At 41.6% G+C, this 186,531-nt stretch carries 167 protein-coding genes, 1 other RNA gene and 1 pseudogene; 118 read left to right on the top strand and 51 right to left on the bottom strand.

Going from position 1 to position 186,531, the window contains the following annotated elements:
• Positions 1–445 precede the first annotated feature (445 nt).
• The 3 genes from RR876_RS11940 to RR876_RS11930 all read left to right on the top strand — a co-directional run bounded on the left by RR876_RS11940 (position 446) and on the right by RR876_RS11930 (position 3,083).
• Positions 446–1,795: an aromatic acid/H+ symport family MFS transporter gene (locus RR876_RS11940; RefSeq protein WP_332478340.1), complete on the top strand. Its 1,350-nt coding sequence runs from the start codon at positions 446–448 to the stop codon at positions 1,793–1,795.
• A 121-nt stretch (positions 1,796–1,916) separates the two neighbouring features.
• A complete protein-coding gene (locus tag RR876_RS11935; protein ID WP_125281707.1) occupies positions 1,917–2,738 on the top strand; it encodes a hypothetical protein in 822 nt (273 codons plus the stop codon).
• Positions 2,739–2,771: 33 nt separating this feature from the next.
• The gene (locus RR876_RS11930) at positions 2,772–3,083 is read left to right on the top strand and encodes an ankyrin repeat domain-containing protein (RefSeq protein ID WP_332478341.1); all 312 of its coding nucleotides are present in this window, start codon (positions 2,772–2,774) and stop codon (positions 3,081–3,083) included.
• Positions 3,084–3,141: 58 nt separating this feature from the next.
• Here RR876_RS11930 and RR876_RS11925 read toward each other — a convergent pair whose 3' ends face one another.
• Positions 3,142–3,696, bottom strand: a complete 555-nt coding sequence (locus RR876_RS11925; RefSeq protein WP_332478342.1) for a DJ-1/PfpI family protein — start codon at positions 3,694–3,696, stop codon at positions 3,142–3,144.
• Between the two features lie 326 nt (positions 3,697–4,022).
• Between RR876_RS11925 and RR876_RS11920 the strand changes: the two genes are divergently transcribed.
• The 5 genes from RR876_RS11920 to hisG all read left to right on the top strand — a co-directional run bounded on the left by RR876_RS11920 (position 4,023) and on the right by hisG (position 8,333).
• Complete coding sequence (locus RR876_RS11920) at positions 4,023–5,477, top strand: RNA polymerase factor sigma-54 (protein ID WP_332478343.1); 1,455 nt, start codon at positions 4,023–4,025, stop codon at positions 5,475–5,477.
• A 171-nt stretch (positions 5,478–5,648) separates the two neighbouring features.
• Positions 5,649–5,981, top strand: coding sequence for a ribosome-associated translation inhibitor RaiA (gene raiA, locus RR876_RS11915; RefSeq protein ID WP_004695021.1), 333 nt, complete (start codon positions 5,649–5,651; stop codon positions 5,979–5,981).
• Between the two features lie 136 nt (positions 5,982–6,117).
• Entirely contained in the window at positions 6,118–6,369 is a 252-nt protein-coding gene (gene ibaG / locus RR876_RS11910; RefSeq protein ID WP_004695019.1) for a BolA family iron metabolism protein IbaG, read from the top strand.
• 6 nt (positions 6,370–6,375) lie between these two features.
• Positions 6,376–7,635, top strand: a complete 1,260-nt coding sequence (gene murA, locus RR876_RS11905; protein WP_078390238.1) for a UDP-N-acetylglucosamine 1-carboxyvinyltransferase — start codon at positions 6,376–6,378, stop codon at positions 7,633–7,635.
• Positions 7,632–8,333, top strand: a complete 702-nt coding sequence (gene hisG, locus RR876_RS11900; protein ID WP_004984172.1) for an ATP phosphoribosyltransferase — start codon at positions 7,632–7,634, stop codon at positions 8,331–8,333. The genes murA and hisG overlap by 4 nt, the downstream gene beginning before the upstream one ends.
• A 74-nt stretch (positions 8,334–8,407) precedes the next feature.
• Here hisG and RR876_RS11895 read toward each other — a convergent pair whose 3' ends face one another.
• Complete coding sequence (locus RR876_RS11895; RefSeq protein WP_332478344.1) at positions 8,408–8,752, bottom strand: nuclear transport factor 2 family protein; 345 nt, start codon at positions 8,750–8,752, stop codon at positions 8,408–8,410.
• Positions 8,753–8,928: 176 nt separating this feature from the next.
• Between RR876_RS11895 and hisD the strand changes: the two genes are divergently transcribed.
• A complete protein-coding gene (hisD, locus tag RR876_RS11890) occupies positions 8,929–10,230 on the top strand; it encodes a histidinol dehydrogenase (RefSeq protein WP_332478345.1) in 1,302 nt (433 codons plus the stop codon).
• Positions 10,231–10,376: 146 nt separating this feature from the next.
• Positions 10,377–11,468: a histidinol-phosphate transaminase gene (gene hisC / locus RR876_RS11885; protein WP_332478346.1), complete on the top strand. Its 1,092-nt coding sequence runs from the start codon at positions 10,377–10,379 to the stop codon at positions 11,466–11,468.
• A gap of 71 nt (positions 11,469–11,539) precedes the next feature.
• On the opposite strand, the gene pabB is transcribed toward hisC, so the two are convergent.
• Positions 11,540–12,889 carry an aminodeoxychorismate synthase component I gene (pabB, locus tag RR876_RS11880; RefSeq protein WP_332478347.1) on the bottom strand — a complete coding sequence of 450 codons (1,350 nt, stop codon included), beginning with the start codon at positions 12,887–12,889 and terminating at the stop codon, positions 11,540–11,542.
• Between the two features lie 254 nt (positions 12,890–13,143).
• Here pabB and RR876_RS11875 point away from each other — a divergent pair, with 254 nt between their 5' ends.
• The 6 genes from RR876_RS11875 to RR876_RS11850 all read left to right on the top strand — a co-directional run bounded on the left by RR876_RS11875 (position 13,144) and on the right by RR876_RS11850 (position 21,183).
• Positions 13,144–14,106, top strand: a complete 963-nt coding sequence (locus RR876_RS11875) for a DUF6160 family protein (RefSeq protein WP_087014839.1) — start codon at positions 13,144–13,146, stop codon at positions 14,104–14,106.
• Between the two features lie 186 nt (positions 14,107–14,292).
• The gene (locus tag RR876_RS11870) at positions 14,293–15,126 is read left to right on the top strand and encodes a C39 family peptidase (protein WP_004695004.1); all 834 of its coding nucleotides are present in this window, start codon (positions 14,293–14,295) and stop codon (positions 15,124–15,126) included.
• A gap of 45 nt (positions 15,127–15,171) precedes the next feature.
• On the top strand, positions 15,172–16,320 hold the full coding sequence (locus RR876_RS11865; RefSeq protein ID WP_332478348.1) for a hypothetical protein: 1,149 nt from the start codon (positions 15,172–15,174) through the stop codon (positions 16,318–16,320).
• A gap of 12 nt (positions 16,321–16,332) precedes the next feature.
• The gene (locus RR876_RS11860; protein WP_332478349.1) at positions 16,333–17,997 is read left to right on the top strand and encodes an outer membrane protein transport protein; all 1,665 of its coding nucleotides are present in this window, start codon (positions 16,333–16,335) and stop codon (positions 17,995–17,997) included.
• 29 nt (positions 17,998–18,026) lie between these two features.
• Positions 18,027–19,244, top strand: coding sequence for a putative pilus assembly protein FilE (filE, locus tag RR876_RS11855; RefSeq protein WP_332478350.1), 1,218 nt, complete (start codon positions 18,027–18,029; stop codon positions 19,242–19,244).
• A gap of 19 nt (positions 19,245–19,263) precedes the next feature.
• A complete protein-coding gene (locus tag RR876_RS11850) occupies positions 19,264–21,183 on the top strand; it encodes a flagellar protein FilF (protein WP_332478351.1) in 1,920 nt (639 codons plus the stop codon).
• Between the two features lie 59 nt (positions 21,184–21,242).
• On the opposite strand, the gene RR876_RS11845 is transcribed toward RR876_RS11850, so the two are convergent.
• Positions 21,243–21,791: an NUDIX hydrolase gene (locus tag RR876_RS11845; RefSeq protein ID WP_332478352.1), complete on the bottom strand. Its 549-nt coding sequence runs from the start codon at positions 21,789–21,791 to the stop codon at positions 21,243–21,245.
• A gap of 123 nt (positions 21,792–21,914) precedes the next feature.
• Here RR876_RS11845 and RR876_RS11840 point away from each other — a divergent pair, with 123 nt between their 5' ends.
• The 9 genes from RR876_RS11840 to RR876_RS11800 all read left to right on the top strand — a co-directional run bounded on the left by RR876_RS11840 (position 21,915) and on the right by RR876_RS11800 (position 30,177).
• Entirely contained in the window at positions 21,915–22,517 is a 603-nt protein-coding gene (locus RR876_RS11840) for a CoA pyrophosphatase (protein WP_078426254.1), read from the top strand.
• A 23-nt stretch (positions 22,518–22,540) separates the two neighbouring features.
• A complete protein-coding gene (locus RR876_RS11835) occupies positions 22,541–23,071 on the top strand; it encodes a gamma carbonic anhydrase family protein (RefSeq protein WP_332478353.1) in 531 nt (176 codons plus the stop codon).
• Positions 23,072–23,200: 129 nt separating this feature from the next.
• Positions 23,201–23,866 (top strand): tRNA (adenosine(37)-N6)-threonylcarbamoyltransferase complex dimerization subunit type 1 TsaB, encoded by a 666-nt coding sequence (gene tsaB, locus RR876_RS11830; protein WP_332478354.1) that lies wholly within the window; start codon positions 23,201–23,203, stop codon positions 23,864–23,866.
• Positions 23,867–23,878: 12 nt separating this feature from the next.
• Positions 23,879–24,703 carry an undecaprenyl-diphosphate phosphatase gene (locus RR876_RS11825; RefSeq protein ID WP_325087180.1) on the top strand — a complete coding sequence of 275 codons (825 nt, stop codon included), beginning with the start codon at positions 23,879–23,881 and terminating at the stop codon, positions 24,701–24,703.
• 5 nt (positions 24,704–24,708) lie between these two features.
• On the top strand, positions 24,709–25,515 hold the full coding sequence (locus RR876_RS11820; RefSeq protein ID WP_332478355.1) for a class I SAM-dependent methyltransferase: 807 nt from the start codon (positions 24,709–24,711) through the stop codon (positions 25,513–25,515).
• 123 nt (positions 25,516–25,638) lie between these two features.
• On the top strand, positions 25,639–27,015 hold the full coding sequence (locus RR876_RS11815; RefSeq protein ID WP_262470785.1) for a C13 family peptidase: 1,377 nt from the start codon (positions 25,639–25,641) through the stop codon (positions 27,013–27,015).
• A 23-nt stretch (positions 27,016–27,038) separates the two neighbouring features.
• Positions 27,039–27,875 (top strand): S-formylglutathione hydrolase, encoded by an 837-nt coding sequence (gene fghA, locus RR876_RS11810; protein WP_332478356.1) that lies wholly within the window; start codon positions 27,039–27,041, stop codon positions 27,873–27,875.
• Between the two features lie 126 nt (positions 27,876–28,001).
• Entirely contained in the window at positions 28,002–29,111 is a 1,110-nt protein-coding gene (locus tag RR876_RS11805) for a YjgN family protein (protein WP_332478357.1), read from the top strand.
• Positions 29,112–29,121: 10 nt separating this feature from the next.
• The gene (locus RR876_RS11800; RefSeq protein WP_332478358.1) at positions 29,122–30,177 is read left to right on the top strand and encodes a M48 family metallopeptidase; all 1,056 of its coding nucleotides are present in this window, start codon (positions 29,122–29,124) and stop codon (positions 30,175–30,177) included.
• 17 nt (positions 30,178–30,194) lie between these two features.
• Here the strand turns inward: RR876_RS11800 and RR876_RS11795 are convergent, their stop codons facing one another.
• The gene (locus RR876_RS11795; protein ID WP_332478359.1) at positions 30,195–30,470 is read right to left on the bottom strand and encodes a DUF2218 domain-containing protein; all 276 of its coding nucleotides are present in this window, start codon (positions 30,468–30,470) and stop codon (positions 30,195–30,197) included.
• Positions 30,471–30,648: 178 nt separating this feature from the next.
• On the opposite strand from RR876_RS11795, the gene rpe reads away from it, so the two are divergent.
• The 9 genes from rpe (at position 30,649) to RR876_RS11750 (ending at position 38,079) form a co-directional block, all read left to right on the top strand.
• The gene (rpe, locus tag RR876_RS11790; RefSeq protein ID WP_005400196.1) at positions 30,649–31,335 is read left to right on the top strand and encodes a ribulose-phosphate 3-epimerase; all 687 of its coding nucleotides are present in this window, start codon (positions 30,649–30,651) and stop codon (positions 31,333–31,335) included.
• Between the two features lie 431 nt (positions 31,336–31,766).
• Complete coding sequence (locus tag RR876_RS11785; protein ID WP_332478360.1) at positions 31,767–32,240, top strand: hypothetical protein; 474 nt, start codon at positions 31,767–31,769, stop codon at positions 32,238–32,240.
• 45 nt (positions 32,241–32,285) lie between these two features.
• The gene (locus RR876_RS11780; protein ID WP_332478361.1) at positions 32,286–34,154 is read left to right on the top strand and encodes a copper resistance system multicopper oxidase; all 1,869 of its coding nucleotides are present in this window, start codon (positions 32,286–32,288) and stop codon (positions 34,152–34,154) included.
• Positions 34,141–34,434: a hypothetical protein gene (locus RR876_RS11775; RefSeq protein ID WP_332478362.1), complete on the top strand. Its 294-nt coding sequence runs from the start codon at positions 34,141–34,143 to the stop codon at positions 34,432–34,434. Before RR876_RS11780 ends, RR876_RS11775 begins: the two co-directional genes overlap by 14 nt.
• Positions 34,421–35,347 carry a copper resistance protein B gene (locus RR876_RS11770; protein ID WP_332478363.1) on the top strand — a complete coding sequence of 309 codons (927 nt, stop codon included), beginning with the start codon at positions 34,421–34,423 and terminating at the stop codon, positions 35,345–35,347. Before RR876_RS11775 ends, RR876_RS11770 begins: the two co-directional genes overlap by 14 nt.
• A 233-nt stretch (positions 35,348–35,580) precedes the next feature.
• Positions 35,581–35,898 (top strand): quaternary ammonium compound efflux SMR transporter SugE, encoded by a 318-nt coding sequence (sugE, locus tag RR876_RS11765; RefSeq protein ID WP_005400191.1) that lies wholly within the window; start codon positions 35,581–35,583, stop codon positions 35,896–35,898.
• Positions 35,899–35,980: 82 nt separating this feature from the next.
• The gene (sugE, locus tag RR876_RS11760; RefSeq protein ID WP_332478364.1) at positions 35,981–36,298 is read left to right on the top strand and encodes a quaternary ammonium compound efflux SMR transporter SugE; all 318 of its coding nucleotides are present in this window, start codon (positions 35,981–35,983) and stop codon (positions 36,296–36,298) included.
• Positions 36,299–36,331: 33 nt separating this feature from the next.
• Positions 36,332–36,826 (top strand): methylated-DNA--[protein]-cysteine S-methyltransferase, encoded by a 495-nt coding sequence (locus RR876_RS11755; RefSeq protein ID WP_332478365.1) that lies wholly within the window; start codon positions 36,332–36,334, stop codon positions 36,824–36,826.
• 167 nt (positions 36,827–36,993) lie between these two features.
• Positions 36,994–38,079, top strand: coding sequence for an energy transducer TonB (locus tag RR876_RS11750; protein ID WP_332478366.1), 1,086 nt, complete (start codon positions 36,994–36,996; stop codon positions 38,077–38,079).
• Between the two features lie 21 nt (positions 38,080–38,100).
• Here the strand turns inward: RR876_RS11750 and RR876_RS11745 are convergent, their stop codons facing one another.
• The gene (locus tag RR876_RS11745) at positions 38,101–38,868 is read right to left on the bottom strand and encodes a hydroxymethylpyrimidine/phosphomethylpyrimidine kinase (protein ID WP_332478367.1); all 768 of its coding nucleotides are present in this window, start codon (positions 38,866–38,868) and stop codon (positions 38,101–38,103) included.
• 93 nt (positions 38,869–38,961) lie between these two features.
• Here RR876_RS11745 and RR876_RS11740 point away from each other — a divergent pair, with 93 nt between their 5' ends.
• Positions 38,962–39,606, top strand: coding sequence for an HAD-IA family hydrolase (locus tag RR876_RS11740; protein ID WP_332478368.1), 645 nt, complete (start codon positions 38,962–38,964; stop codon positions 39,604–39,606).
• A gap of 81 nt (positions 39,607–39,687) precedes the next feature.
• Here RR876_RS11740 and RR876_RS11735 read toward each other — a convergent pair whose 3' ends face one another.
• Both RR876_RS11735 and RR876_RS11730 read right to left on the bottom strand, forming a co-directional pair.
• On the bottom strand, positions 39,688–40,431 hold the full coding sequence (locus tag RR876_RS11735; RefSeq protein WP_332478369.1) for a sporulation protein: 744 nt from the start codon (positions 40,429–40,431) through the stop codon (positions 39,688–39,690).
• 85 nt (positions 40,432–40,516) lie between these two features.
• Complete coding sequence (locus RR876_RS11730; RefSeq protein ID WP_004694947.1) at positions 40,517–40,981, bottom strand: Lrp/AsnC ligand binding domain-containing protein; 465 nt, start codon at positions 40,979–40,981, stop codon at positions 40,517–40,519.
• A 137-nt stretch (positions 40,982–41,118) separates the two neighbouring features.
• Between RR876_RS11730 and RR876_RS11725 the strand changes: the two genes are divergently transcribed.
• From RR876_RS11725 to RR876_RS11705, 5 genes are all read left to right on the top strand, one after another.
• Complete coding sequence (locus RR876_RS11725) at positions 41,119–42,378, top strand: D-amino acid dehydrogenase (RefSeq protein WP_332478370.1); 1,260 nt, start codon at positions 41,119–41,121, stop codon at positions 42,376–42,378.
• A 36-nt stretch (positions 42,379–42,414) separates the two neighbouring features.
• Entirely contained in the window at positions 42,415–43,512 is a 1,098-nt protein-coding gene (gene alr / locus RR876_RS11720; RefSeq protein WP_332478371.1) for an alanine racemase, read from the top strand.
• Between the two features lie 37 nt (positions 43,513–43,549).
• Positions 43,550–43,909 carry a RidA family protein gene (locus RR876_RS11715; RefSeq protein WP_004694941.1) on the top strand — a complete coding sequence of 120 codons (360 nt, stop codon included), beginning with the start codon at positions 43,550–43,552 and terminating at the stop codon, positions 43,907–43,909.
• A 141-nt stretch (positions 43,910–44,050) separates the two neighbouring features.
• Complete coding sequence (locus tag RR876_RS11710) at positions 44,051–45,493, top strand: amino acid permease (protein ID WP_004984251.1); 1,443 nt, start codon at positions 44,051–44,053, stop codon at positions 45,491–45,493.
• A 187-nt stretch (positions 45,494–45,680) separates the two neighbouring features.
• Positions 45,681–46,787, top strand: a complete 1,107-nt coding sequence (locus RR876_RS11705) for an acyltransferase (RefSeq protein WP_332478372.1) — start codon at positions 45,681–45,683, stop codon at positions 46,785–46,787.
• 81 nt (positions 46,788–46,868) lie between these two features.
• Here the strand turns inward: RR876_RS11705 and RR876_RS11700 are convergent, their stop codons facing one another.
• Both RR876_RS11700 and RR876_RS11695 read right to left on the bottom strand, forming a co-directional pair.
• Entirely contained in the window at positions 46,869–47,321 is a 453-nt protein-coding gene (locus tag RR876_RS11700; RefSeq protein WP_005011820.1) for a CopD family protein, read from the bottom strand.
• Between the two features lie 23 nt (positions 47,322–47,344).
• Positions 47,345–48,574, bottom strand: coding sequence for a beta-ketoacyl synthase N-terminal-like domain-containing protein (locus tag RR876_RS11695; RefSeq protein ID WP_004694933.1), 1,230 nt, complete (start codon positions 48,572–48,574; stop codon positions 47,345–47,347).
• Positions 48,575–48,852: 278 nt separating this feature from the next.
• On the opposite strand from RR876_RS11695, the gene RR876_RS11690 reads away from it, so the two are divergent.
• The 7 genes from RR876_RS11690 to rimI all read left to right on the top strand — a co-directional run bounded on the left by RR876_RS11690 (position 48,853) and on the right by rimI (position 56,775).
• Positions 48,853–50,310, top strand: a complete 1,458-nt coding sequence (locus RR876_RS11690; protein ID WP_332478373.1) for an EcsC family protein — start codon at positions 48,853–48,855, stop codon at positions 50,308–50,310.
• A gap of 154 nt (positions 50,311–50,464) precedes the next feature.
• Positions 50,465–50,839, top strand: coding sequence for a 30S ribosomal protein S12 (gene rpsL, locus RR876_RS11685; RefSeq protein ID WP_002050319.1), 375 nt, complete (start codon positions 50,465–50,467; stop codon positions 50,837–50,839).
• A gap of 177 nt (positions 50,840–51,016) precedes the next feature.
• On the top strand, positions 51,017–51,487 hold the full coding sequence (gene rpsG, locus RR876_RS11680) for a 30S ribosomal protein S7 (protein ID WP_004694929.1): 471 nt from the start codon (positions 51,017–51,019) through the stop codon (positions 51,485–51,487).
• A 130-nt stretch (positions 51,488–51,617) separates the two neighbouring features.
• On the top strand, positions 51,618–53,753 hold the full coding sequence (gene fusA, locus RR876_RS11675; RefSeq protein WP_159128056.1) for an elongation factor G: 2,136 nt from the start codon (positions 51,618–51,620) through the stop codon (positions 53,751–53,753).
• A 93-nt stretch (positions 53,754–53,846) separates the two neighbouring features.
• A complete protein-coding gene (gene tuf / locus RR876_RS11670; protein ID WP_004692776.1) occupies positions 53,847–55,037 on the top strand; it encodes an elongation factor Tu in 1,191 nt (396 codons plus the stop codon).
• A gap of 293 nt (positions 55,038–55,330) precedes the next feature.
• Positions 55,331–56,212, top strand: a complete 882-nt coding sequence (locus tag RR876_RS11665) for a metal-dependent hydrolase (protein WP_332478471.1) — start codon at positions 55,331–55,333, stop codon at positions 56,210–56,212.
• A 104-nt stretch (positions 56,213–56,316) separates the two neighbouring features.
• The gene (rimI, locus tag RR876_RS11660; protein ID WP_332478470.1) at positions 56,317–56,775 is read left to right on the top strand and encodes a ribosomal protein S18-alanine N-acetyltransferase; all 459 of its coding nucleotides are present in this window, start codon (positions 56,317–56,319) and stop codon (positions 56,773–56,775) included.
• Between the two features lie 27 nt (positions 56,776–56,802).
• Here rimI and RR876_RS11655 read toward each other — a convergent pair whose 3' ends face one another.
• The 3 genes from RR876_RS11655 to trxB all read right to left on the bottom strand — a co-directional run bounded on the left by RR876_RS11655 (position 56,803) and on the right by trxB (position 59,411).
• A complete protein-coding gene (locus tag RR876_RS11655; protein WP_332478469.1) occupies positions 56,803–57,618 on the bottom strand; it encodes an arginyltransferase in 816 nt (271 codons plus the stop codon).
• A 21-nt stretch (positions 57,619–57,639) separates the two neighbouring features.
• The gene (gene aat, locus RR876_RS11650) at positions 57,640–58,371 is read right to left on the bottom strand and encodes a leucyl/phenylalanyl-tRNA--protein transferase (protein WP_234965346.1); all 732 of its coding nucleotides are present in this window, start codon (positions 58,369–58,371) and stop codon (positions 57,640–57,642) included.
• A gap of 86 nt (positions 58,372–58,457) precedes the next feature.
• On the bottom strand, positions 58,458–59,411 hold the full coding sequence (gene trxB / locus RR876_RS11645; RefSeq protein ID WP_004694912.1) for a thioredoxin-disulfide reductase: 954 nt from the start codon (positions 59,409–59,411) through the stop codon (positions 58,458–58,460).
• A gap of 295 nt (positions 59,412–59,706) precedes the next feature.
• Between trxB and RR876_RS11640 the strand changes: the two genes are divergently transcribed.
• Positions 59,707–62,799, top strand: coding sequence for a DNA translocase FtsK 4TM domain-containing protein (locus RR876_RS11640; protein ID WP_332481933.1), 3,093 nt, complete (start codon positions 59,707–59,709; stop codon positions 62,797–62,799).
• A gap of 57 nt (positions 62,800–62,856) precedes the next feature.
• Positions 62,857–63,762, top strand: coding sequence for an AEC family transporter (locus RR876_RS11635; RefSeq protein ID WP_332481932.1), 906 nt, complete (start codon positions 62,857–62,859; stop codon positions 63,760–63,762).
• 64 nt (positions 63,763–63,826) lie between these two features.
• On the opposite strand, the gene RR876_RS11630 is transcribed toward RR876_RS11635, so the two are convergent.
• The 6 genes from RR876_RS11630 to RR876_RS11605 form a co-directional block, all read right to left on the bottom strand.
• Positions 63,827–64,114 (bottom strand): PA4642 family protein, encoded by a 288-nt coding sequence (locus RR876_RS11630; protein WP_004694907.1) that lies wholly within the window; start codon positions 64,112–64,114, stop codon positions 63,827–63,829.
• A gap of 121 nt (positions 64,115–64,235) precedes the next feature.
• Positions 64,236–64,508 (bottom strand): cell division topological specificity factor MinE, encoded by a 273-nt coding sequence (minE, locus tag RR876_RS11625; protein WP_004694905.1) that lies wholly within the window; start codon positions 64,506–64,508, stop codon positions 64,236–64,238.
• A gap of 2 nt (positions 64,509–64,510) precedes the next feature.
• Complete coding sequence (gene minD / locus RR876_RS11620) at positions 64,511–65,323, bottom strand: septum site-determining protein MinD (protein WP_039889843.1); 813 nt, start codon at positions 65,321–65,323, stop codon at positions 64,511–64,513.
• 69 nt (positions 65,324–65,392) lie between these two features.
• On the bottom strand, positions 65,393–66,124 hold the full coding sequence (gene minC, locus RR876_RS11615; RefSeq protein WP_332478057.1) for a septum site-determining protein MinC: 732 nt from the start codon (positions 66,122–66,124) through the stop codon (positions 65,393–65,395).
• A 123-nt stretch (positions 66,125–66,247) separates the two neighbouring features.
• Entirely contained in the window at positions 66,248–67,294 is a 1,047-nt protein-coding gene (locus RR876_RS11610; protein WP_176538448.1) for a preprotein translocase subunit SecA, read from the bottom strand.
• Positions 67,295–67,307: 13 nt separating this feature from the next.
• The gene (locus RR876_RS11605) at positions 67,308–68,240 is read right to left on the bottom strand and encodes an acyltransferase (protein ID WP_332478056.1); all 933 of its coding nucleotides are present in this window, start codon (positions 68,238–68,240) and stop codon (positions 67,308–67,310) included.
• 257 nt (positions 68,241–68,497) lie between these two features.
• On the opposite strand from RR876_RS11605, the gene RR876_RS11600 reads away from it, so the two are divergent.
• From RR876_RS11600 to RR876_RS11560, 9 genes are all read left to right on the top strand, one after another.
• Positions 68,498–69,148, top strand: a complete 651-nt coding sequence (locus RR876_RS11600; RefSeq protein ID WP_332478055.1) for an OmpA family protein — start codon at positions 68,498–68,500, stop codon at positions 69,146–69,148.
• Positions 69,149–69,275: 127 nt separating this feature from the next.
• Positions 69,276–71,315 carry a UvrD-helicase domain-containing protein gene (locus RR876_RS11595; RefSeq protein ID WP_332478054.1) on the top strand — a complete coding sequence of 680 codons (2,040 nt, stop codon included), beginning with the start codon at positions 69,276–69,278 and terminating at the stop codon, positions 71,313–71,315.
• A gap of 45 nt (positions 71,316–71,360) precedes the next feature.
• Entirely contained in the window at positions 71,361–71,813 is a 453-nt protein-coding gene (dut, locus tag RR876_RS11590) for a dUTP diphosphatase (protein ID WP_332478053.1), read from the top strand.
• A gap of 196 nt (positions 71,814–72,009) precedes the next feature.
• Positions 72,010–73,437, top strand: coding sequence for a phosphomannomutase/phosphoglucomutase (locus RR876_RS11585; RefSeq protein ID WP_332478052.1), 1,428 nt, complete (start codon positions 72,010–72,012; stop codon positions 73,435–73,437).
• Positions 73,438–73,447: 10 nt separating this feature from the next.
• Positions 73,448–74,350 (top strand): acetylglutamate kinase, encoded by a 903-nt coding sequence (gene argB, locus RR876_RS11580; RefSeq protein ID WP_004984290.1) that lies wholly within the window; start codon positions 73,448–73,450, stop codon positions 74,348–74,350.
• Positions 74,351–74,517: 167 nt separating this feature from the next.
• Positions 74,518–75,366 carry a class II glutamine amidotransferase gene (locus RR876_RS11575; RefSeq protein ID WP_332478051.1) on the top strand — a complete coding sequence of 283 codons (849 nt, stop codon included), beginning with the start codon at positions 74,518–74,520 and terminating at the stop codon, positions 75,364–75,366.
• Positions 75,367–75,640: 274 nt separating this feature from the next.
• Entirely contained in the window at positions 75,641–76,096 is a 456-nt protein-coding gene (locus tag RR876_RS11570) for a bacteriohemerythrin (protein ID WP_005400160.1), read from the top strand.
• A gap of 142 nt (positions 76,097–76,238) precedes the next feature.
• Complete coding sequence (locus RR876_RS11565; protein WP_332478050.1) at positions 76,239–77,321, top strand: hypothetical protein; 1,083 nt, start codon at positions 76,239–76,241, stop codon at positions 77,319–77,321.
• On the top strand, positions 77,321–77,644 hold the full coding sequence (locus RR876_RS11560) for an RnfH family protein (RefSeq protein ID WP_332478049.1): 324 nt from the start codon (positions 77,321–77,323) through the stop codon (positions 77,642–77,644). The genes RR876_RS11565 and RR876_RS11560 overlap by 1 nt, the downstream gene beginning before the upstream one ends.
• Positions 77,645–77,690: 46 nt before the next feature.
• Here RR876_RS11560 and bamE read toward each other — a convergent pair whose 3' ends face one another.
• Positions 77,691–78,089 (bottom strand): outer membrane protein assembly factor BamE, encoded by a 399-nt coding sequence (gene bamE / locus RR876_RS11555; protein WP_004694868.1) that lies wholly within the window; start codon positions 78,087–78,089, stop codon positions 77,691–77,693.
• A gap of 112 nt (positions 78,090–78,201) precedes the next feature.
• Between bamE and fur the strand changes: the two genes are divergently transcribed.
• On the top strand, positions 78,202–78,639 hold the full coding sequence (gene fur / locus RR876_RS11550; RefSeq protein ID WP_004694866.1) for a ferric iron uptake transcriptional regulator: 438 nt from the start codon (positions 78,202–78,204) through the stop codon (positions 78,637–78,639).
• A gap of 58 nt (positions 78,640–78,697) precedes the next feature.
• Here fur and RR876_RS11545 read toward each other — a convergent pair whose 3' ends face one another.
• Together RR876_RS11545 and RR876_RS11540 are read right to left on the bottom strand one after the other, a co-directional pair.
• A complete protein-coding gene (locus RR876_RS11545; RefSeq protein WP_004984301.1) occupies positions 78,698–79,819 on the bottom strand; it encodes a PilT/PilU family type 4a pilus ATPase in 1,122 nt (373 codons plus the stop codon).
• 26 nt (positions 79,820–79,845) lie between these two features.
• Positions 79,846–80,883, bottom strand: coding sequence for a type IV pilus twitching motility protein PilT (locus tag RR876_RS11540; protein WP_004694862.1), 1,038 nt, complete (start codon positions 80,881–80,883; stop codon positions 79,846–79,848).
• Between the two features lie 122 nt (positions 80,884–81,005).
• Between RR876_RS11540 and RR876_RS11535 the strand changes: the two genes are divergently transcribed.
• Together RR876_RS11535 and RR876_RS11530 are read left to right on the top strand one after the other, a co-directional pair.
• The gene (locus tag RR876_RS11535; RefSeq protein WP_332478048.1) at positions 81,006–81,695 is read left to right on the top strand and encodes a YggS family pyridoxal phosphate-dependent enzyme; all 690 of its coding nucleotides are present in this window, start codon (positions 81,006–81,008) and stop codon (positions 81,693–81,695) included.
• Positions 81,696–81,885: 190 nt separating this feature from the next.
• Positions 81,886–82,620, top strand: a complete 735-nt coding sequence (locus RR876_RS11530) for a hypothetical protein (RefSeq protein WP_332478047.1) — start codon at positions 81,886–81,888, stop codon at positions 82,618–82,620.
• Positions 82,621–82,736: 116 nt separating this feature from the next.
• Here RR876_RS11530 and RR876_RS11525 read toward each other — a convergent pair whose 3' ends face one another.
• Entirely contained in the window at positions 82,737–86,333 is a 3,597-nt protein-coding gene (locus RR876_RS11525) for an SbcC/MukB-like Walker B domain-containing protein (protein WP_332478046.1), read from the bottom strand.
• Between the two features lie 9 nt (positions 86,334–86,342).
• Positions 86,343–87,596: an exonuclease SbcCD subunit D C-terminal domain-containing protein gene (locus RR876_RS11520; protein ID WP_332478045.1), complete on the bottom strand. Its 1,254-nt coding sequence runs from the start codon at positions 87,594–87,596 to the stop codon at positions 86,343–86,345.
• Between the two features lie 397 nt (positions 87,597–87,993).
• Here RR876_RS11520 and RR876_RS11515 point away from each other — a divergent pair, with 397 nt between their 5' ends.
• The 3 genes from RR876_RS11515 to RR876_RS11505 all read left to right on the top strand — a co-directional run bounded on the left by RR876_RS11515 (position 87,994) and on the right by RR876_RS11505 (position 90,733).
• A complete protein-coding gene (locus tag RR876_RS11515) occupies positions 87,994–88,971 on the top strand; it encodes a sensor domain-containing diguanylate cyclase (RefSeq protein WP_332478044.1) in 978 nt (325 codons plus the stop codon).
• A 335-nt stretch (positions 88,972–89,306) separates the two neighbouring features.
• On the top strand, positions 89,307–89,759 hold the full coding sequence (locus RR876_RS11510; RefSeq protein WP_332478043.1) for an ABZJ_00895 family protein: 453 nt from the start codon (positions 89,307–89,309) through the stop codon (positions 89,757–89,759).
• A 53-nt stretch (positions 89,760–89,812) separates the two neighbouring features.
• Positions 89,813–90,733 carry a TIGR01777 family oxidoreductase gene (locus RR876_RS11505; protein ID WP_332478042.1) on the top strand — a complete coding sequence of 307 codons (921 nt, stop codon included), beginning with the start codon at positions 89,813–89,815 and terminating at the stop codon, positions 90,731–90,733.
• A gap of 7 nt (positions 90,734–90,740) precedes the next feature.
• Here RR876_RS11505 and thiO read toward each other — a convergent pair whose 3' ends face one another.
• Complete coding sequence (thiO, locus tag RR876_RS11500) at positions 90,741–91,850, bottom strand: glycine oxidase ThiO (RefSeq protein ID WP_332478041.1); 1,110 nt, start codon at positions 91,848–91,850, stop codon at positions 90,741–90,743.
• Positions 91,851–91,877: 27 nt separating this feature from the next.
• Positions 91,878–92,891, bottom strand: a complete 1,014-nt coding sequence (hemB, locus tag RR876_RS11495) for a porphobilinogen synthase (protein WP_004694843.1) — start codon at positions 92,889–92,891, stop codon at positions 91,878–91,880.
• 108 nt (positions 92,892–92,999) lie between these two features.
• On the opposite strand from hemB, the gene RR876_RS11490 reads away from it, so the two are divergent.
• From RR876_RS11490 to RR876_RS11480, 3 genes are all read left to right on the top strand, one after another.
• Positions 93,000–93,497, top strand: a complete 498-nt coding sequence (locus RR876_RS11490; RefSeq protein WP_004694841.1) for a thioesterase family protein — start codon at positions 93,000–93,002, stop codon at positions 93,495–93,497.
• Positions 93,498–93,744: 247 nt separating this feature from the next.
• Positions 93,745–94,896, top strand: coding sequence for an efflux RND transporter periplasmic adaptor subunit (locus tag RR876_RS11485; protein WP_332478040.1), 1,152 nt, complete (start codon positions 93,745–93,747; stop codon positions 94,894–94,896).
• Positions 94,897–94,902: 6 nt separating this feature from the next.
• Positions 94,903–96,432: a DHA2 family efflux MFS transporter permease subunit gene (locus RR876_RS11480; RefSeq protein WP_332478039.1), complete on the top strand. Its 1,530-nt coding sequence runs from the start codon at positions 94,903–94,905 to the stop codon at positions 96,430–96,432.
• Between the two features lie 100 nt (positions 96,433–96,532).
• On the opposite strand, the gene glpK is transcribed toward RR876_RS11480, so the two are convergent.
• A complete protein-coding gene (glpK, locus tag RR876_RS11475) occupies positions 96,533–98,017 on the bottom strand; it encodes a glycerol kinase GlpK (RefSeq protein WP_332478038.1) in 1,485 nt (494 codons plus the stop codon).
• Between the two features lie 130 nt (positions 98,018–98,147).
• Here glpK and ssrA point away from each other — a divergent pair.
• From ssrA to RR876_RS11445, 6 genes are all read left to right on the top strand, one after another.
• Positions 98,148–98,506, top strand: a transfer-messenger RNA (tmRNA) gene (gene ssrA / locus RR876_RS11470).
• 176 nt (positions 98,507–98,682) lie between these two features.
• Complete coding sequence (locus RR876_RS11465) at positions 98,683–99,912, top strand: tyrosine-type recombinase/integrase (protein WP_332478037.1); 1,230 nt, start codon at positions 98,683–98,685, stop codon at positions 99,910–99,912.
• 1 nt (position 99,913) lies between these two features.
• Positions 99,914–100,852 carry a hypothetical protein gene (locus tag RR876_RS11460; RefSeq protein WP_332478036.1) on the top strand — a complete coding sequence of 313 codons (939 nt, stop codon included), beginning with the start codon at positions 99,914–99,916 and terminating at the stop codon, positions 100,850–100,852.
• A gap of 538 nt (positions 100,853–101,390) precedes the next feature.
• The gene (locus RR876_RS11455) at positions 101,391–101,651 is read left to right on the top strand and encodes a hypothetical protein (protein WP_332478035.1); all 261 of its coding nucleotides are present in this window, start codon (positions 101,391–101,393) and stop codon (positions 101,649–101,651) included.
• A gap of 68 nt (positions 101,652–101,719) precedes the next feature.
• A complete protein-coding gene (locus RR876_RS11450) occupies positions 101,720–102,874 on the top strand; it encodes a hypothetical protein (protein WP_332478034.1) in 1,155 nt (384 codons plus the stop codon).
• A gap of 406 nt (positions 102,875–103,280) precedes the next feature.
• Positions 103,281–106,658, top strand: coding sequence for a TIR domain-containing protein (locus tag RR876_RS11445; RefSeq protein WP_332478033.1), 3,378 nt, complete (start codon positions 103,281–103,283; stop codon positions 106,656–106,658).
• Between the two features lie 408 nt (positions 106,659–107,066).
• On the opposite strand, the gene RR876_RS11440 is transcribed toward RR876_RS11445, so the two are convergent.
• Positions 107,067–108,293 carry an acetamidase/formamidase family protein gene (locus RR876_RS11440; RefSeq protein ID WP_332478032.1) on the bottom strand — a complete coding sequence of 409 codons (1,227 nt, stop codon included), beginning with the start codon at positions 108,291–108,293 and terminating at the stop codon, positions 107,067–107,069.
• A 418-nt stretch (positions 108,294–108,711) separates the two neighbouring features.
• The gene (locus RR876_RS11435) at positions 108,712–109,512 is read right to left on the bottom strand and encodes an undecaprenyl-diphosphate phosphatase (RefSeq protein WP_332478031.1); all 801 of its coding nucleotides are present in this window, start codon (positions 109,510–109,512) and stop codon (positions 108,712–108,714) included.
• Positions 109,513–110,104: 592 nt separating this feature from the next.
• On the opposite strand from RR876_RS11435, the gene kdpA reads away from it, so the two are divergent.
• Genes kdpA through RR876_RS11410 form a run of 5 tightly spaced genes read left to right on the top strand, consistent with a single transcriptional unit; the run spans position 110,105 to position 117,858 of the window.
• On the top strand, positions 110,105–111,802 hold the full coding sequence (gene kdpA / locus RR876_RS11430) for a potassium-transporting ATPase subunit KdpA (protein WP_332478030.1): 1,698 nt from the start codon (positions 110,105–110,107) through the stop codon (positions 111,800–111,802).
• 16 nt (positions 111,803–111,818) lie between these two features.
• Complete coding sequence (gene kdpB / locus RR876_RS11425; protein ID WP_332478029.1) at positions 111,819–113,831, top strand: potassium-transporting ATPase subunit KdpB; 2,013 nt, start codon at positions 111,819–111,821, stop codon at positions 113,829–113,831.
• Between the two features lie 9 nt (positions 113,832–113,840).
• Positions 113,841–114,476 carry a potassium-transporting ATPase subunit KdpC gene (gene kdpC / locus RR876_RS11420; RefSeq protein WP_332478028.1) on the top strand — a complete coding sequence of 212 codons (636 nt, stop codon included), beginning with the start codon at positions 113,841–113,843 and terminating at the stop codon, positions 114,474–114,476.
• 12 nt (positions 114,477–114,488) lie between these two features.
• On the top strand, positions 114,489–117,137 hold the full coding sequence (locus tag RR876_RS11415) for a sensor histidine kinase KdpD (RefSeq protein ID WP_332481916.1): 2,649 nt from the start codon (positions 114,489–114,491) through the stop codon (positions 117,135–117,137).
• Positions 117,138–117,147: 10 nt separating this feature from the next.
• On the top strand, positions 117,148–117,858 hold the full coding sequence (locus tag RR876_RS11410; RefSeq protein ID WP_332478026.1) for a response regulator transcription factor: 711 nt from the start codon (positions 117,148–117,150) through the stop codon (positions 117,856–117,858).
• 38 nt (positions 117,859–117,896) lie between these two features.
• Here RR876_RS11410 and RR876_RS11405 read toward each other — a convergent pair whose 3' ends face one another.
• The 3 genes from RR876_RS11405 to RR876_RS11395 all read right to left on the bottom strand — a co-directional run bounded on the left by RR876_RS11405 (position 117,897) and on the right by RR876_RS11395 (position 121,851).
• Entirely contained in the window at positions 117,897–118,787 is an 891-nt protein-coding gene (locus tag RR876_RS11405; RefSeq protein ID WP_332478061.1) for a DMT family transporter, read from the bottom strand.
• 75 nt (positions 118,788–118,862) lie between these two features.
• Complete coding sequence (garD, locus tag RR876_RS11400) at positions 118,863–120,413, bottom strand: galactarate dehydratase (RefSeq protein WP_332478025.1); 1,551 nt, start codon at positions 120,411–120,413, stop codon at positions 118,863–118,865.
• 76 nt (positions 120,414–120,489) lie between these two features.
• Positions 120,490–121,851 (bottom strand): MFS transporter, encoded by a 1,362-nt coding sequence (locus tag RR876_RS11395; protein ID WP_062035299.1) that lies wholly within the window; start codon positions 121,849–121,851, stop codon positions 120,490–120,492.
• 480 nt (positions 121,852–122,331) lie between these two features.
• Here RR876_RS11395 and kdgD point away from each other — a divergent pair, with 480 nt between their 5' ends.
• The 4 genes from kdgD (at position 122,332) to RR876_RS11375 (ending at position 126,050) form a co-directional block, all read left to right on the top strand.
• Positions 122,332–123,243 (top strand): 5-dehydro-4-deoxyglucarate dehydratase, encoded by a 912-nt coding sequence (kdgD, locus tag RR876_RS11390; protein WP_004981518.1) that lies wholly within the window; start codon positions 122,332–122,334, stop codon positions 123,241–123,243.
• Between the two features lie 30 nt (positions 123,244–123,273).
• Positions 123,274–124,860, top strand: a complete 1,587-nt coding sequence (locus RR876_RS11385; protein WP_332478024.1) for an aldehyde dehydrogenase (NADP(+)) — start codon at positions 123,274–123,276, stop codon at positions 124,858–124,860.
• Between the two features lie 68 nt (positions 124,861–124,928).
• Entirely contained in the window at positions 124,929–125,120 is a 192-nt protein-coding gene (locus RR876_RS11380; protein ID WP_332478023.1) for a type II toxin-antitoxin system prevent-host-death family antitoxin, read from the top strand.
• Between the two features lie 216 nt (positions 125,121–125,336).
• The gene (locus RR876_RS11375) at positions 125,337–126,050 is read left to right on the top strand and encodes a FadR/GntR family transcriptional regulator (protein WP_332478022.1); all 714 of its coding nucleotides are present in this window, start codon (positions 125,337–125,339) and stop codon (positions 126,048–126,050) included.
• A 106-nt stretch (positions 126,051–126,156) separates the two neighbouring features.
• On the opposite strand, the gene RR876_RS11370 is transcribed toward RR876_RS11375, so the two are convergent.
• Positions 126,157–127,113: an NAD(P)-dependent oxidoreductase gene (locus tag RR876_RS11370; protein ID WP_332478021.1), complete on the bottom strand. Its 957-nt coding sequence runs from the start codon at positions 127,111–127,113 to the stop codon at positions 126,157–126,159.
• Between the two features lie 304 nt (positions 127,114–127,417).
• Positions 127,418–128,086, bottom strand: coding sequence for a GntR family transcriptional regulator (locus RR876_RS11365; RefSeq protein ID WP_168158473.1), 669 nt, complete (start codon positions 128,084–128,086; stop codon positions 127,418–127,420).
• A 136-nt stretch (positions 128,087–128,222) separates the two neighbouring features.
• Here RR876_RS11365 and madL point away from each other — a divergent pair, with 136 nt between their 5' ends.
• The 13 genes from madL to RR876_RS11300 all read left to right on the top strand — a co-directional run bounded on the left by madL (position 128,223) and on the right by RR876_RS11300 (position 140,862).
• Entirely contained in the window at positions 128,223–128,624 is a 402-nt protein-coding gene (madL, locus tag RR876_RS11360) for a malonate transporter subunit MadL (protein WP_332478020.1), read from the top strand.
• A 63-nt stretch (positions 128,625–128,687) separates the two neighbouring features.
• Positions 128,688–129,449: a malonate transporter subunit MadM gene (gene madM / locus RR876_RS11355; RefSeq protein WP_168158472.1), complete on the top strand. Its 762-nt coding sequence runs from the start codon at positions 128,688–128,690 to the stop codon at positions 129,447–129,449.
• Between the two features lie 22 nt (positions 129,450–129,471).
• Entirely contained in the window at positions 129,472–131,127 is a 1,656-nt protein-coding gene (mdcA, locus tag RR876_RS11350) for a malonate decarboxylase subunit alpha (RefSeq protein ID WP_332478019.1), read from the top strand.
• A gap of 5 nt (positions 131,128–131,132) precedes the next feature.
• The gene (gene mdcC / locus RR876_RS11345) at positions 131,133–131,441 is read left to right on the top strand and encodes a malonate decarboxylase acyl carrier protein (RefSeq protein WP_016166424.1); all 309 of its coding nucleotides are present in this window, start codon (positions 131,133–131,135) and stop codon (positions 131,439–131,441) included.
• Positions 131,442–131,444: 3 nt separating this feature from the next.
• Positions 131,445–132,332, top strand: a complete 888-nt coding sequence (locus RR876_RS11340; RefSeq protein WP_332478018.1) for a biotin-independent malonate decarboxylase subunit beta — start codon at positions 131,445–131,447, stop codon at positions 132,330–132,332.
• Positions 132,333–132,336: 4 nt separating this feature from the next.
• The gene (mdcE, locus tag RR876_RS11335) at positions 132,337–133,053 is read left to right on the top strand and encodes a biotin-independent malonate decarboxylase subunit gamma (protein WP_332478017.1); all 717 of its coding nucleotides are present in this window, start codon (positions 132,337–132,339) and stop codon (positions 133,051–133,053) included.
• A 10-nt stretch (positions 133,054–133,063) separates the two neighbouring features.
• Positions 133,064–133,744, top strand: a complete 681-nt coding sequence (gene mdcG, locus RR876_RS11330) for a malonate decarboxylase holo-[acyl-carrier-protein] synthase (RefSeq protein ID WP_332478016.1) — start codon at positions 133,064–133,066, stop codon at positions 133,742–133,744.
• Complete coding sequence (gene mdcB / locus RR876_RS11325) at positions 133,722–134,600, top strand: triphosphoribosyl-dephospho-CoA synthase MdcB (RefSeq protein ID WP_332478015.1); 879 nt, start codon at positions 133,722–133,724, stop codon at positions 134,598–134,600. Before mdcG ends, mdcB begins: the two co-directional genes overlap by 23 nt.
• Complete coding sequence (locus tag RR876_RS11320) at positions 134,578–135,495, top strand: acyltransferase domain-containing protein (RefSeq protein ID WP_332478014.1); 918 nt, start codon at positions 134,578–134,580, stop codon at positions 135,493–135,495. Before mdcB ends, RR876_RS11320 begins: the two co-directional genes overlap by 23 nt.
• Positions 135,496–136,200: 705 nt before the next feature.
• On the top strand, positions 136,201–136,722 hold the full coding sequence (locus tag RR876_RS11315; RefSeq protein ID WP_332478013.1) for a spore coat U domain-containing protein: 522 nt from the start codon (positions 136,201–136,203) through the stop codon (positions 136,720–136,722).
• Between the two features lie 43 nt (positions 136,723–136,765).
• Positions 136,766–137,515: a molecular chaperone gene (locus RR876_RS11310; RefSeq protein WP_332478012.1), complete on the top strand. Its 750-nt coding sequence runs from the start codon at positions 136,766–136,768 to the stop codon at positions 137,513–137,515.
• Between the two features lie 27 nt (positions 137,516–137,542).
• A complete protein-coding gene (locus RR876_RS11305) occupies positions 137,543–139,885 on the top strand; it encodes a fimbria/pilus outer membrane usher protein (RefSeq protein WP_332478011.1) in 2,343 nt (780 codons plus the stop codon).
• Positions 139,876–140,862: a spore coat U domain-containing protein gene (locus tag RR876_RS11300; protein ID WP_332478010.1), complete on the top strand. Its 987-nt coding sequence runs from the start codon at positions 139,876–139,878 to the stop codon at positions 140,860–140,862. The genes RR876_RS11305 and RR876_RS11300 overlap by 10 nt, the downstream gene beginning before the upstream one ends.
• 12 nt (positions 140,863–140,874) lie before the next feature.
• Here the strand turns inward: RR876_RS11300 and RR876_RS11295 are convergent, their stop codons facing one another.
• Positions 140,875–141,345 carry a spore coat U domain-containing protein gene (locus tag RR876_RS11295; protein ID WP_332478009.1) on the bottom strand — a complete coding sequence of 157 codons (471 nt, stop codon included), beginning with the start codon at positions 141,343–141,345 and terminating at the stop codon, positions 140,875–140,877.
• Positions 141,346–141,618: 273 nt separating this feature from the next.
• Here RR876_RS11295 and RR876_RS11290 point away from each other — a divergent pair, with 273 nt between their 5' ends.
• Positions 141,619–143,526 (top strand): 5'-nucleotidase C-terminal domain-containing protein, encoded by a 1,908-nt coding sequence (locus tag RR876_RS11290; RefSeq protein WP_332478008.1) that lies wholly within the window; start codon positions 141,619–141,621, stop codon positions 143,524–143,526.
• Positions 143,527–143,648: 122 nt separating this feature from the next.
• On the opposite strand, the gene RR876_RS11285 is transcribed toward RR876_RS11290, so the two are convergent.
• Together RR876_RS11285 and RR876_RS11280 are read right to left on the bottom strand one after the other, a co-directional pair.
• Positions 143,649–143,984, bottom strand: a complete 336-nt coding sequence (locus tag RR876_RS11285; RefSeq protein WP_332478007.1) for a gamma-glutamylcyclotransferase family protein — start codon at positions 143,982–143,984, stop codon at positions 143,649–143,651.
• 13 nt (positions 143,985–143,997) lie between these two features.
• On the bottom strand, positions 143,998–145,251 hold the full coding sequence (locus RR876_RS11280; RefSeq protein WP_332478006.1) for an MFS transporter: 1,254 nt from the start codon (positions 145,249–145,251) through the stop codon (positions 143,998–144,000).
• Between the two features lie 96 nt (positions 145,252–145,347).
• Between RR876_RS11280 and RR876_RS11275 the strand changes: the two genes are divergently transcribed.
• Positions 145,348–146,259, top strand: a complete 912-nt coding sequence (locus RR876_RS11275; RefSeq protein ID WP_332478005.1) for a LysR family transcriptional regulator — start codon at positions 145,348–145,350, stop codon at positions 146,257–146,259.
• A gap of 159 nt (positions 146,260–146,418) precedes the next feature.
• Here the strand turns inward: RR876_RS11275 and rarD are convergent, their stop codons facing one another.
• Positions 146,419–147,324: an EamA family transporter RarD gene (rarD, locus tag RR876_RS11270; protein ID WP_332478004.1), complete on the bottom strand. Its 906-nt coding sequence runs from the start codon at positions 147,322–147,324 to the stop codon at positions 146,419–146,421.
• A gap of 108 nt (positions 147,325–147,432) precedes the next feature.
• Between rarD and RR876_RS11265 the strand changes: the two genes are divergently transcribed.
• The 6 genes from RR876_RS11265 to RR876_RS11240 all read left to right on the top strand — a co-directional run bounded on the left by RR876_RS11265 (position 147,433) and on the right by RR876_RS11240 (position 152,799).
• Positions 147,433–147,894, top strand: a complete 462-nt coding sequence (locus tag RR876_RS11265) for an Lrp/AsnC family transcriptional regulator (protein WP_259234301.1) — start codon at positions 147,433–147,435, stop codon at positions 147,892–147,894.
• A gap of 295 nt (positions 147,895–148,189) precedes the next feature.
• Entirely contained in the window at positions 148,190–149,011 is an 822-nt protein-coding gene (locus RR876_RS11260; RefSeq protein ID WP_332478003.1) for a hypothetical protein, read from the top strand.
• Positions 149,012–149,080: 69 nt separating this feature from the next.
• Complete coding sequence (locus RR876_RS11255) at positions 149,081–150,733, top strand: nitrite/sulfite reductase (protein ID WP_332478002.1); 1,653 nt, start codon at positions 149,081–149,083, stop codon at positions 150,731–150,733.
• A 1-nt stretch (position 150,734) separates the two neighbouring features.
• Positions 150,735–151,151, top strand: coding sequence for a CidA/LrgA family protein (locus tag RR876_RS11250; protein ID WP_332478001.1), 417 nt, complete (start codon positions 150,735–150,737; stop codon positions 151,149–151,151).
• Positions 151,144–151,854 (top strand): LrgB family protein, encoded by a 711-nt coding sequence (locus RR876_RS11245; RefSeq protein WP_332478000.1) that lies wholly within the window; start codon positions 151,144–151,146, stop codon positions 151,852–151,854. Before RR876_RS11250 ends, RR876_RS11245 begins: the two co-directional genes overlap by 8 nt.
• 18 nt (positions 151,855–151,872) lie before the next feature.
• Complete coding sequence (locus RR876_RS11240) at positions 151,873–152,799, top strand: hypothetical protein (protein WP_332477999.1); 927 nt, start codon at positions 151,873–151,875, stop codon at positions 152,797–152,799.
• A gap of 133 nt (positions 152,800–152,932) precedes the next feature.
• Here the strand turns inward: RR876_RS11240 and RR876_RS11235 are convergent, their stop codons facing one another.
• The 7 genes from RR876_RS11235 to RR876_RS11205 form a co-directional block, all read right to left on the bottom strand.
• Positions 152,933–154,339: a PLP-dependent aminotransferase family protein gene (locus RR876_RS11235; protein WP_168158456.1), complete on the bottom strand. Its 1,407-nt coding sequence runs from the start codon at positions 154,337–154,339 to the stop codon at positions 152,933–152,935.
• Between the two features lie 79 nt (positions 154,340–154,418).
• A complete protein-coding gene (locus RR876_RS11230) occupies positions 154,419–154,541 on the bottom strand; it encodes a hypothetical protein (RefSeq protein WP_004694789.1) in 123 nt (40 codons plus the stop codon).
• Positions 154,542–154,555: 14 nt separating this feature from the next.
• Positions 154,556–155,560, bottom strand: a complete 1,005-nt coding sequence (cydB, locus tag RR876_RS11225) for a cytochrome d ubiquinol oxidase subunit II (RefSeq protein WP_039889800.1) — start codon at positions 155,558–155,560, stop codon at positions 154,556–154,558.
• Positions 155,553–157,013 carry a cytochrome ubiquinol oxidase subunit I gene (locus RR876_RS11220; protein WP_332477998.1) on the bottom strand — a complete coding sequence of 487 codons (1,461 nt, stop codon included), beginning with the start codon at positions 157,011–157,013 and terminating at the stop codon, positions 155,553–155,555. The genes cydB and RR876_RS11220 overlap by 8 nt, the downstream gene beginning before the upstream one ends.
• Positions 157,014–157,565: 552 nt before the next feature.
• Positions 157,566–158,261: an alpha/beta hydrolase gene (locus RR876_RS11215; protein WP_332477997.1), complete on the bottom strand. Its 696-nt coding sequence runs from the start codon at positions 158,259–158,261 to the stop codon at positions 157,566–157,568.
• A gap of 311 nt (positions 158,262–158,572) precedes the next feature.
• A complete protein-coding gene (locus tag RR876_RS11210; protein WP_332477996.1) occupies positions 158,573–159,400 on the bottom strand; it encodes an OmpW family outer membrane protein in 828 nt (275 codons plus the stop codon).
• Positions 159,401–159,615: 215 nt separating this feature from the next.
• A complete protein-coding gene (locus RR876_RS11205) occupies positions 159,616–159,786 on the bottom strand; it encodes a hypothetical protein (protein WP_332637081.1) in 171 nt (56 codons plus the stop codon).
• 79 nt (positions 159,787–159,865) lie between these two features.
• Between RR876_RS11205 and RR876_RS11200 the strand changes: the two genes are divergently transcribed.
• Positions 159,866–161,092: a heparin lyase I family protein gene (locus tag RR876_RS11200; RefSeq protein ID WP_332477995.1), complete on the top strand. Its 1,227-nt coding sequence runs from the start codon at positions 159,866–159,868 to the stop codon at positions 161,090–161,092.
• A gap of 115 nt (positions 161,093–161,207) precedes the next feature.
• On the opposite strand, the gene RR876_RS11195 is transcribed toward RR876_RS11200, so the two are convergent.
• Positions 161,208–162,653, bottom strand: a complete 1,446-nt coding sequence (locus RR876_RS11195) for an amino acid permease (protein ID WP_332477994.1) — start codon at positions 162,651–162,653, stop codon at positions 161,208–161,210.
• Positions 162,654–163,066: 413 nt separating this feature from the next.
• Positions 163,067–164,569 carry a PLP-dependent aminotransferase family protein gene (locus RR876_RS11190; RefSeq protein ID WP_332477993.1) on the bottom strand — a complete coding sequence of 501 codons (1,503 nt, stop codon included), beginning with the start codon at positions 164,567–164,569 and terminating at the stop codon, positions 163,067–163,069.
• A gap of 577 nt (positions 164,570–165,146) precedes the next feature.
• On the opposite strand from RR876_RS11190, the gene gabT reads away from it, so the two are divergent.
• Both gabT and RR876_RS11180 read left to right on the top strand, forming a co-directional pair.
• Positions 165,147–166,409: a 4-aminobutyrate--2-oxoglutarate transaminase gene (gene gabT, locus RR876_RS11185; RefSeq protein ID WP_332477992.1), complete on the top strand. Its 1,263-nt coding sequence runs from the start codon at positions 165,147–165,149 to the stop codon at positions 166,407–166,409.
• Between the two features lie 16 nt (positions 166,410–166,425).
• Positions 166,426–167,874 (top strand): NAD-dependent succinate-semialdehyde dehydrogenase, encoded by a 1,449-nt coding sequence (locus RR876_RS11180; RefSeq protein ID WP_005400031.1) that lies wholly within the window; start codon positions 166,426–166,428, stop codon positions 167,872–167,874.
• A 282-nt stretch (positions 167,875–168,156) separates the two neighbouring features.
• Here RR876_RS11180 and RR876_RS11175 read toward each other — a convergent pair whose 3' ends face one another.
• The 3 genes and pseudogenes from RR876_RS11175 to RR876_RS11165 form a co-directional block, all read right to left on the bottom strand.
• On the bottom strand, positions 168,157–168,627 hold the full coding sequence (locus tag RR876_RS11175) for a hypothetical protein (RefSeq protein WP_332477991.1): 471 nt from the start codon (positions 168,625–168,627) through the stop codon (positions 168,157–168,159).
• 150 nt (positions 168,628–168,777) lie between these two features.
• Positions 168,778–169,165: pseudogene (locus RR876_RS11170) on the bottom strand (hypothetical protein); the annotation flags it as partial.
• Between the two features lie 163 nt (positions 169,166–169,328).
• The gene (locus RR876_RS11165; RefSeq protein ID WP_004981435.1) at positions 169,329–169,751 is read right to left on the bottom strand and encodes an Lrp/AsnC family transcriptional regulator; all 423 of its coding nucleotides are present in this window, start codon (positions 169,749–169,751) and stop codon (positions 169,329–169,331) included.
• Between the two features lie 203 nt (positions 169,752–169,954).
• On the opposite strand from RR876_RS11165, the gene RR876_RS11160 reads away from it, so the two are divergent.
• The 11 genes from RR876_RS11160 to RR876_RS11110 all read left to right on the top strand — a co-directional run bounded on the left by RR876_RS11160 (position 169,955) and on the right by RR876_RS11110 (position 185,172).
• Positions 169,955–171,229 carry a Glu/Leu/Phe/Val dehydrogenase gene (locus tag RR876_RS11160; protein WP_171500605.1) on the top strand — a complete coding sequence of 425 codons (1,275 nt, stop codon included), beginning with the start codon at positions 169,955–169,957 and terminating at the stop codon, positions 171,227–171,229.
• Positions 171,230–171,306: 77 nt separating this feature from the next.
• Positions 171,307–172,524 carry an aspartate aminotransferase family protein gene (locus RR876_RS11155; protein ID WP_332477990.1) on the top strand — a complete coding sequence of 406 codons (1,218 nt, stop codon included), beginning with the start codon at positions 171,307–171,309 and terminating at the stop codon, positions 172,522–172,524.
• A 13-nt stretch (positions 172,525–172,537) separates the two neighbouring features.
• Positions 172,538–173,569, top strand: coding sequence for an arginine N-succinyltransferase (gene astA, locus RR876_RS11150; protein ID WP_234954003.1), 1,032 nt, complete (start codon positions 172,538–172,540; stop codon positions 173,567–173,569).
• Complete coding sequence (gene astD, locus RR876_RS11145; RefSeq protein WP_332477989.1) at positions 173,569–175,038, top strand: succinylglutamate-semialdehyde dehydrogenase; 1,470 nt, start codon at positions 173,569–173,571, stop codon at positions 175,036–175,038. The genes astA and astD overlap by 1 nt, the downstream gene beginning before the upstream one ends.
• A gap of 22 nt (positions 175,039–175,060) precedes the next feature.
• Positions 175,061–176,401 (top strand): N-succinylarginine dihydrolase, encoded by a 1,341-nt coding sequence (gene astB / locus RR876_RS11140; protein ID WP_332477988.1) that lies wholly within the window; start codon positions 175,061–175,063, stop codon positions 176,399–176,401.
• A gap of 21 nt (positions 176,402–176,422) precedes the next feature.
• Complete coding sequence (gene astE, locus RR876_RS11135) at positions 176,423–177,400, top strand: succinylglutamate desuccinylase (RefSeq protein WP_332477987.1); 978 nt, start codon at positions 176,423–176,425, stop codon at positions 177,398–177,400.
• Positions 177,401–177,803: 403 nt separating this feature from the next.
• A complete protein-coding gene (locus RR876_RS11130) occupies positions 177,804–179,303 on the top strand; it encodes an amino acid permease (protein ID WP_151836949.1) in 1,500 nt (499 codons plus the stop codon).
• A gap of 56 nt (positions 179,304–179,359) precedes the next feature.
• On the top strand, positions 179,360–180,586 hold the full coding sequence (gene alr, locus RR876_RS11125) for an alanine racemase (protein ID WP_332477986.1): 1,227 nt from the start codon (positions 179,360–179,362) through the stop codon (positions 180,584–180,586).
• Between the two features lie 560 nt (positions 180,587–181,146).
• On the top strand, positions 181,147–183,393 hold the full coding sequence (locus RR876_RS11120; RefSeq protein WP_332478060.1) for a TonB-dependent hemoglobin/transferrin/lactoferrin family receptor: 2,247 nt from the start codon (positions 181,147–181,149) through the stop codon (positions 183,391–183,393).
• Between the two features lie 64 nt (positions 183,394–183,457).
• Positions 183,458–184,267: a hypothetical protein gene (locus RR876_RS11115; RefSeq protein WP_332477985.1), complete on the top strand. Its 810-nt coding sequence runs from the start codon at positions 183,458–183,460 to the stop codon at positions 184,265–184,267.
• 92 nt (positions 184,268–184,359) lie between these two features.
• Positions 184,360–185,172: a DUF4198 domain-containing protein gene (locus RR876_RS11110; protein ID WP_332477984.1), complete on the top strand. Its 813-nt coding sequence runs from the start codon at positions 184,360–184,362 to the stop codon at positions 185,170–185,172.
• A gap of 105 nt (positions 185,173–185,277) precedes the next feature.
• On the opposite strand, the gene pcaU is transcribed toward RR876_RS11110, so the two are convergent.
• Positions 185,278–186,102: an IclR family transcriptional regulator PcaU gene (gene pcaU, locus RR876_RS11105; protein ID WP_004981412.1), complete on the bottom strand. Its 825-nt coding sequence runs from the start codon at positions 186,100–186,102 to the stop codon at positions 185,278–185,280.
• 280 nt (positions 186,103–186,382) lie between these two features.
• Between pcaU and RR876_RS11100 the strand changes: the two genes are divergently transcribed.
• On the top strand, positions 186,383–186,531 hold a 149-nt coding region (locus RR876_RS11100), incomplete at its 3' end, for a CoA-transferase (protein WP_332637082.1).

The raw sequence follows: 186,531 nt of genomic DNA, 5'->3' as shown, positions 1-186,531 counted from the left end.
AAGCTGAGGGGGATTTTTTATGTGCGGAAGATTAAAAATATAAAAAATAAACGAATCAATCGTCTAATTGAGGTTTATCGTACTTAAATAAAATATCCTAAATAGTCATAATTATTATTTAAATGAACCTTTCTATATCTATTTAATTTTTTAGTTATGAACTAAGTATTATATTTATATCTAATTTAAATTAGGTCTTTATTGTTAATTATTATTTTATTTCATATCAAAAAGCCAAGTGTTAATGATTGGTTTTATTTATTTTTAATGCGAATTAAATCACTTATTTAGACTAATGTTGAATTTTTATATCACTATAAATTGTGTGAATATAACACCAAATTACTTTGGTGAATGACTTCTGTTTGGGCTAAATTAGCACATTATAAAAACTGAAGGGCGCTAGTTAAAGTGCAATGAAACAATAGCTCATAGGAGGTGAATAATGTCAGCTAAAGCAGTGAATGTGAATGATATTATTGATCGTGCAAAATTTTCGGGTTTTCATTTTCAAGTTGTTGCTTGGTGTTTACTAATTATTTTATTTGATGGTTATGACTTGGCAATTAATGGTGTGGTATTACCATTATTAATGGAAGACTGGGGCTTAAGTGCTGTACAGGCGGGTATGCTTGCAAGTACTGCTTTAGCAGGCATGATGTTTGGTGCAATGATATTTGGCTCTTTGGCGGATAAAATTGGCCGTAAAAAAGTCATTATGATCTGTATTGTGCTTTTTAGCGGGCTTACCTGTGCAGGTGGCTTTGCATCAAACCCAACGGAATTTGCGATTTTACGTTTCCTTGCAGGACTTGGAATTGGTGGAGTAATGCCAAACCTTGTTGCGCTGACATCTGAGTATGCACCACAAAAAATGCGTAGTACCTTAGTAACCACAATGTTTAGCGGTTATGCTGTGGGTGGTGTAATGGCTGCATTGTTAGGTGCGTGGTTTACTCCAAGTTTTGGTTGGCAAATTATGTTCTTTATTGCGGGTATTCCTTTGTTGTTATTACCTGTTATTTGGAAGTTTTTGCCCGAGTCTTTGACTTTTATTGTGCAACAAAACCGTCAGGCGGAAGCACGTAAAATTGTTCGTCGTTTAGCACCAGTAGTAATGGTAAAAGAAGATACAACTTTTGAGTTGCATCAGGTTGATGTGCCAGAGTCTGCAAATGTTGTGAGCTTATTTAAACGAGGGCGTGCGGTAAATACCTTGTTGTTTTGGGTGGCGTTCTTCACCTGCTTATTGACTATGTATGCTTTAAGCAGTTGGTTACCGAAGTTAATGATGGCAGCAGGCTACTCAATGGACAATAGCTTGATGTTCATGATGGTGATGAACATTGGTGCTGTGATTGGTATTGTGGGTGGAGGAGTCTTAGCTGATCGCTTCCATTTGAAACCTGTGCTGATGTGCTTGGGGATGATGGGTGCTGTTGTGATGAGCTTGATGGGCTTCCAATCGAATCAATTCCTTTTATATATTTTAGTATTCTTGGCGGGTGCTGCATCCATTGGTTCGCAAATGCTTCTTTATAGCTATGTCGCTCAGTACTATCCACTTGCTGTTCGTTCAACGGGGATTGGTTGGTCGTCTGCGATTGGTCGTATGGGTGCAATCATTGGACCAATTTTAATCGGGAGTTTGTTGGGTATGAATTTGCCTGCGCACTTTAACTTTATTGCAGTGGGTTTACCTGTATTGATTACTGCTATTGCGGTTGCACTGATTATGCATGAGGATGAATCTGAAAAAATTGGTGCCAGTCAGCCAGTAGTTTCTAAAGCATAGGCGATGAATTTAAAAGAAGTCTCGTAAAGGGGCTTCTTTTTAAATTATATTTATATGATTTTAAATGTTATATTGTTGGTTGATAAATAATCTAATAAATTGAGTGGGGTATTAAGTAATAATGGATTGGTATTCAACTGAAAAATTTGAAAAAAGTTTGCTAAGTATAAAATTTACTGGTGATGAGTTAGAACATCATGGCGTAAGTATTTACGATTTATCCGAATGTTTATTAGCATTACAAAGAATAATTCATAAAGCACATTTAGCTCAAGAAAATAGATTATATAAGGGATCATATCCTAAAAAAGAAATTAGGGAAAAATTAGCTCTTCAACTTGGCTCACGAAAAAAAGGATCAGATTTATTTGCATTAGTTCCATTAATTGCCGACCCTAATATTAATGAAGCTTTAAGAAAAGCATTTGATTATGTCATTTCTGGGGTGGTCGGGTATTATACTGGAGATGTAATAGAACGACTAAAAAATGAAAAAGATGATAATAAAAAAATATTTATAGGTGCTATCCATACTGAAGTTGCTAATATCGTAAATAGAATAGACACGATTGGAGGAGTTGAGGGGATCAGTCTTGGCTCACCGTTATTAGGCCGTGAAACTATAGCTGCCTTTGATGCAAATACAAAAGACTATTTAAATTCTATAAAAGATGAATATTATCTAGGCTCATATAGAGAGATTAAAGGAAGCGTTTATAAGTTTTATCCAAACAGCAATCTCGTAGGTATCAGACGTTCAGGTGGAAATACGGTTTCAGTCTGGTTAAGTAAAGAGGACTTCGATCAGATACGTTACTTAAAAGAATCTAATCCAATTTATTGTTTTAAAGGTCATCCTAGGTATAAGTTTGGTGTGGAAACTAAACAAATTTCAGAATTTGAAGCTGATGAGATTGAATATATCACTCGGGAATTAGTTTAAAATTCTTAGTTATTATTTGCTATAGGAAAAATTATGCAATTTAATTCTATCACCCCATTTCCTGAAAACGATGATGAACTGCATTTACCTGAACTGGTGTACTCGGCATCTTTAGGTGAACTCGCTGAAGTGGAAAAAAGTCTCGCTAATGGTGTAGATGTGAATTCCACTGATGATGAAGGTTATAGCGCTCTCCAAGCGGCGGCTGAAAATGGCTATCTAGATGTAGTGAAACTACTGGTTGAAAAAGGTGCGAATGTCCACTACAAAGGTGAATACACTGCGCTTCAACTGGCTGAAATGGCGGAACAAGTAGAAATTATTGAATACTTAAAAAGTCTGTAACTTTTAAAAATGAATAAAAGAGCCTGCTCAATATCAGGCTCTTTTATTTTATGGCATCTTAAATAGACGAATTGGATTCAAGTTCTTTTAATATCACTTGATTAAAAGCGGGAAGATCTTCTGAACTTTGTGAGCTGATGAGTGTCCAACCACCTGCATAACATGTGTGAACGGCCTCATCGACCCATATAGCACCTACATTTTCCAGATCGATTCGTATATTTTGATGCGAAGTCAGATGTTTAGCTTGAATCCGTTCAGTATTAATCAAAACCCAAGGTGCATGACAAATCACAGCTATTGGTTTGGCTTGGTTGCTAAAACTTTGGATAATTTCGAGCGCTTTGGGATGGTGGCGTAATAGATCAACATTAACTGCACCGCCAGGGATAATCAACAAATCGTAGTCGTCATAATGAACATGATCCAAATCGACATCTGGAGGATAGCTTGCTGCCGAGTCTGAGTCTATTTTGACAGTTCGAACATCGCTAGCTTCAATGGCAGCATGAATACATTCTATGCCTTTGGACTGTAGAAAATGGAGAGGCTGAATTAGCTCATCATGCTCTACGCCTACATTTGAGGTTATGAACAATACTTTTTGGGTCATGTAAATCACCTAAAAAAATGTCTATGCTTTAGCCTAACAAAGCAGAATGATACAGATGTTTTGATTTAACGGACTCTTGTAAGTAAGTGAAAGTAGCCGATGCAGTGTTTCGTGTAATTCTGGACTGTGTGAAGGTATTAATGATCCTTTTCAATAATTGATATGCATTAAGACATCCATAAAGTTCGAAACTGGATAGGAAATGAAAAACAATCTGCTCAAAAAATGTAGGTTTTTTGAATTTTCTATGCTATAAAAAATAAAACGGCACAAAAATTGCTTATAAAGCGTGCTTTAAAAATAGTTGTATTGACGAGTAGGGTTTTATGAAGTTATCGGTTGGATTGAAAGTTTCGAACTCTTTGTCGTTAACCCCCCAATTACAACAAGCTATTCGATTGCTTCAATTATCGAGCCTTGAACTTGAACAAGAAATTCAGATTCAACTCGACAGCAACCCGCTCCTAGAAAAAGTAGAAGAACAGTCATCTATCGAAAGCTTATCCAGTGCGCAAGAGCAAGAACAGGATAAGAAAGATTTGACCAACGAACTTAATGCAGATCATTTACCCGATGATTTACCTGTCGATACCGACTGGGATGATGTCTACACCCATCAACCGACCAGTTTGGGCGCAGCAGAATTTGAAGAGCGAGAAGATAATCGCCAAGGTCATTTGGGCTTAAAAGAGCATATGCTTGAGCAAATCAATCTGTTGCATTTTTCGCACGTAGATCAGTTGATTGCTTATTGCATTATTGACTCCTTGGACGATAAAGGTTTTTTAGACAGTGATATTTCAGAAATAACGACTTCAGTTCAACATCTTTTAACAAGCATGGACTATGACGACGAAGTTGAAGATGACGAAGTGGTTGTGGTACTCAAGCATATTCAGCGTTTAGACCCACTTGGCGTTGGGGCGCGGAATCTTGCCGAGTGCTTAATGGTACAGTTGGAAGCCTTGCCGATGCAGACCGCTTGTCGAAATGATGCCATGAATCTGCTGAAAAATTATGAACTATTGATCAGCAATGAGCTGGCGAAACTGATCAAACAAACGGGCTTAAATCAAGAACAGCTCAAGTGTGCGGTTGATTTATTGAAAACCCTAAAAGCGCATCCAGGGCTTGAGTTTGAAGATAAAGACTCAGATTATCAAATTCCTGATGTCGTAGTAATGAAGAAAAACGAACAATGGCAAGTGGCTTTAAATCCTGATGTGATGCCGAAACTTCGTGTGAACTCGTTTTATGCCAATATGATTAAGCGTGCTGATCAAAGTGAAGATAATCAGTACTTACGTAATCAGATGTTGGATGCAAAAAATTTTATTAAAAGTGTCGATGAGCGCCATAAAACTTTACTGAAAGTTTCGACCTGTATCATTGAACATCAGCGTGCATTTTTAGAAATTGGTGCTGAAGGGATGAAGCCTTTGGTACTTCGAGATATTGCAGAAGAAGTTGAATTACACGAATCGACCGTTTCTCGGGTGACCACAAACAAATATATGCTGACGCCACGCGGCTTGTTCGAGTTGAAATATTTCTTTTCAAGCCATGTGGGTACAACTTCAGGTGGTGAAGCATCTTCAACTGCAATTCGCGCCAAGATTAAAAAATTGATTGCTGAAGAGAATGCACGTAAGCCTTTGTCTGATAACGCAATTGCCAATCTTTTAAAAGACGATGGGATTGATGTAGCGCGTCGGACAGTGGCAAAGTATCGCGAATCGTTACATATTCCGTCATCTTCTGAACGAAAAGTCTTGATCTAAAATTTAAAATCTGACTATTCTAGAGGTTCATTATGACAACATAATGAACCTCTTTTTTCTTTAAGGAATAGCTAAAATGATTTGATGTTTCTATGCGTGCTGGTTATTTTGCAGTCATTAAATCGTCTTGGCTTTTCCTCATTAATCCTAATGAAGGTGAGGGATAGATATATGCAAATAACAATTCGTGGACATCATTTGAGCATTACCCCAGCTATTGAAGATACCATTCGCTGCAAATTTGCAGAAATGACCAAGCATATTGATCAGGTGAACAGTATGCAGGTGAAATTAACCAAGGATCATCAGGTCGATAAACATACTAAAAAAGGCAGTAGCAATCATATTGCAGAAGCAATTATCCGTTTACCGGGCATTGAATTTTTTGCTCAGGCTTCAGCAGATGATATGTATACGTCGATTAAAAAATTATCAGAAAAACTAAAAAGACAGCTTGATAAGCACCGTAAAATGCAGCAGGTTTACCAACCTATTGCCATTTAGTTTGATTTTTATGCAAAAAGAGGTTTTTTTAAACCTCTTTTTTTATATATAAAGTGTGCGGGTTTATGATTTATTTTTCAGATTTATAGTAAAATGGCAGGTTTTTACACCGTTGGTCCTATAAGAGGTCTTTGTGATGAATAGTGAACAGCTCACTGAAATTTTAAAAGCTGCTTTTCCTGAAGCTGAAGTTGCAGTTAGTGGGCAAGGCGGAAAGTTTGACTTACGTATTGTCGACGACCAATTCGAAGGCAAACGTCCTGTTGCACGTCAGCAAGCTGTTTATGCACCATTAAATTCTTATATCGCAAGTGGCGAAGTGCATGCGGTGACTATTCGTGCAATGACTAAAGAAGAATGGCGTAAAGCAAGCTTATTCGGAGCTTAAAATTAGATGGATAAATTTTTAATTCAAGGTGGCACTAAGCTCGAAGGCGAAGTTCGTATTTCGGGTGCTAAAAATGCTGCTTTGCCGTTGCTTGCAGCAATGATTTTACCTGAAACCCCAACCAAGCTCACCAACGTGCCGCATTTAAAAGATGTAAATACCTTGGTGCAGTTGATTGGTGGTCTAGGGATTACCATGACCTACGAAGGTGACACGGTTACTGCGGATACCTCGACACTGGACAATCAGTTTGCACCGTATGAATTGGTGAAAACCATGCGTGCATCTATTTTAGTGCTGGGCCCATTGGTGGCGCGCTATGGTAGTGCAAAAGTATCTTTGCCAGGTGGATGTGCGATTGGCTCGCGCCCAGTCGATCAACACTTAAAAGCTTTAGAAGCTTTAGGTGCAGAGATTGAAGTTGAAGCGGGTTATGTACACGCTAAAGTTGATGGCCGTTTGAAAGGTGGTGAAGTCATTTTTGATATGGTGACCGTGGGTGGTACCGAAAATATCTTAATGGCTGCGGCATTGGCAGAAGGTGTGACTACGATTCGTAATGCGGCACGTGAACCTGAAATTACGGACCTTGCGAAAATGTTGATCGCGATGGGTGCAAAAATTGAAGGATTAGACACCGATACCTTAGTGGTAACAGGTGTTGAAAAACTACATGGCTGTGAATACGCTGTGGTTGCTGACCGTATTGAAACAGGTTCGTATTTGGCTGCTGCGGCCATTACTGGTGGTCGTGTAAAAACCACACATACTGATCCAACGTTGATGGAATCGGTCTTAGAAAAGTTTGAAGAAATGGGCGCGGAAGTGACCCGTGGTGATGATTGGATTGAACTGGATATGATGGGGAAACGTCCAAAAGCAGTGAGTTTCCAAACGCTTCCACATCCAGACTTCCCAACCGATATGCAAGCACAGATTATGGCTGTGAATGCAATTGGGCGTGGTTTTGCCACCATTTCTGAAACGATTTTTGAAAACCGTTTTATGCACGTACCTGAATTGTCACGTATGGGGGCAAATATTCAGGTCGAAGGTAATGATGCTGTCGTGACGGGTGTAGAGAAACTTTCTGCAGCACCCGTGATGGCAACAGATTTACGCGCTTCTTTCTCGCTGGTGCTAGCTGCACTTGCTGCGGATGGTGAGACGCTGATTGATCGTATCTATCATATTGACCGCGGTTATGAAGATATTGAAGCGAAATTACAAGGTATAGGCGCCCAAATTAAGCGAGTAAGTTCATGAGCGATATGAGAAACGATGATCCAAATTTTGACGTAATGGGCAATTTTGATCATGGTTTAACATTGGCATTGAGTAAAGGTCGTATTTTAAAAGAAACCCTGCCTTTACTTGAAACGGCTGGAATTAACTTACTGGAAGATCCTGATAAGTCACGTAAGTTAATTTTCCCAACCACCCATAAACAAGTCCGTATTTTAATTTTACGAGCTTCTGACGTACCCACCTATGTGGAAAATGGTGCGGCTGATATTGGTGTTGCGGGCAAAGACGTGCTTATGGAACATGGCGCGCAAAACGTTTATGAACCACTCGATCTAAAAATCGCAGTATGTAAACTGATGACCGCGGGCAAAGTTGGCATGGAACGTCCAAAAGGGCGTTTAAAAATTGCCACCAAATACGTAAACTTAACCCGTCAGTACTATGCAAGCTTAGGTGAGCAAGTCGATGTGATTAAGTTGTACGGTTCAATGGAACTTGCACCGCTGGTGGGTTTGGGCGATTACATTGTTGACGTGGTTGATACGGGAAATACTTTACGTGCCAATGGTTTAGAACCTTTGGAAGAAATTTGTAAAGTGTCTTCACGTTTGATCGTGAACAAGGCAAGTTTCAAACGTAAGCAAGCATTATTAAACCCAATTCTTGCACAGTTAGAAACAGCAGTTGCTGAACGTGAAGCGTTAAAAAACAAATAAGTTGATCTTTTTTGTTTAAAGAAACCGCTATCGATGATGGCGGTTTTTTTGTGCCTGCTCATTTTTATATATTCTTATGGAATTGAAATACAATAGGATTGAATTTGAATCAGCTGATTCAAATTGTTAAAAATATAGACATCACAAGCAGAAATTCGGGATGTCTGCTTGGTGTCATGAAATTGTGCTTCCCCTTGAACAATCACATGATGACCCGTTTGATGAATTGCTTGAATATGGAACTCATGCACGACCGACGTAAAATAATGTTCGATAGACTGGCAATGCTTGAGTACTTGATCAAAACCTGACAGCTGTTGTTCACCCACAATTTCCCATGTAATCGTTTCTGAGAAATAGGATTGGATTTGGCTAAATTGCCCCGTTGAAAAGCATGTGGCTATGTCCGTGAAGGTCATCTCTTTTTGCTTATTTTTTATTCAGATTCGATCATTCTAGTTTAAAAATATTGAATCAGATTCATTTCCCGATGAAGTTAAAAGTAATTTTTCATTACACTCCGTGTTTAGCTGGAGGATTGTTGCCCACAAAATACAGGAAACAAGGTAAACTAAAGCTTCCCTTTATTTTCATTGTGGATAAATTGATGCGACGTTTATCGACTCAAGATCAGAACTTTAAACAAGTCTTTGCTGATTTGTTGGCTTTTGAAACCGTGAGTGACCCAGAACTTTTAAAAACCGTAGATCAAATCATCGCTGATGTTCGTCAGCATGGTAATGCTCATGTTCTTAAACTCACTCAACAGTTCGATCGACATCCCGCGCATCAATTCTCAGATTTAGAACTGACCCAAGAACAATTAAAAACCGCTTTTGATGGTTTGAGTACCGAAGTCCGCGAGGCGTTAGAGCTTGCTGCAAACCGTATTCGTGAGTTTCACCAAGCGCAAAAACAAGAAGGTTGGACCTATGTGGATGCCTTGGGGAACACACTTGGGCAAAAAGTAACACCTTTAGATCGTGTTGGGATTTATGTACCTGGTGGTTTGGCATCTTATCCGTCTTCTGTACTGATGAATGCTGTGCCTGCTCATGTGGCGGGTGTACCTGAAATTATTATGGTGGTGCCTGCACCGAATGGTGAGTTGAATCCGTTGGTATTAGCAGCAGCTTATTTGGCTGGTGTCAGCCGTGTCTTTACCATTGGTGGGGCACAAGCGGTTGCGGCTTTAGCCTATGGTACAGAAACGATTCCAGCGGTGGATAAGATTACAGGGCCGGGCAACCGTTTTGTCGCGGCTGCGAAACGTGCAGTATTCGGACAAGTCGGTATCGACATGATTGCAGGGCCGTCTGAAATTTTAGTTTATGCCGAAGGCGTGAATAACGCACAATGGCTGGCGATGGATTTATTGTCCCAAGCTGAACACGATACTGTGGCACAAGCAGTATTTATCACACCAAATGAGCAATTACTGAATGATGTTGCTCAAGCGGTAGAAGAGCATTTAGCCGTATTACCAAAAGCTGAAATTGCGCGCACTTCAATTGCCAATCGTGGTGCCTTGGTACTTGTGAAAGACCGTGCCGAAGCCGTTGAACTGATTAACCAAGTAGCTCCCGAGCATTTAGAGCTTTGCCTAGATGAAGCACAGGAAATGGCCGAAGATATTCGTCATGCTGGTGCAATCTTCATGGGGCGTTATACCCCAGAAGCGATCGGTGACTATTGTGCAGGGCCAAACCACGTTTTGCCAACTTCAGGTACAGCACGCTTTTCCTCGCCGCTGGGTGTCTATGATTTCCAAAAGCGTTCAAGTTTGATTATGTGCTCTGAGCAAGGTGTGAAAACTTTGGCGAAAACCGCGGATATTCTAGCGCAACAAGAAAACTTAGATGCACATGCGCGTTCAGCACGTTATCGTTATCAATAAACTATTTTAAAACCTCTTCCTAACCCTCTTCTAAAAGGAGAGGGGGCTCATAGATGAGATTCATCATAAGGAATAAATTCCTCTCCCTTTGCAAGCTTTAAGACGAAGCGAAAGAGAGGTTAGAAGAGGGAATATAGAGAAATAAAATGTCAAATATCACTACAGAACAAATGCGTTTTTGGAGTCCTGAAGTACGTAAATTAGAACCGTATGTGCCAGGTGAACAACCGAAAATTCAAAATTTATTGAAGCTCAATACCAATGAAAACCCATATCCACCCTCCCCAAAAGTGGTGGAGGCTGTTCAAGCGGTCTTGGCAAACTCTGCAGATGTACTGCGTTTATATCCAGATCCAGATGCTTCTGCGTTAAAGCAGGCAATTGCGAAACAACAAAATGTTGTCGTTGAAAATGTCTTTGTCGGCAATGGTTCAGATGAAGTCTTAGCACATATTTTTAAAGCTTTTTTTGTGCAAGAGCTGCCTTTACTTTACCCCGATATTACCTATAGCTTCTATCCTGTTTATAGCCAATTTTTTGGGGTTAAAACCAAAATTTTGCCACTCAATGATGACTTTGAAATTGTGGTGGATGACTATAAACAAGCCAATGGCGGTATTATTATCACCAATCCAAATGCGCCAACCAGTATTGATATTGGTTTAGTCGCAATAGAAGCAGTGCTTCAAGCCAATCCAAATTCAGTGGTGGTCATTGATGAGGCTTATGTAGACTTTGGTGCTGAATCTGCTGTTAAATTAGTGGAAAAGTATGAGAACTTGGTGGTGTGTCAAACCACATCTAAGTCTCGATCACTGGCAGGTTTACGTGTTGGTTTTGCGATTGCTCAACCGCATTTGATTGCGGCACTTGAAGCGGTGAAGAACAGTTTTAACTCTTATCCGATGGACCGTTTTGCGATAGCCGCTGCGGTTGCTTCATTTGAAGATCAAGCTTATTTTGAAGCACAAAATCAAAAAGTGATTCAAAGCCGTGAACATTTGGTTGAACAACTGACCGCACTGGGCTTTAACGTTTTGCCATCAAGTGCCAACTTTATCTTTGCATCATTACCTAGCAAAGATGCGGGTGAATTAGCGGCTGAATTACGTGAACAAGGCATTATTGTGCGTTATTTCAATAAACCGCGTATTAACCAGTTTTTACGTATCACGGTTGGAACTGATCAGCAAAATCAACGCTTAGTCGATACATTGAAAAATGATATTTTAAAATAAACTTTCAACAGTTTTGATCTTTGAAAAGTGAACGTTCATTAATGTGAAGGTTCACTTTTTTATTTTGGAGGCTATTCAGTGTCCGTTTGTACAAAGGTATTGAGTAAATTAAGAAGTGCTGAGACCTTGTCAAAACATTCTTGGTATTCAGCCTCACACTCTGATGCAATGGTAATTCCACCGCCAGCCCAAAGCGAAACCTCATCTTGGAATTTTTGAATAGAACGAATCAGAATGTTCCAAGAACCCGTACCATCAAAATTAAAATAACCCATTGAGCCACAGTACGCTCCGCGTGGTGCACCTTCGAGTTCTTCAATAATCTGCATTGCTCGAATTTTAGGTGCGCCTGTAATAGACCCGCCAGGTAGTGCTGAGAGCAGTACATGAAAGGGATGAACTTCTGCTTTAAGTGTTGCTTCGACTTTGCTGACCATATGATGGACTTGATTAAAGCTTTCAATATTAAACAGTTTAGGTGTTTTGACTGAGCCCGTTTCTGCGTAAACACTCAAGTCATTACGCAGTAGATCGACAATCATCACATTTTCAGCTTGGTCTTTTTCCGAAGCTCTTAAGCGTTGTTTAGATTGTTCATCTAAGACTGGATCTGCATGGCGCGGCATGGTGCCTTTAATCGGCTTGGTAATGATTTTTCGATGAGCTTGAAAATCAATAAACAACTCGGGTGAACAACTTAAGAGTTCAAAATCATCGCTACGGAGATAGCCTGAGTAAGGTGCATCGGTCAATTGCCAAAATGCTTCGACTGCACTTAGGAGTTGACCGTGTGCCTTGGCAGTGAACTCTTGTGTCAGATTGATTTGATAGCAATCCCCAGCTTTGATGTATTCCTGTACTTGCTGAAAGGCTTGTTTGTATTGGGTTTCAGTCCAGCGTGCCTGGCAGATCGACTTGAGTTGGAGTGGATGGGTTAAGGCCGATGGCTGGAATAAATACGATTCAATTTTGCGATAAATGTGTTCGGCTTGTGAATCACTACTGCAAAATAGCCAGCCTGCATCAGTCCATTGTAGATAACTGCTGTATAACCCTAAAAATAAGCTTGGCTGAGATTTAATTTGAAGTTGGACGTGCTGCTGGGCGGCATAATCATAACTGACGAATCCAATGAGTCCTCCACTAAAAGATGCTTCTTTTTGTTCTGAGCTTGGTTGAATATTACTGGAAATATCTATTTTTTCGTCATCACGGATATAACAAAAATCCTGTGTGCGTTGAAAGAAAAAGTGGTGGTTTTCTTGAAAAACTTGGTAACGCTCAGGTAAAAAAGCAATGACGGGTGCATCGACATTTTGTAAATAGACTAACTGTGTGAGCTCATTCAACGCCTGTAATATATGAGATACAGAGAGGGTTGAATCACAAATTATCTTTTTAAATGATTGGCTTAAAGTCATGCTAACGCAAATAGGATCAAAAAAATTCAGGCTATTTTACCGCATTGTGTGTGTACGCATAGAGGAAATACCGTTTATCGGTAAGCTATGGATTGCGACCAACAGCAGTTGATCAAAAAATCACTCGGATATAACGTAGTTCAGGCAATAAAGTCACTCAAGGATAGGTGTTAATACTGCGACAAAATAAAAAAACAGTAACTAACACCGAGTGATCGATATCACAAAAATAAAGCTCTTAGGAGAGGAACACGATGAAAATTATTACTAAACTTGCTTTAGTTTCTTCAATGGCAATCAGTGCAAATGCAATGGCAATGCAAGCAATGGATGACGCTTCGCTCAGTGCCGCTACAGGTCAAGATGGTATAAATATCGGTATTGGTATTTCTAAAATCGAAATTGGTAAAGTTTTTGTTCATGATAATGATGGTTTAGCGACTACATCTCTAGGTGGTACTTCAACTGCTGGTGCTATCGTTATTCAAGGTAATGGTATAGCGGGTGATACGCTAGAAAATCACGGTATTATTATTGGTGCAAACTATGATAATGCAGGAGCATACTTACTTCCTTCTCGTAACTTAGCTGATTTGCAAATTGACACAGATGCAAACGGTGGTAATGCATTTATTAACATTGCAGCTCAAGTTTCAGGTTTAGATATTAAAATTGGTCAAATTGGTGTGGTTGCTTCTGGCGATTTGCCAGCAGCAGGGGCTACATCTATTCGCCGTGGTGGTAGTAGCACGAGCACTGTCAACCCGATTTTAAGTGGTTTATCACTGAAAACAGGTCCAATGTCTGCAAATATCCAACTAGGCGCTGCACCGCAAGGCGCAATGATCCAATTAAGTGCGACTATGGTGGGCGGTTTAGAAATTAAAAACTTAGGTATCTTAGATAATTCAACTAAAACAGCAACACGTGCTGCAGGCGAAATCTTTGTTGAAAGCATTAAAGTTGCAGATGCAAATTCTCTAGATTTAACACTGAATCAAAAAATTAGTGTGATTGGTGAAGAGGGTGCGAATAAGGGCTATATTCGTATGATTAGCACAAGTGGCGCGCACGATACTTATGTTAAAGGTGTACATTTGGGTAGCCGTAATGCTGCATCCATTGGTGATGTAGAGGTTCAAGGTATGCAAACTTACTTTAGCCCAGCTGCTGGTGTATACATGCCAGGTGCTGTGATTACCATTTCTGGTCACTAAAATTAGACTTTAAGAAAGCGCGTGAATTCACGCGCTTTTTTTCTAAAATATATTCATAAAAAATGCAAAAAAGACTATTTTTTTTAGATAAAACACAGTATCTTCTTGAATGTATGGATATAGAGTATTAACTCTAAAAACAAAAAATGGGCGGGATGCCTATATTATTAAAAAAAGTAAAAAGCTATGTTAGAGATCGCATTGGGCTCAGCAATGATGTATTACTTTGCCACCGAAGCCTTTGATATTAAGAAAAAACCAGCGGAAGCGGTTTACTATACTGAAGTTTTAGACTCTCGTAATGCATCTTTTACCAGAATGCATCATGAACCTGTCCTAATTAACCCTGCTGTAGAAGATCAATTTCGAGGCATTGTCCGTCAAGCTTATGACTATAGTTGTGGTTCAGCAGCACTGACCACCCTAATCAATGGCTATGTCGGTGCCCAACTCACAGAACAACAAACCATGGATGGCTTGCTTCGCTATGGCGAATATGAGCGAATTATTGAGCGTCGTAGTTTTTCTTTATTGGACATGAAACGCTTTGTGACTGCACTTGGTTTAGAAAGTGGAGGCTATAAGGGGGAATTTGAGGATTTGGTCAAGCAAGGTCAACCTGCAATTGTTCCGATCTCCTATGCTGGTTTTAAGCATTTTGTGGTGTATAAGGGCTATAAAGATGGACGGGTCTATGTTGCCGATCCTGCTTTAGGAAATATTAGTTTTGATGAGCAACGTTTCAAAGATGTTTGGGAAAATAACACGTTGTTTTTAATTAATGTTCCAACCGAAATGCGTAAAAATATGTTGGCTTTACAGGAAGCCGATCTGCGACATGTAGATGATGCTACGGTCAATCGCTATGCACTCGTCGATATTCAATATCCGCAACACTATATGGAAAAAATAGCCGATCGTGCATCCACAATTCGCCTAGAGCGTAATAAAAATAAAGAGTCGGAATACTATGGACAGCCGACATACAATTTTCTCAGGCTTTATTATAAAAACAAGTAAAGTGTGAAAAAAATAAAACAAGAACAAGGGTGTAGGTAAGGGACAATGATGAAAACATGGATGAATAAAACACTGCTCGCAGTGAGTGTGCAGATGATTCTTGGGGGCGCTTATGCTGCGGAAGAACCGAGTTTAGGAGGCTATGAAACCGTTGAGGTAGAACAAGCTGCGGAGCAGACACAAGAGCAAATTGAATCGGATCAAACAAGTGCCCCTGAGCAACCAGCAAAATCAGCATCCGTAACTACTGGAAGTGTTGAACAAGCAGCGTCTTCTGCATTGCAACAGCAAGAAGGTGATGCAACTAAAGAGACAAACTTAGAAGAAGTTTTTACCTCAAATGAACGTCAGTATTCATTAATTAAACAAGGTGATATTTCATCTTATTACGACATCGATTATACCTATTACCGAGATACTCAACTTGATTTAGAGATGGCACAAGGTCAGCTCTATCAACTGCGGGTACAAGAAAATGCAACGCACAGTCTAACCAATACCTTTACGGCACAGTATGGTTTAAGAGATAACTTAACCTTAACAGCATCATTGCCTTTAGTTGCTAAAACAGACTTATTAAAAGACACCTCGACAGCAGGTCTTGGGGACATTTCCTTTGGTGCACGATGGGAACCGTTCCCACTCAAAGCTGGACGTTTGCCTTTGATTTTATTTGGTAACGTTTCCACCAAAACTGGGGATAGTCCTTATGAAATTAATGCCACTTCAGACTTAGCAACAGGCAAGGGGTATTATTCAGCAGGAGTTGGGGCAAGTACGCGTAAATATATTGATCCCGTGGTGCTGTTTGCATCGGTGTCTGCAAACTATGGTTTCAAAGAATCGGGCTTAGATCAGCGCCGTGGTAGCCGTGTGATTGAAGAGTTTGAACCTGGGATTAGCGGTGGTTTTGCCTTCGGCTTTGCCTATTCTTTTAACTATGATGTCTCGATGACGATGTCATACCAGCAAAGTTTCAATACTGGGGCTGAATTTACCTATAGCTCGGGAGAAAGTTATTCTCCAGCAGATCAAACCAGCTCAACTTTTGCGATTTCCTTAGGTGTACGCGTCTCACCTGAAACGATTGTGAATGGGACGGTTGGCCTTGGTTTAACAGAAGATGCACCTGATGTGTCATTAGGGTTGTCTTTCCCGTTAGATATTCTTGGTTTTGGAAAAAAGCTTAAATAATAGGGGAGTCGTATGAAAAATATCCGACTTAGCCCTTTGGTGTCTGCCATATTATTAACGGGCTATTCTAGTGTTACCTTTGCTGCTTTAGGGCAAAACTTATCAGTTGATATTCGCTCTTTGGCTATGGGAAATGCGGTCACTGCTGATCCGCCAGGGATCAGTGCTATTCACTTTAACCCAGCAGCTCTGACCAAAATTGAAGGTTTGCAAACGGATGTGCAGGGTATTCTCGCTGATTTTAATATCGAGCGTGAGTTCTCTGTTCCCGCAGGTTATAACGTGTTTGGCTATTCAGATGACCCGATTGTTTGTAATGATGGGCCTGAAGTTGATGCTGATATCTGTACCGACTTTAAAGGGCCGGTCCGCGGTGATGTGGAATACCCGAGCTTATATGTACCTGGTTTGAAAAAAATGGTGGACTTGGGCAAAGGTATGCCTGTGGCTGCCCCGACTGCGGGTATAGCATATAATCCGCCGGGCTCTAAAATGACGTTTGCAACAGCCATGTATGCGCCATTAATTGCAGGATTCGGTGCGGAAGATGGCAATCCTGGCAACTTTATGGGACAACAAGTTGCGCTAGAACGGATCACCTATTTATCACCGTCTATGGCCTACCAAATCAATGATCAGCTTTCCATTGGTGGTTCAATTGGGATGTCTTATCAAGCATTGGCATTAAAAAATGATCTACGTTTTCCCAATGAGCTGATTGGGATGCTGCGGATGATTGATGATGTGGTCTGTACCCCATTCAAAGAAAACTCAGATGTGATTACTGACATTCTCTTGCTGGGGATGTGTAATGCAGAAGAGGGGATGAATCCTTTTGGGCGTTTTGGTCAACTCGAACTTTCAGCAGAACAGTCTCTGAGTCCAAGCTATAACTTAGGTGTACTGTGGGAGCCGACAGAAGATTTTAGTTTTGGTGTGGTCTACCAAAGTGCTGCCAAAATGCGGATGAAAGGTAAATATCACATAGACAACTCGAAAGCACCACGTGAGATGATTAAGGGGCTGATGTCTTCACCAACAGGGCAGATTTTGGCTGCTGTTTTAGGTTTCCCGAACTCGGTACCAGCCAGCGAGTCGGGACTGGTATCGATGGATTTAGAATATCCAGCACATTTCCAAGCGGGGATTAAATATAAACTTTTACCCGACTTACAAGTCAATGTTGATGTGGGTTGGACTGATTATAAGGCATGGGACAAATTTAAATTTGAATTTGACCGTCAAGTTTCTGCGCTCAAAATTGCAAAATTACTTTCAGCCAATATTTCAGATAGTAGTTTGGCTTTACCTTTGGCTTTTGAGTCACCGTGGAACTACGGTATTGGGATTGAATATTCTGCAACAGATCGTTTAAAACTCCGTGCAGGCTATGAGCCACGCACCAGTGCGATCCCTGATGATAAACGCAATACGATGGTACCAATTAACAATGCACGCTTGTTTGGTTTAGGTGTCGGTTATCGTTTTGATGCAGATACTGATTTAGATCTATCCATTGGTTTTTTGCAAAGCCGAGATAAAATTCCTGCAAATTCTAGTAGCTTAGCGAACCAAACTGGGGTAAATAATATTTTATTAAACCCATATGCGGGTTTAAATGTAAAAACAGATACAACCATTACGATTTTAGGGTTGAACTATAGAACACGGTGGTAAGCACATTGAATACAATAAAAAGGATTTTATTGCCCTCATCACTATGCTTATTGGGTTGGATTTCGAGTGCAAGTGTTGCGGGGGAGTTCTTTACGATTATTGGTCCAGATGGTAGACCGATGGTGGTACAACGCAAAGCCAGTGAGTCCCCTGTAAAGCAAGTGAAACAGGACCGTAAGCAGGAAGAAAAGTTAACGCGTGAAGTCGCTGAGGTCAAAGTACCAGTACTAATGTCCGCTCAGGAATCTGCACCGCAAAAGATACAGCCTGTAACCGAAATGAAGGCTCGTTTATCAGATACAAAGCCTGCGCAAAAAAAGAAACTTTCTGCTGAGAAGCCAGTCACTTCTTCTACAGTGACTCAGTTTGAGCGTCTATTAGGTAAAACTGAAACCAAGGTGCTGGTTCAACAAAAAGTGACTGAAACCACTCAGCAGATCCCACAAGCCCAAGTGGGTAGTACTCAAACCATTAAGCCTACATCAACGCCTCAAACCATAACGCATACGAATCCGGTAAGTGCAGAAAAAACAGATGCATCCTCAAGCATGTTTAGTCAAATGGATGGAGCTGATTACGTTCGCAATGAATATTTAGAAGACCGTGAATTTAACTTAGAAGGCAAACGCCGTTTTTATACCATGCCTGAAGGGGTGATTGATCATAAAACTGGAGCGACTCGCTTTCAGGTCATTGAGCGAGAAAAAGGGGTGAGTAAATCTGTCCTTAATTCTATGTTTAAACCAAAGCAAAAAGACAATTTAGCACCGATTGCCTTAGCATCGACCTATTACCGAATGTCACAACAAGACACGATCGATAGCTTAGGACAAACCTGTTTTAAGAATAAAAAACTGAAAAAAGCAAAAAGCTTACAAGCCAATCACGATATTAATGTTTGGCCGAAAAAGCCGATAAAAGAAAATTTTGAATTTGAAATCATCAAAGTGGACAGCAATATTCAAAATATTCAATTAAATTCGTATGCATCTACACAAAATGATCCCACATTTTATTGGCCTTTTGCTGTGTTCTTAGACCAGAATGCCTGTGTGCTTGAAGGAGTAGGAGGGTTTAAAAATGATGAAAACTCACCCTCTATGCTATCGCATGAAATGATCGCAGGTATTTTACATGTACCTGAGCAAAGTCATTATTTATTGTTAACACCACTCTCTTCCGCTGTAGATGTCGAACATAAAGTTCTAACCAATCACGGTCAGTTAAAATTAATCGCAATTCGCTAAAAATAAATAGAGTATGAAAATGAAAAAACAAATTTTATGGCCATTTACCTTGTCGACATTGGTTGTTGCCTTAGCTGGTTGTGGTGGAGAAAGTGCCAATGTGAATCCAGAGCCGAATCAAGTGAATTCTGTCAACGGAAGCTGTTTGCTGAAAGATAAAAACTGTGTTGAGTTTGCCTTGGATTATCCAGTTGATGGAATTAACTTTGTCTGTAGTAGCGACCCCGATAATACGTATATGACTCTGATGGAGCCGAAAACCAATGCGGCAACAGGCCGATGCTCTGAAGGGGACAAAATTCACTTCTTGTTGACTGGAAGTTCGGATAAACAAGTCGAACTTGGTACAGTTCCTTTGTCTGAAATTGGTAATGTGAGTACTGTTTCAGCCTCACTGCCACGCCTCAGTATTTTAGATATGGCAAAAGGGCTAAATGGTGGAACGGCTGCAACCAGTTTGAGTCCAAACGATAAGACCGTAAAAATTGCGATGGCTTTGGCGAAAATTTTTCAAGCTTTAGGTCTAGAGCGTGGTGCTGGGGTGGTTGGAGATGTACAACCTTTTGGTATTTTAGCCTCTAAAAAAGCAGACTTATCACTTCTCTTGGCATCGATTAGTGCTGAAGATTATGCCTCAGGAGCGTATGTAGATAAAATCCGACCATGGATTGATGTCAGCCAAATCAGCAATGAGGATGCTTTTAAAGTGGTCCAAACATTGGTGCTTATGAATAACTCTGCCACCTACCAAGCCGACTTCCCGATTTTTGCAAATGCCCTATCGGACAAGACAGGGATTGGTTTACCGCAAGGCTTATATGGTTGTAATGCTACAGACTGCAAGACCAGTCCTGCTAATCTTCGCCATTTAATTGGAAGCTTTATTATTTTAACGGATCGACAAGGTTATACCTTTGGTTCAGGTGTACAGTGGCGTGGACCATTAAAAGAGCAATTAGGCAGTGATTTGGCAACCAGTGTGACGGTCGATTTATTGAAAAATATTGAACCTGCTAAAATGAATGCTTTAGCGCAAACGTCTTGGATTAACCCCTTAACTAAAAGTATTCAGCAACCGTTTAAGTTTAATCTGACAGATCCAAATTCGGATGATTTCACCATTACCCAAGGCAAGTTGTTTAATGACTATCTAATTGCAGGGACGGAAAAATTTTATAAACAATTAACCAAGGATCCGAATGCTAGCCCATCGTCCTATGGTTTATGGCAGCAAAACTATGGCACAGATACCTTCAAAGGTTCTTTTGATGCCTTTAAAATTTTTCCAATTGGCTATTTAGATAATGATGTATTTAAGTCTAAGAACAATGTAGCGGCTGGGCAGAAGTATATTTTTCCACTGTATGCCAACTTAATTTTTAAGGCAAAAAACTCTAGTGATAGCGTAGCTTTAGGCATTGCAATTGATGAGTCGGGTGATATTCGTACTGATATGCAGTCCGCTAGTAATAAAACGACATCGTGTACATCGCTACTAACAACGGGTGCAACCTTAACGACAGATAACAATCAAGTACAGTACCGAATTGGAACACTGGGTGCGACAGATACTTCAAATAAAGCTGTAACCTTCCGTATCCTTTTGGCAAATCCTATCTTTGATAAAATTGATGGTGCAGTTATTGGTGCAAATACCAATATTGTGAGTGATGTGAATAGTGAAGGAAAACAAACCTCTACAGTGATTGGTGGGGCACGCGTTAATCTAGGCAATTTATTGTCTGCCAATGTTAATGACAGTGCTTCTATTTCCCTCAGTGATTTTTCTGGTGCAGGGGTAAAGTGGACCAATATCTATAAAGCGTATTTGAATAACTATTATGAAAAAAATAGCATCGCCAATCGAGCGGCCGCGGACTTCCGTGAAGGCGAAGTTTCAATTGAAATTGCTGATTGCTATAAGGTGTTAGCAAAATAATATCGTTGTAAATACAAAAAAGCCCATCATCGATGGGCTTTTTTTGATATTAGGCAACATTAACCTGTATGGTCTAAGCGTGTACCTAGGGTTTCGAGATGAAGATTAAATTGATTACTTTTACGGTCGGAAAAATAGTGACGTAAGGTATGTTCGACACTTGGGAAAGCCAGTTCTGACCAAGGAATTTCATCTTCTTCAAATAAACGACATTCAATGCTTTCTTCGCCAGCACCGAATTTTCCATCCACTAAGTTCGCTTTAAAGAGCACATAAATTTGACCAATACGCGGAATATTGTACATGCAATATAGCTGTTCAATTTCAACTTCCGCTTCAGCTTCTTCACGGGTTTCTCGTGCAGCACCTTGTTCCATGGTTTCAAACAATTCCATGTAACCTGCTGGTAAAGTCCATAGTCCATAACGCGGTTCAATAGCGCGGCGGCATAACAATACTTTATTTTCCCAAAGTGCGAGTGCGCCACAAATCACTTTAGGGTTCACATAATGAATAGAACTACAAGAGGTGCAAACACGACGCAATTGATGGTCGCCAAGCGGGATTTGTTCTGTTGTTCTTTGTCCGCAATTGCTGCAAAAGTCCATATTCATCATCAATGATAAAGTTCAGACTCAGCATAACTTAAAAATTAAATTTTGGCATCATTTCTCTTTTTTCAGTATTAAATTCAGCTATGATGAAAAAAAGAATGATGGGGACGACGTTCAATGGATGAACATTCATTAACACGCATACTGCAGCAACAGTTACGGTTTTCAAGCAAAATTAAATCGGCAGATGCAGCTGTGTTAATAGCGATCACCAATGAAGCCGATCCCAAAGTTTTACTGACTCGCCGCTCTGTTTATCTATCCAATCATGCTGGCGAAGTGTCTTTTCCTGGCGGAAAAAGAGATCCGCAAGATACCAGTAATATCGTGGTTGCCTTGCGTGAAGCCTATGAAGAGACCGCATTGAATCCTTTTGATGTACAGTTGCTCGGTGATTTGCCAATGCAAAAAGCCCGTAATGGCATGCTGGTTAAACCTGTGGTTGGACTGATTCCGCCTGAAGTTGAACTGGTTGCCCAGCCGACAGAAATTGATCGTATTTTCTTTGCATCACTCAAACAGCTGATGGAAGTGCCGGCGGTACCTTATGAAGTTCGTTTTGCCCATCAATCTCTCTATTTTCCTAGCATGCGGGTGGAAAATGAAATTGTTTGGGGGCTGACAGCACGGATGTTAGTTGCTTTATTTCAATATGGTCTGGGCTACCATAAAGAGTGGCCATTTTTAGTCAATTCACCGACTTTTCGGTTCCCCAAGTAAATTGAATATTTTAAGGAAAAAATATGTTGTACAAATTTAAAGGTCATTCCCCACAAGCAATGCATCAACCATGGAATGGTTGGGTTGCGGAAAATGCTACAGTGATCGGTCAAGTCGAATTGGGTCAACAGGTCAGTATTTGGTTTGGGGCGGTCGTACGTGCAGACAATTGCAAAATTCGTTTAGGGGACTTTACCAATATTCAGGAAAATGCGGTTTTACATACCGATGCTGGGATTGAAATGAATATTGGCAATTATGTCACGATTGGGCATCAAGCGATGTTGCATGGTTGCACTGTGGGGGATAATAGTCTGATTGGGATTAATGCCGTAGTTTTAAACAATGCCGTGATTGGTAAAAATTGTATTATTGGCGCGAATGCACTGATTCCGGAAGGTAAAGTCATTCCAGATAATTCTCTAGTCATGGGCTCACCGGGTAAGGTCGTCAAAACTTTGGATGAAACGGCTGAGGCTCGTTTGAAAATGAGTGCACTGCATTATGCAGAACACTTTAAACAATTTATCGATTTAGAGCTGGCACAGTTATAAGCTTATTTTTTCCCATTTAGCCTAGATTTTTCTAGGCTTTTTTAGCTCTGTTCTGAGAACATCTCGCCTAGTGCTTTTGAGTGGAGTATCATAGCCACGTTTTTATAGATTAAATCATTAAGGTTGTGCATGAAAGTGCTGGCATTGGAATCTGCAAATGAGCAGTGTTCCGTCTCTATTGTAGATGAAAATAAAGAACTTTTTTTCCAATTGGATACGCGCGCAAAAGCACAAACGCAAACGATTCTCCCAATGATTGAACAAGGGTTTTTACAGTTGGATATTAAGACAGAAGATTTGTCTTGTATCGCTTTTAGTCGTGGTCCCGGTTCTTTTAGCGGCGTTCGTATTAATGCCGCCGTGACTCAAGCTTTGGCATGGTCGAATGATTTGCCTGTGGTTCCTGTCTCAACTTTACAAGCGCTCGCACAAGCTGCACATCGTGTGCATGGTCTAACCACAGTCACAGCAGTTTTAGACGCTCGCATGAGTGAAGTCTATATTGCAAGTTTTCAATTAGATGCAGATGGCATCATGCAAGCATTCGATAAAGAACAGCTTTTAAGCTATGCAGCGGCTGCTGAATGCACACCGTTTATTTTAGTTGGTTCAGGCGCAACCTTAATTGACCCATCACAAATACAATACAAAGATTTAAGTGCAACTGCGCAAGATATTGCCACAATTGCGCGCAAGAATGCACAGCAACAACACTGGGTGAGTGCTGAACTTGCACTTCCAGTCTATTTACGTGATAACGCTTGGAAAAAAATCCCGGAACAGGGCAAAGCATAATTAGGGTTTTTTATGGATCTTTTACTGCTGCTCAAAGCGGCAATTATGGGTATTGTTGAAGGTATTACTGAATTCTTACCCATTTCGAGTACTGGACATTTAATTTTAGCTTCAGAACTCATGAATTTCTGGACCAAAGAAAAAAGTGATGTCTTTGTGATCGCCATTCAAATGGGGGCAATTGCAGCCGTCATTTATGAATATTGGGCACGTTTGTGGGGAGCAGCAACGGGGATTTTTAGTGGTGAACCCCAAGGTCGCCGTCTTGGGATTGGGCTAATTTTAGCGTCGATTCCTATTGTGCTGATTGGTCTGACATTTGGCCAAACGGTGAAAGAGCTTTTATTTAATGATATTGCCATTGCCATTGGTTTGATTGTGGGTGGCTTGATTATTATTTGGATTGAAAAACATCCACCACAAGAGCGCGTCCATGAAGTTGAAGACCTGAGTATCAAAGATGCGATTTGGATTGGTCTGATTCAAGTGCTGTCTTTAATTCCAGGGACATCACGTTCAGGGGCAACCATTATTGGCGCGATGTTCTTAGGTGTATCGCGTAAAGCGGCGACTGAGTTTTCATTTTTCTTGGGTATTCCAGTAATTATTGGTGCGGGTCTGTTAGATTTGTACCAAAGTGCGCATGTGTTTGATGGACAACAAGATTGGATCGTATTGGCAACAGGCATTATTGTTTCTTTTATCTCGGCTTTACTGTTGATTCGTGCTTTAGTCGCTTATGTGGCGAAGCGTGATTTCATGATTTTTGCATGGTATCGCATCGCTTCAGGCTTAGTGATTCTATTGTTTGCCTTTACGGGTTGGACGTTATGGTAAGCCCAATGCGCTTATATGTAGAACAAGAGCATTTAGAAAAAGCACAGCACTATGTTGCTGTGCTTTTTTCTCGTGGGGTAGACGTCAGCATCGAAGTCGCCGAAAAGTTAAATGCACGTTTCTTCCGTTTTCATCCTGAACTGGGTTTGTGTGCCGATGCCGATGGGCTTTGGCTTTGTGCCAATGGCATGAAAATGCAGCCGGATTGGAAAGCTGAAGTTCCACGTTTAAAGCGTGCATCGTTAAAGTCTGAAATGATTGCTCGTGCTTGCCACTTGACTGAAAAACCTAAGCTCATTGATGCGACGGCTGGGCTTGGGCATGACTCACTGCTCATGGCACATTTGGGTGCCAATGTCACTTTGGTAGAACGCCATCCCATTTTATTCACCCTGTTAGAGTCAAGTAAGGAACAGGCTTTACAGGATGCATTCTTAAACCCTGTGGTGACTCGAATTGACTTGGTTTTTTCAGATTCCGCACAGTATTTGCAGCAACAAGCAGAGCAGGGCAATACGGTTGATGTGGTTTATCTAGATCCGATGTTTCCACAACGTGATCAGAATCAGCAAGCGGTGAAAAAACAGGCGCAAGTAAAAAAGCAAATGCAGCTTTTACATATGTTACTGCCTGAAGATGGTGAAATGGATTTGGGCGATAATCTGCTTGGCTTAGCGCAAAAAGTGGCAAAACGGGTGGTGGTCAAACGTCCTCGCTTGGCCGTATTTTTGGCAAATCAAGAAACTACCCATCAGTGGCTGGGTGATGCATGCCGTTTTGATGCCTATTTTCAGCATGAACGCTTAGACTGAAGTGGAAGATTGCTTCAAAAGTATGCAAAGATTTGTTATATAGTTAAAAACATCATTGATAAAATGCTGATCAAGCATAAACTTAGTGTGTCCCTACGCAAGTCACAATTTAATTAGAATCTTATGATCGACTTCAAACCCTCCATCAACTTTTGGCATGATTTTAAAAGCAACCAAACTGCGGGGATGTGGTTGTTTCTAGGTTCACGACGTTCTTTGCAAATTGTCCATCCTTCGATTATGCAGCTCATCTTCTGGGGGATTTTAGGCGGCTCAGCCAATACTTTATTTAGCTGGTTGAGTGCAGGCGAGATCGGTGACTTTAACCCACAAGGTTTGGTCAGTTATGCGCTTTGGCCTTTCATTGCCCTGATTGTCGGGATTTTTCTGTCTCAACGGGTGAATAATCCGCGTTTGATGTTGGTACCAGCACTGCTTTGGTTGGTGTTGGATACGCATATCGCGTTATTACAAAGTTTTATCCAATATTTGGGCATGATTGATGTCCTGCCGTATTTCTTCTACGACTACCTGCCGAATGTGTTCATGGTACTGTTTGTTTGGCAGAGTTTGGCGGTGGTGTGGGTGTTTTCGCGTGAGCTGAAATGGCCTTGGTGGGAGCGTGCCCTGATTGTCTTGGCCACGCTGTTTACCCTTGTGGTTTGGCAAATGTCAGTGACCAGTCAGCCGATTTGGAAAGTAGAAGAAACGCCACCAACCTTTGCAGAAGATGCCTTCTATGCACAAAGTCGCTTACTCAATAAAGCACTAGAGTCTGTGCAATATGGTGAATTTGCCCAGTCACATTGGTATTTCCTTGGTGTGGCGGGAGCGAGTTATCAAGATGTATTCCGTTCGGAAGTTGAGCGAATCAAAGAACAGTTCGACACGCGTTTTGGTACGTTGGGCCGTTCGATGATGTTGGTGAATAACCCTGCTACACGAACAGAAATTCCGATTGCCTCTAAACACAGTATTGAAATGGCGCTGCGTCGTATGGGACAGCAGATGAACCGTGAAAGCGATGTGTTATTTTTATATATGACTTCGCATGGTTTACCGAACCAGTTCGAAATGGAAAATGCACCTTTAGACTTAACTCAGGTCGACCCGAAATGGTTACGCGAAACCTTAGATGCATCGGGCATTCGCTGGCGTGTGATTGTTATTTCATCGTGTTTCTCTGGGAGTTTTGTACCAGCACTGCAAAATGACAATACCTTGATCATTACTGCTTCGGCGGCAGACCGGCAGTCTTTTGGGTGTACCAATGAAGCCGATTATACTTATTTTGGTCGGGCGTTTTTCGATCAGGCGATGCGTGAACAAAACAGTATAGAAACGGCGTTTAGCCAAGCACAAAAAACCGTGAGCCAATGGGAAACAGCACAAGGCTTTGAACCCTCTGAACCGCAGTGGTCAATGGGTAAAAATATGGAGCTGATGCTTCCTCAACTTGAACAGCGCTTGTTTCCACCTAAAGCTGTTGCAAGCCCTTAATTTGGATCTAAAAAGGAGCCCTGATGGAATTAGTACAATCTAACCGTAGTTTTGATGGTGAACAGCGTATTTACCGATTTAATTCCATCAGCCTTCAAGGCGAGAGCAAGTTTGGTATTTATTTACCCGCTCAAGCGCTAGCGGGGCAAGCGTGTCCAACATTATTTTATTTGGCAGGTTTAACCTGCACCGAAGAAACTTTTGCCATTAAAGCGCACGCACAACGTTTAGCAGCTCAGCTAGGGCTGATTTTGGTAACGCCTGATACTTCTCCTCGTGGTGAACAGGTTGCGCAAGGTGATCATTGGGATATTGGGCAAGGGGCAGGTTTTTATGTTAATGCCACCCAAGCACCGTGGGCTGAGCATTTTCAGATGGAAAGCTATGTTGTTGAAGAGTTGTATGATTTAGTGATTCAGCAATTTGCTGTACAAGCAGAGCGTATTGGTATTTTCGGGCACAGCATGGGCGGTCATGGCGCTTTAACCTTGGCCTTGAAACATCCTGAGAAGTTTAAGTCGGTGTCTGCGTTTGCTCCGATTTGTGCACCAAGCCAATGTCCTTGGGGCGAAAAAGCGTTTTCAAACTATTTAGGTTCAGATCAAGCTGAGTGGCTGAAACATGATGCAACCGCTTTGGTCCAAGCAAAAATAGCCCATTTTGCCGATATTTTAATTGACCAGGGTTTGAGTGATCAATTTTATAGTCAGCTTAATCCTGCATTATTTCAGCAAGCCTGTCAGGCTGCGGGTCAGCCACTGACTCTTCGTGAACATGCAGGCTATGACCATGGTTATTACTTTATTCAAAGTTTTATCGATGATCACCTTCAGTTTCATGCCGTACAGCTCGAATCTTAAATCTTGATTTGTCATATTTATTCTTAATTTTTGACTAGAAATCATCCAGCACTGGCATTAACATGGTTGGGTGATTGATTTTTTGTTCTTAAAAAATAAAACAGTAAAATAATAGATAGGGTATACATGCAAAATTCAGAGGCATCTTTGCCACCTGTAGAGGCTTCTTTTGAAGCAAGCTGGCCACCTCCACCAGCCGTTCCCACCGATGAACCAAATGCCTATTTGGGACAGACCTTTCGTTTCCAGTTCCGTGGTAATGCCCGAGAGTACTTTGGCATTTGGATTGTGAATATCTTATTGACCATTGTTACCTTCAGTTTATATGCACCTTGGGCGAAGGTTAGACGCTTACGCTATTTTTATGGCAACACGGTGTTTTATCGCCGCAAGTTTGATTTTACGGGTGTACCTACACGCATCCTGATTGGTCGAATTATTGCATTGGGCGTGTACTTTGGCGCTTCAGCTTTGGCTCAGGTATCTTGGCAAGCTTCTTTAATTGGTTTCCTCGTCATATTTCTACTTGTGCCGTGGTTGGTACGTTCTACTATTCGCTTTCGTGCCAGAAACAGTAAATTTGGCAATAGCCGCTTTTATTTTACAGGCACAACCAAAGAAGCCTATATCTTGGCGCTGAAAGGCATTTTGATTTACATCTTTACCCTCGGGATCTTTTTCCCAGTGCTGTTTTGGTATTTTAAAAAATACACGCTGGATAATTTACAACTCGGGCAGTTACGTTTTGAGCTACATGCCGATTGGCCTGACTATATGCGTGCCATGTATGTGCCCGTGTTTTTGTTTATTGGAATTGTCTTTGTTTTAGGGTTATTCGTTGCCTTCACCCTTCAAGTGGGGAGCAGTTCTCCAACCCAGTTTGGGATCATCGTGGCGGTGATTTATATGATTGCTGCTTTTATGATTTGGCCGTTGATGATGGCTCGTATTTTTATTACCACATGGAATAAAGCCACGTTGGGGCGTAGTCCTTTCCAAACGGACTGTGGTCAGATGCATTATGCATGGATCGTGATGACCAACTGGATTTTAAAAATCCTCTCGCTCGGTTTGTTATCGGCATGGGCTGCTGTACGTTTGTATCAGTATCAAATTGAGTCATTAACTTTAACCCTAAAAAATGATCCAGATCGTATGTACAATTTGGCTCAAGATGATCCGAATGCGATAGCTGAAGAGCTGAGTGATATTTTTGACATCGATATTTCGCTGTAACGAGGCTTAAATGCAGGAACAAAACATCACCTTTTATGATGGGCAGATTTCTAAGCCTTATCTAGCCACGATTGCACCGATAGATAGCGAAACGGTGTTGATCTGTTATAACCAGCAGCAACGTCGTTATTACTATGCCGATATGCAGTTGATTGGGGCATTGGGGCAGATTCAACCTGTGATTGAGTTGAAAGATGATGCACGGATTGAATTTCCACAAGCATTGCCTGACTGGTTTGAGCTGAACAAAAAGCATGTACAGCATTCGATTTGGAAATTAGAACGCTCACCAAGCCTCATCTTATTTAGTGTGGTGTTTGTTGCCGCTTTTATCTTTGCCATTTTAAGATGGGGTATTCCAAGCGCAGCACATTATGTCGCGATGCAACTACCTGCCGATACCATCTATAAACTCGGCGATGAAGCGCAAGATAAAGTGTTTAAGCTGACGGCACCTTCAACTATCCCTCTTGCACGTCAAAAACAAATTATACAAAGCTATCAAGACCTTGTTGCCAATGGACAACCTGCGAAAGTGCTGTTTCGTACAGGCGGACAAATTGGAACGAATGCTTTAGCGCTGCCAAACAATACCATTATTCTGACCGATGAACTGGTCAATCTTGCCCAAGATGATCATGAGATTATTGGTGTTTTAGCACATGAGCAAGGGCACTTGGTCGAGCGACATAGCTTACAGCAAGCCTTATCCAGTTTAGGTTTTAGTGTGCTATTGATTGCGGTGACGGGGGACAGTTCGACCTTATTTACAACTTTGCCCGTGGCTTTGGTTGGTGCCAGTTATTCACGCAATTTTGAAAGTGATGCGGACTTGTATGCCATGCAAGTGCTGGATAAAAACCATATCTCCAGCTTACATTTGGCAAACTTTTTAGCGCGTATGGAAGCCGATGCACGTGCCGAAGAGGAAGAAAAGCAGCCGCAAGGGAAGTCCGAAGAAGAGGAGGAAGGTGGCATTGGTTCATTCTTCCAAAGTCACCCTGCGACCCAAGAGCGTATTGCGGCTATTCGCCAATTTAACCAACAGCAACGGTTATCAAACTAATTCATTCAGCCGCTGACTTAAACTTGTGTCCATGTTGCCGTGAGTGGCGTTTGTCCCATACGGATCAGGTGATCTAAAACTACGTGTTCTAAGTGACTCAGTTTCTCTTCACTCGCCTCAATGCTGACATGTAAATGTTCGGCTTGAGGACTTAACAGTACGCGGGCTTCAGGCATGATAATGGTAAAATTACTGGGTTCTTGTTCGATTTCAAACTTATGTTTCCAATGATTCACCAGTCGTTTTGCAATTCGAGCCGCATCTGTCGTGACAATATCCGCAGTACTTTTCATATTTACCTCGTCGATTGATCACTTAACATAACAGTTTCAAGCCAAATGAAAAGTTGAATGTTGCAACGCTACGTTGCAAATTTAGAAAGCTTAACGCTTTCTTTTTTTACAAGGCCCAGTTCAAAAGCTGAATTTGCTATAATGCCTTTATTCCCTTTTGTATAAGCCAGGTACACGCATGTCCAAGCCTTATTTAATTGCACCATCTATTCTCTCTGCTGACTTTGCCCGTTTAGGTGAAGACGTTGAACATGTACTTGCAGCAGGTGCAGACGTGGTTCACTTTGATGTGATGGATAACCACTATGTGCCAAACCTGACTTTTGGTGCGGGTATTTGCAAGGCACTCAAGAACTACGGCATCAAAGCCCCAATTGATGTGCATTTGATGGTAAAACCTGTCGATCGCATGATTGGTGACTTCTTAGAAGCAGGCGCGGACATTATTACCTTTCATCCAGAAGCCTCTGACCATATCGACCGTTCTTTGCAGTTGATTAAATCAGGCGGTGCAAAAGCTGGTTTGGTCTTTAACCCAGCAACGCCATTACATTATTTAGATTATGTGCTCGATAAAGTCGATCAAATTTTGTTGATGAGTGTGAACCCTGGTTTCGGCGGGCAAAAATTTATTCCGATGACTTTAGACAAACTACGTGAAGCACGCAAAATTATTGATGCTTCAGGGCGTGATATTCGTTTAGAAGTGGATGGCGGCGTGTCGCCTGCAAATATTCGCGAGATTGCTGAAGCGGGTGCAGATATGTTTGTTGCTGGTTCAGCTATTTTTGGGAAGCCAGATTATAAAGTTGTGATTGATGATATGCGAGCAGAGCTTGCAAAAGTGGGTGCGGTAAAGGTTTAAGCTCATAGGTATAAATGTCATACAGTCTGTGGATAACTTTATGGATAAGGTGGTGGATATCTATGTTGATAACGATATGGATAACTTGTTTAATATTCAAACGTTTACACAGCAATGGTTTAGTATTTAGACGTTAAATGTATAAAAAGGACTCACTTGAGTCCTTTTTTATGGTGTGAAAGCCTGATTTTTACTGATGCTTTATTCATCTGTGCTTAAAAATGGCACTGTTTAAAAAATAACTTTATTGTTTAAGTCTGCTGAGGTGCTAAACCGTCGCAGTAAATGAATTTAAATTTATAAACTTGTGTATAAACCATTCTTTGCTTATCCTGTAGATTGGGATCAGCAACAAGAGGTCAGGCATTTACATGTAAAGAGCGTTTTGTTGCGTTGAAATATCATTCTTCACTGACTAAATAGGATTGATTGTGCGTTCATTGCTCAAGACACATTCTTGGTTTGTCTTACTCATTACTTTGGTAATGGGGTGGAGTGGTATTGCCCAAGCTTCGGCAGCGCCGATGCATCAAATGATGCAACTAAGTATGCAGGCTGCAACCAGTGAGCAAAGTTCAGCGCATGAAGCAGGTATGCAAACCATGCCGGACTGTCATCAAACGAAATCATCGAGTCCAGTCTCTGGACATCAAATGCATATGGTTCAAACCGACATGACAGCGAAGAGCAACTGTCATGCATCGGATATGCTGCAAAATAAGCAAGTTCAGTGTCAGGAGTGTGCACAGTATCACTGCCAAACAACGCTGACACTTTTAGAGGTTGAACCGTTCGCATTGGTTCAGCTTGAAGCCGCTTTAGTTCAATCAATCCCTCATTTTCGCTATCAAGCTCAACATTTAGTGGGCTATTGGCAAGAAATTCTACGCCCTCCTAAAGCTTAATCCTGATTTTTAAAACTTTATTTTTAAAATTATTAGGATTTAGTCATGTCTATTCAATTTAAACAAAGCCTCATCCTTGGGGTATGTCTGATGTCATCTTCTTGGAGCTTTGCCGCAGTCAAAGAATACCAATTGGAGATTGATGAAAGTCCCGTCAATTTAACTGGTAAATCGCTCAAGCGAATTAGTGTCAACGGACAGTTTCCAGCTCCCTTGCTTGAATTTGAGGAGGGCGATGATGCGGTCATTCGGGTTAAAAACAACTTAAAAAAACAGGATTCATCGATTCACTGGCATGGTTTGCTTTTGCCTGGGCTGATGGATGGTGTGCCCGGTTTTAACGGTTTTAATGGTATTCAGCCGAAGAGCGAATTTGTCTATAAGTTCAAGGTTCGTCAGAGTGGAACCTATTGGTACCATGCGCATTCTAAAGGACAGGAACAGGATGGGCTGTATGGCGCATTGGTTATTTACCCCAAAGACAAAAAGCCTTTAGCTCAGCATGAAAAAGCAGAGCGTGACTATGTGGTGATGCTGTCGGACTTCCATGAGCAGAGTAGTGAACAAATTCAGAAGAATTTGAAGATTTCTGCTGAATATTATCAAAATCAGCGTGAAACTGTTGCTGACGTGTGGAAACAAGTGCAGCGCGAGGGCTTAAAAGCCGCGTGGCAAGACCGTTCCATGTGGAACCAAATGCGCATGCTAAAAACGGATCTGTCGGATGTCACGGGTTATACCTTCCTGATCAATGGTAAAACGCCTGAGCAGAACTGGACAGGTATGTTTAAGCCGAATGAGAAGGTTCGGTTGCGTTTTATCAATGCCTCCGCCATGTCTTTTTTTGATATCCGTATTCCTAATCTTAAAATGACCGTGGTCAGTGCAGATGGTCAACCCGTCAAACCCGTTGCAGTGGATGAGTTCCGGATTGGAACTGCTGAAACCTATGATGTGATCGTGGAGCCGAAAGCAGGGCATTATCAAATTGAAGCAGAGTCGATTGACCGTTCAGGCTACGCCATTGGGACTTTACACAATGAGTTGACCCCAATGGCACAGAGTATAGATATACCTGCGCCACGTCCACGCTCATTGTTGACCATGGAAGATATGGGACATGGCTCAGAACATTCAGGTATGGATCATTCACAGATGAACCATGAAACAATGCCTGAAATGGATCACTCAAAGATGAATCATGAAGCGATGCCTGAAATGGATCATTCGAAGATGAATCATGAAGGGATGGCTGGTATGGATCATTCAAAGATGAATCATGAGACCATGTCTGAGATGGATCATACACAGATGGGTCATGCGCAACAGAATACGACAGCAAGTTTGGTACAGAAAGCTGTTATACCAGTCTATGGTTGGGCGAATGCCTCTACCCCTAAAGGTGATAAGGCATTGCAATATAGTGATCTGAAATCCTTAGAGCCTCAAAAAGATACCCGTGAGGTGACGAGCGAGTTGGTGATTCGTTTGGGCGGAACCATGGAGCGCTATTTGTGGACCATCAACGGGAAAAAATTTAGCGACGCTGAACCGTTGAAAGTAAAGTACGGCGAGCGTATTCGGATCAAATTTATTAATGACAGTATGATGGCGCATCCGATGCATTTGCACGGTATGTTTATGCAACTGGAAAATGGGCAAGCCGCCGTTAATATGCCGAATAAGCACACGTTGATTGTGCCACCGGGCAAAACAGTGACTGCTTTACTAACTGCTGATGAGTTAGGCGAATGGGCCATTCACTGTCATCTGCTTTACCACATGAGCTCAGGCATGATGAATAAACTGATTGTGGCCAATGTCAGTGACGCTCAAGTGTCCACCACGCCAATTCAAGGGCAAAAAACAGCAGCTCAAGCTGAGCCAAAAGGAGATGAACATGCGCATCACTAATCTTTTTTCAGGTTTTGCTCTAGTTGTTAGTGTCTTATTGAGTTCGTTTGCCATGGCTGCTGAATCTCATGCACAGCATGAAAAACAAAAAGCCAAATCAACAAGCCAAGTTCAGTCCAAAGAAATGGCACATGAGCATCATCAGCATAGTGCCGATGAACATGCTCAGATGCTTAAACAGAAAAATGCGGTGGGTCAGTCTTCATCGGAGAAGCAAGTTCAGACTCAACCAAGCAAGCAGCCAAATGCTCAGAAAGGAGATCATCATGCGCACCATTAATCTTTTTTCTAAAAGCATAGTGAGCAGTTCTTTCGTGTTAATGAGTGCTGCGGCTATGGCGCATGAAGGGCATCATATGCCTGCTGAAGCAAATGCAAATATGTCCATGACTACTGAATCCGTGATGTCACAACATACACAGCATCAGGCGATGACCAGCCCAACTCAAGCTGTTCCACAGGCTAGCGCACAACATGTACAGCAGATGAATCATGATTCAACAGCACATACGCATGATCACCGCAAAGAGCACGGTGCGCAAATTTATGCGGTCACCACCGTTGATAACAAATGGTTGCTGAATGAAGATGGCGATGGCGGTTTAAAGTCTGAGTTTGAAACCCGTATTGGGACAGATGAAAATAAGCTGTTTATCAAGGTACATGCAGATAAGCAGGAATCGCATAAGGCTGAGTATGATGCCAAAGTGCTGTATAGCCGTATGATCTCAGACTTTTGGGATGTACAGGCGGGTGCACGTTACCGAGCTGAAAAGGTGGAGCATGAACAGCAGGGATGGGATACGGAAGAAAAAGTGGATGGGGTGCTTGGCCTACATGGTTTAGCGCCGTATTTCTTTGAAACTGATGCCTATGTGTATGCTGGTGCAGACAACTATGCTGCGTTTAGTTTAGAAACCGAGCGGGACTTGTTACTGACCCAAAAGCTGATTTTCAAACCTTATTTAGATATGAATATTATTTTCAGTGATGATTCTAAATATGCCAAAAAATCAGGTCTCAGTAGCGTAGCCGTCGGTCTTGAGACGCGTTATGAAGTTAGCAAAAAAGTCATGCCTTATGTGGACATTGCCTATGAATATAGCAAAGGCAATGAAGCGACGGCTTGGCAAGCTGAAAGTGATGAAGAGAAAGGTTGGCAGTATGGAATGGGCCTTCGCTTTAAGTTTTAAGTCGGACGTTTAGGTTTAAAGTAAATATCCAAGATTGCACCAGATTTGTGCTGAAAGAGTGATCTGCTGGTTCAGATCACTCTTTTTTGCGCTTTAATAATTTCTAAGTGTGAAAATAATTCATTTTGGTGCGCTATTTGCTATAATTTGAGGCATATTTAGGAGGAACGACCTCCCTCATATTGAGAAAATTCGTCAGGACGGCCTGACTCTAGTGAAGAGGAGTCAGTAGCATGGCTTGGGTTTTTCTTATCTTTGCGGGTCTGTTTGAAATCGTTTGGGCATATTCAATGAAGCTGTCTGAAGGGTTTAGTAAACTTACACCCAGCATCATCACCATTGTGTTCATGATTTTAAGTTTTGGTTTACTGGCCTATGCAATGCGAACATTGCCGCTAGGGACCGCGTATACCATTTGGACTGGGATTGGTGCGATTGGATCTTTCTTGGTGGGGATTTTTATTTTAGGTGAACCCGCAACTGCTATGCGGATGTTTGCTGCGGTGCTGATTGTATCGGGCCTGATTTTGATGAAACTCTCATCAAGCTAAATTCATTCAAATATGTAGAGCTTCAAGCGATCCTTCGTTTGAAGCTCTGTTGTTTTTGCTCTGAATAAAAGGTGTATTGCGTATGGCATGGGTGGTTTTAATTGTCGCAGGTTTGCTCGAAGTGGTTTGGGCTTATGCAATGAAAGTATCGGATGGTTTTACCAAGCTGACGCCGAGTATTTTAACCCTCGTATTTATGGTGGCCAGTTTTGCGCTGCTGTCTTATGCCATGAAGACCTTACCTTTGGGCACTGCCTATACCGTTTGGACAGGGATTGGCGCGATTGGTTCATTTTTGGTTGGGATTTTGATTTTGGGTGAACCAGCCAATGCCATGCGGATGCTCGCAGCGGTTTTAATCATTTCTGGACTTGTACTGATGAAACTTTCATCGTCATAATATTGCATACATAGACAATTTTTGTGGTGAACCATGCGCTTATTTTTTAAATATATGCCATCTCCTGTCGGGGTACTGAGACTGGTGGCACATGATCAAGCCTTGGTTGCCGTATTGTGGGAAAATGAAAACCCAAAACGGGTACGCTTAGCTGAGTTGATTGAACACAATCAGCATCCGATTTTGCTGGAAACTGAACGACAGTTGAGCGAATATTTTGCGGCAAAGCGTCAATGTTTTGATTTGCCTTTGGATTTTGCGGGGACAGATTTTCAGAAGCAAGTTTGGCAGGCTTTACTGCAAATTCCGTTTGGTGAAACCCGAAGCTATAAAGATATTGCGCTACAGATCGGCAATGTAAAAGCCGTTCGTGCAGTGGGTGCAGCCAATGGCAAAAATCCGATTTCAATTATTGCACCGTGTCATCGGGTTGTAGGGGCTAATGGAAAATTGGTTGGCTTTGCAGGCGGTCTGGACAATAAAGGTGTGCTGTTAAAATTAGAACAGAAGAAAGATACAATAAATTGATCGTATTTTATTTTTTAATCGTGATGTAAGTTATTTATTATAAAAGTATTTATTTTCTTAAATATAAATTATATAACTCAAGAGCATTATGTGTTCGGTCAAGCTGATCAATTTGTTTAAATTGATAATTATGAAAATTATTAAATAGAGATAAGGTTTCTGGGGCAATGAAAATTATTAAACTTTTAGTATTCTGTATAGTATATGCAGGTGGGGTGCATCATTATGTACATGCCAAAGATTCGGTAAATGTGGATAGCAAAAATGATGTTGAATTTGAAAATAAATTAGATAAAAAACATCAAAACTTTATTCCTCAATATATAAAAACCCCTCAGCTGGTTTATCCTAAAAATTTAGAGCGCTTCGCAAATGGCGGTAAGGTTGTACTGAAGGTTCGGGCAAATACTAATGGTACGGTTCAACATGTACGTGTTGAGCAATCGGCTCATCCTGATCTAGAACAAGTCGCAGTTGGAGCAATTCTAAATAGTCGACTTCAACCTTTGCCAGAGGATATGACCTTTCTGCAAGAGCTGAATTTTACAGGGATTCCTCAGGGAAAATCAGTGAGTGATGCGGCACCTTTTATAATGCCTAAAGCGTCTAAATCGTTACCCGAATATTTACAATATGATCAAGCTCCGCAAATGCGTATTGTTGCCCCTGTAATTTATCCTATGGATTTATTAGAACAAAATAAGAAAGGATCTGCTAAAGTTTATATTGTTATTAACCCAGAAGGCCAAGTGGTTGAATCAGAAGTTATTTCTGCAACAGAGCCAACTTTTGGCTTGGCCGCACAAGCCTCTTTAGCATCTTGGAAATTTTCACCTGCTTATAAGGATCATCAACCAAGTTGGGCTGTGATTACAAAGGAATATAATTTTAATCATTATGATAGAGATACAGAATTAAGTCATACTGCAAAAGAGATATTAAATTTAATTACTCAGAAAAAAGATCATTTCACACCTGCATCGCAATTAGATTACATGCCTAAAGCTTTATATCGCCCCTTACCGCGTTTTACCACAGAAACAATAAAAAAAAGTAGTAGTGATCAGGTGTTGCTAGAATTTTATGTGGATCAAAAGGGTTTTGTACAGTTACCAAGAATTATTTCTTCACAGCAGGATTTTGTTGCATGGCTTATTTTAACAGAAGTAAAAAGGTGGCAATTTCAGCCACCTATGTTGAAAGGTAAACCCGTGATTACAAAGCTGCAGTTACCAATTCAGCTAAATTCATAAATGCTTTTATGACGTTCTATTTTAAAAGCGCTTCGGAATTTTTTGACCGCCTTCAACAGGTGTTTCTGCCTGTTTTAATACGCCAAAGAGCCATGTTTCGGCATGATGTACTGCAACTTTAACACTGTTACCTTGCGCCAAACGACCAGCAATAAAACTTGCCAGCGAACAACCTGAACCGTGATATTCACCGGCTAAACGCGGGCAGCGAGTTTCAGAAATGAGCTCACCATTCACAAACAGGGCATTGCGAATATAGTCTGGTGTGTCTTCATGACCACCTTTCACCAATACCGCTTTGGCACCCATTTCAAACAGTTTTTGCGTTGCGGCATCTAAGTCATCAAGACCTGTTAACGCTCGTAGTTCAACTGTATTTGGGGTAATAATGTCCGCCAATGGGATCAGCTCAACAAAGGCTTTGACTAAGGTTGCTTGATCACCCAATGAACCCCCACTGTTCGCCACTAAAACAGGGTCGAGTACATACTTGTACTCAGGATGTTCACGTAGAAACTCAGCCAGTGCTGCAATATTATCTGTGGTGCCTAACATGCCAGATTTTACGGCTTTAATCGGTAAATCACCGACAACAGCGTGCGCCTGAGCTAACAGCAATTCTTTTGACGTCGCTTCAAAGCCAAACACTTGTTGCGAGTTTTGAACAGTGAGTGCTGTACACGCAATGGCTGCATGCGCACCACTTTGACCAATCGCTTCGATATCGGCCTGTAAACCAGCACCACCTGAAGGGTCTAAACCAGAAAAGCACAGTACGGTTGCGCGCACAGAAATATCCTTGTTGCGAAAATTTGCGATAGTATAGGCAACTTTAGCAGAACTCTCGATAGTATTTTATTTAAAGCCTAAGAAGGATCAGCTGTGATTAAACATATTTTGCTAGATTTAGATGGAACATTAACAGATCCGAAAGTTGGCATTACCACCAGTGCGCGTTATGGCTTAAACAAAGCCGGACATCCCATTGCTGAAGATCTAAACATTGACTGGATTATTGGGCCACCACTAAAAGCGTCTTTGGCAAAACTCTTAAATGTTGCAGTGGACGATGTTTTGGCAGAGCAAGCTTTATTGGGCTATCGTGAGCGCTTTGCGGTGAAAGGTTTATATGAAAACCATTTATTTGCCGATGTTGAACCCACCTTAAAAAAACTGACTGAGCAGGGCTATCACTTGTACTTGGCGACAGCAAAACCAGAAGTCTATGCCCGTCAAATCTTAGAGCATTTCAATTTACTGCAATACTTTATTCATCCCTATGGCAGTGAATTGAATGGTGAGCGGACCAATAAGGGAGAGTTGATTGCTTATATTTTAGAAAAAGAGCAGTTAAAAGCAGAAGAATGTCTGATGGTTGGCGATCGTGAGCATGACATTTTGGGTGCACGTCGCAACGGCATTGAAACCATTGCGGTGGAATACGGTTATGGTTCTGATCAAGAGTTGACGGAAGCCGCACCTAAAGCGCGAATTAGAACCTTTGCCGATGTCTTGGACTTGATTTAACTCAGATAGGATTTAAATAACGTCTTTTTCGATTGCGCACGACTTTTCTATATTGAAACAGTCGTTCGCAGGGATTAAAAATTAAATGCCTAGCATGCGTCTAATTTCATTCACTAAAAGTGCTGGATTGGCCTGCTGATGCGGAATGCTAAGGCTGTTGAAGCCATCACCACGAAATTTACGATCCACTTCCAAAAGCACATGGGTTTGATGTTGCTCTGCCACAAAGGACACTTCAACTTCATTGATACTGTTGAACAATTGCGTAGGTTTAAATTCAAGTTCTTGATAACAACCAATGCTCGAGTGGAAGCCATGGCCACGTAGTTGACCTTTTTCAACATCGACGCTCATCAATTGAAAACCACATTGCTGCATGGCTTGAATAAACGCCTGCATAGCCGGTGTCGGTAATATTTGTAAATAGTCTTTATCAGTGGCATCGAGCCCCCAGTCCACATCGAGATGCGTATGTAACCACACTCGGGTTTTATTGATGCGGCAAGGCACATCTGTAACTGGCGTTTCAAAGGGCAGTTGAATCGAAAAAGGAAACGTATGTGACTGATGGGCTTGTAACTCAAAAGCCCCGCTAATGTGCCATTCGGCAATACTTAACGCACTATTGTATTTAGCATCGTCTGACTCAACTTCAGCTGTGGTCATGAGCTTTAAATAAATACCGTTGATAATTTTATTAGACGCGGCACCTTTAAAAATAACCTCACCCTGAATGGCTTGACCCGCTTGTGGTGCGGTGGTGTGTAGACGAGTATCCACTTGAATGCCTTGTAAGCCAAGACTAGACATGAGTTTGTTAAACATGGTGCAGAACTTCCAATTAGGGAATCAATAAGCTTTAAATATTTAAAGTGAATGCACTTTTAAGACGCATATTTTTAATAAGCTGTTAGCGAATGTCCAAATAAAAACTTTCTTTGACTTCTTCCATCACAATATAACTGTGCGATGACGCTGAAGAGGGGAGTTTTTTTAGTAAATCGCCCAATAGGCGTCGGTAGGCACTCATTTCTTTTAAACGGGCTTTGACCAAATAATCGAATTCACCTGAGATCAGATGGCATTCTAAAACCTCAGGAATTTCGACCAAGTCACGTGCCACTTGATCAAACACATCGCCAGACTTGGCAGATAGCTTAATTTCTAAAAACACCAATAAGTTTCGATCGACCAGTTGTGGATTGAGGCGTGCGTAGTAACCCATGATAATACCATCGCGCTCTAAGCGTTTGACACGTTCTGAACACGGCGTGGTTGAGAGGTTGACGCGAGAGGCCAATTCACTAATCGCAATTCGTCCATCGCGTTGCAAAATGTCTAAAATCTGCTGATCAATCCGATCTAATTTACGCATTATAAATTTCCTATGTTTAGAATTTTAGCGCGACAAAAATGGCGATTTACCTAGATTATAATGTTAAAAACAGTGAAAAAAACTATTAACCTAAAAATATACTAGTGAAATAAACTAGTGTGTGTAAGGGATCAGTCATGCGTGTAATTGTCTTAGGTAGTGGTGTCATCGGTGTTGCAAGTGCGTATTACCTTGCACAACAAGGCGCAAGCGTTACGGTTTTAGACCGTCAAGCTGGTCCTGCTGAAGAAACTAGCTTTGGTAACGCAGGGCAAATCTCTCCAGGTTATTCTACACCGTGGGCTGCACCTGGTATTCCGTTTAAAGCCGTAAAATGGATGTTCCAACACCATGCACCCTTAGCGATTAACATCGATGGTAGCATGTGGCAGTTGAACTGGATGGCGCAAATGTTGAAAAACTGCAATCCACAAAGTTATGCTATTAACAAAGAGCGTATGACCCGTGTTGCTGAATACAGCCGTGACTGCTTACGTGAACTGCGTAAAGAAACAGGCATTCACTATGAAAACCGTGCGAAAGGAACTTTGCAGGTTTTCCGTAATGAAGCACAGCTTGATGCAGTACAACGTGACATCCAAGTGTTAAAAGAATGTGGCGTCGACTACGAATTATTATTAAAAGATGACTTAGCCAAAGTCGAGCCAGCTTTAGCCTATGCTAAAGACAAACTGGTTGGTGGTTTACACCTACCGAATGATGAAACAGGTGACTGTTACCTATTTACCAATGCTTTGGCAAATCTTGCGAAAGACTTGGGCGTAGAATTTAAATTTAACCAAAATGTTGAAAAACTAGTGGTTGAAGGGGATGAAATCAAAGGTGTAGTGGTTGATGGTCGAGTGCTTACAGCAGACCGTTATGTGCTTGCTTTTGGTAGTTATTCACGTGATTTCTTAAAACCATTGAATTTGAATTTGCCTGTGTATCCTGTCAAAGGCTATTCATTGACCATTCCAATTGTAGATCCTGCATTTGCACCGCAGTCTACGGTTCTTGATGAAACTTATAAAATTGCCATTACGCGTTTTGACCAACGTATCCGTGTGGGGGGTATGGCTGAACTGAGTGGTTTCAACCACGGTTTAAATCAAGACCGCCGTGCAACCTTGGAGATGGTCACTCAAGACTTATTCCCAGGTGGAAACTTAGCTGAAGCAAGTTTCTGGACGGGTTTACGTCCAATGACACCAGACTCTACGCCAATCATTGGTGCGACTCGTTTTAAAAACCTATTCTTGAATACAGGACACGGCACCTTGGGTTGGACCATGGCATGTGGTTCAGGCAAGCTTATTAGTGACTTGGTGATGAATCATCAACCAGACATCAGTACTGAAGGTCTATCGATTCAACGTTACCCTTCAGCAGCCTAACTCGTTTTAGGCCATATTGATTCAAGGAAGAAGAAAATGCCACGTCCAATTACTGCAGTGATTCATAGCCAATCACTGCAGCATAATTTAAATGTTGCTCGCACTAAAATGCCGAATAGCCAAGTCTATGCGGTGGTTAAAGCCAATGCCTATGGTCATGGGATTGAACGCGTCTATCAAGCGTTCAAATCTGCCGATGGTTTTGCGCTGCTCGATTTGGCAGAGGCGAAACGCATCCGTGCTTTGGGCTGGACAGGCCCAGTTCTGTTACTCGAAGGTATTTTTTCAGAGCAAGATCTATTTGACTGCCATGAGCTAAGTCTAAGCTTCAGTATTCATAGTGAATATCAACTTGAATGGTTAGCACGTTTTCCTTTAGAGGCACAGTTCGATGTTTATTTAAAAATGAACAGCGGCATGAACCGTTTGGGTTTCCGTCCTGAACAGTACCGTCAAGTGTGGCAGCAGCTTTCCAGCTTGCCTCAAGTTCAACGTTTAACCCATATGATGCATTTTTCGGATGCCGATGGTGAGCGTTTTGGACGTGACGGCATTGCGCATCAATGTCAGTTATTTGATGCCATTATCCATGATCTACCAGGTGCACGTTCAGTTAGCAACAGTGCAGCCATCTTACGCCATGAACAGTTGCAGTCGGATGTGATCCGTAGCGGCATCATGCTCTATGGCAGCTCTCCAGACTATCCAAGCCATTCGATTCAGGACTGGGACTTGCAACCTGCCATGAGTCTGCGCAGCGAGCTGATTGCCATTCAGCAGTTAAAAGCAGGCGATAGCGTCGGGTATGGCTCAAAGTTCATTGCTGAAACCGACATGCGTGTGGGTATTGTGGCTTGTGGTTATGCCGATGGTTATCAACGGATTACCGCAACAGGTACACCTATTTTAGTCGATGGACAACGCAGTAGTTTAGTCGGACGTGTCAGCATGGATATGTTGGCGGTCGATTTATCTCACCTTCCAAATGCCCAAGTCGGCAGTGAAGTGGTGCTGTGGGGTACATCGAAACAGGGCACTATGCTCAGCATTGATGAAGTCGCAGCAGGTTCAGGCACGATTGGCTATGAGCTGATGTGCGCTGTCACTGCACGTGTCAATTTTATCCAAGATTAAGTTTTATTTTTATACAGTTTCATACAAGGAAAGACCTATGTCACATTCAGACATTCAAAAATTCAACACCAACGAAGTCATGAGTGCAGTCACTGTGTTTAATCAAGTGGTGTATTTGTCAGGGCAAGTGCCAAAAAATACCGACAATGATGTCGCAGGTCAGACCCGTGAAATTTTAGCAACAATTGATGAGCTTTTAGCTTTGGCAAATACAGATAAATCACGTTTGTTATCTGCTCAGCTTTACATCAAAAATCTCTCTGATTTTTCTACAGTCAATGCAATTTGGATTGATTGGATGAATGGTTGTGTAGCGCCTTCACGTGCCACGATTCAGGCTGATTTGGTTAATCCAAATTGGTTGATCGAAATTGCAGTGACGGCTGCACAAAACTAATTTTTAAACTCTCCCCGTGTATATCAGCGCTTGGGTTTCAACCGAAGTGCTGATGAGCGTATAAATGCCGCCCGTTAGGATAACGAGCACTGTATGAACATGGTTTATACGCAAAAAAGGACTTTAACAGGATGTTAAATTATGACGACTACCCCACAAGCTGACGGTGCAAATGCATCATCGCATGAATTACAACGGAAATTATCCAACCGCCACCTGCAATTGATTGCCATTGGTGGCGCGATTGGTACGGGCCTGTTCATGGGTTCGGGCAAAACCATCTCTCTTGCTGGTCCTTCTATTCTGATCATTTATATGATTATCGGGACCATGTTCTTCTTCCTAATGCGTGCATTGGGCGAAATTTTATTGTCAAATTTGCACTATAAGTCGTTTATCGACATGGCTCATGATCTGATTGGGCCGGGTGCGGGTTACTATATCGGTTGGTCCTATTGGCTCGGTTGGGTCTTGGTTGGTATTGCGGACTTGGCAGCCATTATTAACTATCTCGGCTTTTGGCTCCCGCCAGACATGGCCTTTACTCCCATGGGGCAGGCTCTAATCAGTGTCGGCTGTGTGCTGTTTGTCCTTGGGTTAAATTTGCTGACCGTGAAACTCTTTGGTGAAATTGAATTTTGGTTTGCTTTAATCAAAATTTTAGCCATTTTAGGGCTGATCGTGATTGGTGGCTTTATGGTGTTTAGCCATTTCCAAGCACCGGGCGGTTCAGTTGCAAGCTTTAGTCATGTTTGGTCGCATGGTGGTATGTTCCCTCAAGGTGGCAGTGGCTTTTTAGCAGGCTTCCAAATTGCACTCTTTGCCTTTGTAGGTGTAGAGCTGATTGGAACCATGGCTGCTGAAACCAAAGACCCTGAAAAGAACTTACCGAAAGCAGTGAATGCGATTCCAACCCGTATCATTTTGTTCTATGTCTTGTCGCTGTTTGTAGTGATGTCGGTGACGCCGTGGAATCAAATTCCTGCGGATCAAAGCCCGTTCGTTTCACTATTTTTACATGCAGGTATTCCAACTTCAGCCATCATTATGAACTTGGTGGTGCTGTCTTCAGTGATGTCTTCAATGAATAGTGGTGTGTTCTCTACATCGCGGATGCTCTTTGGTTTGGCAAGAGAAGGGCAAGCTCCACAGAGCCTAGCGCGTCTGTCAAAACGTGCGGTACCAGCAAAAGGCTTATTCTTCTCATGTGCTTTTATCATGGCAGGTGCGGCGCTACAGTACTTTGTACCGAACACCGTTGAAGCCTTTACATTAGCCAGCTCATTGTGTGTGATTCTGTTCATCAGTATTTGGAGCATTATTATGGTGTGCTATATCCGCTACCGTAAATTGCGTCCTGAGCTCCATGCAAAATCGACATTTAAGATGCCGGGCGGTGTTTGGATGTCTTATGTGGTCTTAATCTTCTTGTTCTTTACGTTGATTATTTTGAGTTTAGAGGCGGATACTCTTCGTGCACTCATGATCAGTCCACTATGGGTGATTATTTTAGCCGTGACGTATCAACTGCTGTACAAACCGCGTATGAAAAAACGTCTGTTAGGGCAACAATTGGACAACTAAGTAATACTTATCCTGTACTCGTGATGTTTGAAAGAAAGCCCTGCATAAGCAGGGCTTTCTTTTTGCTTGAGCTGAATCAATGGGTTCTAATTCAGTGTTAGATCATTGTATGATTTTATATATAAAAGCTGTCTAAATCAGGCGATTTCACTTTTAATGAGGCACTTTAAAATTTTAATAATGATTTATGCGTAATTATAAAATTGACCTCCTGCGTGGCGTGTCCATCCTGTTGGTGCTGATTCACCATTTCAATATTCCGTATAAATTACACGATACCTTTCTCGGCATCCCCATTGGGGGCGAGAGCTTAAGTACCTTGATTGCCCGAAACGGCAACTATGGTGTGACCATGTTTTTTGTCATTTCAGGTTTTTTGATTACCCAGCATACTTTACAGCGTAGTGGATCTTTGACGCAGATTAAGCTGAAAGATTTTTATATTCGTCGTATTGCCCGAATCATGCCGTGTTTGGTGTTATTGGTCGCGATGGTCAGTGTGCTCGGAAGTTTAGGATTACAACCCTTTATCAATCAGTCGCCCAATGGCGTAGAGGTGTCCTATGCTGTGACTGTTCTTTCAGCTTTGAGTTTTTGGATGAATCTATTGATTATTGAATACGGCTGGGTGAACTATGCCTTGGGCGTATTGTGGTCTTTATCGGTTGAAGAGGTCTTCTATTTAGCATTTCCTGTCCTGTGTTTAGGGCTTGGTCGAGGCAAAGGCATTATTGTTTTTCTGCTCGCTGTCATCGCGTATGCACCATATTTTCGTGCCCTCCATTTTGGTGAAGAAAGTGGTGCTTATCTGTATCATTATTTTTCTAGCTTTGATGGAATTGCCATTGGCTGCCTCACCGCAATGTATGCGCAACATTTTAAAGGTGCAATTTACAATCAAAAAATGATTGTTGCAGTAACAGCGTTTCTAATGACCGCTTTATATTTTTATGCACCCATCAAAGAGGTGATTACTTGGAGCATCAGCGTATTTGCTTTACTTACGGCTTTACTCATATTGTGTTTTACCCAAGACCCGAAAGTTAAACCTGTTTCATACGCGGCACGGGGTTTGGTCTGGATTGGACAGCGTAGCTATGAAATGTATCTGTTTCATTTGATTATTCTCGGCTTAATGAAAGTGGTGTATTTCCCAAAAGAAACTTTAGCGGCTGAAAAGCTGATGTTGTTGCCTGTTTATTTTATCGCGGTGTTTATTTTGAGTTGGGCGATTGAGAAATATTATTCGACCCCGCTCAATTTAAAAATTCGTCAATCTTGGATACGCTCGTAGCGCGGATCTTTAGCTGCGCTGTTAATTTTTTATAGGCATTAAAAAGCCCCGAATCAATCGGGGCTTTTTAAGTGTGGGATTTTAAAATGTTGGTTTCACCACCACTAAAATCACCACGGCAAATAAAATTAGGGTTGGCATTTCATTAAAGAAGCGCCAAAATTTGTGTGACTTGTAGTGCGCATGACCAATCAATTTCTTACGGTAATAACCGCAAACAAAATGGTAAATCACCAACAGTCCAACCAAGCCGACTTTGAGATAGAACCACAAGGCTTCGTGGTAGTGGCGCGTTGCATCACCCCAATCCACCAAGAAGTGTGCCGTGATCAGTGTTGCAATCATCGATGGCCACATAATGCCACGGTACAACTTACGTTCCATGACCTCGAAACGTTGATGACTGACGGCATCATCACTCATGGCATGGTAAACATAGAGCCGTGGTAAGTAGAACAATGCAGCGAACCAACACACCACGGCAATAATATGTAATGCTTTTACCCACAAAAAAGCATCAGAAGGAGCATCCATCAAGTCACCCTAAAATGGGCGGCTTAGCCTTCCCACTTTTTGAAAATGAGACATGCATTTACGCCGCCAAAACCGAAACTGTTACTCATCACAGTATTCAATTTTGCGTCACGTTTTTCAAGCACGATATCAAATGGTTTTGCGCCTTCATCCAGTTCAGTCACGTTGATGTTGGGTGCAATAAAGTCATTTTGCATCATTAGGACTGAGTAGATCGCTTCTTGTACACCAGCAGCACCTAAGCTATGACCTGTCATTGACTTGGTCGAGCTCAGTGGAGGAACTTGACCTTCGCCAAATGCACGTTCCATTGCTTTCAATTCAGTGATATCACCAGCAGGCGTCGACGTACCATGCGTATTCACATAGTCAATTTTGTCTACGCCGTGTTGTTTTGCTTCTTCAAGTGCCATCAGTACACAACGTGTCGCACCTTCACCCGATGGCGCAACCATGTCTGCACCGTCAGAGTTTGCCGCATAGCCCACAACTTCAGCCAAAATGTTGGCACCACGTGCTTGCGCATGCTCTAAAGACTCAAGCACTACAAAACCGCCACCGCCAGCAATCACGAAACCGTCACGGTCAGCAGAGTAAGGACGAGACGCTGTTTCTGGTGTGTCATTGTATTTTGAGCACAGTGCACCCATCGCATCAAATAACAAGCTTTGAGACCAGTGATCTTCTTCACCACCGCCTGCAAGCATTAAGTCTTGCTTGCCGAGTTGAATGAGGTTGTAGGCATAACCAATTGCATCAGCAGACGTTGCGCATGCGCTGGTAATGGTGTGTGCAACACCTTGCATTTTAAAAGCAACGCCAACGTTTGCCGTAATTGTGTTCGACATATTACGAGGTACGAAGAACGGACCAACTTTACGTGCGCCTTTGGTGTCTAACAATTCTTTCATTTCAACTACAGATGCAGTTGAACCACCACCTGAACCACCCGCGATACCATAGCGTGGATTGCCACCAATTTGCTCTGCTGTTAAGCCTGCATTTTCAACTGCAGCAACTGCAGCATTGTATGCATACATGGCACAAACACCCATAAAGCGTTTTAGCTTACGGTCGATACCATCAAAGTCTTGTTCAGCAGCAGCGCTGATATGACTTTTAAAATTGAGTTCAGCATAGGTTGGGTTAAAACGTGTCCCAGAAATCCCGTTTTGTAATGCATGAGTAACTTCTTCCAAAGTATTACCGATACATGAGTTGATACCCATGCCAGTGATTACTACACGTTTCATTTAAAGATCCCTTATATGGTGGTTTTGCAGAGTTGCGCTTAAAGATGAATCAACAATTTATTTCTAAGCCAATTGCAACTCTTATGTTTTCAATGCAGATCATAATAGCAGAAAGAATTTTTAATTCTTATGGCAAATCCTATGCCAATTTGACTTGTGTTCAAATCGGGAGTAGGGCATTTCAACTTTACTAAAAGACACATATTCTTATTGAGATAAATGCGTACTACACCTAGTATTTAGCTAGAAATGAAAGATTATAAAGTACGGGGTACGGAATGGCGGATTCAAACAATAAACAGCGCAGTGGTTTCTTTTCAAATGCCTTCGGAGTGGCTAAAAAGCTCAGCCATACAGGTTTAAACATATTAAACCAAGTGAGCCCAGATACGGCTTCAGCACTGACCAATGCTACAACTGGTGATAGTGCGAGTACAAAAACAAAATCGAAAAATAAGCGTTATGAACACCCGCAGCAAGTCTTAAGAGACCATCTACCGACAGTATCACGTCATTTATTAGGACGTCATTATGTCAACGCAAATCGAGTCGCGCATTTTGTGTCGCCACAACTTTCCGATAAAGCCGCAGATTATTTTTTTAGCCAGCTCAATCAATTTAGCTCGAGTATGAGCTCAGTCGATGCCGTTTTAGATGAAGCGGGCGTGCGTGATTTAGAAATGCTGACCCAAGATGTCGACCGTTCAAAACGGATTAGTCTGGCATTGTCTGAACAAAATAAAATTATTGCTATCTTGCAAGGCGCATTGACTGGTGCAACAGGCTTTGTGGGCTCAACCGTAGATGTCCCTGCTTCCTTGGTGATGTCGTTACGTATGATTTACCAAGTGGGGCGTTCTTATGGCTTTGACTTAACTAAAGAGTCCGATCAAGACATTGTGCAGTTCATTTTTAAACAGATTGATCTTGGGCTGATTGCGGAAAAACAAACTTTGTTGATGGCAATAAAAGCCATTTCAAGTACCTTGCAAACCCATGATGTCTCTCAGTTACAACAGCTTTTAGGTTCAAGTAATGACATTGAAGCCTTAAAGAAATGGTTGACCAATGCCGATGGTCAGTTGAAATGGGGGCAGTCGATTGCCAACCTATCACTACTGAATAAGCTGGCAAAACTCACACCAATTGTCAGTGCAGGGGTGAGTGCAGCCTATAGTTGGCGCCTTGTTGATGATGTACACCAAAAAGCACAACTGGTTTTTTCACAAGCCCGCCAGTATATCATTCAACAAAAAGATACCAGTCTGAGTGCTTTAACAGCATATGAACGCTCACTTGAGCTTTTGGTGAAGGCCTCGCCACGACTGCTGTCACAGCGCAGTACATCAGATACCGATAGCTCAGATTTGAAAATTGGGGCTGAAGTGGAGTTAAATGGTCATCAAAGCATTGCCAAGGTTAAAATCCAGAAAAAGTCCGACAAAGTGACAGAGCCTGTCGCAACCGAAGAACGTGTTCAACAAGGGTTGGAACAGCTTGCAGATCAAATGGTTGAACCCCACGATGCTGTCGCACCGCAGCAACCAGCCCTACAAGTGGAAGAGGATCTTGCAGACTTATACCCAGTGGATGAGATTGAAGAGACCACACAGAACAATAATGAGTCTTTTACGGGAAATGAACCCAGTACGGCTTCAGAACTCGCCGCGAAACCGGCTGTAGAGCCGACTGAAAAAAAGGTTACAAAAAGACGAAATGCGCCAAGTAAAAAATAAACCCTTTAAAATAGATAGAAATTTGTAAAAGCCTTGATTTGGTCAACATTACATGTAGTTTGAAATGTTGACCATTTTTACGTCTTAGCTTACAATTGCATGCCCTCAAAAAGTCGTCTTTTTTTGGGTTTTTTATTAACGGGAGAATTGCCAAATGGCAACAACAAATCAGTTGATCCGTAAGGGTCGTACGACTTTAGTTGAAAAATCTAAAGTTCCTGCGTTGAAGGCTTGTCCACAACGTCGTGGTGTTTGTACACGTGTTTACACAACTACACCTAAAAAACCTAACTCAGCAATGCGTAAAGTTTGCCGTGTGCGTTTAACTTCTGGCTTTGAAGTTTCTAGCTACATCGGTGGTGAAGGCCACAACCTACAAGAGCACAGTGTTGTTCTTATCCGTGGTGGTCGTGTTAAAGACTTACCAGGTGTACGTTACCATACCGTTCGTGGTTCTTTAGACTGTGCTGGTGTGAAAGATCGTAACCAGTCTCGTTCTAAATACGGTACTAAACGTCCTAAGAAATAATCTTTCGAGATTAACTTCTTAGTTCGCTAGAACTGCAATCCTTTATCGTCTCGCTTGTCTGATTTCTGCATTAATTTTGTGAAATTCAAGCGACGTGTAGTAAGGCCAGCGAAAGCACATGACACTTTGTGCTACGGCTGGATTAACCTGAAGTGTCATATATATAGGTAGTTTAAAATGCCAAGACGTCGCGTAGTTGCTGCTCGTGAAATCCTTCCGGATCCTAAGTTCAGCAGCCAAACAATCGCTAAATTCATGAACCACGTAATGCAAGATGGTAAAAAATCTATTGCTGAAAGTATCGTTTACGGTGCTTTAGACCGCGTTCAAGAAAAAAACAAAGTAGACCCAGTTGAATTTTTCGAGACTACTCTTGAAAAAGTTCGTCCTATGGTTGAAGTAAAAGCACGCCGTGTTGGTGGTGCTACTTATCAAGTACCTATGGAAGTACGCCCATCCCGTCGTACTGCTTTAGCTATGCGTTGGTTAGTAGATGCTGCTGCTAAGCGTTCTGAAAAAACTATGGCTTTACGTCTTGCTGGTGAGTTGCTTGATGCAGCTGAAGGTAAAGGCGCAGCGGTTAAAAAACGTGATGACGTGCATCGTATGGCTGAAGCCAACAAAGCATTCTCTCACTACCGCTTCTAAGCGACTAAAACAGCCCCTATTCAGGAGGGTGGCAGCTTGGTTTACGCCAAACTGTCATCGAATCGCTTTAAGCTGTTCGTCAGCTTAAAGCGCCTGTTTTAAACAACAAAATTTAGGAATGCAAGAAATCATGGCTCGTCAAACCCCAATTTCTCGTTATCGTAACATTGGTATTTCTGCGCACATTGATGCGGGTAAAACCACAACTACAGAACGTATTTTGTTCTACACAGGTGTATCTCACAAAATTGGTGAAGTACACGACGGTGCAGCAACAATGGACTGGATGGAGCAAGAGCAAGAACGTGGTATTACCATTACTTCTGCTGCTACGACTACATTCTGGTCAGGTATGTCTAAACAGTTCCCTGAACACCGTATCAACGTAATTGATACACCGGGACACGTTGACTTCACAATTGAAGTTGAACGTTCTATGCGTGTTCTTGATGGTGCGTGTATGGTTTACTGTGCTGTAGGTGGTGTACAACCTCAGTCTGAAACTGTATGGCGTCAAGCGAACAAATACCAAGTGCCTCGTTTAGCATTCGTGAACAAGATGGACCGTACTGGTGCAAACTTCTTCCGTGTTGTTGAACAAATGAAGACACGTTTAGGTGCAGCTCCTGTACCTGTAGTAATCCCTGTTGGCGCTGAAGAAAACTTCCAAGGCGTAATCGACTTGATCGAAATGAAAGCGATCATTTGGGATGAAGCTTCACAAGGTATGCAGTTCGAATACGGTGAAATCCCGGCTGAACTTCTAGCTACTGCTGAAGAATGGCGTACAAACATGGTTGAAGCTGCTGCTGAAGCTTCTGAAGAGCTAATGGACAAATACCTAGAAGAAGGCGAATTATCTAAAGAAGATATCGTTTCTGGTCTACGTGTTCAAACTTTGGCTTGTCAAATTCAACCAATGCTTTGTGGTACAGCGTTCAAAAACAAAGGTGTTCAACGTATGTTGGACGCAGTAATTGAATTCTTACCGTCGCCTACAGAAGTTAAAGCGATTGAAGGTGTTCTTGACGACAAAGCTGAAACTAAAGCGATTCGTGAAGCATCTGACGAAGCTCCGTTCTCTGCGCTTGCGTTCAAAATCATGAACGACAAATTCGTAGGTAACTTAACTTTCGTACGTGTTTACTCTGGTGTTCTTAAACAAGGTGATTCTGTTTATAACCCAGTTAAATCTAAACGTGAACGTATCGGCCGTATCGTGCAAATGCACGCGAACGATCGTCAAGACGTTGAAGAAATTCGTGCTGGTGATATCGCTGCGTGTGTAGGTCTTAAAGACGTTACTACGGGTGATACACTTTGTGATGAGAAAAATGTCATCACACTTGAGCGTATGGAATTCCCAGAGCCAGTAATTGCATTGGCTGTTGAACCAAAAACTAAAGCTGACCAAGAAAAAATGTCAATTGCTTTAGGTCGTTTGGCTAAGGAAGATCCATCATTCCGCGTTCGTACTGACGAAGAGTCAGGTCAAACAATTATTGCTGGTATGGGTGAACTTCACCTTGACATCATTGTTGACCGTATGAAGCGTGAATTCGGTGTTGAAGCAAACATTGGTAAACCAATGGTTTCTTACCGTGAAACGATCAAGAAGACAGTTGAACAAGAAGGTAAATTCGTACGTCAAACTGGTGGTAAAGGTAAATTTGGTCACGTATACGTACGTTTAGAGCCAATGGATCCTGAATCAGAAAAAGATTACGAATTCGTTGAAGAAGTTGTTGGTGGTGTAGTTCCTAAAGAATTCTTCGGTGCTGTGGATAAAGGTATCCAAGAGCGTATGAAGAATGGTGTCCTTGCTGGTTACCCAGTTGTTGGCATCAAAGCTACATTGTTTGACGGTTCTTACCACGATGTCGATTCGGACGAATTATCGTTCAAAATGGCAGGTTCTTACGCATTCCGTGACGGTTTCATGAAAGCAGATCCTATCTTGCTTGAACCGATCATGAAAGTTGAAGTAGAAACTCCAGAAGACTACATGGGCGATATCATGGGTGACTTAAACCGTCGTCGTGGTATGGTTCAAGGTATGGATGACTTGCCTGGCGGTACTAAAGCAATTAAAGCTGAAGTTCCACTTGCAGAGATGTTTGGTTACGCGACTCAAATGCGTTCTATGTCTCAAGGCCGTGCAACATACTCTATGGAATTTGCTAAATATGCTGAAACTCCACGTAACGTGGCTGAAGGCATCATTTCTAAATTCCAGTCTGGCGGTAAAAAAGGTGACGACGAGTAATCTTTCGATTACTATAAGCCCAAACTAATTCATAGTTAAAAACCAAGTGCTCATGCAGTGATCCTGCATGAGTAGTTTAAAAAGGAAGATCTCATGGCTAAGGCTAAGTTTGAACGTAATAAGCCACACGTTAACGTGGGCACAATCGGTCACGTTGACCATGGTAAAACAACTTTAACAGCTGCAATTGCAACTGTATGTGCGAAGAAATTCGGTGGCGAAGCGAAAGACTACGCTGCAATTGACTCTGCACCAGAAGAAAAAGCACGTGGTATTACAATTAATACTTCACACGTAGAATACGATTCTCCAACTCGTCACTACGCACACGTAGACTGCCCGGGCCACGCCGATTATGTTAAAAACATGATTACTGGTGCTGCTCAGATGGACGGCGCGATCCTTGTATGTGCTGCGACTGATGGTCCAATGCCACAGACTCGTGAACACATCCTTCTTTCTCGTCAGGTTGGTGTACCTTACATTCTTGTATTCCTTAACAAGTGTGACCTTGTTGATGATGAAGAACTTCTTGAATTAGTAGAAATGGAAGTTCGTGAACTTCTTTCTACTTATGACTTCCCAGGTGATGACACTCCAGTTATCCGTGGTTCAGCTCTTCTTGCACTTAACGGTGACGCTGGTCAGTATGGCGAAGAAGCAGTTGTTGCTCTTGTTGACGCACTTGACACTTACATTCCAGAGCCAGTACGTGCAATCGACCAAGCATTCTTAATGCCAATCGAAGACGTATTCTCTATTTCTGGTCGTGGTACAGTAGTAACTGGCCGTGTAGAAACTGGTATTGTGAAAGTAGGCGAATCAGTTGAAATCGTTGGTATCCGTGATACTCAAGTAACTACAGTTACTGGCGTAGAAATGTTCCGTAAACTTCTAGACGAAGGCCGTGCGGGCGAGAACTGTGGTGTTCTTCTACGTGGTACTAAGCGTGAAGACGTACAACGTGGTCAAGTACTTGCTAAACCAGGTGCAATCAAGCCGCACACTAAATTCGATGCAGAAGTATACGTACTTTCTAAAGAAGAAGGTGGTCGTCACACTCCATTCCTTAACGGTTACCGTCCACAGTTCTACTTCCGTACAACTGACGTAACTGGCGCGATCAAATTACAAGATGGCGTTGAAATGGTTATGCCTGGTGACAACGTAGAAATGTCAGTAGAATTAATCCACCCAATCGCAATGGACCCAGGTCTACGTTTTGCGATCCGTGAAGGTGGCCGTACAGTTGGTGCTGGTGTAGTTGCTAAAGTAACTGCATAATCATCTGATTGTGTGAAAAAAAGCGCTCCTTTGGGGCGCTTTTTTTATTTCTTCATCTTAGCAATTAAGTGATTATTTTAGGGCAAGATACAGCATGCTTTAGTGTTCATCCTAAAAATAGCGTAGAACTTTACGCACACTAAATTGTCTAACAATCCACCCTGAAAACTGTCCTAAACTGATATTTTGCTGACCCTAACTGCACTTATGGGCGGAGCCCAATCACGTAAGATAAAAAGACGAAAACAACTATAAGTAGTGGATGTCTTCAGGATATTCATAGGAGCAGAAAGATGAATGCGAAGGTAAAAATCACCAACCGTGCGGGTGCGAGTTTCCCTGTACGTCGGATGAACTTTGAGTTTGAAAGCGTACCTGAATATTGGATGAATGGTTCAGCTGGGCTGACCCATTTTATGACCGCGCTATCGGCACTCTTTCCAGCAGGTGAAATGTTTTTTATCGACAGTGTTCGTGCGGTTAGACAGCATCCTTCAATCAAAGACAATCTCGAATTACAAAAAGAGATTTCAGCCTTTATTGGTCAAGAAGCGATGCATACGCAAGAACATGAGGGTTTTAATGCGTCTGCGCAAAAGTATGGGCACGATGTTGCAACACTTGATCGCTATACGGATCGTGCAATTCAAACCACGCGTAAAGTGTTTGCTTTTCTCGGCAAGTCTGTGGGTATTACTCAAGAGATGGTGGATTTAACAGCAACCACCGCGCTGGAACATTTTACTGCAACCATTGCCTCTCAGTTGTTGGTCAATAACCACATTCAAGAGCTAATGAGCGATGAAACCATGAAAACCATGTGGTTATGGCATGCCATTGAAGAAAATGAGCACAAAGCTGTGGCTTATGATGTATTTGAAGGAGTTTTTGGAAAGGGAATCAAATCCTATCTACTACGAACGGGATCACTGGTTGCAGCCATGGCCATTTTATTCTGCGTGCAGTCGTACTTTGTGTTCCGTTTATTACATCAAGATAAACAACTGAACAGGGCTGCGTTGAAGGATATTTATACCTATGCGTATAGTCCATCGAAAGGGATTATTACAGGAATGGCACGTGAAATGATCATGTACTTTAAACCAGGTTTTCATCCTAATCATCACGACACCGACGCTTTACTTGAGAAGTGGAAGTTAAAATTAGGGTTTTAAGCAGTTTTGGCTCTTTGAGCGATGTAAATCGCTCTTTTTTTTGTTCGGTTTTTAGCACAAATTTTTTATACTGTGACATCCACATTTTAGAAAGATAAACGAAGATGATTCGTTTAATGCAAGCTGCGGACTTAAGCCAAGTTGCGCAGATTGAAAATTTAGTTCAAACCCATCCTTGGAGCCTACAACAGTTCCAAGAGTCCATGCAGTCTTATCACAGTACTGTGATTGAACAGGCAGGGCAGGTGGTAGGCTTTTGTATCCTCCAGCCCGTTCTTGATGAGGCCAATTTATTGTTGATGGCCATTCATCCAAGTCAGCAAGGCAAAGGGTTGGGGTATCGGCTATTAGATGCATCATTGGCACAACTCAAAAACAACCCGCTACAGGTGTTTTTAGAAGTCCGTGAGAGCAATCAAGCCGCCATAGCCTTGTATGAGAAGTCCGGTTTTCATCAAATTGATTTGCGTAAAAACTATTATCCTAAACCAGATGGTGGTCGTGAGCATGCCATTATTATGGTGAAATCGTGTAGTGATGACTTTTCCGAGTTATTTAAATAAGAGAACAGTCGAGCTTGTATGGTGCCATTATTTAATAATGGCGTTATTCCACCCCGAAGGTAGGGTGGTCATTAATGAGTTTCCCAATTGCTGCACTTCCTCTCTGCTCAGGCTATGATTGAGTCTGCGCCACTGACCATCAATCAACAATTCTAGTGGTAAATACTGCGATTTATAGTTCATTTTTTCTGAGTGCGGTACCCAATAGCCCAAATACACAAACTGTAAAGCGCGTGCTTTGGCGAGCTCTATTTGTTTTAAAATGGCGAAAGTCCCCAGTGAGCGTTTGTTTTCATCGGGATCAAAAAACGTATAAACCGCAGATAATCCATCATCTAAAGGATCGCAGGTCGAAACACAGATGAGCTGGTCTTCTTTCCACAGTTCTAAGAAAAAGCTCTCGGTACAGCTATGGACGAGGAATTTATCAAACTGATCGCGGCTAGGTGGGAACATGTCTCCATCGGCATGGCGTTTAAAGATATAACGCTCATATAAGTCATAATGCTTCTTGGTGGCATCCGCAGTGCGGGTAATTTTTAAAGTAAGATCTTGATTGCGCTTCCATGCTTTTTTTTGACTGCTGTTCATTTTAAATTCACGTACAGGTACGCGGCTAGACAAGCACTGTCGGCACAGATGACACTCTGGGCGGTAGACAAAATCACCACTCCGGCGAAACCCGACGCGAGAAAGTTCGGACAGCGTGACGACATCAATACGATGCGCTGGATCGAGAAAAACCATCCGAGCTGACTTTTTTTCTAAATAGCTGCAGTCATGCGGTGGCGTGATGTAATACTGTAAATCATTCAGTAGGGACTTCGGGTGATACGAATTCATTATAAATCCCTCTATTATTCTTTATTCAGTCAGTCGCGCATTTTGCGCTATTGTTTTACTTGAAAATACACCCTCCTGATACATTTTCCAATCGATAGCGGGTTGATTTACAACATCTTGTAACGATTTTAAGTAGGTTTGCCGAGAAAGTGTACAAGCACCAAGGCTTAAAAGATGATCATTGACCAATTGGCAGTCGATCCAAGGCAGCTTATTTTCACGTCCAATCAACATCAGCGTATAAAATGCCATTTTTGAGACATCCGTTTCGGTACTGAACATGGACTCCCCAAAACAGCCGTGTCCAATGCTGATGCCGTATAGTCCACCAACCAAGCGTGTTTGATCCCAAACTTCAACGCTATAGCCATAACCAGCATCGAACATTGCGCAGTAGCCATCAATAATGTCATCACTGATCCACGTGTCATCAGCGTAGCTGCGTGGTAGTGAGCAGGCACGGATCACCCGTTCAAAAGCTTGATTGATGGTGATGCGATAATCTTGCTTTTTCATACTCCGAATGAGGGTTTTACTGGGCTGATAATCCTGCGGGCGTATGATGCAACGTGGTTCAGGACACCACCAGCAAATGGGCTCACCTGTTGAGAACCATGGAAACAAACCATGGGTATAGGCTTCAAACAGGGTAGAAGGGGAGAGGTCTGCACCGATACAAATTAAGCCTTCACCCTCGGGGTCAACTTCAAGCGGATCGGGAAAGATATACTCAGAAGGCGGTAACTGCTGCATAGTGGTGTGTATACATGATAAAAAATGACTTTAAGATCATACATAAAAAAACCGCCTATGGAAGGCGGTCTTTTTCAAGGCTCAGATTATTCGCCTAAAGCATCCAAATACTTTTCCGCATCTAGCGCAGCCATACAGCCAGAACCCGCTGAAGTGATCGCTTGACGATAAACGCTATCTGCAATGTCACCTGCTGCGAAAACACCAGCGACAGAAGCAGCTGTGGCATTACCAGATGTACCGCTTTGAACTTGGATATAGCCATCACGTAAGTTCAATTGACCATCGAACATTGCGCTGTTTGGCTTGTGGCCAATGGCAACAAACAAACCTTGAACATCAATATCTTGTGTAGATTCATCTTGAGTCGATTTTAAGCGAACTGCGGTTACACCCGTGTTGTCACCTAAAACTTCATCCACTTGGTGATTCCAAATGATGCTGATTTTGCCTTCTTTTTCTTTCTCAAATAAATGATCTTGAAGAATTTTTTCAGAACGCAATGAATCACGACGGTGAACCAAAGTCACATGCGATGCAATGTTAGACAAATATAGTGCTTCTTCAACGGCAGTATTACCGCCACCCACAACCATGACTTTTTGGTTTTTGTAGAAGAAACCATCACAGGTTGCACATGCGCTCACGCCTTGGCCCATAAAAGCAGCTTCAGACTCAAGACCTAAGTACTGAGCGGTTGCACCTGTGGCAATAATCAGTGCATCACAAGTGAACTCATCCATGTCACCTTTGAGTACAAATGGACGTACAGAAAGATCGACTTCATTGATATGATCGTAGATGATTTCGGTACCAAAACGTTCCGCATGCGCTTGCATACGTTCCATCAGTGCAGGACCTGTTAAGCCTTCAGGGTCACCCGGCCAGTTATCAACTTCAGTCGTTGTAGTTAGCTGACCACCGAGTTGGATACCCGCAATCAATGTAGGCTTTAAGTTGGCACGCGCAGCATATACCGCAGCGCTGTAACCCGCAGGGCCTGAACCGAGAATAATCAAACGTGAGTGACGAGCGCTCATACGTAGAATCCTTTTTTTATTTAGAAATTTGTGGAATTATACGTGAAACTCTATAACAGTTGTGTGAGTTCAATGTCGATATTATTGATCAATCAAATCGATTTGAGCTATATAGAAGAAATATGCGGTGTAGAGCGGGAAAAAGTGGAAAAATCATCTGCTCGCTATACATAAAGCATTTAAGAATAGTGCATCTTTTTATAAAGAAGAGGTGCATAATATGACGTTTATTGTGAAACTTTTGCTTTAGGTTTCGAACAAAAACATTAATGAAGAATTTGTTACAGGACAGTATATGACTGAGGTGTCGGGTGCTTATGCACAGCGCTTATTAATGACATTATTTTTAGTCTCGTTTGGCATTTATTTGTTCCTTGCTACCGTGACCTATACCCCATTTGATCCGGGCTGGATGCATATATCAAGTGATACTTTGCAAGTCTCGAATGCCAGTGGCGTTGCTGGGGCGTGGATTGCCGACTTACTGTTTGGTTTTTTAGGCTGGGCAAGTCTACTTATTCCGGTGTTTTTGTTCATTGAAGCCATTCAAGTTTGGTGGCCGCATAGTTTTTTAAACCGCCCATTTCGTTATGCTGCACAATTCTTTATTTTGCTTGCAACGGCCAGCTTATTGTTCTTGTTTTTGAAAGTTCCAGCGGACACTTTAGACAATGCCTCTGGTGGCATTATTGGGTATGAACTGGGACAAAGTCTGTCGCAGATTTTAACCATTTACGGTGCAACCTTATTTTTGGTCGTGTTTACCGTGGTCTTATTGACCTTGGCTTTCGGTATCAAATGGAACCGTACTTTCGCCACGCTCAAAGCAACTCCTGCTTATTTACAAGATTTATTTTACCGTAACGTACCTGAAAGCGAGTCTGCCTTTGATCGCACGACGCCAAGTGTGAAAAAAGAAGTGATTGCAACGGCACCGAAAAAGGGTGTTGAAGTAACGGAATTGGTCGAGGCGCCAGCCGTGCAAGAGCTATCCGTTAAAGCACCTCAGCGTGACTATTCAGCAGAGCATTTATTTAATGACATGGTGGCCAAAGAGCAACGTGTTCAAGAACAACATGTGGACGTGGATGATGAAGTAGAGCTTGAGCGGACTATAGAAAAAGCGCATCAATTAGAACAAGACAGTCAGCGTGTGGTGGCGACAGGTGAAGTGTGGCGTGCATTAAACTCAGGTGAAGATCAACGTCATAAAAACGATATTGATGCTTTACTTCGTGCTGCCGAAGAAGATCGCCCATTTAGCCCAGAGCAACATTTTCAAGCAGTGGTGCAAGATCATACAGCGCCAATTGCTGATCCTCATTATTTCCAAGACGATGCCCCTGCACAAAAGAAAAATGTCGATTGGGATGATGATGAAATCTTTGACGAGCTGCTTGCTGCCGTACCCAATGGTAAAACAGCAACGGATGTCCACAGCCCATTCAATACGCCTGAACCGGTGTCTCATTTACATGTGGTTGAAGATCCAGTTGCTGTATCTGAAGTTGCAATCTTGAGTGCTGCAGCGAGTCCCGTTGCATTACAAGCAGCGCCGAGTGGAGTTGCAAAAGCACAGCTCGATGAGTTGGATGATTTAGACGAATTCCTTGCTGAAGATTGGTCGGAGCAGAAAGTTGCTGCTTCAGATGTACGGACCAGCAGTAGCTATGCCCAGTCATCTGCTTTTGTACAAGCACCCATTCAGCATCATAATACAGTGAGCACAAGTGCTACAGCGGCTTTAGCCAAAGAAGTTTTGTCCAAAGAAGCATTTATTGAAGCATGGCAGGACACCGCTGGAAAACCGCAAGACGAAGAAGAGTTTGACTTTGATGCGCCATTGACTGATGCATCAGGCCGTCCAATGTCTTTGTCCATGCAAGTAGCAGAGCGTCGTCGTGATTTATCACCACTGCCAGGACTGGATTTACTGGATGAAGTTGACCTGAATAAAAAAGTCAATTTCACTGCTGAACAGTTGGCGCGTTTATCTGAATTACTTGAAATTAAACTACAAGAGTTCAATGTCAAAGCTAAAGTGGTCGAAGCGCAGCCAGGGCCAGTAGTAACTCGTTTTGAGTTGGATTTAGCACCGGGGGTGAAAGCCTCTAAAGTGACCAATATTTCACGAGATCTGGCACGTTCAATGTCCATGGCATCTGTACGTGTGGTTGAAGTCATTCCGGGTAAACCGTATATCGGGATTGAAGTGCCGAATAGCACACGTGAAATGGTACGTTTAATCGAGTTGTTGACCATTCCTGCTTTTACCGATCCAAATAGCATTCTTTCGATGGCAATGGGCAAAGATATTTCGGGTAATCCAGTGATTGCTGACTTAGGTAAAGCGCCGCACATGCTAGTTGCAGGCACCACTGGTTCAGGTAAGTCTGTTGCAGTGAACTCGATGATTTTATCGATGTTGTTGAAATATACGCCAAATGAGCTGCGTTTAATTTTGATTGACCCGAAACAGTTAGAACTTGCGAACTATAACGATATTCCGCATTTGCTTACTCCAGTGGTCACGGACATGAAAGATGCGGTCAGTGCTTTGAACTGGTGTGTGAATGAGATGGAACGTCGTTATAAACTGATGTCTTTCTTAAAAATTCGTAAGCTGGCGGACTATAACCGTAAAGTGGAAGAAGCGATTGCCAATGGTGAAGAGCTGATTGATCCGACTTGGAAAGCCAGTGATTCGGTTGCTGGTGAGCGCGCACCACGTTTGACCCCATTACCCTCGATTGTAATTGTGGCGGATGAGTTTGCCGATATGATTATGCAGGTTGGTAAGAAAGCTGAAGAAATGATTACGCGTTTGGCACAAAAGTCACGTGCCGCAGGCATTCATTTGTTACTTGCAACGCAGCGTCCATCGGTCGATGTAATTACGGGTCTGATTAAAGCCAATATCCCAACACGTGTGGCTTTACGTGTGAACTCGAAAATTGATTCACGCACGATTTTGGATGCTGGTGGGGCGGAAGACTTATTGGGTCATGGTGATATGTTGTTCTTAGGGCCGGGTAAAATTGAACCTGAACGTGTACATGGTGCCTTTATTGCCGATGATGAAGTCAACCGCATCTGCGATGCGTGGCGTGAGCGCGGCTCACCAAACTATGTCGATGAAATCTTAACGCCATTTGATGAAGAACCTAGTTCTCGCGGCTTTGAAGATGGCGATGGCGATCCAAACCGTGACGCGCTTTATGACCAGTGTGTTTCATTTGTATTGGAAACACGCAAGGTTTCGGTGTCCTCGCTACAACGTAAGTTCAGCTTGGGCTATAACCGTGCCGCACGGATTGTCGACCAAATGGAAGAAAACGGGATCGTGAGTGCGCAAGGTGCGAACGGTAAGCGAGAGATTTTAGTTTAAAAAGAAAGCCTGCGGATTGCAGGCTTTTTCTTAATCATTCAGTTTAGGCATCCAGTCATGCAAATTATTGATGCATTAATTCCATTGGTGGTACTCATTGCCATGGGGTATGTATTAAAGCGGTATCGCTTTTTAACGGTGGAATTTTGGCAAGGTGCTGAAAGGCTGAATTATTGGATTTTATTTCCTGTCTTACTGTTCAGTAGTCTAGCCACCGTTCATTTTAATGTCGGGCAAGTCTTGCCAGCGCTTGCTGTGGTCTTTACTGTGACCTTGTTGATGAGTGTAGTGCTGTGGGTATTAAAAGCGATGTATGGTACCCCTGTGGCGCAATTTGGCGTCTATTTACAGAGTCATATTCGCTTCAATACTTATATTGGTTTGACCAGTATGGCTTTGATTTTTGGCGCTGCGGGGATGCAAGTTTTCGCCATGATTATTGCTTTTGTTATTCCTTTGGTGAATATGCTGTCTGTACTTGGTTTTTCCCAAGGGCAGGGACTGTCTTATAAAAACATTGCGTGGTCGGTTGCGAAAAATCCACTGATTCTGGCCTGTCTGGTCGGGATTCTTTTTAATTTTTCAGGTATGCATTTGTCCGAGAGCATTAACCAATCTTTAAAGCTAGTAGCAGGGATGAGCCTCCCGCTTGGGCTCTTGTGTGTGGGCGCAGCACTCCAGTTTAATGCGTTAAAATATGCGGGTCGAGCGCTAATCTTAAACACTTTTGGACGTTTAATCTTGGTACCTATTTTAGCCTATGTAGGCTGTCTTTTATTTGGTTTAGCAACATTTGAAACCATGATTGTAGTGGTATTCTTCTCGCTCCCAACGGCTTCAGCAGCCTATGTCCTGACCAAATATTTTCAAGGGGACAGTCAACTCATGGCGGCGATCATTAGTTTGCAAACTTTGTGTTTCGGTTTGACTTTTCCACTTTGGATGTGGTTTTTACAGTCATAAAAAATGCCAGTCTCCTAGGAATGAACTGGCATTTGTAGATCATGCGCATTAAGCAGATCTAGGTTTAGGCGAATTTAGCCAAAACCTCTAAGAAGGGAGCTGCTTGACGTGGATAAGCGGCAATCACGTCATGGATACGCTGACCTTCTGGATTGGTGGCATTAATGTCGCGACCATCCGTTTTAAATTGGGTGAGCAGTCGCTCATAATCACTTGGGCGCATGTGTTTAAATGCATGGTACAACACATGAAAATCGCCATTCACACCTTCAGGAGGAAGCTGAGTTAAGTAGGCAAATACACGCTCATCTGACCATTCTTCATTGAACGTTGCTGGCTGAGATAATGCCATAGCAATCTCCTTGCTGGTTTAATCATTAAAAAAGGCAAAATATGGGAGACAAAGAAAATACTTTCTTGTGTCTGCGCATATTCTGCCTTGATTCAATTTGCTTGACTAATCAAAAATCAGATTAACGTTCTTCAGGCAAATTGATATTCATTTCAAGCATTTCAATATTCGCTTCAGAGCGTACAGCCATTTGAATGTGCTGTTCATCTACACCGCGAACATAGCGATTCACCACTTGCATGATTTCTTTCTTCATTTGGTCGATTTTGTCTTGGCTAAGACGTTTACCTAAACCACTTTCAGACGCTACGATGACTTTCAAACGATCCTTCGCTGTTTGAGCACTAGACGGTTTTTCATCATTACTAAAAAGCTTACTCCAAAATCCTGCCATGTCTACGCTCCAAATAGTCGTGCTAACCAGCCTTTAGGCTTCACCGTAATATGACGGTAAGGACGTTCGTCACCTAAGAAACGTGCCACAAGGTCATCATAGGCTTGACCTGCTGATTCTTCAGTAAAGAGAATCACTGGTTTACCTTCGTTCGATGCTTGTAAAACGCTCTTACATTCAGGAATTACTCCCAAAGTTGGCACACGTAAAATATCTTTAGAAATGTCGTCAATGGTTAACATTTCTTGTTTATCGGCACGTTCAGGGTTGAAACGTGTGATACACAAGTGTTTACGAATACGACCTTCATTCATTTCAACTTTTTTGGTTTTGCTGTCGAGCATACCAATAATACGGTCAGAGTCACGTACAGATGAAATTTCAGGGTTGGTCACAATAATCGCTTCATCGGCATGGTACATTGCTAAAATTGCACCGCGTTCGATACCTGCGGGTGAGTCACAAATAATGTAGTCAAACTCTTGTGACAACTCATCCATGACACGTGCTACGCCTTCATCAGTTAAGGCATCTTTATCACGGGTTTGCGAAGCAGGTAAAATATATAAATTCTCGATATCTTTATCGCGGATAAGCGCTTGTTGTAATCGAGCTTCGTTATTTAATACATTGACAAAATCATACACAACGCGGCGTTCACAACCCATGATCAAATCAAGGTTACGTAAACCTACGTCAAAATCGATCACAACAGTTTTGTGACCACGTAGGGCTAAACCTGTTGCAAAAGATGCGCTTGTCGTAGTTTTGCCTACGCCACCTTTGCCTGATGTTACGACAACAATTTTCGCCACCGAATCCACTCCTGTTATGGTTTAAATCCCCTTATTTATCATTTGGGGCTTTTGGTGTTTATTTATACATTAAAATTCAAGCGCTTCAAATACAAGCTCTTGTTGATCATTTAAGTAAATATGTGTTGGGCGTTTTAAATGCTGCGCTGGAATATCATCTGCAACACAATAGGTCCCTGCAATTGAAACCAATTCGGCTTCTAAAGCATGACAGAAGATGCGTGCAGCGCTGTTTCCGCCCGCGCCGGCAATGACTCTACCACGAGCACTACCATAAATATGTATATTTCCTGAAGCAATCACTTCCGAGCCACTGTTAATGCCTGCGGTAATAATGATATCGCCTTGATTTTGAACCAAGCACTGACCAGTACGTAAAATTTCGTCATGGTATGAAGTTGCATGGCGAATGACAGGTGCTGCCACAACGGGTGCATTGGTAGAAGCTGTCGCAGCGGGAGCTGGGGCTTCAACCACTTGCTCTTTGGTTGCTTTGACTTCTTGAAGTTGCGAGCTAATACCATGTCCTTGTGCTGGAATCACAGGGAACTGAATGGCGCGGGCTTGTTCAGCCAAAATTCCTTCTTGTACTGCCATTGGCTGTACATCCAGATCCAGCAATAATTGAATCAAGGAAATTAATTCTTGCTCAACGCTACTTTCTAGAACAACTAATGCTCCAGCAGTCGATGCATTTTGTAATGTTTTACTTAATTGCTGTCGGATTGCATCATGATCATTGGTGTCAAGGGTAATGCGAATCGCATTGACCATTCTGCCTGTTATCCGGATATCAGCCATAATTTTTCCTTAAGACTTCTCAGATTTATTTTTTACTAAAGAAGTGATGTTGTAAATAGAGCAAATCCTAGAACAAAATGAAGGATTGCACTAGCTGCGTTTGTAATATTTTTACCTTAATGCTTATTCTTTGGCTTGATCATCTTTTTCAAGCTCTTCTAACCACTGTTTCACCTTAACTTGCTTGCGAATGGCATCCAAACTTTCATAGACCACAGACTCAACCAACTGTTCCAAAGACTGATTGTCGATTTTTAAATCACTGACCTTTTCAGCTATCAGGCGATAGGTGGCATTGGGCTGTGCTGGATTTCCCACCACCATCGGTTCCAGTAAACCTTGTGTGATGTTTTCACCAAGTCGTTGTCCGATACTTTGAATTTGTTGCTCAATTCTTCCACCCACAATTGGGATTAAACGCAGTAATTGGGTTAGTTCAGGGGTATCTTCAATCGCACGATTCACAATCAGACCGACATTTTGAGCAATAAAATACTGTCGCTGTTTCAGTTCAGTGGCCAGAGATTCCTGTAAAATTTCAGCCAATGCTTGTGCAAATAAAGCCCGATGATGATCGACGAGGTCATGGATAATTTTTTTATGGGTCGAACTGGTATTTAATTCGTGCTTCACCCCATCCAATACAGTAATCACGACGCGGTCAGAGAGCTCTTCCATCACCACGCGGTAGTAAAATTTGGCCTTGGCTTGTACCGACTCAGGAATTACGTTATAGCCCAATTCATGCAGGCGAAAAGCAATCACTCCTGCACGAAATAATCTTAAAAAACGTAAATGAGGAATAATCGCTAAAATTTCGTACCAATGAATGAAGGGAAAGAAAAACCAGCGACGATGGTGTCGATACACGATCGCAATGCCCCAACGCACCAATAATTCAGTAATTAAGAACAGAATAAACCAAGCTTCTGTGGTGATGACCCATGGATGCAAATGCTCACGATAGAAGCTTAAGACACTTTCTAGGTGAATGGCATGGAAAAACCATCCACCGATATTGCTCATGATAAAAAAATTAGCACACAAACAAAACAAGTTAAAAATGATGAGAAACACCATAAAAATGTCATAGATCAAAAACAGTTTGAAATACAAACTTTGTGGATCAACCTGATGATATTTAGACTTTTTGACTTGGTTATTCTGCATCATGCATAGACCCTTACTGGGTTAAATTGGACGTTGAGTATTTGGCTTTCATTTTTTCAATCAACTGGTCTTTTTCAGTCCAAAGTTGATCGACCCACTTTTGGAATTGTTCACGAAAATCCGCATCGTCTTCATAGTTTCCAGCGAGTACCCATGTAGGAATATCAATTTTCCGTAAATTGACCGCAATCCGTGGGACTTCCCCAAGCCAAAATTCGCTATAGCCAGGTGCGCCGTCGGGATAGACAATGGTCATATCTACTAAGGCATCAATGTCATTACCTAAAATACTTAAGGCTAAGGCCAAGCCACCCGCTTTCGGTTTAAGTAAATTTTGATAAGGCGATTGCTGCTGTGCATGTTTTTCTGGAGTAAAACGCGTGCCTTCCAAATAGTTTAACAGGGTGAATGGTTGGCTAAGCAGTTGTTCACAAGACTTGCGTGCCTCTTCCATATCGCGTGTTTTCAACGCAGGATTTTTCGCAATTTGTTCTTTACTATGCCGTTTCATCATCGGGAAGCCTAGAATTTTAAAGGCTTGGCCGACAAATGGAATAAAAATAAGTTCCCACTTGGTAAAAAAGCGGGTGAGGGGCATACGGGTTAAACCAAAATATTGATTAACCGTGGTGTCGACCCAACTTTGATGGTTGCAAGTCATCAGGTAACGACCCTGCATACTTAGCTCAAGATCGTCATCAACAGAAATGTCCCATTGAGTGTTGGGCAAGACATGATCGATTAAATAATTGTTCACAGCGAGCCAACTGTTGGTGATTTGAATATTGGTCTCATCTATTTTTTTAGATTTTTTAAACAGTTTGGTCAGGCCAAGCGCCAGCACTGGCGGACCATGAAAAAAAGTACTGCCTGTAATGACTGAACTAACAGTTAAACCACGTGTGATTTTTTTTAATAAAGGTTGTTTTTGGTTTGGCGATGACATAAAAATAAACCCTAAAATATAATGCGTTTCGCAACTCGTTCTATTTTCTAAAGGTCAATATAGTACGGGACGCTCAAATAGAAAAGTACCAAACATTAACTGTGTAGAAATTGTGACGAAGAAAGCCTTGAAAAGGAAATTTTTTATTACATATTGTAAATAAAGGCTTTATTATTAACAAAAAATCAATGGTCTAGATCATCGTTTTACGACAATATTCGTTCTATAAACAAAACACACAAAGAAGGAGGCATGCGATGCGTGCACTAGCAATTTCCGCAGTCGTTGGGGCAATGGTTCTTACAGGTTGTCAAAGCACTGGTAATAACATTGGTGGTGTGGAATACGATAAAGCTGCTTTAGGAACCTTAATTGGTGCTGCTGCGGGTTATGGTATTTCTAAAGGAAGTGCAAATACTAGCCGTCAAAACAACCGTGCTGCAGCGATTGGTGCTGTGTTAGGTGGTGCGACTGGTGTTTACCTTGACAACAAAGAGAAGAAACTTCGTCAACAAATGGCGGGGACTGGTGTAGAAGTTAACCGTAATCCAGATGGCTCAGTAGGCCTAATCATGCCGGGTAACATTACTTTTGATACCAACAAATCAAACATCAAGCCTAACTTCTATTCAACTTTGAACAAAGTTGCGCAAACATTAACTGAAGATAACAAGAGCGGTATTCTTGTAACGGGTTATACAGACAGCACAGGTAATGACTCAATCAACATTCCTTTGTCTCAAGCACGTGCACAATCTGTAGCAAGCTACTTGGCATCTCAAGGTGTTTCTACCACACGTATTAATGCACAAGGTCAAGGTTCAGCAAACCCAATCGCGTCTAACGCGACTGCTGAAGGCCGTGAGCAAAACCGTCGTGTAGAAATCAGCATCTACGCAATTCAATAATTTTTATTGAAGACTGAAAAAACCACCTTCGGGTGGTTTTTTTATGACTGTTAAAATATGAATTTGCATTATGCATCTGTAGCGGAGATGACTATAATCGAGCTCGGAATGAAATAGAGGAAAGACTATGTCACTGGCAAGTCAATTAAACGACAAGCAACTTGAAGCCATGAAATACACTCAAGGACCCTTGTTAGTACTTGCAGGGGCTGGTTCAGGTAAAACTTCGGTGATTACCCGTAAGATTGCCTACTTGGTGAAGCACTGCGGCATTCCTGCTTATCGTATTACCGCGATGACGTTTACCAACAAAGCAGCACGTGAAATGAAAGAACGTGTCACCAAGCTGCTGTCACGTGAAGAGGCAAAAGGCCTTTCAGTTTCGACTTTCCATACTTTCGGTCTAAACATGCTGCGTTTAGAGCTGAAACACACGCCATTAAAAAATAATTTTTCTATTTTAGATGCAGACGACTGTAAGCGTATTTTGATGGATTTAATGCACCGTGACAATTTATCCGGTGCGGAAAGTAAAGAACTGATTGCCAAAGCCATGAAGATGATTTCAGATTGGAAAAACGATCTGATTCCGCCTGAGCAAGCACACACCACCTGTGAAACCGCTGAAGATGTTCAATTTGCGCATTTATATCAGTTGTATGAGCGTAATCTGCGTGCCTATAACGCAGTCGATTTTGATGATCTGATCGTAATGCCAGCACGTTTGCTACAAGAAAATGCGGAAGTGCGCGATCGTTGGCAAAACCGTATTCGTTACTTGTTGGTTGACGAGTATCAAGACACTAACACCGCCCAGTATATTTTGGTGAAATTACTGGTGGGGGTGATGGGGCAGTTCACTGCGGTGGGCGATGATGACCAATCGATCTACGCATGGCGTGGTGCAAAACCTGAAAATATGGCCTTGTTGAAAGAGGATTTTCACAATTTAAAAGTAATTAAGCTCGAACAGAACTATCGTTCGACCAGTCGTATTTTAAAAGCGGCCAATACCGTGATTGGTAACAATCCGCATATTTTTGATAAAAAACTGTGGTCAGACAAAGGTCATGGTGAAGTGATTCGAGTGATTACGTGCCGCAATGATGACGATGAATCAGAACGCGTGGTGAAAGATTTAATTACGCATAAACTGATGAATGGTAAAAATTGGAAAGATTACGCCATTTTGTATCGGGGGAATTTCCAAGCACGTGCACTGGAAACACAACTGCGTCAAATGCAGATTCCGTACAAATTATCAGGTGGTCAGTCATTCTTCGGACGGGCTGAAATCAAAGACGTGATGAGCTATTTGCGCGTCATCATTAACCCTGAAGATGACAGTGCATTTTTGCGGATCATCAATACACCTAAACGTGCCATTGGGCCTGTGACTTTAGAAAAGCTGGGGCTGTTTGCACAAGAAAATCATTTGTCTTTGCTTTCAGCAGCGGGTGATCAGCGTCTCACCATGGTGATTCCTAAAAAAGCCACCACACAGTTGGCGGAGTTTGCAGACTTCATTACCGCCTTTACCCGTGAGTTGCTTGAGGATGATGAACCTGTGCCCATTATCCGTAAGATGATGGTTGAAGCGGGTTATATCGATTATGTCAAAGAGTCTGCGGCGACGCCTGCGCAAGAAAAAACCAAGCTGGATAATATTGAAGTGCTGTATAGCAGTATTCAAAGTTTGATTAACCGTGCTGAAGATGTTGATGAGAAAAACATTGAAAGTGTAATTCGTAAAATGGTGTTGCTGGATATGTTAGAGCAGCAACAAGAAGAAGAAGACACTGACAAAGTAAACCTGCTCACGCTGCATGCATCTAAAGGGCTTGAGTTTCCATATGTCTATCTGATTGGTCTTGAGGAAGAGTTGCTGCCGCACAAAAACTCGATTGCCGCAGATACCGTTGAGGAAGAGCGTCGCCTGATGTACGTGGGCATTACCCGTGCGCGTCAGGGTTTAACCATTACGCTTGCAGAACAACGTAAGGCGGGCGGTCAAATGAAGCAAATGACACCAAGTCGTTTCTTGGATGAATTACCGCAAGATGAGTTGGAATGGTTGGGGCGTAAAAAGAAACTGGCGGGCAATGTCGATCCGAAATTACAAGCGCAGCATTATTTAGACAATTTACGTGCGTTGATTAAGCGCTAAATATTTTTTGGTTTTTTAAAATTTATTGTACTAGGAAAAAAGAGAATGAAAGTTCAGGTTAAAGTGTTGGATTCGCGTTTAGGCAATGAATGGCCAATGCCAACCTATGCGACAACGGGTTCAGCAGGCTTAGACCTTCGTGCATGTGTCGATGCTGTGACCGTCATTGAACCGGGACAAACTGTTTTGGTGAAAACGGGTTTATCTATTTATATTGAAGACCCACACTTTGCTGGTTTAATTTTACCGCGTTCAGGCCTAGGTCATAAGCACGGCATTGTTTTGGGTAACTTGGTGGGTTTAATTGATTCGGACTATCAAGGTGAATTGATGGTTTCAGTTTGGAACCGTAGCCAAACAGCTTTCAGTTTAGAACCAGGTGAACGTCTTGCACAGTATGTACTCGTACCTGTGATTCAAGCACAGTTTGATATTGTAAATGAATTTGAAGCGACAGAACGTGGTGCAGGTGGTTTTGGACATACTGGTCAAAACTAATCTATCAGTGATAAAGTAAAACAACAAAGCCTCTCCATGAAAGAGGCTTTGTTGTTTTACTGCTGAATGATCATTTTTAGTTCATAAAAAGTTACAACTCTTTTTTGAATCCTTAGTAAAATTAAATGCAGCGTTAAGCATAACAACAAGGACAGCTGAAAGAGCTGTTGATCTGAATAAATTAGAAGTTAGACCTATGGATTTTCAGCCAAAATTTCCTGCACATATATTTCGTGCCTATGACATTCGTGGCAAATTGGATGTCATGAGTGCTGAGCTGATTCGTGCCATTGCACAAGCGCTCGTAACTCAATATTTAAAGACTGGGCAGACACGTTTAGCCATTGGTTACGATGCCAGACAAAGCAGTCCTGCTTTTGCAGAAATTATTTACAAAGAATGTCTTAAACAGGGCTTAGATGCGCAAATCATCGGATGTTGTGCTAGTCCTGTGTTGTATTACACGGCACGCCAGTTTGATGGCAATGGCATTATGGTGACAGCCAGCCACAATCCGAAGTCGGATAATGGAATCAAATGGATTATGCAGGGTGAGCCCCCTTTACCTGAGGCAATCCAACAGGTGGCACGCGATGCAAATGAATATTTTGACAGCCATGCAGAGATGAACTGGCAAACGTTGCCACATCAGATCGTGCCTGAATATTGTCTGGCTTATCAGGCGGCGTTGCTCAATGATATACAGTTCATGCCTCAACCTCGACCCTATAAAGTCGTGGTGGATGGTTTATACGGTTCAGCGGGACGTTGTGCCATTTTGGTCTTAAAGAAACTCGGCTGTGAGGTGCATGCTTTACGCTGCGAGGCCAATGGTGAATTTCCTGAGCATGCCCCAGATCCATCTCAAGCCAAACATTTAGATCTGCTGCGTAACGCCGTGCAACAGCAGCATGCTGATATCGGTATTGCCTTTGATGGTGATGGTGACCGTGTTGTATTGATTGATGAAAAGGGCGTAATCATTTCAGCAGACCGTTTATTGTCTTTGTTTGCGCACATGTGTTTGGCCGATCATCCTGAGCATGAAGTGGTTTTTGATGTGAAATGTTCCACCATGGTTCGAAATACTGTATTGGCTCATCAGGGTATTCCAAAAATGATTCGCACAGGCAGCTCTTTTTTGCGGAAATATTTGGCGCAATCCCAAGGGCATGCGGTTTTTGGCGGTGAATATGCAGGGCATTATGTGTTTAATGATGGTCGTGGCTTTGGTTATGACGATGGTTTGTATGCTGCACTACGTGTGTTGGAATACTTAAGCTTGAAGCAATGCACTTTGTCTGAAGCGTTAGCAGACTACCCAGAACGTGCCAGTACAGAGGATATTTATATCAGCACCCATCAGATTTCACCCGCGCTGGTTCTAGCGAATGTGGAAAAACAAAGTCAGCACTTTCAAGCGGAAATGAGTAAAATTGATGGCGTAAGACTTGATTTTGAGGATGGATTTGGCATTATTCGAGCATCGAATACGGGCGAGTATTTTACCGTGCGTTTCGACGCAGACAGTGATTATCGGCTCCATCAAATTCGCCATAACTTTGTGCACATGCTGACGGCAGATTATCCGCAGATTGCACAAGAATTATTAGACGCCCATTAAGGAGAGGCACATGCCACATCAACATACTGGCCTCGACAAAGCACAAGTCCTGACTGAAGCTTTGCCGTACATTCAACGTTTTGCTGGAAAAACGCTAGTAGTGAAATATGGTGGCAATGCAATGACCGATCCTGAGCTTGAGAGCTCGTTTGCACGTGACATCGTTTTGTTAAAAACCGTCGGTTTAAACCCAATCGTGGTGCATGGTGGCGGTCCACAAGTGGACTCGTTTTTAAAGCAGTTGGGGCGTGAGTCTGACCGTATTGATGGTATGCGAGTGACCGATCCTGCGACCATGGAAGTGGTTGAAATGGTTTTGGGCGGTAGTGTGAACAAATCCATCGTGAACTTGATTAACCAACATGGCGGTCGTGCCATTGGTTTAACAGGTAAAGATGGTAACTTACTGCGTGCACAAAAGTTACTCATGGAAAAAACTGCGGAAGATGGCACAGTACAAAAAATTGATCTTGGTCTAGTCGGCGAAGTGACCAGTGTTAAAACCGATGTATTGGAAATGTTTACCAGTGGTGATTTTATTCCTGTGATTGCACCCTTAGGTGTGGATGAAGAGGGCAACACTTATAACATCAATGCGGATTTGGTGGCTGGAAAAGTGGCTGAAGCCCTCGGTGCTGAAAAGCTGATTTTGTTGACCAATATTTCAGGTGTTTTAGATGAAAATAAAAACCTGCTCACTGGTCTAACCACTCAAGAAGTTGACCGTCTCATTGAAACGGGCGTGATTTATGGCGGTATGATTCCGAAAGTGGGTTGTGCTTTAGATGCGGTGAAAGGTGGTGTGGTAAGCGCGCATATTGTGGATGGTCGTGTGCCACATGCAACGCTTTTGGAGATTTTCACCGATCATGGTGTCGGTACATTAATTACCAATCGCAGTAATAAACACTAGTATTTTAAAAAGCCTCCTCGGAGGCTTTTTTTAGGCCTATGCATTTTATAAAAATAGTTTTATGCGTGAATGTGTGTGGGTTATGAAGCATTGTGAATTGCAAGCCAGTCAGGACTCATGCACAATAAAACTATCATCAATAAATATGTTTAAATAAGATCAAGATTATGTGCCAACTGCTCGGAATGAACTGTGCAACACCGACTGATATTACCTTTTCATTTCGAGGCTTTTCACAGCGCGCGGGGATTACTTCAGACCATTGTGACGGTTTCGGGATTGCTTTTTTTGAGGATAAAGCTTGCCGTTTATTCGTTGACAATCAATCGGCAGTTGAGTCGCCGATTGCTGAATTAATTCGTAATTATCCAATCAAATCACGCAATGTGATTGCACATATCCGGAAAGCGACACAGGGAAAAATTAACTTAGAAAACTCACATCCATTTAGCCGTGAGCTATGGGGACGACAGTGGATTTTTGCGCATAATGGCGATTTGCATGACTTTGATCCTGTACTTTCAGGACGCTTTACTCCAGTTGGCAATACCGACAGTGAACGTGCATTTTGCTATTTACTGGATCAGCTAGTGAATAAATTTGGCTATACCGAACCAAGTCTAGATCAAGTTTTTGATTTATTAACTGATGTTTCTCCACGGATTGCGGAGCATGGCACGTTCAATTTCTGTTTATCGAATGGACAAGCCCTGTTTAGTTATGCCATTACCAAACTGCATTGGTTGGTGCGTGAGTACCCATTTAAACCTGCGCAGCTGATCGACATTGATGTTGAAGTCGATTTTAGCCAAGTCACTACTGCAGACGATCGCGTGGCCGTGATTACTACCGAACCGTTGACTCAAAATGAAGCGTGGACAGCCTTTTCACCCGGTGAAATGATTTTATTTCAATATGGCAAAGCGATCCGCCACCAAATGACCCATGTGGAACGTTTAATCCGAGAAGCTCAAGATCCCTCTTTAAAACGCGTCACTAAAGCAGATCAATATTAATTTATTTCAAAATTATTAGAATATGAAAGCATGTTGATAATAATATAAAACATGCTTTTATTTTGATAAGTACTTGTCAAATAATAAAATCGATTAAATAATAACTGATTCTTTTGGTCGGGTTTAAATTTATTTACTTATTTAAAATAAATACTTAAGTTTAATTTAATGAAAATAATATAAAACCAACCAATTTGATTCACTTTTATTTTTAATTCTAATCGATATGATTAATTCATGTAATTAATCTATTAATTTTTATTGGGTGGTCGGAATGATAATGAAGTGGGTTCCAGAATATAATACTGGTATCGATGTGATTGACGATCAACACCGTCGTATTCTCGATTATATCAATGAAATTGATGCGATTGATGTCAATACTGACCGTGAACGCGTGAAACAGATTTTAGAAAATATTATTGATTACACACAGTCTCACTTCACTTTTGAAGAGTCTCTCCAAGAAGAAGCGGGTTATAAATACCGTGTGCCACACAAGCGTGTACATGATTTATTTATTAAAAAAATTGAATCTTATCGTGACCGTTTTGAGTTGGGTCATTCAATCGAAGCTGAACTGCATGAAGTGTTGTCGAAATGGCTGATTAACCATATCCAGCACGATGATGCAGATTATGTCGGTGCCGTAAAAGAAAATATGATGGGCATTATCAAAGAAAAAGAAAAGAAAAAAGGGAAAAATTGGTTTGCTCGTTTCTTTTCATAAGTGAGCCAAACGAGGGATAAAAACAATAAATTTTAATTATATTTAGCGCAGCAAATCATCAGTTTTGATGGTTTGCTTTTTGTTTTTGATTTTCATAAGCGAGCAAGGCAAAATAGCGCAAGACTTATTGAAGGAACGCATCATGCAAGACAATGCTCTGTCACGATGGTTATCGCCGCTGATGGCATTTTGTTTATCATTTATTATTATTGCCACACTTGCACCCTTGGTGGGAATTCAGGTTGAACGTCAGCTCGACTTTTGGTTACTGTGGTTAGTGACCATGGTGATCTTGGCTTTACCTGTGTGTTACTTAGAAATTGCCTTAGCCAAGCGTTCAAAAACCACGGCATTGAATGCTTTGTCGAGTTTAACGCGTGATTCCGATGCTTCTCAGACGTGGCGTCTTGTGGGATGGCTTGCTGTCGTCTTTATTCCTTTTTTAGCGGGTGGCATGTTGTCTAATGCTGCACAACTATTAAATCAATATGCACTGGCCGATATGACATCGTCCGTGATCTTTATTGCTTTGGCTGTGGTTGCCATCGCGTTGTCTTTTGCCCCACGTCTGTTGACATTAGCGTTAACAGCGGTCGGTGTGCTGATCTCCTTAGTGCTTGCAAACCTTTCTGGTACAGGAACCGCTGAGTGGCAAGTGACGCCGGTTGAATTTTCAGAATGGGGCAGTGCAACGGTATTGGCTTTGGTGGCAAGTGGTTTAGGACTCGGCCTGTACTGGCAAAATAGTTTGGCACAAGTTCAACAGCAAGATGCTGCAAGCAAGACTGTTTTACCGATTTGGATTGCACAAATTTTGGCGGTGGTTGCTTTTACATTTTTTGCAGTCCAAGCGGCATTACCTGCATATGCAATTGCTTTAACTGCAGTTGCAGCGGCAGCCGTGTTGTTACAGATGGCACGTGAGCAGTTGGCACAGCGCCAGTTAAATATTGTGATTCAGTGGCTCGTGCTGCTTGCTGCAATGTTGGTGTGGTTGATTCCAGCCACTGGCCCGATTTTTAACATTTTATTGATGCTGTGGGGCTTAGTGATTTGTTTGATTTATGCCATTTTTGCTGGTTGGATTATGAAAATTAGCCACTTACGTAAGTCGATGAACTTTAGTAATGAAGCTTTTTATAATATTTGGCGCATTGCCGTGCGTGTGGTATTACCTGTTTCTATCGTATTGGCAATTGTAGCCGTACTTGGAAAACTGATTTAATGCGCATGCTTCAACAAGTCTGGGTTGCTTATGCAACAGCAGACCAGCAGTTTCATATTAGTGTGCCGTTTTCTGAGGGAATGACAGCACAGGATGCAATTCAACTGAGTGGCATAGGTTCGGAGGTTGAATTGCCTGAGCCTTTACAATTGGGCATCTTTGGTGTCCGCTTGAAAGACTTTCAACAGGTTTTGCAGGCAGGGGATCGTGTTGAGATTTACCGCCCTTTGAGTATTAATCCTAAAGATATTCGAAGGATACGTGCACAAAATAACCCCGTGGGGCGCTTTGCCAAAGGCAATCGCTTAAAACAATCGAAATGATATGAAAAACCCCTCAGTCGAGGGGTTTCTTTTTTAGAATAAGGCTTTATAGTGGGGGCGCGTTTAGAATCGCTTCTTTCGATGCTGGTAAGCCCGGCTGAGATGCAGGAATGGTTTCTAAACCTTCAATTTTTTGGACAATACCGTTTGGATCGAAATAGACTTTCAGGTGTTGACCTTGTGCGGCAGGAATCTTGGCTTTTTTAGCATACGTTCCTGGGGTATAATTGTAGATGTAGTCCCAACGTAGCGGATTCATTGGATCTGAAACTGTCGGGCTGCCAAGCAAAAAGCGAACTTGTTGATGGCTCATGCCAACTTGTATTTTTGACGCTTGTGCTTGAGTTAATGGCGTACCTTGAGGAATATCAACTTTATAAACGCCCAAGGTCGAACAGCCTGCGAGCAGTGAAGTGACGAATAACGCCAACATGATTTTTTGCATTTTGCTACACTATCCCAAATTAATTATGATGCAATTGAGCCACGGATAGATCATACTGCATCTACACTTTGTTGCATATTCTAACTTTAAATTTGTTGAGAGACCTTTTTACATGCCAATTTCAAATCAAGATCTACGCAAAGCTGGACTTAAAGTTACACTTCCACGAATTAAAATATTAGAACTACTAGAAAATTCAAAGCAACACCATTTAAGTGCGGAAGATATTTATAAGACTTTACTTGAACAAGGTGAAGATGTCGGTTTAGCAACTGTTTACCGCGTGTTAACGCAGTTTGAAGCAGCGGGCATTATTCAGCGCCATCACTTTGAAAATAACCATTCTGTTTTCGAAATCATGCAAGACGATCATCATGATCATATCGTTTGTCAAAACTGCAACAAAGTGGTTGAATTTAGCAACGAAGTGATTGAGCATGAGCAGCATGAAGTTGCTGAAAAGCATGGCTTTACTTTAACAGGTCACTCACTCAACCTATACGGTTATTGTGATGCTGCAGAGTGCCAAGAAGCACTTCGTAAAAAGTAATAACTTAGATCTAAAAAAGGGCTTCATGAGAAGCCCTTTTTATTGCTTAGAGAAATGCTTAAGCTTGTCCGTCAAACGTGATGTTTGCACTGGCATGCAATAGACGATCACCGCCTTCTTCAGACAACTTGATTTGTAAGCGTAAGTCGTTTGGAGAGTCGGCGTGTTTCAGCGCATCTTTATAGGTAATCTGCTTAGCTTTGTACAAATCGAATAAGGCTTGGTCAAAGGTTTGCATACCGAGTTCACGAGAACGCTTCATCAGGTCTTTAATTTCGTGGATTTCACCTTTACGGATCAAATCGGAAATTAACGGTGAGTTAATCAAAATCTCAATCGCAGCGCGACGTGAATTACCGTCAGGTGTTGGAATCAACTGCTGTGCAACCATTGCTTTAAGGTTTAAAGACAAGTCCATAAACAATTGGCTATGACGGTCTGCCTCAAAGAAGTGAATAATACGGTCGATGGCTTGGTTGGCGTTGTTGGCGTGTAGCGTTGCAAATACCAAGTGACCTGTTTCAGCAAAGGCAATCGCATAATCCATGGTTTCACGGGAACGAATCTCACCAATCAGGATCACATCGGGTGCTTGACGTAAGGTGTTTTTCAGCGCGATTTCAAAAGAGTCAGTATCAATGCCCACTTCACGCTGGGTAATGATACAGCCTGCATGCTCATGAATAAATTCAATTGGGTCTTCAATGGTAATGATATGGCCTTTCGAGTTTTGATTACGGTAACCAATGATCGAAGCCAAAGAGGTCGATTTACCCGTACCTGTTGCACCCACAAAGATGATGATGCCACGCTTGGTCATGGCTAACTCTTTGAGCACAGGCGGTAGTTTTAACTCATCCATGGTTGGAATTTGCGTTTCAATCCGACGCAAAACCATACCTGGCATATCACGCTGTTGAAAGGCACTGACACGAAAACGTGCAGTTTTATCCCGATTCATAATCGCGAAGTTGCACTCACGTGTATCCGCAAACTCTTTACGCTGCTTGTCACTCATAATCGAGTTGAGCAGTTGGCCCGCGACATCACCCGTCAGCTTACCCTTAGCCACAGGCACAATTTGACCATTAATTTTCATGGAGGGCTCAACATCAGCGGTGATAAATAAATCCGACGCTTTTTGTTGAATCATATAATTGAGTAAGTCGTTAAAATCCATATCTATACCCCAAATCCATTGTTTTTTTATAAGAAGGTTTCAGGTTGCTTGGCAGCTGTACGTGCAGTCTGTGGACTGATCACTCCTTTGGTGACCAAGTTTTTCAGACTTTGATCCAGTGTGGTCATACCGTAGTTTGCACCAGTCTGAATAGCAGAATACATCTGTGCCACTTTGTTTTCACGAATTAAGTTACGAATGGCAGGAATACCAATCATGATTTCATGCGCGGCAACACGGCCACCGCCATTTTTCTTGAGTAAGGTTTGAGAAATCACGGCTTGTAGCGATTCAGATAACATGGCACGAACCATGTCTTTTTCTTCAGCAGGGAATACGTCAATCACACGGTCAATGGTTTTTGCCGCAGAGGTGGTATGTAGTGTACCGAAGACCAAGTGACCCGTTTCTGCTGCTGTGAGCGCCAAACGAATAGTTTCAAGGTCACGCATCTCACCCACTAGGATAATATCGGGGTCTTCACGTAGTGCAGAACGCAATGCTTCGTTAAAACCATGTGTATCACGGTGTACTTCACGTTGGTTGATCAAACATTTTTTTGACTGGTGGACAAATTCGATTGGGTCTTCAACCGTTAAGATGTGGTCATAGCGGTTATCGTTAATATAATCGATCATTGCCGCCAACGTGGTAGATTTACCAGAACCGGTAGGCCCCGTCACTAAAACCAAACCACGCGGCAATTCACATAACTCTTTGAAGGTTTGTCCTAAGCCTAAGTCTTCCATGGTCAGAACTTTGGACGGAATGGTACGGAATACTGCACCTGCACCGCGGTTTTGGTTGAATGCGTTCACACGAAAGCGAGCAATGCTTGGAACTTCAAAGGAAAAGTCTGTTTCTAATTTTTCTTCGAAATCACGACGTTGTTTGTCATTCATGATGTCATAGACCAGTTTATGCACTTCTTTGTGTTCTAAAGCTGGTAAATTGATACGACGAACTTCACCATCGACACGAATCATCGGTGGCATACCTGCAGATAAGTGTAAATCTGATGCCCCGTTCTTAGCCGAAAAGGCTAGTAATTCTGTGATATCCATTATTTCCCCGAGTTCATTTAAATGCTAATTATTTTGATAGAATAATAAGGCTTTCAATCAACTTAACCAACAGTTTGTTGAAAGACAAAGCAAAAAAGATGACCGAAATGAGACCCTCGTCAATGAATATCTTGCAAAATTCACGTCAACACGTGTTATCTCAAATTCAGCAGGCCTGCGAAATATCAGGTCGTGACGTGCAGTCTGTAGAGCTTTTGGCGGTTTCTAAAACACATTCAAACGAAGTGTTACGAGACATGTACGCTTGTGGTCAACGCGCCTTTGGTGAGAACTACTTACAAGAGGCTTTGCAGAAGATAGAGGCGCTACAGGATTTAGACATTGAATGGCATTTTATTGGGCATGTACAACGCAATAAAACCAAACATTTGGCTGAAAAATTTGCATGGGTGCATGGGGTTGATCGTTTCATTATTGCAGAGCGTTTATCAGCGCAGCGTCTGACAACACAACCACCATTAAATCTTTGTTTACAGGTCAATATCGATGCTCAAGACAGCAAAGATGGCTGTCAGCCTGATGAGGTTGCTGAGTTGGTAAAAAGTATCAGTCAGTTGCCTCACATTAAGCTGCGTGGTTTGATGGTGATTCCTGCACCGAACAATACTCAAGCCTTTAAGGCGGCGAAAGTATTATTTGATCAAGTGAAAGAGCGGCATGTACATCCTGAAGACTGGGATACCTTAAGCATGGGTATGTCTAGCGATATGGTCGATGCGATTGCAGCTGGGTCGACTATGGTTCGCGTTGGAACCGCCTTGTTCGGGGCGAGAGATTATTCACAGCATTAAGTCTAAACAGGGCTTCTTGAAGTTAAAGGCAGCGATAAATGCATAACTTACAATTATATAAAACTAATAGGCTGCTGAAAAAGTAGGCTTAATTTAAACTCATGGATTGAATCATCTACAAATTTGACAGATGAACCATGAAAAATGATTTCCTGACAACGATAAAAATTGCATTTAGGATGAAGCCAAGATGAAAAAACTCTATTTATTTATTTCCCTGCTTTTGAGCTTATTTGTAGCAGCTTGTAGTAGCACAAATACCAAAATGAGTGAGATGAGTGCGGAATCTACGGTTCAGAATGCTCACGTCGCTAAAAGTGAAAAATTAGGCACTAAGTGGGGCGATGAGATTAGTTCAAACGTCACGGAAGTCAATTTAAAACGTTTATCCAGCAGCCCAATTGCTGAATCACAAGTTCGCTATGCCAGCAAAAAATACGTGGGTAAGGCTGTGAACAGTCTGTCATTGGCTGCTGGGAAAATTAGCTTTTCCATAGTAGATGATGCACAGCGTCCACTGCCTTTATTTCGAGATGGTCAGCAGTATTATTTATCTGGCAAAGATGGACAAAGCTATCAACTCAAATATCAAAACCATAGCAATAGCACATTTGAAGTGGTTGCCAGTGTGGATGGTTTAGATGTTATTGATGGACGTGCAGCATCACGCAGCAATTCAGGTTATGTGCTTCGTCCACAGGGGGAGTTGATTATTGAAGGCTTCCGTAAGAGTGACTCTGCGGTGGCATCCTTTACCTTTAGTCGACCTGAAGATGCCTATGCTGCAAATTCAGATCATGGTTCCATCCAAAATACAGGTGTGATTGGTACCGTGATCTATCCGCTACAGTCTATAACGGCTACAGACAAAGCAGCAGATGCATCTAAATATGCACCTCCACCAAAAGCATTCCCAGCGGATTAAAGCACTTGTTTGGATCTCACAGGGAGCACTTACATTATGTAGGATGCTCCCTTTATTTTTAAACGAGAGATGGTGTCTTAAAACAAATCAAACTTTGACTTTCAAAAATCTGAAAATTATCCGACCACCTCAATGGTACTGGCACCTGCGCCCAAAGCTTTAACTTGGATTTGTACAGGAATACGTTCATGCATTTCTTGGATGTGTGAAATCAGCACCACCTTACGTCCTTGGTTTTGCAGTTGATCGAGAGCATTCATGACCATGTGAAGGGACGATGCATCCAAAGTCCCAAAGCCTTCATCAATAAATAGAGATTCGATTTTCATTGAGCCTGAGGCCATATTGGCGATGGCAAGAGATAGGGCAAGGGCAGTCAGGAAAGACTCGCCCCCAGAGAGTGATGCAACGGAGCGGGTTTCTCCATCCATGTCATGATCAATAATAGCCAGACTCAGCGAATGATCCAAACGCTTTAAGGTATAGCGCTGCGAGAGTTGGTTGAGCTGTTGGTTGGCATGTTCCAGTAAAATATCAAGATTATATTGCTGCGCATAATCACGGAATTTTTTGCCTGTGGCATCTCCCATCAGACCTGAAATTTTCCCCCAACGGTGTTCTTCCTGTTGTATCGCTTGAATCTGATCTGCAAATTGCTTTTGTTTTGCGACATTTTGCTGATGCAACTCAAGTTTAAGTTTGAGCTGATCACGTAGTTCAAGTTGTGTTTGCAGTGTGACTTGATGCTCCTGCATTTGCTGTTGTAACTGTGCTGGGTCAATCTCAGGTTGATGGCCCAGATGTTCACTCAACTGCTCTTGCATAGTTTTCAATGCAGCATGTGCTTCATTTACTAGGCGTTCTGCATGTTGTAATTTCTGACGGATGTGTTGTTCCTGAGCCGAGCTAATTTGAGCCAGCGCATCTAAATCAGGCTTATGGAAATCAGGATGCGCATTGAGCCAGTGTTGAAGGGTATTTTCTACTTGATTGGCACTGGTCTGATTCTGCTGTAATTGGGCTTTGAGCTGTTCTAGCTGATTTTTTTCCTGTTCGAATTGATGGCGCAATTGCTCAAAATGCTGTTTCAGCTGTTGATAATGGCTTTGCGTCTGCTGGCGATGTTGATCGTGCTGGATGAGCCACTCATTGGCTTTGATGTCCGTTAAGCCTGTCATTTGTTGGATCAATTGATTGGCTATTTCTGTATTTTGCTGTCCTTTTTGTTTGGTCTCACTGAGCTGCTCGTTGGTTTCAGTGATGTGCCTACTGGTATTTTCGATATTCAGTTGATTGGTCTTGAACTGTTGCGTGGTTTGATCGCGTTGCTGACGCCATTGTTCCAGCTGTTCCAGTTGTTGCGAACGGGTATTTAGGCGTATCAAGATTTGCTGAGCGGTTTGGGTGGTCTGCTGTTGCCAAGCTGTTTTCTCAGCCTCTGAGAAGCACTGCACGATATGCTGAACTTGGTTGTGCAAACCGTTCGCTGTTTGTAGTAAATGTTCAATCTGTTGAATGTTTTGGATGCAGTGTTGCTGGGCTTTAATATTGTGTTGGAATTGTTCAGACTGTTGTTTGAGTTGTTGTAAATCTGAGTGATATTGTTGAGCCATTTGCATGAACTGAGTCTTCAATTCTGATGCCGTTAGGGTGAATTCGAGCGCCATATTTGCTGTTTGACTGTGCTCGATTAACACGTATTGCAAAGCACTAATTTTTTCAGAAAGTTGCTGAATTAGAGTTTGGCGTTGTTCTATTTCAGTATTCAGTTTAGTCAGCTGTTGCTGCGCGTACTGCCAGTCGTCAAAGCAATTCTGTTCTTTTAGCGTTGCCTGTTGCTCCTGCTGTTTTTGAAGCTCAAACAGGGCTTTAGAGATCGCAGTATCTTCCACTTTATAAGGATGTGAGGTACTTCCACAGACTAAACAGGGTTCGCCGTCTTGGAGTGCCGAGCGTAAATCTTCGATATTTTCAGCATGTAAAAGTCGCTGCTGTTGCAAAACCTGTTGTAGTTGGATGCGTTCACTTTTGGCAGCCTGAAAGGCTTGTTCAGCTTGTCGGCTATTGTGTTGCACGGCTTGAAGCTGTGTTTTGGCGTTGTCGAGCTGTACTCGCTGTTCTGTAGCCTCAGCCTGTAAGTCAAAAAACTGCTGAATTTTTTGCTGAATCAGCTCGAATTGACTGAGTTGATTGATTTTCAACTCACGTTGCTGCTGTGTTTGCATAACTTTGATTTCAAGTTGTTCGAGCGTCCCGAACTGTTGAATCGACTGCTGTAATTGTTCTTTTTCTGATGCTAGCCGATGTTCAGCTTGAGCACGTGGTCCGAGTTGATGTTCAATTTTTTGATATTGATGAATGAACTGCTCGAGCTGTTGAGTATGGGCGCTGAGACCTTTGTCTAAGTTTACAAACTGTTGTGAGCTTGCCAGTTGCTGCTTACACTCGGTTTGCTGTCGATCAATGTGTTGAATCTGCTGTTCAAGCTTTTGTTGTTGCTGAGTTAGGGGCAGCTTAGACTGCTCTAAAGCCTGCAATTTTTCCTGAACTTTCTTAAACTCAGCCCCAATAAAATCCCGTTCTTGAATACATTTACGCACCTCATTCAATGCAGCATGATGGGTACTTTCAAATTGTTGTAGTTCATTCACTGCCGTTTCAGCTTGTGTGAATTGGGCTTTTTCACTTTCAAATTTAAGCTGTAAATGATCGAACAGTTGTTGCTGTTGTTGAATACGAGGTGTCAGTTGTTGCATCGTTTGCTGTAACTGTTGTTGCTGAAAGACGACAGCACGAATTTCTGAAAAGATCTCCAAACGAGCCAAGTGTTCGCATTCAGGAGCTAAACCTTGTTGTAACTTGCTTTGTGTATCGAAGAGTTGTTGTTTGCTAATGATTTCACTGTCGAGTTTATGTTTGCGTTCAAACCATTGTTGTTGTTTTTCCAATAGCGATTTTTGAACTTCAAGCTGTTTATAATCCCTGTCACACTGCTGAAATTGTGTTGATACCGCTGTGACTTGTTCATCGGTTAACAGTTCAATATGTCCCAACACATTTTCCAGTTCTTTGCGCTGCGTGGCGACGAATTTGGTTTTTTCATAAGCCAGTTGACCAATTTTCCCAAAAATAGCGGAATTGGTCAGATATTCCAGCAATTCGCCGCGCTCATTGTCCCGTGCTTTTAAAAAAACGGTGACCTCAGATTGGGCCAATAAAACGGCACGAGTAAATTGTTCAAAACTGAGCTGAGTGATGCGTTTGATATTTTCATCGACAGCTTTGGCTTTATCAGCAACGACGACACCATCGGTCATACATTTTAAAGAACGCTGCACACTTTGCAGTTTGCCATCGGCTTTTTCCCGCGAACGTTTTAATTCCCAACGTGCGATATAGCGTTTTTGGTCTTGTGCAATAAAGCAAAGCTCGGCATAACCATGTGCAGTGCCACGACGCAGTACGGTCAAGGGGGAGTTGGTGAGCAGCTCTGAGCCATCGACATCTTGTAGTTTGCCATCACTGTCTTTTAGCCGTGGAATACGGTTAAACAGGGCTAAACACATGGCATCTAAAATGGTGGATTTACCTGCGCCTGTTTTCCCCACAATGGCAATGAGACCTGCACTAGCTAAGGGATCACTTTCAAAATCAATCAAATGTTCGCCAGAAAGTGAAGCAAGGTTTTTAATTCGAATCGATAAAATATTCATACTAAACCTTTAAGCCTCGTGCTCATCTGCAAGGGATTGTTCTGCTTCACGCATTAAGCTCATAAAATCGTTCAACACTTCTGCATCATTGTGATAACCCTGTTTTTCCCAAATTTGCTGAAACAGTTTTTCTGGTGTTGGCGGTTCTAAACTCACTTTAGTGGGTGCATTGGGGTCTTGCTCTGTCGCTAAATATTGACGAGAAATACGCACTAAACGATAACGATCTTTGGGTAGTGCCTCTTCGAATTGTTGTCTCAAATTGGGCTGCGGTGGAACAGCAGTATGGTATTCAATATCAACATATTCACGTTGATCAATATCCGTGATGGCGCCTTGAGGCAATGCTTGCAGCTTTTCCAGTACCTCATTTAATTCACCGCGTATTTTATGCAGTTGAATACTTCGTGGTATTGCTAAAACATTCAATTGAAAACGGGAGGAATCGTTTTGTGTGGGATCAAGTGTCACTTCAAGAATTTGATGTTTATAGTTAATTTCACTAAACGACAGAGGGATCGGTGAACCACTATAGCGGATATGCTCTTCACCGACTTTCTGCGGTTTATGCAAATGCCCGAGTGCCACATAGTCAATGATTTCATCAAATAATGTTGTGGAGAGCGCTTCTTCATTACCAATCACAATAGGCCGTTCAGAGTCTGAGGTTTCGCCGCCTTGCATATGTGCATGAGACATTAAAATCAAGGCTTGATCTGCTGTTTTACGGGCTTTGGCCTCGGCAATCAGTTGTTGATGCAAATAGGCAATCGCGTTTTGACTATTGGTGGTGTGTTCATTAAAGCCTGTAATTTCAGCAGGACGTAAAAAGGGCAGACTCAGACACCATGCCACAGTATTTTGTTGCTCATCTAAAATCGGGACCAATAGGTGCTCAAGATAGATCTGCTGTTGGCTATTTTTATGAATCACTCCCACCGCTTTGGCATTGTATTTGGCCAGTAAGGGTTCAACTTGTTCAATGCGATAGCCTGAGTCATGGTTGCCTGCAATCATCAAGGTTTGCATATGCGGTGCACGTGCATGTGCATCTGCTAAGAACTGATAGAGTTGCTTTTGTGCGGACGATGCAGGGTTGATGACATCGAAAATATCTCCTGCAATCAAAAGCGCATGTGGCTGTCTTGCACTGATTTGTTCCAGTAACCATGCTAAAAACTGTTCATGTTCATACTGACGGGAATGGTTATAAAAAAACTGTCCCAAATGCCAATCAGATGTATGAAAAAAACGAACAGCCATAGATACCCCAAGCTCAAAGCGCAATAGAGCTATAAGCTAACATAAATCAAAATTATTCGATGGATAATTGTCGTTACGACGACACTTTCTGACCTGACAGTTGAGTGCCTATTGGTAAGTTAAACTGCACAGAGGAATCGGTGAGTGATTATGTGAAAAAGAAAGTGATGGGTTTATATGATTAACACTATAGTAAATAGATAAATTATGATTAAAAAATGTTCTTTTAATAGGGTATTATGTAATTCTATGAAATTGTATATCGTGTCATAGCCATAAAGGAAATGAGCAGATTACTCACGGATTCAATTTTGAGACTTTATAAGAATGATTTATGCAGAATGTCTAAAAAATAAGTCATGTATTGAGTAGGACAGCGTATAAGGAGAACGTAACTATGTCTGATTCTATTTTCAATTCGCCCCGTATCATCAATGATCTGGTGTATAAGACACTGATTGAATCCACACTTGCTATTCCTTGGAGTATTGATTGGGAAACTAAAACGTTTAGTTATATTGGCCCACAAATTGAAAAAGTGCTGGGTTGGAAGCAGGATTCGTGGAGAACAGTCGAAGATTGGGCGATGCGAATGCATGAAAATGATCGTGCCTGGGTGGTTGATTTTTGTGTAGCACAATCAATTTCTGGGGTTGATCATGAGGCAGACTATCGCGCACTGACCAGCAATGGAGAATATATTTGGATTCGCGATGTGGTGCATGTGGTGCGAAAACCAGATGGGGAGGTCGATAGCTTGGTTGGATTTATGTTCGATATTTCTGAACGTAAAAGACAGGAACAAGAATTAGAAACGCTGAAAAAGCAACTGGAAGAATATTCGTATCAAGATGGTCTAACAGGAATTGCCAATCGCCGCTTCTTTGAAGATAGCTACCAACGCGAGTGGCTCAATGCACAGCGTGAACAGCAACCACTGACCCTCATGTTATTAGATATCGATTATTTTAAACAATATAACGATTATAATGGTCATATTCTTGGTGATGCTTGCCTGAAACAAATTGCACAAATACTGAAAAAAAGTGTCTCACGTCCACGTGATTTGGTGGCGCGTTTTGGTGGGGAAGAATTTGTTTTGATATTACCCGATACCTCACAAGCGTCTGCAATTGAAGTGGTGGAGCGTATTTTACAGAGTATCCGAACCGCTGATATTTGCCATAGCTCATCGCCATTGGATCAGCGTTTATCGGTCAGTTTGGGGGTGAAAACCATTATCCCAACGCATAAAAATGACAAAATGGCTTTCTTAAAAGAGGTCGATCAGAACTTGTATTTGGCCAAAGAACAGGGGCGTAATGGTTATGTCATTCAGGATGCGGCAGACGTTCAGCACTTAAACTCATATTAACTTTTAAGGGCTTCTTCATCTATTGAGGTGGGGGAGTACTGCAAAAATCAGTCCTCAAAAAAATAAAGACCGACGATTCGAGTGATGATGAAATCGTCGGTCAAAGAAAACTGCTTCACGCTTAAATGTCGGCTGCTGACAACATTTAAATTTGGAGCCAATCTTATTGCTCTAGGAAAGGTCACCGTACGTATTGTGGATGCCGGTACAATGTTGACGGTTGCTGCGACCTTGTACCCTATTTAACGCGCATCAACTTCGATTGGTTGACATGAAAATGAAAAAAAACTGAATTTTTTTTATAATGATTTTTTGGCTGGGTTTAAAGTAGCGCTATGATTTCGCTAACACGATATTTTCTCTGGTTTTTTTTCATATGTTTTGTCTTTAGCTGTGTCTGTGGTGTACTCGCTGCACTACTTCCGACGGGGATGGGAGCAGTATTAACGGCTGTACCTTATTTGGTGGCCATGATTTGGGTTTTACATAAATTTATTAAGCAACAGCGCCGTGCGCCAACCCAAGCGGAGCGGAAGAAATTCACTTTAGGTTTTAGTCTGATTTTTTGGAGCTATAACTTTGCCTTTCTCATGTTGGGGTTATTTATCTTTACGCAGGGCGATGCCGAAGTTGGGCAAAACTTTATGCTCTATGTCCAACAACCACAGTTTATCAGTATGGTGGTGATTCTGGTTTTATTGATCGCGATTCCGCTATATGTGCTGACCTATTGGTTTTATGGCAAACAAGCGGAGCGTATGGCGGCAAAAATGATCGATCAATCGTAAAGCGCTTGGCTAAATGCTATAGTTTGATCAAAAGCATCATTTGAGATCACGCTATGCAAAAAGAACGTGTATTGGTGACAGGAGCAAGTGGTTTTATTGGTTCAAACTTGCTCAATTATTTATTAGAAAAAGATTATGAGATCATTGGTTTAAGCCGACAGAAGAATCCTCCTAAAATTCACCCGCATTTGACTTGGATTCGAGCTTTAGAAGAACTCAAGCATGATCGCATTGATTATGTGGTGAATTTGGCTGGGGAAAGTATTGCTCAGGGGCGTTGGACAGATGCCCGCAAACAAAAGCTGATCGCCAGTCGCGTTGAAATGACGACGATGCTCTATCAATATCTCGCTAAAAGAAAGATTCAACCGAAATGTATTATTTCAGGTTCAGCAGTGGGTTATTATGGTATCGATCCGACTGAACAATGGTCAGCGTGTTGTAATGAGCAGTCAGCTCCGCAGTCTATTTTTATGTCAGAGTTGTGTCAAAAATGGGAACAATCTGCACGGCAAGACACGTCGCAAAATACCAAAATTATTCGTTTAGGCGTGGTCTTTGGGCGTGGGTCAGGCATTTTGCCGCAAATGTTGTTTCCGATCAAAATGAACTTATGTGGACGTATTGGTTCGGGGCGGCAACCTGTGGTCTGGGTGCATATTCAAGATGTGCTGCGAGCGATTGAGTTTTTAATGCTACATGAAACCACTGCACAAGTTTTTAATGTCGTCAGTCCAGAAAAAGTCACCCAGTCAGCGTTTGCACAAACCGCAGCGCAAATTCTGAAACGTAAACCTTTACTTTCTTTACCCGCTTTTGTGCTGAAGTTACTTTTAGGCGAACAGTCTCAACTGGTGTTGAATGGTCAGTTTGTTCGCCCAGAAGCATTGAAGGCAAAGGGATTTGAGTTCAAATATCCCACTTTAAAAGAAGCCTTGATCCACATTATTCAACCGCAAAATTTACCCAAGTAGCGTTTGATCAAGCAAAGCTTACCAAACGCTCAGGACTATAGGCACTGGCGTCAACCGTTAAGCTTTGGCCCAACATCAATTCGCGTAGCAGTCGTGCAGATGCGGGCCCCATGCATAGACCATTTCTATAGTGACCGAAATTTGCCCAGAGATTGGCTATTTCAGGGAAGGGGCCGATATAAGGGACGCCCGTTGGCGAACTTGGGCGTAGACCCGCCCAATGCTTCACAATTGGGAAATCGGCCAGCTCAGGTACCATGTTCAAACATGCTTTATAAATATTTTGCTGGGTTTGTAGAGAAGGGCGTTGGTCAAAACCGACATCCGCCATACTTGAACCACAAACAATATGACCGTCCAAACGTGGAATCAGATACATAACCTGATTCATACACATGGTTGGTAGCCAGTTTTCTGGGGTTTTAAACAGTAACATTTGCCCTTGTACTGGGTTCACTGGAATGCTGCACTGGAGTTGTTCGGACCAGTGCTGTGACCATGCGCCTGTTGCAATCACCACATGATCCGCTGAATAGCTCTGACCATCGGCAGTTTTTACCCCTTGAACTTGCTGATTGAACATGTCAAACGAATGTACCCACGCTTGCTCATGAAAGGTGACTTGTGGCTGCCGTTTGAGATATTCCACAATCGATTTGAGCAGTCGCGGATTGCGGACATTGGCCAACTGCGGAAAATGGATGGCTTGTTGAAAGCGTGAGGAAATGCGTGGATTGACCTGTTCTAGTTGCTCGCGTTGTAAAAGTTCACAATGCTGCATCGGTTCTTGATGTTGATCTTTATAATTTAGGCCAATGTCAAAATCAGTTTCATCAAAAATCAGCATACCTGTTTCATGGATTTCAAAATCTATCCCCGAGACTGGGCTAATTTTTTCGTTCCATGCTTGATACATGCTTTTGCCATATTTGGCGAGGTCATTGACACTTTGTGGATAGCGCCATGGGTACATCGGGGAGAGAATCCCTCCACCTGCCCATGAAGCTGCTTGTCCCGCTTGCTGTTGGTCAAAAATCTCAACCGAACAGCCGTGTTCAATCAGCTCAAGCGCTGTCAGTAAACCACTGATTCCTGCGCCAATGATGGCAATATGCATTGCAATTCAATCCTTTTAAACGCGCTGTTATTTCATGTCTTTTAGTTTCAGTGCCGCTTCTTCTGCAAAATAGGTCCAGATGCCATCTGCACCCGCGCGGCGGCAGCTCATCAGTGATTCAATAATCACGCTGTCCGATAACCAGCCGTTTTGGATGGCCGCTGCGAGCATGGCATATTCGCCACTGACTTGGTAAACGAAAGTTGGCACGCCGAAGTTGTCTTTGACTTCGCGGACAATGTCCAAATACGGCATACCCGGTTTCACAATCACCATGTCAGCCCCTTCTTGAATATCAAGGGCAATTTCATGTAATGCTTCTGCGCGGTTGCCGACATCCATTTGATAGTTGTATTTGTTGCCACCTTTGAGGTTGCTGGATGAACCGACCGCATCACGGAAAGGGCCATAGAAGCTCGACGCGTATTTTGCTGAATAGGCCATGATTGAGGTGTAGATATGACCATTGGCTTCAAAGGCTTGACGAATCGCACCGATACGACCATCCATCATGTCACTTGGCGCAAAGACATCTGCTCCAGCTTCAGCATGGCTTAACCCTTGTTTGATCAGTGCTTCAACGGTTTCGTCATTGAGTACATAACCTGTTTCATCAATAATGCCGTCTTGACCATGCGTGGTATACGGGTCAAGTGCGCCATCGGTAATCAGCACCATTTCAGGTAATTCTTTTTTGAGCAGACGTAGCGTGTTTTGAACCACACCATCTTCACGCCATGCTGCTTCGGCACTTAAGCTCTTATCTTCTTGGGGAGTAACCGGAAATAGCGCCAGTTTCGATACGCCAAGTTCGAGTAAACGTTCCGCTTTTTTTAAGAGTAAGTCTGCAGATAGACGCTGCACCTTCGGCATACTGGGAATGTCTTGCGTCTGGTTCTGTCCCGGTAGGACAAATACTGGATAGATAAGATGATCTGTCGTTAAATGGGTCTCGCGAACCATAGAGCGCAGATGTTCATTTTTACGAATACGGCGCATGCGAGTAGCGGGGAAGGCGGGACGATTGAACGTATAGGTCATACAAATCTCGATAATCGGTATTAAACTAGGTCAGTATTGTAGACCTATCTTATGGCTTTGGGCACATATTGACGGGTTTTTATTGTTTTAAGAGTGAAGCAGATTGTTATGAGTAGTGGTGAAAAAAGCTGGACGGGCAGCATACACTTAGGAGCAAAAGTGGATATTGATGTGGTTTTTGAGCAGTTGGTTAAGGCTTTTAATGCGTCGCCATTTTTTAAGCACAACACCATGACCATGCGAGTCGTTGACGGGCAAATTGAAGCCTATATCGATATGCAAGATTACTTAATTGGCAATGTTGCGTTCCAAATTCTACACGGGGGCGTGGCTGCAACGGTTTTGGACAGTATTGGTGGCATTGTGGCGATGGGAGAGCTGTATAAAAAAGCGGAACCTGACACGATTGCGGACACCATTAAAAAAGTATCCCGTTTAGCTACAGTCGATATGCGGGTTGATTATCTCGCACCGGGACGTGGAAAATACTTTATTGCTCGTGCAGAAACCCTAAGATTGGGGCGCAAAGGCTGCACGATGCGCATGACCATGGTCAATGATGAAGGCAAATCGATTGCCACAGCGATTGCTTCCTATGCCTATTAGTTCTAAATTAATTAAGTATTTAATATTCAAGTGAAATTTACAGCATCTAATAGGAAGTTGGATGCTGAAAACTAAAATAGACTGACCAGTTACAATTTATTTTCTCAAAATGTGATTATTTGCTCTTAGAATGCATCAAATTTTATTGTGACTTTCTCATCGACACCAATGCAGGCAATATTTGTCTGATGTCCCTTTCGCAGGGATGATGCCGGCTGACCAAGTCTGTTAGATTTAGGAAAAATCAATGACAGATGCCTCAAATACACTGCCAGATACTGATCCAGCCGATCAAATCAATGATCAAGCACTAAAAGCTAAACGTAAGAAAAGCTTAGGTTTCATCGCTGTGATCCTGATCATTGCTGCCATTTTATTCTTGATTTGGAAACTGTTCTTTAACCATTCGGTTTCAACTGATAATGCTTATGTGGGTGCAGAAACGGCCTCGATTACCTCTATGGTGACAGGCCAAGTTGAAAAAGTTTTGGTCAGTGACACGCAAACTGTAAAGCAAGGCGATGTGCTGGTTTTGGTCGATCATCGTGATGCCGAAATTGCTGTAGCCCAAGCTCAAGCCGAACTACTTAAAGCACAGCGCCAGTATAAACAAAGTGCGGCCAACAGCAGCTCTTTAAACTCGCAAGTCTTTGTTAGCGATGACGCCATTCACAGTGCTGAAGCGCAAGTGGCTAAAGCCAAAGCAGAGTTGGATAAAGCGCAAGATGATTTGAACCGTCGTCAGCAGTTGAGTGCGACAGGCGCGATTTCTAAAGAAGAATTAAGCACGGCACAAGCTGCTTTAAATAATGCGCAAGCAGGCTATAACTTGGCGCAAGCGGGTTGGGCACAGGCAAAATCCAGTCAGAAAGCTGCACAAAGTAACTTGGCTGCAAATGAAGCTTTAATTCATGGCAGCAATGAAAATTCGACTCCCGATGTTTTGGTTGCTCAAGCAAAACTAAAACAAGCTTTACTTGATCTTGAACGTACTGAAATTAAAGCGCCTTTTGATGGGGTGGTGACAAGTCGAAAAATTCAAGTTGGACAGCGTGTGGCGCCAGGTTCAGTGCTCATGGTAGTGGTTCCAATTTCACAGTTATATGTCGACGCGAACTTTAAAGAAAGCCAGCTTGAAAATGTACGCCCAGGTCAAAAAGCGGTTTTAACCTCAGACCTCTATGGTGACTCGGTTGAGTTCCATGGCACGGTCTTGGGCTTCTCTGGTGGAACAGGTTCAGCCTTCGCGCTGATTCCTGCACAAAATGCTACAGGCAATTGGATTAAAGTGGTACAGCGTTTGCCTGTACGTATTCAACTTGACCCGAAAGAGTTGGCTGAACATCCTTTACGTGTTGGCTTGTCTATGGAAGCTCAAATCGATTTAAAATCGAAGTAGTTGCGCATGAATAGCTACGTTCCCTATGGTGACTTAAAGGGTAGTCGCCTGATGCTGGCGGCCTTCGTCCTCGCTTTGGCCAACTTTATGGTCGTGCTCGACATGACCATTGCCAATGTTTCTGTGCCTCATATTACGGGAAGTCTTGCGGTATCAAGTTCGCAAGGGACATGGGTGATTACCTCTTATGCCGTGGCTGAAGCGATTTGTGTCCCTTTAACAGGCTGGCTCGCAGGTCGTTTTGGTGGCGTGAGGGTTTTTACCTTAAGTCTGATTGGTTTCACCATATTTTCGGTACTGTGTGGTTTATCGACCAGTTTAGAAATGCTGGTTTTTTGCCGAATTGGCCAAGGTTTGTTTGGTGGCCCGATCATGCCGCTCAGTCAGATGTTACTGATGCGGATTTTTCCTCCAGAAAAGCAATCCCAAGCGATGGGCATGTGGGCAATGACGACGGTGGTTGGCCCGATTCTTGGTCCGATTTTAGGGGGGACGATCAGTGACAACATGTCTTGGCACTGGATCTTCTTTATTAATATCCCTGTCGGTATTGCGTGTGCTTTTGCTGCGATGCGTCTGCTTAAACCTGCGGAAACAGCAACGGCCAAACTCAAAATTGATCGCGGTGGATTGATCCTCCTGATTTTATGGATTGGGGCATTACAGCTCGTGCTCGATTTGGGACATGAACGTGACTGGTTTAATAGCCCTGTGATCGTGGTACTGGCTTTAACGGCTGTGATTGGCTTGGTGATTTTTACCATTTGGGAGCTGACCGAACGGCATCCAGTGGTGAATATCCAAATCTTTAGATACCGTAGTTTCACGATTTCTGTGTTGGCGCTGGCCTTTGGCTTTGGCGCATTTTTCGGTAGTATTGTACTGATTCCGCAGTGGTTACAGATTAATTTGGGCTATACCGCAACTTGGGCAGGTTATTTAACCGCAACCATGGGTTTTGGTAGTTTAGCCATGTCACCCATTGTGGCGAAATTGGCAACCAAATATGACCAACGTGCACTGGCCAGCTTTGGTTTGAGTATCTTGGGCGGAGTGACCTTGATGCGCTCGTTCTGGACCACAGATGCTGACTTTTTTGCATTGGCATTGCCGCAAATCTTGCAGGGCTTTGCTGTGCCATTTTTCTTTATCCCATTATCAAACATGGCACTGTCATCGGTATTGCCGCATGAAATGGCATCTGCCGCAGGTTTAATGAACTTCTTAAGAACCATGGCAGGTGCGATAGGCGCCTCTATTGCTGTCACTATTTGGGACGACCATACCAAAGTTGCACGTAGCGAAATGGTTGGCAGTTTGCATACAGAGCAAACCCAGTCGGTGTTGATGCAGCAGGGAATGAGCGCGGAAGGTGCATTAGGCTATATTTCTAGTTTGGTGGATAAAGAAGCGTTGACCTTGTCGGCAAACTATATTTTCCTGATCTTAGCCTTGGTGTTTCTATTTGCAGCATCTATTATTTGGCTCTGCCCTAAGCCTAAAATAGGGGCTGGTGGTGGCGGACATACGCATTAGGGTAATAAAAAAACCGCTTTCTAGAAGCGGTTTTTTATTCTGCATGTTATGCAGTTTTATGATGTTTTTGATATCCAAAGCAATAGAGATATTTAAATAATCAAAGTTCTGACTTTGCGCGTTTCAAGGCAGATTGCCATTGTTGCAAGTGAAATTCACGTTGATCTGGACTCATTTTTGGTTCAAAGGCACGTTCAAGCTGCCAAGACTGTGCAATTTCGTCCAAGCTTGAAAATACGCCAGACCTTAAACCCGCCATGGCCGCCGCTCCCCATGCGGTCGACTCCTGCATTTTAGGGCGTAGTACAGGCACATTTAAAATATCGGCTTGAAACTGCATAAGCATGTCATTTTGACTGGCACCACCATCGACGCGGAGCTCTTTCAGCGGTTGCTGAATATCGGCTTGCATGGCGGTCAGTACATCCGAGACTTGAAAAGCAATCGACTCTAAGGCTGCACGGGCGATATGGGCCTTATTGGTGCCGCGAGACATTCCACATAATAGGGCACGTGCTTCACTGTCCCAGTGTGGAGCACCGAGTCCAGTAAAGGCAGGAACAAGGATCACGCCATCGGTATCTTGAACTGTACAAGCTAATTTTTCAACATCGCTACTTTTTTGAATAATGCCTAAATTATCCCGTAGCCACTGAACAATCGCACCGGCCATAAATACACTGCCTTCTAGGGCATAGGTGGTTTGATTTTGGGTTTTCCAACCCAGCGTCGAAAGCAGTTTATTTTTACTGTATTGAACGGTCTCGCCTGTATTGAACAGCATAAAACAACCTGTGCCATAGGTGTTTTTCGCAGTCCCAATGTCAAAACAGGACTGTCCAAAAAGTGCAGACTGCTGGTCGCCTAATATGCCTGTGATCGGAATATTGGCACCGAGCAAACCTGCCGCGGTATCGGCGACATAGGTATCAGAGTTGATGATTTTTGGCAGTAATGCAGGTGGAATATTAAATAAATCTAACAGCTCTTCATCCCACTGCTGCGTACTTAAGTTCATCAGCATGGTGCGAGAAGCATTGCTGACTTCGATGACATGTTGAGCACCTTGGGTGAGATTCCAAATCAGCCAACTATCGATCGTGCCAAAAGCCACATGCCCCTGTTCAGCCAGTGTGCGTAGACCATTGACATGCTCAAGTAACCAGACCAATTTTCCTGCACTAAAGTAAGGGTCAATTCGGAGTCCGGTTTTGGATTGAATCTTATCTTTTAGATTTTGCTGTAAGAGCTGATTACACCATTCAAATGCGCGACGGTCTTGCCAGATAATGGCTGGTGCAAGCGGTTGCCCTGTGCGTTTATCCCAAACCACTGTCGTTTCTCTTTGGTTAGTAAGACCAATGGCTTTGATGTCTTTGGCTAAAATGCGAGCAGAGGCCAGAGCCTGCTGTACAACGGCAATTTGTGAGCTCCAAATCTCTTGGGCATCTTGTTCTACCCAGCCAGATTGAGGGGTATTTATACGTGTTTCGCGTTGCGCCGTTGCCTGAACTTGACCTTGTTCATTGAAAATAATGGCACGACTCGAAGTGGTTCCTTGGTCGAGTGCAAGTAAGTAGCTCATAAATTATTTTATTGTTGGACTTGAAAACCAAAATATTAGCGCAATTATGTAATTAAGCGCATCAATATGTGTGTTTGTTTAGAAAATAGATCGTATTTTCTAGCAACTATGCTATGATTGCCGCTACTTTGGGGGTGTTTCTGGCTTCGACGCTGGTGATGAAACTCATAGATGCATGTCGAGAGCGCATTTTCTCTCGTAAATCAAATTTGCATTTTTTAGTCGCAAACGACGAATCATACGCTCTAGCTGCCTAAGGGCAGCTTGTCCGCCTCTCCGAATACTTGTGGTTAGAGAGTCCGACTGAAGCGCACGCACACAAGTCCGTATAAAACCAAGCCTCGGGGTTTTGTACTAAATTAAGAGGATCGCGATTTGTACCCTGTTCGTCGGGTCACAAAAAGTTAAAACAGTAGACGATATCTAAGCATGTAGTATTCTCGAGCGTAGTGCTGGCGGACGCGGGTTCAACTCCCGCCACCTCCACCAAATACCTAGCTTAATATGACTGAATATGACGTTATATAAAGCGAAAAGGCTTAAACCGTAAGGGTTTAAGCCTTTTTTTATGCCTGAACATAACTGAACTTAACCGAGTATATGAGTTTGTATCATGTATCACATCGTGTATCATTGATAAATTATTGAAACCACTGTGATACACAATGAAGCGTTCGGATATTAAAAAGCGCCCTTTATCAGATACAACACTGGAAAATTTAAAGCCCGAAGATAAAGACTATCGAGAATTAGACGGTAATGGGCTTTATTTCTTTGTACAAAAGAATGGTAATAAATCTTGGCAATTGCGATACAAGAAACCCGATGGAAAATGGTCTTGGGTTGGATTGGGTGGGTATCCTGCGATTAAAGGGAAGTTAGCTCGAAAGAAAGCACAAGAGTTGTTGAATGATATCGGTAATGGTGAGAATCCGATTATTAGTAAGCAAGAGCGGAAGATTAAAGAACTCGAAACGAATAATGCTACCTTTGAAGCATTAGCCCGTGAATGGCTTGATACGAAGCAAACTCAATGGGTAGCAGATACCATGACACGCAACAAAGGAGCATTAGAGAAACATATTTTCCCAATGTTTGGAAAACGTTTATTTGTTTCTATTCGACCGATTGAATGGATGGAATATCTCAAGCGTATTCAACTTGAGCAAAAGATCTATGAACAAGTAAAACGTATGTGTGCAATGTGTCGTGATATTTACGATTATGCAAAGGTTACGGGGCGTATTGATTACAATCCATTAGAAGGTATGCAGAAATATCTTATTCAGGGTAAAAAAGAGAATATGGCTCATGTGTCGGAAAATGAATTGCCAGCACTACTTCGAGCTATTAAAAATTATCCAGCGTTAGATAGTCGTATTGGGTTGCAATTGCTTACTTTGTTGTTTACTAGACCAAGTGAATTGCGTGAAGCTAAGTGGGAAGAGTTTGATTTAGAAAATGCGCTTTGGACTATTCCTGACTTTCGTATGAAAAAGCGCCGTGAGCATACCATCCCATTATCAAAACAAGTTGTTCAATTACTCCAAGAGCTTAAAAGCATTCATTCAGAATCAGATTATCTGTTTCCGAGTAGATCTAACAAGAATAAGCCTAAATCAGACACAGTCTTTATTATGGCTTTGCGACGTCTTGGTTATGAAGGTCGTCAAACACCGCATGGATTTAGACATATTGCGAGTACGATATTGAACAATAAAGGCTTTGATGAGCGTCATATTGAATCTGCACTTGCACATGTAAAAGATGGTGTAGCAGGTGTGTATAACAAAGCACAATATTTGGAAGATCGTGCACGTTTGATGCAGTGGTATGCCGACTATCTTGAAGAGTTAGCAGATATGAAAGTTATTCAGTTTAAAAAGGTAAATTAAGATGGAAATGTTATCTTTAACTGATGTTAATAAGTTATTGAAAAGCAAATTTATTGAATCTATTGTTGCTAATAAATTACGTATATTTACTGTTTTTTCAGGATATGTAGCAGAGCTTAACAGATGTAATAATTTAAATATGACTCAAGAGAATGAGCAATTGAATGAATTGGCATTATCAATATCGGACAAGGATCTGCCACTATTCGACAAGATAAAAATTATAAGCAGATTAAAGAAAAGACAACTTGATTCAGATAGTAATAATTCTGAAGAATACATGGTTTCACGGTATCTAAAAATAGGTAGCGAACATGAGCTAAAATTTATAGAAATTGAAAAGAGTTTACAATTAAACGAAATGATGTTGAGTGAACTCGGTACAGTCTATTGTTACGTAGATACTTGCTTATCAATTTTAGGGAATGCTGACATTAATAGGGTTGGCTACATTCTATATGCTGAAGAATTAATGGCTCATACTGGCAGTGCTTTGATAAATAAAAAAGGGGATTTTTTTCCCGTCTTATTAAATGATTTTATCCATCATTATGAGTTAATGTCTTTAAAGTTAAAATTAACTCAAGCTTCAGTGTTTTTCTTAAAAGAAGAGGTGGATTCCGTATTAGTGGAAATAAAAGAGCAAAGAAAACTTAAGTTAAAGGAGGAGCGAAATAGAACAATTGAAATTATAAATAAGAAGCGCATACCTAAAAAAAGAAAAGGGATTGAGTTCGCTATAGATTTATGGAGTAAAGATCAAAGCTTAAGTAAGAATGAAGTAGCAAGTAAAGTGAATCAACATTTGAAGTCTTTAGGTTTTGAAAAAACTCCCCAGAATAAGACTATTGCCAGTACTTGGTTAACAGAAAGAAAAATCCCTAATCTACCTGATCATGCCTCACAAGTAGGAATGAAAAAACAACTGATTAAAATTTAATTGGTCAACTCGATCAAACTTAACCATTACAAAAAAAATAGATATTTTGGAAAAATAGTAAGCATTTTAGTATGACTCCACCGCAACGAGCATGGAGTTCACAAATGTATCCTCTTCAAATCTCATATCGAAAAGCATGTCAAATGCTTGATGTATCAAGAGATACACTGCGGATCTTAATTCTACGAGATCCGTCATTTCCAAGACCGATTAAGCTAGGAAATACTCGACAATCCCCCGTGTTCTTTTCACACACAGATTTAGTTGAGTGGCATAACAAAAGAAAGTTGCAGTCATGATTCCTGAGTATACATGGCACACTCGCCCACAAGCATCTGAATATTTGGCAAACAAATTGCCATTTAAAACAGTAAAGCAGTGGTACTCATTTCTTTCAAATAATCGAACTTCAAAAGAAGTTTACACCCTAAGGTTTGAACAGCGTTGCGGAAAAATTTTCTACAGCCAGCGGACGTTGGATGCCTTTATAAAAGCTTCCACATCTATTGCTAAACACTAAGTCCTAAAGGAGAAAATCATGGACGTAAAAACTCAAGTAGCTACTAAAATCGCATTAAAAGTTTTTGATGATGTTAAATCATCAGAAAAATGGGATGACATTTTTGTAGGTGAATTTGATTGGGATGAATTCGAAAGGTTAATGCCGAAATATGATCTGGATGAAATGATCAAAAGTTTAGGCATTAATCAGAAATCTATTGATCAGATGATTGAGGAGCTTAATGACAAAGTTGATCATCAAATTGAGATGCTACAACAAAGTGAAGTTCAATCTTAAATGATCGCCTTCTAATCAAAAACGGCTCAATGAGCCGTTTTTTCATGTCCATTTAGGGAGTAAAGAGATTGAATAATTTAACGGCATTGAGTGTAGAGCATCAAAAACTGATAGATAGATTGGATCAATTAGATTTTGTTGATCCATTTAGTAAGTACCACTATGAAGAAATGAAGGCTATTAAAAGTGAAATTCTTCGTCTAAAAACAAGAGAGGTCTGTAAACCAGTTGAAAAAAGGAATTTAAGTTTCAATATTCATACTTCTAATGATGAGCTTGATTTAATCATTGAAAATATGAAATTAATTTATGCAAATAATGCTAAAAATGCGGATCAACTGGAAACTAAAATTTTATCCAATATCCATAGCTATGACTTTAAGGCTATGAACATTACGATGAGAGCGAGAGTAGACTTTTTAGATATTTATTTTGAAATTAAAAAATCTTCTACTCGGCATGATATTAAAAAGTATTTAACCGAGAAAACAGGTATTAGACATTACATCAAAGAAAGCTTTAATGGATATGTAATTCGATTGCATGACATGAATTCTCAAAAGATTTTAAATGAGCGATGTGGTCTTTTAGATCATTTTGGTTTGATTAAAGAGAGTATGAAGATTGTGGAGTTGGAAGTAGCTTTAGACTTCTATGGATATAAGCATTTAGGGCTTGCTACGGCGCTTCTAAAGGCGTTAAGGCTTCCAAGTACTACAATTAACTTTAGGGTCTTTAAAGCGCAAACAGGCGTATTTATACCTATTCCTGTTAATCCAATTGTACTCCACAGAAAGTTAACAGATGGTTTCAATATCGGCATCAATCATAGATTAGCTAATGAGTATTGGCATATATACCAAAAGCAGACGGATCAGAATGGTATGCCACTAATTGAGAGAGAATGGCGAATTCGTGTGGAGAAAAATATTAAAGCCCCTGTACTAAAACGGCTGAATAATTCATTTTCAAACATCCGACAGTTGTTGTTGGAAAGCTTTAAAGGGCTTCGATTTACACATTTAAAAGCAGAAGCATCTAGTCATCAAGTGGATGTTTATATGAACAAAATTGATGTCTATGGCATGGAGAAAGAACCGTATTTTGATTCATATCGGAACTTAAGAAAGCTCATTCCTGATATAGAAATGAATGCTGAATTGAATAGATTGGTGGTGAATGCAGTTTGTAACTTAGCTAAGAACTTTAAGCATTACTCGTAAAATTGCTGTAGTTAATTTATAGCTACAAGGACGCCGTAGCCTTGTTATAGTAAGGTTCACGGCATTTTCTATGAAATGATTCTGCCTAATAACTTATATATCTTACTAAGATACTTCTTCTACGATGAAACTTAACATTTACTTAACCCCAACTTAACCTAATTTGAGAAATGACGAAGTCTTAGAAAATTAGGAAAATGCTGGGTGGAGACCATTTAAAAAAATTGAGCTAACTCTGAACACCTTATACTTTGATTAAGATTTTATCTGCATATAAAGTTAAGAATTTTCGTATATAAAACTTATCTGAAATACTAAAGCTTTAAATATAATAAATAATAAAATACAATTAGATATTAAAATTTTTAAAAAATTTAGCTATTAATTAGTAAATGTAGAGAAAAGTATGACGGACAAGATTGTAAAAGAACTAGCTCTAAGCGTAGGGAGACCAGTAGATAAAATTTTGGAACAAATAAAAGATGCAGGATTGTCTCAGCGTAAAGCTGAAGATATCATTTCAACAAAAGAACAGGATCAATTGATATCTTATCTAAGAATAAAAAATTCCAGCAGTCAAATCCACGATAGTTTTACAATTAATAAGCGAAGTACTAGACCTAAAGTCGCTAATCAAAAGCCAAAAACTATTAATGTCCAAGTAAGTAAAAAGTATACATTCTCAAAACCAGATCCAGAGCAAATAAAATTAGAAGCTTTAAGCAAAGAGAAACAACGAAATTTAGCGGATTTTAGTAATTTTATACGTGATTATTTACCTCATATAAATGAAAAGGAAATTGAAAAAAGAGTTATTTTTGATGATAGATCAAAAATTATAAAGATGGATTTATCAGAAGCAAATCTTAATTCATTGAAAATTCTTGAATTTTTTGATTTATCGAGTTTGATTAGTTTAAATTTGGATAATAATAATATAAAAACATTAAAGTTGATAAATCGTATGGAAAGTATTAAGGAAATATCAATAAAAAATAATCCTGTCGATGTTATTAATATTAGTTCAGAAATTAGTAGTTTTGATGTTGTAACAAGCTTTGATTCAAAAAAAATTAAAGTTCTAGAGCTGAGTAATAATAGATTTGTAAATTTTGAATTAAAAGGTAATTATGAAAATCTCAAAATATTTAAATTAATTAATAATTTAAATGAGATTGATGATGTCTCAATACGTGCGGATTTTAACCGTATTGGATATATGGACTTCAGTAATTCAAAAATAAGAAAATTTAGTATTTATAAAAATCTACCTGAATGTTTTTTAAGATTAAATCTTTCTGTAAATTATATAAATTTTTTAAAATTGCCGTATAAGATCTTTGAGAAAAAGAATGATGGAAGTTATATTAAGGTTGAACTCGAAAAGAATAATTTACCAGATCTTATGCTGTCTGCTCTAAAGAAAAAAAGTTTACCAGAGAGGTATAGAGAGTTAAGGGATATATTTTTTGATGTCATTGAGGTAAATAGAGTTAAGTTAATATTTTTAGGGAATACGGGAGTTGGTAAAACAACTTTATATAAGGTCTTGAAGCATAAAGATAATGATTATTTTGAGTATGAGGGTAATAGTACAGAGGGTATAAATATATTTAATTATGAATTTTATGAAAATGATAAGTTAATCGAAGTTAAGGGGTTTGACTTCGGTGGGCAAGATTACTATCACAATACTCATTATAGTTTTTTCTCAACAAATGCTTTATATGTTTTTCTTTGGGGTAATAATCAATATATCTATCATAGGTCTTATTTTGATAGAAAAAATTCTGATAATGAATCAAAGACTGAAATTACGTATCCGCTCAATTATTGGTTAGGAAGTGTTTCATATTTCATTAATAGAGAAAAAAAACTACTTGAATCTAAATTTTTCAATAGTAATAGGGCTAATGAGGAAAATGTTAGGTTACATTTGATTCAAAATCCGAATTGTTCAAGTAATGTTTATGCGCCTGAGTATGATTTAGATAGATTAACACTTAAAAATAGATATCCGTTTATTTCTGGTTTTGAAACTTTTCCATCACTGACAGAAGGAAATTTTTTAAATTATACTGGACAGGTTAAAAATAATTTAAAAGAAATTATCAAGAACTATTCAAAAGCTGAAAGTTATCCAAAAATTTTAGCTAAAATAGAAGAAAAATTAAAAATAACTTTGAGTAGAAAAAAACAATTTATTATTAGTATTGATCACATACAGCAAATATTTTTTAAAGAAAACAAAGAAATTGGTTGGGATGGCAATTTTATTCAAATATTGGAATGGCTTGATATTACAATGAGTATTTATTGGATATCAGATGAGAAGCTAAATAATTTTGTTAAACAGAGTGGATTAGGATTAGAAAAACTATCTATACTTTCTGAATATGCTGTTTTGGATTTATCTAAATTGAATGAGATAATCCATAATATTTTATCAGTAGATAAAGTTGATAAGGGGTCTTTAGGTTTTTATAAGAAAAATGAAATTGATAGTGTAATTGGTGAGTTTGGGGTTGGTGATGTAGCTGACTATGTTTCAGCATTTATGTTATACAATAAAATTTATTTTGAAGCACCTAATAAGTTAGATGGGGAGGAGCTTTATATTGCACCTAATTATTTAAATAATGAAGTTACTCTAGCTGAAGAGATTTTTCTAGATTCATTTGATAAACCTTTTATTGAATACAGATTTGAAGATTTTTATCATGTTAATATATTTACAGAGGTCTTAGTTAAATATAAAAGTAATTTGAGTAGTAATAATGTATTGAAAGATGTTGATTATCTACTATGGAGGAACAAGGCTGTATTTTTTGAAAACCTAGATTCTGATCTGGTGGCTGATAATAGAAAAAAACAACCTTTAGTTCTTTTAGATTTCGATTTGGGTGAAATAATAGGGATGAATAGTATGATCCCATTGGATGATAATTCTAATTTAAGAAAACCTTCTATACGTATAAGTACTTATTCTAAAAATAGAAATCCAATTAGCGAAGAATTTCTTAAAGATATTATGATATTTATAGACAATCAACTAGTAGGTTATAATTACAAAAAGTTCGCCCTAGCGCCTAATGAAGTTGAGTATGTTGATGTTGAAAGTATAGATAACAATCTTGATAGTTTTGATGGTAATTCAACTGATCTATTTACTTGTAATAATAGAATTTATCGATCTGCTGACTTTCGATTATTTACTAATAGAAAGGTAGCTATGAGAAAAATATTTATTTCTCACTCTACAGATGATTATAGAGAAGTTCAAGAATTTATAACTCATTTACACCCACTTAAAAGAGAGGGGTTAATTGATCATTGGCACTGTAGTCAGCTAATCCCTAGTACTATCTGGGATACGGAAATCCAGAAGCATTTATGGGATAGTGATATTATTTGTATGTTGATTAGTCCAAGTTGGTTAGCTAATGACTATATTTTTAATAAAGAACTAATGGTTGCTATTGAAAGAAAGGAATTGTTTAAAAGCTCACATAATGGACGAGATATTATTATTTTTCCTATCATTATTAAGCAATGTTTATGGACTAATATTAATATTCTCTCGAAATTTCAAGCAGCGCCTCAAAAAGCACTATCTTTAAGTAGTTTTGCAGATAGAAATGAGGCTTGGTGTGATATTGTGAGAAAATTAAAGGATGTTCTAAATTTAATGGATAATCCTTCTTATGAGCCTGAAATTGCAGGGCGGTTAGGTCAAATATATGTTAATCAATATGAAGGTAAGTTGACGAAGCATAATTCATAATTTAAGCCTACGATTTTTGGGGACTATATTCATCTCATTGATAGATTTGTGTTTATATAATTTTTTAATTTGTATCACTATATGTATCACATGATTTTTATTTAATTAAATTTTCTATATAAAATAGATATTTATATGTTTAATTCAATTGACGCCACCGTAGATGAAAGGCTTGATTCTAAAGGGATCAAGCCTTTTTTCTTGCCTGAATATAAACGTAAATAGTGTTGCTTTCAATTTATCCTAGCATATATTTTTAAGGTAAGTTTTCGGCTTGTTGTGTACTAAATAACTTGCAGTTTTAAGAAACTTTGAAGGGATGTGTATCGATATAAATTATCATAAGAGTATTCACCCTTTGAAAACCAGATTATAAAGTTAGCTTTCAAGGGGGAATTCTTATTAGGATTATTTTTGTTCTTCACTAAACTCTTTGAAGTCTGCTTTACGTATTTTAGCGTGTATGCCTTTAGTTCTATCTACAACTTGTGAAACTTCAAAGTCTGTAGCTGCGCTTAAGTAAGCATAAGCGAGTGCTTCATCAATTCCATACTCCTGGTTTAAAAAACGAATTGCTTCACGAGTAGACTTTTTCATTGCTTCATCTAAATCTTCATCTAATCCTGGTGTAATCCAGAATTCAGCATTCTCAGCTAAGGGTTGTACAATTTCCTTACCTGGGATTTTATCTTTGCCTGTTTTTAATAAAGTAAATTTAAGCGTTGCACGTGCGGATGCCTCAAGCGCTGTTAATGCAACCTCTCCATCGCCCTGCGCAAAATGACTGTCACCTGTATAGAAAAGTGCACCAGAGACTTGTATTGGATAATATGCAGTTGATCCAGCACCTAATTCATTAATATCGATATTCCCGCCATACATTGCTGGAGGTACAGAATGTACAGGCTCAGATGTGTTAGCCGCTACCCCCATAATGCCCATAAACGGATATAGTGGAAAACGAATCGCTTTCCCTGACTCTGTTTTCAGAGCACCCTCATATTCACCTTTGGCATTTTTTTCTATAGGGGTAAATACAGAAACATTACCATAGCGTTCTGGATGAGTAGCAGAAGCATTTTCTTGTTTTGGTTTCTTAGGAAACTCGCCAACCAACGCACCTTTACCATGACGGTTAGAAATTACGCCATAAGGAACACGCGGTTCAACCTTAATCACTTCTACTTTTAAGATATCTCCTGGTTGAGCACCTTGTATTTCAATAGGCCCAGTCACTATATGTGGACCATCTTTATGAAAATCATGTTTTAAATTCGATTTTGTAATAGTTTTTGCTTCATCTAAGATATAGGCGTCTTTAACACCTTTTGATTTAAAGTACTTTTCTGCATCGCGCCCTTGGTCTTCTAATAAGCCTTCATGTGAAACTGTATCAAAAGTCACCACACTTCCAGAAGGAACAGAAATAACAGGTTTAGCATCTTTATTTGGTAAATATCCCCAAGTGATAGTATTTAAAGTCGAAGGTACATAATAATTACCTTTGTACTCACCATCTTTTAGTTGAACGGGTTTATTTGATATTTGCTTAAGAACATTAAAACTATCCGCATAGACTACTGAAGTACCAAGAGTACTGAAAATAAAAAGTGATAGGAGTGTGCGCTTAAACATAGAATATACCTTAAATAATTAAAAATATTGCAAGTATGTCTACAGCAAATTCTATGCCACAGCGAAAGCATTATTATTGGAAGGTTTAAATGAAAAATGCACTATTGGTATACATTTATCTGATTAAATTTAGTGCATTCATACTAAGTGATAAAGCACTGGAATTTTAAGTGGCAAGATACTTTAATTGGGATTTACTAGATAAGAAGAATGAGAGAGACATTGGATTTATATTTAAATTTTCTAATCGCCTACCCAAGTTAAATAAATTTATCAACGAAAAATGTATTCAAGCCATACAACAGTAAAAAGATTATTTGATGGAAAATAAATTGGGGTTAAGAAGAGTTGAGCTCAAATTTAGTCTGACAGATTGATAAAATGGAGAAGTATCATATTCAATTTGAGCTGGTAAAAATTATAAAAATACAATTAATAAAATCACACCTAAAACGACGCGATACCAAGCAAACACTCTTAACGTATGTTTTTCTACAAACTTTACTAAAGCTTTTACAACAAGTAATGCCGCAATAAAGGCTGCGACAAAGCCGATAGAAATATTCAATAAATTATCAGAGGTCAACACACTCGCATTGCGAATTAGGTCATAGGTAGCTGCACCGAGCATAGTCGGCATGGCTAAGAAGAAAGAAAATTCCGTTGCTGCTTTACGCGAAAGTCCCGATAACATACCACCAATGATGGTGGCACCTGAACGAGAAGTTCCTGGAATCATTGCGACGCATTGTGCAAAGCCAACGATAATGGCTTGTTTGATGGTAATATCCGTCGCTTCGATAGTTTTAGGCTCAATTTTTCGAGCTTCTACTGCAAAAATAATCAATCCCCCAATAATCAATGCACATGCGACTACAAGCGGACTAAATAGCACTTGTTTAATAAAATCAACAGCTAGCACACCAATGACCACTGCAGGAATGAAGGCCAAGATGACATTCATGGCAAAGCGTCGCGCGTGCTGATCACCCGAAAAAAAGCCTCGAACTAGTTCAATAATTTTGTGTCGGTACAACCAGCAAACCGCCAAAATTGCACCGAGCTGAATCACGACTTCAAATGCACGTCCCGCATCGGATTGAAAATCAATGAGATGACCAAAAAGAATCAAATGCCCAGTACTGGAAATCGGTAGAAACTCCGTTAATCCTTCGATAAGCCCTAAGAACAAGGCTTTAAGTAATTCCAAATTGTGCATAAATAAAAAATTAATAATTAAAAATTGGAATCTGTTGTAAGGCATTTCGTGCCACTTTGAAATGGGGAGGAGGAAATTTTTTAGTTTTTTATGTCATAGGTCTTGAGATGGATAGAGTATTCATGTGCTGTATGTGTATTTAGGGTCGTGGCGGGTGTCCTCTGAATGAAGAAAATGATGAAGACCGTAGAATGGTGCATCCAAACGAAAATATCCTAAAATCATATTCTATTCAGCGATCAAAACTCTTGAACCCTATTCAACGCTCTAAATGAATTTTTTTCATTATTCTTGCGTAGACCTTGAATTATCTTCTTCTTAGATGAAAAAAATTGCATGGAAATCGAAATGGGGCCCAACAATATCTAGATCTAACTGATGCTGTTTAAAGAGCAAGCCAATCATTACTTCACTTTTTTGACTGAGTTGTCATCGGAATTAGAGAAGTTGAAATAATAAGAAGAAAAAGATGCTTATTTAATTTTAAATAGAATAATTTACGCAAAGTTTACGCCATCCGCATTTTTGAATATAGAGAATTTACGCCCTCAATTTCCATACTAACGCTGACCTATTTTAAATGGCTTTTGCTATGTGGGAATTTATTACTGTATTTGTCTTTTCATTGCTGTTGGCTTATCCGCTAGGTGCTTATCTTGCGGATGTGATGCAAGCCAAACCAATGAAGAGTGACCGCTTTTTTAAGTGGATTGAACAACCAATCTACGCTGTTCTAAATGTGAAGCAAGTGGGCATGAGCTGGCGGCAATATCTAGGTGCCTTTGTTCTGAGCAATGTTCTACTGCTTGGGGCGAGTGTCACTATTTTAATGACACAGGCATGGCTACCATTGAATCCTAATCATATTCCGAATATGAATTGGGACTTGGCTTTACATACCACCATTTCATTCCTGACCAATACCAACCAGCAGCATTACTCGGGGCAGTCTCAACTTTCTTATCTATCGCAAATGACCGTGATTGTGGGATTGCAATATTTGTCGCCAATTATGGGACTTGCCTTATTAGTCGCGATGTTAAGAGCGTTATTTTTACAATCTGCTCAACAACAAGACCTAGATCAAAACAAATGGAATCGTATTAATCTGGGTAATTACTGGATGGATATCATTCGACCACTATTTCGATTTTTCATTCCTTTGGGATTTATTTTTTCTTTACTGCTCACTTTTCAAGGTGTGCCAGCAACCTTATCTGCGGGGCCAACAGCGCAAGTTTTAGAGCAAAGCACAGAAGTCAAAACTCAACATATTCCACTCGGCCCAGTTGCACCGATGGTGGCGATTAAACAACTGGGTAGTAACGGTGGCGGTTGGTATGGCCCAAACAGTAGTGTGCCTTTAGAAAATCCCACACCATTGTCCAATGTGATTGAGATGATTGCGATTTTACTGATTCCACTTTCTGCGGTGTTTATGGTTGGGCGTTTTATTCAACGTAAAAAACTGATGTGGATGATTTTTGGCAGCATGTTGCTGATGTCTCTTTCTTCAACGCTATTGACCCTGTGGGCTGAAAAATCTTCGCTCACTCCAAATGTTGGATGGATGGAAGGTAAGGAAGTTCGCTTCGGTGTAGAAGCATCCGCACTATGGGGAAGTTTGACCACACAAGTGAATAACGGCTCTGTGAATATGATGCATGACTCTGCCTCACCACTGACGGGATTGGTTGAACTGTGCAATATGTTGATCAATGCCATTTGGGGTGGGATTGGCTGCGGTCTATTACAGTTCTTTATTTACCTATTTTTAGCGGTATTTATCGCAGGTTTGATGACAGGGCGTACCCCTGAATTATTTGGGCGAAAAGTTGAAGTCACTGAAATTAAGTTGTTAGCACTGGTGATTCTGTTACAGCCTGTGGTGATTCTTGGCTTGACGGCTATCGCCATTGCATTTCCATCGATTACGGGGAATTCCAATCCAGCGTTCCATGGGATTAGCCAAGTGTTTTATGAGTATGTCTCTGCCTACGCCAATAATGGTTCGGGTTTTGAAGGCTTAGGCGATAACACGGTATGGTGGAATCTGAGTGCGAGCGTGGCGTTATTAGCAGGGCGTTATAGCGTGCTGATCATTCCAGTCTTAATTGCAGTCAGTTTAGCAACCAAACCGCAAGCAGCCGAAAGCAAAGGTTCTTTACAGATCGAATCTCCAACCTTTGCCCTGACTTTAATCGGGATTGTGTTGATTCTGACCTTGTTGCAATTCATGCCAGTGTTGGTGATTGGGCCAATTGCTGACTATTTATCGATAAAAGTTTAAGCGTGGAGCAAGCACAATGAAACATTCAAATGCGACACAACAGATGGATATCTTGAATAAAGAAATTATTCAGCAAACTTTCCATAAATTGTTGCCTCAACACGCGTTTAAAAATCCAGTGATGGCATGTGTGTGGGTGGGAACAGTTTTAAGTCTTGTTGCCACTTTGATGGGAAATGCCAGTTTAGGTTTTGGTTTAGTCCTAAGCTTGATTTTATTGGTCACGGTCTTATTTGCCAATTATGCCGAGGCGGTTGCAGAAGCCAAAGGTCGGGGACAAGCTGCATCTTTACGTCAGGCGCGTGAAAACCTAACTGCAAATCGTATTCTCGATTTAAATGCCGTACCTACAGTGATTTCTGCAAATCTACTCAAAAAAGATGATCTTGTCATTGTCAAAGCAGGTGAAATTGTTCCTGCGGATGGTGAGATTATTCAAGGCTTTGCAACCATCAATGAATCAGCCGTTACAGGTGAATCTGCGCCTGTACTACGTGAAGCCAATACCGACCGTTCAGGGGTGATTGGTGGAACTAAGGTCTTGTCCGATGAAATTATTATTCGAGTTAGTAATGAGGCAGGGCATAGCTTTTTAGACCGTATGATTGCCTTGGTGGAAGGTGCCAATCGTCAGAAAACGCCGAATGAGATCGCACTCAGTATTTTACTGAATATCATGACCATCACCTTTATTGTGGTGGTGCTGACTTTACCTGTTATTGGTTCAATGGTCGGGATCAAAATCAGTATGGTTTTGCTGATTGCCCTATTGGTCTGTTTAATTCCAACCACGATTGGCGGCTTGCTGCCTGCGATTGGAATTGCGGGGATGAACCGTGCTTTAAAAGCCAATGTCTTAGCAAAATCAGGTAAAGCGGTTGAAGTTGCGGGTGATATTGATGTGTTGTTGTTGGATAAAACAGGCACGATCACCTATGGAGATCGCCAAGCCACTGCTTTTTATCCATTGGCAGGTGTGACACCAAGTGAGTTACGCCAAGCGGCAATGCTCACTTCTTTTGCTGATCCAACGCCTGAAGGGAAGTCGATCATCAGCCTTGGGAAAGAATTAGGTGAAAGTATCCAAGAGCCGAAAGATGCAGAGTTCATTCAGTTTAGTGCCTCAACACGTTTATCGGGTGTGGACTTGGCTACGGGACAAACGATTCGTAAAGGTGCTGTCGATGCCATTCTTAAATTTACCCATCAAGAAATCAAAGACAACATTGAGCTTAAAACTCGTGTAGAGCAAGTCGCTTCTAAAGGTGCAACACCACTTGTGGTGGCTTCAAATCACAGTATTTTAGGCGTGATTGAACTGTCTGATGTGATTAAGCAAGGCATTAAAGAACGCTTTGCGCTACTACGTGAGATGGGCATCAAAACCATTATGGTCACGGGAGACAATCCGTTGACTGCGGCTGCGATTGCTGCCGAAGCAGGGGTGGATGACTATATTGCAGAAGCGAGACCTGAGGACAAATTGGCGTGCATTCGTAATGAGCAAGCAGCAGGAAAATTGGTCGCAATGGTCGGTGATGGTACCAATGATGCACCTGCGTTGGCTCAAGCTGATATTGGTTTAGCCATGAATTCGGGTACCCAAGCAGCCAAAGAAGCAGGCAACATGGTGGACTTGGATTCTGATCCGACCAAATTGCTGGATGTGGTCGAAATTGGTAAGCAGCAATTGATTACTCGTGGCGCATTAACCACTTTTTCGTTGGCAAATGATGTCTCTAAGTACTTTGTGATTTTACCTGCCTTATTCGCCGTGGCGATTCCACAACTTGGGGTACTGAATATTTTGCAATTGAGTAGTCCAAGCAGTGCCGTGATTTCAGCCTTGATCTTTAATGCGCTGATTATTCCAATGTTGATTCCATTGGCATTAAGAGGGGTACAGTTTAAACCTGCCAGTGCATTGCAATTGTTACGCCGTAATATGTTGATCTATGGGGTAGGTGGGGTGATCTTTCCGTTTATCGCGATCAAGTTAATTGACCTTGTTGTGTCCTTGTGGATTTAGGAGTTGGAAATGAATACTTTATTGAGTCATGAGCAATTGAATCAACAGGACTTAGCATTATCTAGCCAAGGACATTCAGTCCTACGTCCGAGTCTTGGTTTGGTTGCAGTTGGTTTTTTCATTGCAGGTATGTTGTACGCTACAGCAAGTGTCTCGATTGCGCAGTTGATCTTTCCCAAACAAGCCAATGGTAGTGTCATTGAACTGAATGGTAAAATTATTGGTTCAAGTTTGGTAGGGCAAAACTTTGTTAGTGAACAATATTTTCATGGACGACCAAGTGCGGTAAGTTACAATGTCGATGGCATGGCAGGCAGTAATTTAGCAATCTCAAATCCTGATTTGCAAAAACAGATCAAGGAACGAACCGCACAGTTTGCGCAAAATAATCAGATGATTGAGCAACACGTGCCGAATGAGATGGTGACAGCATCCGGCAGTGGGATTGATCCTGATATTTCACCTGAGAGTGCATTATTGCAGGTGAAACGTGTGGCACAGCAACGCCATTTACCTGAGCAGCGAGTGCGTGATTTGGTACAACAACAAATCCAGCCTGCACAATTCGGCATCTATGGGCAAGCGCGGGTCAATGTGCTACAGCTAAATTTAGCCTTAGATCAATTGTCATCGACCACACGTTGATAGAGCGTAATTATGCAGATCGACCGTAATAACAAAGCAGATGCATGGTTGGCACATAGTCAACGTGAACAATCTGGACGTTTGACCATTTTCTTGGGTGCAGCACCTGGGGTAGGGAAAACCTATGCCATGCTGACCCGAGCGCATGAGTTGATGCAGCAAGGACAGCATGTGGTGGTCGGAGTGGTGGAAACTCACGGTCGATCTGACACCGAAGCTTTGATTCAAGGGCTCAATGTGATTCCAAGGAAGCCTGTGGAATATCAGGGGCGAATGTTGGACGAGATGGATCTCGACCAAATTCTTAAATTAAAGCCTCAAATTGTGCTTGTTGATGAACTTGCCCATCGCAATGTACCCAATAGTCGGCATGAATATCGTTGGCAAGATGTCAATGAGTTGTTGGATGCAGGCATTGATGTCTATAGCACCTTAAATATTCAGCATTTGGAAAGCCTCAATGATGTGGTTTTTCAAATTACGGGGATTCGGGTAACTGAAACCGTCCCCGATGCATTACTTAAACGTTTGAAAGATATTCGACTGGTTGATTTACCTGTTCCTGAATTATTAGAACGGATGAATCATGGCAAGATTTATTTCGCCGATGTTGCCCCCCATGCATTACAAGGTTTTTTTAAAGCTGCGAATTTGACAGCGTTACGTGATCTGGCAATTCAAGCTGTTGCAGGGCAGGTTGATATTGATTATCGGGAAAAATTTGTTGCGCAAGGGCAGATTATTCCGATTCAAAATCATGTGATGTTGGCGATAGATGGTTCTGAGTTTTCAGAAGATTTGGTACGCCGTGCCCATCGGATTGCGGAAAGGCGCAATGCAACGTGGAGCGTCATTTCGATTCAAAAAAGTAAGGTTGAAACGACCCAAGCCTTTGCAGTGACTAAAGCCTTTAATCTAGCACGTAAGCTTGGTGCAGATACCTATTTGCTGTATAGTAATCATATTGCATCGACCATTTTACAAGCGGCTTATGATTATGGTGCATCTAATATTTTACTCGGCAAAAGCCCTCAAAAATCGTTATGGCAGCGGCTATTCTCAGATCATATTGCCGATCAACTGTTAGAGAAACAGCATCCTTTTGAAATCACCTTTGTTCAGCCTTTAAAAGCCAAAAATAATGAAAAGCGTTTGCAGACAGATGTGGCTTATTCATCTTGGCTGGAACAAGGCTTGGCGTTTAATCAACGTGAAGTGTTTGAAAGTATTATCATTGTATTGCTAGGATTGATTGTGGCTGCAATCAGTGATCATTTTATTGGGTATAGTGATTTAGCCTTAATTTTTATTGTGACTGTATTATTGGTTGCGATACGCGCACGCATGTTGATTACGATTATCAGCGTATTCGTCTGTTTTTTACTCTATAACTACTTTTTTATCGAGCCTCGCTTTACCTTTATGATTAGTGCTGAACGTGGGGTGATTACCATTATCACGTTCATTGTCTCAGCTTTACTGGTCGGGCGTTTAGCCAACCAATTACGCGCTCAGGTGCTTAGCCTACGTGCTGCAAATTCAGTGTCGTTACAGTTACAGGAATTAGAGCGCAAGCTATCGACCTGTGTAGATATTGAACAGGTGTTAAATGTCGCCAAACAACATTTGGAGACTTCATTAAATGCCACGGTTTGGTTAAAAGTTGAAAATCAGTCTTTAGGTGATCCATCCGTCTTAAATGAAAAAGATCAAATTGCCGCAGATTGGACGCAGAAGAATGCGAAACCCTGTGGACGTTTTACCAATACGTTGACCAATTCTGATTGGTGGTTCATTCCGCTGAATTTAGTGAAAGAATATGGCGTGATTGCAATTCGCTTTCATCAAAATGCTCAAACCATTAGCTTTGAATTGCAGCGTTTAACTGAGTTGATGATTGAAGATATTGCGCAAACTGTTGCTCGGGTTCAACTCTCGTTACAGTTGGAAAACTCTCGTGTGGTGGCTGAAACGGAAAAGCTCCGCTCCGCCTTGCTGTCTTCGGTATCGCATGATTTACGTTCACCTTTAGCCGCGATGATTGGCTCGGCAGATACGCTCAAATATTATGGTGAACAGATGCCTGAAAGCGATCGCCATGAATTATTAGACACCATTCATATCGAGGGCGAACGATTGGATCGTTATATTCAAAACCTGTTGGACATGACGCGATTAGGTCATCAGGGTTTGACTTTGAGTCGTGCTTGGATCGGTGTGGATGAACTGATTGGCTCGGCAACTCAACGGCTTAAACGCTATCAGCCTGAGGTAAAAATTGAGGTTGCTTTGGCGGAAGAACTTCCTCAATTGTATGTGCATCCTGCTTTGATTGAACAAGCCATTTTTAATGTCTTAGAAAATGCCGCCAAGTTTTCACCAGATAATGTTCCGATTGAAATAAAGATTCAGCAACAGGAACAATTTCTGCAAATTGACATTATCGATCAGGGGATTGGCATTCCCGAAGATGAACGTGAGCAAATCTTTGATATGTTCTACACCATGCAGCGTGGTGATCGCGGGAAAACAGGAACAGGTTTAGGGTTGGCGATTGTCAAAGCCATTATTGGCGCTCATATGGGCAGTATCGAAGCTTTTGCTGGAACAGATGGTCAAGGCACTTTAATTCGCATACGATTACCGTTACAGCAGGACTAAAAACATTTTTATGCCACAAACAATCCATCCGAATGCATCAATTCTGATTATTGATGATGAGCCTCAAATTCGAAAATTTTTAGACATTGCTTTACGTGCGCAAGGTTATCAGGTGCATGTGGCTGAAAATGGCATGAAAGGCTTAGAAATTTTGGCAACACGAGGTGCAGATTTACTGATTTTAGATTTGGGTTTGCCAGATATGGAAGGACAGCAGGTGTTGACTGAGATGAGACAGTGGTCAGATATTCCTGTGATTGTGTTGTCTGCACGTCCTGATGAAAATCAAAAAATTAAATTGCTCGATGCAGGTGCGAATGATTATGTCACCAAACCGTTTAGCATTCAGGAATTATGTGCTCGTATTCGAGTGTTGTTTCGCAATAAACCACAACAGTCTGAACAGAATATTGTATTTAATGATGGTCAATTATCTGTGGATGTGGCTGAGCATGTGGTGACGTTTGCTCAGGAAGAAATTGTTCTCACCAAAAAAGAATTTCAACTGTTAGCACTCTTGATTCGCCATCAAGGTAAGATCGTCACACAAAAACAAATCATGACCGAGTTATGGGGCATTAGTCATGAAGAAGATACGCATTATCTTCGAATCTTGGTGAAAAAACTCCGAACTAAAATCGGAGACTCAGCGATGAACCCAAAGTATATTTTTACTATTGCAGGGGTCGGGTTGCGTTTTGACGCAGTAAACCGAACATAGTAAAAAGCTCAACTTTTTAATAATCGATTTTGGCTAACTTAGAATTTCAAAAGATGCCTAATTTTATTCGTAATCATAGGGTTACAAGCCAAAATTGCGATTAAGATAATAGATATACCGAGAATACTGAACATGTCAGGAATCTCATGCCAAAAAATAAAGCCCCAAATCCCTGCAAATACAATCGCAATATAATTCATCGGCCCAATTTGCCCAGCAGGGGCTAAACTATAGGCATAAGACATAAACAGCTGACTAATGTTGGCTAACAGCCCTGCGGTAATCAGTAGGGCCAATTCTTTGAGTGTGAAGATACGCCAGTGCCAAAACATTGGAATAGATGAAATGAGCGTGCCAAAAATACAAAAATAGAAAACGATCCGTTCAGGTGGCTCAGTACTGGTCAGTGCACGTACAGTGACAAAGGCCATTGCGGATAAGAAGCAAGCACCTAGGCCAATCACAGACAATGCATTAAACATCCCTTGATCGGGTTTTGCCACCAACAGTACCCCGACTAAACCGACAACCGCCGCGATAATCATGCCGAGACTTATTTTTTCTTTGAGAAAGAAGTAGGCAATCAGTGGAATAAAAATCGGGGAGGAGTAGCTAAACACCATTGCATTGGATAGTTTTAGATGTGCAATGGCATAGAAAAAACCATACATTGCAGCTAAACCGACGACACTGCGCCAAGTATGCATCCACAATTTATCGGTTTTAATAAAACTTAAACCCTGCTTAAACAGCATAGGAATAAAAATAAATAATCCGACAGCATTCCTAAAAAAGACCACTGTCGGATTATCTACCGTTTCAGATGCAAAACGAATGCAAACGCCCATAATCGAAAACAGCAAGGCTGAAGTCATTAAACAGAGCAGTGCTTTACTCACAGCCGTGGAGGGCGATGATGTGTTTTGCATCATAAGATTGTGTTTCCGAGTACATAAACAGGTAAATAGAAGAATCAGCCGATTCCTCTACTTAGCTTATAAAGTTTAGGTCACAGGGGCAGGGTTAAAGACTGCAAGTGAATTATGAATTCCCCAGTGATCTGACCAAGTTTTCTTTTCACCGCTTGCAACTTGTAAAATGAGTTCAAATAATTCCCAACCCACTTGTTCAATGCTGCGTTTACCAATCGCGATATCACCCGCGCTAATATCAATCAGGTCATACCAACGGTTGGCAATGGTGTTACGGCTCGCCATTTTAATGACAGGAACTGCAGCTAAACCGTAAGGTGTGCCACGACCTGTGGTAAAGACTTGTACAGTAATACCAGACGCCATTTGTTGTGTACCACAAATAAAGTCGCTAGATGGCGTTGCAGCAAAAATAAGCCCTTTCTTGGTTGGTTTTTGCCCCGGTGCCAAGACTTCAACAATTGCGGAACTGCCAGACTTAGCAATCGAGCCCATGGCTTTTTCCACAATATTGTTTAACCCCCCCTTTTTGTTACCTGGGGTGGTATTGGCACTGCGGTCTACTTTACCTGCGGCGAGGTAGTCATCATACCATTGCATTTCACGAATGAGGTCTTTTGCAACTTGCTCATTTTCAGCACGAGGCGTCAGTAAATGAATGCCATCACGGACTTCAGTGACTTCTGAGAACATCACGGTTCCGCCGCAACGGACAATAAGGTCAGAAGCAAAGCCTACAGTAGGGTTAGAGGTCACACCTGAAAAGGCATCACTGCCACCACATTGCATGCCCACCACCAAATGTGATGCAGATACTTCTTCACGTTGACGTTGATTGAGTTTTTCTAAATGGTGTTCCGCCACCGCCAAAATGTGGTCAACCATACTCTGAAAGCCATTATGACGTTCATCTTGCAGTTGAATGATATCTTGGTCTTCAACAGGAATGCGTTTGTTTTCAGCAGGAATATTCAGCAAGCGTTCAGGTTGCATTTTTTCACAGCCCAAGCTGACCACCATCACTTCGCCACCAAAGTTTGGATTCAGCGCTAAGTTATGAATGGTACGAATCGGCACAATCGCCGCAGGTGCATCAATTGCGACACCACAGCCATATAAGTGGTTGAGTCCGACAATACCATCGACATTTGGATATTTATGCAGTAATTCACGCTCTACGATTTTCACCACATGATCGACAATCCCTTCAACGCAGTTCACGCTGGTGGTAATTGCCAATAAGTTTTTGGTTCCAACAGAACCATCTTTGTTTTTATAACCTTTAAAAGTGTAACCAGTGAGTGGTTCAAGTACTGGTGCAGGACGAGTCGCAAGTTCTAAAGAGTCTAGAGTTGGTGCTTCAGGCATCAGTGTAACCGCTTCATTGACCCATGAGCCTGCATTTAACGCTTTATTTGCATATCCAATAATTTCACCGTAGCGCACAATCGGATCATTTTCTTTCAATGTTGTTAATAAGACTTTATGCCCTTGAGGGACAGCTTCAACCAAAGTGATGTCTTGTGCTTCAACATAAGTTCCTTGTGCAAGACCACCATCGTTCACCACGATCGCGACGTTGTCTTGCGGATTAATTTTGATGAGTAGTGGTCTTTGTTGCATGATCGTTCCTTGTATTTAGTGGCAAACAGAGCTAGCTAGAAGCTAGCCAGCTCTGGTAAAGCATGAAGCGGATGAATTAAGGTGCAGTGGTTTTCAGTTGGAAGCGTTCGATTTTGCCAACCATAAATAGATAACACAGCAGTGCAATCACGGCATGGATACCCACAAAGACTAAAGCATTATTGAATGAACCTGTTGAGCTGATGATGTAACCAATTACGATTGGAATCACAATGCCTGCGGTATTACCAAAGGTATTGAACAAACCGCCCGATAAACCGATCATTTCTTTTGGTGCAACATCAGACATCACCGCCCAACCTAAAGAACCAAAGCCTTTGCCGAAGAAAGCCAATGACATAAAGAAGATGATGGCAGTATGTGATTCCACATAGTTACAGATCACAATACTGGTTGATAAGAACAGACCTAAAATAATTGGCAGCTTACGTGCGAAAGTCACGGAATGATTCATTTTGATAAGACGGTCTGAAACCAAACCACCTAAAATGCCGCCAATAAAACCACACAGCGCAGGTGCAACCGCAGCGAAACCGGCCTGTAAAATAGTCATATGACGTTCTTTTACAAGGTACACAGGGAACCAAGTTAAGAAGAAATAGGTTAAGCAGTTAATACAATACTGCGCGATGAAAATCCCCAGTAACATACGCGAAGAAAGAAGCTGTTTAATATCGGCAAAAGAGGTCTTTTTCTTTTGCTGAGTATTATTTTTATCTTCCCCCATAAGGACTAAACCACCACCTTGTTTGATGTAGTCAAGTTCTGAAGGGTTGATACTTGGGTGATTCACTGGGCTATAAATTACTTTTAACCAAATAAACGATACAACAATACCAAGACCACCCATAATCCAGAAAATAGATTGCCAGTGCACTTGAGCAACCAGCCAACCCATAAATGGTGCAAAGATCACGGTTGCAAAATACTGTGCAGAGTTAAAAATGGCTGCTGCTGTACCGCGTTCTTTGGTGGGGAACCATGCCGCCACAATTTGGCTATTGCCTGGAAAAGCAGGGCTTTCAGATAAGCCAACAAGGAAACGCAATAAAAACAGGACACTAATAACAGCGCCAGTACTGCCGAAAATATCCGAAAAACCAATTAAAATCGTGAAGAACGACCATAAAAAAATACTGGCAAAATAAACTTTTCGCGCACCGTATTTATCGAGTAGCCAGCCTCCAGGAATTTGACCAATCACATAGGCCCATGCGAATGCAGAAAAAATATAGCCCATGGTCACAGAGTCAATTCCCAACTCTTGTGTCATTGGTGAAGCAGCCATAGAAAGGGTGGCACGATCACCGTAGTTTAATGAGGTGACAATAAAGATCATCGCTAAAATTAAGTAGCGGGTCTTGGTATGTTTGGCCGTTGCAACTGTAGCGGCGCTTTGCGTTTGTAAGTTTTCCATACACAAACTCTTCTATCCGTAACCTAATTTGTGCGCAATCAAATTAGAGTGACTTCATGTCTATTTAACGAAATAGGTATTTTTTCATCATGAGTAAATACCTATTTCTTCCAAAATGCTCAAAGCAGTCTTTAAAGATGTATGACATCTTATGATTATTTCTAAATTGTTTGCAATTTGTTTTTTTGAAGTCTTAGCGAATTTTTATTTAAAATATTGAATATTAAAGGTTTAAATAATTTAAGAGATATGATGACTAGCTCATTTTCCTAAGGGCGACTTATTTATACGCATAAAACATCATATTTTATTCTTTTTAAAAGCGGAACTAAATCAGCAATTAGTTGAAAAAGTATAGGATTTTCTGCCTATTATTTAACTCTCGAGCAATTTTTTGGGCTTTTTGAGAAAAAAGATTGGATATTGAAAATTTATGTTATAGGATGTCAGACAACTTGTAGATAACTATGGAGAGTTACAATGGAAGCAGTTGAGTTAAAGAGCATTATTTCTGATGGTTTACTTTCTTTTCCAGTAACTGACTTTGATCAGAATGGTGATTTTAATAAAGCGACTTATCAAAAGCGCTTAGAATGGTTAGCGCCATATGGTGCAAGTGCACTCTTTGCGGCGGGTGGTACAGGTGAGTTTTTCTCATTAACGGGTAATGAATATTCTGAAGTGATTAAGACTGCAGTTGATACCTGTAAAGGTAGCGTGCCAATTATTGCGGGTGCAGGTGGTCCAACACGTCAAGCGATTGCACAAGCTCAAGAAGCAGAACGTCTAGGTGCTCAAGGTATTCTTTTAATGCCACACTATTTAACGGAAGCGAGCCAAGAAGGTTTGATCGAACACGTTAAACAAGTATGTAACTCTGTAGACTTCGGTGTCATTTTCTATAACCGTAGTGTATCTCTTCTGACTCTTGATTCATTACAACAGCTAACCGCTGCTTGCCCGAACTTGATCGGCTTTAAAGATAGTTCTGGTCAAATCGACATGATGACAGGCATTACCCAAACTGTCGGTGACCGTTTATCTTACTTAGGTGGTTTACCAACAGCTGAAGTATTTGCAGCTCCATACAAAGCACTTGGTTGCCCAGTGTATTCATCTGCAGTGTTTAACTTCATTCCAAAAACTGCCATGGAGTTCTACCACGCAATTCGTGCTAACGATACAGCAACGACTGATCGTTTAATCAAGGATTTCTTCTTGCCGTTAATCCAAATCCGTGACCGTAAAGCGGGTTATGGCGTAAGTATGATTAAAGCGGGTGCGAAGATTGTGGGTTATGATGCGGGTCCTGTTCGTCCACCATTAAGTGATTTAACTCCGAAAGACTTCGAAGATTTGGCTGCATTAATTGCAACTTTAGGTCCGCAATAAGTTTAGAAATTTAGGCATTGGAGTTTATTCATGGCATTGAATATAGGTAAGCAATTTATCAAGGGTCAGCGTGTAGCAGTACATGCAGCTGCACTTGAAAGTATTAATGCAACAGACTATCAACCTACGGGCTACCTTTTTAGTCAAGCGAGTATTGAAGAAGTTGATGCTGCAGCTCAAGCCGCAGAAGCCGCTTTTGTGTTGTACAGCCAAACTTCGCAAGAACAACGTGCCGGTTTCTTAGATGAAATTGCCGTTGAAATTGAAGCTTTAGGTGCATCACTACAAGAGGTTGCATCTTTAGAAACGGGCCTCCCTTTAGCACGTTTGCAAGGTGAAACAGGGCGTATTACAGGTCAGTTGCGTTTATTTGCTCAGTTGTTACGTCGTGGCGATTTCTATGGCGCACGTATTGATCCTGCATTGCCAGAGCGTAAGCCAATGCCTCGCGTAGACCTTCGCCAATGCAAAGTGGCTATAGGCCCTGTTGCCGTGTTTGGTGCAAGTAACTTCCCATTGGCGTTTTCTACTGCTGGCGGTGACACGGTTGCTGCTTTGGCAGCAGGCTGTTCGGTGGTATTTAAAGCACACTCAGGGCATATGGCAACGGCTGAATTGGTGGCTGAAGCCATTGAAAAAGCCGTCGTAAAATGTGGCATGCCAGCTGGTACCTTCAATATGATCTTTGGTGGACGTATTGGTGCGGATTTGGTGGCACATCCATTGATTCAAGCTGTGGGTTTTACTGGCTCTCTTGAAGGTGGTATGGCGCTGTACAATATTGCGCAAAACCGTCCACAACCGATTCCTGTATTTGCAGAAATGTCGAGTGTGAATCCATTGGTGGTGATGCCTCAGGCATTAGCTGCTCGTGGTGCGCAAATTGCACAAGAGACAGTGGCATCATTCAACATGGGCTGCGGTCAATTCTGTACCAAACCCGGTTTGATTTTAGGCGTGAAAAGCCCTGAATTTGATCGCTTTGTTGAAGGTTTGGTGGCTCATACCGAGCAAGCCGTTCCACAAGTGATGTTAAATCCGGGGACGTTGAAAAGCTATCAACAGGGTATAGCTGCTCTCAATGCAGAGGCGGGTTTTGAGCAAATTGCTCAGGGTCAAGCAGCGACGCTGGTTTCTCAAGCATCGGCGTATTTGTTCCAAGCTGACCAAAGCCTCTTGCTTTCGGGTAATGCTCAATTACAACACGAAGTGTTTGGTCCAATGTCGATTGTGATTGCAGTGGATGATGAAGCCACTTTATTGCAAGGCATTCATCAACTTGCAGGTCAGTTGACAGCCACCATCATTGGTGAAGAGGCTGAATTGGCGACGGCACAAGCATTATTAACATTGTTCACGCGTAAAGCAGGGCGTGTGTTATTTAATGGCTTCCCAACGGGGGTTGAAGTGTGTGATGCCATGGTGCATGGTGGTCCATTCCCAGCAACCAGCGATGCACGTGGAACTTCTGTAGGTACAGGGGCAATTGAACGTTTTATGCGTCCAGTGTGTTATCAAAATACCCCACAAGTTCTGTTGCCAGATGCACTTAAAAATGAAAACCCTTTGCAGATTAACCGCTTGATTAATGGTGAGTTGACCAAAGCAGCACTATAAGTCAATCTAATTTTTTCTGAGCCACGCTGTGCTTCGTCATCGCGTGGCTTTCTTAAGGATGGTAGGGTATGGAAAGTTTTAACTGTAGTAATGCCAAAGCGCTATTGTCTATGATTATGGATAAAGCAGTCGCGGGTGATCCCGTCGAAATCACCAGAAAAGGCCGAGAATCTGCGGTGATGATCAGCAAGGCCTCCTATGAGGCTTATAAAAAAGCAGAATTTGAGGCGAAATTTCCAAAACAGCCCGAATCTCGCTGAAGGTTTCGGGCTTCAATATCTAGTGTACGAGCATGTCAGGCGTGTATTTCCTTTTTTGAATAAACAGTGTTAGTTTGAATGACACGATCAGACTGATATGATGTATCCCCACTCCCGATAACAACTGAAGTCCAAACAACTTACTATAGGACTATTGGGTAGGGTTATAGTAAACTAAGTCTCTAATTTTCCAATATTTGGTGAGTCTCTTTCATTATGTCTAGTGCGATTAAATCTAGATCAACAAAAAAATTAAGCCAAATCATCGTCGCGCAATTGATTGAAAAAATTCAATCAGGAGACTTTACGGTTGGAGAAAAAATTCCGACAGAACTTGAACTGATTGAACAGTTTGAAGTGAGTCGTTCGGTTATTCGAGAGGCTATTACCGAATTACGTTCTCTCGGTTATGTCGAGACCCGCCATGGCATTGGTACTTTTGTCAAAGAACATTCCATCGAACAAAATTTTTTACTTTCGAATGCTAGTTTAGAAACCATCAATGACATTGTGGCATTACTGGAATTGCGGATCAGTTTAGAATCAGAAGCCGTATTTTTGGCATCTGAACGTCGTAAACAAGTACATATTGATCAGATGAAAGCGGCATTAAATGATTTTGAAGTGCATATTTCATCGGGTGAAAATGATGGCACCGTCAAAGCCGATTATGACTTTCATATTGCGATTGCAGAGGCCTCTGCCAACCAATATTTTGTGGACTTTTTGAAGTACTTGGGTGAGAAAATTATCCCGCGTGCACGGGTGAAGTCGATTGAACAAAGTCCAGAAAATCGTGAAGAATATTTAAAAGCGGTACATCATGACCATGTTAATATTTTCAATGCGATTGTGGATCAAGATGGACTTTTGGCGCGTCAAATGATGCGTGCTCATCTCTCAAAAAGCATTAAAAAGTTTAAGCAATAATTTTAGGCCTTAACGACCGTTAAAGTTCTGATATAAAAAAGCAGCATGACTTAATTCGAGTCTGCTGCTTTTTTATTGATGCAAAGTCTATTGAAGCATGATGTATTTAAACAATATTTTGTTCTACACCTTGCATATTTTGATTGATATTACTTTGTAAAATATCAAATAAACGTTGCTGTGCTTCATCCGTTCCCCAAGCAATATGTCCTGTAATCATGACATTTGCATGCTGGCGTTGTAGTTGGAGTAGCGGATGGTCATCGGCAGGCGGTTCCTGATTTAATACGTCAGCACCAAAGCCTGCAATTTTTTTGCTTTCAATTGCTGCAATCAGGTCGGCATCATGCACTAAGCCACCACGTCCAACATTAATCAGAATACTTTTTTCTTTCATGTGTTCAAAGACTGAAGCATCGATCATGTGTTGGGTTTCAGCATTTAACTCACAGTGCAAAGACAGAATGTCTGCTTGCTCAACTGCTTGTTCAAAAGGGACATAACCGTCACGGCAGACAGGTGCATTTTTACGCTCACTAAAGATCACGTTCATGCCAAAGGCTTGCGCCTTTTGTGCAAGTGATAAACCAATTTCACCTTTGCCAACAATGGTCAGTGTTTTATTTTTGAGTTCACCCATTGGAGCAGCTAAAAAGAATGAGCTGTTGCCCGTTGACCACAATCCTTGTTTAACACCATCAACCTGTTGAGGAAAATTTTTAATTAAATTAATCATTAAGGTAAACGCATGTTCGGCAACGGCATCGCCTGCATAGCCACGGATATTACAGACTTGAACGCCATGTTGTTTGAGCAGAGGCAGATTGACGTGGTTAAAGCCAGTTGAGCAGAGTGCGAGGAGCTTTAGATTGGGGTTGTTGGCTAAAACTTGTTCATTCACATTTAAATCACTAATGATAATGACGTCTTGATCATGGACTTGTGTTTGAAATTGCTCTTGATCGAGTTGCTGGAATTCGCTGTATTGCACAGGAAAATCGAATTGAAATGCTTGATCAATTAAGACATATTTTTCGGCACAGGTTACTTTGAGAGTCGACATAAGGAAGTATTCAACATAAAAATTGATATAAGACATCATATGTCATCTAAGTGCTGATTTCTATATCACATCATCATACGCAGGGCAGTTGCGCATTGTTCAATTCATATTTTGATTTCAATTCGGTGAGTTTCTAGGAAGGAGATGCATCTGATACTGCTCTAATCAAGGTACTCATCACGAAAAAATACCAAGAAATAGATGCACATTTCTTGGTATTTATCTTCGCTACATGAATGGTCTTGAATATGAAGCTAAACATCAAAAGCATGAACAACTCAGCTCAAACAAGTCCAGTTTCTAGTTAAGGATTTAAATGCTCTAAGGTTGAAATAAAGTCCGTAAATTTCTCACCTTGAATTACCACATGCGCTTTCAGCAAAGCCTCAGCTTCTTGTTCATCACCTGCAAAAATGGCCTCTAAAATTGCGCTATGTTCTGAAAATGAATGATTCATTCGATGGTTAACGCGGAGTTGTAGGCGACGGTACGGGTGTAAACGTTTGTGCAAGGTACACGCTTGTTCAATTAAAAAGGCATTATGACTGGCTTGATAAATGGCAAAGTGAAATAAACGGTTGGCTTCATAATAATTTTCTGAGTCGTTCTGATTTAAATAGTCCTGACATAACTGATGTAAGCGCTGTAATTCTTGCTTTTCTTCAGGTTGAATGCGCCGTGCTGCCAGTCGTCCACACATGGCTTCTAATTCAGCCATCACCTCGAACATTTCACAAAGGGTGAGTGAGTTAATAGCTGGAATAATTGCACCACGACGCGGGCGAATTTCAACCAAGCCTTCAGCGGCCAATAGCTTTAATGCCTCACGAATCGGGGTGCGTGAAGCACCATAGCGTTCGCAAAGCTCTTGTTCATCTAGCTTAGTCCCAGGCAGGAAAAAACCATAAATAATATCATCCTCTAACTTTTTACTAATTTGAATAGAAAGAGGAAGTTCCGCAATTGAAGTCATACATCACCAAAAATTGTATACAATTTATGTTTATTTGAGTACAAAACATTGTACACTGGATACAGATAAGCTATAACTATAGCAAATTATAAGTCAGATTATTAGAAGCGCTGCATGATCCAGGGAGGATTCAGCAATGATTATTTACGGAACAGCCATATTGGCAATCTGCCATTTACTTGGTGTTTATCTAGGCAATGTTCTCGGAGTTGCACTCGGTGTCCAAGCCAATGTAGGTGGTGTGGCTATCGCCATGATTTTATTAATTCTATCGAAGGAACTGTTAGCTAAACGCGGGCACTTACCGCAAGTGACTCAATTTGGTGTGTTGTACTGGTCAGGTATGTATATCCCAATTGTCGTTGCAATGTCGGCAGGCCAAAACGTCGTTGCTGCTATGTCAGGCGGGATGTTGGGTCTGATTGTTTCGGTTGCGTCTTTGATTGGTACCGTCTTGGTGATTCGTTGGTTAAATAAATCCAGTGGCGACTATGAAAGCTATGAATGGGCTGTAGAGCCAACTGAAAAAGCTGCTTAAGGACAAGGGTGTTGTCTTAACACGAAATAACAATCAGTTGTACGGTTACAAGGAAGAAACGCAATGGAAGAAATAATTACGGTTTTTACCAAAAATGCCCTCGTCGCGGCGCTCGCAGTGACTGGGTTGATGATGTATGTATCGCATCTTTTATCGAAATATCTTACCAAAGGGAAGTTACAAAGCTCAGCCATTGCCATCACTATGGGCCTAGTCTTGGCTTATTTCGCAGGGATTTATACTCAAGGTGAAAAGGGCATTTCAGATATCGCCATTTTCTCAGGTTTTGCTTTACTCGGTGGTGCCATGATTCGTGACTTGGCCATTGCATCAACGGCGTTTGAAGTCGACGTCAAAGAAGTGAAAAAAGCAGGAAAGGTGGGCTTGATCGCGCTTGCACTTGGCTGCGTGATTCCATTTTTGATTGGTGCAATGGTCGCGTGGTTGATGGGTTATAAAGATCCCGTTTCGATGACCACGATTGGCGCAGGTGCGATGACCTACATCGTTGGACCAGTAACGGGTTCAGCCATTGGTGCAAGCTCAGAAGTGATTGCATTATCGATTGCAATTGGTCTGATTAAAGCGGTGTTTTTCATGGTGGGTACGCCATTGTTCGCAAAATTTATGTATCTCAAAAGTCCACGTTCTGCCATGGTTTTTGGTGGAATGGCGGGGACGACCAGTGGTACAGCAGCAGGTTTAGCAGGAACTGATGTGCGTTTAGTACCCTATGGTGCATTGGTCGCAACCTTCTATACCGGTCTTGGTTGTTTACTTGGACCCTCTGTATTTTTTCTCACAATTAATGCCATCTTCGGCTAAGCACAGCATAAAGGTGACCCCCATGAACCAAATGGTTAAGACGCGCTTATGGGATAAGCAGCGCACCCGTAGACAAGAAAAGTTGAATCTTGCCAAAGAAAAAGGCTTTGAAAAACAAGTTGAGCATACTCGGGTGATTGAACTTTTGGAAACGGTAATTTCCAGTGGTGATCGCGTTTGTTTAGAAGGTAATAACCAAAAGCAGGCCGACTTTTTGTCAAAGAGTTTAAGTCAGTGTAATCCAGAGGTGGTTCATGACTTACATATCGTGCAGTCAGTATTGGCTTTACCGAGTCATATTGATGTCTTTGAAAAAGGCATTGCTTCTAAGGTCGATTTTTCCTTTGCAGGCCCACAAAGTTTACGTCTAGCACAATTGGTTCAGCAGCAAAAAATCAGTATTGGTTCGATCCATACTTACCTCGAGCTGTATGGGCGATACTTTATTGATCTGACGCCAAATGTCTGCCTGATTACGGCACATGCGGCTGACCGTGAGGGCAACCTTTATACAGGTGCGAATACGGAAGATACGCCCGCGATTATTGAAGCGACAGCATTTAAAAGCGGCATTGTGATTGCGCAGGTTAATGAAATTGTCGATAAGTTACCGCGTGTCGATGTACCTGCGGATTGGGTCGATTTTTATATCGAAAGTCCCAAGCACAACTATATAGAACCTTTGTTTACCCGTGATCCCGCACAAATTACTGAAGTGCAAATTTTAATGGCGATGATGGTGATTAAAGGGATCTATGCACCATATCAAATTCAACGTTTAAATCATGGTATTGGCTTTGATACCGCGGCAATTGAATTGTTACTACCTACGTATGGGGCATCCTTAGGACTAAAGGGGCAGATCTGTACCAATTGGGCTTTGAATCCGCACCCGACTTTAATTCCTGCGATTGAAAGTGGATTTGTCGAATCGATTCATAGCTTCGGTTCTGAAGTGGGGATGGAGGACTATATTAAAGAACGTCCAGATGTGTTCTTTACGGGGAGTGACGGCAGCATGCGTTCCAATCGTGCCTTTAGCCAAACCGCAGGTTTATATGCCTGCGATCTCTTCATTGGTTCGACTTTACAGATTGATTTACAAGGCAACAGTTCAACTGCAACTGTAGACCGTATTTCTGGTTTTGGCGGAGCGCCGAATATGGGTTCTGACCCGCATGGACGCCGTCATGCCAGTTATGCCTATACCAAAGCAGGGCGCGAAGCAGTCGACGGTAAACTGATTAAAGGTCGTAAACTGGTAGTGCAACTGGTCGAAACGTACCGTGAACATATGCATCCTGTTTTTGTTGAAGAGTTAGATGCGTGGCAGTTGCAGGACAAAATGGAGAGTGAACTCCCGCCCATCATGATTTATGGCGAAGATGTAACCCATATTGTGACGGAAGAAGGTATTGCCAACTTACTGTTATGTCGTACTCCAGAAGAACGTGAACAAGCCATTCGTGGTGTGGCTGGTTATACCCCAGTGGGGATGCAGCGTGATGAGGCCAAAGTGGAAGAGTTACGCCAGCGCGGCATTATTCAACGCCCAGAAGATTTGGGTATCGATCCAACACAGGTCAGTCGTGATTTGTTGGCGGCAAAATCGGTGAAAGATTTAGTTAAATGGTCGGGTGGTTTATATAGTCCCCCAAGTCGTTTTAGAAATTGGTGATCGACATGGAAAAGTTAAAATTTGAATTGCAATCAGCACCGCTGAGCGCTGAACAAGCGGCGGTCATTTGTGGTGTGGTCGGTTCTGGAAATTTAGAAGTATTGGTTTCACAGCATGATCAGGCTGATATTTGTCAGATTGAAGTCACGACATCAGCCGTCGGTTTTCAACATGTTTGGCAGTCTGTACTGAACGAGTTTGCACAACGTCATGCGGTAGCAGGGCTTAAATTTCAGTTAAATGATATGGGCGCGACCCCAGCGGTGGTGAATCTACGCTTAAGCCAAGCAATATCTATGTTTAAGGGAGTATAGAACATGGATCAAGTGATGCTCAAAAATAGTTTTTATGAAAAAACCGCACGTGCGCGTATTCAAGCGGTCGCCGATGCTCAGAGTTTTCATGAAATCTTAAAGCCAACTGAGGTTGAAGTCAGCCCGCATCTCTCTGCTTTGGATATTCCAGGAAGTTTTGATGATGGCGTGATTATTGGTACAGCGCGTTTAAACGGAACACCTGTACATATCATGGCCCAAGAAGGTCAATTCATGGGTGGGGCTGTGGGTGAAATCCACGGGGCGAAAATTGTCGGTCTTTTAAATAAAGCCATTCAAGATCAAGCGCAAGCGGTACTGTTTTTTGTTGACTCAGGTGGTGTGCGTTTACATGAAGCCAATGCCGGTCTCATCGCCATTTCCGAAATTATGCGTGCCATGTTGCAGGTAAGAAATGCGGGTATTCCCATTATTACCGTGATTGGCGGCACCTGTGGCGCTTTCGGTGGGATGGGCATCAGTGCGTGTTTAAGTAGTGCCATCATCATGACGGAAGAAGGGCGTTTGGCACTGTCTGGGCCAGAAGTGATTGAAACAGTGAAAGGCGTCGAAGAGTTTGACTCGAAAGACCGTGCTTTAGTGTGGCGCGTGACTGGCGGTAAACATCGTTATTTACTGAGCCATGTACAGGCTTTGGTTGAGGATGATATTGCCGATATTCGTGATGCGATTTTAACGCAGCTAGATGCTACGGCAGCTCCTTTAGAGTTAGAACAATTATTGCAACAGCAGCAACAGCTTGAGCAGCAGTACCAACGCTGGTTTGGTAAAAATGATGGTTTACAGATTTGGCATGACATGGGAATTTCACAGCCAGAAAAAATTCCAATGTTGTCTGCCCATGAAGTTGTGTTGTTAAAGCAAGGATGAGCTCATGAATACAGAATTACTTTTACAACAGTTGTTTCCGCGTCAACTGGATTATCAGATCGAAGGTTATGTGATTAAGGGCGATGCGCAGACGGACGCAGGTCCAGTACGGATTTTGGGTACAGTTAATGCAGCACCCATCAATCAAGACATTGCCATTCAATTATCCTCAGAAATTTTGAAATTGGTACAACAAGGCAATAAAACTCCCGTGGTCTTTATTGTGGATACGCAAGGCCAAGATCTTTCCCGTGCGGATGAGTTATTGTGCTTAAACCGTACCTTCGCGCATTTGGCATCTTGTGTTGATCTATTGCGTAGAAGTGGGCATGCCAACCTCGCGATTATTTTCGGTCAAGCGGTCAGTGGCGGCTTTCTCTCTTATGGCCTAATGGCAAACGAAGTTTATGCACTCAGTGATTCGCAAGTGAAAGTCATGGACTTAAACGCGATGGCACGGGTTACTAAAATTCCAGTCGAAAAGTTAAAAGAACTTTCCCAAAGCTCAGCTATTTTTGCCCCAGGGGCAGAAAACTTTTACAAAATGGGCGCAATCAATGCCATTTGGCCAGATTTGGAGACCGACTGGGTCAGCCAAGCACTGTTAAATCAACAACAACATCTTGAAGCTTATCGGACAGATCAACGCCGTGTGGTGGGGCAGCAGCGTCAAGGGCGTGTGTTGTGTAATAAGATCATCGAGAAAGTTGTCCACAGTTAAGGAAGCAGATATGGATCGTCATGACTTAGCTTATCTTCGTGATTCAGTAACCTTACATTTTTTAGATGTTTCTTTACCAGAAACGGTGAAACAAAAGGTGTATCAGTTGTTGAACCAACATATTCCAATGACCGTTTGTCGGCAGGAAGATGTGGATGTGGGACAAGTGAAGCTGGCGATCAACTGCTTGCTTGAGGGCTATAAATATCGTGTGGCGTGCTTAGTAGAGAAACACGAGATCGAACAGATCACTCGACCGCTTTCTCTACAGGCTTTGTTAGAAGCTGACTCGCAGCTCCTACAACCTAAAGTGTGGAGTGATTTTGCAGACAACTTAGAACAATTGGGCTGCAAAGTGTATGTCTATGGCTCCTATGCCTACCAGTCTCTTACGCAGGAGGCTTATGTCAGACCGACTTCAGACTTAGATCTGTTGTTGTATCCACAGCATCAACATGATGTACCAGAAATTTTACAGTTCATTCAACAAGTCCAAGCCCAGAGTTCTATCCGGTTAGATGGCGAGATTCAAATCCATCCAGACTGGCATGTGTCATTTAATGAACTAATTGCGGTTTTTCCTGAAATGAAACAGCAAGTGATCGTCAAAGGAATTCAGCGTGTTGAGATGCTGAGATTAGAACAATTATTCGAAGGGAAACTGGAATATGCAGATGCTACAACCACATGAAGTTTTATGTCCAAGCATTATCACTACTGCTGAAACTTTAGACCGTTTGGCATGTATGGCGTTATTGGATGAAGCCAGTTTAGAACATAAGCCCGGTTTGGTTTGTCCAAGTTCGCAGGGCAGTCATTATGACATGGACTTTAGCTTGTTCCAATGTAGTGTGGATGCTTTACAGGGCTATTTTCAGGCACAATGTTTGAATGGCTATCGTGATGTCGATTTTGAAGAGATTCGACAGTGTGGCATTTTAGCTGAGCAAAAAATGATGATTGCAACTCAGCAGATCAATACCCATAAAGGGGCGATTTTTAATTTAGGTTTTGCCAGTGCAGCAGTCGGGCAATGTCTAGCAGATAATAGTCCCTTGAATGCAGGCTCGATCAGTCAAAAAATTCAAAGCACTTGGCAGGATGAGCTGTTACATCATTTAGAGCGAAATCCCAACAGTCATGGGCAAAGTATGCGTAGTCAATATGGCATCACAGGGGCGATTGAAGAAGTGGCCTCAGGTTTTAAAACGGTGATGGATGTTGCCTTGCCAACGTATATCGACATTTATACCAAAACGGCCAATGCACAGCGGGCTGCAATTCAGACCTTATTCAGTCTTATGGCTTATGTACAAGATACCAATATTGTTTGGCGCGGTGGTTTATCCGCCTTGTATATTGTGCAGGATCTAGCTAAGCAGTTTTTGGGCCGTGGTGGTGTGTTACAACACAATTGGATGCAAGATGTGGCTAAAGTGGAAGATTATTTCGTTCAGCATCGCTTAAGTCCGGGAGGCAGTGCCGATTTATTGGGAGTGACTTTATTCATGCTGAAGGTGGAACATGAATTTCGCAATCATATTTAGTGGGCAAGGGCTCCAAAGCTTAGCGCATGTTCAAGAGCTGCTCACTCTGGCAGATGAGCTTCATGTATCACATATTTTAAAGCAGCATTTGCCGCAACTCTTTTGTTCAGATTTAACCGAAGCGGATCTGTATCCGAATGAGTTCGCGCAGCCTTTTATTTTTGCTTTGCAATGGTGTCGTTGGCAAAAATTAAAACCTGAGATTGAAGACCTTATGAGCTTCTCAGGTTATTCACTCGGCGAGTTAAGTGCACTCATTTGCGCAACGCAAACTGGTTTGGAGCAAGGCCTGTATTTAGCCCAGCAGCGTGCCTCGTTGATGTCTTCAGCCACTCAACACGCAAGTGGCTTAATGGCCGTTCAGGGTATCAATCTCAATACGCTTGAAGCGTTGTTGACTGAAACCTCAACTGCACTTTCCATCAAACTGAGTGATAGTAGTTTTGTCGTGGGTGGGGCCGATGCTAATTTACAGCAGCTTGCTCAGCAACTTGAATTGCGAGGAACACGTTTTGTTAAACGATTGAATGTTACTATTGCATCGCATACCGTATGTATGGATGCTGCGGTTCAGCCGTATCGGCAAGTTTTACAGCAGCAAGACTTTGTTGGTTTATGCACGGCTATGATTAGCGGTTCGGGCGGACATAAGTTTTTTAAGACTACAGATGCAGTGAATGCGTTGATTCACCAAATGAATCATGCGATTGATTGGGATGCTTGCTTAAGTGCTATACAAGAAAATCAGCCTGATGTTGTCTTAGAAATTGGGCCGGGCAATGCCTTAAGTAAAATGCTATTAGAGCGCAATCCAAATTGTATCGTACGTGCGGTGGATGATTTTAAAAGTTGGTCTGGGTTGCAGGCATGGTTAGAAAAAGTGCATGTAGAATAATGATGGTATTATAAAAATTAAAAATAATAGACGAATAGGTATTCAATAATTTTGAAGATAGATGCAATACAATATTTTAGATCGAGAGTATTTAAGTAACATTTTTATTTAAGAGTGAAGTTCACTCTATAAAGAGATGATGTGATATTAGCTGGTTATTAGGATAGAAATTATCCAAAGCCTAAATGTTTAATTGAACAGTATGATTTTTAAATGATCAAAGCCTAACCCTAGTATTGATTCTTGTTTTAGCAAAGATGAAGGGTTTTGCTGATATCTTAGTAGGAATTAAGAGAAAGCCTTTTTATAAAAGAATAAGTTTTTTGATTTATATCATTGATTATAAAAATATTTAAAGATTATCATGATCAGTATTTGGCAGCAATTTAAGATAACTTTCTGCTATAACAGACCATAATATTTATATACTAAAACACAAATGTGTGCATTTAACATGAATTTATAAATGTATTTTTTTGATATCGCTTTTATTGGAAATGTAAAAATTTGGTTTTTAAGCTTAATACAAATTACCCCACTTGCGACCTCTTATTTTAATAAAGAATGATATTTATAACAAAAAATACTAAAAAAAAGTAAAACCTCTTGAAAAATTAAAAAAATGTGATATTTTTCACACTTGCTTTTTTATATGTATGAAATTTCATCAAATTAAAAGAGTAAAGATTAAAAGCAATGTTGTTCATGACGATTGCTTTTTGGCTATCTGATTTAATACTTGGGGCGTTTATGAAAAACTTTATCACTACTGCATTATTGGCGACTACTGGCTTAGTCTTAGCAGGTCAATCGAATGCAGCTACAACTTCAAAAACAGCAAGCACAGACTTTAAGGTTAAAATCGAAGTCCTTTCTACATGTGCAATCAATGCGACTGATATTGATTTTGGCAGCGTAAATAGTGGTGTAGTTGCAAATGACAAGACAGGGACATTAAACGTAACTTGTACTAGTCAGACGCCTTATAGCGTAGGTTTATCTGGTAGTGGGAAAATGACTCACGAGACAGATTCATCATCTAGTATCGCGTACCAATTATTCCAAAATACAAGTGATAAAGATCAATGGAATAATAACAATAAACAATATTCGGGTATTGGCTCTGGTAGCGTACAAGCGATTCCAGTCGTTGCTAAAGTATCAGGTTCGACTAACGTTCGAGCAGGTAAATATAGTGACGTGGTTACTGCTATAGTAACGTATTAATTTTTGCTATCGAATAGATATTCTTAAAGAAAAGGGTATCGGCATGAAAAATACAACACGTTTGTCGAGTGTACTACGCAAGTGTAGCTTGGGTGTATTGGCAACGAGTATTTTTATGACACAGGCGCATGCTGCAAGCTTACAGGTTGCGCCTATTTTATTGGAATTTTCGCCTCAGGAAAAAGTTAAAGAGCTCTGGTTAACCAATACTGGAGATGAAGCTATCCGAGGTCAAGTTCGAGTAAATACGTGGACGCAAAGTAATCATCAAGATATTTTGACACCATCCAAAGACCTGATAGCGAGCCCTATGGTGCTTACGATTCCCGCAGGTCAGAGACAACTTGTCAGACTCATTCGTGCCAATCCAGGCAATAATTCATCTGAACAGGCTTATCGTTTAATCGTGGATGAATTACCAGATCCGCAACTAGAAAAGCAAAGTGGACTTCAACTTTTACTTAAATATTCGATTCCTGTTTTCTTTAAAGCTTCATCCTCTGAACCCGTTCAACAAGGTTTGACTTCATTAAAAGGGATGACTTTTAAATACAGCACAAACACCTTAACAGTGAGCAACCAGTCACAGCACTATAAACGTTTTAGCCAGTTTGCTTATGTGGATGCGCAAGGGCATAAAACACCGATACAAATGGGACTGATGGGTTATGTGTTGAGTGGTCAAACGATGCAGTGGTCTATTCCTACTCTAATAAATGTCAAACCCAATGGAAAATTTGTTGCTGTAGTGAATATGGATATTCGTGAACAAGAACTTCCTATATCTCCTTGATATAGAATATTTCTGGGAGTTCTATCATTGAGTGTTCGAATTGGTGACTTACTATGTGCAGGAGTAATCATCGCGGTAGCACCTTCAGCTTTTGCAGTGTCGAACTCCCCAGAGTTGGTGAACGAAGTTCAACAAGATTTGTATTTGGATGTAGAGCTGAATCAGTCCGTTCAGTCTCAAATTGGTCACTTCCTGCAACAGGGTCAGCAGCTGTATATTGATCAGTCATCTTTAGATAATTTTGCCATCCACACGAATGCACCGAAAACTGTCATTGATCAGGTAAATTATATTGCCCTAGATCAAATCAATGGTTTGAGTTATCAGTATGATGATCTAAATCAGAAAATATCGATACACGTCCCGATAGAGTTGTTGGCTGGACAGAACCAATACGGCTATCAAGCGTTACCTGCGGCCAGTATCAATCCATTACAAGAAACAAAAGGAGCATTGCTTAATTACACAGCATTTGCTCAACAAACGGATGATACGTTTTCCTTTAATGGCTGGAATGAATTACGTTATTTTGGCTTGTTTGATGGAGTGTTGAGTCTGTCAGGAAACTATCAATATCGGGATCATACTTTTACCGATAGCCAAATACTTGATACTTACTGGGAAAAAGACTTTCCGGATCAACTGCTTCGATTACGTCTGGGGGATGCTCAAACTGATGCGCTTACATGGACACGGTCTACACGTTTAAGTGGTTTAAGCATATCTAAAAATTTTGCATTACAGCCTTATATGGTGACAACGCCATTAATGAGTTTTAAAGGTCAGGTGGCTTTGCCTTCACAAATTGATCTGATTATTAACGGTATTAAGCAATCCTCACAAAATGTGGTACCAGGACAGTTCGATATACAAACGATACCGAGTATTACAGGAGCAGGTAATGCTCAAATGGTCATTACCGATATTAATGGTCAGCAGCAAGTCCAAAATTTTTCTTTGTATCGAGCCAATCATTTACTGGCACAGGGTTTAAATGATTGGTCTTTGAATTTAGGTTATCCGAAACTTAACTATGGCGTCTCTTCTTTTGATTATGCCGATGATCTAGCCTTTAATGGTAGTTATCGTTATGGCATGAGCAATACGTTTACGGTCGAGACACATGCTGAACTGACAGAACAGCTGCAACAAGTAGGTTTAGGCACGGTTTATCAATTAGGTAAACGCGCAGGGCAAATTAACCTTTCTTATGCTTATAGCCATACGCCTGAGCAACAAGGGCAGTTACTAGGTTTAGGCTATAGCTGGAACTCTGCGCTAATCAGTTTAAACTACAATGGTTTACGTCAATTTGGACAGTTCAATGATATTGCAAGTCTGAATGATGCGACATTTGCCAGTCAGTCTGATCAATTTTACATGGGGTTTAATACCCAGCTTGGTCAGTTTGGTGGAAGTTATATTCAGCAGGAGTATGTTGACCAAGCCAGTAGTCGTTTTGTTTTACTCAACTGGTCTTATATTTTACCGCGACGCATGAACTTAGGCTTAAGCTATAGCCGTGACCTTTTAAATAAAGAAAATAGCTATTATTTGTCTTTTAATTTTCCATGGGCAAAACGCAACTCTGCAACCATGACAGCACAGCGTAGCAATGATCAAAACCAAGTCGGACTCAATTTCCTACATGCAGTGGACCAAGACCAAGGTGGTTTAGGATGGCAAGCTTTAGCGAATCAGACTGAACAATACTCACAGTTTCAGGGACAACTTGATTATTTGGGACGTTATGGTTTAGCACAGTTGAATGTGCAACATACCGCATCAGATCAACAAAATAATACTAGTGCTTATGCTTCTGTAAATGGTGGAGTGGTCATTCTAAAAGATACATTCCTGCCTAAACGATTAAGTAATGGCTCATTTGCAATTGTCTCAACAGATCAAGTTGCAGATGTACCAGTACGTTTAGAAAATCGTTTAATAGGTAAAACAAATCGGAAAGGTTATTTATTACTTGACCATTTAAATCCATATCAACACAACAGTGTAGCGGTAGATACTTTGGATTTGCCTATCAACTTAAAAATTGAAACTACACAGCAAGATGCGGTACCTCGTCAGTCGAGTGGAGTATTTATTCGTTTCCCGATGTATCAAGTGAAAACCGTTCAATTTCAAGCGGTCGATTCCCAAGGGAAAAATTTAATTGTTGGCACTTCAGTTTGGCAAGAAAATCCGACACAGCAACCGACGACGATTGTAGCGCATGAGGGTATGGTGTATTTAGATAATGTAAAAAGTAATATGCTATATATAGGTGATCAACTCAATCAGTGTCGCGTGAAGTTACCCGATATTGAAACTTTGGATGGTTATAGTGATTTGGGAAAAATCGTATGCCAATGAATTTAAATGATGTTTTCAAAGTGAATAAATTAATGAAACGCCTTATTCCCGTCAGCTTTTTATTTATAGGCTGTAGTTTCTTTTATTCACCTGTTTATGCTGCCGAGAGTTGCTGGGTTGGAGGAACAACCTTAAGTCTAGGTACAGCGAATGCCCAAGGCTCTTCAACTGTTTCAACGGATGTAACGTTTACTTGTAATTCTAATTGGAGTCAGCCCATCACCTATAAAATGTGCTTGGTTGTAGATAACACGAGTCCAGCTGGAAATGATCCACGCAGCATGATTAGTTATGATATTTATCCAGCACCTTTGCTCAATTATCAGTTGTATTATGATGCTGCTCGTACACGGAAGCTACCAGCTTCTGACTTTAAAAATCAAGCTCAATGTCAGACTTTTCAAGTCAGTGCAAATGCAGGAAATCAAAGTGGTTTGATCAAAATCTATGGTCAGGTTTTAGCTGGGCAGAATGTACCCGCAGCTTTCTATAAAACTAACAATGCGACCTTAAAACTCTATTTTTCTTCTCGATACGGAATGCAAGCACCAACGGATTTGGAAGTGCTTGGAAGTCCAAACATGGCGACGAATCATATAGTCGTCAATTCTAACTATGAAAATAGCTGTTTGATTCAGTCTGCAACCGATATTGACTTTGGGGCAGTCGAACATTTGAAAAATCCACTATTCGGTTCAGGTCTCATACGACTGGCTTGCCCAGCGGGAACCAGTATGCAAGTTAGTTTGGATAATGGTATCAATGCCCTAGGTATTCAAAGACGAATGAGAAATGCTGTAGGAAGTTATATTCAATACAATTTATATAAAGATGCAAGCCGTTCTCAAACTTGGCAAGGCAATGTTTTTTATGTGGTAGATAGTCAAACTATTCCAGTATATGCAGCTGTTCCAGTGCAACCGATCAGTAGTGTTGGACAATATTCTGACACAATTACGGTAACCTTAACTTATTAAGCTTGTAGTGTCCTAATAGGTAATGGTTGCAGTCACTTTGTCACTATATTGACCTGCTGGAACATTGGTATTTGGTACTTTCCCCCAAATGGTAATATTTTGCGTTTGTCCTGTACCTTGTTGAGACAAACGATTGTTTGCAATATTGCCCCATTCTTTACTCATCGCGGCATCTTGATACAACTGGTAAGGGATTTGTATAGAAACATCATTGTTATGTCTTAAGCGGCCATTACTATTTAAAGCAATGTTATATGGCGTGCCATTAGTACAGTGTACGTTTAAACTTCCTGTAGCTTGTACATTTTGCGCGTTACGTGTCACTGTACCAAAATCGATATCTGACGTGGTTCCTGTTCCAATATCACAGATTTCAGTAACTTGCATTTTCACTTGAAACTGTGAGGATTGGCGGTCACTCATAGTGTAAGCCGAAACAGAAATGACGGCTAAAATTGCAAAAGAATATTTAAAAAGTTTCATGATTTTTTGTCTCCATGAGACTAGGATCATTATCAATAGTTATATGACTAATATAGGGAAATATAACGTTGATTACTATGATCTATATTACATAATGATCGGATAAATGAGTCATATTTAATCACTTGGTAAAATTAGCGCTACATAAGAATAAAAAAACCGTATAAAGATCAAAAATATGTAGATATCAGCAAGAATATTCTGTGCGTGTCACGAATTTTAAATGGTGTCCTTGCATGATGGTTGTTTAATAAATAAACATTGGGGACAGCTGTGATTATTCGAAATAAGCCCATTAAAACTTCAGGTCTGACCTGTGGTTTATTATTTTTCAGTGCATTACTTGTAGGGTGTAATGATGATGATAATAAAGACAATACTGCGCCCGTTGAGCAGAATAAAGCACTTGAGGTGAATCTCATCCACATTAACGATAGCCACTCACATTTAGATGAGGAGACGCTCAAATTAATGTTAGAAACCTCTGCAGGGAAGCGTGAAGAAATCCAAGTTGCGAATGGTGGTTTTGCGCGGGTGACTGCGTTGATCAATGAGTTGGCCAACCGTGAAAAAAATGCAATCAAAATTCACTCGGGAGATGCCATTACTGGTGATCTCTATTTTACCTTGAAAGAGGGTGAGGCCGAAGCAGATCTAATGAATACGGTGTGTTTTGATACACTGACTTTAGGCAATCATGAATTTGATAATACAGATACGGGCCTGCAAAAATTTATGGGTTTCTTAAACAACAAAGGCAGTTGTAAAACGAAAACTCAAGTACTCAGTGCAAATGTTGAGTTTGGTGCAGGTTCTCCACTGTATCGAACTGATCTAGTGAAGCCGTATATCATTATAGAAAAAGAAGGCCAAAAAATTGCATTGATTGGCTTAACCATTGCTAATAAAACTAAAAATGCATCACGCCCAAACTCAGATACCTTGTTTAAGGATGAAGTCACCACTGCACAAAAATATATTGATGAACTAAAGCAACAAGGGATCAATAAAATTATCGTGCAGTCTCATTTGGGTTATGGCGCAGAAAAAGAACTGGCTGCGCAGTTATCTGGCGTCGATGTAATTGTTGGTGGGGACTCGCATACTTTATTGGCTGATGCAAAATTAAAGAATTATGGCATTACCCCTGAGGGCGACTATCCAACCCTATTGAAAAATAAAGAGGGTGATCAGGTTTGTGTGGTTCAAGCATGGCAATATGCTTATGTCGTGGGTCAGTTAAAAGTCAATTTTGATGCCAATGGTAAAGTTGATGCTTGCGCAGGCAAGGCCAATATATTGATTGGCGATAATTTTAAACGTACTGTAAAAGATGCTGTCGCACTAACCAGTACTGAACTTGTACACATCAAACAGGATGTCGAAAATAGTAATGCTTTACGGATTATACAGCCTGATACGACGGCTTTAAGTATTTTAGAACCGTATAAAGTGGCTAAAAATCTATTGGGCAAAGAGATTGTGGCAAGAGCTGAAAGCAATCTTTGCTTACGTCGCGTTCCTGGAGCAACCAAAGATACTTCACGCTCAAGCCTCGGTGATATTTGTAATAAAGCCGACTTTACTAATCAACATGGTGGAGATGTGCAACAGTTGGTAGCAGAAGCCTTTTTACAGCAAGGCAAAAAGTATTTTAATGCAGATATTTCCATTCAAAACGGTGGTGGGGTCAGGGTTGATGTACCCCAAGGCGATATTACGGTTGAGAAAATTTATACCGTCTTGCCCTTTAAAAATACACTGGTGCAATTACAAGCCACTGGGCAGGAAATTAAGTCAACTTTAGAAGATGCGATTGATGCCGTAGCTTTGAATAACACTGGCAGTTATCCATATACAGGGGGCTTAAAGTGGGATGTTGATTTAACCCAAGCCAAAGGCCAGCGTGTATCGAACTTACAGGTGCGAAATGCTGATGGTCAGTATTTACCTTTAAACTTAAATCAGACCTATCAAGTGATTACCATTAATTTCCTTGCCGATGGTCAAGACTTTTATACCAGCTTAAAGGGCATTATTGGGGCACGTCGAATCGATGTGGGGCTAGATTATGCTGAAGCCTTTTTACAGTATGTAGAAGGTATGCCGGGTGCTAAAGGGCAAAAAGTGTTAACGCGTTTGCCTGTCGAACACTACAGTACGCAAAATTATAAAGAGTAGATTGAGTTTATTTTTAAAAAGTCAGCTGAACCCAGCTGACTTTTTAAAACACTAAGACCAAACCTTAATGCTGCAATTTAATGTATCTGATTTTTGGTTTAGCACCGTATGCGAGGTTGGATTTATGCAAGATGATTTAACGCATAAACATAAGCCTGTTGTATTTGCCCATTTTCTAAAGTGACTTCAGTTAAAACACGCTGATATTCACTTCCTTCAAATTCATCCAAGCTGTTCCACAGCGTATCTAATTGCTCTGAACTAAATATATATCCATCAACAGTTGGTCCATCTGGGCTTAGCATTAGCCCAGGAAAGCCAAGTTCTGCTCCCCAACCTGCTTCCTTAAGCAAACCTTTCACAGAACCTTTGCTCCATGTACCGGCAATCACTTCTAAAATATGAGCATTCGGTTTGTTTGGCCCTAAAGTACCGTAGACAAATAAGTGTTGTTGCATGATGTAGATGTTCCTAATGGGTAACAGATGGAGAACGAAGCGGTTTTATTGAAAAAATAACGATGAGTGCAATTAGAATCAGAAAAATATTTAATATAACGATGCCATTCCAGCCATGGCTTTGCCAGATATTTCCGCCATACGCACCCACAATGCTTGAACCTAAATAATAAAAAAGCAGATATAAAGAAGTGGCATGACCTTTATTAGATGTTGCGAGTTCTCCAACTCGACTGCTAGCAATGGCATGGGCAATAAAAAAGCCAGTGGTCACACAGCCAATCCCGAGAATAATCAAAAACAACGAGGCAGAAAGGGTAAGTAGCACGCCTAAGAGCATGCATGAAAAGCCCAGGATCATCATCTGCTTTTTGCCTATTCGGTCTGCAATATTGCCTGCAATCGAAGAGGAAATAATACCCAAACTATAAGATAAAAAGATCAGGCTTATTTGAGTTTGGCTTAAATGATAGGGTGCTGCAAAGAGTCTGAAGGTCACATAATTAAACAGCGTGACAAATACACTGGTGAGTAAAAAGCCAATCCCATAGATTTTTAGCAGGCGGATATGACTCAAGTGTGCATACCATGCATGTAGATGGAACTTAAAAGAGAGACCTTGCTGGGCAATGAAATTTCGTGAATTGGGTAAGAGTTTCAAAAAACCAAATGCACAGAACAGACAGATGCCGCCAAGAATGGCCATGGAAATACGCCATGAGAAAAACTCGGTCAAAATGCCCATGCCAACACGTCCCATCATGCCGCCAAATGCTGTACCTGCAATATACAGCCCCATGGTTTTACTTAAATTTTTAGGACTAATTTCTTCTGCAATCCAAGCCATTGCAACAGCGGGAACTCCACCTAGAACAAAACCCTCTAAGCTTCTTGAAACCATGAGCACATGCCAACTCGGTGAAACCGCGCATACCACATTGAGTATAGAAGCCAAAAGCATAGAGAAAAACATGAGGCCTTTTCTGCCCAATGTTTGTGAAAAAGCACTGGATAGCACGATTGACATGGCTAAAAAGCCTGTGGTTAAGGACAGTGCTAGAGCACTTGAACTGGGTGCAATATGGAAACTCTGACTTAAGTTGGGCAGTAAGGGTTGTACGCAATAGATCAGTGAAAAACTGGCAAAACCCAACAAAAATAGCGCCATGCCCGCTCTTTTATACTCAACTGTACCTTGGCTGATGGTCTGCGGAATCGGCTGTTGAGGGGTAGACCAATCTGCTTCTAATGAAGAGCTCAGTTTCATGACTTGGCTGATTTAAAATGGAGAGAAGCTTTATTTTAAGAACTATACTTGTATATGTATAATATATATAACTCAATAATGGTATAGCTTTAATATATGGAGCTGCGCAATATTCAATATTTTATTGCTATCGCGGAAGAGCAAAGTTTCTCTAAAGCTGCCTTGCGTCTTGGCATAAGTCAGCCGCCGTTGAGTATGCAAATTAAAAAAATGGAAAGGGAAATCGGTGTTGAACTTTTTTATCGCTACTCTCATGGTGTAACTCTGACACCAGCAGGAGAAACTTTTCTTAAAATGGTTTTGCCTGTTCAGAACCAACTGAAAAATGCGGTGAAATTGACCCAAAGTGCAGCAAATGGTGAATTGGGAGAACTACGGCTCGGTTTTACAGGCACCTCAATTCTAAACTCTTTAATTCCAACAGCCATTCAAGCATTTCAACAGCAATACCCTCAGGTGAATTTGGTATTAAAAGAAGCCAATTCTTTGATTTTGATTGAAAGTTTATTGAATAATGAATTAGACATTGCGATTGTCCGGCCACCTGCGCAGTATCCTAAAGCCATTACGATTCGTAATTTGATCGATGAAAAATTGATTGCAGCCTTGCCGATTCAATATTCCGCAGAAGATGAGGTGGTAGATTTGGCAGAATTTAAGTATGAAAGCTTTATTGTCTCACCACCAGAGGTGAGTGCCGGGCTGTATGCCGCGATTTTAAATAGCTGCCAACAGCATGGCTTCACGCCTAAAATTGGACAGCAAGCGCCTCAGATTGTTTCGATTTTATCGTTGGTTGCGGCGAATTTGGGCATTTCTTTGGTGCCTGAGTCCACCCAACAGCTCAAAATTGAAGGGATTAAATATAAATACCTGAAGAATAAGACCGCGACAATTGGACTCGGTATTGCCTTCAAGGCAGATTTGCATAGCCAACCTGCAATCAACTTTTCCAGTTTATTGAATAGTATTGTGAGACAGCATCATCATTTAAAAGGTTCACTGTAATTCACTCTATGTCGTTTTAAATATGAATTGTCAGCACGTCACTCGCGGAGTCAAATAGCCATTTAAATACAATCAGAAAGTCAGTTCTCGATTCAGTACCAAAACATGTCTAGACGTCTAAATTTGAGTAATCTAGAGGAAAATATGCATAAAAAATGCCTATGTCGCTAATTTACGATTCTTTTTAAAGCTGCGTAATCCTTCCAGCATGAGGGTAAAAACTGCGAGCCAAATGGCGATATAGGTTGGCCATTCTGCTGAAGTAATGCTTTCCCCTAAGGCGATTGAAACGGCCACTAACAATATCGGTTCAACATAAACCAACAGTCCAAACAGGCTTAAGTTTAAATGCGGGGCAGACAAGGACTGAAATGCCAAAGCCAGTGCACTGATTAGTCCAAGTCCTGAAATGAGCCAAAGCATATGTGAACTTTCAGATAGGCTTTCTGTGACGATACTGCCTTGCATGATAAAGAAAATACAGACAGGGAGACTCAGCATCATGTCAAACCAAAGTCCGCCTATATTGTTCGTCTCCGTTTTTTGTCTGAGCCAAAAATAGATCGGATAACCTAAGCAAATCAGTAGAGTGGGCCAACTCAGTGTTTGAGAAATCGCCAAGAGGTTCAAGATCCCCAGCACTGCAAAAATACAGGACAGTTGCTGAAAGCGTGACATTCGCTCTTTAAAGGCAATCCGACCGACAATCACCATGCTAATCGGCATCATAAAATAACCGAGTGAAACATCCAGTCCATAGCCGTGACTGGGTGCCCACATAAACAGCCATAATTGAATTCCAATTAAAAACGAAGATAAAATTCGCGTTAAAAAGAAAAAGCGCTCTTGGTAGAAGCGGCGATAAATAACAATCACTTGAGGCCAATTGCCTTTGAGCCAAATAAAAAGCGTCAGGCATGGAATAGTCAATACAATGCGCCAGCCGTAAATTTCTGTACCTGCCAGCGTGCCCAAAAGTGAGGTATAGGCAAACATTAAAGCAAATAATACCGAGGCCGTGACATTTAAGCTAATACCAAGTGCTGTATTGGGATGCGTAGACATAGGCGGTTCTAAAACTGTATGGATGGATGATATTTTATTGCAATCCTATTGATAAAATGGCTTGTAATCATTAGTTTGAATGAGAAAATTTCTCGCAGGAAGCTGCTCATGCAATTGGATAAATTTGATTTCGCTTTATTGGAGCATCTGCAAAAAGATTGCTTAACGCCACTCCGAGAATTGGCCGATTTAGTGCATTTATCAACTGCCTCGGTACAACGTCGCATTCAAAAATTAAGAGACAGTGGCTATATTATTGGCAATACCGCGGTACTTGATCCAGACAAATTGGGACAAGTGATTACGATTTTTGTCGAGGTTCGTGTCAACCAAACCCATGTGACTGACCTTGAGGCGTTGAAAACGAGTTTTTCAATTCCAGAAGTACAGCAGTGTTATTACGTAACCGGTGAGGCAGATTTTATGCTGGTACTCTTGGTGCCAAGTATGAGTCGGTTTCAAGCCTTATGTGATCAGCTTTTTCATCATAATGCCAATGTGCAATGGTTTAAAACCACTGTTGTGTTAGAACGGATCAAAACAACTTTAGAGGTGTCTTGTCAGCCATAACTTTTATTCTCCTTTCTAGATTCCACCTTATATTCAATGGCTAAAGGGGCTGCTTGAAATAGGAAAATAGAAAAGTAGTTTCTGAATTTTTAGGCACTCAAAATAACGCCATGATGGGATTGGCTTCTATTTAAATAGCGAATTTATTTTTCTAATTTTGATGGTTTTGTACCCATAAAACTTGAGAAGGAGGCACGCTGTTATAGTTTTTTCAAGCCTTACTGTAGCTACTCATTCGCACCAAACTAGCTGAAAATTTGATTCAAGAAGGGATCACAATCTTGATGGTGGCGTAATGTTTATAACACAGCAACTGAATACAATTTCTGAATTGGTTGAGGGGCAGAGTCTTTCAGATCAACTGCAACATCTACTTGCGCAGCAGTATTTAAACTTAGAAGCGACTTTGCTACGTGCTAAAGTTTTACGAGATTTTTCAAGCGCTAAAGTTCAGTATATCGTGCAGTCTGCCATTCAAGTAGAACACGCGGAGGTCGCATTTTTATTTGCGCCTTTTATCTTGGCAAATTTGAACCATCCTGTGATTTATAGCAGTCCTGCAACGCCAACCGTACTCAATATCCTCAATCGTTACTATCAAGCAGAGCAAAAACAAAACCTAAAAATAGATGATGTACTTGAGGCACTCAATGTTTATTTAGATTTGAGTGACAGCGTATTTAATGATGTCGATTTTTTCTATTTTTCATTGATCAAAGCACTATGTCGAACTGATGTCTCTCAGATTTTTTTGGTGACATCATTGGTGCTCAATACACAAAAACTCGCGGAGCTGGAACAGTTTTTTAAAGTCAAAATTAACTATATTTCTACCCATCCACAAGATGCCATCATCGACAGTAGTGAATGGAATATGCGGAAATTGTTCTTTAAAAACAAAGATCAGCAATATATCGATTTATGTGAAAAATTCGCCACATTGAATGCGCAGTTACTGTTGAGTTATGGCAGTTATAACCAGCAGCAAGCGACCCAGTTGGTTGAAGATATGTTCTATGCCGAGCATATTTATGAAAAGTTATCGGTCTATGCCGAGTATATGCAGACCTGTCTACAACATGGCGTGTCCCGAAAGCAGGCGACTTTTTTCGCCTAATTTGCATTTTTGATGCGCCATTCAAAACAGCTTTTCTTTCATATTGATGCATATACTTAGGTCATCCCCATGTTTTTATATACAGACTTTGATCAAAATTTATTAAATGAACGTGTCGCACAGTTTCGCAACCAAACGCAGCGTTATTTAGAGGGAAAACTGACTGAAGAAGAATACCGGCCCTTACGCTTACAAAATGGTTTATATGTTCAACGCTATGCACCCATGCTACGTTTGGCAGTGCCTTATGGCTTAATGAACTCATTGCAATTGCGTAAGGTGGCTGAGGTTGCGCAGAAGTATGATCGTGGTTATGCGCATATTTCTACGCGTCAAAATATTCAATTGAATTGGCCGCAACTTGAAGATGTTCCTGATATTTTGCAGGAACTCGCTACGGTACACATGCATTCTATTCAGACCAGTGGCAACTGTATTCGAAACACCACCACAGACCAGTATGCCGGTGTAGTTGCAGGGGAGCTCAAAGACCCACGTCCCACCTGTGAACTAATTCGCCAGTGGAGTACTTTCCATCCAGAGTTTTCATTCCTTCCGCGTAAATTTAAAATTGCGGTCTGTGCACACCCTGAACAAGACCGTGCTGCCACAACTTTCCATGATGTTGGTGTTTATCTGGTGGAAAATGAAGCGGGGGAGTTGGGTTATCAAATTAAAGTCGGCGGTGGGCTTGGACGCACCCCTTTAGCGGGACATGTCATTAAGCCATTTTTAGCCCGTGAAGATTTAATTGCTTATTTAGATGCCATCATGCGCGTATATAACTTGCATGGTCGCCGTGATAATAAATACAAAGCGCGTATTAAAATTTTAGTGAAAGCCCTCACTCCAGCGGGCTTTGCGGAAAAAGTTGAAGCTGAGTTTGCACATACTCAAACACTGCTCAAAGTTCAGCCTAGTGTTTTAGCGCAAATGGATGCAGTATTTCGACCGTTTGCCTATGAACCTTTAGATGCAGAAAATTTTGAAGCTTTGTTCCAACAGTATCCGAAGTTTAAACACTGGTTCAATATCAATACCCATGCACATAAAGTCGCGGGCTACCGCATAGTCACAATCAGCTTAAAACGGGCGGGTGTGGCTCCGGGGGATATGACTTCCGATGAAATGCGTTTAATTGCAGATTTGGCTGACCAATATACCTTTGGTGAGCTGCGAACCACGCATGAGCAAAATATTGCCTTAACCGATGTACGCCAAAAGGATCTGTTTGAACTGTGGCAAATCTTAGATCGTGGCAATTTGGCCCGAGCGCATATTGACTTTCTGACTGACATGATTTGCTGTCCGGGCGGCGATTTTTGCTCATTGGCAAATGCCAAATCCATTCCGGTGTATGAGGCGATTGCTCGCCGTTTTGATGATCTGGATGCTTTATATCATTTAGGCAGGGTCGATTTGAACATTTCAGGTTGTATGAATGCGTGTGGACACCACCATGTCGGTAATATTGGCATTCTAGGTGTCGATAAAAAAGGCGCTGAATATTACCAAATTAGTTTAGGCGGTAACTCAGATCATGATGCATCCATCGGTGATATTTTAGGGCCATCATTTCCTGTGGAAGATATTCCCGATGTGCTGGAAGAAATTCTAAATACTTATCTGGATCTTCGTTTAGCACATGAATCTTTTTTAGAAACCTACAAACGTGTCTCGATCCAGCCGTTTAAAGAGCGGGCATATGCGGACATAAATTGAGATGTTGCATGACCGAACTCGGCTGAAGAAGCTAAAAACAGCGAGCTACCAAATCATCATTATTTTGGCCGTTTGGAGCTGTGCTTATGTCTTACAAAAGTTATTGAATTTGCCTGTGGCATCAGGGGTATTAGGTTTTTTTCTGCTGTTGTTCTTACTTGAAATGAAGTGGTTGAAATTAGCCCACGTTGAACGCGGTGCAGAACTGTTACTGGCGGAATTACTGCTGTTTTTCATTCCGCCGGTGGTCGGCGTGATTCAATATCAGGATTTATTGATAGCCAGTGGTTGGAGAATTCTGCTGGTGATTTTAATCAGCACCGCTTTGGTGATGATGGTTTCTGTATATAGCGTACGGTTGTTGTTAAAGCAGCCAGTGCTAAATCTGGAACCAAAACAGGAAGAACAGTATGACTGAATGCTGGGGGCTTTTTTACTTGGTTTGGACCGTGCTGTGCTATTTCATGGCAAAGCAGCTTTTTGTTCGAACCCAAAAAATCTATTTATCCCCCATTATTGTTGTTCCTAGCTTGAGCATCGTACTGATCTTTCTTTTACAGCATCAGTTCCAAGACTATTACTTTTATACCCAATATTTGGTGGCCATGCTCGGTCCAATCACAGTGGCTTTTGCTATTCCTATTTTTCGTTATCGCCGCATGATTCAGCAACATTTTAAAGTGTTGCTCTTCAGTTCTAGCCTCGCCATGTTGGTGGGTATTTTCAGCAGTTGGTTTTTGGCGAGCCTATTGGATTTTGATGACATCGTTAAAAATAGCCTGTTGGCGCGTTCCATTTCGATTCCTTTCGCTTTAGTGCTTACCGAAAAAGTGGGGGGCTCTATCAGCCTGATTCCGCTATTTACTGTGATTACAGGTTTGGTCGGTATGTTGTTGGGAGACCTCCTTTTGCTTTGGATGAAATATAAAAATCATCTTGCTTCGGGCGCAGCACTAGGTAATGCCGCACATGCTATGGGCATAGCTCGGGCAAGACAGCGGCATGAATTGGAAGGCGTCATTGCCAGTCTCTCGATGATTATTTCAGGCATCATTATGGTGCTATTTGCGCCATCGCTGATTGCAGTGACGAAGTATTTACTTGGCTTTATATCGTTTTAAATCAATAAGGAATCGAATATGAATCCTATGTCACATGCAAAGACAATCTTAAGTCCCAAAAGTTATCTCGCGGCCTTTGTCTTTATAGGGCTTATGGTGGCGGCTGCCTATGGACTGAATGATCGTGAAATTATTCTGCCTGAAATGGCGGCTATGGCTGTTGGACTGTGGGTCTATCGAGATAAACATTGGCTGAATCAGCCAGATAAAATTTTTATTTTACCCAGTTTGACCGCTGTTATAGGCTTCTGTATTAATTTGATGCCGATTTCATATCTGTTCAAACTGGTTTTGGTTCTCTGTGCCATGTTGCTCGTGATGCGGATGTTTAACTATATATTACCGCCCGCACTGGCCACGGGTTTCTTGCCGATTGTGACCCAAGCCTATGAAATATCGTTTTTGATTTCGATTTTTGCCACCAGTTTTATCCTAATGTTGGGTGTTGTGCTCTTTAAACTGAACCAAGGTGTGGAGAGAAAAGGCAATTTTGATCGACGAAAAATAGGTGTGTATGCCAGTATTACTTTAATCGGTTTTGCACTCGCTGCTATTTTCAAGATTGAAGCGATGGCACTGATTCCACCGATTACAGTGGTGGTGTACGAATCATTAAATATGATGATGTATTCGTTGAAAATGTATCTTAAGCAGGTTGCTGTGTTGGCACTGTCGATTTCAATGGCCGTGCTTATGCAGTTGTGGATTCAAGATTGGATACTGCTCAGCCTCATATATATGCCCTTGATGTTTCTTTTGCTCAAGCTCTTTGATATGCGGATTCCAGCGGTATATGCCTTTCCATTTTTGGTTTTTGTCTTTCCTCAAGACAGTGTGATGCATTTACCCATGGCATCTGGCCTGATGGCTGGTTTTTCACTTGGCTGTGTCTATATCTATCGCACCTATTTTCAGAATATGAGTGCTGAGAAATCCTATACCTAGCTTGAGAGGAATGACATGATCCGATCTGATCATGTCATTTTATCTCTACGATGGTGATATTTGCAGTATGGGCAGTGAGTCTCTTAAAATAAAAACATGGTTTAAATCAGTCTGGATTTAAACCATTCAACTTTTATTCAAAGGCTTCTGGATAAATACATTGGATCAAGGCATCTAAGGCATTTTGAATACGTTCATTGATTTCAAATGAACAATTGATCCGAATATGATGTGGAATATTATCCGTTTGATAAAATAATGAGCCAGGCGCAATGCTGATATTTTTCTCTAAGAGCTGCTCATAAATTAAATTGCCATTGATCTGCTCGGGCAAAGTAATCCAAAGAAAATAGCCCGATGGATAATAATGAATTTGATAATCTTCAGACAAATGTTCAGATAAATAAGTGTAATACTGATTTTTGAGACGTTTTAAGGTGTTACGCAAAGTTTTTAAGTGCTTTTCATAGTGTCGATGCGATAAATAATCGACCAAGGCATTTTGAATAAATGAGTTAACGGAAAGCGTGCTCATCAGTTGTAAATGCTGAATATGCTCCGAAAATTTACCCGCATAGACCCAACCAATCCGAAAACCCGCACCTAAAGTTTTTGAAAAAGAAGAGCAGTGTAAAACCAAATTTTTCTGATCAAAGTATTTCATCGACAGCGGCTTTTTATGATCAAAATAAAGCTCTTCATAAACATCGTCTTCAATTAAATAAATATCGCGCTCATGCAGTAGCTTTGCCAGTTGGTATTTGATGTCATCACTGACCGTAAAACCAATAGGGTTGTGACTGTTGAGCATCAGCAGACAGACTTTAATTGGATAACGCTCAATCGCATCTTTAAAAGCTTCAAGGTCAATACCGTGTTCTTCATGTTCAGGAATACTAATGACTTTTAGGCCCAAATGTTCAGCCGCTTGCCATGCGCCATAAAATATAGTTTTTTGAAGTAAAATATAGTCACCCGGTTGGGTCATAGCTTGTAAGGAGAGGTTTAAAGCATCTAATCCGCCCGAGGTAATTACGATATCGGACGGGTCTGTTGGAATCCCTTGCATACAGTAGCGCTGTGCAATCAGTTTCCGCAGCTCAAAGTTTCCGGGAGGTAAACTTGGCATCTGTTCATAACTAAGACGGTGTTTGGCACGTTGTCCCAACGTTTGCATCAGCTTGGCAGAGTAGAGCAGTTGGCTGTTGGGAAAGGCAATGCCAAAGGGAACCATTTGTTCAGATTGGATCGATTTTAAATATCTGAAAATTTTAGAGTTGATTTCAATTTTTTCGTTGAGGATGACACTATTGGAGTTGTTTTCTGAGCGTGCATCGCCTGTCACAAAGTAACCGAGTTTTTCTTGTGAATAAATCAGCCCTTGCGCTTCGAGTTCCTGATAGGCATTCATCACGGTCATTAAGCTAAAACCCGATGTTTCAGCTTGTTGACGGAGTGAAGGTAGTTTATCGTTGGCTTTCCAAAAACCACTTTCGATCAAATGTTTCAGGCTGAGCGCAAGTTTTTCTGATTTATACATATAGGTTCGCTGCAATTAAAAGGCACAGGACATGTATTGAAAGTCCCGTGCCTAATTCATAAAAAATGCTTAGCTGGCTTTAGTAAGCAAAACTCAGTAACAGCTTAAAGAAACCCGCAATCAGTGCGAGAGAAATAAAGCCAAAGCACCACAATAAAATAAACCATAATCGTGGGCTGAGTCGATCAACAAATTTTTTCATGTCTATCTCCTCAATTAATGATAACCCTGATCCCCTATACGTACTTTGTCACGGAACACCCAATAGGACAAGAAGGTATAGGCAATGATGATTGGGATTAAAATTGCAGCTCCCACCAAAGTAAACTTTAAACTTGACTCAGGTGCAGCGGCCTGCCAAATAGTGACCGATGGCGGAATAATATTGGGCCATAAGCTGATGACGAAGCCAGTAAAAGCCAAAAAGACTAAAGCCAAAGTATAGATAAACGGTTTTAGTTCATGCTGCTTTTTGCACGCAGATAGAATCAAGCCAACAAACAGTAAGACTAAAATTGGCACTGGGCTAAAATAGTATAGATTCGGCAGAGAGAACCAACGCTGTGCAATTTCAGGATGGGTCAGCGGCGTATACAAACTCACGGCACCGAAGATGATGAGCAAAGCAATAATCAGCCTAGGCATGAGATGAAACATCCGCTGCTGTATCTCTTTTTCGGTTTTCCAAATGAGCCAACCACAACCTAAAGTGGCGTACATGACCACCACCCCTAGACCAGTAAAACATGTAAATGGTGTGAACCAGTCCCATCCACCACCGCTGTAAATACCATTGGTGGTCTGAATACCTTGGATATAAGCCCCTAAAATCACGCCTTGGAAAAAGCTCGATAAGATAGAGCCCCAAATAAACGCGAGATCCCAGAGGTATTTGGTGCGCGTGGCTTTGAAGCGGAACTCGAAGGCCACACCGCGGAAAATCAAGGCAACCACCATAAAGATAATGGGTAAATACAGTGCCGATAAAACAGTTGAATAGACCAAAGGAAATGCAGCGAATAAGCCAGCACCACCTAGTACCATCCATGTTTCATTGCCGTCCCAAACGGGTGCGACGGTATTCATCATCACATCGCGTTCTTGCGTTCCGTTCATAAAGGGAAACAGAATGCCAATGCCTAAGTCGAAACCATCCATGACCACATAGATGAGTACCCCGAGCCCGATAATACCGACCCAAACCAAAGCGAGATCAATCATGTGGTTTCTCCTTACTATTTTGAGCAGAAGGATCAGTGGTATCGATAGACTCTTCAACAGCACTGAGTGGACGTAGAGGGGTTTTAAAATGCCCCGGGCCAGTATCGTGCACGGCATCTACAGGCGTAGAAAAAGCAGGGCCTAATTTGATCAAGCGCAGCATGTAGTAAATACCCGCGCCAAAGACGACGGTATAGACCAGAACAAAAATAATCAGGCTCAAGCCGACTTGATCTGCGGTGACTGTATGCGATAAACCGTCTTTAGTGCGAATGACGCCATACACGACCCAAGGCTGACGACCAACTTCTGTGGTAACCCAACCTGCTAGGAGCGCGATATATCCTGTAGGTCCCATAATAATGGCAAATTTATGAAACCAACTGCTTTCGTATAGAGAGCCTTTTTTACGTAGCCACAGCGCTGTTAATGAGAGTAAAACCATTAACATGCCCAAGCCAACCATGACCCGGAAACTCCAGAATACAATCAGTGCATTCGGACGGTCTTCAGCTGCGAAGTCTTTTAAACCAGTGACCTGACCCTCTAGGGAATGCGTCAGAATCAAACTGCCCAGATTGGGAATACCAATCTCAAGATCATTCGACTCTGTTTCCATATTCGGTAAAGCGAACAGTAATAAAGGCATGCCATGATCACGATTGGTTTCCCAATGACCCTCAATGGCTGCCAATTTTGCAGGTTGGTGTTTTAAGGTATTTAAACCGTGGTTGTCCCCAATCACAACTTGTAAGCAAGACGTGACCAGTACCATCCATAAGCCCATGGAAAAAGACTTTTTCACCAATTCATCACGACGACCTTTCAGCAAATGCCATGCTGCGGTGCCAACCACCAAAAGTGATGAGACAAGGAAGGCCGCTGCTGCCATATGGGCAAATCGGTAGGGAAAGGATGGATTAAACACAATTGCCCACCAGTCTGTGGGGACAATAATGCCATTTTCGATGGCAAAACCTTGAGGTGTCTGCATCCAACTGTTGGAAGATAGAATCCAGAACATGGAAATACAAGTACCGATGGCAACCATTAAAGTGGCAAAAAAGTGGGCTTTGGGACTGACGCGTCCCCAACCAAATAGCATAATGCCCAAGAAACCTGCCTCTAAAAAGAAGGCGCTCATGACTTCATACGTGAGCAGTGGCCCTGTGACACTGCCTGCGATGCGTGAAAATTCACTCCAGTTGGTCCCGAACTGGTAGGCCATGACAATGCCCGAAACAACCCCCATAGCAAATGCCACGGCAAAAATCTTAATCCAGTACTTAAATAAGTCTTTATAAATTGGATTTTGGGTGCGCAGCCACTTCCATTCCAGCATCGCAAGAAAGCAGGCTAAACCAATAGAAGTTGCAGGAAAAATAATATGAAAAGAAACAGTAAAGGCAAATTGAATTCTTGCCAACTCAAGCGCGGTTAATCCGAGGCTCATTGCATCCTCCATGGCTGGCAGGAATATCGACAGTTCGATACCCAGTTGCTGTCTAGATCGGAATGATAAAAAAGCATAGATCGTTTCATTAAAAACTACCTACTTAAAATACTGATGATGATCTTGCATCAGGATGTCGAGAAGATGTAGGTACAAGAATTGGAGAGAAAAAATATAACAAAATAGAAAAACGCACTAAGGCTGTTATATTTTTTGAACTGTTTTTATGATCTATTCATTTTTATTACTTCATTAAAATATACAGAAAGTTTGGACGCTGAGTTAGTTAAAAAATGTTATTCAAAACCCGCATAACGTATGGTTTGAAATAGCGTCGTTTGAAGCGAAACTTTAACGAGGGAACTTCATTATGAAGGACAGCTTCAGTAGCAAAAGCTGAGGTTTTGCTGAAAGCAATCGAACCGAGTATGTGCGAATATTCACACCTATAGGATAATGATATTGCGCTATCTATTGTGATTTGAAGGTAGTTTGAGATCTAAAAATAGCTCTAAAAAAGGGAGTCATTAGACTCCCTTCAATATAGATAGTTTAACGCGCAAGGAAAGTTGCGGCTTCATCAATTAAATCAGCAACGGCTTTGGGTTGAGATGCAAGTGAAGCATGACTGGCATCTAAAGAAATGACTTTTTGAGCATTTAAGCGTGAAGACATCATGGCTTGGTTTTCAGGGTGAATCATGCGGTCTTCAGTTGAAATTTGGTACCAAGATGGCTTGGTTTTCCATGCTGGGTTTGAAATGGTATCGCCAAAGGTACTGGCAACAGGGGCTTTCTGGGTGATGCCCATGACCAGTCCTTCATCATTCGTTAAGTCCTGACAGAAGCTTTCATGGTATTTATCGGCTTTAACCCAAAGGTATCCGTCACTGTCGGGTTCTAAGTTGGGTGCACCCACAGGTAAATGTTGCTGCGTAATGCCACCTGGGCTTTCACCAGTATCGGGTGCAAAAGCTGCAATATAAACTAGACCTACAACATTAGGTTGGTTCCCCACTTCAGTAATGACCGCACCTCCATAGGAGTGGCCAACTAAAAGTACATCACCTTGTACTTGTGCAATCATTTTACGGGTTCGTTCGACATCATCCGCCAAAGAGGTGAGCGGCAGTTCAACTGCGCGTAGGGCTTCGTAACCTCGGTGAGATAGGTCAGTAATGACTTTCGACCAATGGGCAGCTCCGCCCCAAAATCCATGTACTAAAATAATTGTTGGCTTCTTATTCATCTTCTCATCCCTAGAGTAAAAATATGATCTTATCGTTAAAAATATGGCCGTGCTAGATTGGTTTTATGGATATCTGTAAAAGTTAATTTAACTAATTGTAAGTTAAAAAAATATAGATAAAAGACTTGGAAAAATGTCAATTACACTAAAAAATTGGCATTTTATGTGATTAATATTTTATTTTTTCTATAGATTTTATTGATGAAGTGAAGTTTTGGATGAACGCATTTTTATCGGTGAATTAGGTGCTTTAAAAGGCTACACTGTCGCCAGAGTAACCTCAATAAAATCAACTAGTAGATACTCAAATCTTAGAAACGGTAACCAATCCCTAAATACGTCACAATTGGGTTAATTTCAATTTTACTTTCACCTTTGAGAATGCTATCACGCGGACTGTTCGGATTAAATAATTGAGTATTACCGATGACGTTTAACTCAGCTTTAGTGGAAAGATGGGCATAACTTACAGAGGCTGTAGCAAACCAGTCTTGATTAATATTGTAATCTAAACCTGCAATCACAACGGGTGCAAAAGCATCGTCAACCTTAATTTTTCCAAGCTCAGGTTTTAATAATGCTAAGAGTGGATCGCTATTCAATTCAGCATTTACATTTGGATCTGCTTTAACATCACTAAAATGTGCATACATGACCCCAGCACCGACATAAGGACGGAGTTTATTGCTGATTGCCCCAAAATGATATTTGGCTAAAAAGGTCGGGGTATAGGCATCTGTGGTCGCAATTTTATCAAATTTATCTAAATTAGCAGCGGTACGTTCTGTACCTAAAATAGGAATGGTAATACGTCCTTTTCCAGAAAGTTCCATTTCAGGCGGCGCACCTAAAACCAATTCAAGAGACACATTATCATTCACAAAATAATCGAGCATCAAACCTGCGGTGTCGGCATCCTGTACCTCAAAACCAGCTTGAGGGGATGATGCAGCAGTATTGGGGATCAAGGGTGCTTTCTCTGTCGTACTGCCGTATACACCTTGTTTTTCACTTTGAGGCATTACATGTAACCAGCCTGCTGAAACACCCCATGTTTTTCCATCAGAAGTGGTAGCTTGAGTGGCTGGAACTGCGCAAATAAAAGCGATGGGTAACACAGTTTTTAAAACTAACTTCATAATATTACATTCCTTTCTTAATTTTTTTTCTAAATTTCCTAAAATCCTATAGGAAATCTGTTTTAGATATTATTTACTGTTTGGTATAAAATACATATCGAGATACAAAAAATAACATATTGATTTTAAAGCAGTGTTTTTGCTTTTTCTTACTTCTGTTTTTAGTTTTTATAAAGTATTTATTACTGATAATCATTTTTTGTGGTGTTCAGTTTTCAAAAAAAAGCAGAGCTGAATTTCCATAATGTTATAAGATGAGCAGGCTGCGCTGAAAGATTGATTTTGGGGAAAATTGATCTGTTATCAATAATTAAAGCAGCGTGTTTCATTGTTTCAAATGAAGCTTGTTTTTTAGGGTTTAAAAATTGAATTTGGCGATGTTCCACTGGTCACTCATCTCAACAAGAAATGGGTGAGGTGAGGTACATGGCTGATTTTGGGTGGGTATAAATAGAGTGCATTTGCATGAAAAAAATTAGATATTTTTTAGTTTTGACTACAGTTTTGGGGATGAGTGCTTGCGGGGGCGGTGAAGGTGACCAGTCAACAACAGCAACGGTAAAAGATGTTCAAAATGAAGTGCCTGTAGCCGTAATTCAGTCAACGCAAGAAAGTGCTATGGTTGGCGATAGTATACTTTTAGATGGTTCTGAAAGTACTGATGATAGTGCGACCACATTGAACTATCGTTGGGCGGTTGTTAAAAAGCCAGAAAATAGCTTTCCCAGTCTTGGTGCCAGTACAGATAAAACATTTCATTTTATTCCAGACCGTGCTGGAGATTATGAACTGAGTTTAATGGTGAATGATGGTCAACAAGACAGTCAAACCACCACGATTAAACTACAGGTCTTCGCAAGAAATACAGAACAAGTTGTCAATCCATCTGATGTGATACCAGACCCAGAAAATGATGATGAATTGGTCGACAATACGGAAGAAAAGGGCAAGGTTATTTTTCGTGATGGCTTTGAGACGGGGACGATTCGTGTCGACAAATACAGTAATGATCTGTCGACGTGGAATGCAATGGCTCTCCACTTTGAAAATCGTAGTTCAGCAACGATAGTTAAAGATCCAGCTGGTACAGGACAGAATGTTGCCAAATTTGTCGTGCCTGATGATGGTCAATGCTATCGCGCGGAAATACAACGAAAGCAATTTGGTTGGGGCCATTACAACTATTCTTTTTCTCATTATATTCCCTCAACATGGCCCGCATTTCAGTATGGAACAATATTGGCGCAGTGGCATGGCTTTAACCTAAATGGCAAGGATTTGAATCCTCCAATAGCCTTGGTGCTTTCAGGTCTAAAACCTGAATGGCAGTTACATGTATATGAGTTGAAGCCAATGACCTCACCATTAGCGGTTCCAGAAACGCTTTTGAAGCGTTATGTCTTAGATGTGCCTGTGGCGTATAACCAGTGGAATGATTGGAATTTTGATATTCAATGGTCAGAACTTGATGCAAACAATCAACTGATTCCCGGGAAAGTAGTGGTGAAACACAATGGAAAAGAAGTAGCCAACATCAGTGGGGTCAATAATTACCATCAAAAGTGGTCACCTTATTTCCAAATGGGCATTTACCGTTCAAGTTGGCGTGAAGGGGCACTGAAGAACCGTGTAATCGTGGGGCAGCCTGTCGAGGCTTACCATAAAAACGTGGTGATTAAAGATCTTAATTAAGATTTCGTTTTTATTTAAGTGATCATTTCTTATCACTAAAAAACCGACGGCTCTCACGTGAGAGCCGTCGGTCTAATCTGGTTTGAAGTTAGGTCATTACCACATTATTTTAAAATTAAAGGTTATTGCTCAAATCGGCTTGAGTGTTCATCGACTTATCTTGAGCATGCTTTCCCCAGTTAAACTTCTGTGCACAGATGCCTAATCCAACAATAAACAGAGCAAGTAAGCTGGTGTAAGTCACTTCTTTGAAGTAGGTGCCTTCCACAAGCATGGTAATGAGCGCGCCAATGATAAAGGCGATGGCAAGATAAGTGAGCCAAGGGAATAACCACATTTTAAAGTCAATCACTTGTCCTTCAGCTTCTAATTTCTTACGCATACGTAATTGTGAGAAGGCAATGGTCAGGTAGACATACAACGCTGCTGTACCTGTTGCTAACATGAAGATGTCATAGACATTCATACTTTCAGTTGCAGTAAGGTACGTCGCCACCAGAGCAAATAATGACGAGACCAGAACGCCCATCCATGGACTACCATTACGGTTGATTGAACCGAAGCTTTTCGGTGCATCGCCACGTTTTGACAGTGAAAATAACATCCGCGAACAGGTATAGAGCGCCGAGTTAAAGCAGCTACATACCGAGGTTAGGACCACAAAGTTTACAATGTGTTTTGCTTCTGGAATGCCAAGTGCTGACAAAGTCACACTATAGGTTCCCCAAGTTGGATCTTTTAACAGTGGATTATTATGTGGAATTAGGCAGACGGTAATAAACATTGAACCGACATAGAACAACATAATCCGCCAAACCACAGAGTTAGATGCTTTACGGATTTCACGGGCTGGATTTTCTGATTCTGCTGCCGCCACCGTAACAATTTCAGCACCGATATAGGCAAACATAACTCCAAGTAAGGCGGTGATGACTGCCGAGAAACCATTCGGCATGAAGCCATCAGCAGTTAAATGCGTGATTCCTGATGCACTTGCTTGACCCCATGGCCATAAATGCATGATAGCCAAGCTACCAATCACTAAGAAAATCACAATCGCAATTACTTTGATGAGTGCAAACCAAAACTCAAATTCACCATAGTTTTTGACATTTTGTAAGTTAACCAAAACTAAGGATACAATCACGACCAACATGTAACCCCAGATCGGGATAAAGGGAAACCAACTGTTGAGAATTTTACCTGCGACATAGGCTTCCCAGCCCATCAGCAAAGCCCAAGAACACCAATACAGCCAGCCAATGGTAAAACCAGCCCAACGCCCAATGGCACGATCTGCATAGGTTGAAAATGACCCACTGTCTGGATTGAGAACGGCCATTTCACCCAGCATACGCATGATTAATAGGATGAGTAATCCACCAAACGCATAGGCCAAAACTGCAGCAGGGCCTGCCGAATAGATAACATTTCCCGAGCCGATGAACAGTGAACCACCAATGACACCTGCAATCGAGATCATTGTAAGATGACGCGACTTAAGTCCATTTTTTAAGCCTTGAGATGCATCCGGCACAGCGCTTTGTTTAGGTGCTTCCATATAATTTTCCTTAATCTTAAGGAGGTAGTTTCAAAATGGGGCAAAGCCTTTTCGGACTACTTTTCCTTTAAAACTGTAACCGAGTGATCAGAGGCTTTATCATTATTAAGGCAAAAATGAATAAATCTGATATTCCTGCCAAAGTGTGAAAAATCACACTTTGGCTACAAAACGGTTACATGTTGTTTATGTATGCACCTAATCTCTCTTTTTTGTTCTCAGTAAACGAGAGCCATTTTTCAGCATTTCGAAGGAGCCAATTGCAGCTAAAATGTGAAAAGCTGGGGAGCCAATGTTTACTCTCATCTCAATAATTTATAGAATGAAGCAGCAAAAATCAGCTTTGTAACTGCGGCTTTAGTCGCAAGTCGAATGCTTGTAGAAAAGCTTAAGTATCTAATTTATAAAAATAATCAACTCAGCGTACGAATTCCTGCATTTCGCAGACATTTGAGTAACACACCAAAAGCCACCAATATTTCCTGTTCACGGACACAGGCAAAGCCCAATAGTAGTCCTTTCTGCCGTGTTGAATAATGCTTGGTATAGTATTGTGACAGCGCCCGAACTTTCACGCCTTGATCAAGTGCATTGCTGGCAATCAGCACATCATCCATGTTGCTAGGCAGCTTTAAAATCAAATGTAAACCAGCAGCGGTATTATATTCATGCAGGAAATCTGCCCCAAGATGACGTGTAATCAGGTCGATTAAAAAGGCGTGGCGCTTGCTATAGAGTAAACGCATACGACGAATATGGGCTTCATAATGGCCCTCACGGATAAACTCCGCCAAGACTTTTTGATCTAATAAATGCCCGCCTCGATACAACTCCGATGCCACAATACGCAGCGGTGAAAACAGCTTTTTAGGTACCACCAAATAGCCAATGCGCAATGCAGGGTAGATGGTTTTACTGAAGGTTCCCATATAAATGACAGGTGCATCTGGCTCCAAACCTTGCAAAGAAGGGAAGGGCTGACCCGAAAAACGGAACTCACTGTCATAGTCATCTTCCACAATCCAGCTTTTATGTTGCCGTGCGATGGCAATCAGTTGTTTACGACGTTCCAAACTTAAGTGCGAGCCTAAAGGGTACTGATGTGAAGGCGTCACAAAAATCAGTTTAGGTGGGATTTTAGGGTCTAGGTCAGGAATAATGCCTTCTTGATCGACAGGCAAGGAGCGTAGATTCACGCCATTAATGCGTAAAATATTACGTGCCCCCCAATAAGCAGGATCTTCAATCCAGACCTCATCGCCTGGGTCACTTAAAGTCCTTGAAACCAAATCAATCGCCTGATGTGTCCCTTCTGTAATAATGATTTGGTCTGCATCGCATTGCACCGAACGCGCAATTTTGAGGTATTCCGCCAGTTCTTGGCGCAGCTCTAAACAACCGCCCGCATTGCTATAAATGAGACTGTTGATTTCGGGTTCACGGCTGAGGCGGGTCTGAATACGGCTAAAAATATGGTGCGGAAACTCTGTGACATCGGGTGCACCAGGCACAAAAGCGCCCCATTGGTAAGGCGATGCAGCTGAATAGCCGATGAGATAGGAACCGCGTTGCGACAAATTGTAATTCTGCTGGGTCTTTTTTTCTTGAGCTTGGCTATTGGTATTTTCAGCTTTGACCAAAAAGGATTCAGGCAGTTTTTCAGCCACCCAAGTGCCTTGGCCTGTACGTGCTTCAACATAGCCTTGCGCTTGTAATTGTTCGTACGCACTGAGTACGGTGTTGCGTGAGACTTTAATTTCTTTGGCTAAGTCACGCGATGCAGGTAGGCGAGTTTTGGGTGCGAGCACACTGTCAATAATGGCGTTGCGTAAGCAGCGAAACAACCGCAATTGTAGGGTTCCGTCAATATCTTGCTGTAATCGTTGCAGTAAATAATCTCCAAGCAAGCTACGCAATTGGCTCTCTCCTACAATATTAAAATGGCTTTTCGTGAGCGATTACCATAAATGCAAAATTATCTCGTCAGGCAGCCGTTGTAAAGCATTTCGCTTGTAGACGTTGGAAGCAAATGCCCGAGACTAAGGGGCTGGAAATATACACAAGTCGCATCCAAAGCAAAAGTTTTTTTAGATGATTTACATAATCGAATACAACGGCTTGAAAATACAATTAGAAAAGCCTAAAGAAGGACATAAATGGTTTCTGGGTTGGCCTAGTCATTTGCTGAATTTTGGGCTTCTTTATCATTTTTGGTGATTCGATTGAATACCGTAATGGCTCTCTTGAATAAGTATGCTTTTTTTAATGGATATTTTTTAAGTTATTTATTTTTATCAAATAAATATTTTAGATGGAAAATAATTATAAAGGGGTAGGGTGAATTGGCTCCATCTGTCTGATGAAAAGTGGCTCTCGTCTAGTGCCAATAAAAGCGCAAAATGCAATAAACCCCACGTCCTTTGTATATCAGCAAAAAGCATGATCGGGACGCTGAAATTTTATAAATGTATGAATCAATAATGAGGATACAAAATGGACAGTAAACACTCTGCACTGAACGCACGTAAACTAAAAGCGACTCCTCGTGGCGTTGGTGTCATGTGTCAATGGTATGCGGAGAAAGCAGAAAATTCCACCATTTGGGATGCTGAAGGGAATCAATATACAGACTTCGCGGGTGGTATTGCGGTACTGAATACAGGTCACCGCCATCCTAAAATTATTGCTGCTGTTACTGAACAATTGACTAAATTCACCCATACAGCGTACCAAGTTGTACCGTATGAAAGCTATGTTTCTTTAGCTGAACGTATTAATGCACGTGCGCCAATTGCTGATGAAGCGAAAACAACATTCTTCTCTACTGGTGCTGAAGCTGTAGAAAATGCAGTGAAAATTGCACGTTCTTACACAGGTCGTCACGGCATTGTGACTTTTGGTAACGGTTTCCACGGTCGTTCATTTATGACGATGGCAATGACGGGTAAAACTGCACCGTACAAACGTGACTTTGGTGTGATGCCTTCAGGTGTTTTCCATGCACGCTACCCTGTAGAATCAAAAGGCATTACTGTAGATGCTGCGATTGAAAGCATTGAAGACATTTTTGCAGAAGATATTGCGGCACATGATGTAGCAGCTATTGTGCTTGAGCCTGTGCAAGGTGAAGGCGGTTTCAACGTTGTTCCTGCAGAATTCTTAAAACGTTTACGTGCACTGTGTGATCAACACGGTATTTTGATTATTGCAGATGAAGTACAGACAGGCTTTGCCCGTACTGGTAAGTTATTTGCCATGGATCACTATGAAACCAAAGCGGATTTAATCACGATGGCGAAAAGTCTTGGTGGTGGTTTCCCAATCTCTGGTGTAGTTGGCCGTGCTGAAGTGATGGATGCACCAAACCCAGGTGGTCTAGGTGGTACTTATGCAGGTAACCCCGTGGCTGTAGCTTCTGCGCATGCCGTACTGGATGTGATTGAAGAAGAAGGTCTTTGCGAACGTGCAAATGTATTAGGTGCAGAGTTGGTTGAGGTTCTGAATGAACTAAAACAGTCTTCGACTACAGTCCAAGAAATTCGTGCGTTGGGTTCAATGGTCGCGATTGAGTTGGAAACGGCGGATCAAGCGAAAGCAATTCAAAACTATGCAATGCAAAATGGCTTGCTTATTTTGACCTGTGGTCGTTATGGTAATGTGATCCGTTTCTTATATCCTTTAACGATTCCTGCAGAACAATTCCGTGCTGGCTTAAATATTTTAAAACAAGGTTTTGCACTTTCTGCTGCAGCATAATTGAAGAGTAATGATGATGCTTCAAGCGCAATATAAAGATTTATTACAGCATCCAGATATTCGTTTTGATGTGCCTGAAAATGGCGGTTACATCGAAGTCAAAGATGCGGCAACACACGATACCTTGGCATGGGTGAAATCCCATGACCGAGCGTCGGTTGAGCAAGTGATTGCTCGTTCTCAAAAGGCACAAACTGCGTGGAAAGCGCAAACAGCGCTACAACGTGCTGATGTGCTTTGGGCTTGGTTTGATTTGATGCAGGAAAATAAAGAGTCATTGGCTCAGATTTTGACTGCTGAACAAGGTAAGCCTTTAGCAGAAGCACGTGGTGAAATTGGCTATGCTGCTTCATTTATTCGTTGGTTTGCAGAACAAGCCCGCCGTATCGATGGTGAAGTTTTAACACCAACACTGCCGAACCAGCGTTTGTTGGTGATCAAACAGGCGATTGGGGTTACGGCCGCAATTACACCGTGGAATTTCCCAGCAGCAATGATCACACGTAAGGCCGCACCTGCAATTGCCGCAGGGTGTTCAATGATCGTGAAGCCTGCTGAGCAAACGCCTTTAACGGCTTATGCTTTAGAAGTGTTAGCACTGCGTGCGGGTTTGCCACAAGATGTGTTATTACACATCAGTGGTGATTCAAGCGAAGTGGGTAAAACACTGTGTGAAAGCGACACGGTGAAAAAGTTGAGCTTCACAGGTTCAACTCAAGTTGGTCGTATCTTGATGCAACAATGTGCGCCAACCATCAAAAAACTGTCTTTAGAATTAGGCGGTAATGCACCTGTTTTGGTGTTTGATGATGCCAATCTTGAGCAAGCGGTACAAGGCATTATGGCCAGCAAGTTCCGTAATAGCGGACAGACTTGTGTATGTGCCAACCGTATTTATGTACAAGACGGTATTTACGATGCCTTGGTTGAAAAACTGGCAGTTGCTGTCGCGAACCTAAAAGTGGGCGATGGCCGAGTTGAGACTTCAACCCAAGGCCCGCTGATCGATGAAGCCGCGATTGAAAAAGTACAGTCGCATATTGCTGATGCCATCAGTAAAGGTGCGCAGGTTAAAACCGGTGGTCAACGCTCAAGCCTAGGTGGAACTTTCTTTGAACCGACACTTTTAACGGAAGTGACGCAAGAGATGAAAGTCGCGAAAGAAGAAACTTTTGGTCCATTGGCACCGCTATTCCGTTTTAAAACGGAAGAAGAAGCAGTGCAAATGGCCAATGACACTGAGTTTGGTCTTGCAACTTACTTGTTCACTCAAAACACAGCACGTCAGTGGCGTGTTGGTGAAGCACTTGAGTACGGTATGGTCGGTATCAACACGGGTGCGATTTCAAATGAAGTAGCTCCCTTTGGTGGTGTGAAGCAGTCTGGCTTAGGTCGTGAAGGCTCTAAATTTGGTATCGACGAATATCTCGAAATGAAATATTTGTGCGTGGACTTATCTGTTTAAGTCAGTCCAGTAACCATCAGTTAAAGAATCAGCCTTGCCCATTCAAGGCTGATTCTTTATGGGTGTATATTGGGGAAGAGTCGATCTATTTTAATATATTGTATGGTCTAGTCATAATCTTCTTATAATTCGAAGCTATGAGAGGTGAGGGTTGATAAATCTAATAAGATCACTTTTTGATTTATGAAAGAGGTTTAAAAATTATCTCCTAAATTAAGCTTTCATGTTGGTTGATTTAAGATCAAAAGAATTGACCACTTTTTGATTTATGAAGGAGATTTACTATTTGTTCTTTGGCGAAACCCACATTTTTGGCATTCCTATGACTAAGTTCCAAAAAATATAAGTAATCGCGTAAAACATTAATGCACCTAGTATCCATAAACCCAACATAGAATTCGTGAATAATATATAAAATGCTCCTCCACGACCTATACTATCCCCACCTTCTAACATAACAATAAAGGGTAAAATAATTGCTACAGGTGATAGACACACATTCAATATTGAAACTAAAAACCTCTTAGGAATTGGGTGGTTTAGCATTTTATGGTCATAAAGCAAATACGACACTATTAAAAATAGAGTAGGAAAAGAAAAGAAATACATTAAAAGTATGTAAATCCAAGCTCTAACCTCAATAATATTTAACAATGAAAAATCAATATAAAATGGAAAAAATCTTAATATTAATTCTAAATTAATCAACACTATATCTTTATCAAAAAAAACAAGAAGAAACTCAGATGACAATACCATAACTCCACTAAATAAAAATGAAGCCTTTAAATCAAAACCTACCTTACTCGTTTATCAGCATAATAACCAAACCACAATAAAAAAATATTTGAATATTGATATTTTATTTATTAAGCCTGCTCTGTACATTAAATAGACTTATTTTTAAATATAATTAAATTCAATATTATTTAAATTAATATACCCAAAAAATAATAAAAACCTCTGATTCTCATACTCCACTACACCTGAAATCTGTTCCATGTATTGCATGAGTTCTGGTGTTTTTTCTGCTTGAATCATTTTTACAGTTCGAGATGGATCAACCCCATCAAACTGACTATAAAATAAAGGCTCATCACGCTTTAAAATGAGAACATTTGAAGTGTCATGCCATTCAAACCAGCACAGACCAAATCAGTGGTCTAGACTAAGTATGGGTGGAGAAACGACCGCCAAGTGTCGAGCCTATCAAAGGATTTTTATAATAGCCAAATGCATCTAGTGGGATAGTGCACACTATTTTATTTTAGATAAAACAATAAGATAACTTGGATTAATAATGTTAAAGATTCACACTAACCGCTCAAACAAAGAAAAATTTGATCCTTATGAATTATATATTTTTAGTTCAGCATCCAATTTACAACGTCTTTTGATCTTTAAGGCAACAGGCTAGAGAGAAGTATAAATTTTCCAGATTGTCTTTATCTACTTTAAACTTTATAGGTAGAAAGCAAAATACTGGTTTCAGTGTTATAAATACCTGAAATATTTCGAATTCGTTCTAAAATTCGATCAAAGTTTTCTAAACTGTCGGACTTTAACTCTACCAACAGATCCCACTTACCATTGGTGCTATGCAAGGTATGCACGGCAGGGTCGATTCTGAGCTCTTTGACCACCGCACTCGTCTTGGTGCCTTCGACCATAATATTCATCCAAGCACGGATACTATTTTTCTCAGTCCCCGGTTTAATCCGCACCGTATAGCCTGTAATGACGCCACTAGTTTCCAAATATTCAATACGCTTTTGTACCGTATTTCGAGAGATACGAAGCTTGTTAGCAATCTCGGTAATCGAGATACGTGCATTGTCTTGCAGTAAGCCGAGGATTTGGCTGTCCGTATCATTCATTTTGATTTTTCCTATTATCAATTTGATGAAATTTATTTCATTTTAATCAAAATTACAACTTTTTCGGCGCAATTTGATTTTTCATACTATGTGTATTGAGAAGCACTCACATGAGCGTTACATCGAGCTGAGGCGATGTGTTCTGCGGGTGATGTCTCATATCTATTTAATGGATTTGATTCACCAAATTTTCAAAGGGAAACATCATGTCTTTGTCATATGAAATGGACAATAGTGGCGCTTGGCAGACCTATCTTGCACAGATTAACCGTGTTGCGCCATATCTGGAAGACGACTTAATTCCATTCATCGATACGTTAAAGCGTCCAAAGCGCGCTTTGATTGTTGATGTACCAATCGTGATGGACGATGGTTCGATCCAGCACTTCGAAGGTTATCGTGTACAGCACAATTTGTCGCGTGGACCGGGTAAAGGTGGTATTCGTTATCATCCAGACGTAGAACTCAATGAAGTCATGGCACTCTCAGCGTGGATGACGATTAAAACTGCGGTATTAAACTTACCGTATGGCGGCGCCAAAGGTGGTGTTCGTGTAGACCCCCGCAAATTGTCTCCACGTGAACTTGAACGCTTAACTCGCCGTTTTACCAGCGAAATTAGCCTAGTGATTGGCCCACAAGTCGATATTCCAGCTCCAGATGTAGGCACCAATGCAGACATTATGGGTTGGATGATGGATACCTATTCAAGTATCAAAGGTCATACCGTAACAGGTGTTGTGACCGGTAAGCCTGTGCACTTGGGTGGTTCTTTAGGCCGTGTACGTGCAACAGGTCGTGGCGTATTTGTGACTGGTTTAGAAGTTGCTAAGAAAATCAATCTCGCGCTTGAAGGCAGCCGTGTAGCGATCCAAGGTTTCGGTAACGTGGGTAGCGAAGCGGGTTACTTATTCCATAAAGCCAATGCGAAAGTGGTGTGTGTACAAGACCATACAGGCACGATCTTTAATGCTGAAGGCATGGACGTTAAACAGTTACAAGACTACGTTGCGATTCATAAAGGTGTAGCAGGCTTCCCAGATGCCACTTTAATTGAAGACGAAGCGTTCTGGTCAGTTGAAATGGATATTTTAATTCCAGCGGCTTTAGAAGGTCAGATTACTGCTGAACGTGCACAAAAATTGACTGCAAAATTAGTCTTAGAAGGTGCGAACGGTCCAACGTATCCAGATGCAGAAGACATTCTGCTAGAACGTCAAATCACGATTGTACCTGACGTACTGTGTAACGCAGGCGGTGTAACCGTGAGTTACTTCGAATGGGTTCAAGACATGGCGAGCTACTTCTGGACAGAAGAAGAAATTAATCAACGTTTAGACAAACTCATGGTGTCAGCAGTTGAAGACGTTTGGTTCACTGCAAGCGAAAAGCAGTGCAGCCTACGTACAGCAGCATACATCTTGGCGTGTAAACGTATCTTAAAAGCACGTAAAGAACGAGGAATTTTCCCAGGTTAAGGGGAAGTTCCGTGCCCTTCGGGGCACACCACATTATTAGAAAGAACAACATCAGATTTATTAAGGACGAACAAACCATGAACCAGAATAGTCAACCCGCTCGCCAAGATTTTAATCAGTACATGGTGCCAGTTTTTGCACCCGCTCAGTTTATTCCTGTGCGTGGCGAAGGTTCTCGTTTATGGGATCAGCAAGGTAAGGAATATATTGATTTTGCAGGTGGTATTGCGGTCAATGCGCTTGGACATGCTCACCCTGTGGCGGTTAAAGCTTTGGTCGAACAAGGTCAAAAGCTATGGCACATTGGCAATGGTTATACCAATGAGCCTGTACTTGAGCTTGCAAAACAATTAGTTGATAACACCTTTGCAGATAAAGTGTTCTTCTGTAACTCTGGTGCAGAAGCCAATGAAGCGGCTTTGAAACTTGCGCGCAAAGTGGGCCTACTTTCAGGCTCTACACGCAAAAATAAAATTATTGCATTTAAAAATGCTTTCCACGGTCGTACTTTATTTACTGTTACGGCAGGTGGTCAACCGAAATATTCACAAGATTTTGCACCGCTTCCAGAAGGTATCAATCACTTACCATTCAATGATTTAGACGCAGTATGTGAAGCGATTGATGCGGATACGTGTGCTGTGATTGTTGAGCCAATTCAAGGTGAAGGTGGTGTAATTACGGCAAGCCCTGAATTTTTAAAAGGCTTACGTGAACTGTGTGACCAACATGGTGCGGTACTTATTTTTGATGAAGTACAAACAGGTGTCGGTCGTACAGGTGCTTTATATGCGTATATGAACACGGATGTGACCCCAGACATTTTAACTACAGCCAAAGCACTTGGCGGTGGGTTCCCAATTGGTGCCATGATCACAACAGATAAGTTTGCCAACATGTTTGTGGTGGGTGACCATGGTACGACTTATGGTGGTAACCCATTGGCGTCTGCTGTCGCCAATGCCGTATTTGGTTTGATCAATACCCCAGAAGTGTTGAATGGTGTACGTACACGTGCGCAAATTTTTGCCGATGGTTTAAATCAGTTAAATGCACGCTATGGCCTATTTGAAGAAATTCGTGGTCAAGGTTTATTAATTGGCTGTGTACTGAAAGCTGAATATGCAGGTAAAGCCAAAGACATTGTGACTTTAGCGGGCGAAGAAGGCTTATTGGCACTGGTTGCAGGTCCAAATGTCGTTCGTTTCACGCCATCATTAATTATTCCAGAAGCAGATATCGAAGCAGGTTTACAACGCTTTGAACGTGCGCTCGTGCGCTTTGTTGGCGCGTGATAGGCCACTGGTTATGATGATTGTTAGACATGCAGAGCATCGAGATTTAGATGATATCTACATTCTGGCGGGGAAGTCTGGCATTGGCCTGACTTCTTTACCCCAAAATAAAGAGATCTTATCGGCTCGTATTGCACGCACGCAAAAGACCTTAGCCGGTCAGGCAACACCGAGTGAGCAGGGTTATTTATTTGTCCTAGAGGACACCTTGTTACAACGAGTGGTTGGCGTCAGTGCAATTGAAGTTTCAGTGGGTTTAACTGAGCCTTTCTATAACTACCATGTGGGCAAACAAGTCCATGCCTCACAAACTCTGAATGTTTATAAAACCTTAAATACGCTGTTTTTAAGCAATGACCATACTGGTTGTAGCGAACTCTGCACGCTGTTTTTAGACCCAGAGTACCGCAAAGATCAAAATGGAAAACTGCTGTCGAAGATCCGTTTTCTGTTTATCGCAGCTTTCAAACAGGCTTTTCAAAATAAGCTGATTGCAGAAATGCGTGGTTATTCGGATGAAAATGGTCGTTCGCCATTTTGGGATGCCTTAGGCCATCACTTTTTTAATATGGATTTCTCGACTGCGGATTATCTCAGCGGTATTGGACAAAAAGTCTTTATTGCGGAGTTGATGCCACGTTTTCCTGTGTATATCGACTTACTGCCGATGGCCGCGCAACAAGTGATTGCACAGGTGCATCCTCAGACTGTTCCTGCCTCTCGTGTGTTGGAGTCGGAAGGGCTGTGTTACCAAGGTTATGTCGATATTTTTGATGCAGGCCCGACGCTTGAAGCGGAAGTCAGTAGCTTGCGTGCAGTCAAAGAAAGTCACACTTGTGCCGTCAAAATCGTCGACAGCGTTCCAGAAGGTGTAGGGCGTTATTTGGTGGCGAATGATCGCTATCAAGACTATCGCGCGATTTTAATTCAGCATGCGGCTGAGACAGACAGTTTAAGTTTAACGGTAGAACAAGCGCATGCCCTTGGTGTGCAAGCAGGGCAAAGCATTCGTATGTTGCCTTTAGATAAGATGGAGCAAAAATAATGTCACAAGGGAATTTATATATAAACGGGACATGGTCTCCAGCGCAAGGTACAGCATGGGACAAACTCGATCCTGTTACGCAAGAAACAATTTGGCACGGTGCAGAAGCAACAGCTGAGCAAGTTGAACAGGCTTGTCAGTCTGCACGCGCAGCATTTGCTGCTTGGGCACGCCGTCCTTTAGTTGAGCGCCTTGAAATTATTCAACGATTTGCCAGCTTGTTAGAACAAAACAAACAACAGCTTGCAACGATTATTAGTCGTGAAACCAGTAAGCCGATTTGGGAAACGTTGACTGAAGTCCAGTCAATGATTGGCAAAGTGGCGATTTCAGTACGTGCTTATCACGAACGTACAGGTGAAAGTCTGACGGAAATGCCAGATGGTGCTGCGTCTTTACGTCACCGTCCGCATGGGGTGTTGGCTGTATTTGGCCCGTATAACTTCCCAGGTCACTTACCCAATGGTCACATTGTCCCTGCGCTGATTGCGGGCAACACTTTAGTATTTAAACCAAGTGAATTGACGCCGTGGACTGCGGAAGAAACCGTGAAGTTATGGCATGAGGCAGGCTTGCCTGCGGGTGTGTTGAACTTGGTGCAAGGTGGTCGTAGCACAGGTGAGGCACTTGCGCAGTCGCATGAAATTGATGGTTTGTTGTTCACAGGCAGTGCTAATACCGGTTACCACCTGCATAAACAATTGGCTGGTGCTCCAGAAAAAATTCTCGCTCTAGAAATGGGCGGTAACAACGCATTAATTATCGACGAGATTACCGACATTGATGCAGTGGTGAACTTAACCGTCCAATCTGCCTTTATTTCTGCAGGTCAGCGCTGTACCTGCGCACGCCGTTTAATCATCAAAAATGGTGCTGTAGGCGATGCCTTCATTCAACGTTTGGTTGAAGTCAGCCGTAACTTGGTGGTGGGTCAGTGGGATGCTCAGCCACAACCATTTATGGGTGGCGTGATTTCACTGCATGCTGCACAGCAAATTTTACAAGCACAACAACGCCTGATCGATTTAGGGGCCCAAGTTTTGCTCCCTGTGACTCAAGCAGATGCCAACAGCAGCTTGTTAAGTCCGGGTCTTTTAGATGTGACCCATGTTAATGACGTACCCGATGAAGAATATTTTGGCCCATTGAGCTGTATCTATCGTTATGACCATTTCGATGAGGCTTTGGCACTCGCGAATGCCACTCGATTCGGTTTATCGGTGGGCCTAGTTTCACCTGACCGTGAGCTGTTTGATCGTTTATTGATTGAAGCGCGTGCAGGCATTGTGAACTGGAATAAACCGTTAACAGGCGCGTCAAGTGCTGCACCCTTTGGTGGTGTAGGTGCATCAGGAAACCATCGTGCCAGTGCTTTCTATGCAGCAGATTATTGCGCATGGCCAATGGCATCATTGGAAAGTCAACAGGTAAGCCTACCTGAAAAATTATCGCCAGGCATTGTGCTGTAAGTCGACAAAAGGGAGTTTAGAAATGTCAGGCTATGAAATTAATTTTGATGGTTTAGTCGGTCCAACGCATCACTATGCGGGATTGTCATTCGGAAACGAAGCATCCACCAAAAACCAAAATAATCTTTCCAACCCGAAGTTGGCTGCCAAGCAAGGTCTGTTAAAGATGAAAGCTTTGGCCGACATGGGCTTAAAGCAAGGTGTATTTGCACCGCAAGAACGCCCACATGTCCCGACTTTGCGCAAATTGGGTTTCCGTGGTGATGATCACAGTGTCATCGAACAAGCGATGAGAACTTCGCCTGCGTTATTGTCAGCGTTGAGTTCAGCATCCTGTATGTGGACTGCCAATGCGGCAACGGTTTCACCGTCGGCGGACAGTGCAGATGGTCGTGTGCATTTTACTGCGGCAAACTTGAACAATAAGTTCCACCGTTCGATTGAGCATGAAACGACATCACGCGTGATGGCAGCTATGTTTAAGGATGAACGCCACTTCGCCCATCACGAAGCACTGCCACCTGTGGCATTGTTTGGTGATGAAGGTGCGGCAAACCATAACCGTTTAGGCGGTGCTTATGATCAAGCCAGCGTGCAAGTGTTTGTCTATGGTCAGCAGTTCCTCGGTGGTGGCATTGGTCCGAAACACTATCCTGCACGTCAGTCGCGTGAGGCAAGTGAAGCAGTCGTACGTTTACATCAACTCAAAGCGGAACAAACGGTATTTGTCCAACAACATCCCGATGTGATTGACCAAGGCGTCTTCCACAACGACGTGATTGCGGTGAGTAACCAAAACGTACTGTTCCACCATCAGCATGCATTTTTGAATCAATCTGAAGCGTTGTCAGAAATTCGCGAAAAAATGGCGCGCTTGGGTCAAGAATTTGTGTCCATTGAAGTGCCTGATCAGCGTGTTTCAGTCAAAGATGCGGTCAATACTTATTTGTTCAATAGCCAATTGCTCACGCGTGCCGATGGCGGGATGAGCATTGTGGTGCCTGAAGAATCGCGTCAAAACCCAGCAGTGTGGGGCTATTTAAACGACATGATCCAAATGGGCACGCCGATTGATGACATCAAGGTGTTTGACCTGCGTGAAAGTATGCGCAATGGCGGTGGCCCTGCATGTTTACGTTTACGTGTAGCAGTGAATGAAGCAGAACTGAATGCGATCAATCCAAATCTATTCATGAATGATGCCTTGTTTACCCGTTTAAATACGTGGGTGGATCAGTACTACCGTGACCAGTTGGCGCAGCAAGATTTGGCTGATCCGCAATTATTGATTGAAAGCCGCACTGCGTTAGATGAACTGACGCAAATTTTGAACTTAGGTTCGGTGTATCACTTCCAACGTTAAGCAATCGTGCAGGGAAAGCAGATGATAGATTTTCTAGGTGATGTTTTAGCACAACGTGTCCCGACTGTATCGCATGGCGTACAGCATGGTTTTCGTTGGGAATGGTTGGCTGAAGGTGTTTTATCTTTTACGCCGAAACAGGCTTATGAAAAAGCGGTCGTGCTTTCCGCGGGTGTGCATGGCAATGAAACTGCGCCAATCGAGTTGTTGGCGCAGCTGAGTCAAGATTTGTTTGCAGGGGCATTAGAGCTCAAGGTTAAGTTATTACTGATTTTAGGTAACCCTATTGCGATTCGCACAGGGCAACGTTATGTTGAAAATGATATGAACCGCATGTTCTGCGGAGCTTATCAACAATTTACCGATACAGTTGAAGCGCAGCGGGTGGCGGTCTTAGAACAGATCGTCACCGCTTTTTTTAATGATAGTCCTGCTCAAGTGCGACGCTATCATTACGATTTGCACACTGCGATTCGCCCATCTTTGTTGCCGACTTTTGCCTTATTTCCTTATCAAACCCATGACTATGATGTGGTGATGCTGGACAGCCTAAAAGCTGCGGATTTGGATGCCGTGGTGTATCACAATGCAGTAGGCCGTACCTTTACGCACTTTAGTAGCGCTCAGTTTCAAGCAGCCAGTTCGACCCTCGAACTTGGTCATGCCAAACCCTTTGGACAAAATGATTTGGCAGCTTTCGCCGCGATTAATCATGTGCTTCGCGCCGTGGTGAGTGAACAGTCCTTACCTATACGTCAAAAACAAGCAATTCAAACTTTTCGAGTCGTTGATTCGATCATCAAAACTGAAGATGACTTCCAGCTTAATTTGGCAAATTCTGCGCCTAATTTTTCCGTGTTCGAAACCGATGCCGTGATTGCTCTGCAACAGGGCAAACCGTATGTGACTGCACCTGAGCAGGTTCGAATTTTATTTCCGAATACTCAAGTGAAAAAGGGGTTAAGAGCAGGGCTGATATTAACTGAGGTTCATCCTTGATGATTTCAGTCAATTTATTAAATGTGATGATGGTGGTTTATCGAACTTAAGTCGTTAAATTAATTTTCAATGGAATTGAATATATGGATATTGAGAAAAATATTAATTCAATATTTTCATCTGTCGATCATAAGGGTAGTTATAATCGATGGATGATTTTGCGTTGTGTTTTTATTAAGTTATTGTTTTTTAATATAAAATAATTAAATTTGGCATGGGTTTTGCAACCTGTGTGAGTATTATTTTGCCGCCATAAAGAGATGAATAGTGTGGTGCTGAATAATAAAAATTAATGTTATTGAAAAATAATATGTAGCTTAATTTTGGACTGAGATGAAATAAGGAATTATCTAAATCTGAGTCCCATATTTACACCCATTGGGTTGTAAATTGGAGTAAAAACATGATGAATGGAAAACAGACCCATCAACAAAAAGAGCCTTTAGACGGTGATTTACTGGGTGGACATCATTACGAGTCAGTTGAGGAAGAACAACTGCAACGCTCACTGACCAATCGTCATATTCAGATGATTGCGATTGGTGGTGCCATTGGTACAGGTCTTTTTATGGGGTCGGGCAAGACACTCGCTGTGTCGGGTACTTCGATCATCTTAACTTACCTTATTATTGGCTTCTTCTTCTTCTTCGTCATGCGTGCGATGGGGGAACTACTGCTTTCTAATACCAATTACAAATCTTTTGCAGACTTTGCAACAGCTTATTTGGGGCCGTGGGCAGGGTTCTTTTTGGGTTGGTCGTACTGGCTCAGTTGGATTGTCACAGCAATCGCGGATGTGATTGTGATTGGAGGTTATGCACAGTTTTGGTATCCCGATCTCCCCGCATGGATACCCGCCTTCACCTCCATTGCCATTTTGACTTTATTGAACTTTGTTGCGGTAAAACTGTTTGGTGAAGTGGAGTTCTGGTTTGCTTTAATTAAAATTATCGCGATCATTATGTTCCTCTTGGTCGGTGTCTATCTGATTACGATTGGTTTTGTCTCTCCAGATGGTGTGAAAGCATCTTTAGCCCATGTGGTCGAGAAAGAGTCACTGTTCCCTTATGGTCTAACGGGCTTCTTGGCCGGTTTCCAAATTGCGGTATTTGCCTTTGTCGGTATTGAATTGGTGGGAACTACAGCAGCAGAAACCAAAGACCCGCATCAGGCTTTACCACGCGCGATTAACTCAATTCCATTACGTATTTTATTGTTTTATATCGGTGCTTTGGTTTGTATTATCGCAGTCACTTCTTGGTCGCAGATTTCTCCAGACAAGAGTCCATTTGTTGAAATGTTTACGTTGATTGGCTTGCCCGCAGCAGCCAGTATTGTCAATTTTGTCGTGGCTACTTCTGCCATGTCTTCAGCGAACAGTGGGGTGTTTGCCACCAGTCGTATGTTGTTCGGTTTAGCGGTAGAAAAAGATGCACCGAAAAGCTTTGCTCGACTGTCGAAAAGCAAAGTACCTGTATTGAGTTTAATGTTCTCGATGTTCTGTGTGGTGGTAGGTACTTCTATTTTGTTCATTGTGCCTGATGTCATGACGGCATTTATCATCATTTCAGCCTTCACCTCGATTTTGTGTATTTTCACCTTTGCTATGATTATTTTGTCGTACTTGGCTTATCGCAAAAAAGCGCCTGAACTGCATGAACAGTCGGCGTATAAAATGCCAGGTGGACGTTTTATGGCATGGTTTACCTTGTTGTTCTTAATCTTTGTGGTCGCGATTTTGGCGCTCGATCATGACACCATGATTTCGTTGGCGTTCTCTCCACTTTGGTTTATTGGATTGGGGATTGCTTATTATTATAAAACGAAAAAATATGCAGAGCGTAACTGGATTTTGACCCATGGTCGCCGCATTGAACAGGATGAAATGCCAGAAAATAATTAAGGAACAGAGGGGGAATATTCCCCCTTTATTTTTATCGCAAAACAGAGGGATTTATTTTGAAAAAAGCGACACTTTGGGCATGCATGTTGGGTGCAGGATTACTCCATATACAGAGCAGTTTTGCCGCACCGTTATTGACGCCACATCTTTCAGCGACACAGGTGGCAGCACCACAGGCCAATGCCTGGGTCGAAATTAATGTACAGACCTTTGAGCAGAATATTCAGACCTTACAACAGCAACTACAGGACAAAAGCCAGATTTGCGCGGTCATGAAAGCCGATGCTTATGGTCACGGGATTGAACTGTTGATGCCGAGTATTATTAAGCTCAATGTGCCCTGTGTTGGTATCACCAGTAATGCTGAAGCCGCGATGGTACGTAAGTCTGGTTATCAGGGACGGCTGTTAAGATTACGTGCAGCGACTGACCAAGAAATCCAAAATGCTGCTTCCTTAAACATGGAAGAGTTGTTGGGGAACTATGAACAAGCACAGCACCTGTCAGAATGGGCAAAACAACAAGGTTTAACCCTTGCGTATCATTTGGGTTTAAATGCAGGGGGTATGGACCGAAACGGTTTAGAGCTGGACAGTACAATAGGTAAACAGGAAGCGCTACGCATGACCAAACTGCCAAATTTAAAGCTGGTGGGCATCATGACGCATTATGCTGTGGAAGATGAAAAATATGTGCGTGAACGTTTGGCTGTCTTTAACCAGCAAACGGATTGGATAATTAAAAAAGCCAAATTAAAGCGAGAAGCACTGACTTTACATACCGCAAATTCTTTTGCGACCTTGACGGTTCCAGAGTCACACCTAGATATGGTACGTGCAGGCGGTGTGATTTATGGTGACAGCCTTCCAGATCGAGTTGAATATAAAAAGCTGATGACCTTTAAAACTCAAGTGGCAACAGTCAATGCCTATTTGAAAGGCACAACAGTCGGCTATGATCAAACGTATACCTTGAAGCGTGATTCACTATTGGCAAATTTGCCGCTTGGTTATTCAGATGGTTATCGACGGGCGTTTAGTAATAAAGCCTATGTACTGATTCGTGGGCATAAAGTGCCTGTAGTCGGGCGTACCTCCATGAATACTACCATGGTGGATGTCACTGATTTTCCAGATATTCGTGCCAATGATGAAGTGGTCCTGTTTGGCGAACAAGGGGGCGCAATAGTGAAGCAAAGTGATTTGGAAGAATACAATGGTGCTTTGCTAGCAGATGTCTACACCATGTGGGGTAACTCTAATCCGAAAGTTGTGGTTCGGTAGAGTAAAGGGGGGACTCTGTTGTTTTGACCTCCTCACTGACAAAACCATTACTTGCTTCATGCAGCATTTCAGTGATCAGTTCATTATTAAAATATTGTTTTTAAGAATGAACTGACGGTTTTATTCGAGGCAGTGTATATGTGGATATGCACTGCTTTTTCATATCTCGCATCGATGATTTGCAGTTTAAGGATGGAGTTGAACTGTGTTGGTATTCTCCGAATTAGTTATAGCGTCACGTCATTTTTCGCTTAAAACGCTTGATAGGTGATTTAAATTTTGACGATTTTTTTGCATGCAAATTGATCAAAAAGCTAGTCAGCTTGAGTTAAGTATTGAAATCAAAAACTATTTTTTGAACAGTCTGGTTCGCTGAAAAAATAAAATAAAAGCAAATATTATTTGTAAATAATAATCTAATTGATTATGATTCGCATCCACAAAGTATCCCTATATCAATTATCTTTCCTAGCCGCCGTCCTTGAGGGCATGGAAAAGTAATTTGAATTATATGTAATGATTATCAATATCATTTAAGAGGTGGGTTTAACCGCATGAGTATGAAGCAATATCAGTCGCAATTTTCGGGCGACGAAGTTAAAAGTTTGAACCTCCGACCTTGCTATTTATCATTATGTTTGGCTGTGCTCATGACCACAGCTTTGAGTTCTAAGAGCTTTGCACAAGACAATGTTTTAGTTTCAGCCTCACTTCCAAAGATTACGGTTTATGCTGAACATGAAGATCAAGCCGCAGTTTCTAAGACAACGATTAATCGGGAAAATTTAGATAAAACTGGGGTGACCGATATGGCAAGTATCGTGAAGTACTTGCCTTTGGTACAAGCGCCATTTTCAGTTGCGGGCAGTGGTACCTTTTTCGATGGAACTGGAACGAGTGGTTATAACATTCGTGGGATTGATGCCAACCGTATTGGCTTAGATATTGATGGGGTTGATATTGCTGAAGCGACGGTCAGCTCTTATGTTCCGCCTAACAGTATGAGTCAACGTGGTGCAGGTCGTGATTATATCGAGCCTGAAATGTTTAGCTCGGTAGATATTGTTTCCGGAACAACAGATGCATCTACTGACGGAATCGGTGGACGCGTTTCATTTAAAAACAAATCTCCCGAAGATTATTTGGTAGATGGAAAAACCATTGCGGGTACTGCCAAAGCAGGCTATAGCTCTGCGGATGAAGCATGGTTAAGTTCGGTAACAGGGGCGGTAGGCAATGATGAGGTGAAAGCCTTAGTTGCTTATGCTCATCGTGATGGACATGAAACAAAACCTAACTCGAAAACCAAAGCGTTCCCAACGGATTGGAGCTCTGATGCCGTATTGAGCCGAGTTATATGGGCGCTCTCCGATCAGCATCAGTTTAATTTGACAGGAGATTTCTATCGTAAAAGTGCCGATACCACAGACATTAGTGCCAGTTTATTTAGTAATTATAAAAGCGATGCCACCCAGCAGCAGGACATAGATCGTACCCAATTTAGTCTTGAACATATTTATAAACCTGAGTCATTGGCACTATTTGATCAGTTGAAAAGCAAAATTTGGTATCAGGAATCAAATAACGAAACCGCGACTTCATTTATGAATAATGCGAATACGAAACGTGATTTCTCAACCACTTATAAAGAAAAAAATACAGGGATTAAGTTTGATGCATCGAAGAACTTAGAGCAGCAGACTTTAAAATATGGTCTTGCGGTCGACCAAAAAGATTATTCCAGTACCAAAGTCGATTTACGCAATGGTGCAACACTACCAACACTCTACCAAGATGGTTACTTACTGGATTCTGAGTTAAAGCGTTATGCAGCCTATTTCTCAGATGAAATTCGTTTGGGGCTCTTTGGTCGTGACTTAACCCTAACACCATCGCTTCGTTTTGAACGACAGGAGTATCGACCAGATTCTTCGAGCTATAGTGATGTCCAAGCACGTGACTTTAGTTATGTTTCGCCGGGTTTTGCGGCCAGTTATCAATTCACTCCTGAAAACTACAGTTATTTTAAATACACACGCGGTACACGTATCCCATCACCTACTGAGATGGGTGGCATCTATCAAACCACCGCAGGCAATCCAAGTTATATCGTGATTGGTAACACGAATCTTGATGAAGAAACCAGTGATGCATTTGAAATTGGACTGAGAAATACTTCAATTGATGGTATCAAGTTTGATGTCACAGGTTTTTATACCAAATACAGTGACTTCATCGATTACCACAACTATGACACCACACCACAATATCCTTATGGTTACTACCGTGCAGAAAACCTAGCCAATGCCGAAATTTGGGGCGGTGAGCTGTCTACACGTATTGATTTGGGTCAATTTATTCCATACTCGGATGGATTTAGCCTCGCTTTAGTGGCAGGTAAAACCAAAGGCACCGCAGAAAATAAAGATGGCCTGAAAAGTGGGGTGAATTCAGTACAACCTGAAAAGGGCAGCCTCACCTTTGCTTATGACCACCCAGATAAAGTCTTTGGTTTAGGTTTAACTGCAACTGCGGTCGGGGACAAAATTGCATCTAAAGATGTGAGTACCTACCAAGATGACGTGGAGTATCAACATGTTGCAGGTTATGCCGTGTTTGATCTCTCAGCTTACTGGAATATGAATAAGTTCACTAAGTTGAACGTGGCGGTGAATAACATCTTTGATAAGACGTATTGGGACTATGCCGCAGTGGGCACCATTACAGGAACGAACCAAGCCAGTCTGATCGATCGTGCCGCAGAACCAGGTCGTAATATTGTCGCAAGTGTCGAATTTAAATACTAATTTCAAAGCTAGATAGAACTGAGATTCCGTCTAGCAAACTTAACCTTCAGGAAATGAAATCACCATGAAAATCATGACTACATTGGCAACGGGCATCGTTATGCTAAGTGCTTCAGCGAGTATTTTAGCTGCAGACAAAACAGCACAAACGGATAGTTACCAACAAGCTTATGCCATTCATGCGCTTTATCACCCAGAAAATAAACAACCGAGTGCTGCACTGGTAACACAGCAATATACGCAGGATTATGCCGCACTTTTTGCGAACACTAAAAAAGTGACAGCCGAACAGTTTGCACAATTTGAACAGGAACGCTTAGACCCTGTACTTAAGCAACGACGTGAAATGTCTTTAAAACAGGCACATGTCCGTTATGGTATTTTAGATAAAACTAAAGATCAAAAGTTGACGTTGAAAGAGTTCCAAGCCTCTGGTGAAAAGACTTTTGATGGTTTTGATCAGAACCAAGATGGTTTGATTAATGCTGAAGATGCAAAGTTGGCTGGGGCAAATACAGGGACACATGATGGTTTCCGTGCCAAATTACCCATTTCAATGCCGATGCCAAGTAATGTGAATGAGTTTATCGCGCAATATGGTCAGGGTAAAAATTATGTGACGTTGGGCGACTATTTAACAGCGCGCGATAAACAATATTTTGAGACCGACACCAATCAAGATTTGATTGTGACTGAACAAGAATATGTCGACGAGTTTATGCAACGTTTTGACCATAATTTGGCGACTGGTACAACTCAAATGCAGGAGATTGCTGCACAGCAATTCAAAGCCATTGCAAAGGGTAAAACCACCATTCAAGCAAACGATATTAAACAGTATGCAAAAAAAGTAGGGCAAGCCTCAGCTCAATAAACAGGCCATACCTTTAAGCCATCTATGAATGGCTTAAAGGGGAAACTGATTTGGTTGACGATGGACAACGATACATAAATGGAATATCAACGATGAAAAAAATAGGTTTGGCTTGCTTACTGAGTATCTTGGTCGCAAATGGTTGGGCACATGCACCTTTTGTTGCACCAAGCAATTATGTGATAGAAGGTGGGAACACTGCAATCTTGGCAGGATTTGCAGAGCAACCCTTCGACTCAGAAGTGGCGATTAAAGGCTTTAACTTTAAAGTACTCACGCCGAAGGGAGAAACTCAAGAGTTAACCCTGAGTCATAGCAAAGCTTTAAGTCTAGCCGAAGTGAAAACGGATCAAGTGGGAACTTATGCAGTTACTGGACTCCGAACAGGTGAGCTTAAATATGCAAAAGTGGGGCAGCGTTGGTTACGTATCTTAGATGCAAAAGCTGAAGATTTAGCGCCACTGGCTGAACGTCACTTTATGACTCCAAGTGAAGTACAAGCGAAAACCCAGCAGTTTACTGTGCAACGTGTTGATCAGTTGCTGAGTTATTTTTCTAAGCAACAATATAGTGCGGTGAAGCAAGAGCACGCCCAACAAGGTTTAAGATTAGAGTTTTCAGGACATCCAAATCAAATTTCATTAAAAACACCATTCAGAGTGAAGTTGAATTTGGGCAATAAAGCTGCGTCAGGTTTTCAGGTCACACTAGAGAAACAAGCCACCACATTGGATGAGCCTGAAAAAACGATCCAGTTGGAGACCAATGGTTTAGGTGAAGTCACTTTGCCATTTTCAGCGGTCGGGCAGTACCTTGTCATCATCACCTCACCAGAACAGTCTGAAAAGATTAGACCCAATGCTCAAACCTATAGAACGATTTTGAGTTTATACGTCAACCCTTAAACTTAAGCTAAGACAAAGAGGAAATTCACAGAAAGCTGTTCTAGTTGCTCTCGGCTGAATCATAGACCTATAGATGATAAGCGCTGCGTGATTTTCTTTTGAGCATTAAAGAATATTACGTAGTTCGCGTGCGGTTTCTTGTAGTAATGGCAGTATGTGTTGAATCAAATACTCTTTAGTTGTGCGCATGGTAGGGGAAACAATATTTAAGGCTGCCACCACTTTTAACTGTTGCCCATAAATCGGAACGGCAAGGGCATGTACGCCCAATTCATGTTCCTCACATGAATAACACCAACCTTGCTCTCGAATTTCATGCAATAAAGCCAGAAATGTTTCATTGTTGGTATGGGTGTATTTGGTTAGGCGTTGTAGCGGATACTGATTCAGCCATTCATATTGTTCCTGATCATCTAGATAGGCCAGTAAAATTTTGCCTGCCGATGTCGCATGTGCAGGTAAACGATTTCCCAAATGTAGACCATAAGGATTGACACGATCCGTTTGTTGGTGCGCGGCACTGCGTGCAATGGTAATGGCTTCATAGCCATCTAGAACCATCACGGAAAAAATGAGTGAGGTTTGATTGGTGAGCAGGTTCAGCAAAGGCTGTGAAATTTTAGGAAGATGTGCTCCACCCAAGTAAGACCCTGAAAACTTAAGAATTTTAGGAGTTAAATAAAAATAATGGCCATCAGATTCTAAATAGCCTAAATATTCAAGAGTGAGTAAATGGCGTCGTGCCGCGGCACGGGTCATGCCTGTGCGTTCTGCTGCCATAGTGATATTTAAACGATGTCGGTCAGTACCAAAGCTGTCGAGAATGGCCATACCTTTACTGATCCCTGCGACAAAATCTTCATGTCGAATGGTTTTTTTATTGTCTTTGTGTTGAAGACACTTTTCTCTTGTCTCAGTTGCTTCTTCCATCGTGTTCCCTTTATCCATTTTTATTTCTTCATTATTTTTACTATAACGTGAAATCAGAGTGAAATAATCAGGTTTTGTTCGATATATAGGTATTTTGTTCGATCATCGAACAAAACCTGTGGTCACTATCTATCCCAAAGCGGAGAAATTATAAAAAATGAACAGATAAGGAAATCGAACTAAAAAACTAGGGAATGTGGTTTTAGCTGAATCATACCTCCAGTATAAGTTAGTTTTCCGCGCCTTTTCAAATTTGCATGATGCACAATGGAGTTATCTAATGATAGATAAAAGCGCGGCATCCCTCGCGGAAGTGCTCTCCCAAATCACCGACGGCTCAACCATCATGATTGGTGGTTTTGGTACAGCAGGACAACCTGCTGAACTGATCGATGGCTTAATTCAACTCGGCATTAAAGACCTCACCAT

This window comes from Acinetobacter sp. (assembly GCF_036666595.1).
Taxonomy (GTDB): Bacteria; Pseudomonadota; Gammaproteobacteria; order Pseudomonadales; family Moraxellaceae; genus Acinetobacter.
This window is presented reverse-complemented; position numbering and strand designations above follow the sequence as displayed.

What these genes read in the sequence shown, in the direction of transcription:
- RR876_RS11250 (WP_332478001.1), top strand. Translation starts at nt 150,735, where the DNA reads ATGTTGCATGACCGAACTCGGCTGAAGAAGCTAAAAACAGCGAGCTAC.
- RR876_RS11750 (WP_332478366.1), top strand. Translation starts at nt 36,994, where the DNA reads ATGAAAATTATTAAACTTTTAGTATTCTGTATAGTATATGCAGGTGGG.
- rarD (WP_332478004.1), bottom strand. Translation starts at nt 147,324, where the DNA reads ATGTCTACGCATCCCAATACAGCACTTGGTATTAGCTTAAATGTCACG.
- RR876_RS11705 (WP_332478372.1), top strand. Translation starts at nt 45,681, where the DNA reads ATGCGTAATTATAAAATTGACCTCCTGCGTGGCGTGTCCATCCTGTTG.
- mdcC (WP_016166424.1), top strand. Translation starts at nt 131,133, where the DNA reads ATGGAAAAGTTAAAATTTGAATTGCAATCAGCACCGCTGAGCGCTGAA.
- RR876_RS11195 (WP_332477994.1), bottom strand. Translation starts at nt 162,653, where the DNA reads ATGGAAGCACCTAAACAAAGCGCTGTGCCGGATGCATCTCAAGGCTTA.
- RR876_RS11845 (WP_332478352.1), bottom strand. Translation starts at nt 21,791, where the DNA reads ATGGACTTTTGCAGCAATTGCGGACAAAGAACAACAGAACAAATCCCG.
- RR876_RS11635 (WP_332481932.1), top strand. Translation starts at nt 62,857, where the DNA reads ATGCAAATTATTGATGCATTAATTCCATTGGTGGTACTCATTGCCATG.
- RR876_RS11395 (WP_062035299.1), bottom strand. Translation starts at nt 121,851, where the DNA reads ATGGAAAACTTACAAACGCAAAGCGCCGCTACAGTTGCAACGGCCAAA.
- kdpA (WP_332478030.1), top strand. Translation starts at nt 110,105, where the DNA reads ATGTGGGAATTTATTACTGTATTTGTCTTTTCATTGCTGTTGGCTTAT.
- RR876_RS11540 (WP_004694862.1), bottom strand. Translation starts at nt 80,883, where the DNA reads ATGGATATCACAGAATTACTAGCCTTTTCGGCTAAGAACGGGGCATCA.
- RR876_RS11510 (WP_332478043.1), top strand. Translation starts at nt 89,307, where the DNA reads ATGATTTCGCTAACACGATATTTTCTCTGGTTTTTTTTCATATGTTTT.
- RR876_RS11665 (WP_332478471.1), top strand. Translation starts at nt 55,331, where the DNA reads ATGAATGCGAAGGTAAAAATCACCAACCGTGCGGGTGCGAGTTTCCCT.
- RR876_RS11405 (WP_332478061.1), bottom strand. Translation starts at nt 118,787, where the DNA reads ATGCAAAACACATCATCGCCCTCCACGGCTGTGAGTAAAGCACTGCTC.
- RR876_RS11565 (WP_332478050.1), top strand. Translation starts at nt 76,239, where the DNA reads ATGCAAGACAATGCTCTGTCACGATGGTTATCGCCGCTGATGGCATTT.
- RR876_RS11525 (WP_332478046.1), bottom strand. Translation starts at nt 86,333, where the DNA reads ATGAATATTTTATCGATTCGAATTAAAAACCTTGCTTCACTTTCTGGC.
- RR876_RS11255 (WP_332478002.1), top strand. Translation starts at nt 149,081, where the DNA reads ATGTTTTTATATACAGACTTTGATCAAAATTTATTAAATGAACGTGTC.
- RR876_RS11630 (WP_004694907.1), bottom strand. Translation starts at nt 64,114, where the DNA reads ATGGCATTATCTCAGCCAGCAACGTTCAATGAAGAATGGTCAGATGAG.
- RR876_RS11795 (WP_332478359.1), bottom strand. Translation starts at nt 30,470, where the DNA reads ATGAAAAGTACTGCGGATATTGTCACGACAGATGCGGCTCGAATTGCA.
- RR876_RS11560 (WP_332478049.1), top strand. Translation starts at nt 77,321, where the DNA reads ATGCGCATGCTTCAACAAGTCTGGGTTGCTTATGCAACAGCAGACCAG.
- rpsG (WP_004694929.1), top strand. Translation starts at nt 51,017, where the DNA reads ATGCCAAGACGTCGCGTAGTTGCTGCTCGTGAAATCCTTCCGGATCCT.
- RR876_RS11605 (WP_332478056.1), bottom strand. Translation starts at nt 68,240, where the DNA reads ATGTCATCGCCAAACCAAAAACAACCTTTATTAAAAAAAATCACACGT.
- RR876_RS11570 (WP_005400160.1), top strand. Translation starts at nt 75,641, where the DNA reads ATGATAATGAAGTGGGTTCCAGAATATAATACTGGTATCGATGTGATT.
- RR876_RS11755 (WP_332478365.1), top strand. Translation starts at nt 36,332, where the DNA reads ATGCGCTTATTTTTTAAATATATGCCATCTCCTGTCGGGGTACTGAGA.
- argB (WP_004984290.1), top strand. Translation starts at nt 73,448, where the DNA reads ATGCCACATCAACATACTGGCCTCGACAAAGCACAAGTCCTGACTGAA.
- murA (WP_078390238.1), top strand. Translation starts at nt 6,376, where the DNA reads ATGGATAAATTTTTAATTCAAGGTGGCACTAAGCTCGAAGGCGAAGTT.
- RR876_RS11440 (WP_332478032.1), bottom strand. Translation starts at nt 108,293, where the DNA reads ATGTTTAAGCGCACACTCCTATCACTTTTTATTTTCAGTACTCTTGGT.
- RR876_RS11480 (WP_332478039.1), top strand. Translation starts at nt 94,903, where the DNA reads ATGAATAGCTACGTTCCCTATGGTGACTTAAAGGGTAGTCGCCTGATG.
- RR876_RS11465 (WP_332478037.1), top strand. Translation starts at nt 98,683, where the DNA reads ATGAAGCGTTCGGATATTAAAAAGCGCCCTTTATCAGATACAACACTG.
- RR876_RS11375 (WP_332478022.1), top strand. Translation starts at nt 125,337, where the DNA reads ATGTCTAGTGCGATTAAATCTAGATCAACAAAAAAATTAAGCCAAATC.
- kdpB (WP_332478029.1), top strand. Translation starts at nt 111,819, where the DNA reads ATGAAACATTCAAATGCGACACAACAGATGGATATCTTGAATAAAGAA.
- RR876_RS11870 (WP_004695004.1), top strand. Translation starts at nt 14,293, where the DNA reads ATGTTAGAGATCGCATTGGGCTCAGCAATGATGTATTACTTTGCCACC.
- RR876_RS11180 (WP_005400031.1), top strand. Translation starts at nt 166,426, where the DNA reads ATGCTTCAAGCGCAATATAAAGATTTATTACAGCATCCAGATATTCGT.
- RR876_RS11445 (WP_332478033.1), top strand. Translation starts at nt 103,281, where the DNA reads ATGACGGACAAGATTGTAAAAGAACTAGCTCTAAGCGTAGGGAGACCA.
- RR876_RS11640 (WP_332481933.1), top strand. Translation starts at nt 59,707, where the DNA reads ATGACTGAGGTGTCGGGTGCTTATGCACAGCGCTTATTAATGACATTA.
- garD (WP_332478025.1), bottom strand. Translation starts at nt 120,413, where the DNA reads ATGCAACAAAGACCACTACTCATCAAAATTAATCCGCAAGACAACGTC.
- sugE (WP_332478364.1), top strand. Translation starts at nt 35,981, where the DNA reads ATGGCATGGGTGGTTTTAATTGTCGCAGGTTTGCTCGAAGTGGTTTGG.
- RR876_RS11585 (WP_332478052.1), top strand. Translation starts at nt 72,010, where the DNA reads ATGGATTTTCAGCCAAAATTTCCTGCACATATATTTCGTGCCTATGAC.
- RR876_RS11415 (WP_332481916.1), top strand. Translation starts at nt 114,489, where the DNA reads ATGCAGATCGACCGTAATAACAAAGCAGATGCATGGTTGGCACATAGT.
- RR876_RS11535 (WP_332478048.1), top strand. Translation starts at nt 81,006, where the DNA reads ATGAATATCTTGCAAAATTCACGTCAACACGTGTTATCTCAAATTCAG.
- RR876_RS11600 (WP_332478055.1), top strand. Translation starts at nt 68,498, where the DNA reads ATGCGTGCACTAGCAATTTCCGCAGTCGTTGGGGCAATGGTTCTTACA.
- RR876_RS11115 (WP_332477985.1), top strand. Translation starts at nt 183,458, where the DNA reads ATGAAAATCATGACTACATTGGCAACGGGCATCGTTATGCTAAGTGCT.
- hemB (WP_004694843.1), bottom strand. Translation starts at nt 92,891, where the DNA reads ATGACCTATACGTTCAATCGTCCCGCCTTCCCCGCTACTCGCATGCGC.
- RR876_RS11710 (WP_004984251.1), top strand. Translation starts at nt 44,051, where the DNA reads ATGACGACTACCCCACAAGCTGACGGTGCAAATGCATCATCGCATGAA.
- RR876_RS11835 (WP_332478353.1), top strand. Translation starts at nt 22,541, where the DNA reads ATGTTGTACAAATTTAAAGGTCATTCCCCACAAGCAATGCATCAACCA.
- RR876_RS11200 (WP_332477995.1), top strand. Translation starts at nt 159,866, where the DNA reads ATGAAAAAAATTAGATATTTTTTAGTTTTGACTACAGTTTTGGGGATG.
- RR876_RS11925 (WP_332478342.1), bottom strand. Translation starts at nt 3,696, where the DNA reads ATGACCCAAAAAGTATTGTTCATAACCTCAAATGTAGGCGTAGAGCAT.
- fusA (WP_159128056.1), top strand. Translation starts at nt 51,618, where the DNA reads ATGGCTCGTCAAACCCCAATTTCTCGTTATCGTAACATTGGTATTTCT.
- fghA (WP_332478356.1), top strand. Translation starts at nt 27,039, where the DNA reads ATGGAATTAGTACAATCTAACCGTAGTTTTGATGGTGAACAGCGTATT.
- RR876_RS11435 (WP_332478031.1), bottom strand. Translation starts at nt 109,512, where the DNA reads ATGCACAATTTGGAATTACTTAAAGCCTTGTTCTTAGGGCTTATCGAA.
- pabB (WP_332478347.1), bottom strand. Translation starts at nt 12,889, where the DNA reads ATGACTTTAAGCCAATCATTTAAAAAGATAATTTGTGATTCAACCCTC.
- RR876_RS11775 (WP_332478362.1), top strand. Translation starts at nt 34,141, where the DNA reads ATGCGCATCACTAATCTTTTTTCAGGTTTTGCTCTAGTTGTTAGTGTC.
- RR876_RS11815 (WP_262470785.1), top strand. Translation starts at nt 25,639, where the DNA reads ATGATCGACTTCAAACCCTCCATCAACTTTTGGCATGATTTTAAAAGC.
- RR876_RS11805 (WP_332478357.1), top strand. Translation starts at nt 28,002, where the DNA reads ATGCAAAATTCAGAGGCATCTTTGCCACCTGTAGAGGCTTCTTTTGAA.
- RR876_RS11460 (WP_332478036.1), top strand. Translation starts at nt 99,914, where the DNA reads ATGGAAATGTTATCTTTAACTGATGTTAATAAGTTATTGAAAAGCAAA.
- RR876_RS11110 (WP_332477984.1), top strand. Translation starts at nt 184,360, where the DNA reads ATGAAAAAAATAGGTTTGGCTTGCTTACTGAGTATCTTGGTCGCAAAT.
- RR876_RS11120 (WP_332478060.1), top strand. Translation starts at nt 181,147, where the DNA reads ATGAAGCAATATCAGTCGCAATTTTCGGGCGACGAAGTTAAAAGTTTG.
- sugE (WP_005400191.1), top strand. Translation starts at nt 35,581, where the DNA reads ATGGCTTGGGTTTTTCTTATCTTTGCGGGTCTGTTTGAAATCGTTTGG.
- kdgD (WP_004981518.1), top strand. Translation starts at nt 122,332, where the DNA reads ATGGAAGCAGTTGAGTTAAAGAGCATTATTTCTGATGGTTTACTTTCT.
- RR876_RS11840 (WP_078426254.1), top strand. Translation starts at nt 21,915, where the DNA reads ATGGATGAACATTCATTAACACGCATACTGCAGCAACAGTTACGGTTT.
- RR876_RS11505 (WP_332478042.1), top strand. Translation starts at nt 89,813, where the DNA reads ATGCAAAAAGAACGTGTATTGGTGACAGGAGCAAGTGGTTTTATTGGT.
- gabT (WP_332477992.1), top strand. Translation starts at nt 165,147, where the DNA reads ATGGACAGTAAACACTCTGCACTGAACGCACGTAAACTAAAAGCGACT.
- dut (WP_332478053.1), top strand. Translation starts at nt 71,361, where the DNA reads ATGAAAGTTCAGGTTAAAGTGTTGGATTCGCGTTTAGGCAATGAATGG.
- tsaB (WP_332478354.1), top strand. Translation starts at nt 23,201, where the DNA reads ATGAAAGTGCTGGCATTGGAATCTGCAAATGAGCAGTGTTCCGTCTCT.
- hisC (WP_332478346.1), top strand. Translation starts at nt 10,377, where the DNA reads ATGTCAAATATCACTACAGAACAAATGCGTTTTTGGAGTCCTGAAGTA.
- astD (WP_332477989.1), top strand. Translation starts at nt 173,569, where the DNA reads ATGTCACAAGGGAATTTATATATAAACGGGACATGGTCTCCAGCGCAA.
- RR876_RS11820 (WP_332478355.1), top strand. Translation starts at nt 24,709, where the DNA reads ATGCGCTTATATGTAGAACAAGAGCATTTAGAAAAAGCACAGCACTAT.
- madM (WP_168158472.1), top strand. Translation starts at nt 128,688, where the DNA reads ATGGAAGAAATAATTACGGTTTTTACCAAAAATGCCCTCGTCGCGGCG.
- RR876_RS11825 (WP_325087180.1), top strand. Translation starts at nt 23,879, where the DNA reads ATGGATCTTTTACTGCTGCTCAAAGCGGCAATTATGGGTATTGTTGAA.
- ibaG (WP_004695019.1), top strand. Translation starts at nt 6,118, where the DNA reads ATGAATAGTGAACAGCTCACTGAAATTTTAAAAGCTGCTTTTCCTGAA.
- thiO (WP_332478041.1), bottom strand. Translation starts at nt 91,850, where the DNA reads ATGCATATTGCCATCATTGGCGCAGGAATCAGTGGTTTACTGACAGCG.
- RR876_RS11260 (WP_332478003.1), top strand. Translation starts at nt 148,190, where the DNA reads ATGTTTATAACACAGCAACTGAATACAATTTCTGAATTGGTTGAGGGG.
- RR876_RS11655 (WP_332478469.1), bottom strand. Translation starts at nt 57,618, where the DNA reads ATGAATTCGTATCACCCGAAGTCCCTACTGAATGATTTACAGTATTAC.
- kdpC (WP_332478028.1), top strand. Translation starts at nt 113,841, where the DNA reads ATGAATACTTTATTGAGTCATGAGCAATTGAATCAACAGGACTTAGCA.
- alr (WP_332478371.1), top strand. Translation starts at nt 42,415, where the DNA reads ATGCCACGTCCAATTACTGCAGTGATTCATAGCCAATCACTGCAGCAT.
- trxB (WP_004694912.1), bottom strand. Translation starts at nt 59,411, where the DNA reads ATGAGCGCTCGTCACTCACGTTTGATTATTCTCGGTTCAGGCCCTGCG.
- RR876_RS11275 (WP_332478005.1), top strand. Translation starts at nt 145,348, where the DNA reads ATGGAGCTGCGCAATATTCAATATTTTATTGCTATCGCGGAAGAGCAA.
- RR876_RS11130 (WP_151836949.1), top strand. Translation starts at nt 177,804, where the DNA reads ATGATGAATGGAAAACAGACCCATCAACAAAAAGAGCCTTTAGACGGT.
- RR876_RS11245 (WP_332478000.1), top strand. Translation starts at nt 151,144, where the DNA reads ATGACTGAATGCTGGGGGCTTTTTTACTTGGTTTGGACCGTGCTGTGC.
- RR876_RS11365 (WP_168158473.1), bottom strand. Translation starts at nt 128,086, where the DNA reads ATGACTTCAATTGCGGAACTTCCTCTTTCTATTCAAATTAGTAAAAAG.
- astA (WP_234954003.1), top strand. Translation starts at nt 172,538, where the DNA reads ATGATGATTGTTAGACATGCAGAGCATCGAGATTTAGATGATATCTAC.
- RR876_RS11715 (WP_004694941.1), top strand. Translation starts at nt 43,550, where the DNA reads ATGTCACATTCAGACATTCAAAAATTCAACACCAACGAAGTCATGAGT.
- RR876_RS11370 (WP_332478021.1), bottom strand. Translation starts at nt 127,113, where the DNA reads ATGTCGACTCTCAAAGTAACCTGTGCCGAAAAATATGTCTTAATTGAT.
- rimI (WP_332478470.1), top strand. Translation starts at nt 56,317, where the DNA reads ATGATTCGTTTAATGCAAGCTGCGGACTTAAGCCAAGTTGCGCAGATT.
- RR876_RS11895 (WP_332478344.1), bottom strand. Translation starts at nt 8,752, where the DNA reads ATGACCTTCACGGACATAGCCACATGCTTTTCAACGGGGCAATTTAGC.
- RR876_RS11850 (WP_332478351.1), top strand. Translation starts at nt 19,264, where the DNA reads ATGAAAAAACAAATTTTATGGCCATTTACCTTGTCGACATTGGTTGTT.
- RR876_RS11875 (WP_087014839.1), top strand. Translation starts at nt 13,144, where the DNA reads ATGAAAATTATTACTAAACTTGCTTTAGTTTCTTCAATGGCAATCAGT.
- RR876_RS11725 (WP_332478370.1), top strand. Translation starts at nt 41,119, where the DNA reads ATGCGTGTAATTGTCTTAGGTAGTGGTGTCATCGGTGTTGCAAGTGCG.
- fur (WP_004694866.1), top strand. Translation starts at nt 78,202, where the DNA reads ATGCCAATTTCAAATCAAGATCTACGCAAAGCTGGACTTAAAGTTACA.
- RR876_RS11735 (WP_332478369.1), bottom strand. Translation starts at nt 40,431, where the DNA reads ATGTTTAACAAACTCATGTCTAGTCTTGGCTTACAAGGCATTCAAGTG.
- minE (WP_004694905.1), bottom strand. Translation starts at nt 64,508, where the DNA reads ATGGCAGGATTTTGGAGTAAGCTTTTTAGTAATGATGAAAAACCGTCT.
- RR876_RS11210 (WP_332477996.1), bottom strand. Translation starts at nt 159,400, where the DNA reads ATGAAGTTAGTTTTAAAAACTGTGTTACCCATCGCTTTTATTTGCGCA.
- RR876_RS11240 (WP_332477999.1), top strand. Translation starts at nt 151,873, where the DNA reads ATGAATCCTATGTCACATGCAAAGACAATCTTAAGTCCCAAAAGTTAT.
- RR876_RS11490 (WP_004694841.1), top strand. Translation starts at nt 93,000, where the DNA reads ATGAGTAGTGGTGAAAAAAGCTGGACGGGCAGCATACACTTAGGAGCA.
- mdcE (WP_332478017.1), top strand. Translation starts at nt 132,337, where the DNA reads ATGAATACAGAATTACTTTTACAACAGTTGTTTCCGCGTCAACTGGAT.
- RR876_RS11320 (WP_332478014.1), top strand. Translation starts at nt 134,578, where the DNA reads ATGAATTTCGCAATCATATTTAGTGGGCAAGGGCTCCAAAGCTTAGCG.
- madL (WP_332478020.1), top strand. Translation starts at nt 128,223, where the DNA reads ATGATTATTTACGGAACAGCCATATTGGCAATCTGCCATTTACTTGGT.
- RR876_RS11520 (WP_332478045.1), bottom strand. Translation starts at nt 87,596, where the DNA reads ATGGCTGTTCGTTTTTTTCATACATCTGATTGGCATTTGGGACAGTTT.
- RR876_RS11595 (WP_332478054.1), top strand. Translation starts at nt 69,276, where the DNA reads ATGTCACTGGCAAGTCAATTAAACGACAAGCAACTTGAAGCCATGAAA.
- tuf (WP_004692776.1), top strand. Translation starts at nt 53,847, where the DNA reads ATGGCTAAGGCTAAGTTTGAACGTAATAAGCCACACGTTAACGTGGGC.
- RR876_RS11530 (WP_332478047.1), top strand. Translation starts at nt 81,886, where the DNA reads ATGAAAAAACTCTATTTATTTATTTCCCTGCTTTTGAGCTTATTTGTA.
- RR876_RS11515 (WP_332478044.1), top strand. Translation starts at nt 87,994, where the DNA reads ATGTCTGATTCTATTTTCAATTCGCCCCGTATCATCAATGATCTGGTG.
- RR876_RS11865 (WP_332478348.1), top strand. Translation starts at nt 15,172, where the DNA reads ATGATGAAAACATGGATGAATAAAACACTGCTCGCAGTGAGTGTGCAG.
- RR876_RS11695 (WP_004694933.1), bottom strand. Translation starts at nt 48,574, where the DNA reads ATGAAACGTGTAGTAATCACTGGCATGGGTATCAACTCATGTATCGGT.
- RR876_RS11940 (WP_332478340.1), top strand. Translation starts at nt 446, where the DNA reads ATGTCAGCTAAAGCAGTGAATGTGAATGATATTATTGATCGTGCAAAA.
- RR876_RS11930 (WP_332478341.1), top strand. Translation starts at nt 2,772, where the DNA reads ATGCAATTTAATTCTATCACCCCATTTCCTGAAAACGATGATGAACTG.
- RR876_RS11310 (WP_332478012.1), top strand. Translation starts at nt 136,766, where the DNA reads ATGAAAAATACAACACGTTTGTCGAGTGTACTACGCAAGTGTAGCTTG.
- RR876_RS11295 (WP_332478009.1), bottom strand. Translation starts at nt 141,345, where the DNA reads ATGAAACTTTTTAAATATTCTTTTGCAATTTTAGCCGTCATTTCTGTT.
- aat (WP_234965346.1), bottom strand. Translation starts at nt 58,371, where the DNA reads ATGCAGCAGTTACCGCCTTCTGAGTATATCTTTCCCGATCCGCTTGAA.
- RR876_RS11300 (WP_332478010.1), top strand. Translation starts at nt 139,876, where the DNA reads ATGCCAATGAATTTAAATGATGTTTTCAAAGTGAATAAATTAATGAAA.
- mdcB (WP_332478015.1), top strand. Translation starts at nt 133,722, where the DNA reads ATGCAGATGCTACAACCACATGAAGTTTTATGTCCAAGCATTATCACT.
- RR876_RS11220 (WP_332477998.1), bottom strand. Translation starts at nt 157,013, where the DNA reads ATGAGCCTCGGATTAACCGCGCTTGAGTTGGCAAGAATTCAATTTGCC.
- astE (WP_332477987.1), top strand. Translation starts at nt 176,423, where the DNA reads ATGATAGATTTTCTAGGTGATGTTTTAGCACAACGTGTCCCGACTGTA.
- RR876_RS11575 (WP_332478051.1), top strand. Translation starts at nt 74,518, where the DNA reads ATGTGCCAACTGCTCGGAATGAACTGTGCAACACCGACTGATATTACC.
- hisG (WP_004984172.1), top strand. Translation starts at nt 7,632, where the DNA reads ATGAGCGATATGAGAAACGATGATCCAAATTTTGACGTAATGGGCAAT.
- RR876_RS11455 (WP_332478035.1), top strand. Translation starts at nt 101,391, where the DNA reads ATGGACGTAAAAACTCAAGTAGCTACTAAAATCGCATTAAAAGTTTTT.
- RR876_RS11265 (WP_259234301.1), top strand. Translation starts at nt 147,433, where the DNA reads ATGCAATTGGATAAATTTGATTTCGCTTTATTGGAGCATCTGCAAAAA.
- RR876_RS11315 (WP_332478013.1), top strand. Translation starts at nt 136,201, where the DNA reads ATGACGATTGCTTTTTGGCTATCTGATTTAATACTTGGGGCGTTTATG.
- RR876_RS11410 (WP_332478026.1), top strand. Translation starts at nt 117,148, where the DNA reads ATGCCACAAACAATCCATCCGAATGCATCAATTCTGATTATTGATGAT.
- RR876_RS11235 (WP_168158456.1), bottom strand. Translation starts at nt 154,339, where the DNA reads ATGTATAAATCAGAAAAACTTGCGCTCAGCCTGAAACATTTGATCGAA.
- RR876_RS11155 (WP_332477990.1), top strand. Translation starts at nt 171,307, where the DNA reads ATGAACCAGAATAGTCAACCCGCTCGCCAAGATTTTAATCAGTACATG.
- RR876_RS11215 (WP_332477997.1), bottom strand. Translation starts at nt 158,261, where the DNA reads ATGAATAAGAAGCCAACAATTATTTTAGTACATGGATTTTGGGGCGGA.
- RR876_RS11700 (WP_005011820.1), bottom strand. Translation starts at nt 47,321, where the DNA reads ATGGATGCTCCTTCTGATGCTTTTTTGTGGGTAAAAGCATTACATATT.
- RR876_RS11380 (WP_332478023.1), top strand. Translation starts at nt 124,929, where the DNA reads ATGGAAAGTTTTAACTGTAGTAATGCCAAAGCGCTATTGTCTATGATT.
- RR876_RS11385 (WP_332478024.1), top strand. Translation starts at nt 123,274, where the DNA reads ATGGCATTGAATATAGGTAAGCAATTTATCAAGGGTCAGCGTGTAGCA.
- rpsL (WP_002050319.1), top strand. Translation starts at nt 50,465, where the DNA reads ATGGCAACAACAAATCAGTTGATCCGTAAGGGTCGTACGACTTTAGTT.
- bamE (WP_004694868.1), bottom strand. Translation starts at nt 78,089, where the DNA reads ATGCAAAAAATCATGTTGGCGTTATTCGTCACTTCACTGCTCGCAGGC.
- astB (WP_332477988.1), top strand. Translation starts at nt 175,061, where the DNA reads ATGTCAGGCTATGAAATTAATTTTGATGGTTTAGTCGGTCCAACGCAT.
- mdcA (WP_332478019.1), top strand. Translation starts at nt 129,472, where the DNA reads ATGAACCAAATGGTTAAGACGCGCTTATGGGATAAGCAGCGCACCCGT.
- RR876_RS11280 (WP_332478006.1), bottom strand. Translation starts at nt 145,251, where the DNA reads ATGAAACTGAGCTCTTCATTAGAAGCAGATTGGTCTACCCCTCAACAG.
- pcaU (WP_004981412.1), bottom strand. Translation starts at nt 186,102, where the DNA reads ATGGAAGAAGCAACTGAGACAAGAGAAAAGTGTCTTCAACACAAAGAC.
- RR876_RS11340 (WP_332478018.1), top strand. Translation starts at nt 131,445, where the DNA reads ATGGATCAAGTGATGCTCAAAAATAGTTTTTATGAAAAAACCGCACGT.
- RR876_RS11285 (WP_332478007.1), bottom strand. Translation starts at nt 143,984, where the DNA reads ATGCAACAACACTTATTTGTCTACGGTACTTTAGGGCCAAACAAACCG.
- RR876_RS11485 (WP_332478040.1), top strand. Translation starts at nt 93,745, where the DNA reads ATGACAGATGCCTCAAATACACTGCCAGATACTGATCCAGCCGATCAA.
- cydB (WP_039889800.1), bottom strand. Translation starts at nt 155,560, where the DNA reads ATGATTGATCTCGCTTTGGTTTGGGTCGGTATTATCGGGCTCGGGGTA.
- RR876_RS11230 (WP_004694789.1), bottom strand. Translation starts at nt 154,541, where the DNA reads ATGAAAAAATTTGTTGATCGACTCAGCCCACGATTATGGTTTATTTTA.
- RR876_RS11800 (WP_332478358.1), top strand. Translation starts at nt 29,122, where the DNA reads ATGCAGGAACAAAACATCACCTTTTATGATGGGCAGATTTCTAAGCCT.
- RR876_RS11770 (WP_332478363.1), top strand. Translation starts at nt 34,421, where the DNA reads ATGCGCACCATTAATCTTTTTTCTAAAAGCATAGTGAGCAGTTCTTTC.
- raiA (WP_004695021.1), top strand. Translation starts at nt 5,649, where the DNA reads ATGCAAATAACAATTCGTGGACATCATTTGAGCATTACCCCAGCTATT.
- RR876_RS11935 (WP_125281707.1), top strand. Translation starts at nt 1,917, where the DNA reads ATGGATTGGTATTCAACTGAAAAATTTGAAAAAAGTTTGCTAAGTATA.
- minC (WP_332478057.1), bottom strand. Translation starts at nt 66,124, where the DNA reads ATGGCTGATATCCGGATAACAGGCAGAATGGTCAATGCGATTCGCATT.
- RR876_RS11860 (WP_332478349.1), top strand. Translation starts at nt 16,333, where the DNA reads ATGAAAAATATCCGACTTAGCCCTTTGGTGTCTGCCATATTATTAACG.
- RR876_RS11690 (WP_332478373.1), top strand. Translation starts at nt 48,853, where the DNA reads ATGGCGGATTCAAACAATAAACAGCGCAGTGGTTTCTTTTCAAATGCC.
- RR876_RS11730 (WP_004694947.1), bottom strand. Translation starts at nt 40,981, where the DNA reads ATGCGTAAATTAGATCGGATTGATCAGCAGATTTTAGACATTTTGCAA.
- RR876_RS11610 (WP_176538448.1), bottom strand. Translation starts at nt 67,294, where the DNA reads ATGCAGAATAACCAAGTCAAAAAGTCTAAATATCATCAGGTTGATCCA.
- glpK (WP_332478038.1), bottom strand. Translation starts at nt 98,017, where the DNA reads ATGAGCTACTTACTTGCACTCGACCAAGGAACCACTTCGAGTCGTGCC.
- RR876_RS11545 (WP_004984301.1), bottom strand. Translation starts at nt 79,819, where the DNA reads ATGGATTTTAACGACTTACTCAATTATATGATTCAACAAAAAGCGTCG.
- rpe (WP_005400196.1), top strand. Translation starts at nt 30,649, where the DNA reads ATGTCCAAGCCTTATTTAATTGCACCATCTATTCTCTCTGCTGACTTT.
- RR876_RS11920 (WP_332478343.1), top strand. Translation starts at nt 4,023, where the DNA reads ATGAAGTTATCGGTTGGATTGAAAGTTTCGAACTCTTTGTCGTTAACC.
- mdcG (WP_332478016.1), top strand. Translation starts at nt 133,064, where the DNA reads ATGGATCGTCATGACTTAGCTTATCTTCGTGATTCAGTAACCTTACAT.
- RR876_RS11780 (WP_332478361.1), top strand. Translation starts at nt 32,286, where the DNA reads ATGTCTATTCAATTTAAACAAAGCCTCATCCTTGGGGTATGTCTGATG.
- RR876_RS11165 (WP_004981435.1), bottom strand. Translation starts at nt 169,751, where the DNA reads ATGAATGATACGGACAGCCAAATCCTCGGCTTACTGCAAGACAATGCA.